The 225,673-nt window shown below is 60.1% G+C and carries 231 protein-coding genes, 2 tRNA genes and 1 rRNA gene (1 of these 234 cut by a window edge); 123 read left to right on the top strand and 111 right to left on the bottom strand.

The genetic code is table 11. From position 1 onward, the window contains the following. Positions 1–86: the start of a hypothetical protein gene (locus MHM85_RS07145; protein ID WP_239285276.1), read on the bottom strand. It extends 646 nt beyond the left edge of the window; the window shows 86 of its 732 coding nt (coding positions 1–86); its start codon is at positions 84–86; the stop codon falls past the left edge of the window. Continuing rightward, the gene (locus tag MHM85_RS07140; RefSeq protein ID WP_239285278.1) at positions 77–1,084 is read right to left on the bottom strand and encodes a helix-turn-helix domain-containing protein; all 1,008 of its coding nucleotides are present in this window, start codon (positions 1,082–1,084) and stop codon (positions 77–79) included. Before MHM85_RS07140 ends, MHM85_RS07145 begins: the two co-directional genes overlap by 10 nt. Before the next feature lie 83 nt (positions 1,085–1,167). On the opposite strand from MHM85_RS07140, the gene MHM85_RS07135 reads away from it, so the two are divergent. Continuing rightward, complete coding sequence (locus MHM85_RS07135; RefSeq protein WP_239285280.1) at positions 1,168–1,398, top strand: hypothetical protein; 231 nt, start codon at positions 1,168–1,170, stop codon at positions 1,396–1,398. 2 nt (positions 1,399–1,400) lie between these two features. Here the strand turns inward: MHM85_RS07135 and MHM85_RS07130 are convergent, their stop codons facing one another. Next, entirely contained in the window at positions 1,401–1,697 is a 297-nt protein-coding gene (locus tag MHM85_RS07130; RefSeq protein ID WP_239285282.1) for a hypothetical protein, read from the bottom strand. A 31-nt stretch (positions 1,698–1,728) separates the two neighbouring features. After that, a complete protein-coding gene (locus MHM85_RS07125; RefSeq protein WP_239285284.1) occupies positions 1,729–1,941 on the bottom strand; it encodes a Cro/CI family transcriptional regulator in 213 nt (70 codons plus the stop codon). A 92-nt stretch (positions 1,942–2,033) separates the two neighbouring features. On the opposite strand from MHM85_RS07125, the gene MHM85_RS07120 reads away from it, so the two are divergent. From MHM85_RS07120 to MHM85_RS07050, 15 genes are all read left to right on the top strand, one after another. Next, positions 2,034–2,681 carry an XRE family transcriptional regulator gene (locus MHM85_RS07120; protein WP_239285286.1) on the top strand — a complete coding sequence of 216 codons (648 nt, stop codon included), beginning with the start codon at positions 2,034–2,036 and terminating at the stop codon, positions 2,679–2,681. Between the two features lie 154 nt (positions 2,682–2,835). Beyond that, complete coding sequence (locus MHM85_RS07115; RefSeq protein ID WP_239285288.1) at positions 2,836–3,240, top strand: LuxR C-terminal-related transcriptional regulator; 405 nt, start codon at positions 2,836–2,838, stop codon at positions 3,238–3,240. Next, complete coding sequence (locus MHM85_RS07110) at positions 3,237–3,572, top strand: hypothetical protein (RefSeq protein WP_239285290.1); 336 nt, start codon at positions 3,237–3,239, stop codon at positions 3,570–3,572. The genes MHM85_RS07115 and MHM85_RS07110 overlap by 4 nt, the downstream gene beginning before the upstream one ends. After that, the gene (locus tag MHM85_RS07105) at positions 3,569–3,865 is read left to right on the top strand and encodes a hypothetical protein (protein ID WP_239285292.1); all 297 of its coding nucleotides are present in this window, start codon (positions 3,569–3,571) and stop codon (positions 3,863–3,865) included. Before MHM85_RS07110 ends, MHM85_RS07105 begins: the two co-directional genes overlap by 4 nt. Continuing rightward, positions 3,862–4,185 carry a hypothetical protein gene (locus MHM85_RS07100; protein WP_239285294.1) on the top strand — a complete coding sequence of 108 codons (324 nt, stop codon included), beginning with the start codon at positions 3,862–3,864 and terminating at the stop codon, positions 4,183–4,185. The genes MHM85_RS07105 and MHM85_RS07100 overlap by 4 nt, the downstream gene beginning before the upstream one ends. Before the next feature lie 98 nt (positions 4,186–4,283). Further along, positions 4,284–4,517 (top strand): hypothetical protein, encoded by a 234-nt coding sequence (locus tag MHM85_RS07095; RefSeq protein WP_239285296.1) that lies wholly within the window; start codon positions 4,284–4,286, stop codon positions 4,515–4,517. An 84-nt stretch (positions 4,518–4,601) separates the two neighbouring features. Further along, positions 4,602–5,549 carry a recombination-associated protein RdgC gene (locus MHM85_RS07090; protein ID WP_239285298.1) on the top strand — a complete coding sequence of 316 codons (948 nt, stop codon included), beginning with the start codon at positions 4,602–4,604 and terminating at the stop codon, positions 5,547–5,549. After that, positions 5,546–5,875 carry a DUF4406 domain-containing protein gene (locus tag MHM85_RS07085; RefSeq protein WP_239285300.1) on the top strand — a complete coding sequence of 110 codons (330 nt, stop codon included), beginning with the start codon at positions 5,546–5,548 and terminating at the stop codon, positions 5,873–5,875. Before MHM85_RS07090 ends, MHM85_RS07085 begins: the two co-directional genes overlap by 4 nt. Next, positions 5,872–6,171: a helix-turn-helix domain-containing protein gene (locus MHM85_RS07080; protein WP_239285302.1), complete on the top strand. Its 300-nt coding sequence runs from the start codon at positions 5,872–5,874 to the stop codon at positions 6,169–6,171. Before MHM85_RS07085 ends, MHM85_RS07080 begins: the two co-directional genes overlap by 4 nt. Further along, the gene (locus MHM85_RS07075; RefSeq protein ID WP_239285304.1) at positions 6,164–6,541 is read left to right on the top strand and encodes a hypothetical protein; all 378 of its coding nucleotides are present in this window, start codon (positions 6,164–6,166) and stop codon (positions 6,539–6,541) included. Before MHM85_RS07080 ends, MHM85_RS07075 begins: the two co-directional genes overlap by 8 nt. Positions 6,542–6,636: 95 nt before the next feature. Next, positions 6,637–8,202: a DEAD/DEAH box helicase gene (locus MHM85_RS07070; RefSeq protein WP_239377693.1), complete on the top strand. Its 1,566-nt coding sequence runs from the start codon at positions 6,637–6,639 to the stop codon at positions 8,200–8,202. Continuing rightward, complete coding sequence (locus MHM85_RS07065) at positions 8,199–8,666, top strand: hypothetical protein (RefSeq protein WP_239285308.1); 468 nt, start codon at positions 8,199–8,201, stop codon at positions 8,664–8,666. The genes MHM85_RS07070 and MHM85_RS07065 overlap by 4 nt, the downstream gene beginning before the upstream one ends. Before the next feature lies 1 nt (position 8,667). Beyond that, entirely contained in the window at positions 8,668–9,456 is a 789-nt protein-coding gene (locus MHM85_RS07060; protein ID WP_239285310.1) for a hypothetical protein, read from the top strand. Then, the gene (locus MHM85_RS07055; RefSeq protein WP_239285312.1) at positions 9,453–9,968 is read left to right on the top strand and encodes a hypothetical protein; all 516 of its coding nucleotides are present in this window, start codon (positions 9,453–9,455) and stop codon (positions 9,966–9,968) included. Before MHM85_RS07060 ends, MHM85_RS07055 begins: the two co-directional genes overlap by 4 nt. A 186-nt stretch (positions 9,969–10,154) precedes the next feature. Then, entirely contained in the window at positions 10,155–11,189 is a 1,035-nt protein-coding gene (locus tag MHM85_RS07050; protein ID WP_239285314.1) for a tyrosine-type recombinase/integrase, read from the top strand. A gap of 64 nt (positions 11,190–11,253) precedes the next feature. Here MHM85_RS07050 and MHM85_RS07045 read toward each other — a convergent pair. Beyond that, a tRNA-Leu gene (locus MHM85_RS07045) sits at positions 11,254–11,340 on the bottom strand. Positions 11,341–11,453: 113 nt separating this feature from the next. On the opposite strand from MHM85_RS07045, the gene queA reads away from it, so the two are divergent. The 5 genes from queA to secF all read left to right on the top strand — a co-directional run bounded on the left by queA (position 11,454) and on the right by secF (position 17,036). Then, a complete protein-coding gene (gene queA / locus MHM85_RS07040) occupies positions 11,454–12,485 on the top strand; it encodes a tRNA preQ1(34) S-adenosylmethionine ribosyltransferase-isomerase QueA (protein ID WP_139525064.1) in 1,032 nt (343 codons plus the stop codon). A gap of 36 nt (positions 12,486–12,521) precedes the next feature. Continuing rightward, on the top strand, positions 12,522–13,667 hold the full coding sequence (gene tgt / locus MHM85_RS07035) for a tRNA guanosine(34) transglycosylase Tgt (RefSeq protein ID WP_176558193.1): 1,146 nt from the start codon (positions 12,522–12,524) through the stop codon (positions 13,665–13,667). A 78-nt stretch (positions 13,668–13,745) separates the two neighbouring features. Beyond that, complete coding sequence (gene yajC, locus MHM85_RS07030) at positions 13,746–14,072, top strand: preprotein translocase subunit YajC (RefSeq protein WP_044628915.1); 327 nt, start codon at positions 13,746–13,748, stop codon at positions 14,070–14,072. Positions 14,073–14,206: 134 nt separating this feature from the next. Then, entirely contained in the window at positions 14,207–16,060 is a 1,854-nt protein-coding gene (gene secD, locus MHM85_RS07025; RefSeq protein WP_139525063.1) for a protein translocase subunit SecD, read from the top strand. Positions 16,061–16,109: 49 nt separating this feature from the next. Beyond that, a complete protein-coding gene (gene secF / locus MHM85_RS07020) occupies positions 16,110–17,036 on the top strand; it encodes a protein translocase subunit SecF (protein WP_219862851.1) in 927 nt (308 codons plus the stop codon). A 121-nt stretch (positions 17,037–17,157) separates the two neighbouring features. On the opposite strand, the gene MHM85_RS07015 is transcribed toward secF, so the two are convergent. After that, the gene (locus MHM85_RS07015) at positions 17,158–17,952 is read right to left on the bottom strand and encodes an inositol monophosphatase family protein (RefSeq protein ID WP_139525061.1); all 795 of its coding nucleotides are present in this window, start codon (positions 17,950–17,952) and stop codon (positions 17,158–17,160) included. A gap of 140 nt (positions 17,953–18,092) precedes the next feature. Between MHM85_RS07015 and MHM85_RS07010 the strand changes: the two genes are divergently transcribed. From MHM85_RS07010 to MHM85_RS06940, 15 genes are all read left to right on the top strand, one after another. After that, positions 18,093–18,839: an RNA methyltransferase gene (locus MHM85_RS07010; RefSeq protein WP_219862849.1), complete on the top strand. Its 747-nt coding sequence runs from the start codon at positions 18,093–18,095 to the stop codon at positions 18,837–18,839. A gap of 103 nt (positions 18,840–18,942) precedes the next feature. After that, the gene (gene cysE / locus MHM85_RS07005) at positions 18,943–19,857 is read left to right on the top strand and encodes a serine O-acetyltransferase (RefSeq protein WP_340162667.1); all 915 of its coding nucleotides are present in this window, start codon (positions 18,943–18,945) and stop codon (positions 19,855–19,857) included. A 77-nt stretch (positions 19,858–19,934) separates the two neighbouring features. Continuing rightward, positions 19,935–20,402 (top strand): Fe-S cluster assembly transcriptional regulator IscR, encoded by a 468-nt coding sequence (gene iscR, locus MHM85_RS07000; RefSeq protein WP_139525058.1) that lies wholly within the window; start codon positions 19,935–19,937, stop codon positions 20,400–20,402. A 31-nt stretch (positions 20,403–20,433) separates the two neighbouring features. Next, positions 20,434–21,603 carry an aminotransferase class V-fold PLP-dependent enzyme gene (locus MHM85_RS06995; RefSeq protein WP_139525057.1) on the top strand — a complete coding sequence of 390 codons (1,170 nt, stop codon included), beginning with the start codon at positions 20,434–20,436 and terminating at the stop codon, positions 21,601–21,603. A gap of 43 nt (positions 21,604–21,646) precedes the next feature. After that, entirely contained in the window at positions 21,647–21,973 is a 327-nt protein-coding gene (locus tag MHM85_RS06990; RefSeq protein WP_139525056.1) for an iron-sulfur cluster assembly accessory protein, read from the top strand. 177 nt (positions 21,974–22,150) lie between these two features. Beyond that, on the top strand, positions 22,151–22,576 hold the full coding sequence (gene ndk, locus MHM85_RS06985) for a nucleoside-diphosphate kinase (RefSeq protein WP_139525055.1): 426 nt from the start codon (positions 22,151–22,153) through the stop codon (positions 22,574–22,576). An 82-nt stretch (positions 22,577–22,658) separates the two neighbouring features. Then, the gene (rlmN, locus tag MHM85_RS06980) at positions 22,659–23,843 is read left to right on the top strand and encodes a 23S rRNA (adenine(2503)-C(2))-methyltransferase RlmN (RefSeq protein ID WP_139525054.1); all 1,185 of its coding nucleotides are present in this window, start codon (positions 22,659–22,661) and stop codon (positions 23,841–23,843) included. 115 nt (positions 23,844–23,958) lie between these two features. Continuing rightward, the gene (gene pilW, locus MHM85_RS06975) at positions 23,959–24,693 is read left to right on the top strand and encodes a type IV pilus biogenesis/stability protein PilW (RefSeq protein WP_139525053.1); all 735 of its coding nucleotides are present in this window, start codon (positions 23,959–23,961) and stop codon (positions 24,691–24,693) included. Between the two features lie 40 nt (positions 24,694–24,733). Next, entirely contained in the window at positions 24,734–25,726 is a 993-nt protein-coding gene (locus MHM85_RS06970; protein ID WP_139525052.1) for a RodZ domain-containing protein, read from the top strand. A gap of 8 nt (positions 25,727–25,734) precedes the next feature. Next, positions 25,735–26,850 (top strand): flavodoxin-dependent (E)-4-hydroxy-3-methylbut-2-enyl-diphosphate synthase, encoded by a 1,116-nt coding sequence (gene ispG, locus MHM85_RS06965; protein WP_139525051.1) that lies wholly within the window; start codon positions 25,735–25,737, stop codon positions 26,848–26,850. A 69-nt stretch (positions 26,851–26,919) separates the two neighbouring features. Next, on the top strand, positions 26,920–28,230 hold the full coding sequence (hisS, locus tag MHM85_RS06960; protein WP_219862842.1) for a histidine--tRNA ligase: 1,311 nt from the start codon (positions 26,920–26,922) through the stop codon (positions 28,228–28,230). A 79-nt stretch (positions 28,231–28,309) separates the two neighbouring features. Continuing rightward, positions 28,310–28,969 (top strand): tetratricopeptide repeat protein, encoded by a 660-nt coding sequence (locus tag MHM85_RS06955; protein WP_219862839.1) that lies wholly within the window; start codon positions 28,310–28,312, stop codon positions 28,967–28,969. Then, positions 28,969–30,150 carry an outer membrane protein assembly factor BamB gene (gene bamB, locus MHM85_RS06950; RefSeq protein ID WP_219862837.1) on the top strand — a complete coding sequence of 394 codons (1,182 nt, stop codon included), beginning with the start codon at positions 28,969–28,971 and terminating at the stop codon, positions 30,148–30,150. The genes MHM85_RS06955 and bamB overlap by 1 nt, the downstream gene beginning before the upstream one ends. Beyond that, positions 30,147–31,550: a ribosome biogenesis GTPase Der gene (gene der, locus MHM85_RS06945; protein ID WP_239285317.1), complete on the top strand. Its 1,404-nt coding sequence runs from the start codon at positions 30,147–30,149 to the stop codon at positions 31,548–31,550. The genes bamB and der overlap by 4 nt, the downstream gene beginning before the upstream one ends. A gap of 189 nt (positions 31,551–31,739) precedes the next feature. After that, positions 31,740–32,354 (top strand): hypothetical protein, encoded by a 615-nt coding sequence (locus MHM85_RS06940; protein ID WP_239285319.1) that lies wholly within the window; start codon positions 31,740–31,742, stop codon positions 32,352–32,354. Positions 32,355–32,369: 15 nt separating this feature from the next. On the opposite strand, the gene MHM85_RS06935 is transcribed toward MHM85_RS06940, so the two are convergent. Beyond that, complete coding sequence (locus MHM85_RS06935) at positions 32,370–33,242, bottom strand: ATP-binding protein (RefSeq protein WP_219862834.1); 873 nt, start codon at positions 33,240–33,242, stop codon at positions 32,370–32,372. Positions 33,243–33,339: 97 nt separating this feature from the next. Between MHM85_RS06935 and MHM85_RS06930 the strand changes: the two genes are divergently transcribed. Beyond that, positions 33,340–34,143 carry a M48 family metallopeptidase gene (locus MHM85_RS06930; protein ID WP_139525044.1) on the top strand — a complete coding sequence of 268 codons (804 nt, stop codon included), beginning with the start codon at positions 33,340–33,342 and terminating at the stop codon, positions 34,141–34,143. A gap of 19 nt (positions 34,144–34,162) precedes the next feature. Continuing rightward, entirely contained in the window at positions 34,163–34,420 is a 258-nt protein-coding gene (locus MHM85_RS06925) for a hypothetical protein (protein WP_139525043.1), read from the top strand. A gap of 42 nt (positions 34,421–34,462) precedes the next feature. Here MHM85_RS06925 and aroE read toward each other — a convergent pair whose 3' ends face one another. The 5 genes from aroE to MHM85_RS06900 form a co-directional block, all read right to left on the bottom strand. Further along, positions 34,463–35,281 (bottom strand): shikimate dehydrogenase, encoded by an 819-nt coding sequence (gene aroE, locus MHM85_RS06920; RefSeq protein WP_219862832.1) that lies wholly within the window; start codon positions 35,279–35,281, stop codon positions 34,463–34,465. 9 nt (positions 35,282–35,290) lie between these two features. Then, the gene (hemF, locus tag MHM85_RS06915) at positions 35,291–36,223 is read right to left on the bottom strand and encodes an oxygen-dependent coproporphyrinogen oxidase (RefSeq protein WP_219862830.1); all 933 of its coding nucleotides are present in this window, start codon (positions 36,221–36,223) and stop codon (positions 35,291–35,293) included. A 91-nt stretch (positions 36,224–36,314) separates the two neighbouring features. Then, positions 36,315–36,872 (bottom strand): Sua5/YciO/YrdC/YwlC family protein, encoded by a 558-nt coding sequence (locus tag MHM85_RS06910; RefSeq protein ID WP_219862828.1) that lies wholly within the window; start codon positions 36,870–36,872, stop codon positions 36,315–36,317. Between the two features lie 48 nt (positions 36,873–36,920). Beyond that, positions 36,921–38,042, bottom strand: a complete 1,122-nt coding sequence (gene dprA / locus MHM85_RS06905; RefSeq protein WP_219862825.1) for a DNA-processing protein DprA — start codon at positions 38,040–38,042, stop codon at positions 36,921–36,923. Between the two features lie 33 nt (positions 38,043–38,075). Next, positions 38,076–39,122, bottom strand: coding sequence for a LysM domain-containing protein (locus MHM85_RS06900; protein WP_139525038.1), 1,047 nt, complete (start codon positions 39,120–39,122; stop codon positions 38,076–38,078). A 176-nt stretch (positions 39,123–39,298) separates the two neighbouring features. On the opposite strand from MHM85_RS06900, the gene def reads away from it, so the two are divergent. The 8 genes from def to MHM85_RS06860 all read left to right on the top strand — a co-directional run bounded on the left by def (position 39,299) and on the right by MHM85_RS06860 (position 47,694). After that, positions 39,299–39,811 (top strand): peptide deformylase, encoded by a 513-nt coding sequence (gene def / locus MHM85_RS06895; RefSeq protein WP_219862823.1) that lies wholly within the window; start codon positions 39,299–39,301, stop codon positions 39,809–39,811. 137 nt (positions 39,812–39,948) lie between these two features. Further along, positions 39,949–40,941, top strand: coding sequence for a methionyl-tRNA formyltransferase (gene fmt, locus MHM85_RS06890; protein WP_219862821.1), 993 nt, complete (start codon positions 39,949–39,951; stop codon positions 40,939–40,941). Continuing rightward, positions 40,938–42,269: a 16S rRNA (cytosine(967)-C(5))-methyltransferase RsmB gene (rsmB, locus tag MHM85_RS06885; protein WP_219862818.1), complete on the top strand. Its 1,332-nt coding sequence runs from the start codon at positions 40,938–40,940 to the stop codon at positions 42,267–42,269. Before fmt ends, rsmB begins: the two co-directional genes overlap by 4 nt. Positions 42,270–42,307: 38 nt before the next feature. Then, complete coding sequence (locus MHM85_RS06880; RefSeq protein WP_044628944.1) at positions 42,308–42,514, top strand: dodecin; 207 nt, start codon at positions 42,308–42,310, stop codon at positions 42,512–42,514. 111 nt (positions 42,515–42,625) lie between these two features. Next, on the top strand, positions 42,626–43,999 hold the full coding sequence (trkA, locus tag MHM85_RS06875; RefSeq protein WP_219862816.1) for a Trk system potassium transporter TrkA: 1,374 nt from the start codon (positions 42,626–42,628) through the stop codon (positions 43,997–43,999). Positions 44,000–44,047: 48 nt separating this feature from the next. Next, complete coding sequence (locus MHM85_RS06870) at positions 44,048–45,496, top strand: TrkH family potassium uptake protein (RefSeq protein ID WP_139528406.1); 1,449 nt, start codon at positions 44,048–44,050, stop codon at positions 45,494–45,496. 36 nt (positions 45,497–45,532) lie between these two features. After that, positions 45,533–46,786: a TraB/GumN family protein gene (locus MHM85_RS06865; protein WP_219862814.1), complete on the top strand. Its 1,254-nt coding sequence runs from the start codon at positions 45,533–45,535 to the stop codon at positions 46,784–46,786. Then, positions 46,783–47,694: a DMT family transporter gene (locus tag MHM85_RS06860; protein WP_219862812.1), complete on the top strand. Its 912-nt coding sequence runs from the start codon at positions 46,783–46,785 to the stop codon at positions 47,692–47,694. The genes MHM85_RS06865 and MHM85_RS06860 overlap by 4 nt, the downstream gene beginning before the upstream one ends. Here MHM85_RS06860 and MHM85_RS06855 read toward each other — a convergent pair. The 3 genes from MHM85_RS06855 to MHM85_RS06845 all read right to left on the bottom strand — a co-directional run bounded on the left by MHM85_RS06855 (position 47,691) and on the right by MHM85_RS06845 (position 49,335). Further along, entirely contained in the window at positions 47,691–48,476 is a 786-nt protein-coding gene (locus tag MHM85_RS06855; protein ID WP_219862810.1) for a DTW domain-containing protein, read from the bottom strand. The two genes, MHM85_RS06860 and MHM85_RS06855, sit on opposite strands and share 4 nt — an antisense overlap. A 77-nt stretch (positions 48,477–48,553) precedes the next feature. Beyond that, entirely contained in the window at positions 48,554–49,033 is a 480-nt protein-coding gene (locus tag MHM85_RS06850) for a hypothetical protein (RefSeq protein ID WP_219862808.1), read from the bottom strand. Continuing rightward, positions 49,030–49,335: a nucleotidyltransferase domain-containing protein gene (locus MHM85_RS06845; protein ID WP_139528402.1), complete on the bottom strand. Its 306-nt coding sequence runs from the start codon at positions 49,333–49,335 to the stop codon at positions 49,030–49,032. The genes MHM85_RS06850 and MHM85_RS06845 overlap by 4 nt, the downstream gene beginning before the upstream one ends. A 169-nt stretch (positions 49,336–49,504) precedes the next feature. Here MHM85_RS06845 and bioB point away from each other — a divergent pair, with 169 nt between their 5' ends. From bioB to bioA, 6 genes are read left to right on the top strand one after another with little or no spacing between them, the layout of a single operon-like run. Continuing rightward, on the top strand, positions 49,505–50,593 hold the full coding sequence (gene bioB, locus MHM85_RS06840) for a biotin synthase BioB (RefSeq protein ID WP_219862806.1): 1,089 nt from the start codon (positions 49,505–49,507) through the stop codon (positions 50,591–50,593). Then, the gene (gene bioF, locus MHM85_RS06835; protein WP_219862803.1) at positions 50,580–51,725 is read left to right on the top strand and encodes an 8-amino-7-oxononanoate synthase; all 1,146 of its coding nucleotides are present in this window, start codon (positions 50,580–50,582) and stop codon (positions 51,723–51,725) included. The genes bioB and bioF overlap by 14 nt, the downstream gene beginning before the upstream one ends. Next, positions 51,722–52,435: an alpha/beta fold hydrolase gene (locus tag MHM85_RS06830; RefSeq protein WP_139528399.1), complete on the top strand. Its 714-nt coding sequence runs from the start codon at positions 51,722–51,724 to the stop codon at positions 52,433–52,435. The genes bioF and MHM85_RS06830 overlap by 4 nt, the downstream gene beginning before the upstream one ends. Next, the gene (locus MHM85_RS06825) at positions 52,432–53,217 is read left to right on the top strand and encodes a methyltransferase domain-containing protein (RefSeq protein WP_153843499.1); all 786 of its coding nucleotides are present in this window, start codon (positions 52,432–52,434) and stop codon (positions 53,215–53,217) included. The genes MHM85_RS06830 and MHM85_RS06825 overlap by 4 nt, the downstream gene beginning before the upstream one ends. Next, the gene (gene bioD, locus MHM85_RS06820; RefSeq protein ID WP_139528397.1) at positions 53,214–53,936 is read left to right on the top strand and encodes a dethiobiotin synthase; all 723 of its coding nucleotides are present in this window, start codon (positions 53,214–53,216) and stop codon (positions 53,934–53,936) included. The genes MHM85_RS06825 and bioD overlap by 4 nt, the downstream gene beginning before the upstream one ends. Beyond that, a complete protein-coding gene (gene bioA / locus MHM85_RS06815) occupies positions 53,933–55,201 on the top strand; it encodes an adenosylmethionine--8-amino-7-oxononanoate transaminase (RefSeq protein WP_219862801.1) in 1,269 nt (422 codons plus the stop codon). The genes bioD and bioA overlap by 4 nt, the downstream gene beginning before the upstream one ends. Positions 55,202–55,386: 185 nt before the next feature. Here bioA and MHM85_RS06810 read toward each other — a convergent pair whose 3' ends face one another. From MHM85_RS06810 to MHM85_RS06785, 6 genes are all read right to left on the bottom strand, one after another. Then, positions 55,387–56,100 carry an NAD-dependent deacylase gene (locus MHM85_RS06810; RefSeq protein WP_219862799.1) on the bottom strand — a complete coding sequence of 238 codons (714 nt, stop codon included), beginning with the start codon at positions 56,098–56,100 and terminating at the stop codon, positions 55,387–55,389. 32 nt (positions 56,101–56,132) lie between these two features. Further along, the gene (gene aceK / locus MHM85_RS06805; protein ID WP_219862797.1) at positions 56,133–57,899 is read right to left on the bottom strand and encodes a bifunctional isocitrate dehydrogenase kinase/phosphatase; all 1,767 of its coding nucleotides are present in this window, start codon (positions 57,897–57,899) and stop codon (positions 56,133–56,135) included. 97 nt (positions 57,900–57,996) lie between these two features. Then, positions 57,997–58,506: a CIA30 family protein gene (locus MHM85_RS06800; protein WP_239285321.1), complete on the bottom strand. Its 510-nt coding sequence runs from the start codon at positions 58,504–58,506 to the stop codon at positions 57,997–57,999. Positions 58,507–58,602: 96 nt separating this feature from the next. After that, on the bottom strand, positions 58,603–60,036 hold the full coding sequence (eat, locus tag MHM85_RS06795) for an ethanolamine permease (RefSeq protein WP_239285323.1): 1,434 nt from the start codon (positions 60,034–60,036) through the stop codon (positions 58,603–58,605). 155 nt (positions 60,037–60,191) lie between these two features. Continuing rightward, positions 60,192–61,034, bottom strand: a complete 843-nt coding sequence (gene eutC / locus MHM85_RS06790; protein ID WP_219862792.1) for an ethanolamine ammonia-lyase subunit EutC — start codon at positions 61,032–61,034, stop codon at positions 60,192–60,194. Beyond that, a complete protein-coding gene (locus MHM85_RS06785) occupies positions 61,027–62,442 on the bottom strand; it encodes an ethanolamine ammonia-lyase subunit EutB (RefSeq protein WP_219862790.1) in 1,416 nt (471 codons plus the stop codon). The genes eutC and MHM85_RS06785 overlap by 8 nt, the downstream gene beginning before the upstream one ends. Positions 62,443–62,654: 212 nt before the next feature. On the opposite strand from MHM85_RS06785, the gene MHM85_RS06780 reads away from it, so the two are divergent. Next, complete coding sequence (locus MHM85_RS06780) at positions 62,655–63,590, top strand: helix-turn-helix domain-containing protein (RefSeq protein WP_239285325.1); 936 nt, start codon at positions 62,655–62,657, stop codon at positions 63,588–63,590. Positions 63,591–63,603: 13 nt separating this feature from the next. Here MHM85_RS06780 and MHM85_RS06775 read toward each other — a convergent pair whose 3' ends face one another. Continuing rightward, positions 63,604–66,408, bottom strand: a complete 2,805-nt coding sequence (locus tag MHM85_RS06775; protein ID WP_139528388.1) for a GGDEF domain-containing protein — start codon at positions 66,406–66,408, stop codon at positions 63,604–63,606. A 508-nt stretch (positions 66,409–66,916) separates the two neighbouring features. Between MHM85_RS06775 and MHM85_RS06770 the strand changes: the two genes are divergently transcribed. The 4 genes from MHM85_RS06770 to zigA all read left to right on the top strand — a co-directional run bounded on the left by MHM85_RS06770 (position 66,917) and on the right by zigA (position 69,876). Beyond that, positions 66,917–67,279 (top strand): helix-turn-helix transcriptional regulator, encoded by a 363-nt coding sequence (locus MHM85_RS06770; protein ID WP_176558260.1) that lies wholly within the window; start codon positions 66,917–66,919, stop codon positions 67,277–67,279. Between the two features lie 213 nt (positions 67,280–67,492). Further along, positions 67,493–68,107: a class I SAM-dependent methyltransferase gene (locus MHM85_RS06765; protein WP_153843489.1), complete on the top strand. Its 615-nt coding sequence runs from the start codon at positions 67,493–67,495 to the stop codon at positions 68,105–68,107. A 119-nt stretch (positions 68,108–68,226) separates the two neighbouring features. Further along, on the top strand, positions 68,227–68,502 hold the full coding sequence (locus tag MHM85_RS06760) for a TIGR03643 family protein (RefSeq protein ID WP_153843488.1): 276 nt from the start codon (positions 68,227–68,229) through the stop codon (positions 68,500–68,502). A 147-nt stretch (positions 68,503–68,649) separates the two neighbouring features. Next, complete coding sequence (zigA, locus tag MHM85_RS06755; RefSeq protein ID WP_219862785.1) at positions 68,650–69,876, top strand: zinc metallochaperone GTPase ZigA; 1,227 nt, start codon at positions 68,650–68,652, stop codon at positions 69,874–69,876. An 87-nt stretch (positions 69,877–69,963) separates the two neighbouring features. Here zigA and MHM85_RS06750 read toward each other — a convergent pair whose 3' ends face one another. From MHM85_RS06750 to MHM85_RS06725, 6 genes are all read right to left on the bottom strand, one after another. Further along, the gene (locus tag MHM85_RS06750) at positions 69,964–71,277 is read right to left on the bottom strand and encodes a TRAP transporter large permease (RefSeq protein ID WP_139528383.1); all 1,314 of its coding nucleotides are present in this window, start codon (positions 71,275–71,277) and stop codon (positions 69,964–69,966) included. Then, positions 71,277–71,783 carry a TRAP transporter small permease gene (locus MHM85_RS06745; RefSeq protein WP_139528382.1) on the bottom strand — a complete coding sequence of 169 codons (507 nt, stop codon included), beginning with the start codon at positions 71,781–71,783 and terminating at the stop codon, positions 71,277–71,279. Before MHM85_RS06745 ends, MHM85_RS06750 begins: the two co-directional genes overlap by 1 nt. Positions 71,784–71,843: 60 nt before the next feature. After that, a complete protein-coding gene (gene dctP / locus MHM85_RS06740; protein ID WP_139528381.1) occupies positions 71,844–72,842 on the bottom strand; it encodes a TRAP transporter substrate-binding protein DctP in 999 nt (332 codons plus the stop codon). A 151-nt stretch (positions 72,843–72,993) separates the two neighbouring features. Further along, a complete protein-coding gene (gene leuD, locus MHM85_RS06735; protein WP_219862782.1) occupies positions 72,994–73,632 on the bottom strand; it encodes a 3-isopropylmalate dehydratase small subunit in 639 nt (212 codons plus the stop codon). Further along, positions 73,629–75,062, bottom strand: a complete 1,434-nt coding sequence (gene leuC / locus MHM85_RS06730) for a 3-isopropylmalate dehydratase large subunit (protein ID WP_219862780.1) — start codon at positions 75,060–75,062, stop codon at positions 73,629–73,631. The genes leuD and leuC overlap by 4 nt, the downstream gene beginning before the upstream one ends. A gap of 153 nt (positions 75,063–75,215) precedes the next feature. Further along, positions 75,216–76,019: a GntR family transcriptional regulator gene (locus MHM85_RS06725; protein WP_219862777.1), complete on the bottom strand. Its 804-nt coding sequence runs from the start codon at positions 76,017–76,019 to the stop codon at positions 75,216–75,218. Positions 76,020–76,167: 148 nt separating this feature from the next. On the opposite strand from MHM85_RS06725, the gene MHM85_RS06720 reads away from it, so the two are divergent. From MHM85_RS06720 to MHM85_RS06695, 6 genes are all read left to right on the top strand, one after another. Further along, positions 76,168–76,587: a nuclear transport factor 2 family protein gene (locus MHM85_RS06720; RefSeq protein WP_219862775.1), complete on the top strand. Its 420-nt coding sequence runs from the start codon at positions 76,168–76,170 to the stop codon at positions 76,585–76,587. After that, positions 76,584–77,513: an oxaloacetate decarboxylase gene (locus MHM85_RS06715; RefSeq protein WP_219862773.1), complete on the top strand. Its 930-nt coding sequence runs from the start codon at positions 76,584–76,586 to the stop codon at positions 77,511–77,513. Before MHM85_RS06720 ends, MHM85_RS06715 begins: the two co-directional genes overlap by 4 nt. Positions 77,514–77,576: 63 nt before the next feature. Continuing rightward, positions 77,577–78,242 (top strand): isochorismatase family protein, encoded by a 666-nt coding sequence (locus tag MHM85_RS06710; RefSeq protein WP_039180438.1) that lies wholly within the window; start codon positions 77,577–77,579, stop codon positions 78,240–78,242. 15 nt (positions 78,243–78,257) lie between these two features. Then, positions 78,258–79,211, top strand: coding sequence for a polysaccharide deacetylase family protein (locus tag MHM85_RS06705; RefSeq protein WP_219862771.1), 954 nt, complete (start codon positions 78,258–78,260; stop codon positions 79,209–79,211). 4 nt (positions 79,212–79,215) lie between these two features. Next, entirely contained in the window at positions 79,216–80,148 is a 933-nt protein-coding gene (locus MHM85_RS06700) for a polysaccharide deacetylase family protein (protein ID WP_219862769.1), read from the top strand. After that, entirely contained in the window at positions 80,148–81,569 is a 1,422-nt protein-coding gene (locus tag MHM85_RS06695) for an FAD-dependent oxidoreductase (RefSeq protein ID WP_219862767.1), read from the top strand. Before MHM85_RS06700 ends, MHM85_RS06695 begins: the two co-directional genes overlap by 1 nt. 40 nt (positions 81,570–81,609) lie before the next feature. Here the strand turns inward: MHM85_RS06695 and MHM85_RS06690 are convergent, their stop codons facing one another. From MHM85_RS06690 to MHM85_RS06680, 3 genes are read right to left on the bottom strand one after another with little or no spacing between them, the layout of a single operon-like run. Then, on the bottom strand, positions 81,610–81,828 hold the full coding sequence (locus MHM85_RS06690) for a DUF1653 domain-containing protein (protein ID WP_219862765.1): 219 nt from the start codon (positions 81,826–81,828) through the stop codon (positions 81,610–81,612). Then, entirely contained in the window at positions 81,825–82,673 is an 849-nt protein-coding gene (gene tcdA, locus MHM85_RS06685) for a tRNA cyclic N6-threonylcarbamoyladenosine(37) synthase TcdA (protein ID WP_239285327.1), read from the bottom strand. Before tcdA ends, MHM85_RS06690 begins: the two co-directional genes overlap by 4 nt. A gap of 8 nt (positions 82,674–82,681) precedes the next feature. Continuing rightward, positions 82,682–83,455 carry a pseudouridine synthase gene (locus MHM85_RS06680; RefSeq protein WP_219862760.1) on the bottom strand — a complete coding sequence of 258 codons (774 nt, stop codon included), beginning with the start codon at positions 83,453–83,455 and terminating at the stop codon, positions 82,682–82,684. A gap of 267 nt (positions 83,456–83,722) precedes the next feature. Between MHM85_RS06680 and sodC the strand changes: the two genes are divergently transcribed. The 6 genes from sodC (at position 83,723) to MHM85_RS06650 (ending at position 91,189) form a co-directional block, all read left to right on the top strand. Further along, positions 83,723–84,256, top strand: a complete 534-nt coding sequence (sodC, locus tag MHM85_RS06675; RefSeq protein WP_139528368.1) for a superoxide dismutase family protein — start codon at positions 83,723–83,725, stop codon at positions 84,254–84,256. A gap of 200 nt (positions 84,257–84,456) precedes the next feature. Beyond that, positions 84,457–85,926 carry a carbon starvation protein A gene (locus MHM85_RS06670; RefSeq protein ID WP_239285329.1) on the top strand — a complete coding sequence of 490 codons (1,470 nt, stop codon included), beginning with the start codon at positions 84,457–84,459 and terminating at the stop codon, positions 85,924–85,926. A gap of 190 nt (positions 85,927–86,116) precedes the next feature. Then, positions 86,117–86,959 (top strand): ABC transporter ATP-binding protein, encoded by an 843-nt coding sequence (locus MHM85_RS06665; RefSeq protein ID WP_139528366.1) that lies wholly within the window; start codon positions 86,117–86,119, stop codon positions 86,957–86,959. After that, complete coding sequence (locus tag MHM85_RS06660; RefSeq protein ID WP_219862756.1) at positions 86,960–87,811, top strand: dipeptide/oligopeptide/nickel ABC transporter ATP-binding protein; 852 nt, start codon at positions 86,960–86,962, stop codon at positions 87,809–87,811. A 93-nt stretch (positions 87,812–87,904) separates the two neighbouring features. Next, positions 87,905–89,413 carry an ABC transporter substrate-binding protein gene (locus tag MHM85_RS06655; RefSeq protein WP_219862754.1) on the top strand — a complete coding sequence of 503 codons (1,509 nt, stop codon included), beginning with the start codon at positions 87,905–87,907 and terminating at the stop codon, positions 89,411–89,413. A 12-nt stretch (positions 89,414–89,425) separates the two neighbouring features. Next, entirely contained in the window at positions 89,426–91,189 is a 1,764-nt protein-coding gene (locus MHM85_RS06650; RefSeq protein WP_219862752.1) for an ABC transporter permease subunit, read from the top strand. 77 nt (positions 91,190–91,266) lie between these two features. On the opposite strand, the gene bfr is transcribed toward MHM85_RS06650, so the two are convergent. From bfr to lptF, 5 genes are all read right to left on the bottom strand, one after another. Continuing rightward, positions 91,267–91,752, bottom strand: coding sequence for a bacterioferritin (gene bfr / locus MHM85_RS06645; RefSeq protein ID WP_139528362.1), 486 nt, complete (start codon positions 91,750–91,752; stop codon positions 91,267–91,269). A gap of 183 nt (positions 91,753–91,935) precedes the next feature. After that, entirely contained in the window at positions 91,936–92,142 is a 207-nt protein-coding gene (locus tag MHM85_RS06640; protein ID WP_139528361.1) for a (2Fe-2S)-binding protein, read from the bottom strand. A 157-nt stretch (positions 92,143–92,299) separates the two neighbouring features. Continuing rightward, on the bottom strand, positions 92,300–92,773 hold the full coding sequence (locus tag MHM85_RS06635; protein ID WP_230834473.1) for an RDD family protein: 474 nt from the start codon (positions 92,771–92,773) through the stop codon (positions 92,300–92,302). 34 nt (positions 92,774–92,807) lie between these two features. Continuing rightward, positions 92,808–93,872, bottom strand: a complete 1,065-nt coding sequence (gene lptG, locus MHM85_RS06630; RefSeq protein ID WP_139528412.1) for an LPS export ABC transporter permease LptG — start codon at positions 93,870–93,872, stop codon at positions 92,808–92,810. A 5-nt stretch (positions 93,873–93,877) separates the two neighbouring features. Continuing rightward, positions 93,878–94,957, bottom strand: a complete 1,080-nt coding sequence (gene lptF, locus MHM85_RS06625; RefSeq protein WP_139528359.1) for an LPS export ABC transporter permease LptF — start codon at positions 94,955–94,957, stop codon at positions 93,878–93,880. Between the two features lie 134 nt (positions 94,958–95,091). Here lptF and MHM85_RS06620 point away from each other — a divergent pair, with 134 nt between their 5' ends. From MHM85_RS06620 to MHM85_RS06545, 16 genes are all read left to right on the top strand, one after another. Beyond that, the gene (locus tag MHM85_RS06620; protein ID WP_219862750.1) at positions 95,092–96,612 is read left to right on the top strand and encodes a leucyl aminopeptidase; all 1,521 of its coding nucleotides are present in this window, start codon (positions 95,092–95,094) and stop codon (positions 96,610–96,612) included. Positions 96,613–96,766: 154 nt separating this feature from the next. Further along, complete coding sequence (locus MHM85_RS06615; protein WP_219862748.1) at positions 96,767–97,888, top strand: branched-chain amino acid aminotransferase; 1,122 nt, start codon at positions 96,767–96,769, stop codon at positions 97,886–97,888. Positions 97,889–97,968: 80 nt separating this feature from the next. After that, entirely contained in the window at positions 97,969–98,400 is a 432-nt protein-coding gene (locus MHM85_RS06610; protein WP_139528356.1) for a DNA polymerase III subunit chi, read from the top strand. A 55-nt stretch (positions 98,401–98,455) separates the two neighbouring features. Then, complete coding sequence (locus tag MHM85_RS06605; RefSeq protein ID WP_219862746.1) at positions 98,456–99,634, top strand: MFS transporter; 1,179 nt, start codon at positions 98,456–98,458, stop codon at positions 99,632–99,634. Between the two features lie 74 nt (positions 99,635–99,708). After that, positions 99,709–100,488 carry a SapC family protein gene (locus MHM85_RS06600; protein ID WP_219862743.1) on the top strand — a complete coding sequence of 260 codons (780 nt, stop codon included), beginning with the start codon at positions 99,709–99,711 and terminating at the stop codon, positions 100,486–100,488. A 40-nt stretch (positions 100,489–100,528) separates the two neighbouring features. Next, on the top strand, positions 100,529–101,950 hold the full coding sequence (locus tag MHM85_RS06595; protein WP_239285331.1) for a TolC family protein: 1,422 nt from the start codon (positions 100,529–100,531) through the stop codon (positions 101,948–101,950). Further along, positions 101,937–104,075 carry a type I secretion system permease/ATPase gene (locus MHM85_RS06590; RefSeq protein WP_219862739.1) on the top strand — a complete coding sequence of 713 codons (2,139 nt, stop codon included), beginning with the start codon at positions 101,937–101,939 and terminating at the stop codon, positions 104,073–104,075. The genes MHM85_RS06595 and MHM85_RS06590 overlap by 14 nt, the downstream gene beginning before the upstream one ends. Continuing rightward, positions 104,072–105,388, top strand: a complete 1,317-nt coding sequence (locus MHM85_RS06585) for an HlyD family type I secretion periplasmic adaptor subunit (RefSeq protein WP_219862737.1) — start codon at positions 104,072–104,074, stop codon at positions 105,386–105,388. Before MHM85_RS06590 ends, MHM85_RS06585 begins: the two co-directional genes overlap by 4 nt. A gap of 106 nt (positions 105,389–105,494) precedes the next feature. Beyond that, positions 105,495–108,341 carry a valine--tRNA ligase gene (locus MHM85_RS06580; RefSeq protein WP_219862735.1) on the top strand — a complete coding sequence of 949 codons (2,847 nt, stop codon included), beginning with the start codon at positions 105,495–105,497 and terminating at the stop codon, positions 108,339–108,341. 201 nt (positions 108,342–108,542) lie between these two features. Further along, positions 108,543–109,592 (top strand): aminoglycoside phosphotransferase family protein, encoded by a 1,050-nt coding sequence (locus MHM85_RS06575; RefSeq protein ID WP_219862733.1) that lies wholly within the window; start codon positions 108,543–108,545, stop codon positions 109,590–109,592. A gap of 24 nt (positions 109,593–109,616) precedes the next feature. Beyond that, a complete protein-coding gene (locus MHM85_RS06570; protein ID WP_219862730.1) occupies positions 109,617–110,834 on the top strand; it encodes an ABC transporter substrate-binding protein in 1,218 nt (405 codons plus the stop codon). 36 nt (positions 110,835–110,870) lie between these two features. Continuing rightward, positions 110,871–112,559 (top strand): ABC transporter permease subunit, encoded by a 1,689-nt coding sequence (locus MHM85_RS06565; RefSeq protein WP_219862728.1) that lies wholly within the window; start codon positions 110,871–110,873, stop codon positions 112,557–112,559. Between the two features lie 24 nt (positions 112,560–112,583). After that, the gene (locus MHM85_RS06560; RefSeq protein ID WP_153843468.1) at positions 112,584–113,219 is read left to right on the top strand and encodes an ATP-binding cassette domain-containing protein; all 636 of its coding nucleotides are present in this window, start codon (positions 112,584–112,586) and stop codon (positions 113,217–113,219) included. After that, positions 113,206–113,925, top strand: a complete 720-nt coding sequence (locus MHM85_RS06555) for a TIGR04283 family arsenosugar biosynthesis glycosyltransferase (protein WP_275443345.1) — start codon at positions 113,206–113,208, stop codon at positions 113,923–113,925. Before MHM85_RS06560 ends, MHM85_RS06555 begins: the two co-directional genes overlap by 14 nt. After that, a complete protein-coding gene (locus tag MHM85_RS06550; protein WP_219862726.1) occupies positions 113,915–114,538 on the top strand; it encodes a TIGR04282 family arsenosugar biosynthesis glycosyltransferase in 624 nt (207 codons plus the stop codon). Before MHM85_RS06555 ends, MHM85_RS06550 begins: the two co-directional genes overlap by 11 nt. Before the next feature lie 54 nt (positions 114,539–114,592). Next, the gene (locus tag MHM85_RS06545) at positions 114,593–116,728 is read left to right on the top strand and encodes a bifunctional TVP38/TMEM64 family protein/FAD-dependent oxidoreductase (RefSeq protein ID WP_219862724.1); all 2,136 of its coding nucleotides are present in this window, start codon (positions 114,593–114,595) and stop codon (positions 116,726–116,728) included. Positions 116,729–116,765: 37 nt separating this feature from the next. On the opposite strand, the gene MHM85_RS06540 is transcribed toward MHM85_RS06545, so the two are convergent. Further along, positions 116,766–117,167: a helix-turn-helix transcriptional regulator gene (locus MHM85_RS06540; RefSeq protein WP_239285333.1), complete on the bottom strand. Its 402-nt coding sequence runs from the start codon at positions 117,165–117,167 to the stop codon at positions 116,766–116,768. Positions 117,168–117,327: 160 nt separating this feature from the next. On the opposite strand from MHM85_RS06540, the gene MHM85_RS06535 reads away from it, so the two are divergent. Genes MHM85_RS06535 through MHM85_RS06525 form a run of 3 tightly spaced genes read left to right on the top strand, consistent with a single transcriptional unit; the run spans position 117,328 to position 119,953 of the window. Continuing rightward, positions 117,328–118,302 (top strand): hypothetical protein, encoded by a 975-nt coding sequence (locus MHM85_RS06535; RefSeq protein ID WP_239285335.1) that lies wholly within the window; start codon positions 117,328–117,330, stop codon positions 118,300–118,302. After that, a complete protein-coding gene (locus MHM85_RS06530) occupies positions 118,293–118,712 on the top strand; it encodes a GGDEF domain-containing protein (protein ID WP_239377690.1) in 420 nt (139 codons plus the stop codon). Before MHM85_RS06535 ends, MHM85_RS06530 begins: the two co-directional genes overlap by 10 nt. Before the next feature lie 41 nt (positions 118,713–118,753). After that, positions 118,754–119,953: an FAD-dependent oxidoreductase gene (locus MHM85_RS06525; RefSeq protein ID WP_219862720.1), complete on the top strand. Its 1,200-nt coding sequence runs from the start codon at positions 118,754–118,756 to the stop codon at positions 119,951–119,953. Between the two features lie 12 nt (positions 119,954–119,965). Here the strand turns inward: MHM85_RS06525 and MHM85_RS06520 are convergent, their stop codons facing one another. Next, on the bottom strand, positions 119,966–120,385 hold the full coding sequence (locus MHM85_RS06520) for an META domain-containing protein (protein ID WP_239285361.1): 420 nt from the start codon (positions 120,383–120,385) through the stop codon (positions 119,966–119,968). 67 nt (positions 120,386–120,452) lie between these two features. Further along, positions 120,453–120,893, bottom strand: a complete 441-nt coding sequence (gene gloA / locus MHM85_RS06515) for a lactoylglutathione lyase (RefSeq protein WP_139528339.1) — start codon at positions 120,891–120,893, stop codon at positions 120,453–120,455. Between the two features lie 213 nt (positions 120,894–121,106). On the opposite strand from gloA, the gene MHM85_RS06510 reads away from it, so the two are divergent. Then, positions 121,107–122,177, top strand: a complete 1,071-nt coding sequence (locus MHM85_RS06510; protein ID WP_239285339.1) for a metal-dependent hydrolase — start codon at positions 121,107–121,109, stop codon at positions 122,175–122,177. Positions 122,178–122,200: 23 nt separating this feature from the next. Here MHM85_RS06510 and MHM85_RS06505 read toward each other — a convergent pair whose 3' ends face one another. From MHM85_RS06505 to rho, 9 genes are all read right to left on the bottom strand, one after another. Continuing rightward, a complete protein-coding gene (locus MHM85_RS06505) occupies positions 122,201–122,929 on the bottom strand; it encodes an MliC family protein (RefSeq protein ID WP_219862715.1) in 729 nt (242 codons plus the stop codon). A gap of 48 nt (positions 122,930–122,977) precedes the next feature. Then, positions 122,978–123,487, bottom strand: a complete 510-nt coding sequence (locus tag MHM85_RS06500; RefSeq protein ID WP_139528336.1) for a DUF3087 family protein — start codon at positions 123,485–123,487, stop codon at positions 122,978–122,980. Between the two features lie 61 nt (positions 123,488–123,548). Beyond that, positions 123,549–124,622 carry a 3-deoxy-7-phosphoheptulonate synthase gene (locus tag MHM85_RS06495; protein ID WP_219862713.1) on the bottom strand — a complete coding sequence of 358 codons (1,074 nt, stop codon included), beginning with the start codon at positions 124,620–124,622 and terminating at the stop codon, positions 123,549–123,551. Between the two features lie 3 nt (positions 124,623–124,625). Next, complete coding sequence (locus MHM85_RS06490) at positions 124,626–124,805, bottom strand: hypothetical protein (protein WP_139528334.1); 180 nt, start codon at positions 124,803–124,805, stop codon at positions 124,626–124,628. Positions 124,806–124,934: 129 nt separating this feature from the next. After that, a complete protein-coding gene (locus MHM85_RS06485) occupies positions 124,935–125,075 on the bottom strand; it encodes a hypothetical protein (RefSeq protein ID WP_176558259.1) in 141 nt (46 codons plus the stop codon). 102 nt (positions 125,076–125,177) lie between these two features. Further along, the gene (locus MHM85_RS18380; RefSeq protein WP_255303977.1) at positions 125,178–125,306 is read right to left on the bottom strand and encodes a hypothetical protein; all 129 of its coding nucleotides are present in this window, start codon (positions 125,304–125,306) and stop codon (positions 125,178–125,180) included. 65 nt (positions 125,307–125,371) lie between these two features. Beyond that, complete coding sequence (locus tag MHM85_RS06480; protein ID WP_139528333.1) at positions 125,372–126,136, bottom strand: NAD(P)H-flavin reductase; 765 nt, start codon at positions 126,134–126,136, stop codon at positions 125,372–125,374. A 42-nt stretch (positions 126,137–126,178) separates the two neighbouring features. Next, entirely contained in the window at positions 126,179–127,672 is a 1,494-nt protein-coding gene (gene ubiD, locus MHM85_RS06475; protein WP_139528332.1) for a 4-hydroxy-3-polyprenylbenzoate decarboxylase, read from the bottom strand. Between the two features lie 50 nt (positions 127,673–127,722). Beyond that, positions 127,723–128,982, bottom strand: a complete 1,260-nt coding sequence (gene rho, locus MHM85_RS06470; protein ID WP_139528331.1) for a transcription termination factor Rho — start codon at positions 128,980–128,982, stop codon at positions 127,723–127,725. Positions 128,983–129,459: 477 nt separating this feature from the next. Here rho and ppx point away from each other — a divergent pair, with 477 nt between their 5' ends. After that, entirely contained in the window at positions 129,460–131,010 is a 1,551-nt protein-coding gene (ppx, locus tag MHM85_RS06465) for an exopolyphosphatase (RefSeq protein ID WP_139528330.1), read from the top strand. Here the strand turns inward: ppx and tilS are convergent. The 18 genes from tilS to rpsB form a co-directional block, all read right to left on the bottom strand. Further along, positions 131,007–132,296, bottom strand: a complete 1,290-nt coding sequence (gene tilS, locus MHM85_RS06460; RefSeq protein WP_239285341.1) for a tRNA lysidine(34) synthetase TilS — start codon at positions 132,294–132,296, stop codon at positions 131,007–131,009. The two genes, ppx and tilS, sit on opposite strands and share 4 nt — an antisense overlap. Next, a complete protein-coding gene (gene accA / locus MHM85_RS06455) occupies positions 132,277–133,233 on the bottom strand; it encodes an acetyl-CoA carboxylase carboxyl transferase subunit alpha (RefSeq protein ID WP_139528328.1) in 957 nt (318 codons plus the stop codon). The genes tilS and accA overlap by 20 nt, the downstream gene beginning before the upstream one ends. A 146-nt stretch (positions 133,234–133,379) precedes the next feature. Further along, positions 133,380–136,883, bottom strand: coding sequence for a DNA polymerase III subunit alpha (gene dnaE, locus MHM85_RS06450; protein WP_219862707.1), 3,504 nt, complete (start codon positions 136,881–136,883; stop codon positions 133,380–133,382). Positions 136,884–136,925: 42 nt separating this feature from the next. Then, positions 136,926–137,543 carry a ribonuclease HII gene (rnhB, locus tag MHM85_RS06445; RefSeq protein ID WP_219862705.1) on the bottom strand — a complete coding sequence of 206 codons (618 nt, stop codon included), beginning with the start codon at positions 137,541–137,543 and terminating at the stop codon, positions 136,926–136,928. Further along, entirely contained in the window at positions 137,533–138,708 is a 1,176-nt protein-coding gene (gene lpxB, locus MHM85_RS06440) for a lipid-A-disaccharide synthase (RefSeq protein ID WP_219862703.1), read from the bottom strand. The genes rnhB and lpxB overlap by 11 nt, the downstream gene beginning before the upstream one ends. Positions 138,709–138,737: 29 nt before the next feature. Beyond that, positions 138,738–139,505, bottom strand: a complete 768-nt coding sequence (gene lpxA / locus MHM85_RS06435) for an acyl-ACP--UDP-N-acetylglucosamine O-acyltransferase (RefSeq protein WP_153843453.1) — start codon at positions 139,503–139,505, stop codon at positions 138,738–138,740. Next, on the bottom strand, positions 139,502–139,945 hold the full coding sequence (gene fabZ / locus MHM85_RS06430) for a 3-hydroxyacyl-ACP dehydratase FabZ (protein WP_044629712.1): 444 nt from the start codon (positions 139,943–139,945) through the stop codon (positions 139,502–139,504). Before fabZ ends, lpxA begins: the two co-directional genes overlap by 4 nt. Positions 139,946–140,080: 135 nt before the next feature. Next, on the bottom strand, positions 140,081–141,118 hold the full coding sequence (gene lpxD, locus MHM85_RS06425) for a UDP-3-O-(3-hydroxymyristoyl)glucosamine N-acyltransferase (RefSeq protein WP_219862701.1): 1,038 nt from the start codon (positions 141,116–141,118) through the stop codon (positions 140,081–140,083). 51 nt (positions 141,119–141,169) lie between these two features. Next, complete coding sequence (locus tag MHM85_RS06420) at positions 141,170–141,670, bottom strand: OmpH family outer membrane protein (protein WP_139528410.1); 501 nt, start codon at positions 141,668–141,670, stop codon at positions 141,170–141,172. Positions 141,671–141,689: 19 nt separating this feature from the next. Further along, positions 141,690–144,020 (bottom strand): outer membrane protein assembly factor BamA, encoded by a 2,331-nt coding sequence (bamA, locus tag MHM85_RS06415; protein WP_139528409.1) that lies wholly within the window; start codon positions 144,018–144,020, stop codon positions 141,690–141,692. A gap of 121 nt (positions 144,021–144,141) precedes the next feature. Beyond that, positions 144,142–145,500 (bottom strand): RIP metalloprotease RseP, encoded by a 1,359-nt coding sequence (gene rseP / locus MHM85_RS06410; RefSeq protein ID WP_219862699.1) that lies wholly within the window; start codon positions 145,498–145,500, stop codon positions 144,142–144,144. A 43-nt stretch (positions 145,501–145,543) separates the two neighbouring features. After that, the gene (ispC, locus tag MHM85_RS06405) at positions 145,544–146,740 is read right to left on the bottom strand and encodes a 1-deoxy-D-xylulose-5-phosphate reductoisomerase (RefSeq protein ID WP_219862697.1); all 1,197 of its coding nucleotides are present in this window, start codon (positions 146,738–146,740) and stop codon (positions 145,544–145,546) included. Then, positions 146,737–147,558 carry a phosphatidate cytidylyltransferase gene (locus MHM85_RS06400; protein ID WP_153843449.1) on the bottom strand — a complete coding sequence of 274 codons (822 nt, stop codon included), beginning with the start codon at positions 147,556–147,558 and terminating at the stop codon, positions 146,737–146,739. Before MHM85_RS06400 ends, ispC begins: the two co-directional genes overlap by 4 nt. Further along, complete coding sequence (gene uppS, locus MHM85_RS06395; RefSeq protein WP_219862695.1) at positions 147,551–148,336, bottom strand: polyprenyl diphosphate synthase; 786 nt, start codon at positions 148,334–148,336, stop codon at positions 147,551–147,553. Before uppS ends, MHM85_RS06400 begins: the two co-directional genes overlap by 8 nt. Before the next feature lie 87 nt (positions 148,337–148,423). Next, positions 148,424–148,981: a ribosome recycling factor gene (gene frr, locus MHM85_RS06390; protein WP_139528318.1), complete on the bottom strand. Its 558-nt coding sequence runs from the start codon at positions 148,979–148,981 to the stop codon at positions 148,424–148,426. A gap of 4 nt (positions 148,982–148,985) precedes the next feature. After that, a complete protein-coding gene (pyrH, locus tag MHM85_RS06385; protein ID WP_139528317.1) occupies positions 148,986–149,756 on the bottom strand; it encodes a UMP kinase in 771 nt (256 codons plus the stop codon). 122 nt (positions 149,757–149,878) lie between these two features. Continuing rightward, complete coding sequence (gene tsf, locus MHM85_RS06380) at positions 149,879–150,748, bottom strand: translation elongation factor Ts (protein WP_219862693.1); 870 nt, start codon at positions 150,746–150,748, stop codon at positions 149,879–149,881. Between the two features lie 212 nt (positions 150,749–150,960). Beyond that, complete coding sequence (rpsB, locus tag MHM85_RS06375; protein WP_139528315.1) at positions 150,961–151,713, bottom strand: 30S ribosomal protein S2; 753 nt, start codon at positions 151,711–151,713, stop codon at positions 150,961–150,963. Positions 151,714–152,035: 322 nt separating this feature from the next. On the opposite strand from rpsB, the gene map reads away from it, so the two are divergent. From map to MHM85_RS06340, 7 genes are all read left to right on the top strand, one after another. After that, on the top strand, positions 152,036–152,827 hold the full coding sequence (gene map / locus MHM85_RS06370) for a type I methionyl aminopeptidase (protein ID WP_139528314.1): 792 nt from the start codon (positions 152,036–152,038) through the stop codon (positions 152,825–152,827). Then, positions 152,827–155,502, top strand: coding sequence for a [protein-PII] uridylyltransferase (locus tag MHM85_RS06365; protein WP_219862691.1), 2,676 nt, complete (start codon positions 152,827–152,829; stop codon positions 155,500–155,502). The genes map and MHM85_RS06365 overlap by 1 nt, the downstream gene beginning before the upstream one ends. 122 nt (positions 155,503–155,624) lie before the next feature. Next, a complete protein-coding gene (gene dapC, locus MHM85_RS06360) occupies positions 155,625–156,821 on the top strand; it encodes a succinyldiaminopimelate transaminase (RefSeq protein ID WP_219862689.1) in 1,197 nt (398 codons plus the stop codon). Positions 156,822–156,854: 33 nt separating this feature from the next. Next, positions 156,855–157,199, top strand: coding sequence for a Spx/MgsR family RNA polymerase-binding regulatory protein (locus MHM85_RS06355; RefSeq protein WP_219862686.1), 345 nt, complete (start codon positions 156,855–156,857; stop codon positions 157,197–157,199). Positions 157,200–157,241: 42 nt separating this feature from the next. Then, complete coding sequence (gene dapD / locus MHM85_RS06350; protein ID WP_219862684.1) at positions 157,242–158,267, top strand: 2,3,4,5-tetrahydropyridine-2,6-dicarboxylate N-succinyltransferase; 1,026 nt, start codon at positions 157,242–157,244, stop codon at positions 158,265–158,267. After that, positions 158,254–159,426: a succinyl-diaminopimelate desuccinylase gene (gene dapE, locus MHM85_RS06345; RefSeq protein WP_219862682.1), complete on the top strand. Its 1,173-nt coding sequence runs from the start codon at positions 158,254–158,256 to the stop codon at positions 159,424–159,426. The genes dapD and dapE overlap by 14 nt, the downstream gene beginning before the upstream one ends. Next, the gene (locus tag MHM85_RS06340) at positions 159,423–159,812 is read left to right on the top strand and encodes a hypothetical protein (protein ID WP_139528308.1); all 390 of its coding nucleotides are present in this window, start codon (positions 159,423–159,425) and stop codon (positions 159,810–159,812) included. The genes dapE and MHM85_RS06340 overlap by 4 nt, the downstream gene beginning before the upstream one ends. A 61-nt stretch (positions 159,813–159,873) precedes the next feature. On the opposite strand, the gene MHM85_RS18375 is transcribed toward MHM85_RS06340, so the two are convergent. Then, positions 159,874–160,404, bottom strand: a complete 531-nt coding sequence (locus tag MHM85_RS18375; protein ID WP_139528307.1) for a cold shock domain-containing protein — start codon at positions 160,402–160,404, stop codon at positions 159,874–159,876. 110 nt (positions 160,405–160,514) lie between these two features. On the opposite strand from MHM85_RS18375, the gene MHM85_RS06330 reads away from it, so the two are divergent. Then, positions 160,515–160,763, top strand: a complete 249-nt coding sequence (locus tag MHM85_RS06330) for a SlyX family protein (RefSeq protein WP_139528306.1) — start codon at positions 160,515–160,517, stop codon at positions 160,761–160,763. Between the two features lie 22 nt (positions 160,764–160,785). On the opposite strand, the gene ald is transcribed toward MHM85_RS06330, so the two are convergent. The 7 genes from ald to radC form a co-directional block, all read right to left on the bottom strand. Next, positions 160,786–161,904, bottom strand: coding sequence for an alanine dehydrogenase (ald, locus tag MHM85_RS06325; RefSeq protein ID WP_219862680.1), 1,119 nt, complete (start codon positions 161,902–161,904; stop codon positions 160,786–160,788). A 179-nt stretch (positions 161,905–162,083) separates the two neighbouring features. Beyond that, on the bottom strand, positions 162,084–162,521 hold the full coding sequence (locus MHM85_RS06320; RefSeq protein WP_139528304.1) for a thioesterase family protein: 438 nt from the start codon (positions 162,519–162,521) through the stop codon (positions 162,084–162,086). A gap of 48 nt (positions 162,522–162,569) precedes the next feature. Beyond that, entirely contained in the window at positions 162,570–163,760 is a 1,191-nt protein-coding gene (locus MHM85_RS06315) for a class I SAM-dependent rRNA methyltransferase (RefSeq protein ID WP_139528303.1), read from the bottom strand. A 79-nt stretch (positions 163,761–163,839) separates the two neighbouring features. After that, on the bottom strand, positions 163,840–164,667 hold the full coding sequence (mutM, locus tag MHM85_RS06310) for a bifunctional DNA-formamidopyrimidine glycosylase/DNA-(apurinic or apyrimidinic site) lyase (protein ID WP_153843440.1): 828 nt from the start codon (positions 164,665–164,667) through the stop codon (positions 163,840–163,842). A 136-nt stretch (positions 164,668–164,803) separates the two neighbouring features. After that, positions 164,804–164,959 (bottom strand): 50S ribosomal protein L33, encoded by a 156-nt coding sequence (rpmG, locus tag MHM85_RS06305; protein ID WP_009098622.1) that lies wholly within the window; start codon positions 164,957–164,959, stop codon positions 164,804–164,806. Positions 164,960–164,996: 37 nt separating this feature from the next. Beyond that, the gene (gene rpmB, locus MHM85_RS06300; protein WP_038481085.1) at positions 164,997–165,233 is read right to left on the bottom strand and encodes a 50S ribosomal protein L28; all 237 of its coding nucleotides are present in this window, start codon (positions 165,231–165,233) and stop codon (positions 164,997–164,999) included. 263 nt (positions 165,234–165,496) lie between these two features. Then, complete coding sequence (radC, locus tag MHM85_RS06295; protein ID WP_153843439.1) at positions 165,497–166,171, bottom strand: DNA repair protein RadC; 675 nt, start codon at positions 166,169–166,171, stop codon at positions 165,497–165,499. A 182-nt stretch (positions 166,172–166,353) separates the two neighbouring features. Between radC and coaBC the strand changes: the two genes are divergently transcribed. The 5 genes from coaBC to slmA all read left to right on the top strand — a co-directional run bounded on the left by coaBC (position 166,354) and on the right by slmA (position 171,156). Next, positions 166,354–167,634 carry a bifunctional phosphopantothenoylcysteine decarboxylase/phosphopantothenate--cysteine ligase CoaBC gene (gene coaBC, locus MHM85_RS06290; protein WP_219862677.1) on the top strand — a complete coding sequence of 427 codons (1,281 nt, stop codon included), beginning with the start codon at positions 166,354–166,356 and terminating at the stop codon, positions 167,632–167,634. A 2-nt stretch (positions 167,635–167,636) separates the two neighbouring features. Beyond that, entirely contained in the window at positions 167,637–168,098 is a 462-nt protein-coding gene (gene dut, locus MHM85_RS06285) for a dUTP diphosphatase (protein ID WP_139528299.1), read from the top strand. 42 nt (positions 168,099–168,140) lie between these two features. Next, the gene (locus MHM85_RS06280; protein ID WP_219862675.1) at positions 168,141–169,529 is read left to right on the top strand and encodes a phosphomannomutase/phosphoglucomutase; all 1,389 of its coding nucleotides are present in this window, start codon (positions 168,141–168,143) and stop codon (positions 169,527–169,529) included. Positions 169,530–169,626: 97 nt separating this feature from the next. Then, positions 169,627–170,526 (top strand): acetylglutamate kinase, encoded by a 900-nt coding sequence (argB, locus tag MHM85_RS06275; protein WP_054644931.1) that lies wholly within the window; start codon positions 169,627–169,629, stop codon positions 170,524–170,526. 21 nt (positions 170,527–170,547) lie between these two features. Further along, positions 170,548–171,156 carry a nucleoid occlusion factor SlmA gene (slmA, locus tag MHM85_RS06270; RefSeq protein ID WP_219862673.1) on the top strand — a complete coding sequence of 203 codons (609 nt, stop codon included), beginning with the start codon at positions 170,548–170,550 and terminating at the stop codon, positions 171,154–171,156. A 93-nt stretch (positions 171,157–171,249) separates the two neighbouring features. Here the strand turns inward: slmA and rpoH are convergent, their stop codons facing one another. The 4 genes from rpoH to ftsY all read right to left on the bottom strand — a co-directional run bounded on the left by rpoH (position 171,250) and on the right by ftsY (position 175,470). Further along, positions 171,250–172,119 carry an RNA polymerase sigma factor RpoH gene (rpoH, locus tag MHM85_RS06265; RefSeq protein WP_139528295.1) on the bottom strand — a complete coding sequence of 290 codons (870 nt, stop codon included), beginning with the start codon at positions 172,117–172,119 and terminating at the stop codon, positions 171,250–171,252. 242 nt (positions 172,120–172,361) lie between these two features. Beyond that, entirely contained in the window at positions 172,362–173,408 is a 1,047-nt protein-coding gene (ftsX, locus tag MHM85_RS06260) for a permease-like cell division protein FtsX (protein ID WP_153843436.1), read from the bottom strand. Beyond that, positions 173,405–174,073 carry a cell division ATP-binding protein FtsE gene (ftsE, locus tag MHM85_RS06255; protein ID WP_139528293.1) on the bottom strand — a complete coding sequence of 223 codons (669 nt, stop codon included), beginning with the start codon at positions 174,071–174,073 and terminating at the stop codon, positions 173,405–173,407. The genes ftsX and ftsE overlap by 4 nt, the downstream gene beginning before the upstream one ends. Then, a complete protein-coding gene (gene ftsY, locus MHM85_RS06250) occupies positions 174,070–175,470 on the bottom strand; it encodes a signal recognition particle-docking protein FtsY (RefSeq protein ID WP_239285344.1) in 1,401 nt (466 codons plus the stop codon). The genes ftsE and ftsY overlap by 4 nt, the downstream gene beginning before the upstream one ends. An 89-nt stretch (positions 175,471–175,559) precedes the next feature. Here ftsY and rsmD point away from each other — a divergent pair, with 89 nt between their 5' ends. Then, the gene (rsmD, locus tag MHM85_RS06245; RefSeq protein ID WP_219862669.1) at positions 175,560–176,180 is read left to right on the top strand and encodes a 16S rRNA (guanine(966)-N(2))-methyltransferase RsmD; all 621 of its coding nucleotides are present in this window, start codon (positions 175,560–175,562) and stop codon (positions 176,178–176,180) included. A 115-nt stretch (positions 176,181–176,295) separates the two neighbouring features. Then, positions 176,296–176,490 carry a cell division protein ZapB gene (zapB, locus tag MHM85_RS06240; protein WP_139528290.1) on the top strand — a complete coding sequence of 65 codons (195 nt, stop codon included), beginning with the start codon at positions 176,296–176,298 and terminating at the stop codon, positions 176,488–176,490. Here zapB and rimI read toward each other — a convergent pair. The 8 genes from rimI to MHM85_RS06200 all read right to left on the bottom strand — a co-directional run bounded on the left by rimI (position 176,487) and on the right by MHM85_RS06200 (position 184,314). Then, complete coding sequence (gene rimI / locus MHM85_RS06235; RefSeq protein WP_239285346.1) at positions 176,487–176,933, bottom strand: ribosomal protein S18-alanine N-acetyltransferase; 447 nt, start codon at positions 176,931–176,933, stop codon at positions 176,487–176,489. The genes zapB and rimI overlap by 4 nt on opposite strands. Continuing rightward, a complete protein-coding gene (locus MHM85_RS06230) occupies positions 176,930–177,736 on the bottom strand; it encodes a hypothetical protein (RefSeq protein ID WP_219862665.1) in 807 nt (268 codons plus the stop codon). Before MHM85_RS06230 ends, rimI begins: the two co-directional genes overlap by 4 nt. Next, on the bottom strand, positions 177,733–178,041 hold the full coding sequence (locus MHM85_RS06225) for a BolA/IbaG family iron-sulfur metabolism protein (protein WP_219862663.1): 309 nt from the start codon (positions 178,039–178,041) through the stop codon (positions 177,733–177,735). The genes MHM85_RS06230 and MHM85_RS06225 overlap by 4 nt, the downstream gene beginning before the upstream one ends. 40 nt (positions 178,042–178,081) lie before the next feature. Continuing rightward, positions 178,082–179,485: an MFS transporter gene (locus tag MHM85_RS06220; RefSeq protein WP_219862661.1), complete on the bottom strand. Its 1,404-nt coding sequence runs from the start codon at positions 179,483–179,485 to the stop codon at positions 178,082–178,084. A gap of 89 nt (positions 179,486–179,574) precedes the next feature. Further along, the gene (locus MHM85_RS06215) at positions 179,575–179,961 is read right to left on the bottom strand and encodes a hypothetical protein (protein ID WP_137093711.1); all 387 of its coding nucleotides are present in this window, start codon (positions 179,959–179,961) and stop codon (positions 179,575–179,577) included. Positions 179,962–180,050: 89 nt separating this feature from the next. Next, complete coding sequence (lysS, locus tag MHM85_RS06210; RefSeq protein ID WP_139528285.1) at positions 180,051–181,562, bottom strand: lysine--tRNA ligase; 1,512 nt, start codon at positions 181,560–181,562, stop codon at positions 180,051–180,053. A gap of 34 nt (positions 181,563–181,596) precedes the next feature. Continuing rightward, positions 181,597–182,695, bottom strand: a protein-coding gene (gene prfB, locus MHM85_RS06205; protein WP_139528284.1) for a peptide chain release factor 2 whose coding sequence is annotated in 2 segments (ribosomal slippage) — positions 181,597–182,619 and positions 182,621–182,695 — 1,098 coding nt in all. Because the reading frame shifts where the segments join, the coding sequence is not laid out codon by codon here. A 272-nt stretch (positions 182,696–182,967) separates the two neighbouring features. Continuing rightward, positions 182,968–184,314, bottom strand: coding sequence for a TonB-dependent receptor (locus MHM85_RS06200; protein WP_219862659.1), 1,347 nt, complete (start codon positions 184,312–184,314; stop codon positions 182,968–182,970). Between the two features lie 260 nt (positions 184,315–184,574). Here MHM85_RS06200 and MHM85_RS06195 point away from each other — a divergent pair, with 260 nt between their 5' ends. After that, on the top strand, positions 184,575–185,021 hold the full coding sequence (locus MHM85_RS06195) for a MerR family transcriptional regulator (RefSeq protein ID WP_139528282.1): 447 nt from the start codon (positions 184,575–184,577) through the stop codon (positions 185,019–185,021). Then, positions 184,994–187,507, top strand: coding sequence for a heavy metal translocating P-type ATPase (locus MHM85_RS06190; RefSeq protein WP_239285348.1), 2,514 nt, complete (start codon positions 184,994–184,996; stop codon positions 187,505–187,507). Before MHM85_RS06195 ends, MHM85_RS06190 begins: the two co-directional genes overlap by 28 nt. Before the next feature lie 88 nt (positions 187,508–187,595). Here MHM85_RS06190 and MHM85_RS06185 read toward each other — a convergent pair whose 3' ends face one another. From MHM85_RS06185 to ffh, 11 genes are all read right to left on the bottom strand, one after another. Further along, a complete protein-coding gene (locus MHM85_RS06185; protein ID WP_153843428.1) occupies positions 187,596–188,213 on the bottom strand; it encodes a YitT family protein in 618 nt (205 codons plus the stop codon). A gap of 71 nt (positions 188,214–188,284) precedes the next feature. Then, complete coding sequence (locus MHM85_RS06180; RefSeq protein WP_219862657.1) at positions 188,285–190,081, bottom strand: DHHA1 domain-containing protein; 1,797 nt, start codon at positions 190,079–190,081, stop codon at positions 188,285–188,287. Positions 190,082–190,087: 6 nt separating this feature from the next. Continuing rightward, the gene (gene thrC, locus MHM85_RS06175; RefSeq protein ID WP_139528279.1) at positions 190,088–191,476 is read right to left on the bottom strand and encodes a threonine synthase; all 1,389 of its coding nucleotides are present in this window, start codon (positions 191,474–191,476) and stop codon (positions 190,088–190,090) included. 3 nt (positions 191,477–191,479) lie between these two features. Then, a complete protein-coding gene (locus tag MHM85_RS06170; protein ID WP_139528408.1) occupies positions 191,480–192,796 on the bottom strand; it encodes a homoserine dehydrogenase in 1,317 nt (438 codons plus the stop codon). A gap of 85 nt (positions 192,797–192,881) precedes the next feature. Then, positions 192,882–193,673, bottom strand: coding sequence for a DsbC family protein (locus tag MHM85_RS06165; protein ID WP_139528278.1), 792 nt, complete (start codon positions 193,671–193,673; stop codon positions 192,882–192,884). Further along, entirely contained in the window at positions 193,648–194,529 is an 882-nt protein-coding gene (xerD, locus tag MHM85_RS06160; protein ID WP_139528277.1) for a site-specific tyrosine recombinase XerD, read from the bottom strand. The genes MHM85_RS06165 and xerD overlap by 26 nt, the downstream gene beginning before the upstream one ends. A 104-nt stretch (positions 194,530–194,633) precedes the next feature. Beyond that, positions 194,634–194,990: a 50S ribosomal protein L19 gene (rplS, locus tag MHM85_RS06155; RefSeq protein ID WP_054640811.1), complete on the bottom strand. Its 357-nt coding sequence runs from the start codon at positions 194,988–194,990 to the stop codon at positions 194,634–194,636. Between the two features lie 147 nt (positions 194,991–195,137). Beyond that, the gene (trmD, locus tag MHM85_RS06150) at positions 195,138–195,914 is read right to left on the bottom strand and encodes a tRNA (guanosine(37)-N1)-methyltransferase TrmD (protein ID WP_153843507.1); all 777 of its coding nucleotides are present in this window, start codon (positions 195,912–195,914) and stop codon (positions 195,138–195,140) included. A gap of 77 nt (positions 195,915–195,991) precedes the next feature. Continuing rightward, on the bottom strand, positions 195,992–196,537 hold the full coding sequence (gene rimM / locus MHM85_RS06145; RefSeq protein ID WP_139528276.1) for a ribosome maturation factor RimM: 546 nt from the start codon (positions 196,535–196,537) through the stop codon (positions 195,992–195,994). Between the two features lie 51 nt (positions 196,538–196,588). Further along, positions 196,589–196,837, bottom strand: coding sequence for a 30S ribosomal protein S16 (rpsP, locus tag MHM85_RS06140; RefSeq protein WP_009098555.1), 249 nt, complete (start codon positions 196,835–196,837; stop codon positions 196,589–196,591). A gap of 295 nt (positions 196,838–197,132) precedes the next feature. Continuing rightward, the gene (gene ffh / locus MHM85_RS06135; RefSeq protein ID WP_139528275.1) at positions 197,133–198,545 is read right to left on the bottom strand and encodes a signal recognition particle protein; all 1,413 of its coding nucleotides are present in this window, start codon (positions 198,543–198,545) and stop codon (positions 197,133–197,135) included. A gap of 267 nt (positions 198,546–198,812) precedes the next feature. On the opposite strand from ffh, the gene ccsA reads away from it, so the two are divergent. Together ccsA and MHM85_RS06125 are read left to right on the top strand one after the other, a co-directional pair. Further along, a complete protein-coding gene (ccsA, locus tag MHM85_RS06130) occupies positions 198,813–199,610 on the top strand; it encodes a cytochrome c biogenesis protein CcsA (protein ID WP_219862655.1) in 798 nt (265 codons plus the stop codon). A 101-nt stretch (positions 199,611–199,711) separates the two neighbouring features. Continuing rightward, positions 199,712–200,986, top strand: a complete 1,275-nt coding sequence (locus MHM85_RS06125; protein WP_139528273.1) for an HlyC/CorC family transporter — start codon at positions 199,712–199,714, stop codon at positions 200,984–200,986. Here the strand turns inward: MHM85_RS06125 and MHM85_RS06120 are convergent. After that, positions 200,983–201,663, bottom strand: a complete 681-nt coding sequence (locus MHM85_RS06120; RefSeq protein WP_139528272.1) for a 1-acyl-sn-glycerol-3-phosphate acyltransferase — start codon at positions 201,661–201,663, stop codon at positions 200,983–200,985. The genes MHM85_RS06125 and MHM85_RS06120 overlap by 4 nt on opposite strands. Continuing rightward, on the bottom strand, positions 201,660–202,274 hold the full coding sequence (locus tag MHM85_RS06115; protein ID WP_139528271.1) for a TetR-like C-terminal domain-containing protein: 615 nt from the start codon (positions 202,272–202,274) through the stop codon (positions 201,660–201,662). Before MHM85_RS06115 ends, MHM85_RS06120 begins: the two co-directional genes overlap by 4 nt. Before the next feature lie 189 nt (positions 202,275–202,463). Between MHM85_RS06115 and MHM85_RS06110 the strand changes: the two genes are divergently transcribed. Then, positions 202,464–203,150 (top strand): SOS response-associated peptidase, encoded by a 687-nt coding sequence (locus tag MHM85_RS06110; RefSeq protein ID WP_139528270.1) that lies wholly within the window; start codon positions 202,464–202,466, stop codon positions 203,148–203,150. Beyond that, positions 203,150–205,993, top strand: a complete 2,844-nt coding sequence (locus tag MHM85_RS06105; RefSeq protein ID WP_219862651.1) for an insulinase family protein — start codon at positions 203,150–203,152, stop codon at positions 205,991–205,993. The genes MHM85_RS06110 and MHM85_RS06105 overlap by 1 nt, the downstream gene beginning before the upstream one ends. A 17-nt stretch (positions 205,994–206,010) precedes the next feature. On the opposite strand, the gene sbcB is transcribed toward MHM85_RS06105, so the two are convergent. The 4 genes from sbcB to minC form a co-directional block, all read right to left on the bottom strand. After that, entirely contained in the window at positions 206,011–207,504 is a 1,494-nt protein-coding gene (gene sbcB / locus MHM85_RS06100) for an exodeoxyribonuclease I (RefSeq protein ID WP_139528268.1), read from the bottom strand. Between the two features lie 123 nt (positions 207,505–207,627). Continuing rightward, entirely contained in the window at positions 207,628–207,879 is a 252-nt protein-coding gene (minE, locus tag MHM85_RS06095) for a cell division topological specificity factor MinE (protein WP_016915987.1), read from the bottom strand. Beyond that, the gene (gene minD, locus MHM85_RS06090; RefSeq protein ID WP_139528267.1) at positions 207,876–208,694 is read right to left on the bottom strand and encodes a septum site-determining protein MinD; all 819 of its coding nucleotides are present in this window, start codon (positions 208,692–208,694) and stop codon (positions 207,876–207,878) included. The genes minE and minD overlap by 4 nt, the downstream gene beginning before the upstream one ends. A gap of 149 nt (positions 208,695–208,843) precedes the next feature. After that, the gene (gene minC, locus MHM85_RS06085; RefSeq protein WP_139528266.1) at positions 208,844–209,581 is read right to left on the bottom strand and encodes a septum site-determining protein MinC; all 738 of its coding nucleotides are present in this window, start codon (positions 209,579–209,581) and stop codon (positions 208,844–208,846) included. 181 nt (positions 209,582–209,762) lie between these two features. Here minC and MHM85_RS06080 point away from each other — a divergent pair, with 181 nt between their 5' ends. Next, the gene (locus tag MHM85_RS06080; RefSeq protein WP_219862649.1) at positions 209,763–212,570 is read left to right on the top strand and encodes a DUF349 domain-containing protein; all 2,808 of its coding nucleotides are present in this window, start codon (positions 209,763–209,765) and stop codon (positions 212,568–212,570) included. Positions 212,571–212,670: 100 nt separating this feature from the next. Here the strand turns inward: MHM85_RS06080 and phbB are convergent, their stop codons facing one another. Further along, entirely contained in the window at positions 212,671–213,417 is a 747-nt protein-coding gene (phbB, locus tag MHM85_RS06075) for an acetoacetyl-CoA reductase (protein WP_139528264.1), read from the bottom strand. Between the two features lie 276 nt (positions 213,418–213,693). Between phbB and MHM85_RS06070 the strand changes: the two genes are divergently transcribed. Both MHM85_RS06070 and MHM85_RS06065 read left to right on the top strand, forming a co-directional pair. Beyond that, positions 213,694–213,770 (top strand) — tRNA-Met (locus tag MHM85_RS06070). A gap of 445 nt (positions 213,771–214,215) precedes the next feature. Continuing rightward, a complete protein-coding gene (locus MHM85_RS06065; protein ID WP_153844039.1) occupies positions 214,216–215,160 on the top strand; it encodes a co-chaperone YbbN in 945 nt (314 codons plus the stop codon). 21 nt (positions 215,161–215,181) lie between these two features. Here MHM85_RS06065 and MHM85_RS06060 read toward each other — a convergent pair whose 3' ends face one another. After that, entirely contained in the window at positions 215,182–216,345 is a 1,164-nt protein-coding gene (locus MHM85_RS06060; protein ID WP_219862573.1) for a PatB family C-S lyase, read from the bottom strand. Between the two features lie 39 nt (positions 216,346–216,384). On the opposite strand from MHM85_RS06060, the gene MHM85_RS06055 reads away from it, so the two are divergent. Next, a complete protein-coding gene (locus tag MHM85_RS06055; protein ID WP_139528242.1) occupies positions 216,385–216,816 on the top strand; it encodes a hypothetical protein in 432 nt (143 codons plus the stop codon). A gap of 1 nt (position 216,817) precedes the next feature. Here MHM85_RS06055 and MHM85_RS06050 read toward each other — a convergent pair whose 3' ends face one another. Beyond that, positions 216,818–217,177: a hypothetical protein gene (locus MHM85_RS06050; RefSeq protein WP_219862570.1), complete on the bottom strand. Its 360-nt coding sequence runs from the start codon at positions 217,175–217,177 to the stop codon at positions 216,818–216,820. 106 nt (positions 217,178–217,283) lie between these two features. Here MHM85_RS06050 and MHM85_RS06045 point away from each other — a divergent pair, with 106 nt between their 5' ends. The 5 genes from MHM85_RS06045 (at position 217,284) to MHM85_RS06025 (ending at position 220,046) form a co-directional block, all read left to right on the top strand. Then, on the top strand, positions 217,284–218,090 hold the full coding sequence (locus MHM85_RS06045; RefSeq protein ID WP_219862568.1) for a hypothetical protein: 807 nt from the start codon (positions 217,284–217,286) through the stop codon (positions 218,088–218,090). 66 nt (positions 218,091–218,156) lie between these two features. Further along, positions 218,157–218,564, top strand: a complete 408-nt coding sequence (locus MHM85_RS06040; RefSeq protein WP_219862566.1) for a thioesterase family protein — start codon at positions 218,157–218,159, stop codon at positions 218,562–218,564. Between the two features lie 40 nt (positions 218,565–218,604). Next, complete coding sequence (locus MHM85_RS06035) at positions 218,605–218,907, top strand: hypothetical protein (RefSeq protein ID WP_139528238.1); 303 nt, start codon at positions 218,605–218,607, stop codon at positions 218,905–218,907. Between the two features lie 12 nt (positions 218,908–218,919). After that, positions 218,920–219,441 carry a DUF501 domain-containing protein gene (locus MHM85_RS06030; protein WP_219862564.1) on the top strand — a complete coding sequence of 174 codons (522 nt, stop codon included), beginning with the start codon at positions 218,920–218,922 and terminating at the stop codon, positions 219,439–219,441. Between the two features lie 59 nt (positions 219,442–219,500). Next, positions 219,501–220,046 (top strand): TIGR00730 family Rossman fold protein, encoded by a 546-nt coding sequence (locus MHM85_RS06025; RefSeq protein ID WP_219862562.1) that lies wholly within the window; start codon positions 219,501–219,503, stop codon positions 220,044–220,046. Between the two features lie 13 nt (positions 220,047–220,059). Here the strand turns inward: MHM85_RS06025 and MHM85_RS06020 are convergent, their stop codons facing one another. Further along, the gene (locus MHM85_RS06020; RefSeq protein WP_139528235.1) at positions 220,060–220,566 is read right to left on the bottom strand and encodes a hypothetical protein; all 507 of its coding nucleotides are present in this window, start codon (positions 220,564–220,566) and stop codon (positions 220,060–220,062) included. Positions 220,567–220,604: 38 nt separating this feature from the next. Then, on the bottom strand, positions 220,605–221,099 hold the full coding sequence (locus MHM85_RS06015) for a tetratricopeptide repeat protein (RefSeq protein WP_219862559.1): 495 nt from the start codon (positions 221,097–221,099) through the stop codon (positions 220,605–220,607). A 249-nt stretch (positions 221,100–221,348) separates the two neighbouring features. Here MHM85_RS06015 and MHM85_RS06010 point away from each other — a divergent pair, with 249 nt between their 5' ends. Continuing rightward, a complete protein-coding gene (locus tag MHM85_RS06010; protein WP_219862557.1) occupies positions 221,349–222,380 on the top strand; it encodes an NADP(H)-dependent aldo-keto reductase in 1,032 nt (343 codons plus the stop codon). A 113-nt stretch (positions 222,381–222,493) separates the two neighbouring features. Next, positions 222,494–223,273 (top strand): peroxide stress protein YaaA, encoded by a 780-nt coding sequence (yaaA, locus tag MHM85_RS06005; RefSeq protein WP_139528232.1) that lies wholly within the window; start codon positions 222,494–222,496, stop codon positions 223,271–223,273. A gap of 2 nt (positions 223,274–223,275) precedes the next feature. On the opposite strand, the gene MHM85_RS06000 is transcribed toward yaaA, so the two are convergent. Then, positions 223,276–223,851, bottom strand: a complete 576-nt coding sequence (locus MHM85_RS06000) for an isochorismatase family protein (RefSeq protein WP_153844033.1) — start codon at positions 223,849–223,851, stop codon at positions 223,276–223,278. Between the two features lie 142 nt (positions 223,852–223,993). Here MHM85_RS06000 and MHM85_RS05995 point away from each other — a divergent pair, with 142 nt between their 5' ends. Further along, entirely contained in the window at positions 223,994–224,842 is an 849-nt protein-coding gene (locus tag MHM85_RS05995; RefSeq protein ID WP_239285351.1) for a Tim44-like domain-containing protein, read from the top strand. Between the two features lie 121 nt (positions 224,843–224,963). Here the strand turns inward: MHM85_RS05995 and MHM85_RS05990 are convergent, their stop codons facing one another. After that, positions 224,964–225,152 (bottom strand): hypothetical protein, encoded by a 189-nt coding sequence (locus tag MHM85_RS05990; RefSeq protein WP_139528229.1) that lies wholly within the window; start codon positions 225,150–225,152, stop codon positions 224,964–224,966. A gap of 400 nt (positions 225,153–225,552) precedes the next feature. Next, positions 225,553–225,668 (bottom strand): 5S ribosomal RNA (gene rrf, locus MHM85_RS05985). Positions 225,669–225,673 lie beyond the last annotated feature (5 nt).

Here is a 225,673-nt window from a genome sequence, read left to right as displayed (position 1 = left end):
GAGGCCCGCATTTCCTGCCCCAGCACTTCCGCCGTGGCGTAAACGAGTTTCAGCACTTCCTCGTGCTGTGCGTCGGTTAGTGACATGAGGAACCCTCCTGTTGAGCACGGCGTTCACGCAGCATGGCTTTCGCCTGCTCGAAGTTGCTGAGGTTGGATTGAGTGCTATCGACCTGACGCGCCTGGGCCTGGGTGACCTGAACGCCAGTGGTGCATTGCGTGGCAATCGCTTCGCAGTCAGCGAGCAACAGCGACACGGAATGCAGCTTGCTGTGGTAGAACTGGTGATTCATTTGCAGGTAGAACGCCGCCACCTTGGGCGCGAGCGTGGCCCCTACACGGTCGACCAGTTGCGACATCTGCCCCGCCGTTTTCTGGTTCCACACGGGCCAAGTGCGATAGCGCGCACGGTAAGCACAGGCATAGTTCGCCCAGGCCTTAAACGTCTTGGCGTTCGGGTCGCGGGTGCCGGGCATATCAACCGGGATGCGTTTCAGCAGATCGTCAGCGGATTCAGCAGGCTCGGCCTTCGGCGTTTCCGGTTCGTCAGCGCCCAAGTATTCCCCCTCAGACGCAGCGGGGCTTGCCCCCGGTGCGAAAGAACTCTTACTGGACCCCTCTAACTGAACCCCTAAACCTGAACCCCTCTCTTCACGGTTTTCCGAATACCCCTCTTCGACATTTCGAGTAGGGTTCTCACCGTTTTCCGAATACCCCTCTTCGGGATTCCGATTAGGGTTCTCATGGTTTTCCGAATACCCCTGTTCGGTTTTCCGAGTACCTGCGCCAGCCGTCTCAAGCGGGCGCTTCATGAAGATGCGGCGCTCAACAATTTGCTTGCCTTCGCGCACCTGCTTAACCGTTACCCAGCCCTTTTTCTTGAGCGAGCTGATCACCTCAGACACACGGTTAGGCGACAGGCCAAAGAACTCAGCCAGCTTCTTGTTCGACTTGAAACAGCCTTTCTGCGGGTGCTGCAGGCTGTCGATCTCGATCAGCATCACCTTCTCTTGCAGTGACAGCTCACGGTTCAACCAGATCTCGGCAGGGATCCAGACACCACGGAAGGCGCGTTCATCGCTCATACGCCACCCCTCAAATAGAAAGCCACGCCGCCGCCCGCTAAAGTGGTAGTTGCGACACCACCCACCCATAGAAGGAAAACGACGTGGCTGAAAACGACACACAAAAAATGCTGAAAGCCCTGCTGATCATGCAGGCGGAAATGCTTGGACGAATCGAGCGGATCGAGACGGCCATTAACACCAACCGAAACCCGGACATTGACCCGAGGTTTGAGGCGCTGGCAGAACTCGAAAGCCTGATGGACGGCGACTTGGGCGCCAGCCTTCGGAGCGATATTGAAGACCTGATCACGGCGGTGAATAACGGGAGGTAGCATTACTCACCCCCGCTGCTGTCACGGCGCGTCGCCTTGATATGACGCAACAGGCGGTGCGCCCAGTCACGGCCAAGGCGATGAAGCTCATCATCGGAAAGCTGCTTATCACCACCCCGCAAACACTGCTCAACCCAGCCGTTCTTTCGCTTGGGCATCAGGATCAGCAGCATTTCGCCCAACGCACCCTCCAAATGGCATCCTCGCTCCATTCGGTCGATTACCTTATCCAGGTCCTGGCCACGCCCGGCGCGGGAAAGGCGAATCACCGCCGCCATTCGGCGAAATAGCATCAGCATGAGAACACCTCACAAATACCTGTATGAAAATTCACGGCTGCGGTGCCGATGCGGCGGGCGTGGCGCTGGCGCTATGCTTTGCAATGTCAGCTTTGAGCTTTCCTTTCGTTACACGCTCTAGCTCGTATTGACGAAGCATCGGCACAACGTTGCCCCACTGGTTGATTGCCTGGGGTGTAATGCCTAGCGCCTCAGCAAGCTTGCGAGTGCTACCAAAGTGCTCGATGGCTTTGCGAGTTTGCATGCCTGGGTCTCCTGTTGTGCATCCCAAGAATTAAAGCATGCTTTTAAAGTGTCAACAAGCATGCTTGCACAGGCGACAAGTAAGCTAGCTTTATGAACCAATCCGAGAGAATTGCCGCTGCGATGCGGAACAAAGGGCTTACTAAATCTGCGCTGGCCAGGGCGTGCGGAGTGAGTGCGGCTGCTGTTGGCCAATGGCTTAGCCAAGACACCAAAGCGCCCAGGGCTGAAAATATGCTTAAAATCGCGGAGGCAACCGGATGTCGATTTGAATGGCTTACGACAGGTAAGGGCCAGATGCTTCAGACCGAGCCCAATGTAGGCACGGGGCCAAGCTTTAAGGGTTATTGCCCTGAGATAAGCTGGGTGCAGGCTGGGCAATGGGCAGAGGTGTGTGACATTAACACCGATCCAGAAACAACAAACTGGTACCCGCGGCCACCAGGAGCCAGTGAGCAAACGTTTGTGCTGCGCGTAGTGGGCGAGAGCATGGCGCCGGACTACCCACCAGGACGACTGATATTTGTCGACCCTGAACAGGTGCCACTTCCCAACGATGACGTGGTGGCCGTGATGACTGAGAGCAACGAAGCCACCTTTAAGCGCTTGATCGAAGAGCCCGGAAGCCCTCGAATGCTAAAAGCTCTCAATCCGGCATGGACAAATCCTTACATTGAAATCAACGGCAACTGCCAGATCATCGGCGTAGTGATCGCTGATATGCGGATGCGCCAGCGCTAATTCTCAATATCGTAATTCCGATAACGGCCCGCCATCGAGCGGGCTTTTTCGTGCCCAAAATTAAAGCATGGCTAAAAAATCAATAAAGCTTGCTTGCTTCATTCTTTAAAGATTGCTTTAATCTCTTTAAGGAATTCAAGCGAGGGTAAACACCATGCAATCCACCATCGAACCAACAGAGTTTGAATGTCAAGGCTTCAAGTGCCGATTTGGCCCCCGTAACAGTGAATGGCCTAGCCGCGTACAAGCGCAAGTCATCGCCTGCATCGCGGCGGGCATGACCCACAAAGAGATTGCCAAGCTGCGCGGCTGCTCGCCTCGCACGATCAGCGCGACCTCTGCCGCCATCCTCTACTACCTGAACGCCCACCGTGCAGCTGGTGCAGTTGCCGAGGCGATGAAGCGCGGCTGGATCGCCCCGCTACTGCTGGCGCTCATGGTCAGCGGCATCAACAGCGACGCCGATGCAATGCGCCACCGCCAGCCCACCCGCACCCGCCAGCAGGTCAGCGCCAGCCGCACAGTGGCCCGCCGTGACGTAGGGAGTGTGTACGCATGAACTTTGGTACCCAACAAGCGCTACTGCGCATCAAGGGCACCGCGCGCGCTATGCGTGAAGAGGCCGAAGCAGCCAGCACCAAAGGCATTCAGATTGAACCGGTCGCGCTGAATCACTACGCCGCCCTGCTCGATAAGGCCCGCGACACGCTGGAATTCGAACAGTCGTGCAGCCTAACCAACGACGACACCATCTGGCTCAAGACAGTGATGGATAGCTTAGCGGGATGCGTCGCCTTCGCCGAAAAGAGCGGATACCCCATCAACGTGAGCGAGATCCGCGCCGTGATGTCAGTCGTCAACGATGCCCGCGTGCAAGGCGGTGCCCAATGAGCGACCTACACACCCCCTGCCGTTTCATCGTGAAGCATTGGCAACTGCTAGCCATGCAAGACGGCTACACGCTCCACACCACCGTGATTGAAGCGGTACCGGTAAAAGGCGGTTTCCTGCCCGCCTTCGTCGGAAAGCGTGGCGTTCGCGTGCTCGTCGCCATGGCGACCCCGCTACCCACGCAGCAAGCCGCCCGTAACAGCCTGCGAGACGTGCTGTGGGGCGCGCATGTAGAGGGCCGCATCAACCTAATGCCACACCCGACCACCGCTACCCAGGAGCAAGCCGCATGAGCACGCAACGCACCAATACCAAGTGGGCCATCGGCCTAGCCGCCGTCGTCACCGCCATGGGCATGCTGGCCGAGGGCGAAGCCGAAGACGCGCAGCGCGACGTGCTGGCGTACTGCGAGGGCGTGGCCGTATTTGCTGCCGAGCAGGCCCGCGGCGTGCCGCTCGAGAACCGCGTCGGCCACCGTGACTGGGACGACACGATCAACGTTGAGGAGCAGTGCCCGGGCATGCGCCCCGCCCTGCCCGCGCTCGATGACTACGCGCCAGCACAGTACGCGATGCCCAGCACCGTACCCGTTCAACAGATTGTTCAGTTCTGAGGTGATGACCATGAGCACCTTCCGCGTCTACGGCATGACCGAATGCAAAGCTTGGCAGCTGGCCCGCTCCTCTACCCCCCCCCAAGCCACGGGAGTCGGTGGACGAGTACGAAGAGCGGGTGCAGGAGCGCTTCGAAAAAATCATGGACGGCGCCCGGCAGGTGCCACTCAGCGCCGCGTTCGATGCCCCGCAGTACGCCGAGCAGTTCATTCAAATGGCGAAGAAGTCAGGCAGGGCGCGCGACCTGCATATCAAGTACCCAAAGAAAGTGCAGGTCATGAAGCGCAAGAAGCCCGTTATGCAAACCGTCTGGCAGGAGTACATGCCGTGATCGACCAAGCCGCCTTCGACCGAATTTTCAAACAGCCAGCGCCAGCGAGACGCGCTGATCAGAACAAGCAAAAGGACGCCTAACATGTGGTTCAAAAACCTACACATCTACCGCCTGCACGACGTTCAGGCTCGCAGCCTGGGCGAAATCGACACGCTGCTGGCCCAGCACTCAGCAAAGCCACTGGGCAATGCCGACGCCCGCCGGATTGGATGGACGCCCCCAGCGGGTCGGCTGGGCGGCGGTCAAATGCTACACCCGCTCCAAGGCCACATGCTCATCAGCGCCCTACGCCAAGAGCGCCTATTGCCTACCTCGGTCGTGGCTGAGGAAGTGGCCGACAAGGTAGCCGAGATCGAAGCCAGCGAAGGGCGCAAGGTCACACGCAAAGAGAAAACCGCGCTCAAGGAACAGGTCACCGAAGAGTTAATGCCCCGCGCTTTCGTGCGTAGCCAGAAAATAGACCTCTGGTGGGACACTGAGCGCAACCTGATCGGCGTGAACACCAGCAGCCGCTCACGCGCTGAAGATGTGCTGGACCTGCTACGCGAAACGCTGGGCAGCCTGAAAGCCACGCCGCTGACCAGCCAGACGCTACCCATCCGCGCCATGACCACATGGCTAGGTGACGCAGCCTCACGCCCTGCCGACCTGCAGCTGGGCGACAACGTCTCGCTGAAAGCCAAAGGCGACGATGGCGTGGTGCGGGCACGTCAGGTGGATCTCGACAGCGACGAAATGCAGCAACTGCTCGAAAGTGGCCGACAAGCGTCACAGCTCGCGCTCAGCATCGAAGGCCAGTTCTCTTTCATCTTGCATGACGACCTAGCGCTAAAGTCGTTGCGCTTCGGTGATGCACTGATTGAAGAAGCCGATCACGCCGACGATGGCGACGATGCCCTAGCTCGCTTTGAAACAGACTTCGTCTTGATGGCGGGCAGCCTGCGTCAGAACGTCGAGCGGCTTCTTGAATGGCTCGGTGGCGAGACTGAGCGCCAGCCAGCAGCGGATAAAGGCGGGGTGCAGCAATGAAACGCATCTACATCAGCGGCCCCATGACGGGGCTGCCAGGACTCAACTTCGGCGCGTTTCACTGCGCAGCGGCTCAGCTTCGCGCCCTGGGGTATGAGGTAGTGAACCCGGCTGAAAAGCAAAGCGAAACCGAAGACCTCAGCTGGGAAGAGTACCTGCGCCAAGATCTACGGCAGATGCTCACCTGCGACACCATCGCCCTGCTGCCGGGCTGGGAAGCGTCGAAAGGCGCTCATCTAGAGCTTCACGTTGCCCACCGCGTGGGCATGAACGTGGTCAGCGTGGCTGAGCTGCACCGCCAGGAACTGGAGGCCATGCCCGCATGAGTGCTATCTACGTTAACGACCCCGCCAACGGCGAAAGCGTCAGTCTGAGCGAGCTAGGCCGCCGCTATGGAATCTCTGCCGGTTGCCTCTCGCGCCGGTACCACCGCGGTGATCGCGGCCATGCGCTAATCGGTCAGGTCAGCCGCGAAGAACTGGCCCGAGCCAAAGCCGCCGAATACCGCGAAGGCCTTGCGCGCCAGCATCGGATTGTCGAAGCCAACAACGCCGCGCTTATGCGCCCGCTAAACCATATTGCGCAAGCCAGCAAATTGGTTGGAGGAAGCCAGCATGTCTAAAGAGCTACTTGCCGACCTTGAAGCCATTGCTGAATTTCTCCAGGGCGTGCGCATAGATAGCGCCACTGAAAAACAGGCCCAGGCAGATCTGGAACAAGCGCTCTCTGACGCTGGATGGAATTTCTCTCGAGAGCATCGCCTAAGCGGAAGCGATATTCCAGACTTTCTAGTCCAGTCGAACCAGAGCAGCATTGTCATTGAGCTTAAAACGCGCGCACAGCGTAAGCGGATCTATCGACAGCTAGAGCGATATGCACAGCATGACCAAGTTCACGCACTGGTATTGATGACGGGTACCGCCATGCAGCTGCCTTCGGAGATCAACGGTAAGCCTGCTTGCGTGGCATCGCTCGGCGCGGGGTGGCTATGAAAACTTATGGCTCTCTGACTCTAAGCAACGGGGCTTGGCATCTGTCGAACATCCCGCCTCATGTAGCCATTAGGCTCAAGCAGCTTTTTCCGCGTGTGCCTAAGGCACAGACCGGCACATTTCAGTTTCCATGCGACAAGCTGCACTGCGCTGACCTCGCTTGGTTTTTGCAGCGCTACCCAATGTCCATGTCGCATGACGATCAATTATCGCTTGAGGATGGGCGCGTTCAGTTTGAGCATAACCAAGCGGAAATGGAGGCCATACTACGACCGGATTACCAGCCGAGCGCACGCACCGGCCTGCGTGAGGGTCAAGTAGTGCGGCCCTACCAGGGGCAGGCGGTCGATTTGTGCTTGTCGCGCGGCTCGCTGCTTCTGGGCGACGACGTTGGCCTGGGCAAGACCTATACCACTGCCGCTATGCTGCTGGACCCGGCCACCTTGCCCGCCGCCGTGGTCATGCAAACGCACCTGCAGGACCAGTGGCGCGAGAAGATCGAGACGTTCACCACGCTGACGACGCACAAGATCAAGGGCACCAAGCCCTATGACCTGCCCTTGGCGGATGTGTACCTTTTCCGGTATAGCCAGCTGCTCGGCTGGATCGACACCTTCGACGATGGGTTCTTTAAAGCGGTGGCGTTCGACGAGATTCAGGAGCTGCGCCGCGGCGAAGAGAGCGGCAAGGGCGAGGCGGCCAAGAAGCTCGCCGATGCGGCGCAGTTCAAGCTCGGCTTGTCGGCCACGCCGATCTACAACTACGGCGCCGAGATATGGAACGTGATGCAGTTCCTGGATGATGCCGTGCTGGGCAACTGGGGCGACTTCCAGCGCGAGTGGCTCAAGGATCACCGGCAGGTCAACGACCCCGAGGCATTGGGTTCCTACCTGCGAGAGCAAAACATCATGCTCCGCCGCACCAAGCGAGACGTGGGCCAGCAGATGCCGCCGATCAATACCATCGTCGAGCGCATCGAAAGCAACGACGAGGCGCTCGCCTCGATCGATGACCTTGCGCGCCAGCTCGCCCTCAAGACTACCACCGGCACATTCATGGAGCGCGGGCGCGCCGGGCGCGAGCTCGACTTGCTAGTAAGGCACGCCACCGGCGTGGCCAAGGCCAAGAACGTCGCGCGCTATGCCCGCATACTGCTCGAGGCCGACATGCCTGTACTGCTCATGGGCTGGCACCGGGACGTCTACGACATCTGGCTGGACGAGCTCGCCGAGTACGCCCCGGCCATGTACACCGGCAGCGAGACCGACAAGCAGAAGCGCGAATCCGTGCGCCGACTTGTCCAGGGCGAAACCAACCTCTTCATCATGTCGCTACGCAGCGGCGCCGGTCTGGATGGCCTGCAGCACCGTTGCTCGACCGTCATCTTCGGCGAGCTCGACTGGTCGCCGAAAGTGCACGAGCAAATCATCGGGCGCCTGGACCGTGAAGGCCAGCAAGAGCAGGTAACGGCGATCTACCTGAACACCGACGAGGGCTCAGACCCGCCGATGGTCGAGGTGTTGGGCGTCAAGGCGTCGCAGTCCAGCGCGATCGTCGACCCCGGGCGCCAGCTCGCGAACCGCCATTCAGACAAGACCCGCATACAGGCGCTGGCCGAGCGGTTTCTCGCCAGCCGCGGCAACAAGAAGGAGGTGGCATGAGCCGCTACGCAGAAAACACCAGCGTCTCGAGCGAGCGCAGCCGCGCCGAGATAGAGCAAACCGTCTCCCGCTACGGTGCCAGCGGTTTCATGTACGGGTGGGATGGCGGTACCGCTGTGATGGCGTTCCAAATGAACGGTCGTCGTATCCGCTTTGACCTGACAATGCCCGACCGCAATAGCCGGGAGTTCACGCAAACCGAAACAGGTCGGGACCGAGCGCCAGCCCAGGCCGCCAAAGCATGGGAGCAGGCGTGCCGCCAGCGGTGGCGCGCGCTCGCCCTGGTCATCAAGGCGAAGCTCGAAGCGGTCGAGTCGGGCATTACCGAGTTTGAAGAAGAGTTCCTGGCGCACATCGTCTTGCCCGACGGCGGGACCGTAGGCCGCTGGATGCTGCCGCAAGTTAAAAGCGCCTACGACACAGGCGATATGCCGCCACTACTGCCAGCCCCGGGAGGCAACTGATATGAGCGATAACACCCATGCCGCCATGTGCGTCTACTGCGGCGAGACGATCATATACGACACACGCGAAGCCACCGACATGGCTGCCGCCCACGCGCAGCTGATCGAGCATGACCAGCAGTGTCCCAAGAATCCGCTAGTCGGCCGTATCGCGTTTCTGAATCAGCAAAACACCGCCCTGCAAGAGCAGTGCGATGAATACCGAGACCACCTAGCCCATATCGCTGAGATGACTGGCAACAAGGGCGACATTGGCGCCGCGCATGAAGGGGTGAATGCGGTGATCGAAGAGCTCGCCGCCGTGTCATCTAGAAATACTGGCCTTATTCAGCAGTGCAAAGCAGCTGAGCATCAGCGTGACACGCATTTGAACAAGCTGCGCACACTGAACCATGGCGATGCGTCGGAAGCCTGGCACTGGATGAATGATGGGAATGACAAGCTTGAAAGTCTCACTTGCCCCATCTTGATTTCAGCGGAAGACCTAAAGGAGATTTTTGAGGAGCGCGATGCTCTGGCGGCGCTTTTTGTGAGGCTTCAAGACGGCGCTACAGACCTGATTCACGCTTCAACCGAGGAAGAAGCGGGCGATGCGATGGAGATTATCGCAGAGTGCAGCGAAAAGGAGGCCCGCAGCATCCTCGCCCGCCTAATTGCTGAGAGTCGCATCGAGGGAGCACTGGCTGTCCGGCACCTTACCCAAGGCGATGACTGGGAAGATACCGAGTTACGCGCAGTCATCGACGACTACGTTACAGGACTCCGTCGCCAAACCGAGGGCCATCAATGACCCAGCAACCCACCCACACCCACCGCGAAAGCGGTGGAAAATACGCCGAGCTGCAGCAGCACCAGGGCACCGGCTCACTGGACGGTCTCTGGCTGATCGTTTACGAAGACCTCGACAAAGGCATCCAAAGCGTCACGACCCAAGACGATTGGCTGAGCCACTGGCGCCCACTGCTGGCAGACGACTGCCCCGTGTGCCTGGGTAGTGGTCACGACCACATCAAGGGCAACAAAGACAAGCCGTGCGGGCACTGCTACGGGCTGGAAAAGGTGCGGGTAGATGGCGAAGCCGCTACCGACCTGTGGGAGCTCGCCACGGTGGCCACAGGCATCATTGAGCGCCAGCGGGCAGAGCTGTACCAGCTTCGCCAGATCGCCAACAACCCCGCCGTGCAGGCGCTCCTCGAGCAGCAGCACCAGCAGGCGATCAGTGAAAGCACGGCGCGGCAGGAACAGAAATGGCGAGACGGCAAGGGCTTCGGCCCCGCTGGCCAGCGGTTTACGGGGGATTGATATGCAGCCACTGCTCACTCCTCAAGACGTGGCCACCCTACTCGGCGTCAGCGCCAGCTGGGTATACACGAACAAAGCGCGGATTGGATTTATCACGATAGGGACAGCCGTGCGCTTTGATAGCGCCGATGTAGAGCGCTATGCTCAGAGCCGCAAGCGCGGCCCTCAGCACGAGGAACGCATGAAATGGGAATCACAGTCCGATACAGAAAGAGCCGCGACAAGTGGATTGTCACGGAAACGCACAACGGTCAGCGACATCAATGCACGTTTGAAGGGACTAAGGAAGGCAGGCGGCAGGCAGACGAGTACGCAGCAGCGCGCCAGGTAGCGATCAACGACGCTCGCTTTAACGGCGAAGTGATGGGGCGCAAGCCCCGTCGCACGTTCCTAGAGGGCGTCAACCGTTGGATTGACGAGTACGACGTCACCAGTCAGCTAAAAGCGATTGGGCCCGTTGTGGAGTACATGGGCAGCGATGTGATGCTAGGCATGGAAGCAGTAGACAAAGCGCGGCGCATGGCGCGTGAGCTAAAGCTGAAAGGGAGGGCGCAGAGCACCATCAATAACCACGTGCAGGTGGTTAAGAGGGTGCTCAACTTAGCGTACCGGGAATGGGAGTGGATCGATCAACCGCTCGGGGACAAGCTCAAAAAGCCGAACCCGAAAAACGAACGACACACCTACCCCAGCGTCGGCGATCTCAAGCGCCTGTTGCAAGCGATACCCGACAGGAGAACCGAGGCCAAGATCATCATCACCTTGGCAGCGGTGACCGGGTTGCGGCGCGGCGAACTGCTCGCACTGGAGCCCGCCAATTATAGCAATGGCCGGATCCTGTTGCGCGCCGATCAGACGAAAAGCGGAAAGGCTCGCGTCGTTCCGGTACCGCAATTCGCACAGCCATGGATGACGATGTTGCCGTTCATGGAAGGGGTGCCGCTGAAAACGGCAGAGCGCAGGATCAGAACCGCGTGGGAAGATGCCCGGGAGGAAACCGGAAAGCACCACCTGCGCTTCCACGATCTGCGCCACTGCTACGCCAGCCTACTTGCCCAGGCAGGCGAGAACATGACGACGGTGCGTGATCTGCTAGGCCATTCCAGCCTGCTGGTTACAAGCCGGTATGCGCACATGTTCGAGAAAGGGTTAGATGAAATCGGTCAACGAATGCCGCTGCTCAATGCGGCCGTCTGCGACCAAAACGCGACCATGCACTAATCAACGGCCGAAAAGAGCCGAATTTCAGGCAAAAAAAAGGGGCCTAAGCCCCTGATTTTAAATATGGTGCCGGTGGCCAGACTCGAACTGGCACACCCGTAAAGGCGGCGGATTTTGAATCCGCTGCGTCTACCAATTCCGCCACACCGGCAATGGAGGCGAATTATACGCAGATCGCCCGTCAAGTCAATCACATCGCTGACTTTATCGACCTAAAGCGCTATCCTAGGCGGCCTGTTCGACCACTGAAAGAGCTTTTTTCACATGCAGCGCGCGGATTTCCATTTCGAGCTACCCGATGAGTTGATTGCCCGCTATCCGTCCGAACGGCGCAGCGATTGCCGATTACTGTGTGTGGATGGCCAAAACGGCGCGCTGGACCACCGCCGTTTTCCCGATTTGTTGGACCTGCTGGAACCCGGCGATCTGTTGGTCTTCAACGACACCCGAGTGATTCCCGCCCGCCTGCACGGCCACAAGGCCAGCGGGGGTAAGGTGGAAATGCTGCTGGAGCGCCCTCTAGATAGCCACCGGGGGCTGGCGCACCTTCGTTCTAGCAAGTCGCCCAAGCCGGGCACTGAGCTGATTTTCGAAGGCGACATCCACGCCGTGGTCGAAGGCCGCCGCGACGCCCTATTCGAGCTGCGCTTTTTAGGCGACACGCCGATGATCGCGCTGCTGGAAAAGCACGGCCATATGCCGCTGCCCCCCTACATTACCCGGGAAGACGAGCTAAGCGACCGGGAGCGCTACCAAACCGTCTACGCTCGCCGAGATGGGGCCGTCGCAGCACCGACTGCTGGGCTCCACTTCGACCAGCCGCTGCTGGACGCCCTGGCCGAAAAAGGCATCAACAGTGCTTTCGTGACGCTGCACGTTGGTGCGGGCACCTTCCAGCCGGTGCGGGTGGATAACATCCTCGAACACCACATGCACAGCGAGTGGATCGAGGTGACTGACGCGACCTGCCAACAGATTCGCGAGACGCAAGCCGCCGGTAAACGCGTGATCGCCGTGGGAACGACGAGCGTTCGCTGCCTGGAGAGCGCTTGCATGAAAAGTAGCGATGGCCAGATAGCGCCGTTCAGTGGCGATACCGACATCTTCATTTACCCCGGCTACGAGTGGCGCTGCGTGGATGCTCTGATCACCAACTTCCATCTACCCGAATCCACCCTATTGATGCTGGTATCGGCGTTCGCGGGCTATGAGCACATCATGCAGGCCTACCGCACGGCAGTTGAAGAGCGCTACGCCTTCTTCAGCTACGGCGATGCGATGCTGCTGACCCGCTAACCGACGCGCTTACCGATTGAACAACGAGTTATTGTGATGCGAAACGAATGCTTCATGCGCTTCGAGCGCTTAGCCGAGGATGGCCGCGCGCGTCGTGGCCGTTTGCACTTCCCCCGTGGCACGGTGGAAACCCCTGCGTTCATGCCGGTCGGCACCTACGGCACGGTCAAGGGCATGACGCCCGAGTCGGTCAAAGAGATCGGCGCAGAGATCATCCTGGGCAATACCTTCCATCTCTGGCTACGCCCCGGCACCGAGGTGATCGAAGCTCACGGCGACCTGCACGACTTCGCCCAGTGGGATAAGCCGATCCTGACCGACTCCGGCGGCTTCCAGGTGTTCTCGCTGGGCGAGATGCGCAAGATCACCGAGCAGGGCGTACATTTCCGCTCGCCGGTGGACGGCAGCAAAGTGTTCATGGGTCCGGAAGAGTCCATGGCGGTGCAGCGCTCGCTGGGCTCTGATGTCGTCATGATCTTCGACGAGTGCACGCCCTATCCGGCCACGTTCGAAGAGGCCGAAAAATCCATGGAACTATCGCTGCGGTGGGCCAAACGCTCCCGGGATGCCCACGGCGTCTCGCCCTCTGCCCTGTTCGGCATCATCCAGGGCGGCATGCACCCAGAGCTGCGTGAGCGCTCGCTCAAGGGGCTGTTGGAGATCGGCTTCGATGGCTTGGCCATTGGCGGCCTCTCGGTGGGCGAGCCCAAAGAGGAGATGATCAAGGTCCTCGACTACCTGCCCACTTGGATGCCCGACGACACGCCCCGTTACTTGATGGGCGTGGGCAAGCCAGAAGACCTCGTCGAAGGCGTACGTCGCGGGGTGGATATGTTCGACTGTGTGATGCCCACGCGTAACGCGCGTAACGGCCACCTGTTCACCTCCGAAGGCACCGTCAAGATCCGCAACGCCAAGCACCGTTTCGATACCCGTCCGCTGGATGAAGAGTGCGATTGCCACACCTGTCAGAACTTCTCCCGTGGCTATCTGCATCACCTGGATCGCTGCAATGAAATGCTCGGTTCCATGCTCAATACGATCCATAACTTACGCTACTACCAGCGGGTGATGGCTGATTTGCGCGCGGCAATCGAAGCGGGTACATTGACGACCTTTGTGGAAAGCTTCTATGCAAGGCGCGGCCTCCCGGTGCCACCCCTTGCGGGCGCTGAGTCCTAATCCTTTTATGGCCGCCCGCCGTTGCGGGTGGCATGACCCACTCACCCATTGAGTGTTCTAACCCAGGAGTTCCCTGCAATGCTGGATTTCTTCATCTCACCAGCCCATGCCCAAGAAGCCGCCGCTGGCGGTGGCATCGCGCAAATCGTCATGCTGGTCGGCTTCGTGCTGATCTTTTACTTCCTGCTGTGGCGTCCGCAAGCCAAACGTGCCAAGCAGCACAAGCAGTTGGTATCGGGCCTTGCCAAGGGCGATGAAGTCGTGATTGGCGGCGGTTTGGTTGGCCGCGTGACCAAAGTCAGCGACGAGTTCCTGACCCTGGAAGTCTCTGAAGGTACCGAAGTCAACGTGCAGAAAAACGCCGTGGCCGCCGTACTGCCTAAAGGCACCATTAAGTCCATCTAACGCTTGCACTCCCCCCTGCCGACCCAGTGCCAGCCACCCCGGCAGGGGTGACATGGTAGCGTCGATGGTGAACGTTGCTGTGCGCAGCCTGTCTGTGCACAGCGATTCCGTTTGTAATTGAAGGCAGGGCTTGCATGCTCAACCGTTACCCCCTGTGGAAGTATCTGCTGATACTGGTCGTCCTGGTGGTTGGCCTTATCTACTCGCTTCCCAATCTATTCCCCGCAGATCCCGCCATTCAGGTGAGCGATGCACAAGGCAACGCCCTGGATGAACGGCAGATTACCCGTGTCGAAGAAGCGCTCAGCGAGAGCGATATCGCCGTCAAAGCCGTCGAAGAGACCAACGGTCAGTGGCTGATTCGTTTACAGAGCGATGACGACCAGCTCGACGCCCGTGACATCGCCGCCGACGTGCTGGGCCCCAACGCCACCGTTGCCCTCAACTTGGCCGATGCCACCCCTGAGTGGCTGCAAGCGTTTGCGGCCTCCCCCATGACGCTGGGCCTCGATTTACGCGGCGGTGTTCACTTCCTGCTGGAAGTGGATATGGAGGCGGCGCTGACCCAACGCCTCGAAGTGAACGCCAGCGCCATGCGTGAGTTACTGCGCAGCGAGCGTATTCGCTACCGCAACACCACCATTGACGACCGCTCGCTGTCGATCGACTTCGCCAGCAGCGAAGACCGCGACGCCGCCCGCCGTTTGATCAGCCGCGACTTCCCCAACTTCGAGTACACCAACGAAGGGGATGGCCGCGCTTCGAGCCTGGTCATGACGCTAAGCGACATGACGGTCAACGAAATCCAGGACTATGCGATCAACCAGAACTTGACCACGCTGCGTAACCGGGTGAACGAGCTGGGCGTCGCCGAACCCATGGTGCAGCGCCAAGGCCCGAGCCAAATCGTGGTCGAACTGCCGGGCGTGCAGGACACCGTGGCCGCCAAGCGGATCGTCGGTGCGACGGCCAACCTCGAATTTCGTCTCGAGGCGCGCAACGATACACCGGATGCCGAAACCGAACGCTTCGAGTTTCGCAACGATCCCTCTCGTTCGGCAGAGCTGATGCGCGATGTGATCATCACCGGTGACAGCGTTTCCAGCGCCAGTAATAGCTTCGACGAGAACGGCCGCCCTCAGGTCAACATCAACCTGGACGGCACCGGCGGTACGCTGATGAACCGCGCCACGCGCACCAACATCGGGCGCAACATGGCGGTGCTGTTCATCGAGCATAAAAGCGAAGACCGCATCGAAGTCGACCCGGAAACCGGCGAAGAGACCATCGTTCGTGAGCCCTACACCGAGCGTGGCCTGATCAGCTTGGCGACCATTCAAAGCGCGCTGGGCAACAGCTTCCGCATCACTGGTCTCGACTCCCCCACCGAAGCCGCCGAACTCGCGCTGCTGCTGCGTTCCGGCTCGCTCGCCGCGCCGATCTACTTCGTGCAAGAGCGCACCATCGGCCCCAGCCTGGGCGCAGAAAACATCGAACGCGGCCTGCTCTCGGTTCAGATCGGCTTACTGTTGGTCGTGCTGTTCATGCTGGTGCGTTACAAAGTATTTGGCGTGTTTGCCAACGTGGCGCTGGCACTCAACTTGACGCTGCTGGTCGCGGTGATGTCGATGCTAGGCGCCACGCTCACGCTGCCAGGCATAGCCGGTATCGTACTGACGCTCGGGATGGCGGTGGATGCCAACGTGCTGATCTTCGAGCGGATACGCGAAGAGCTGCGTAACGGCATGTCGATTCAGCAGGCCATTTACGCGGGCTACGAGCGTGCCTTTACCTCGATCGTGGATGCCAACATTACCACCTTGCTAGTGGCAGTGATTCTGTTCTCGATTGGCACCGGCCCGGTAAAAGGCTTTGCCGTTACGCTCTCTATCGGCATTTTGACGTCGATGTTCACTGCGCTGCTGGTCACGCGTGCCATGGTCAATCTGACCTACGGTGGCAAGCCCGTCAAAAAGCTGTGGATCTGATATCGATGAGATCACAACACGCGCTCAGCAAAGAATTTAAGAGGTGGTCATGAAACCCCTAACCCAACTGCGCATCGACTTCATGGGACGGCGCAACCTGGCGTTCATCGTCTCGGCGGTGATGCTGATCGTCTCGATCGGTGCCATCGTCTTCCAGCAGCTCAACCTGGGGCTGGACTTCACGGGCGGCACCCTGGTGGAGGTTCGCTACGGCACCGCTCCCTCCCTGGATGCCATTCGGCAACTGCTAGAGAGTAGCGGCTTCCAAGATGTGTCGGTGCAGACCTTTGGCGCGTCGACGGAAGTCCTGATTCGCTTACAGCAAGCTTTCGATGGCGATGTGGGTAACGATGTCGTCAACCTGCTGCGGGCCAACGGCGATAGCGTCAATCTGGTGCGCGCCGAGTTCGTCGGCGCCCAAGTCGGCGATCAGCTTCGCGACCAGAGTGGTCTGGGGCTGCTCGTGGCACTGGGCGTGGTCATGCTCTACGTGGCCTTACGCTTCCAGTACAAGTTCGCCATCGGTGCCCTGCTGGCCTTGCTGCATGACGTCATCATTGTCGTCGGGGTGTTTGCTCTGTTCCAGCTCGACTTCGATCTGACGGTGCTGGCGGCGATTCTTGCAGTCATCGGCTACTCGCTGAACGACACCATCGTCGTGTATGACCGCATCCGCGAGACGATTCGCACCTCGCGTATCGACGACATGCCGCAGATTTTCAACGAAGCACTGAACGCCACGCTGTCACGCACGCTGGCGACATCGGGCACGACCGTTCTGGTCTTGCTGGCGCTACTAATGCTTGGTGGCGACATGATCGAGAACTTCGCCATCGCTCTATTAGTGGGTATCGTGGTGGGCACGTTCTCGTCTATCTATATCTCCGGCGCCCTGTTGATTCCGCTGAAGCTCTCTCGGGAAGACCTCATTCCTACCAAGAAAGAAGTGGATGAAGAGGAAGAAGAGCTGCCCTAACCATGGGATAGCCGCCAACGAAAAGGCCCTGCCGGACACCCGGCAGGGCCTTTTTACTACCATTGACGACGTACCATCCACCACTCACCCATCACACACAACGCCATCGCGCCGCCAATGACTAGAAGTGCGGCGCCAACTGCTTGATGAGCGCCTTGTACAGGCGCGGGCCTGCCGCCATGAGCTGACCTTCGACATCCACGGATGGCTTGCCGTCCGGGGTGCCCATGAGTGCGCCCGCTTCTTTCAGCAGCAGCGTGCCGACCTGCATGTCCTGCTCTTCCAAGCCCAGCACGAAGACGCTATCGACGCGGCCAGCGGCCAGCTCGCACATGTCCAGCAGGCCGCTACCCGTGGCCAGCAGCGACTCCACCTGGGGGGCGAGCTGCTGGGTAATGGTCAAGTAAGCGGGCAAGTGGCTCGGTCGCAGCCAGGCTTCCGGCAGGCTCATCGCCATGCGCGTTGCAGGGATCGAGGTCGGTTTGCTCACACGCATCCGTTTGTCGTTGTGTTGAGCACCGCGGCCACGGCTGGCGATGTATTCATCGTCACCAAAAGGAGAGATCACGACGGCGTGTTCGGGACGACCTTTGACAAGACACACCACTGAGAGCGCAAAGCCCTTACCGGCCACGGCTAGGTTAGAGTAGCCGTGCAGCGGTTCGATTTTCCAAACGATCTCTTCACCTTCGCCTTCCCCCGCTTTATGGGGGGTGTAGCGGCCGGAGAAGCCATGCTGCGGATAACCGCGCTGCAGCTGTTGAACGATGGTCGCCTCGGCCTTGCGCGCCGTATCTTCTAACAATCGGTCGAGATTGAATTCTTCATGGGCGTTTTCAATGCGTTCGCGGACGCGTAAAAAGTGCTCAACGGCGCTACGCGCAGCGCGCAGCGTAAATTGGACCATCGGATTCATGATCGGGCCTTGTCACAGTGATGTTAAAGAACGGGGCAGGCGCCATGCGCCTTATGGCGGGCAATTCTAACAGAGCCCCCTCGGGCATGCCATCGACTCGTGCTAGACTGCGCGTTTTAGCCATTTTAACCGGACCTACTATGCTTGAGCGCATCCGAATCGTTCTAATTGGTACCAGCCACCCTGGCAATATTGGCGGCGTCGCACGCGCTATGCATAACATGGGGCTGGCGGATCTCGCCCTGGTCGCGCCGCGCTGCGATGTGATCACCCAAGACAGCATCTCACGCGCCTCTGGTGCGGACCACTTGTTGCATCAAGCCACGGTACACGCCACGCTCGAAGACGCGGTGGCCGACTGCACCCTGGCCGTGGGCGCCAGCGCACGCTCGCGCACGCTACCTTGGCCCATGATCTCTCCACGGGCGCTTGCCGAGCGCCTGCCGGGCGAGTGCCAGGCCGACAACGCCCGCGTGGCGCTGGTGTTTGGTCGTGAAGATAGTGGACTAACCAATGCCGAGCTGCAGCGCTGTCATGCCCACGTGCATATTCCCACCAACGCTGATTTCAACTCGCTCAACCTCGCTGCGGCCGTTCAAGTGGTGGCTTACGAGTGCCGCATGGCGTGGCTTGGCCAATCCAAGGCCCCCGAAATGGCCGATGACAAGGACGAGCTGGCGACCCACGAGGAGCTCGAGCGTTACTTCGAACACCTGGAGCGCACGCTGATCGCTATCGAGTTCCACGACCCTGCACAGCCACGCCAACTCATGGCACGCCTGCGCCGCCTCTATTTACGGTCACGACCGGAAAAGATGGAAATGAACATCCTGCGCGGCATTCTGTCGGCCACTGAGAAAGCCGCCCAGCCACACGTAGAGAAGTAGGATGACAAGGCTAGACACGCGCGCCAGTCAAACGGCGATGACCTAAACTTGAAGTGGTGCTCACGCGCCCCAACATCGCACTGTCGACTGTCGCTGTGCGCTCATGACACGCCAACACCGACGTGCTGCCGCCCTCACCGCCCAAGGATCACCCATGTTTCAACGCCTGCGTGAAGACATCAATAGCGTTTTCGACCGCGACCCTGCGGCACGTAACTTTCTTGAGGTGCTGACCAACTACCCCGGCCTGCACGCCCTGCTGCTGCACCGCTGCAGCCATTGGCTATGGCACAAGAACTTCAAATGGTTGGCACGGACGCTATCGACCTTTTCCCGCTGGCTGACCGGCATCGAAATCCACCCTGGCGCGACCATCGGGCGACGCTTTTTCATCGACCACGGCATGGGGGTCGTGATTGGCGAAACCGCCCGCGTCGGCGATAACGTGACGCTCTACCAAGGCGTGACGCTGGGCGGCACGAGCTGGAACAAAGGCAAGCGTCACCCCACTCTGGAAGACGGTGTCATCGTCGGTGCCGGCGCCAAAATACTGGGGCCGTTTACCGTAGGAGCCGGTGCCAAGATCGGCTCGAATGCCGTGGTCACCAAAGAAGTGCCGGCGGGGGCAACCGTCGTGGGTATTCCTGGCAAAATCGTCAAGCGCACGGATCCGGACGTAGAGGAGGCACTGGACATCGATCCCGCCCGCCGCGAAGCCATCTGCCAGAAATTTGGCTTCGATGCTTACGGCGTCAGCCAAGACATGCCCGACCCGGTGGCACGTTCGATGCAGGCGATGCTCGATCATATGCACGCCGTGGACGAGCGTATCGAGCGCATGTGCTCCACGCTGCGCAAGCTGGACGCTAACTACCGTGACGGCCAGTTGCCAGCCCTGCGGGACGAAGACTTTGCCGAGATTCTGGAGGAGAACGATACTGGCTGCCCTGGCTTGCGTCGCACCCCCCAGGAGCGTAGCGACGAGGCGGCCAAGAGCAGCACGACGCGCAATAGTTGACCAAAGCACTCAGGATTTCCATAATGGCGCAACATTTGCTGCCAGCGCGCTGAACGTTCAGCGACGAGGTACCTGACATGCGCTTGACCACGAAAGGCCGTTACGCCGTTACCGCCATGCTGGATTTGGCGATCAACGCTCCAAGCGGCCCCACCAGCCTGGGCGATATTTCCCAGCGCCAGGAGATTTCCCTCTCCTACCTAGAGCAGCTGTTTGCCAGACTGCGTCGGGCAGGGCTGGTCAGCAGCGTACGCGGACCGGGGGGCGGCTATCTCTTGGCTAGAGCGCCCGAGGCGATCAGCGTGTCTCAGGTGATCGATGCGGTCAATGAAACCGTCGACGCGACGCGCTGTCAGGGGCTTTCCGACTGCCAGCAGGGCGATACCTGCTTGACCCACCATTTGTGGTGCGAGCTGTCAGGGCAAATTCGCAGTTTCCTCGACGATATTACCCTGGCGCAGTTGATACAGCGTCCAGATGTCATTCGTATTGCAACCCGGCAACAGCAGCGGGTCGAGGCTGGCATCCTCGCCTCCTCACCTTGAAAGCCTTTATTTCACGCTGGAACCCATGACGATGACTGCTACCCCTTCGCTGCCCATTTATCTCGATTATGCCGCCACGACGCCGGTCGATGAGCGCGTGGCCGAGGTCATGCAGCGCTACCTCACCGTCGATCAACTGTTCGCCAACCCCGCCTCGCGTAGTCATATGCTGGGTTGGCAAGCCGAGCAGGTGGTCGAACAGGCGCGGCGTCAAGTGGCCGACATGATCGGCGCCGACCCGCGTGAGATCGTCTGGACCAGTGGTGCCACCGAAGCCAACAACCTCGCACTCATCGGCTTTATGCGCGCCAACCGCGAGCGAGGCATGCACCTCGTCACCTCGTGCATCGAGCATAAAGCGGTGGTAGATACCGCCAAGGCCCTTGAAAGCGAAGGCTTCGAAGTCACTTGGCTCACGCCTGGCCATGACGGTCGGGTCACGCCCGAGCAACTGCGCGCCGCCATGCGAGATGATACGGCGCTGGTATCGCTGATGGCGGTGAATAATGAATTGGGCAGCATCCATGATATCGCTGCTCTGGCAGAGGTCGCCCATGACTTCGGCGCGGCGTTTCATAGCGATGCTGCGCAGGCGGTGGGTCGGATTCCGCTCGACGTGGTCGCCCAGCATATCGATTTACTGTCGCTTTCTGGCCATAAGGCCTACGGCCCCAAAGGCGTCGGTGCACTGTACGTGAAGCGCCACCCAGACATTCGCATCGAAGCCCTGATTCATGGCGGCGGGCATGAGCGCGGCATGCGTTCCGGCACGCTGCCCACCCATCAGATCGCCGGGATGGGGGAAGCCTTTGCCATCATGCAGCAGCAACAGGGCGAGGACCAAACGCGCATTGCGGCGTTACGCGAGCGTTTGTTGAGCGGCTTGGCCGACCTAGAGGGCGTCGTTTCCAACTCACCGCTGGAACACGTCGTCCCTAACATACTCAACCTGGCCTTCGAGGGCGTGGATGGCGAGGCCCTGTTGATGGCGCTGCGAGACGTAGCGGTATCCACCGGCTCGGCCTGCAACTCGGCCAGCGTCGATCCCTCTTACGTCCTGTTGGGTATTGGTACGCCCCGTCGGCTGGCACTGTCGTCGCTACGACTCAGTATTGGGCGCTTTACCCAAGAGGCCGAGATCGATCACGCCGCCACCCTACTGCGCCATGCGGTGAGCGGCTTACGTGCCAACGCGCGCTAGACGGCTGACGCACGGCTAACGATTTCTCAAAGGAGAACGCTCCATGGCAACACTGAACATTACGCCCGCAGCGGCAGAACAGATTCACCGAGTGCTGGACGAGCGAGGCCAAGGTTTGGGCCTTCGCGTATCGGTCAAACCCAGCGGCTGCTCTGGCTACAGCTACGTACTTGATTTTGCCGATGAAGCCCAAGCAGATGACGTTCGGTTCGAGGCACATGGTGCCAGCGTGTATGTCGCTCCCGAGGCGCTCGAAATGCTCGACGGCAGCGAAGTGGACTACGTCAACGAAGGTTTGAACCGCTTTTTCCGCTTCAACAACCCCAATGTCAAAGATCAGTGCGGCTGCGGTGAAAGCTTCACGGTCTAGGCCGCACGTTAAAGACCTAGCGTATATCACCGGTATTCATCCCCACCGGGAGGCGCTATAATCGCGGCCACTCGGCAGCCGGTGAAGTAGGCGGCATTGGCCGACCCTTTTTTCCTGCGCCGCCTCGGCTTTCCGAGGCGGCAATTTCTGCTTTATCCCTTTTGAGGAGATTTCTGCATGGCGACTGAACGTACTCTTTCCATCATCAAGCCCGATGCCGTTGCTAAAAATGCCATTGGCGACATCATCGCGCGCTTCGAAAAAGCCGGCCTGAAGGTCGTTGCCGCCAAAATGATGCACCTCTCGGAAGACAAGGCTGGTGGCTTCTACGCCGAGCACAAAGAGCGCCCCTTCTTCAAAGACCTGGTCGGCTTCATGACCTCCGGTCCGGTCGTGGTACAGGTATTGGAAGGTGAAGGCGCCATTGCCAAAAACCGTGAGTTGATGGGCGCCACCAACCCGAAAGAAGCGGCTCCAGGCACCATCCGTGCCGACTTTGCGGAAACAATCGACGCCAACGCTGTCCATGGCTCTGATTCTCCGGAAAGCGCCGAGCGCGAAATTAGCTACTTCTTCGGTAACGACGAAATCTGCCCGCGCTAAATCAAGCGCTGCCGTTTCAACCTTCGTTGCCGGCCATTTTTGCGGGGGCTTTGCCCCCGCCTCTTCCTGAACGCTGACCGCCATGACCACCACCGTAGCTCAACACACGCCTGCCACTCGTACGACGCCGGACAACACCACGGCCGAACACCCAGCACCCGCTCGCCAGAACCTACTGGGACTCTCCCGCGAGCAGATGGAAGCGTTCTTTTTGTCGATCGGCGAAAAGAAATTTCGCGCCACGCAGGTCATGAAATGGATGCATCAGGAGGGCATCGACGACTTTACGGCGATGACCAACCTGTCGAAGGCCCTGCGCGACAAGCTCTCCCAGGTGGCCGAAATCCGCGGTCCAGGCGTCGTCTACGAAGGCACGTCTAGCGACGGCACGCGTAAATGGGTGTTAGAGGTAGAAGATGGCAGCTACGTCGAGACGGTGCTCATTCCTGCCGAAAACGGTAAGCGCCGCACGCTATGCGTCTCTTCCCAGGTGGGCTGCTCACTGGACTGCAGCTTCTGCTCGACCGGTAAACAGGGCTTTCAGCGTAATTTGACCGCCGCCGAGATCATCGGCCAAGTGTGGGTCGCCCAACGCAGCGTTGGCCCACGCCGTGATACCGCCAATCGCCCGGTGACCAACGTGGTCATGATGGGCATGGGCGAACCGCTGCTCAATTTCGATAACGTCGTGCCAGCCATGAAGCTGATGCTCGACGATAACGGTTACGGACTCTCCAAGCGCCGCGTCACGCTCTCCACTTCCGGCGTGGTGCCGATGATGGACAAACTGGGCGACGAACTGGATGTGAGCCTTGCCATCTCGCTACACGCCTCCACCGATGAGCTGCGCAACGAGCTGGTGCCGATCAACCGTAAGTACAACATCCGTGCGCTGCTGGACGCCTGCCACCGCTACCTGGCCAAGTGCCCCGATAATCGTCAGGTCACCATCGAATACACGTTGATCAAAGACGTCAACGATCAGCAGGAACACGCTGAACAGCTCGCGGCACTGCTCAAGGAGCTGCCGTGCAAGATCAACCTGATTCCGTTCAACCCGTTCCCTCATTCAGGGTACGAGAAGCCGTCACGCAACCAAGTGATGCGCTTTCAACAGTGGCTCTACGATTTGGAGTACAACGCCACCGTACGAACCACCCGAGGCGATGATATCGACGCCGCCTGTGGCCAGCTGGTGGGCCGCGTGAAGGATCGTACCAAGCGCAGCGCACGCTACATTCAGTCTGTACAGCTCGACGCTGACTGACCGCTGTCGTCTTGACTTCCAACCGACACAGCGCTTTGATGGACACGTTTTTTGCCGGGCGCTTGGCAATCGCCCGCTGTATGGCAATGGTTCAACCCGACACAAGAGGGCGTAGATGATCGGTCACCGCAGGCGCATTATTTCCATCAGGATGCCCATGCTGTCCGTGCTTGCTGGCAGCCTGCTGCTAGCGGGTTGCGCCACCTCTGGTCAGGCCGTTCGCAGCGATGCCAATCCCGCTGCGGTAGAGGCGTATACCCAGCTTGGCGTCGCCTACTTAGAGCGTGATAACCTGACTCGTGCCCTGAATGCCCTCGACCGCGCTTTGGAGCTAAACCCACGTCATCCCGAGGCACTTCAAGCCCTTGCGCTGGTCTACCAGCAGCAGGGAGAGAGCGAGCTTGCCAACCGTTATTTCGAACAAGCGCTAGATGCCGAGCCATCGTTCACCCGCGCACGTAACAACTACGCCGCGTTTTTGTACCAGCAGGAACAGTTTCCACAAGCCTGCGAACAGTTAGAAAGGGCATCCCAAGATGCCCAGTACGCCAATCGCGCCCAGCTATTCACCAACTTAGGGCAGTGCTATTTGGCCATCGACGAATTGGATAAGGCGCGCGAACGTTTGCAGCGCGCGCAAAGCATCGACCCGCGCAACCCCCGCGGGTATTTAATGTTAGCCGAACTGGAAATTTCACAGGGCAATTATGATCAGGCCTGGGCGCCGCTGCAGAACTACTTGCAGCTGGCAGGCCCCGACCCAGCAGCACTGGAACTGGCGATCGATGTCGCCCTCGCCCGCGGTGACGACGCCGCGGCCACCGACTACCAGCGCTTGCTCAACCGCTGATCAACGCTCTGATCACCACATTATTGAAGGATGCTCAGCCATGAGCGACACACAGTTACACGATAGCGTTACTCCAGCCCCCAGCACAGCAACCCCTGGTGAGTTGCTCTCGCGTCAACGCGAATCGCTTGGTGTTCCGTTAGCGGATGCCGCCCGCGCCCTCAACCTGCGCCCCGCCGTGGTGGATGGCCTAGAGCGCGATCACTACGAAGAGATTCCCGTCGCCGCCTATCGTCGCGGCTACCTTCGCGCCTATGCCAAATACCTGGGCATGGACGACCGCATGGTGCTCGACGCTTACCAAGCGCGCCATGGCACCAGCGATGCCGACCGTAAAGTAGCGCCAGTTGCCGTCACCAAGCCCCCTTCTAAGGTAGGTGCCTGGCTTTTCAAATTGGTCACCCTGTTGGTGATTGCGGGGCTGATTGCCGTGACGGTCGCTTGGTGGCAGAGCCGCGGCGGCAGCGAGCCGCCGAGCATTGGTACCTCTTCCACGATGGAAGATAACGAAGCGCCGATCAGCGAGCCAGCCCCCGAGCCCACGCCAGTCGCCACGCCGGTGATCACGCCCGAGCCTGCCGTCACGCAAGAGCCGACCAACGACACCGCTAGCGATGCCTCGCCCGACAGCGATCTCAGCGATGCGGCCACCGCACCGGTGGCGAGCAATGACGAGCCCGCACAGGCAAGCGATGAAACGCCTGCCGACCAAACGGCCGAGACCGAGGCCGCCGTCGAAGCCACCAACGCGCCTGAGGAAACCGTGGCCGAGGCGGCTCCCGCCGCCAACCCCAACCTGCTCGAACTGACGTTCAACGAGCAATCCTGGACCGAGATTTTCGATGCCAACAACCAGCGCGTGTTCGTCGGCCTGCAAAACCCCGGCACCACCGCCAGCGTTGAGGGCGAACCGCCTTTTCGTTTAACCGTTGGCAACGCCACTGGCGTAGAGCTGCGTTACCAAGGTGAGTTAGTCGACCTTGCCGAGCGCGCCGGTGCCAATAACGTTGCCCGCTTTACCCTGGGAGAGTGACCCGTCTTATGCACGCCCCTTCTCCGATCAAACGCCGCCCGTCACGCCAAATTCACGTTGGCAACGTCGCGGTGGGCGGTGATGCACCGATTTCGGTGCAAAGCATGACCAACACCAACACGCTGGACGTCGAGGCCACTGTCGGACAGATCCAGCAATTGGAAAAAGCCGGAGCGGATATCGTCCGCGTCTCGGTGCCCGACATGGATGCCGCAGAGGCCTTCGGCAAGATCAAGCAGCGCGTGGCCGTGCCGCTGGTGGCCGATATCCACTTCGATTACAAGATCGCGCTACGGGTCGCCGAGCTGGGCGTGGACTGTCTGCGCATCAACCCCGGCAATATTGGCCGGGAAGACCGCGTGCGCGCGGTGGTGAGCGCCGCCCGAGACCACGGCATTCCGATCCGTATCGGCGTGAACGCGGGGTCGCTGGAGAAAGACCTGCAAAAGAAGTATGGCGAACCCACGCCTGCGGCGCTGGTCGAGTCGGCGATGCGCCATATCGACCACCTGGATCGTCTCGATTTCCAAGAATTCAAAGTCAGCGTCAAAGCATCGGACGTGTTCATGGCCGTGGCCGCCTATCGCGACCTGGCAAACCGCATCGAGCAGCCGCTGCACCTGGGCATTACCGAAGCGGGCGGCCTGCGCTCGGGCACGGTGAAATCGTCCATTGGCCTGGGCATGCTGCTGATGGACGGTATCGGCGACACGATTCGCGTCTCGCTGGCCGCCGACCCGGTAGAAGAGATCAAGGTCGGGTTCGACATGCTCAAGAGCCTGAAGTTGCGCGCCAAGGGAATCAACTTCATTGCTTGCCCGAGCTGCTCGCGGCAGAACTTTGACGTCATCAGCACCATGAACCAGCTCGAAGAGCGGCTGGAAGACGTGATGACACCGCTGGACGTCTCGGTGATTGGCTGTGTGGTCAACGGCCCTGGCGAAGCCAAGGAGACCGATATCGGCCTCACCGGCGGCTCGCCTGCCAATTTGGTCTATATCGATGGCAAGCCGGCGAGCAAGTTGCGCAATGACCACCTCGTCGACGATCTGGAAAAGCTGATCCGCGATAAAGTGCGTCAAAAAGAGCAGCAGCAAGAGAACATGATTGCGCGCAGCGTTTAACGCCCGTGTCGCAGGCCTAGGCGATGTCGACGCCCGCCTCGTCCGCTGCCGCCCCATAAGGAGTTTTCATTGAGCAAGTCCGCCGCTAAAAAGATTCAAGCCATCCGTGGTATGAACGACCTATTGCCCAGCGATAGCCCTCGCTGGCAATTTTTTGAGGGCAAAGTACGCCAACTGATGCACCGCTATGGTTTCGATGAAATTCGTACGCCCATCGTCGAGCAGACGGCGCTGTTTGCACGCTCGATCGGTGAAGTCACCGATATCGTCGAAAAAGAGATGTACACCTTCGACGACCGCAACGGTGACAGCCTGACACTGCGTCCCGAAGGCACCGCCAGCTGCGTACGGGCGGCCATGGAGCACGGCTTGCTGCATAACCAAACCCAGCGGCTTTGGTACCAAGGGCCGATGTTCCGTCACGAGCGCCCCCAAAAAGGGCGCTACCGACAGTTCCACCAAGTGGGCGTGGAGACATACGGCTTCGAGGGCCCTGACATCGATGCCGAAGTCATCCTGCTCTCGGCGCGCCTATGGCAAGAGCTCGGCTTGATGGAGCACGTCACCCTGGAGCTGAACTCGCTAGGCTCCACTGAGGCGCGTGCGGCCTACCGCGATAAGCTCGTGGCCTACTTCGAGCAGCACCAAGACGTACTCGACGAGGACTCCAAACGCCGCCTGACCAGCAACCCGCTGCGCATTCTGGACTCCAAAAACCCGGGCATGGCCGACATGCTCGATGCGGCCCCGCAGCTGATGGACCATCTGGACGACGAGTCCCGCACGCATTTCGAGCAGCTCAAGGCGATGCTGGAGGCTGCCGGTATACCGTACGTGGTCAACCCGCGCTTGGTGCGCGGCCTGGACTACTACTGCCGCACGGTGTTCGAGTGGACGACCACCGCGCTGGGTAGCCAAGGCACCGTGTGCGCTGGCGGCCGCTACGATGGTTTGGTCGAGCAGCTTGGTGGCAAACCCACGCCGGCCGTGGGCTTTGCCATGGGCATCGAGCGCCTGGTGTTGCTGCTGGAAACGCTCGACCTGGTGCCCGATGAGGCCATGGGCGGCTGCGACGTCTATCTGATGCCGATGGACGACAGCGCTAGTGTGGCCGCCCTGACACTCGCCGAGCAGCTGCGTAGCGCGCTGCCCACCCTGCGTCTGCAGCTGCACTGTGGCGGCGGCAGCTTCAAAAGCCGCATGAAAAAAGCCGACAAGAGCGCCGCGCCAGTGGCGATTTTGCTGGGCGAAGACGAGCTTGCCCACCAAACCGCCACACTGAAGTATTTGCGCGATGATCGCGAGCAGCAGCAAGTGGCCCAAGCCGAGCTGGCCGACGCGCTTCGCGAGATACTGTCGTCGAACGTACCGTCTCACTAACGTAACTGCCCAGCACGGTTTGGGCAGATGAACATCGTTGGCCGCAGCAGCGGTTGACCCATGGAACAGGAGGCCGCCCGTGGCGGAGCTGAGAAGCGAAGAAGAGCAGCTAGAAGTCGTCAAACGCTGGTGGAAAGAGAACGGTACCTCGCTGATCGCTGGTGCCGTACTCGCGGCGGCGGGTGTCTTTGGGTGGAACGCATGGCAAAACTACCAAGAAGGTAAAGCGGAAGCCGCCTCTGCCCGTTATCAGCAGCTCATCAATATGACGGCTGGCACGACCTTGGAAGACGACCAGCTAAGCGAAGCACAGACGCTGATCGATGAGCTCACCGACGACTACGGCAACACGCTGTATGCCGAACTGGCACAGCTCTTGGAGGCTCGTCTTGCCGTCGAGCAAGGCGATCTGTCCACGGCCAAGCAGGCACTGCAAGACGTCGCCAGCCACTCATCGCGCCGCTATGTGCAAAGTGTGGCGTGGCTGCGCCTAGCGCGCATCGAGGTCGCGCAGGGCAATCCAGAAGCCGCGCTCGCGCTGCTCGACCAGCCCATTTCCGATGCACTGGCGGCTCAACAAGCCAATGTGCGGGGCGATGCGTTCTTCGCACAGAACCAGCCCGAGCAAGCGCGCGAAGCGTGGCAAACTGCGCAGTCCATCGCCCAAAACCAGAACCAGCCGCTGTACGGCGTACAGTTCAAGCTCGACGATCTCGGCGCCGAGGAGGCGACACAGTGATGACGACTCACCCGTCTAAACCGCTCTTTTCCAAACATCTGATGCGCACCACCCTGGGAGCCCTCGCGCTAGCGCTGCTAGCGGGTTGTGCCAGCAAAGGCCAACCTGCCTTTACTCCCAAAGAGCTGCGCAGCTTCGATGAAACCTCGTCGCTGGATAGCGTGTGGGACCGCCGCGTCGGCGATGGCTTTGGTCGTGCCCGCTACCCCATCGCCCCGTCGCGTGAAGGCAATACGCTCTTCGCAGCGGATGCCAACGGTTTGGTCGCCGCGTTCAATGCCGACAGCGGCGCGCGTGAGTGGGAAGTCGAGCTGGATAGCCCGATTTCCAGCGCGCTGAGCGCCATTGCAGGTCACGTCTATCTCGGTACCCGCAACGGTGAGGTGATTGCCCTCGACCAACGCGACGGCAGCGTTACTTGGCGCTCGCGGGTCTCCAGCGAAGTGCTGGCGGCTCCGCAGGCCAATCAACAATTGTTGCTGGTTCAGAGCGTGGACGGCCAGATCACGGCCCTGGATCGCGCTAGCGGCGAAGAGCGCTGGGTGTATACCAGCTCGCAGCCTGCCTTGACGCTGCGTGGTACCGGCACGCCAATGGTCATCGACCCGGTCACCTTCGTGGGCCTAGCCAACGGGCGTCTGGCCACGCTCGATAACCGTAGCGGCCAAGCGCTATGGGATATGCAGATTGCCACCCCACGCGGACGTAGCGATGTCGAGCGACTGGTAGACCTAGCGGGCCAGCCAGTGCTCAGTCCGGATGGCCGTCTGTTCGTGACTAGCTACAACGGCCGGGTTGCCGCACTGGAAGCCACCCGTGGCGGCGTGCTATGGGAAACCAGCCTCTCCAGCCGCCATACACCGATTCTAGTCGGTAATGTCCTGTTCGTAGTCAGCGACGATAGCCATCTCGTGGCACTCGACGCCAATAGCGGCCAGGAGATCTGGCGTAACGACGATCTCGAAGACCGCTGGCTCACCGCTCCCGCCTTTGCCGATGGCCGTATCGTCGTGGGCGATTTCGAGGGCTATGTCCATCTGATCGACGCCCGCGATGGCAATCTGGTCGGCCGCACCCGAATCGATGATTCGGGCATCAGCGTGCGCCCGGTCACGGAAGGCAGCACCATTCATGTCCAGGCCAACAATGGTCGCCTGGAAACCCTGGAAGTCACTCCATGACACCCGTCATTGCATTAGTCGGTCGCCCCAATGTGGGTAAATCGACGCTGTTCAACCGTCTGACCCGCTCGCGCGATGCGCTAGTGGCAGACTTCCCTGGCCTGACCCGTGACCGTAAATACGGTAACGGCATGCTGGGTGGAAAGGCGTACACCGTCATCGATACCGGCGGTATCAGCGGTGACGAAGAAGGCATCGATGCTGCGATGGCCGAGCAGTCGCTGGCGGCCATCGACGAAGCCGATATCGTGCTGTTCCTGGTCGATGCCCGCGCCGGACTGAACGTCGCGGACGAAGCCATCGCCAATCATCTGCGCGTCAATCAGAAAAAAACCTGGCTGGTGGTCAACAAGACCGACGGTTTGGAAGAGCACTCGGCCATGGCCGACTTCTGGACGTTGGGTCTGGGCGATCCCTGGCCGATTGCGGCTGCCCATGGCCGCAACGTGTCACTGCTGATCGATACGGTGCTCGAGCCCTTCCCTGAGCGGGATGCTAGCATCCCGGCCGACACGGGAACCAAAGGTATTCGTATCGGGGTCATCGGCCGCCCGAACGTGGGCAAGTCGACGCTGGTCAACCGTCTGCTAGGCGAAGAGCGGGTGGTGGTGTTCGATGAAGCGGGCACCACCCGCGACGCCATCGAAATCCCCTTCGAGCGCAACGGAAAACCCTACGTGCTGATCGATACCGCAGGTATTCGGCGACGCAAGAACGTGCGTGAAATCGCTGAGAAGTTCTCGATCATCAAAACACTGGATGCGATCAAAGAGAGCCACGTGGCGGTGATGGTGCTGGATGCCCGCAGTGGTCTCGTCGAACAGGATCTGCACCTGCTGGATTACGTGCTCACCACGGGCCGTGCGCTGGTACTGGCCGTCAACAAGTGGGACGGCCTAGAGAGCGACGCCAAAGAGAAGATGCGCGCCGATATCAAGCGCCGTCTGGGCTTTGCTGATTACGCCGAGCTGCACTTCATTTCCGCGCTGCATGGCACGGCGGTGGGCGATCTCTACCCTTCTATCGAACGGGCGTTCAACGCTGCCAACGCGCACTGGTCGACCAACCGCCTGACCACGTTGCTGCAGGATGCGGTCAGCCAGCATCCGCCCCCCATGGTCAACGGCCGCCGCATCAAGCTGCGTATGGCGCACCAGGGCGGCAGCAATCCGCCGATCATCGTGGTACACGGCAACCAAACGTCGTCGCTGCCCGAAGCATACCGCCGCTATCTCACCAACACCTTTCGTAAAGTGTTGAAGGTGCGCGGTACGCCGATGCGCTTCGAGTTTCGTTCCGGCGACAACCCCTATGACCCTATGGCGGGGGCCAGCGACAAAGAGAAAGCCAGAAAGCGCGAGCTCAACCGTACCAAAGAGGCACGCAAAAGCCGCCGCTAAACGCGGCTTCGTGTCTTCACGCCCGCTGCTGTCGCAGCGGGCGTTTTTATTGTGCCATTAGTGACAAATCTGCTTGACAGAAACCCTCGCCCACCCTCAAATAGCGGCGCTTTTCTGGTCCAGCTTCATCGCTACTCACCTTACCTACCCTTAGCTCATTCACCCTTGTCCTTCTCAGGAGGGAGTCACATGCACGTTGTTTCTCGTCGCGGACGCGGCCTGGTGTTACTGCTGTTAGCCAGCCTGTTGACAGGCTGTTTGGCGCTGCCACAAACAGGGTTGTTTGCCTTTCGCTTGGCGGTCACCTCGCTCGGTATCGAAGACGTGCGTATTGGCCCCTATAGTGTCAATGCCGGGCTGGACACCAGCGACCTTTCGAGCCTGCTGGCCTCTAGCCTGGGCACAGGCAGTCTACCGGTGCAGGCCACGCTGGCGATGGGGCTTGGCTTACCCATTGGCATGCCGCCGGTCGAGATGTCAGGCTTTCGCTGGACGCTGGACATGCCTGGCGTGGACCCAGTGCAGGGCAACTATCAGCAGAACGTTACCCTCACCTCTGGCGAGGACGCCAATCTGCGCCTGCCGGTGGCGTTCGATATTCTCGCCGCCGACCGTCAGCAAATGACGCCGATGTTGACGTTAGCTCGCCAGCTCGCAAGCCAAGGGGAACTGCCCGCAGGCAGCGAACTGGCCATTACTCCTGGCGATTTGCGCGGATTGGGCATGACACTGCCGTCAGGCCTGCTCACTCCGACGATTCGCCTGAACGTCGGTGACGACGGGCAGCTCATTCCTCAACGCTGAGTCTTGCCAAGCGCGTTACTCACCGCGCTCATGCAGCCGTTTGCGGCCCACGTACTGGGCCGCAAATTGCCACGCCGTGCGGCCGCTTCGCCCTCCGCGCAGCGTGGCAAAGCGAATCGCCTCTGCCCGTGCCGCATCGTCCCAGTCCTGGGACGTGCCGATACGCCCCACCCAGTGTTCGCATACCTCCAAATAGGTCGCTTGGCTGAAAGGGTGGAAACCCAGCCATAGGCCGAACCGATCCGACAGCGAAATTTTCTCCTCCACCGCGTCGCCATGATGCAACTCCTCGCCGACCAGCCGTGAACCGCTGTTATCGTCCATGGACTCCGGCAACAGATGGCGACGATTCGAGGTCGCATAGAGCAATACGTTATCCGGTGGCCCGGTCAGCGCGCCGTCTAGCACGCTCTTGAGCGCCTTATACGCGTCATCGTTACCCTCGAAGGAGAGATCGTCACAGTACACCACGAAGCGTTGCGGCTGATGTCGAAGCTGTTCCACTAGCAGCGGAAGACTCGACAAATCATGTCGGTCAACCTGGATCAGCCGTAACCCCTCTGTGGCCAGCGAGTTGAGCAGTGCGCGTATCACCGATGATTTTCCGCTTCCACGGGAGCCCCACAGCAGCGCATGGTTGGCAGGTAGCCCTTGTAAAAAGGCGCGCGTATTATCGACCAACGCCAGCTTTTGCCGCTCGATACCGAGCAGGTCGTCCAGCGTCATCGTGTCTCTTGGCGGCACGGGCACCAACCGCCCACCCAGCGGGTGGCGTTGCCAAATGGCCGCCACGTGTTTTTCCCACTCGACCGGGACAGGTGCGGGTGGCAGCCAGTGGTCGACATGATCGAGTAATCGCGCCAGGCGTTGGCTTAATTCGGCATCCATCGTCATCCTCAGAGTGCGTTATGATAGGGGTTGATTTACCACGGTCAGTGGTTATCTTGTGTGCAAGGATACCTACTCGTCTATAAGGAAACTGTCTATGCGTTGGCTTCGCCCATTAGCGGTGACGGCGCTGTGCGCCTCGATCGCAGCCTGCTCGACCTCACCCACCGGCCGCTCACAGCTGTTGCTGCTCTCCGATGATCAGCTGAATCAAATGGGCCAGCAGGCCTTCGCCGAATATCAGCAAAACATTCCGACCGCTGGCCAGGCGAGCCACCGCTACGTGCAGTGCATCACCAATGCGATCGTCGACGTTCTCCCCAACGAACAGCGTAACCTCGATTGGCAAATTCGTGTCTTCGAATCCGAACAGCCGAATGCCTTCGCCCTCCCGGGCGGCTACATGGGCGTCAACACCGGCATGTTGGATATTGCCACCACGCAGGACCAGCTCGCCTCGGTCGTCGGCCATGAAATCGGCCACGTGCTCGCGCGTCATGCCAACGAGCGCGCCTCCACCCAAAGTGCCACGTCGCTGGGTCTCTCGGTCATTTCCAGCACCTCGGGGATGCAGACCCCGGCAGGCCAGCAGCTCATGGGCGTGCTCGGCTTGGGTGCCGAATACGGGATCGCGCTGCCGTTCTCCCGACGTCATGAGAGCGAGGCCGATGTGATTGGCTTACAGCTCATGGCGCAGGCGGGGTTCGATCCGCGCGAAAGCGTCACGCTATGGGAGAACATGCAGGCCGCATCGGGCGGCGGCGCGCCTCCCGCCTGGATGTCGACCCACCCGAGTCAAGGCCAGCGGATTCAAGGCCTGCAAGCCAACATGGATCAAGCGCTGGCCACCTACGAGCAGGCGCGCAGCAGCGGCCGCACGCCCAACTGCCCACGCCCGTAGCACCACTTAGAGGTTTTCGATGATCCGATTGGGTTTACTGCTATTAGTGCTACCAATTCTGGTGCTACTGGGCGTCTATTTTTGGGAGTTGGGGGACGTCCGCGCTTGTCAGCTCGATGGTGGCTATTGGAACTATCTGGATGGTGCATGCTATGACACGCCGCAGCCTTTCGTGTCGTGGCTCGAGCGTTCACCACTGCTGGTCAACGGCGGCATGCTGCTATCCGTGGTGGGGCTGGTGATGTGCATGGTGGGGTTTTATACCAAATCGCGTTAGGTCACGACGACACGATGGGGGCACTCGCCCCCATCGCCCTGCTCAATAATTGAGCGATTGACGTAGCAGCGTGCGTACGCTGGCCGTTTCGGGTCTCACGTTGCGCCATGCAAAGAACGACTCGGCCGCCTGCTCGACCAGCATACCCAAACCATCCAGCAGCTTTGCGCCGCGCGGTCCTGCCCACTGAAGAAACACCGTCGGCTCGGCGCCGTACATCATGTCGTAGGCCCAGGCACCTTCGCCAAACAGTGTCTCCGGTAGCGGCGGCAGCTCGCCTGACAGGCTGGCACTGGTGCCGTTAATGACCACATCGAACGGCCCCTCTACCGACGCAAAGCCACCGCCATGAATACGCCCCAGATCCACGAACGCCTCCGCCAACTGCTCGGCTTTTGCCACGGTCCGGTTGGCGACGACCACCTCGCTGGGTTTTTCGGCCAGCAGTGGCTCTAAAATGCCACGCACGGCACCCCCAGCGCCGAGCACCAGCACGCGCTTACCCGCCAGAGGGACGCGGTGATAGGCCAAATCACGCACCAATCCAATACCATCGGTCGTATCACCGTAGGTGCGCCCGTTACCCCCCACGATCAGCGTATTGACCGCTTGGGCGCGCTTGGCGCGATAGCTCAACGTATCGCAAAGCGCAAAAGCATCGCCTTTGAACGGTACGGTCACGTTGGCACCCCGGCCACCGCCCGACACGAAAGCTCGCCATGCGTCTGTAAAACCATCCTCAGGCGCCAGTTCCGCCGTGTACGTCATGGGCTGCTGGGTTTGACGGGCGAACTCACCGTGAATCAGCGGTGATTTCGAGTGTTTGATCGGATTACCAAACACGCAGTAACGGTCGCTCATCGACACTCCTTAGGCATGGCGCTGCTGGGCGGCTTCGGTCAGCCAATCGCGGGGCACCAGATAGTCGTGCAGCACGGCTTCACGGCTACCTGCCTCAGGCGTGAAGGCGTACTCCCAGCGGGCCAGCGGCGGCATGGACATCAAAATCGATTCCGTGCGTCCGCCGCTTTGCAAGCCAAACAGCGTGCCTCGGTCCCACACCAGGTTGAATTCGACGTAGCGGCCACGCCGATAGAGCTGGAACTCCCGCTCCGGCTGGCCCCATGCGTCCTGTTTCCGGCGCTCGACGATGGGGAGGTAAGCGTCCAGAAAGCTATCGCCTACCGCGCGCTGGAAGGCAAAACACTCTTCGAAGCTGCCCTCGTTCAGGTCGTCGAAGAATAGGCCACCCACCCCGCGAGTCTCGTCGCGGTGCTTGAGGTAAAAGTAGTCGTCGCACCACGCTTTGTAGCGCTCATAAACACCCTCTCCAAAGGGCGCGCAGGCGTCGCGTGCGACCTGATGCCAGTGCACTACGTCCTCGAACACGGGATAGTAGGGGGTCAGGTCGAAGCCCCCGCCAAACCACCACACCGGTGGCTCGCCCTCTTTTTCGGCAATGAAAAAGCGCACGTTGCCGTGGCTGGTGGGTACGTTGGGGTTCTCCGGGTGCATGACCCAAGAGACGCCGACCGCGTGAAAACTGCGTCCGGCCAGCTCCGGCCGTGCGGCGGTGGCAGAGGGCGGCAATTGTGCACCGTACACATGGGAAAAGTTGACGCCGCCTTTTTCGAAAACAGCGCCCGACTCCATCACCCGCGAGCGCCCTCCGCCCCCCTCTTCTCGCTGCCAACTATCCTCTTTGAACGCGGCCCGTCCGTCAGCGGCGGCAAGCCCTTCACATAGGCGCTCCTGAAGATCGAGTAGATACGCTTTGACGTCGTCTAGGTGCTCGTGGGCCACGTTGACTCCTGGTGAGGTGAATCGTGAATCGTGAATCGTGAATCGTGAATCGTGAATCGTGAATCGCTGACAGTGTGACGAAGCCGAGCGGCTAGTCACGCATCACTTTGCCGGTCACTAAATCGCGGATGGTGCTGGGTTTGGCATTGCCGCCCAATTCGCCCGCCACGATAGCTGCGACGTCTTCGCCAAAAATGGTGGCGACCTCTTCTGCGCTCATGGCAGGCGGGTCACCGGCTCGGTTGGCCGAGGTGGAAACGAGCGGACCACCAAACGCCTCGCACAGCGCTTTCATCAGCGGATGGTCGGTGACGCGTAGCGCCACGCTTTGATGAGCGCCGCGCACCAGGCCGTGGCTCCTGCCGTTATCGGGCACCAACCACGTATGGGGACCGGGCCAACTGGCGGCCAGCGGCGCATGTAACGCTAACGGTAGCTGATTGAGCCAGGGCTGAAACTGCTGAATGGTCGCCGCCACCAAAATCACGCCCTTGGCCGGGTCGCGCTCCTTCATACGCATGAGATGCGCCAGCGCTTCGTCATTATCGGGGTCACAGCTCAACCCCCACACCGCTTCGGTGGGGCAGGCAATCACACCGCCTTTACGCAGCGCAGCTACCGCCGCTTTCACGTCAACCGCCGGTTTCATAGACGCTCCTGATAAGCTCTCAGCCAATCGAACAAAGGTGACTGCATCTTACCACGGGGCCGTCACTCTCACCCAGCCACCTGCCTGCTGCGTCGCCTGACCTTCGAGCTCAAGCATTAACAGCCGCTGTTGGCAATCACTGACCGAGAGACCGGTGGTTTGCACCAGCAGATCGATCGGCGTTGGCGAAGTGCCCAGTGCATCGAGCAGCGGGTCGCCGGTGATAGGCGAAGGGCTGTCGGTGCCGTGGGAGACCGGCTTGGCACCGACAGCCGCCTCTTCGTGCAGGTAGTGGGGCGCCCATTGCTGCAATTCTTCGAGCATGTCGTCCACATGGCGCACCAGCGTGGCCCCGCTACGCAGGAGTTGCAGGCAGCCACGGGCTTGCACGTTATGCACCGAGCCCGGCAACGCAAAAAGCTCGCGCCCTTGCTCCAGGGCAAGGCGGGCGCTGACCAGCGAACCGCTTTTTTCGGTGGCTTCGACCACCAGAGTGCCAAGCGATAGTCCAGTGACGATACGATTACGGCGGGGAAAAAAGACCGGACGAGCCGTCGTGCCCGGCGGGTGTTCGGACAGCACCAAACCGCCGGCCTGGGTGCTGAGCTGTTCATAAAGATCCCGATGGCGTGCGGGGTAAATGACGTCGATACCGCTTCCCAGCACGGCAATGGAGGTGCCACCCGCCTCCAGCGCGGCACGCTGGGCAATGCCATCGACCCCCAAGGCCATACCGCTCACCACACACCAGCCGCGCCCAGCCAATTCGCGGGCAAACGCTTGTGCATTGCGACCGCCCTCCGACGTGGGCCGGCGGGTACCGACCATGGCAATGCCCGGGGCGCTCAGGGCACGTAAATCCCCCTGCGCCCACAGTACCACCGGTGGGTCTGGAAGCTGATCGAGTAACTCAGGCCAATCGGGATGATCGCGGTGTAGTAGATGACGATGAGGCGCGCCTTGCAGCCAGGTCAAGGTGTCGTCCACCGCGTGTTGCAAAGGGCTGCGCGTCGGGTGAGCGAGCCACAGGCGTAACGCATTGGCGGCACTACTGGGCAACGCCGCCAACCAGCCTTGCGGCCACGATGGCTGCCGCGCCACCAGTTGTGCAATGCGCGTTGCGCCCATCCCAGGCAGTGCATGCACTGCCAGCCACTCCTTGGCATCCATCGCTGTTCCCTCTTGTAACGGATGATTCGTTCGTTAGCGCGTGGGCGAACGCACGCGATCCCCGACGGCCAATACCCGTGACGCCTGCATGACCAGAGCGAAACTCATGTGATCGTAAGGTCGAAAAACCATCACCAGCCCCGCTTCAGTGTCAGGTAAGCGCAGCAGCTCTTGGGTGCGAGGATCGGTGACGAGCTCGCCCTGCTGGTCGACACGCAGGACGTGCCCCGGCTGCAGGCCATCCTGGGTGCCTAAGTCCAGCGCAACGATCTGTAGGCGCCCAATAAAACGCACCCCGCCCGGTACTGCAACGATCTGTCCAGAGACGTCATTCAACGGTGCGCGGGGCTCGAACGACGCGCTCAGCTCACGATCCTCTAGGGGCAGCAGAATGTCGTTGTTACGTACTTCCTGATAAGCACTGAGCACCTCGACCCGGGCGATATCGCCCTCGCTGCTGACGTAGCGCGCTTCGCCAATATTGATCAGCTCATCGCCCAACCGTGTGCCATCGGCGGCGATGTAGGGCTCGCCGGGTCGATAAATGCCTAAGCTCGCGCGCTCCGGCAGCTCTCCACGCACGTACAACCTATCGCCTGCCCCGCTAATCAGACGCTGGTTGTCGCCGCCTACCACGTAGGCGAGTTCCTGCAGGGGCTCGCCTGGCTCGACCACGCGATGCTCGCGCAAAAACGCGCGGACCACTTCCATCGGGATGGGAGTAATGGCCTCACGCTCTGGCACGGTGCGCATTTGCGGGGAGAGTTTGACGATGCTCTGACCACGCTCCAACGTGACGCAAGGCTGGCCTTCGCAGCTGCCCAGCAGCAGCACGTCGCCAGGATAAATGAGGTGTGGATTGCGCACCTGTGGATTCGACCGCCACAGCGACGGCCACTGCCACGGGGAGTGGAGGTAGCGGGCCGAGATATCCCATAGGGTATCGCCAGGCACTACCTCGTAGCGCTGCGGCGCATCGTGACGTAAGCCTTCCAGAGCTAAAACAGCTTGGCTGGACAACAGCACCCACGTTAAGAGCACGCCAAAGACGCTATAATAAAGAGGCTTTCGGGCCGCCATCCGGTTCTCTCCAGGCAGTCGTTGGTAAAGCAGAGGAAGAGGGCCACACGGTGTCGCGCGTGCCCAGGAACGCCATCAGCATGATATAGTGGCCCATAGTAAAGTAGTTAGGCGCGCTGACACAGGTTCGCCGCTAACTCATCTTAAAGACTCAGCATAACGGTGATTGTAACGCCATGGCCAAACTTCCTATTCTCGAATTCCCCGACGAGCGCCTGCGCACTAAGGCGGTACCGGTGGAAACCGTTGACGACGAGGTCCGCCAGCTCGTCGACGATATGTTGGAGACCATGTACGACGCACGCGGCATCGGCCTTGCTGCAACGCAAGTCGATGTCCATCGCCGCGTGGTCGTCATGGATGTCAGCGACGATAACTCCCAGCCGCTGGTGCTGATCAACCCGCGCTACGAGCCCATCGGTGATGCCAAAGAGCCGCTCTCCGAGGGCTGCTTGTCGATCCCTGAGTACTATGCCGAAGTACCGCGCTACCTGAAAGTGACGCTCAACGCGCTGGACCGTAACGGAGAGCCCTACGAGTTGGAAGCGGACGGCTTGCTGGCCCACTGCATTCAACATGAACTCGATCATTTAGAAGGTGTCCTGTTCGTGGATTACCTCTCTCCGCTCAAGCGCGACCGAGTGATGAAAAAAATGCAGAAGCGCCACAGGCTGATGAACGACGCCTAATCGGCACCTCATCACCTGGCCACTGGCCGAGCTGACACGCTGACTCACAGGCTGAATGCCTGCACGATAGCGCTGCCTCTCGGCCTTTGTGCGTTTCATAGATGGCACTTTCTCTCTTCTCCTAGGGGCTCTCCACCATGTCACCGTTACGCGTTGTTTTTGCTGGCACGCCAGACTTCGCCGCCTCCAGCCTTGCTGCCGTTCTCGACAGCGAACATGAAGTGGTGGCGGTTTACACCCAACCCGACCGTCCCGCTGGACGTGGCCGCAAGCTCACGCCCAGCCCGGTCAAACAGCTGGCACAAGCGCACGGGCTGCCGGTGGTCCAACCCGTCAGCTTGAAAGACGCCGATGCGCAAGCCGAACTGGCGGCGCTGAATGCCGATGTGATGGTGGTGGTCGCCTATGGGCTGCTGCTGCCCCAGGCGGTGCTGGATACGCCGCGGTTAGGCTGTATCAACGTCCACGCCTCGCTGCTGCCCCGCTGGCGCGGCGCGGCGCCGATTCAGCGCGCCATCGAAGCGGGTGATAGCGCCTCCGGCGTCACCATCATGCAGATGGACGCGGGGCTGGATACCGGCGCCATGCTCTACGACGTGCGCACCCCGATCACCGCACGCACCACGGGCGGCGACCTCCATGATCGGCTGGCCATTCAAGGCGCCAATGCATTGGTGACCGTACTCGATCAGCTGGACAGCGGAAGCCTGGAGGCCACGCCGCAGCCCGACGAGGGCGTGACCTACGCCGCCAAACTTAGTAAAGCCGAGGCCGAGCTCGACTTTAGCCAGCCCGCCGAGCAGCTGGCGCGTAAAATCCGCGCCTTCAACCCTTGGCCGGTGGCTTGGTGCACCCTGGGGAACGATCGTCTGCGGCTGTTGATGGCCAGCGTAGAGCCCGGTGAGCAGTCGCCCGTCGCCCCCGGTACGCTGTTGGCACATGGCGACGAACACCTGCGCATTGCCTGCGGTGCCCAGGGCCAGGAAGTGCTGTGCGTTAGCCGTGCCCAGCTGCCCGGCGGCAAAGCCATGGCAGTGCGTGATCTTTTGAATGCCCGCCAAACGCCCTTGAGCGAGGGTGTTCGCCTTGGACAGCCTTCACAGCCAGCCTCGCAAGGAGCGCACCCATGAGCGAGCGACCCACCAAAGGCGGTAGCGGCCTGGACGTGCGCGCGGCGGCGGCCAGAAGCCTGGTGCCGATTCTCACCGATAAAGGCTCCCTGGCCGGGCTCGATGAGCACAGCGTCATTGCCAGAGACCGCGCGCTGCTCAAAGAACTCTGTTACGGCACCTGCCGACGTTTGCCGCGACTGCAAGCGTTGGCCAGCCGCCTGCTGAAGCAGCCCTTCAAAAAGCGTGACGCCGATATCCAGGCGCTGCTGCTGATCGGTATCTATCAACTGCTCTACATGCGCACACCTGCCCACGCCGCCGTGGGGGAAACCGCCGGGGCCGCACGCCTGCTGGACAAAGAGTGGGCAACTCGCGTGCTCAACGGTTGCCTGCGCCGACTGCAGCGCGAGGCCGATGCGCTGCAGGCCGAAGTGGACCGTGATGAGAGCGTGGCCTTGGAACACCCCCAGTGGCTGCTCGGCAAGCTGCGCAGCGCCTGGCCCGAGCAGTGGCGTGTCATTGCCGAGGCCAACAACGAACCGGGGCCGATGACGCTGCGCGTCAACCAGCGCCACAATGATCGTGAAGCGTACCTGCAGCGACTCACCGAGCAGGGCTTGGATGGCCACCTCTGCCTCCATGCCCCCGATGGCATCACGCTGACTCACCCTTGCGATGTCTCGACGCTGCCTGGCTTCGAACAGGGCCACGTCAGCGTGCAGGACGAGGCGGCACAGCTCTGCGCCGCGCTGCTGGGCCCGGCTCTCGCGCCACGTCCCGGCGCCCATGTACTGGACGCCTGCTGCGCCCCTGGCGGCAAAACCGCTCACTTGCTAGAGCAGTTCGACATTTCCCTGACCGCGCTGGATAGCGACAACCAGCGGCTGGCAAAAGTCGACGACACGCTCGGCCGTTTAGGGCTCAGTGCCGAACTAAAACATGCCGATGCCACCACCCGCGACTGGTGGAGCGGCACGCCCTTTGATGCCATTTTGCTGGATGCCCCCTGCTCCGGCACCGGCGTGATTCGTCGCCATCCGGACATCAAAGCGCTACGCCGTAAAGAGGACATTCGCCAGCTCGCCAAGCTCCAGCAACGGCTGCTGGATAATCTATGGCCACTGCTACGCCCAGGTGGGACCCTACTCTACGCTACCTGTTCGGTGCTGCCCGAAGAGAACGCCGCACAAATCGATGCGTTTTTAGACCGCACCCCGGACGCCCATGCCACCACGCCCCATGACGTGGCCTGGGGTGAGCAAAGCGGCACGGGCCGCCAGCTGTTTCCTGCCGTGAACAGTCACGATGGCTTTTTTTATGCCAGACTAGAGAAGCGCAAGGCCTAAGCACTAGGCCGCCTTTTCATGACACGCAAGGAGACAGCATGAGTCATCATACCTATAAACATATCGAGCTAACCGGTTCATCCGAAAAAGGAATCGAGGACGCCGTGCAGAATGCCCTGACCAAAGCCGCCGAAAGCGTTCGCAATATGCGCTGGCTTGAAGTCACCGACACGCGTGGGCACATCGAGGATGGCCGCGTGGCACACTGGCAGGTCACGATCAAAGTCGGCTTCACGCTGGAATAATCCCTACCTGCTTTTCGACGGCGGCTGGTTTACACTGGCCGCCGTCTTTGTTGCAGCGCACACTGCGTGCTGATAAAACGTTGGCGCTCATAACGGAACCGATGCTTAGCGATGAAAATCATCATTCTCGGCGCCGGCCAAGTCGGCGGCACCCTTGCGGAGCACCTTGCCCGCGAGGAGAACGACATCACCGTCGTCGATACCGACGGCGCAAAACTGCGCGAGCTGCACACCAAGCTGGATATCCGCACGGTGACCGGCGCAGGCTCCTACCCGATCGTGCTGCGCCAGGCAGGCTGCGAAGACGCCGATATGCTGATCGCGGTGACCAACACCGACGAGATCAATATGATCGCCTGTCAGGTGGCCCACACGCTGTTTCGCACCCCCACCAAAATTGCCCGGGTCCGCTCCACCGCCTACCTCACCCGTAAAGGGCTGTTCGCCCACGAAGCCATTCCCATCGACGTGCTGATCAGTCCCGAGCAGGTGGTGACCGACCACGTGCGCCGCTTGATCGAGCATCCCGGCGCGCTGCAGGTGCTGGAGTTTGCCGGCGGGTTGGTACAGCTGGTGGCGGTGAAAGCCTTCTACGGCGGTCCATTGGTGGGCCAGGATTTGGCCTTTCTGGGCAAGCACATGCCCAACGTGGAAACCCGTGTCGCGGCGATCTACCGCCGCAACCGACCGATCATCCCCCGGGGCGACACCATCATCGAAGCCGACGACGAGGTGTTTTTTCTCGCCGCCCGGCGAGATATCCGCGCGGTGATGAGCGAGCTGCGCAAGGTAGAGCGGGACTTCCGCCGGGTCGTCATCGCCGGAGGCGGCAATATCGGCGAACGCTTGGCGGAGCACTTGGAGCACAGCCATCAGGTCAAGATCATCGAGCACAGCCTGGAGCGCTGCACCACGCTCTCCGAGCGGCTGGATCGCACCGTGGTGCTTCACGGCAGCGCCACCAGCAAGCGGCTGTTGGAAGAGGAAAACATCGAAGACTGCGATATCTTCTGCGCGCTGACCAACGACGACGAAGTGAACATCATGTCGTCGCTGCTGGCCAAACGGCTGGGGGCGAAGAAGGTCCTCACGCTGATCAACAACGCGGCCTACGTGGATTTGGTGCAGGGTGGCGATATCGACATCGCCATCTCCCCCCAACAGGCCACCATCGGCAGCCTGCTGACCCACGTACGCCGGGGCGATATCGTCAACGTACACTCGCTGCGCCGGGGCGCGGCAGAGGCGATCGAGGCCATCGCCCACGGCGATAAGCAGTCGTCGAAAGTCGTGGGCCGCACCATCGCCGATATCGACCTGCCCGAGGGCACCACCATCGGCGCCATCGTACGCGGCAAAGAGGTGCTGATTGCCCACGGCGATGTGAAGGTGGAGAGCGGCGACCACGTGATTCTGTTCGTGATCGACAAGCGGCGTATTCGCGACGTGGAGCGTCTGTTCCAAGTCGGGCTAACGTTTTTCTAAGGAGCGTGCCAGCGTGATGACACAGCCACAACCGGGGCGAACAGCACGATGAGTTTGCGGGTCATTTTACGAATTTTGGGCCTGCTGCTGATGCTCTTCAGCCTAACGATGCTCCCTCCCATGCTCATGTCGCTCTGGTTTCGTGACGGCGTTTGGCATGCCTTCATGAGCGGTATTGGAATTACCGTCATGACGGGGCTGCTGCTCTATCTGCCCAACCGCCGTGCCCATAAAGAGCTGCGCATCCGCGACGGGTTCATCATCGCCGCCATGTTCTGGACCGTGCTGGCGCTGTTCGGCTCGCTGCCGCTGATGCTGTTTGGCGAAGATGCGCTAAGCATGACCGACGCGGTGTTCGAGTCGTTCTCCGGCCTGACCACTACTGGAGCCACGGTGATCACCGGCATCGATTTCTTGCCTGAGTCGATTCTTTACTACCGCCAGCAGCTCCAGTGGCTGGGCGGCATGGGGATCGTGGTATTGGCCGTGGCCATTTTGCCCACCCTGGGCGTCGGCGGTATGGCGCTCTATCGCACCGAGATCCCTGGCCCGCTCAAGGACTCCAAGCTCACACCACGCATCACCGAAACCGCCAAAGCGCTTTGGTACATCTACGCGACGCTGACCTTCGCCTGCACGGTTGCCTACATGCTGGCGGGCATGAACTGGTTCGATGCCCTGGGGCACAGCTTTTCCACTGTCGCCATTGGCGGCTTTTCTACTTACGATGCCAGCATTGGCTATTTCGATAGCGCCGCCATCGAACTCATCTGCGTGGCCTTCATGCTGATTTCCGCCTTCAGCTTTAGCCTGCACTTCATTGCCTGGCGGGAAAAGCGCTTGCTGCACTATTTCCAAGATCCCGAAGCGCGCTTTCTGATGCTGTTTTTAGCCGGGCTCACCACCATCACCGTGGTGACCCTATGGCTCACCGATACCTACGAGAGCATCACTGGTCTTCGGCACGCGCTTTTCGAGGTGGTCTCGGTGGCCACGACCGCGGGCTTTGCCGTGGCGGACTTTTCCGGTTGGCCAGGGGCGCTGCCGTTCTTGCTATTCGTGGCGGCATTCGTCGGCGGCTGCTCGGGCTCCACCGCCGGGGGCATGAAGGTCATCCGTATCATTCTGATTTTGAAGCAGGGCATGCGCGAGGTGATGCGTCTGATCCACCCCAACGCGGTGATTGCCGTCAAGGTCGGCAAAGTGAGCGTGCCTGATAGCATTGCGCAGGCCGTCTGGGGATTTTTCTCTGCCTATGTGATGCTGTTCTTTTTGATGCTGGTGGGTGTGATGGCGACGGGCGTCGATCAGGTGACGGCATGGTCGACCGTTGGCTCTGCACTGAACAACCTGGGTCCTGCGCTCGGTGAAGCCAGTAGCCACTATGGCGACTTGCCAAGCCTTGCCAAATGGATCTTAGTACTGGCCATGTTACTGGGCCGCTTGGAAATTTTTACGGTATTGGTGCTGTTTACCCCCGCCTTTTGGCGGCGTTAAACACACTGCGAGTGACTTATTCATTGAGACTTTTTAATGACCCAAGATGATGCAACACCGCTGGCTCAAGAGAGCCTCGTGCTGCCCACGACTAGCGGCCCGCTGACGACCGTTCAAGTGGGCACGACGCACTATACCCTGCTGGGAACGGCCCACGTGTCGGCCGAGAGCGCGGACGACGTTCGCCAATTGATCGACAGCGGCCAGTTCGACGCCGTGGCCATCGAGCTGTGCGACGCTCGTCACCAAAGCATGGACAATCCCGACGCCATGGGCGAGCAGGACCTGTTCCAGGTATTCAAGCAGGGCAAAGCGGGGATGGTCGCAGCAAGCCTCGCCCTCGGCGCGTTCCAGCAGCGTATTGCCGAGCAGTCTGGGATTCAGCCTGGCGCCGAAATGCGCGCTGCCGTGGAAGAGTGCCGCTCGCGCGACCTACCGCTACTGCTGGTCGACCGGGATGTAGGCATCACCCTCAAACGCATTTACCGCAACGTGCCCTGGTGGCAGCGCTTCTCGCTGTTTTCCGGACTAATTGGCAGCGTGCTCTCGCGTCAGGACGTCTCCAAAGAGGATATCGAAAAGCTCAAAGAGGGCGACATGCTGGAAGCGACCTTCAGCGAGTTTGCCGCAGAGTCGGAGGCACTCTATACGCCGCTGATTCGTGAACGCGACCGCTATATGGCACTGCGTTTGGCGGAAGACGCACCTCCCGGACGCTACCAGAACGTGCTGGTGGTACTGGGCGCCGGACATTTGAAGGGGACGAGCGAGCACCTGGAAGCACCGCTGCCGGAAAGCCCCACCATCGAGAGGGCGTCACTCGAAGCGACACCGCCGCCCTCCAAACTGTGGAAAGCCACTCCCTGGCTGATTACCGCGCTGGTCATTACCGGTTTCGTGGTGGGCTTTTCGCGCAATACCGAGCTTGGCTGGCAGCTAGTCATCGAGTGGTTTTTGATCAACGGAATTCTATCCGGCGGGGCCACCATTGCCGCTCTCGCCCACCCGGTGACGGTCATTGCCACCTTCTTTGCCGCGCCGCTCACATCGCTCAACCCAACGATTGGGGCCGGCTTCGTGGCCGCTGGGGTAGAGCTCTATATGCGCAAGCCCAAAGTGCGCGACTTCTCTAGTCTGCGACACGACGTGACGCAGCTGAAAGGCTGGTGGAAGAACCGCGTCTCGCGCACCCTACTGGTGTTCATTCTCGCTACGCTGGGGTCGGCAGTGGGCACCTGGGTCGCTGGGTTTAGAATCGCCGGTGCGCTATTCGGCAGCGGCGCTGCGTGAGTTCGATCAAGCAAGCCCCCTGGCAGGCCGACGCACTGCTTCTGCTGGTCACGGTCGTGGCGGCCGGTGGCTGGATATTCTCCAAGGAGGCGCTGGTGGGCATGCCGCCGCTGCTGTTCATCGGCACGCGCTTCTTACTCGCCGGGCTGATCCTACTGGGATTCTCTTGGCCTGCTCTGCGCCGTATGCCGATACGCCGGATCCGCCGTGGCCTGCTGGTCGGCGTTTTGTTCAGCGCCGCCATCGCGTTTTGGGTACTCGGGCTGCACTACTCCGATCACCTGGGTGAAAGCGCCTTCATCAATAGCCTGGGCATCCTGCTGGTTCCCGTCGTCGCTCGGCTGCTGTTTGGCGACCGCCCACCGCGCAGCACGTGGATCGCGCTGCCTATCGCGCTACTGGGTTTTGCCCTGCTCTCACTCAATGCGGGATTTCGGATCGAGGCCAGCCAGCTATTGATGGTGTGCGCCGCGCTCTGCTTTGCGCTTTTGATCAACGTCAATACCCGCGTGGTTCGTAACGTGGCGGCGCTGCCGCTAACGACGCTTCAGCTTATCTCGGTCGGCGTGGTGCTGACGCTGCTCTCTTTGGCAGTCGAGCATCAGCCGCTGGCGCTCGGCCCTTCGATTCTTGGCTGGTTCATGGCCAGCGTGCTGCTGGCTAGCTCGCTGCGCTTCTTTCTGCAAATCAAAGCGCAGGGCATGACCACGCCCAGCCACGCAGCGGTGATTCTGATGCTGGAAGCGGCGTGGACCGCACTGTTTGCCGCCTGGTGGTTTGGCGAAACCATGACCGCACTGCAACTGCTGGGCTGTAGCCTGATCTTCATGGCACTACTGATCAATCGCTGGTACTGGGTCCGCAAAGTGCTGCTGCGCTGGCTGCCCGGCACCACGCCTTCTCGCTAGTCGCGCTCGGCGGTTCCTGCTGCCCGCTGCCTCTCCAGCAGGCGCTGCATGGCCGCCGTCGGCTCTTCGATCTTGCGATAATAGCGGCTCTCTGCGTAGCTATCGTTGAACACGTCAAAGTAGTCATCCAGCACGCTAGCCGCTGCTTCATCGCCACTCTGACGCAGTAACTCAATAGCGACTTCAGCAGTGCACAGATGCGCTTTCGAGGCGGGCTTGCGCAGCCGGTAGCGGGTCTCCCGCTCGGTACGCAGCGGCAGCACCGGTAGTGCATCCAGGTAAGGGCTTTTGCGGAACATACGCCGCGCCTGACGCCAGGTGCCATCCAAAATGATGAATACCGGTATGCGCGCCTGCTGCTTGGCAGCATGCACCGCGCCGATATCCACCACGCGGTCGGCGTAATCCGGCTGATCATCGGGGAAAATCACGAACGGCGCGTAGCGCGGATCGTCCAACAGCGCCGCCAGCGTGTCGTCCGGCGCGGTGCGATACCAGGTGAAGACGCGGGTATTGGTGAGCACATCGCCAATCAAACGCCCGGTATTGGTCGGTTTGTAGTGCTCGATGGAGTGGGTCAACAGCCATACCTGAGCGTCGCTCTCCGCCTTGACCTGATACGGGCAGAGGCAGTTCAGCTCAGGTAAGTTGCAGCCCTCACAGCGCGTCACGAAGCTGCCCCGCGCTTTGAATTCACGACGAGGCGGGCGCGGATGCCCGGTGGCCGGGTCGCGGTCGGTCAATGCATCATGTTCAGGGGGCAGCGAGGTCGCGTCAGGCATCTGCGCTCCAGTGGGTCATCAAAGGGCGCAGAGTATAAAGCAGCGTGGGGTTGAACAGCCAGATGCTATTCCGGCAGCTATCTTTCAAATGTCAGCGACAACTTTTGGCCAATACGCTCAAGCATAGCCACCAAACTAGGCACAGATTCAATGGCGAGCATCAATATTGCGGCATTTTTATCCGGGTCGTCTGGATACTCATGGGCAAAGCGATTGCGAAGCATCCGTAGAGACTGCCACTGCTCACTTTCTTCCAAATAGCCCAATTTCTCTAAACGATGGAGCTTATCCAGCATTGGGCGATCTTCGTAGGGCTCTTGCAGGTAAAGCAGCACCGAGGGGAACAGCCGAGTCCCCATCGCATCTTGTAATTTGCCAAATCTTAGTACGAATTGATCCAAGCTTTGAATCTGCGCATCGTCCAGCGCCGCTAATTGACTCCCCGACAGCGGCAAGCATGGTGTAAGAGAGGAGAGCGCATAGTCAATAAAATGCATATGCCGTTGGCACTCACGCCATGCTTCTTGCAAACGTAGTAGTGCAATATCCTGTGTCATAATGGAAGTCCTGCCCGCTCAGCAATGCTAAAAATGGCCGGATAATTCTGGCGGTTGGGATAATCAATCAGCATATCGATTTTTTGCTCGCCGAGTAGCTGCTGAAGCTTTACTTGGCAGCGCATTTCAGCCCGTACTATGTCATTGACATCGCGGATATCGGTTGTGATCAGAAGATCAATATCGCCACCTTTGGCTTGATCATCCGTGCGGGAGCCAAAAAGCTTTACATTCGCTTGCGGCCCAAAACACGACTTCACGGCGCTGACGATGGCCTGACGCTGAACATCATTTAAGCGCATCGTTGACCTCCTTAGCCTACGCACTAGCCATTTATTACTTTCAAAAGGCTAGCATATTTTAGCCTTTCTTATCCCCACTCATGGTAAACCAACCCTCTTCAAAAAGTTGACACCTTCAGCACAGCCCCGCTAGAGTTCTGTCAACCTTCAAAAGAATATAGGTTTACCCGTGACCGCCACCTCGACTGCTTTTCACGCGGCGGATGCCGCGCCGCGCCACGACTGGACGCTTGACGAGATCAACGCGCTGTTTGCGCTGCCCTTTAACGACCTGCTGTTTCAAGCCCAGCAGGTGCATCGGGCGCATTTCGACGCCAACGCGGTGCAGGTGTCTACCCTGCTGTCGATCAAAACCGGGGCCTGCCCGGAGGACTGCAAGTACTGTCCCCAATCGGGTCACTACAACACCCAGTTAGAAAAAGAGAAGCTGCTGGAAATCGAGAAGGTAGTGGCCCAGGCCAAAGCAGCTAAAGAAGCAGGCGCCAGCCGCTTTTGCATGGGGGCCGCATGGCGTAGCCCACGGGATAAAGATTTAGTGGCGGTGGAAGAGATGGTGCGCCAGGTAAAGGCGCTAGGGCTCGAGACCTGCATGACGCTGGGCATGGTCGACGGCGAGCAGGCCACGCGGCTGGCCGCTGCCGGGCTCGACTACTACAACCACAACCTCGATACCTCCCCCGATTTCTACGGCGAAATCATCACCACCCGCACTTACAGCGACCGCTTAGAAACCCTGGCCACCGTGCGCGACGCCGGTATGAAAGTGTGCTCTGGCGGCATTTTAGGCATGGGTGAGGGCGCACAGGATCGCAGCGCATTGCTGCAGCAGTTGGCCAAGCTCTCGCCGCATCCTGAATCGGTGCCTATCAACATGCTGGTCAAGGTACCGGGGACACCGCTGGAAAACGTCGAGGATTTAGACCCGCTGGCGTTCATCCGCGCCATCGCCGTGGCCCGTATCATGATGCCCCAAAGCCATGTGCGGCTCTCTGCGGGTCGCGAGCAGATGAGCGAATCCACCCAGGCGCTCGCTTTCCTGGCCGGTGCCAACTCCATCTTCTACGGCGATAAGCTGCTGACCACCAGCAACCCTCAAGCAGAGCGCGACCGCGCGCTGTTTGCCAAGCTGGGCCTGCACCCCGAGCGCCGCGACACCTGCGAAGACGACACACAGCATTCCGAGCGGCTGGCCCAACAGGCGCAGCGACACGCCCAGGCCGAACGCGCTGCGGCGCTGGCGGTGGATGCCAGTGTCTGAGGTGTGGCACCAGCGCTTGGCGGCAGCCCGCCACGAGCGCGAGCGTCAGCAGCGCTGGCGCAGCCGCCGGGTTTCTGCCCATGGGGCACTCGACTTTTCAGGCAACGACTATCTAGGCCTTGCCCAAGACCCACGCGTACAGGCGGCTCAGGCGGAAGGCGCGAAACGCTTTGGCGCCGGGGCCGGGGCGTCGCACTTGGTCAGCGGGCACCTGGGCATTCACGATGCGTTGGAAGAGGCGCTGGCCGAGTGGACCGGGCGCGAGCGGGCGCTGCTGTTCTCCACGGGTTATATGGCGAACCTGGGCGTACTGCAGGCGCTAGCGGATTCGAACACCGCGGTATTTCAGGACCGTCTCAATCACGCCTCGCTACTCGACGGGGCCGCGCTGAGCGGCGCACGCTCCCGGCGCTATCACCACCGCGATGGTCACGATCTACAGCGCCTGCTCGAGCGCAGCACGGCCACCCATAAGCTGGTGGTCAGCGACGGCGTGTTCAGCATGGATGGCGATATCGCCGACATCGAGCAGCTCGCCCACCTCAGCCAGCAGCACGACGCCTGGCTGATGATCGACGACGCCCATGGTCTCGGTGTACTGGGTGAACACGGCGCGGGCTGCGTAGAAGGTTTTGATAGCCACGCCGTGCCGATCTTGGTCGGCACCCTGGGCAAGGCACTAGGCACCGCAGGCGCATTTGTGGCGGGTGACGCCGCGTTGATCGAACACCTGATTCAGTTTTCCCGCAGCTACGTGTATACCTCCGCCCAGCCGCCCGCGATTGCTGCCGCCACGTTAGAAGCACTCACCATCGTGCAGCGGGAGCCCGAGCACCGCCAGCGGCTCACTCGCCACATACACTACTTTCGCCAGCAGGCGGCCGCCTTAGGGCTGCCACTCGGCCACTCCCAAACGCCCATCCAGCCGCTGCTACTGGGGAGCGAACAGCGTACCCTGGCCTGGGCGTCCACGTTCGACCAGCACGATATCCAGGTAGGGGCGATTCGACCGCCCACAGTGCCCAACGGCGAGTCGCGGCTGCGCATCACCCTGAGCGCTCGCCACACCCAAAGCGATATCGACAGGCTCTTGGAGGTTGCTGCTGCCTGCCTGCGGGAGAAGCAACAATGAAGCTCATCCTGCTGTCAGGCTGGGGCGTTGATTACCGCATTTGGCAGACGCTGGCGGCGCACTGGCACCCTACCATCGAACCCACCCCAGTGGAGTGGCCCGGCTACGGTGAGTCTCCAGCGCTGTCCACGCCGATGAGCATCGCCGCCCTGGCCGAACGGATGGCCCCCGAGCTACCCAGCGATGCCGTCTGGGTAGGCTGGTCGCTGGGAGGGTTGCTGGCCACAGCGCTGCTCGATCACTTGCCGCCGCCCCAGGCCCTGCTGCTACTGGGTGCAGGCAGCCGTTTTTGCAGTGACGGGGAGGATGGCGGTGTGACGTATGAGGAGCTGGCCAGCTTTCAGCGCGCCTTCCATCGTGATCCGGTTGCCACGTGGCGGCACTTTCTACGCTGGCAGGCCCAAGGCGAGCCCAACGCCCGCGAGGCCCACCGCCAGCTACGCGCACGGTTAGGCGAGACTCCCCACGCCGATACCGACACGCTCGCGCAAGGGCTCATGTGGCTCGAGACGCTGGATAACCGAGCACTGCTCGCGCACCCTCCCTGCCCTATCCGCCGATTGGCGGGAGCCCATGACCCGCTGCTACCCGGCCGCTCTCGCCAGCAAGCGCTACGGCTGGAAGCCGCAGGACACTGCCCCATGCTCTCCCAGCCCGCCCCACTGGCGGCACGGCTGGCCGAGCAGGCCATCCTCCAGGAGCCGCGATGAACTCACCGGCTACCCCGCTTCCACTCACCCACTGGCAGGAGCGTGTGGCTCGGGCCTTTTCCCGAGCGGCACCACGCTATGACACCCTCGCCAGCGCCCAGCGCGATATCGGCGAGGCGCTTTGGCAAACGCTGCCCGAGAGGTCTCATCACGTGCTCGACCTGGGCTGCGGCACCGGCTACTGGACCCAGCGGCTAGCGGAACACTATCCCGATGCTGCCATCACCGGGCTCGATCTAGCGCCCGGTATGCTCGCCCAGGCACAGGCGCAGTATGGCGATGCCATACGCTGGGAGCAGGGAGATGCCGCCGCGCTACCGCTCAGCGATGCCAGCGTGGATCTCGTGTTCTCAAACCTGGCGATTCAGTGGTGTCCGGATATCGGCGCAGTGATGCAGGAGCTCGCCCGGGTGCTCGCCCCGGGTGGGCAGGCGCGCATCACCACCCTGCTGCCCGGCACGCTGAGCGAAGTCGCCACCGCTTGGCAGCGGCCCGAGGCGCTGCTGCAAACACCGGATGCCAGCACCGTACAGCGGGCGATTCAGCAAAGCGGCCTGCGCCTCATCCAGCATACCCGTGCGCAGCGGCGGTTTTTCTATTCCGATATGAACGCCGTCATGGCCTCCATCAAAGGCGTAGGCGCCCAAGTAGCCAGACCCAACGCTCGACTGACCCGCCAAGCGCTCATTAATGCCCAGGCTCGCTATGAATCGCTGCGCACACCGCAGGGGCTGCCGGTGAGCTACCACTGCCTGACGCTACGACTGGAAAGCGCGAGATGAACAACACTTATTTCGTTACTGGTACCGACACCGATGCGGGCAAGACCCTGGCCACCAGCGCGCTGCTGTGCGCCGCCCGCCAGCGCCAGCTCACCACGCTAGGGTTGAAGCCCATTGCCTCAGGTAGCGAGGCCACGCCCAACGGCCTGCGCAACCGCGATGCCCTGGCGCTACAGGCGCAAAGCTTCCCGCCAGTGGATTACCCAACGATCAACCCCTGGACCTTTGCTCCCGCCATTGCACCGCATCTCGCCGCCCTGGAAGCAGGTGCGGTGCTTAACGTGGCAAGCGTTACTCAGGCGCTCAGCGACACGTTAACCGGCACGCCACGGGATCTGACGCTAATCGAAGGCGCAGGCGGCTGGCGGGTGCCGCTGAATGATGCAGACGACTTTTCCGACCTGCCTTGCGCGCTCGGGCTGCCGGTGATCCTGGTGGTCGGGCTAAAACTGGGCTGCCTCAACCATGCTCGGCTCACTGCCGAGGCCATCGCTGCCGATGGCTTGACGCTGGCGGGCTGGGTGGGCAGCGTGGTAGATCCTGCCTTTGCCAGCGATAGCGCACGCTTCACGGCCAATGTGGCGCTGCTGAAGCGCGCCTTACCTGCTCCCTGCCTAGGGCTCATTCCTCATTTGGCACACGCCGATGCCTCCACCGCGCAGCGCTTTATCTTCCTTGATGCGTTGCTCCCTTTTGCCACCCAGGAAGCAACGCTATGAACTCTCCCGTTTGGCACCCCTACGCCCACCTCAAGACCCAAACGCCTGCGCCCAAGGTGGTGGGTGGCAGCGGCAGCTACTTTACGCTAGACAGCGGTGAGCGCCTGCTGGATGCCACCTGCTCCTGGTGGTGCATGATTCACGGCTACGGCCATCCGCGCCTCGTCGCCGCCATTCGCGAGCAGGCGGGGGAGCTTTGCCATGTGATGCTGGGTGGCCTCACCCACGACCCCGCCGACCAGCTGGCGCGGGCGCTGGTGCGCATTACCCCGCCGGGGCTGAATCATGTTTTCTTCTCCGATAGCGGCTCGGTGGGCATGGAAGTCGCCATGAAGATGGCGCTGCAGTACCAAGTGCTCTCGGGCCTCCCCGGCAAGCGCAAAATGCTCTCGCTGATGAAGGCGTATCACGGTGACACCACCGGCTGCATGGCGGTGTGCGATCCCGAAGAGGGCATGCATGGTCTGTTCGCCAGCCTGCTGCCCCAGCACCACTTCGCCCCAGCCCCCACGGCCCCCTTCGACGCGACGCCAGAGCAGGTAGAGCGGGACCTCGCCGGGCTGCGGGAGGTGCTAGCGCGCCACCACCATGAGATTGCTGCACTCCTGATGGAGCCGCTGCTGCAAGCGGCGGGCGGGCTGAACATGACCTCGCCGGACTACCTGCGCGGCGCACGGGCGCTGTGCGATGAGTTTGGCGTGCTGCTGATTTTCGACGAAGTCGCTACCGGCTTTGGCCGCACCGGCAAGCTGTTTGCCGCCGACCACGCGGGCGTCACGCCAGATATCATGGTGCTCTCCAAAGGGCTGACCGGCGGCTACTTGGGCCATGCGGCCACGCTGGCCACCGACCGGGTTCACGGGGCGTTCATTGGCGACAGCGAGCACCACGCGTTCATGCACGGCCCCACCTTTATGGGCAACCCCCTGGCCTGCCGCGTGGCGCTGGAGAGCCTGAAGGTGTTCGAGGAGGAGCATTACCTGGAGAAAATTGCCGCGCTCAGCCAAACGTTACAGCGCGAGCTATTAGAAGACGTAGCGCTGCGCGCACATCCGGCCGTCGCGGACGTGCGCGTGTTGGGCGCAACGGCGGTGATCGAAGCCCACAGCAGCGAAGCGCTGAAAGGCGTTGCCGCATTTGCCCGAGCGCGGGGCGTGTGGCTGCGCCCCATTGGCCGCTGGCTTTACACCATGCCCGCCTATATCGCGACAGATGCCGAGCTCACCCAGATTACTGGGGTGATGAAAGCGTGGTTTTTAGAATAGTGCCTCTAGTGTGCTATCGGCCGGTTCGAACAACCCGTAGCGGGGGTCTTTCGCCAGGGCCGGTCAATGTTCCCAACCATCCCGGCATTCCCGCCATCCATGGCGGTCAGATGGCGAAAGTAGCGCCCATGGAGGGGTTCACAGCGCCCCCGCCTAGGGTTGAGCGAACCTCCCCAGTAGTTAAATCAAGGTAAGATCAAATTCCCCTGCTTACGCCACTGGTTAACCAGCGCCGGCACGCCTTCCCCCGCCGTGGTATTGATCGCCAGCACGCCGGGTGGGCTTAGCTCATCGGCGTCGGGGTCTACCAGCGCGCAGGGAGTGTCGGCATCGATATAGGTGAGCAGCGATGCGGCGGGCATCACTGCCAACGAGGTACCCACCACAAGCAGAAAGTCCGCTTGGCTCACCAGCTCGCAGGCCTCTTCGAACAGCGGTACCGCTTCGCCAAACCACACCACGTCTGGGCGCAGCTGGCTGCCCTTATCGCACACATCGCCCAGGGCAATTCCGCCCTTTGACAGCGGGTAGCGCAGCCGCGCATCCACCGATGAGCGGGCCTTTGAAATCTCGCCGTGCAGGTGCAGCACGTGACGGGAGCCTGCCCGCTCGTGCAGGTCGTCGATGTTCTGAGTAATCACGCTGACCTTGAAGCCCTCCTGCTCCAGCGCCGCCAGCGCTTTATGGGCAGCGTTGGGCTTTGCACGGCGAATCTGCTCCCGGCGCTGGTTATAGAACGCCAATACCCGCTCTGGGTCTTGCCGCCACCCTTGCGGCGTGGCGACCTCCTCTACTGGGTGATCCTCCCAGAGGCCATCGCTGGCGCGGAAGGTTTTGATGCCGCTCTCCGCGCTGATTCCCGAGCCGGTAAATACCACCAAGTGCGGGGCTGAAGTCATGCTGTCCTCGGCTTACGTCGTCCAGTAAACGCCTAATGTACCAGTTGCCCCACGGTGCCCGCGAACCGCTGCTTGTTGCGATACGGGTACACGTCGATCACCCGCCCCTCCAGAATCGCCCGCTGCAGCCCCAACCAGTAGTCCGGGTCGAACAGCTCCGGATGCTGCTCCATGAATAGTGCGCGCAGTTCCGGGTTGGCAAACATGAACGGGCCAAACTCTTCGGGGAAGATATCGTTGGGGCCAATGGACAGGCTGGCCCCGCCATCCATGTAACTGTCGACCCCCTGGGATTTGGGAATATGACGGAAGCGGCACTCGGTGAGATAGCTCACCTCGTCGTAGTCGTAGAAAATCACCCGCCCGTGGCGCGTGACGCCAAAATTTTTCAGCAGCATATCGCCAGGGAAAATATTCGCCGCCGCCATCTGCTTGATGGCGTTGCCGTAATCTTTTAGCACCATCACTCGCTCATCGGCACTGCACTGCTCCAGATAGATATTCAGCGGCGTCATCATTCGCTCGGTGTAGCAGTGCTTGATGATCACCTTGTCCTCTTTCAGCGACACTGTGGAGGGAGCGACCTCCAGCAGGTGGGCCAAACACTCCGGCTCGAAGTGATCCTGGCGGACGATAAAGTTGGAAAAATCCTGAGTGTCGGCCATGCGCCCTACCCGGTCGTGGCGTTTTACCAGCCGGTACTTCTCCCGCACGATGGCGTGGGTGACCTCTTTGGCGGGGTCGAACTTATCCTTGATGATCTTGAACACGGTACGAAAGCTCGGCAGCACGAATACCGCCATCACCATGCCCCGTACCCCCGGCGCGATCATGAAGCGCTCTTCGCGCTTGGCCACCTGCTGATTCAGCGCGCGGAAAAATTCGGTTTTGCCGTGTTTGAAAAAGCCAATGGCGGCGTACAGCTCGCCCTCGGGCTTGTGGGGCATGAGCTGTTTTAGATAGGCGACGAACTCTCCCGGCACCGGCACGTCTACCTGGAAATAGGCGCGAGTGAACGAGAAGATGATCGACACTTCATCGGTTTCGGTGAGGACCGTATCCAAGTGCAGGCAGGGATCGCCCCCCTGCTGCTCGCCATACCCTTCCCCATGTAGAACGGGCAGCACCAAGGGGACCTGCTCGCCGCCACCTAGAAGTCGCCCCACCAGATACGCCCCTTTGTTGCGGTAAAACACGCTGTTGAGTAGTTCTACCTGGGCATCGTCTGCCTGCCAAATCGCAGCAGGGAGCTGAGCTTCCAGCAATCCAGCGCCGAGCTGGCTGTCGCGCTCGACGTCGGCAAAGGGGGACTCGAACGGGGCTTCGCTCAGCGCCCAAGCGAGCGCCCCTGCCCAGTCGCCGTTGACGTCATACCGACGGCACAGATCGATGCCCGAGCGGTGCGCGGCATTCTCCCGGGAGCTGTAGACGAACATCCAGTCGTTGCGGATATGGCGATGCTGAAACACCGAACAGAACAGCGAATTGAAGAAGGTTTCCGCCAGCTCGTAATCCAACCGCTGGCTGATCAACTGGGCGTAGTGTCCGCGTGCTTCCTGCCAGGTTTCGCAGTGGGCCAGCACCTCCTGGGCAAAGGTGCGCTGCAATCGACCGAGCGTCTCCTCGACTTTTTCACCGTACAGGTTGATCCGCGCGGCGGAGGCTTGCTGCGCCTCTCGCCAGGCGGCGTCGCGAAAGCGGCGGCTGGCATCGGAAGTGATCTGCTTGAAGCGGGCACGGTACTCATCGAAACCGTGCAGCACGGTGGCCGCTAGGCGGTACGCGGGGGAGTGTTTCATCACGCGGGCTCACGTCGAAAGAGAGCTTCCCAGGGTCCGTGAACGGCCCACTACATACGAGACGACCTTAGTCCTGTCAGTGTTAGCCCTGTCAGTGTCAGCTCTGTGAATACGGCGCAATGGAGGTAACCTCCAGACGAAACGGCCCCGCGGTGCGGTCGGCAATCAAAAATCCGAGCTGGTGAATAGTCGATGGGTCGAGAGCCGGCGCGCTGGAAAGCAGCGTGCCCCGGCGCACCGCATCGAACTGCGCCCAGGTGAATCGATGCGTTTCCCACTGGTGAGCCGTGGGCGTGAAGGCCACCCGGTAGGCGCTGGCCTCCTTTAGCGCGCTGCTTTTGAACCGTAGCTGATAGGTACGACCATCGCCACGCACGCGCAGCGTAACGCCTAGGCCGTGGGCTAGGGTCGGCTCGAAACCGTCTGGTTCACGGCGCACCGAGGCAAAGCCGCCGCCGTTTTCCAACGACACCTCGCCATAAAAGCAGCCAGCGCCCGCGTCCAAACGAAAGCCGCTGTGGGACACGCCGCCCATCACGCCATCGTCCACCGCGTACCAGCGCCGCTGCTCTGCCTCGGCCATGTTCGATTCGTTAAAGTTCAGCATCCTTCGAGCTCCTCCTTGTCCGCCAAAGACAACGCCCCTGAGCAAGAGCCCAGAGGCGCATTGACATGGTTCAGACTAGGCGATGCGCCGCCGTGATTACAGCTTTGCGGAAGCAGCCGCCGGAGCGACGGGCTCGGCCTCCTCCGGCGAGGCGGTCACTAGCGAGAACTCCTCTTCGGCGGTTTTCGCCACCAGATGGTGTTTGCTGTAGAGGAAGTAGTACGCCGCTCCAGCAATGAACAGCACGATGGTGTAGTTGAACGCCCGAGGATCGAAGGCATAAACGCCGGTCAGCGCGACGAGCGAGAGCACCAGGGAGATGCCTGAGGTGACCACGCCGCCTGGGGTTTTATAGGGGCGCGGCAGATCGGGCTGCTTGAGACGCAGCCAAATATGGCTAAAGGCCATCAATGCATAGGAGATAGTCGCACCAACGACCGCCATGCCTAACATCAGATCGCCTTCGCCGCTCAGCGACGCGAGAAAACCAAAGATGCCGGGCACTATCAGCGCTAAGTAAGGCACTTTACGCTCGCTGGTCAGCGACAGCGGTTTGGGCAAATAGCCTGCCCGAGAGAGCGCGAACACCAGGCGACTGTAGCCATAAATGATCGAGAAGAAGGAGGCGATCAAACCCGCCAGGCCCAGCACGTTGACCAGGGTCGCCAGCGTCGGGTTACCTGCAGCATTCAAGGCATCCACCAGCGGCACGCCGCTTTGGCCAATCATCTCCGCACCTGCGGCACCGGCTAACAGCACCACCACGAGCAGGGCGGTGAAGAGCAGAAACAGCATGGCACCGATAATGCCTTTAGGCATATCGCGAGCAGGGTCTTTCGCCTCTTCGGCCGCCAACGGCACCCCTTCAACGGCCAAAAACAGCCACATACCAAAGGGCAGCGCCGCCCAAATGCCGTACCAGCCAAAAGGCATGAAGGTGCTCGCACCCGCCGCCTCGGTGGGGGCAATATCGAACAGGTTGGCCGCATCGAAGTCACCAATTAGCGCTACCGCAGTGGCCAGAATGGCAAAGACCGCCAAACCGCTGATCACCATCATCACTTTCAGCGCTTCACCGACACCCGCCAAGTGAATGCCAATGAACACCGCATAAAACAGCAGATACACCAGCGGCCCGTTAACGCCTAACAAGGCCTCTACCGCCGAGCCGATAAAAATCACGATGGCCGCCGGGGCCAGCGCGTACTCGATCAACACGGCAAGTCCAGTCAAATAGCCGCCCGCAGGCCCCATGGCTTGCCGAGCGAAGCTGTAACCGCCCCCAGCGGCAGGAATCGCAGCGGACATTTCCGCCAGCGCCAGCACCAGCGCGAGGTACATCAGCGCCATCAAACAAGCAGCAATCGCAAACCCGCCCCAGCCTGCTTCAGCGATGCCAAAGTTCCAGCCCGCAAAGTCACCGGAAATGACATAGGAAACCCCAAGCCCCGCGAGCAGCATCCAGCCTGCCGTACCTTTACTCAGCTGGCGCTTGGCCAGATACGCCTGATCAACCGTTGGTTGTGTCATCGTTTTGCCCTTTTCAGTGTGGAACGCAATGGGTGTCAGCGGCGTGCTGTGGTCCTGGTTCCGTCTTGTTATTGGGAGAGCCATCAGCGGTGTTATTGAAATGACGTCAGCGGTGTTATTGAAAATATCGTTAGCGTTGTTGCGCGTGGTGACCGTCAATCGGCCACCAGGAAGTTTCGAGTCGAACCGCTGCCGCCCTCCAAGACGTTATCTTCGCTGCGATCTTTGAGCTTCACGCCGGAGAGCTTGCGCTCCCGCGCCTCGGTTAACAGCAGCAGCAAACGCCGGGCCGCTTCTTCATACGCAAGCCCGGCCGGGCGCACGTTGGAGATGCAGTTGCGCCGGTCATCTTTTAAGCCCACCTCGGGGCCCCAGGTCATATACAGCCCTAAGCTATCTGGGGAGCTAAGGCCGGGGCGTTCGCCGACCATGACCAGCACCGCGTCGGCGTTGAGCAGCGCGCCCACTTCGTCACCTATGGCCACGCGACCTTGCTCGACAAGGATCAGCGGCGCGAGCTGCCATTCGTTCTTGTCGCGCCCGAGTGCGTCATACAGCGCGGTGAGAAACGGGGCGCTGTTTTGCTGTACCGCCAGCGCCGAGAGGCCATCGACGATCACCACCGCCAAATCGAACCGTTGGCCGCCCTCTGCCGCTTGCTGCAGCGCCTGCCGGGAGTGTTCATTGAGCCGTCGGCCATAATCAGGCCGCTGCAGGTACATCGCGCGGTCCTCTGCACGGCTATGTACTGCAAGCGGTGTGGTGCTCAAGCCAAGCGTTTGGGTCAGCTCCTCGGCCAGCGTCTGGCAATCCAGCGGGCAGTGGACCGCATCTTGGGCTTGGGCATGGGCGAGCTGAAACGCAAGCAGCTGCTGGGTGGGCAGGCTCACGCCCGCACGCCCTAGCCCAATGCGCGCATCGGTGAAGGCGCGCAGACGCTCCCAGGGGTTCTCGATGACGATCGGCGCAGTGGTTTCCTGCGTGGGGTGTTTAGGCATCTTGGTCGCTCCCCTTCGGCAAGTGGCGCAGGCTGTTGGCAAAGGCAGCAGGCAGCTGGTCGTTCAGGCGATGGGTGCTCACATCTTGAAAGATCTGCATCTTGGCCAGCCACTGCTCGAACTCCGGTGCGGCTTTTAACCCCAACACCCGACGGGCATAGAGCGCATCGTGAAACGAGGTGGTTTGGTAGTTGAGCATGATGTCGTCAGAGCCAGGAATGCCCATCACGAAGTTGCAGCCTGCCACGCCCAGCAGCGTCAGCAGGTTGTCCATGTCGTTTTGATCGGCGTTGGCGTGGTTGGTGTAGCACACGTCGCACCCCATCGGCACACCCAGGAGCTTTCCGCAGAAGTGATCCTCGAGCCCGGCACGGGTGATCTCTTTGCCGTCGTACAGATACTCGGGGCCAATGAATCCCACCACCGTGTTGACCAGCAGCGGATTGAACTTGCGCGCCACGGCGTAGGCCCGGGCTTCGCAGGTTTGCTGGTCGAGCCCGTGATGGGCGTCGGCGGAGAGCGAACTGCCCTGGCCGGTTTCGAAATACATCACGTTGCGACCCACGGTGCCGCGATTGAGCGTTTGTGCGGCGGCTTCTGCTTCCGCCAGGATGCTCAAATCGAATCCAAAGCTGCGGTTGGTGGCTTCGGTGCCGCCGATGGATTGAAAGACCAGATCCACCGGAGCGCCCTGCTCGATGGCCTCCAGCGTGTTGGTCACGTGAGTCAGCACGCAGGATTGCGTAGGGATCTCGTATTTCTGGATCACGTCGTCCATCAGGCGCATCAGCTTGATGCTTTGGGCGACGTTATCGGTGGCCGGGTTGATACCGATCACCGCATCGCCGCTGCCATACAGCAGGCCATCGAGAATACTCGCCGCGATGCCGGTCACATCATCGGTGGGGTGGTTGGGCTGTAAGCGGGTCGAAAGCCGCCCCGGCAGCCCAATGGTGTTGCGAAATGCCGTCGTCACTTGGCACTTTTTGGCCACCAGCATGAGGTCTTGGTTGCGCATCAGCTTACTCACCGCCGCGGCCATTTCCGGTGTAATACCGGGGCGGGCAGCTGCCAGCGCTTCGCTGGTGGCGTGGTCAGAGAGCAGCCAGTTGCGAAAATCGCCTACGGTGAGGTGCTTTAGCGGTGCAAATGCCTCTACATCGTGGTCGTCGATGATCAGACGGGTGATTTCGTCCTGCTCGTAGGGGATCAGCGCGTCGTTCAAAAAGGTGGTGAGCGGTAGCTCCGCCAGCACCATTTGGGCGACGACTCGCTCTTCTGCCGATTCTGCCATCACCCCGGCAAGGCGGTCGCCCGAGCGCGGCGGCGTGGCTTTGGCCATCAGTTCGGCGAGTCCGCTAAAGCGATAGCGGCGGCTTCCCACCGTGGTGTGATAGGTCTGCGCCATGGGCCTTCCCTTCTCTTACCTATTCGATACTCAAGGCGCGGTATGCGCGTTGAGGAACAAAACTTGCTTGTTCTCACAATAGCGCTATCACTTAACGGGGAGTATCGAGTTTTGGCAAAACACACCAAGGATATAAAAACCAATAAGAAACAGTGGATTAATAACGACAACAAGGCGTGGGCGCCAGTCGGTCACGCCACTAGGAGCGGGTGATGTCCTCGACGCCGACTCAAAGCGCACCAAAAAAGTGCATTCAAGAAGCCTTCGATGCCGATGAGCATGCGCAAAATCTGACCCGCTGGCAGCAGCAGTACGACCAGCTCACCCCGGGACGTTTTTACGGACGGCTGGATGAAATTGCGCTGCCTGCCCTTCAAGTCTTCAAAGAGCACACGGGCCAAGCGCTGCGTCAGGAGTGTCGGGTGTGGGAGAACTCACTGTGGCTGGGGATTCCACCCCGCTCGGCGGGGTCGCGTATCAATGGACAACCCCTCGACGCACAGCAAGTAATGTGCCGCCCCGGCGGGCGCGATTTTGAATTGGTGACCCCGGAAGGCTTCGATATTTACGGGGTGGTGATACGTCTACCGGCGTTATACGCCGCTGCCGAGCGCCAGGGCATCACGCTGGATGAGCAGTGGATGACTGCGCCCCGCCGTCATGTGAACCCTGTCACGCTGCGCGCCTTACTGTTTCTTTTGGAACGCCTGTTAGGCCAGCAGCAGAGCGCCATCGCCGAGAGGCTGCATCAGGATATTCTCTTGACTGGCCTGTTAGAGCTGCTGGATGCCCAGCAGCCCAGCAAAGAGCTGCCCCCTAGCTACGTTCACCGAAAGGCCGTCGTCGACCGGGTCAAGCAGTATGTCGATGCGCATCTAGACGCGCCGATTACCATGGAAGCATTATGCGAGCTGACACATGTGAGCCGACGCACGCTGCAATATAGCTTTACGACGATTTTAGGTATCAGCCCGCTGCAGTTTCTAAGACTAACGCGGCTGAATCGCGTTCGCCGTGCGTTACGCGCGGCCGAGCCGCCCCAAACGGTCACCGAGATTGCGACGTACTGGGGCTTTTGGCATTTGGGGCAGTTCGCCCACGACTACAAGCAGCAGTTTGGTGAGTGCCCGTCGCACACGCTCAATTAGTCTCCAAACGGCACTATGTCAACCAGTGCTTAGCAAACTGCTCGGCACTCAGCGGTCGGCCATAGTAATACCCTTGGGCCTGGGTACAGCCCATGGCCAATAGCGCCTCACTTTGCGCTTTGGTCTCGATGCCCTCTGCAATGGTTTCCAGCCCTAACGTTTTGGCCATGGCGATGATAGTGGCCACGATGATGCGGTCATTGTCGCTAGTGAGCATATCGCGCACGAACGAGATATCGATTTTGATCCTATCGGCGGCAAAGCGTTTTAAATAGGCCAATGACGAATAACCGGTACCAAAGTCATCGATCGAGAGCCCCATGCCATGCCCCTTCAATATCTCGGTGATGGCGATGGCATCGTCTGGGTGGGCCATGATCCCGCTCTCGGTGATTTCGATACTCAAGGCGTGAGGAGACACGCCGTGCGTGCGGCAACTGGCCAGCAGCGTCGCCACCAGATCGCTATCTTCGAACTGGTCGGCCGCAATGTTGATAGCTAACGGCACGTGCAGTTGCAGACCTTGACGCTGCCACTGGGCTAACTGCTGGCAAGCTTTATCGATGACACAGTTGCCAAGCGGCACGATCATTCCACGCTCTTCGGCAATGGCGATGAACTGCCCGGGCGAGACGTCTCCCAACTCGTCGTCCCACCAACGACACAGCGCTTCCGCCCCAATGAGTTGGCCACTGCGCATATCCACCTGCGGCTGGAAATGTAAATAGAACGAGTGGTTTGCAATCGCCAGTGCCAGGCGCTTGGCAATATGCAGCTGTTGTGCGACCGCATGCCCCATCCAATACTCGAACGTACGCGTCGACAGTTTCTGGCGCTTTGCTTGGTACATAGCGATATCGGCATGCTTCAAGAGCGCTTGCGCCGATTGACCGTGGGCCGGGTATAGCGCGATTCCCACGCTCACTGACAGTTCAGACGAGTGCTGCTCTATCATGATCGGCTCATGGAGACTCGCACAGAGGGTGTCCGCTATTTGTTGGGCGTGTTGCTCGTCGTTCGCTTCCTGGCAAATGATCACGAACTCGTCTCCACCTAGCCGGGCGACAAACTCTCCCGTAGGCAGTACGCTGCGAAAGCGCTGCGCGACTTCTTTTAGCACCAAATCACCGACATCATGGCCAGCGGTGTCATTAATCTCTTTGAAGTGGTTGAGATCGAGCAGCAATAGCGCAAAAGGTAGCTGCGCTTCGGCGTTGACACACTGCTCGAGCCGCTGCATGAAAGCCGTGCGGTTGGGTAACCGAGTGCCTGCATCACAATAGGCCAGTTGGCGTATGCGAGCCTCGTCACGTTGGCGGCCAAGTTCGGACGCTGCTCTTGCGGCGAATATTTGCAATACCGCGCTGACGATTTTCGTCTCCGAGAGCGGTGCTTTGAACATCACGCCAATAATGCCAATAGGACGCCCATGGGCATCGTCCAAGCGTCGACCAACGTATGCGTTGACCCATGACAGTGCGCCATTGGACTCGACCGGCAAACGAATACCAGCCCCTTCGAGCACGATACATTCACGCTGTGTCAACACGTCCTGACAGGGCACGCCTGCCAAATGGTAGCTAAACGCAGGCTGACGCTCGCCGTTAACGTAGAGCGACAACACATTGGCAACGTTGGGGTCCTGATCATCGAGCGTCGCAATGAAGCCGACATCGGCAGCCAACGCGTTGGCCATGTGATCGGTCAATTGCGTCAGGAAGGCTTCGCCGTGCTGCGCCGACACGGCGGTGGCCACTTGAGCCACCGCATGCTGGATACGCTGTTCGGCTTGACGGTGTCGAAGGCTGTCGATACCAAAGGCGATATCGTCAGCCAGTTCACTCAATAAGCGCACTTCGGCAGCCGTCATGGGCGCATCATCGCTTTGATAGAGCGTGATGACACCGAGCAGTTGCCCCCGATACACCAACGGCAACGCCACCAACACGGCGACGTCTAGCGCCACCAGCGTGGCATCGTGCCCCGAAGCGTCGGGATCGAGCCGAGGCGAATATACCACCGGTGCACGGCGGGCCATCGCTTGGTGACGTAGTTCGCGGCTATAGCCCTCCACCAGCAGCTGCTTTGGACTTAACCAACCCGACACATCGGTTTCTCTATCGACACAGGCTTTTAGCCCCCCTTCGACGCCTTCCTCCCCAGGCAGACCATGATGCACCCAAGCCGCCGTGTAGCCTCCGACGTCCACTAGAACGCGGCACGCCGACTGCAGTAGCGACGTTTCATCGTGGGCGTGAAACCGTGCGTCATTTCCTCTACTCAGCAACCTCAACGCCCGTTGCTTACTGGCAATACGCTGATCGGCCTGATGACCGATGATCTGACGGGAGAGTTCGACGCCTGCTAACGAGGCAACGATACGCATGACCTCTTTCGTGTATCGAGGCAACCGAAGCGGTCGCGAATGCATGAGCACGAGAATCCCATGGCAGCGGCCCGATGCATCAGCCATGGGGACACCGAGATAACTTTCGACACTGAGCGCTGTCAGTCGAGCATCGTTAGGGAAGCAGGCACGCGCCTGGGAAGTGATATGAAAACAAGCGTGCGCACTCTTCACTCGCTCACAGGGGGTGCCACAAAGCAGATAGGAGGTCGCCTCGACAAACGTACCTTCGGACCACATGGCCAATGGCGTGGCGGTATCGCGATGATCGATACGAGCGACCAATGCGTGGTCGACGCTGAGCAACTTCGCCAAGGTGCTTGCTAAATGGTGAAAGAACCCGCTTTTATTGACACGGGACAATCCTTCGGCGAGCTGTTGGAAAATTTCTGGTGCCGTCGTAGGAGACATGATATTAAGCGCCTTCGGGTTTGATAGGTAAGCCACGTTGGCAAGCCAAATGCTTTGATCAAAGCCGAATTGACCGCTGTGTGATCATCCCTGAACCATACAGTGATAGTGGCTGTTACGTTTGAACAGCTACCTTAAAGAGCATTGTCCGTCCTTGTTATTCATGCCAATGGATACCACCTGAACCATAGTGTTCAACAGGGATGTCTTTTAATGACTTAACGTACGGCAGACATCTCATCTCTTGCTCTTCCAGCCAACACTTCAAACAATAACGCTTATGGCCATTACTATACGGCCTTTAAGTTTTAATGAATCTCACCACGTTTTTATTTTAGATGATCAATTTAAATAGATTTAACTTTGTTAGTTATCGCCTTTCAGTACGCGTTGCAAAAAAAGCAGATGATGCCACTCATTATCAACCTGCGAAGGTGATATTCAACCTAAACAGTCCTTCATGTCAATAGGCCGTTCCCCAACCATTCAAGGTTATATGGAGGACCGTGTGAATAAAACCGAACAGAAACGGCTAGCTAGCAACATCGGCAGAGCCATCGCCAAACAGCGAATACGCAGCCAGTTGACCCAAGAAGAAGTAGCCGAACGCCTTGGGGTTGGCAACGAAGCCGTTTCTCGAATCGAGCGAGGGCGAGTTATTCCCAATATTATACGCTTATTAGAATTAGCCGAGATATTCAACTGCGAAGCAGCGGAGCTTTTAGGCCAAGCCAGTATTCATGTCGATGATCAAACACACCGAATTAAAGCGTTATTAGCTCCATTAAAACAACGTGATCGAGAGTTGATGTTAGAACTCGTAGAGAGCTTGGCCATACGTTTTCAACAAGACGAATCGACCGAAAAGTAGCCTCACGCCCAACGAACACCTCTTCGGATATCGCCACATCGCTTGGCGTTTGTCGTGGAATGCGCGTCATGTTTCCAGCGTTTTGGAGCTTATCAACGCTTCGTGCTATAGATACTGGACGGAGTAGCTATTGAGCACCTTATGCAGTGCGCATGATCCATATCCAGCATGACGCAACCTCTGCGCTAGCCCAACCGTCTCTTGAGGGGCCCTATGCTGAATACGACGACCTGGAATCGCCTTCGCTATAGTGCCTATGCACCTTTCTATGATGCGGTCGTATCGCGAGCGTTACGTCGTCCACGGCGTGTCGCGCTCAGCCACGTCGACTGGGAGCCCGGTATGCGCATTCTTTTGGTGGGCGCAGGAACGGGCTTGGACCTTCCCTTCATACCCCATGGGCTAGAAATACACCTGACCGACCTTACACCTGGTATGGTCCGACGCGCCAGCGCCAGGGCCGAGCGTTATCAGCGAGATGTGGCTTGCCATGTCATGGATGCCACTCAACTGCTCTATCCCGATGAGCACTTCGATGTCGTCGTCATGCATCTGATTTTGGCGGTGATGCCCTGCCCCGAGCAGGGACTGACCGAGGCCTACCGTGTGCTTAAGCCCGGTGGGCAGCTGTGCGTTATGGATAAGTTCCAACCCGATGACCAACCGTCGGGCTGGGGACGACGCGCAGTCAACATCCTTACCTCCTTCATCGCAACCGATATCACACGGCAAGCCACGCCCATGCTCCAACACGCAGGTTTTCGTATTCAGCGCGACGAACCGGTGCTCATGAGCGGCCTCTTCCGCGCACTGCTTGCAGTGAAATAAGTGAGCGAAATTGCTAGCCATCAACAAAACTCTATACAATAAAATATCAATGTATAGATTTTGCACATAAACCGACATAGCATGACTGTCCTGCTTCATGTCACCGACGAGGACGCGCCATGCCTAAAGCGGCGGTCAAACGCTTTCGCTGCCTACCTGAGGATGAACAATCACGCGTCATCGAAATGGCCTGGGAAGACCGCACACCTTTCGAAGCCATCGAGCGGCTCTTTGGATTGGACGAATCCGATGTGATCGAGGTGATGCGTCACCAGATGAAGCCAAGTTCATTCCGCCTATGGCGCAAGCGGGTCACGGGCCGCACGACCAAGCACCGAGCCCTGCGTTCGCCCGATGTCATGCGTGGCTACTGCCCTACTCAATACAAGCGCTAAGCTTTTCTTCTCACCGCTGCCTAATGCCTCTCATTTCACTGGCAAAGTCGCCGTGCCGCCCACGTTCATGTCGCCATGACAGGATATGTTCAGCCGCCACTAAGTGTTATATTATCACATAACATATAAAAGTGAGAGGACCTATCCGTGTCTGCATTTTCTCCCCTGCCCGTGACCGTGCTTTCAGGCTTCCTGGGTGCCGGTAAAACCACCGTGCTCAATCATATTCTCGCCAATCGCGAGGGCCGACGTGTTGCGGTGATCGTCAACGACATGAGCGAGGTCAATATCGATGGTGCACTGGTGCGTGGCGGGCCTGGCGAGCCGACGCTGGATAGCGACGTCGCCTTGAATCGCTCGGAAGAGCGCCTCGTCGAGATGAGCAATGGCTGTATTTGCTGCACCTTACGCGAGGATCTGCTGGTGGAGGTGAGCCAACTGGCCCGTGAAGGGAAGTTCGATTACCTGGTCATCGAGTCCACGGGCATCTCCGAGCCGCTGCCCGTGGCAGAAACCTTTACCTTCGAAGACGAAAGCGGCCAAAGCCTTTCCCAGGTCGCAAGACTGGACACGCTGGTCACCGTGGTCGATGGTGCCAACTTCCTGGCCCTGTATCAGGAAGCGCAGAGCCTGGCCGAGGCGGGAGAAAGCCTGGGCGAGGACGATGAGCGCAACGTTGCCGACCTGCTGGTAGATCAGATCGAGTTTTGCGATGTGCTGCTGATCAGCAAGACGGACTTGATCAGTGAGACTGAACTGGCGTCATTGAAAGCGATTCTACGCTCGCTCAACCCGGAGGCCGAGCTGGTGCCCATCACCCAGGGCGGTGTCCCGCTGGACAAGGTGCTGGATACCGGCAAGTTCGATTTCGAGCGCGCCCAGCAGGCGCCCGGCTGGCTCAAAGAGATGCGCGGAGAGCACGTACCGGAAACCGAAGAGTACGGCATTGGCAGCTTCGCCTACCACGCCCGCCGCCCCTTCCACCCGCAAAAATTTCACGACCTGCTGAATGCCGAGTGGTTCGGCAAGGGCCTGCTGCGCTCCAAAGGCTTTTTCTGGCTGGCTACTCGCCCCCGCTACGCGGGCCAGTGGAGCCAGGCAGGCGGCATTGCCCATCACGGCCCTGCCGGGGTGTTCTGGAAGGCCATCCCGGAAGCCAACTGGCCGGAAGACCCGGAATACCGCCAGTTCATTCTGGAGAAATGGCAAGAGCCATTTGGCGACATGCGCCAGGAGCTAGTGTTCATTGGTCAGAACATGGATCAATCCCGCATGCGTGCTGCGCTGGATGAGTGCCTGCTGAGCGAAGCAGAGTTGCTGGAAGGCATGGAAGCGTGGAAGCAGCTCCCGGACCCCTTCCCTGCCTGGGAATAAACGCACGCCGCCCACCAAGCGTTCCCCAAAACAAAAGAGAGGCAGCCGCCTCTCTTTTGCGATGATCTTACGCTCCCCTGATATCGTTCACTGCAGCAGGCTGGGTAGCCAGGTCGCCAGCCCCGGAAACACGACCAGTACGGCCACCAGCAGCATCGAACAGAGAATGTAGGGGATCGCCGCCGAGTAGATTTCGCGCATGGTCGTCCCTGCGGGCGCCACACCCTTCATAACGAACAGCAGTAGACCCAAAGGAGGCGTCGAGAAACTGATCTCCAGCGCCAGCAAGACTACGACGCCAAACCACACCAGATCGAATCCCAGCGCCTGCGCCAACGGGAAGAAAATCGGCACGGTCAGCATCATGATGGAAATCTGCTCCATGAACGTGCCCAGTACCAGAAGCACCGCAAACATTGCCAACAACATCAGCAGAGGCGATAGGTCGAAGCCGGTCGCCCAGGCAATCAGTCCCCCCGAGGCTCCCGAGAAGCCGAGCAGCTGGCTGAACGTGGCCGAGCCGAACACGATCAGGTAGGCCATCAGCGTGACTTTCAAAGCGCCGGTCACGGAGAGTTTGAACGCTTCCCATGTCATGCAGCGGAAGATGAACGCCAGGATGATGACGCCCAACGCGCCAAACGCAGCGGCTTCAGACGGAGTGGCAAAACCAATCAGCATTAACGCAACGATAATGACCATGACACTGAGCATGGGCAGGATGTCAGTCACGATCAGCTTCAGCTTCGCCGCCATCGGCACCGGTTCGAGTTCGTAGTTCGGCGCCGCTAGCGGATCCAACGTCGTTTGAATGAAAATAGTAGCAATGTAGAAGCCTGCCAGCGTTAGTCCCGGCAGGATACCGGCAATCAGCAAAGCGCCGATATCCACTTTTGCCAATGTCGCTAACAGTACCGCAAGCGCGGAGGGTGGAATAATGATCGCTAAACCACCGGTTCCCAGGATCGGGCCAATGGCCATTTTCTTTTTATAGCCACGGCGCTGCATTTCAGGCACCAGTAACGATCCCATCAACGCCGTAGAGCCCATGGAAGAGCCGCTTAACGTGGAGAATGCCGTACCGCCCACGACCGTGACGTACGATAAACGCCCCGGCACTTTACCCATGAGTTGATCGACGGCATTGAACATTTTCATGCCCAAACCGGTTCGGAAAAACAGCTCCCCCATTAACAAGAACAGCGGTATGGGCACTAGGTTGAAACTCGACAGTGCACCAAACCCGTTATTGAGCATCTGTAGGATGCCCGCTTGCCCCCCCATGAAGTGCCATGCACCAATGACGTTAGCGGCTAAAAAGGCTAGGGCGATAGGGGTGCCAATCGCCATAAAAAGCAGAATGAGCGAGAGTAAAAAGGCGAGCGCAAAGTACCATTCCATTATTCTTTAATCCCCGCTTCGCCACTATGAAGAATGTCTTGACCCACGACAAAGCGGCCAAACTCGATTGCCATCAACGTAAAACTGATAGGAAATACAACCGTCAATATCCACTTAGGCACGAAAAAGGCGCGTACGTCATAATCGTTACGCTCTATATTCATCATGACCAAGTCCAACCCCTTCCACGCCAACACACCGCACACCACGACGCACAGCAGTGACACGCCCCTGCTGAGCACATTTAGCACGGCCGGCGGCAGCACCGAGGTAAGCAATTCGATGTGAACGTGCCCTTTTTGGCGTACCAGCCACGGCGCCCCCAAGAGCGTGAGGTAGAACATGGCGTACTCGGTCGACAGAAAGAACCAAGCCGACGGCTGGAGCCCTAAGTTACGAATGACCACCGAGAGCACCACGGCCACCATCAGCCAGACAAGCATGATGGCGGCGAGCAGAGCCATGCCGTTAAGCAGCAGCAGATAGCCGCGTTGTGCGTAGCGCATAAGACACCCTGGAAAATAGCCACAACATGGGGCGCGCGATGGCTCGGCGCCCCCTAGGTGTTATAGATCGTTGAATTTTTCGATCAGCGTATCGTAGTGCTCGAGGCCCATCGGGTGACGCTCCATCTGGCGACGCATGCGCTCCCAGGTCGCATCTCGGGCAGCATCGGAGAAACGCTGAGCCGCTTCGCCTTCCAAGGTAACGACCTGCATGCCATCGGCTTCCAACTGTGCCTGCTGCTCATCGGCCAGCGCCGCCAATTGTTCGGCGCTCTCACGCTCGTGCTCGATGGCGACCTCCTGCAAGATTTGCTGGGACTCTTCGCTGAGTTGGTTCCACTTGCTCAGGTTGACGATCACGCCCATGTCCGTGGAGAAGAAGGCAGGATCGACCCGGTAGTTGAGGAAACGATCCCAGTTGAGATCCTTCAGGCCGATCTGCGTCCAGCCGGTGGCATTGACCACGCTGCGCTCCAGGGCCGCGTAAACGTCGGTCGTCGGCAGGCTAATCGGCTGCGCTTTTAAATAGTCCTGAAAGAAGGCGTCGTAAACGGGGTTACTGCGCAGGCGCAGCCCCGAAATACTGAGGTTGCCCTCTTCGTCCAGGCTCGGCTCGTCAATGGTGTAAAGGTTGTAGCTGACCCCGCTGTCGAACCAGCCCAAGTAATAAGTCCCCATTTTTTCCTGGTGGATCTGGTTGAGAAGGTCGATACCGCCATTCTCACGGGCATAAATGGCATTGGTATTGGACGCGACCATGGCATCCCGCTCGGGCACCGTGCCGGCATAGAAACTGGCGGCGGTGTAGGCCATGTCCACCACGCCATTGCGCACTGCGTCCGGCTGCTCGGAAAGCCCGATGACCTCGGGGCCGCCACGCACGTTGATCTGCACCACGCCTTCACCGCGCTCATTCACTTTATCTACAAATTCCAAAAAGCTTTGGGTGTAAATCAAGGAGGGAGGAAAGGCGTGGACGGCGTTGATTTGGTCCACTGCCAAGGCATGGGTCGAGGCCAGCGCCGTGAGCATGCCCAACGTAAGGGTTACTTTTTTCATGTGTGTCTCCTGCACAAGGTGATCTGTTGTAGCGGTTATTGTGTTGATCTACTGCCTAAAACCATTGTTGCAAGCGTGCGTCGTGTTGTTATCGGTCCGTCATGTTAGGCGCGGGGTGGCTGCTCTGACGGCAGCTTGACCCGGGGCAATGTTATCCTCTGCTGATGATCTCGGCACTGGGCGGCGCCGGCGCTACCCATGGGAACTGCTGTTCGTAATCCGCGGCGAACGCATCGATCTTTTCAAGATGCTGGCGAGTCATATCGATATCGTCCCAACCGTTCAGCAGCTTGGTGCGCCACACGGCAGAGACACTAAAGGGTACGTTCAGCTCGCCGACGCGAATCTGCTGCGCTTCCAAATCCACCACGATAGGCGCAGGCGCCTCGGCCAGGGCCTGCAACAGCTGTTCGGCGACCTCTTCCGTTACGACGGCGGGCAGCAAGCCATTGTTGACGGCGTTGGACGCGAAGATATCGCCAAAGCTCGGCGCCACGACGCAGCGAAAACCATCGTCCACCAGCGCATAGACAGCCGCCTCGCGGGAAGAGCCGGCGCCAAAGTTGCGTCGACTGACCATGACTTCCGCCTGGCTCGCCATGGGGTGATTGAGCATGACGTTCGGCACTTGCTGGCCCTGTTCATCATGGCGCACGTCATACAGTAGAAACTGCCCGTACCCCACGCTGCGTGGCTCCTTCATGAAACGGGCAGGAATCAACTGGTCGGTATCGACGTTCGCGGCGGGTAACGCCACCCCCAGGGTATCCAGGATGGTGATGGGTTTCATGATGGCTCTCCAGAGGCGCGGGGTGAGGAGGAAGCAAGCTGGCGTACGTCAGTCAGCCGCCCGCTGATGGCCGCCGCGGCGACCATGGCGGGCGACATCAAATGGGTACGCGCGCCCGGGCCTTGGCGTCCTTTGAAGTTACGGTTGGTAGTCGACGCACAGCGTTCGCCGCTGGCCACCAAGTCACCGTTCATGCCCACACACATGGAACAGCCGGAGTGGCGCCACTCCAGTCCCGCCTCGATGAAGATACGGTCCAAGCCCTCCGCTTCCGCTTGCGTTTTCACCAGCGTCGAGCCGGGGGATACCATACCGGGCACGCGGCTTTTGCGGCCAGCCAGCACGGCGGCGGCGGCACGCAAATCTTCGATCCGGGCATTGGTGCAGGAACCGATGAAGACGCGGTCGATGGTGATGTCGGTGAGCTTTTGCCCTGCCGACAGTCCCATATAGGCCAAGCTATCTTGGGCCTGGCGCGCTTTGGCCGGATCATCCAATTGCACAGGATCGGGCACGTGTTGATCGATAGGCAGCGCCTCTTCCGGCGAGACGCCCCAGGTCACCGTGGGCGCAATCTCATCGGCGTGCAGCGTCACTTCCAGATCGAAGGCGGCGTCAGGGTCGCTGCACAGCGTCGCCCAGTGTGCACAGGCCTGCTCGAAAGCCTCGCCCTTCGGGCACCAGGGGCGCCCGCGTAGGTAGTCGAACGTCGTTTGATCCGGGGCGATCATACCGCAGCGCCCGCCCCCTTCGATGGAGAGGTTGCACAGCGTCAGCCGTGCTTCCATGGAGAGTCCCCGAATCGCCTCGCCCGCGTACTCGATGGCATAGCCGCGAGCGCCGTCGGCGCCCAGTTTGGCAATCCAGGTCAGGGCGATATCCTTGGCGGTGATCCCTTCCGCCAGTTGGCCATCAACCGTAATACGCATCACCTTGGGCTTGCTCTGCCATAGGGTTTGAGTGGCCAGTACATGGGCCACTTCTGACGCGCCAATGCCAAAGGCAATGCTGCCGAACGCTCCGTGGGTAGCGGTATGGCTGTCGCCGCACACCATCACCATGCCGGGCTGAGTGAGGCCCTGCTCAGGGCCCAATACATGCACGATGCCCTGCCGTGGATCGTCCAGGCCAAACAACGTTACGCCATGCTGCTGGGTATTCTGTGAGAGCTGTTCGATCATCGAGCGCACTTTGGCGTCGGCGACATCGGCAAGGTCTCGCGCCTGGGTCGGCACGTAGTGGTCGGCAATACCAAAGGTCAGATCGGATCGCGCAACGGGCAGCTGCCGTTCACTCAACTTGTTGAAGGCATGGAACGACCCTTCATGGACAAAGTGACGGTCTACCCACAGCAGGCTTTGGCCGCTATCGCTGCGATGCACTTCGTGGGCTTGCCACACCTTGTCGAATAGCGTCTTGGGGGAGCTCATTGTCGTCACTCGTGTCCTCAGTGCGCCTTGCCAGGCTTGTCATTGTTACCCCAATACAACTAGCGCAGTTATCCTGCACAGGTCAAATGTATTTTTTGAATTTTTAAATCTGTATTAAATTTAATACATTAAAAACAGAGAAAAATGACCTCCTCATACCTCGCTCTGCGTCGGCCCGCCCCCCATACGAGGCTCCCAGTACCGCGCATCATCATCACCGTTACGCTCGAGATCGATCTGGATCCGATAGCGATCGGGCCGATACAGAGCCTCCAAGTGCTCTACTCCGCGCCCCTGCTCATCGAACACCACGCGGGTCAGCGAGATCAGCGGTGAGCCTACGGTGACATCCAGCGCCTGGGCCACGTCATGGCTCGCCAGAGTGGCCGAAATGGATTGCGACGCGTGGTCTACCTTCACGCCGCTGCGCTCCAGCAGGACGAACAGCGGTGTATTGGCCAGATCCATCTCGTTGTAGTGCAGCGCGATGGCCTCTGGCACGTGGGTGACCAGATGGGAAAACGGTTTGCCATCGATCATCCGCACCCGCACCGAACGCTGCACCTTGCCGCCCTTGGCCATGCCCAGCCGCTCGCGAATCATCTCCGGAGGAGGAATGTAGGCAAACTCCAGCAGGCGTACCTGAGACGCCTGGCTCATCTTGACCATGTTGGGCATCAGGTTGGAGACGCTGGCCGTCATCACCGTGGCATCCAGCGGCTGCTCCAGCACCACGGTGCCCACCCCTGCCTTGCGAGCCACCAACCCAGCGGACTGCAGCGCCTCCATGGCGCGACGGACGGTCACACGGGAAACGCCGTGCTGCTCGGCCAGCTTGTTTTCGCCCGGCAGCTTGCTGTCGGCGGGCAGTCTGCCGCTGAGAATGGCGTCTTTCAGCAAAAGGTATATCCGGTGCGATTTGGTCCCACCCACCGCCGAGGACTGTGCATCACTCATTCACGCCCCTCCAGGGTATGCATCAAAAAAATATTCGCGTCAGGCTTGACGCGAGAACAACAATAGACATAAAAATGTATTAAATATAATACATATAAAACACCGTATCAGCATACCGCATTGGCCATATCAACAAGAGTAATGCGCCGTGAAGAATACGCAATGCCTCGATGTTCACCCCCATGACGTACAGCAGGTGCTGGCGTTTCTGGAAGCCATGGAAGCACGCGATTTACCGCGTGCCCAGCGCTGTCTGGCCGAGCATGTCGTCATGCAGTTTCCGGGGGCGCACGCCATGCATCAGCTCGACGACGTGGTGGGGTGGGCCCGACAGCGCTACCGCCGCGTCAGTAAAACCTTTCACGCCGTGAACCACTGTTTGACGCCTCGCCAGAGCATCGTCGTTTGCCACGGCGAGCTGGCCGTCGAGTGGTTGGACGGCAGCACCAGCGACAGCGTGCGCTTCATTGACCGCTTCGAATTAACCGATGGACTGATTACCCGCCAGGATGTCTGGAACGACCTGGCGCTGGTGCAACCCGCTCCCCACATGACGAGACCGCTATGACACGCCAACACACTACTTCCCATCAGGCTTTCCACCAGGCCTCCTCTCCCCTGGCGCACCAGCCAGCCCAACTGAAACAGCACGTGAACGACAGAAGGATCGTCGTGGCGCCCGGCGTTTTCGATGCCCTCGGCGCATCGCTTGCCGAGCAAGCAGGCTTCGATACCGTCTACCTGTCCGGTGCCAGCTTGGCCTACACCCAGCTGGGCCGCCCGGACATTGGCCTGCTCAGCATTACCGAAATTTGCACCGCCATGTCGCATATCCGCGAACGCACGAATCTTTCCGTCGTGGTGGATTGCGACACCGGCTTCGGCAACGCCATGAACGTGATGCGCAGCGTGCGCCTGCTGGAGCGCGCGGGTGCCAATGCCATTCAGCTGGAAGACCAGACCTACCCGAAGCGCTGCGGGCACCTGCGCGGCAAAACGCTGGTATCCAAGGGCGAAATGGTCGGCAAATTGCATGCCGCATTGGACGCTCGGGAAAGCGACCGTACGCTGATCATCGGCCGTACCGATGCACTGGGTGTCGAAGGCACCGACAGCGCCATCGAGCGCGCCCAGGCCTACTATGAAGCGGGCGTCGACATGCTGTTCATCGAAGGCATTCGTAGCGACGAAGACATCGGCAAGATCATGGCGCAGTTCAAAGGCAAGGTGCCGATCATGGCCAATATGGTCGAAGGCGGCGACACGCCGCTGCAAAACGCCAAGGCCCTAGAAGCGCTGGGCTTTTCGCTGGTGATCTTTCCCGGCGCACTGGTGCGGGCGATTACCCATATGGCCAGCCGCTTCTTTGCCACGCTTAAAGAGGACGGCACCACCGATGCTTTCCGTGACCAGATGCTCGATTTCAAACAGCTCAACGACTATCTGGGCACCCAGGCGATGCTCGAGCTTGGCGAGCAGTACGACAATCGCTAACGCTCGCTTATCAACGCGTGCCTCTTATTTAAAGATACCAATAAGCACATCCAGGAGACGACGATGCAGACCACCGACAAAACCGCAAAAGAGATCTTTCACGAGGTCATGGCCAACCCCCAGCGGGTGCCCTTTGGCTTCGGTAAGAAAGCCGTGCTGGTCAACGTGGATCCACAGAAGGCCTACACCCGCACCGATCTCTTTAAAACCGCCTATGAAACCGACCCCAAACAGCTGGAGTACACCAACCAGTTGGCGCGTGGCTTTCGGGAGAAGGGCTGGCCGGTGGTCTGGACTCACGTCGCTTTTCTGGATTCTGCTGAAGATGCAGGCGTATGGGGCACCCGCACCGATACTCCCGACTCGCTGCAGAATATCAAATACGGCTCCGAACGCGCCGAGTTCGACGAGCGCTGCGAGATCGACCGCAGCCGCGATGTGATTTACACCAAGCGCATGCCTTCAGCATTTTTCGAAACGCCGCTGCAATCGCTGCTGGTATGGCACCAGGTCGATACGGTGATCATCACCGGTGGCTCCACCTCCGGCTGCATCCGCGCCACCGCCGTGGAGAGCCTGTCCCGCGGCTATCGCACCATCGTGCCCATGGAGTGCGTGGCCGACAAGCACGAGAGCTACCACTACGCCAACCTGACCGACCTGCACCTCAAGTACGCCGATGTCATGCCCGTGGCTGACGTGCTGGCGTGGCTCGAGGGCGATGCATAAGGCGAGGAGCCCACGATGAAAGAGTCCCTTGGCGTTTACGACTACTGGGCCTACGACCAGCGCCCGAAAATCACCTGGCCCGGCGGCGCGAAGGTAGCCTTCTGGGTGGCCCCCAATATCGAGTATTATGAGATCGACCCGCCGCAGAACCCGAGCCGCAAGCCGTGGCCGCACCCCCACCCGTCGGTGCCCGGCTACAGCATTCGCGACTACGGCAACCGGGTGGGCCACCAGCGCCAAATGGCCCTGCTGGACAAGTACGGCATTCGCGGCTCGGTGTCGCTATCGACGGCGCTTTGCGAGCACCACCCCGAGATCATCCAGATGTGCAAAGAGCGCGACTGGGAGTTCTTCAGCCACGGCATTTACAACACCCGCTACACCTACGGCCTTAGCGAAGACCAAGAGCGCGCGATGATCCGCGACAGCATGGAAACCATTCACCGCCATACCGGCCAAGCCTGCGCGGGCTATCTGGCCCCTGCGCTCTCCCATTCGGAACGCACGCTGGACCTGTTTGCCGAAGTGGGCGAGGAGCTATTCGGCGAGCAAGGCGGTGTTTACACCTGCGACCTGTTCCACGACGACCAACCCACGCCGGTCAGCGTGCGTTCAGGCAAGCGGTTCATCTCGATGCCCTACTCGCTGGAGATGAACGACACCATCGTCTACGCGGTGAACAAAGTGGAGCCGCGCCAGTACGCCACCATGCTCAAGCGCCACTTTGACCGCCTGTACCTGGAGGGCGCAGAGTCCGGCACGGTGATGTGCATTCCCACTCACAATTACCAAGTGAGCTGCCCCCACCGAATCAAGGCGTTTGAAGAGGCACTGGAGTACATCACCGGCCACCCGGATGTGTGGGTCGCCACGGGCCGCGAGATTGCCGATTACTACTTGGCCCACTATTACGATTCCGCCCTCGACAGTATCGCGGCCCAGGCCGCCACCGCAGGCAAACAGGGATAACGCTATGGCGCTCAATGACGACTATCTCGACTACCCTTACCGCCGCCACGGCTACGACCATGAGCGCTATGCGTGGTCGATGCTGAGTGAACGCCCACCGGTGACCTGGCCCGGGGGCAAAACGCTGGCGGTATGGATCAATGTCTCGCTGCAGTTCTACCCGCTCAACCAGCGCGGCGTGCCGTTCAAGGTACCCAACGGCATGACCATGCCCTACCCGGACCTGCGCCACTTCTCGCTGCGGGATTACGGCAACCGCGTGGGTATCTATCGTGTTCTCAAAGCGCTGGCCGCGCACGATATCACACCGACCTTTGCGATCAACGCCCAGTTGGCGGAGCAGACCCCCTATCTGGTGCAGCGCTTGAAAGAGCACGGCGGCGAGTTCATTGCCCACGGCTGGAACATGGACCACCTGCACTACGGCGGCCAGCCCCTCGAAGAAGAGGCCGAGCTGGTCAAGCGCTCCGTCGATACCCTGCGACGCGTAACCGACCAACCCGTTCGCGGCTGGCTCAGCCCCGCCAAGCACCAGAGCTTCAACACCCTGGACCTGCTGGCAGAAAATGGCATTGAGTACTGCGCCGACTGGGTGAATGACGACCTGCCTTATGCGTGCGACACCAGCACCGGCAAATTGACCATGATGCCGCTGGCCACCGAGATTGAAGATCAGTTCGTGATGAGCCAGAACCTGCACTCGGAAGATTCGTGGGTGACACAGGTAAAAGACGCGTTTGATTTCCTGCTGGAAGAGTCCCGCGAACAGGGCGGGCGGCTGTTTGCGCTGAACCTACACCCCTGGCTGGTGGGCCAGCCTCACCGTATTGCCTGCCTGGAAGAGGTGCTGGCACACATCAGCGGGCATGCCGACGTATGGCAAGCCCCGGCGGGCGAGATTCTGGACGCCTTCCACCAAGCGGCGGAGCAAGCATAATGGCGATACTTCCTTATTCACCCGGTGGTTTCGATGCCCACCTGCCGCTGCTGATCATCGGTGCGGGTGCCTGCGGGCTGGTGGCCGCCCTGGCAGCACAGGAAGCGGGTATCGAGCTTGCGGTGCTGGAGCGCGATGCTCTGCCCCGTGGCAGCACAGCGATGTCGTCGGGGTTTATTCCTGCCGCCAATACGCGCTTTCAGCATGAGCTAGGCGTCACGGACTCTGCCGAGGCCATGGCAGAGGATATTCAAAAGAAGAACGGCTTCGAGGCGGACCCGGCCATCGTCGACCTGCTGGCCAACCAATCCGGCCCCACCATCGAGTGGCTGGCAGACCGGCACGGCGTACCTTTCGAGCTGGTGGAAGGCTTTCTTTACCCTGGCCACCGCCACCTGCGCATGCACGCCACGCCGCGGCGCACCGGGGAAGAGTTGATGGGCGCGCTGCTTAACGCTGCTGAGGAGGCGGGTATCGATATTCTAACCCAGGCTCAGGTCGTGGATTTGCATGTGGATAGCACCCAGCGCGTACGCGGCGTCACGCTCCAGCGCCCAGACGGCAGCCGGGAAAGCATTGGCTGCGATGCGCTGATTCTGGCTTGCAACGGCTACGGCGGTAACCCTGAGCTGGTCGAGCGCTATCTACCGACGCTGAAACACGCACTGTATTACGGCCACGAAGGCAACCAGGGCGATGCCTTGCTGTGGGGCCAAGCAATGGGCGCCAGCACCAAAGACTTAGGCGCCTGCCAAGGCCATGGTTCCCTCGCCACGCCGCACCAAACGCTGATCAGTTGGGCGCTGATGATGCAAGGGGGCATCCAGGTCAACATCAAGGGCGAGCGCTTCTCCAACGAACACGGCGGCTACTCCGAGCAGGCCGCCAAGGTGCTGGCGCAGCCGGAGCAAGTGGCCTGGAACCTGTATGACGCGCGCATTCATGAGTCTGCGCAGGCATTCGAAGATTACCGTAATGCCGAGGAGAGCGGCGCGGTACGCAGCTTCTCAACCCTAGAAGAGATGGCCACCAGCTTGAAGCTCCCCCTCGGCGCACTGCGAGCCACCTTCACTCAGATGCAGCAGCATGCCGAGCAGCAAACGGTCGATGCATTTGGCCGACGCTTCGAGCCCGCCAACCTGCTAAAAGCCCCCTACTACGCCATCCGCGTCACCGGAGCGCTGTTCCATACCCAGGGCGGCCTGGAAGTGAACCGCAAGGCCCGCGTGCTCGATACCCAGGGCCAAGCGCTGCCCAACCTGTTTGCCGCAGGCGGCGCGGCGCGCGGAGTGTCGGGCTCCAACGACAGCGGCTACCTTTCCGGCAACGGGCTGCTGAGCGCCGTGGTGCTGGGCGCGGTAGCAGGCAAAAGCGCCGCCGAGCTGCTGCACTTGAAACTCAGTTCGGCCGCGCTTCCTTGACCTACACCTGCACACCACTCGCGGGCCGGGTGGTGTGTCCTTAAAACGCCTTCTCCAACGCAAAGCGTGGCTGGGTGCTCCCCTCTCTCGTCACGCTCTCCGTGAACATCGCCAGCGGGCGCACCCAGAGGCCGTAGTCGCCGTAGAGGGCGCGGTAGACCACCAGCGGTTCTTCGCTTTCGCTGTGCTGGGCGGTGCCCATCACTTCGTACAGGCTGCCTTTGTAGTGGCGATAAATGCCGGGAACGGGAGTGGTCATTCGTTTTCCTCTTGGATGGCTTGTGCGGCGGCGGGCTGATTCGCTTTTTTGGCAAGGCGCTCCAGCACTTTGGAGGCGGCCACGAAGCCAAAGGTGCCGGTGAGAAACGTCGCCGCGCCAAAGCCGGAGGCGCAGTCCAGCCGTGTGGCATCGCAGCTGCCGGGCTTTTGCAGGCACACTTCGCCGTCGGCACTGGGGTAGATCAGCTGCTCGTCGGAATAGACGCACTCCACCGAGAAACGCCGCTTGGGGTTGCGAGAGAAGCCGTAATCCCGGCGCAGCCGCGAGCGCACTTTGGAGAGCAGCGGGTCGTGCTCGGTGCGGGTCAAGTCCGCCACTTGAATGCGCGTGGGGTCGGTCTGCCCACCCGCTGCGCCGGTGACGGTAATCGGGATTTTGCGCCGCTTACACCAGGCGATCAGCGCTGCCTTGGCGATCACGCTGTCGATGGCATCCACCACGTGGTCGGCATCGTCGGGAATGCGTTCGGCCAGATTGGTGGGCGTGACGAAGGCGGAATTCGCCACGATCTCGATCTCGGGGGCAATCAGGCGGCAGCGCTCGGCCAGCACGTCGACTTTGGGCTGGCCAATGGTGTCATCCAGCGCGTGTAGCTGGCGGTTGACATTGGAAACACACACGTCGTCCAAATCGATCAGCGTGAGCTTGCCGATGCCCGAGCGGGCTAGCGCCTCGACCGTCCAACTACCCACACCACCGACACCAACTACCACCACATGGGCACGGCGAAATGCCTGCGTCGCACGCTGGCCGTAGAGACGGCGAATACCGCCAAAGCGGAAGTCATAATCGCTGGAAGACGTCGTGGATTCATTCAATGACATGGGCAGGCTCACAGTGCTTGCAGGGCAGAAGGCGTGGCGATAGGCGGCGTGCGCACGCTATCCAAAGGCAAGTGCCCCTGCCAGCCAAACTGCTCGAACAGATGTTTCATCGTCTCATCCACGGCGCAGCTGAGCTGAATACGCTTACCCAACAGCGGATGATCGAACGCTAAATAGGTGGCGGCGAGCAGCAGCCGAGGGGCAGCCAGCTGCTCGGCAAAAAAGCGATTGTGGACACTTTTACCGTGCTTGGCGTCGCCAATGATCGGGTAGCCACGGCGAGATAAGTGGCGGCGTATTTGGTGGCGCCGCCCGGTCAGCGGCCGCGCTTCTACTAACGAGTAGCGCGCGACGGGGTAGCGGTCTACCTGTACCGGCAGCTCGACGCTATCCAAGCGGCGAATATCGGTCATCGCGGGCATGGCAGGCATCTCCGCCTTGGGGCGCGTGCCGTCCTCCTCCCTGAGCGGGTAGTCCAGCCGCTCCTGCTCAGGTGCTTTACCGCGTACTACCGCGAGGTAGCGCTTCTCCACCTGGCGTTCGCTAAAGCCCTCGCTGAGCAGGGCGGCGGCCTCGGAGGAGAGGCCAAACACCATGACGCCGGAGGTCGGCCGATCCAGCCGATGTACTGGGTAAACCCGCTTGGCCAGCTGGTCGCGCAGGCGCTGGAGCAGAAACTCGGTTTCTCCACGCGCCAGAGCTGAGCGGTGCACTAATAGGCCGGACGGCTTATGCACCGCTACAAGATGCTCATCCTGATAGAGGATGGTGAGTGGCTGCATGGGTCTCCTCGCAACGTAGGCCGAGAACACGGCAATAGGGGTATGTCGTCGCTGGCTATTGTCGCGACTTAGGGCGCTTATGTCATCCGCTGGGGCGAACGTAACGCTGCGCTAGCGCGCCCATGCTCTCCTTGTCGTGTGGCTGAGCCCTTAGGTCACGAGCGCAACCGAGGGCTCGCATCGTTCTGGCAGGGGAGGCAGCAGGCAGCTACCTTGAAAGAGTGCCCTGGAGCAGGGCTTCCATGGACAAGGAAAGGAGCAACCAAGATGCGCTATCTACTACCCCTCACCGGTATCGCGGCGAGTATGCTATTGGCCACGGCGGCTCACGCCAACGAGTCGTTGGATGTCGAGATGCATAAGGTCAGCGCCGACGGAGTGGAGGAGTCCATCGGCACGGTGGCCATCGAGCATACCGAGCACGGCGTTCTGCTGACGCCTTCGCTGACCGATTTGGAACCGGGCGTTCATGGCTTTCACGTTCACCAAAATGCCAGCTGTGAACCCGCTGAAAACGACAGCGGCGAAATGACCGCCGCGCTATCGGCCGGTGGCCACTATGATCCTGAAGAGACGGGCACCCACCAAGGCCCCTACGGTGACGGCCACTTGGGCGACCTGCCCGTGCTGACGGTAAATGACGACGGTGAAGCCAACCTGCCGGTGCTGGCCCCGCGCTTGAGCATGGAAGACATGCCTGGGCGCAGCCTGATGATTCACGCCGGGGGCGACACCTACGCAGATGAGCCTCATCTCGGCGGCGGCGGCGCACGCATGGCTTGCGGCGTGATCTCTTCTTAACGCTCGATCAAGGCCACGTTTGGCACTGGGCAGCCTTGTGGCTGCCCATTTTGTTTTGTGTATCAGCGACTAACGTCGCAGACCACTAAAGTCGTAAAGCACTTATCGACACGTCTCTGTACATTCACCCCGGCTAAATAAGCGTGGCTTGCTGCCTAGCCGTTCGCTTGACACCCTCCCTGACCAGTTGAGTGCTTTTTATGATTACGTTCATTCTCTCGATAGTGCTATTAGTCGTGGGTTACTTTACCTACGGCAAGTTCGTCGAGCGCGTGTTTGTCGCCGATCGTAAGCGTCAAACACCGGCGTTCAGTATGCGCGACGACATCGACTATGTACCGATGAATACCACGCGCAACTCGCTCATTCAGCTGCTGAACATTGCCGGGGTAGGCCCCATTTTCGGCCCTATCCTGGGGGCGCTCTATGGCCCGGTGGCGTTTGTATGGATCGTGATTGGCTGCATTTTCGCAGGTGCGGTTCACGACTACCTGACCGGCATGATCTCCATTCGCAACCACGGTGCTCACCTTCCCCAACTGGCGGGTAAGTTCCTGGGCAAAACGATGAAGCACGTGGTCAACGGCTTTGCGATCTTGTTACTGCTGTTGGTGGGCACCGTGTTCGTCACGTCGCCTGCGGCGCTGTTGGCCAACATGACATCGCTATCGCTGACACTGATCATCCTGGCGATTTTTGCTTACTACCTGATCGCAACGCTACTGCCCATCGATAAAGTCATTGGGCGTATTTATCCCTACCTCGGAGCACTTTTGCTGTTTAGCGCCGCAGGCATCGGCATTGGCTTGGTCGTCACGGGCGCGCCGATCCCTGAGCTGTCATTCCAGAACATGCACCCGGATAGCGCACCGATCTTCCCACTGCTGTTCTTGACCATTTCCTGCGGCGCGCTGTCGGGCTTCCACGCCACCCAAACGCCGATCATTTCGCGCACCACTGAAAATGAAACCAACGGGCGTAAGATTTTTTACGGCATGATGATTGCCGAAGGCGTGATTGCCATGATTTGGGCGGCGGCCGCCATGAGTCTTTTCCAGGGCGAGCAGTCGTTGTCTGACGTGTTGGCGGCAGGCGGCCCGGCCGCTGTGGTCAGCGAAGTTTCGACCACCATGCTAGGCGCCGTGGGCGGCACGCTGGCCGTATTGGGTGTCATCGTGCTGCCCATCACGTCGGGTGATACGGCGTTTCGCAGCGCGCGCATGATCATTGCCGATTATTTGAAGGTAGAGCAGAAGCCCATCGTCAAGCGCATCGTGATTGCGCTGCCGCTGTTCGTGGCGTCCTACGCGTTGACACATATGGACTTTACGCTGCTATGGCGCTACTTCTCTTGGGCCAACCAAACCACCGCCGTGATCGCGCTCTGGACGGGCACCATGTACCTTGTGCTCTCGCGTAAGCCGTACCTGATCACGTCCATCCCGGCAGTCTTCATGACCATGGCAACCTTCACTTACCTGGCCTATGCACCGATTGGCTTTAATCTGCCGCTGCAAACCAGCTATATCGTCGCCGCACTTGGCACGCTGGTCTGTATCGCGCTGTTTATGAAACGGGTACGCCGCCTGAGCCGCGCCACATTTGCCGTGGATGAACCGGCTGCCCGCTTCGACACACCCGATAACTTGGCCTCCAACGCCGCGAAATAATCGATGACCACCGGGCGGCCATGGCCACCCATCACGTTAAGCGCTGATATGTCAGCGCTTTTTTATACCTATTTTATACCTGCGGGTCGTATCGCACGGACAGGGAGAGACTGAACGTATTGCTGACCTAACAATAAACGTTATATCATAACGATTATTGTTTGTTTTCGTTTCGTCAGAGAGGCGGCCCATGCGCAGCGACCCGGTACTCTCCGTCCGCCATTTACGAATCACACTCGGCCAACACACTCTCGTGGATGATCTCTCCTTCGAGGTCATGCCCGGCGAACGTGTCTGCCTGCTGGGAGCATCCGGCTCGGGTAAATCACTAACGGCCAAGGCCGTGCTGGGTCTATTGCCGCCACACACTCGAGTAACGGGCAGGATTCTTCTTCACGGTCGAGACATCATCGACCTGCCCGCCGCCCAGCGACGGAACGAGAGTCGCATTTCGATGGTGTTTCAAGACTCACTTTCGGCGCTGAATCCCCTGGTTTCCATAGGCGCCCAACTGCGTGAGCCCTTTATTCAACACCATAAGCTGTCGCGACGGGCGGCTACTCAAGCAGCCGCCGCGCTGCTAGCGTCACTCCACTTGCCTGATCCGGAAGGGCTGATGAAGCGCAGCCCGGCCGAGCTTTCCGGTGGCCAGCGACAGCGGGTAGGTATCGCGCTGGCCATGGCCTGTAAAACATCGCTCCTGGTCGCCGACGAACCCACCACCGCGCTGGACGTGGTCACCCAAGCCCAGGTACTGGACGCGCTGCACGCACAGACCGAACGGTCAGGAAGCGCGATGTTGTTTATCACTCACGATCTCCACGCGGCCACCCAACTCTGCCAGCGGGCGATCGTCATTGAACATGGCCGCGTCATCGAAAGCGGTGAACTTGGAACGCTCATGACCATGCCCCAACACCCTTTTACCCAATCGTTGGTAGCGGCCGCCCACGGCATCGAGCCCTCCGCCGTTTCGTCCCAAAGAGCCACTCCGGACCCTACGATGCCCCCTTATTTGTTGAAGAGCGCCTAGATGGCACGCTTGCCCTCTCCTCAAACAGCGTTTCTGACGGCGCAGGGACTCAACAAGCGCGTGGCGCTCTCCCGCCCCCTGCCCTGGCGCAAAGGCGTCTACAAGAAGGTCATGAACGATATCGACCTGACGCTTCATGATGGCGAACGGATCGGTTTGGTGGGCGTCTCGGGTTCTGGCAAGTCCACGCTGCTGCGCGCACTGCTGGCCATGGAAGCCCCCGACAGCGGCTCGATCACCTGCCTAGAGCGCAACGTGCGCCCAGGATCCACGGCGCAGCTACGCTGGTATCGTCGCACCGTACAGTACATCCCCCAAGACCCAGCCTCGTCCCTGGACCCGCGCATGCGCGTTCGCGACCTGGTTAGCGAGCCGCTGATTCGGCTGCACGTGGCGTGTGACCCCAACGAGCGGGCCCGTGAAGCACTGGAGTACGTTGGCCTGGGCGCGCCGTTTTTGGATCGCAAGCCGAACGAACTCTCCGGCGGCCAAGCACAGCGCGTCGCCATTGCCCGCGCCGTGGCCACTCGTCCGCGCTTCCTATTGGCGGATGAGCCGTTGAGCGGCCTCGATTTACCAGTGCGCGCTCAAGTGATCAGCGTACTGAAAACCCTCTGCGACGAGTGTGGCACTGGCTTGCTCATGGTCTCCCACGACTTATCGGTCGTGACGCAGCTATGCGCGCGCACGTTAGTCATGAACGATGGCGAAATCGTCGAAGACCGCCCCACCTCGTCTCTGTGGCGCGCGCCCACTCACCCGGCAACGCGTGCGCTGATCGACGCACTCTCACAACGACCGTCGTGTGCGCTGCCAGGCTGCAATGCCGCCACGGTCGATGCCCCGATGTAATTGCTTTGCCATGCAATGAACACGCTGCTCATTGGCCAGCCAGTCTCGATATCCCCCTTTTTACTTACTCTACGATGACCAGGAGTCATAACGATGTTCGCTCGCCCTTTGCCCCAGACGCTGCTCGCCGCCCTCGCTGCACCGCTGCTACTGGCCGGCTGTTTTGATGCGTCACCCGAGTCTACCGAGGCCGACGACGCGCGCATCAGCGTGGCCATGTTGCAACCGCCTCGCTCGGGCTTGACGCCTCTTTCCGACGATGCCTTCAAGCTGTCTCGCTGGAGCACGGCAGAAACCCTCATTCGCCTGGATGCCAACAGCGACCCGCAGCCCTTTCTGGCCACCGAATGGACGCAGCTCGATGAGCGTACCTGGCGATTTGTGATTCGCGACGGCGTGACGTTTCATGACGGCACTCCGCTTACTGCAGAAGATGTCGCGCGCTCCCTGACCGCCGCCACCCAGGCCGCGCCGAAGCCGCGTATTCTTGATGGGGTGAATTTGAGCATCGAGGTGGAGGGCGATAATGCCATTATCGTGCGCACGGAAACGGTTGACCCGCTAATACCCAATCGCCTCTCCAGCCCACAGCTAGCGATTCTTGCCGCCAGTGCCTACGGTGACGATGGACGGGTCAACCCGATCGATGCCGGTACCGGTCCCTTCGTGTTGAAAGAGATCAATGGCACCACCAGCGCCCGGCTCGATCGTTTCGATGATTACTGGGGCACACCGGCCAGCGTGGCGGGGATCGACGCCGACTACGTGCCTGATGGCACCGCGCGAGCAGCGGCCCTTCGCACCGGCTCAGCCGACGTCGTGGAAGCGATTCCAGTGTCTCAAGTAGCACTACTCGACCCCACGCTGGTTCACGAAGTGCCCATGCCCCGTACCAATACGCTCTATCTGAATACCGAATCAGGCCCAATGAGCGACCCTGGCGTAAGAGCCACCGTGCGTGACGCCATCGACCGCTCGTCGATTGTGAGTACTGTCTACGAGGGGCGCGCCGATATCGCCGAGGGACTTTTGGGCCCTGCGCTGGCCTGGGCCAGCGACTACCGTGCGTCGGTCGAGAACCGCACGCCCCCCGTGGCGGTCGACGGCATTGACATCACCCTGGCCACCTTCACCGATCGCGCCGAACTTCCCGAGGTGGCCGTTCTGCTCGAACAACAGCTCACCCAGGCAGGGTTCAACGTCACCCAAGAGGTGCGCGAGTATGCTCATATCGAAGCGGATGCCCTTGCCGGTGCGTTTGATGCCTTTATTCTGTCACGTGCCACCGTGCTCGACTCCGGCGACCCCGTCGCCTATATGTTTAGCGACTTTTCCTGCGCCGGCTCCTTCAATATCGCCCAGCTATGCGACCCGGCCGTCGACGAAGCGCTGGAGAAAGCCGCACAATTGCCCACCGGCGATGCGCGTCGCCGGGCGATCATCGACGCAGAAGCCGCCATTTTGCGCACCGATGCGGCGATCCCCATGCTGCACGAGCGCGTGATCCAGGGTGAGTCGGCGAGGGTCGTCAACGCCGTGCGCGACCCCCGCGAGCGTCGCCTAATCACTGAAGAGACGTCCATTGACGCTCCCGATGCCTAGGAACGCCCGCGCATGTCCACTGCACTACCGCTGCGCCTATGGCGCAGCCTGCACATAGCTCCCTTCATTCCACTGCTGTCACGGCTAATCACCCTGGCGTGCGTCGTGGTGCTGGTCGGGCTACTGCCCTGGCTATCCGGCCGTGACCCCGCGCTGAGTATCCTGCGTGCCCGCTCAGCGGAGCAAGAAGCAACTCCCGAGGCATTGGCAGCGATTCGGGCGCAGCTGGGACTGGATCTAGGCCCGCTCGATACATTGCAGAGTTGGCTCATGGGCCTGCTGCACGGGGATGCGGGGAATTCATGGATTTCCGGCGCTCCGGTGCTGCCGGGAATGCTCGACAGCGCCCGTGTCTCGCTCATGCTCATGGGGTTTGCCATGGGCGTAGCCATCGTGACTGCCGCGCTGATCTGCCTTCCCGTAGCGCGATGCGGTTTGCGAGGCCACCCAAGACGCTCCTCGGGTGCCGTAGGCGCTGCCCTGACGGCCATGCCCGAATTCCTGCTGGCCTCGATATTGCTGGTAGTATTTGCCGCTTGGCTCAACTGGCTGCCGCCCTACGGATGGCGGGGCCTTAGCTATGCCGTGCTACCCGCGCTGGCGCTGGGCCTCCCCGCGGGCGGCTTGTTGGGGCGTCTGTTTAGCGACGGCCTGTCGGCAACGTTTACCGAGCGATGGGTGGCCACCTGGAGTGTGGCTGGCTTTTCACGCCGCCGGATCATGTTGGCCGTGCTACGGCGCACGCTACCCAGCCTAATGCCCCAGATCGGCATGGTGATGGTCGGTTTGACAGGGGGCGCCATTGCCGTTGAACAAGTGTTCTCCATTCCAGGCCTGGGGCGCGCAACCCTAGGAGCCGCCTCGTCCCAGGACATGCCTGCACTGCAAACCGGTATCCTCATCCTGCTGATCATTGCCATTGGCCTAGGCAGCCTGGCCAATATCGGCCGCGCCCTGCTGCTGGGCCGGGCATTTCGCCTCGGGGCCCTGCCGGTTGCCCACCACGAGTCCCACACCCAACGGTTGGCATGGGTAGTGCCCGCGTGCGCCCTTGTCGTGCTGGTAGCATTGGTCGTGGCAGGCATTGGCCGCGACCCGTTCAGCTCGGCGTTCATGCGTCTGCAGCCGCCCAGCATCGCCCTGCCGTTGGGCGCTGATGGCACTGGTCGCGATATTCTGGCCCGGGTCGCCCACGGTGCCCTCTCAACCATGGTCATGGCCACGCTAGTGATGTTCTTCTCGCTGGTATTAGGGCTTTTGGTTGGGCTCGCGCCGAGGCTCGCAACCGGTCCGATCGAAATCACCAAGGCAACGCCGCCGGCCATTGCTGGCCTCATCGTGGCGGGCGCCCTGGGACCCAGCGCGGCGGGTGCCATGCTGGCCGTTACGGCCGTCGCGTGGGCGCCTTTGGCAGCGCATACCGCCGCACTAGTGACAGAAACCAAAGCCCAGCCCCACGTGCGAATTACGCCACTGCTGGGCGTAGGGCAAGTTCGTTTGGTGACCCGCTATATCTTGCCAGCAGTCGTCGGGCCGGTCTGCCGACACGCCATGCTGCGCTTGCCCGGCATCGCTCTGGCCCTGGCCGCACTTGGATTTCTCGGACTGGGCCCCCGTCCACCTTCGCCGGAGTGGGGGCTGATTTTGGCAGAGGGGATGCCCTACATCGAGCGGGCCCCTTGGGCGGTGTTAACCCCCGCTATGGCACTGATGCTGCTGGCGGTGTTGGCGGTATCGCTGTCCAGTCTCGTGGGCATCGGCCAGCGTCATCGCTGAGACAAACCACCAAAAACGGGCAGCCCTTGGGGCTGCCCGTTTTTATGCTGATACTGACGCGAGGCTGAATCGCTGGATTACTCTTCGTCAGTGGCCAATGCCATGTGCTTTTGCAGGTAGTTTTGGATACCGACCTGATCGATGAGTTGCAGCTGGGTTTCGATGTGATCGATGTGACCTTCTTCGTCGGCCAGCAGATCGCGAAGCAAATCGCGGGTCACGTAGTCCTTGACGCTCTCACAGTAGGTGATGGCCTCAATGTAGTCGTTGCGGCCGTCGTGCTCGATCTTCAAATCGCACTCGAGCATCTCTTTGACGTTTTCACCGATATGCAGCTTGCCGAGATCTTGAAGGTTCGGGATACCTTCCAAAAATAGAATGCGCTCGATCAGTTTATCGGCGTGCTGCATCTCTTCGATGGATTCATCGTACTCCCATTTAGCAAGTACTTTGAGGCCCCAGTCTTTGTACATTTTGGCGTGCAAAAAGTACTGGTTGATCGCCACGAGCTCGTTGCCAAGCGCGATATTGAGATGCTGAATTACTTTCGGATCGCCTTTCATGCCGTCACCTTTTTAGCGTATTGATCAATAACGTACTGTTTTGCAGCGTACTCTTACATTAATCAAGGAGTATAGGCCATAAGAAGGCTAACTCCCAACGCTGTCGAGAGTATCAGTCGTGACGACAAAAATTCAAGAAAATCAGTTATTTGCTAACGATAAGTCTAACAAGAGTGATTCGCGTCATACGGCGTAAGCGAGACTCATATCAGACTCGGCGCGTACGGCCTGAACGGCCTCACGGGTGAGGGATTTGGCGAAGCAGGCACATTTGCCACACTGGGTGCCGCAGCCAGTGGCTTCGCGCACTTCTCGCCAGCTGCGCGCTCCATCGCTAATCTGCTGGCGAATCTGATGATCGGTTACTCCCTTGCACACACACACGTACATGGCGACACCTCATAAAAATCATGAGATGAATGTAAATGATTCGCATACATCTTTTCAAGTAGAAAACGTTGTTCTTTAGTATCGATTCGCCTTAAGGCCATTGAGACATATGATAACCCGTTGACGGGTGAGCTATTTTCAATAAAAACGCCCAACATTATTTTTTCGGAAGCACCACGGTTTCGGTCTTGGATGCAATGTCTGGCCAGCTTCTTCGCTGCCCATCGAACAGCACCCACCAATAACCGATACCGAAGGCCGCCAGCGAGAGCCACGCGGTCGCGCAGCGAATCAGGCTCTGCTTTAACGTGATCGCATGGCCATCCAGCGTTTGCACCCGCAGCCGCCACGCCTGCATACCTAGCGTCATCCCTCCACGACGCCAGGAGTAGACGAAGAACAGCGTCACGAAAAACAGCAGCATGAGCCGCAGGCTCCAGATGTCGAAGGCCGTGGTACCGATCTCTTCTGCCGTTTGACCCAGCACGAAGCGGAAAAAGGCCAAGTGAGCCACGGTGACGGCGATCCAGATGGCCGTCACCAAAAAACCGTCGTACAGCATGGCGCCCAATCGGCGACCTATGCCGGCGGGCCAAACGTCATCCAACTGGGTAAAACGTCGCGTCGTCACTGCTCTATTCTCCTGATGTGCGTCTGCGCGGCCTTTAGCCATTTCGGCGTAAGAAATAGATCCCCACCACGGCACAGGCAAGAGTCGGCACCAGCACCGCCCAGACAGGGGAAAAGCCAAAGATGGTCGACGCCGGGGCGAGCAAATCCTGCACGTACTTGAACACCAGACCGGTCACTACGCCATAAAACACCCGCGTACCCGCTGCCACCGAGCGCAGTGGCCCAAACACGAACGAGGCGGCAATCAGCACGAGCGACCCCATGGTGAGCGGCATCAATACCTTTTGCCAGAAATAGAGCAGCGGCTGGTCTGCCTGAAGGTTCTGGCTTTGGAGGAAATTGGCGTAGGCCCATAGCTCGCTGGGCGCCTGGCTTTCGATGTCACGTAGCAGCCGCTCCAACTGGGTCGGGGTGAGCGCCGTTTCCCATGCCGCACTCGGTTGATACGCCGACTCCGTGCGGTTATCGAAAATACGTGTCATGGTCACGCCTTCCAGCTGCCATGCCCCCTCCTCCCAGTGGGCACGATTGGCATGGGTCGCTTCGATGAGACGGCGCTCGTCGAAGCGGTAGCGGGTTAAGTCCAGCACCACGTTATCCGCTCGAATGGCCCCAAAGCGGTAGACGCTATCGCCTTCGAACTGCCAGCCACTGCGGGTAGTCAGCATGGCGCCCTCGCCTTGGCGCTGCTCCAATCGCCACGCTTCGGCATACTGCTCGGTTTTGGGGCTAACGAACTCCGCTACCAGCAGCACCACGATGACCACTAGCAGCACGGGCTTCATCACGCCCCAAACGATGCGCGCCAGCGAGCGGCCAGCAGCGCGCATGACCGTCAGTTCGTTGCTGGAGGCCATGCTGCCCAAGCCAATGAGCGCGCCAATCAGCACGGCGACCGGCGCGTACTGATAAAAGCGCCATGGGAGTCGCATCCCCAAGTAGAGCAACACGTCCAGCGCGCTGTAGTCGCCCTGGGTGTCCCCTAAGTCACCGATATAGGCAATGGTGATATCCAGCCCCAGCAGCACGAACTGCACCACCACGATGGCAGCCAGGACGTTGCGGGCGATATAACGATCCATTCGATCCATGGCGATCAGCATTAGCGCATTCCCTTTCGTTGAGAGTGCCACAGCAGCAGCACACCGAGCCCCAAGAACAGCGCATGCACCGGCCACACACCCAGCGCCACGGCCAGAGAACCACTCCCAATCGCATCGACAGCGGCAAGCAGTAAACTCAAATAGGCAACGTATAGAAACACAGCGGGCAACAGTTTGGCGAAGCGCCCTTGCCGTGGGTTTACCCGTGACAGCGGCTGGGCCAACAGCGCTAAGATGAAGACCATGAGCGGCAACCCTGCCCGCCACTGAAATTGTGCCTGAGCGCGGGGATCGGGATCTTGCCACAGCTCGGCGGTCGTGGCGTACTCCAACGAATCCAGCTCCTGGCGATCTCGGCTAAGTCCCAAACGCAACGTGTAGCGCTCGAAGGTCAAACGCTCGGCATCCTGGCGTCCGGGCGTTACGCCGTAGCGTTCGCCGTCTTCCAAAATGAGAAAACGGCTGCCGGTATCGACGTTCGTTTCCTGGTAGCCCGATCCCGCGCGCGTGATGTAGCTATGCGTTTTTTCTGCCCCCGCCATGGGCTGCTCGTGCACCAGCACTTCCTGCATTTGAGTGCCGTCGCTGCTGAAATCGGTAATGTAAGCCGTGCGCCCTCCGCCAAAATCCTGGAAGCGTCCTGGCGCGAGCACCGATACGTCCAAACGGCTGCGCTGCTCTTCCAGGGTCGCCTCGGTTTGCAGTGCCCCCGCAGGCGTCAACCATAGGCTGCAAAGACCGACCAGCACGGCCACTACCGTAGCGGGTAGTAGCGTCACGCGAAACAGTCGCGTCGGACTCATGCCACACGCCACCATCACGGTAATTTCGCTGTTCATATAGAGCTGCCCATAGGCCAACAGAATGCCGAGAAAAAACGACAGCGGCAGGATCAGCTCCATGAAGCCGGGCAAGTGAAACAGCATCAGGCTGCCGAGTATCGTGACCGGGAAATCCCCCTCGGCAGCATCCGAAAAATAGCGGATAAAGCGGCTACCCATGATAACCAGCAGCAGGATGCCCGCCACGGCAGACATGGTCAGTAACACTTCACGAGTTAAGTACCGGAATAGAATCAACGCGCTCTCCGACTAGTGGTGCAGGTGGCCATGCAATGCGCCCATGGCTTGGGTACACTAATCAAACTGGTAGCAAACACTAAATAACGGGGCATTATCCCGAATCACTCGTTGCTTGTCTTGTTGGAGACGTCATGGAATTTTCCGTTCAGACCGCAAACCCCGCCAAAGCCGAAACGGCTTGCCTCGTTCTCCCTGTCTATAAAGGTAGCGACTTACTGCCTGCCGTGGCCAAATTAGACGACGCCAGCGAGCGCTTGATCGGCCAACTGTTGGAGCGCGGCGACTTCGACGCCGCACTGGGCAACGTGCAGCTCGTGCCGTTTGCACCGGGGCTAGGGGCGGAGCGTATTCTGCTAGTGGGTTTGGGCGAGCGCGATAAATGCCAGGAAGCCGCTTTTATTAAAGCCCTCGACACCGCCATGGCAGCGCTGATCAAACTGCCCGTGGACGAAGCCAGCGTCACCTTTACCGACGTACTGATCGATGATCGAGACGCCGTTTGGAAAGCGCGCAAGACCCTCGAGGCCGCCGAGCGTGCTATTTACCGCTTCGATCAGTTCAAGTCGTCGCCAGCCAAAGCGCCGAGCCTTGCCAAACTGACGCTGATCGTCAGCGATGCCAATGATGCGCCGCTCGCCAAACAGGGGGCCGCACTCGGCATTGCCATTGGCCAAGGCATCAACGTCACCCGTACGCTGGGCAATCTGCCGGGCAATGTATGTACGCCGCGCTACCTCGCCGAGCAGGCCCAAGCGCTGGGACGCGATTCCCAAGGCGCGCTGGCCGTCGACATCCTAGACGAAGAGGCACTTGAAGCCCTTGGCGCCCACTCGCTGCTATCCGTTGGCCGCGGCAGCGCCGAGCCGTCGCGCCTCATCGTGATGAAGTACCAGGGCGCCGACGACCCCGATGAAGCTCCCCATGTATTGATCGGTAAAGGCATCACGTTCGATACCGGCGGTATTTCGCTGAAGCCCGACGAGGGCATGGATGAGATGAAATTCGATATGGGCGGCGCGGCCAGCGTGTTTGGCACGGTCAACGCCATATTGGCGATCAAGCCCAAGCTCAACGCCGTGTTTATCGTTGCCGCCGCCGAGAACATGCCTGATGGTGCCGCCACCAAGCCGGGCGACATTATCAAAACGCTCAAAGGCCTGACGGTGGAAGTGCTCAACACCGATGCCGAAGGCCGTTTAGTACTGTGCGACGCGCTCACCTACGCCGAGCGATTCACCCCCGCCAGCGTGGTGGATATCGCCACCTTGACGGGCGCGGCCATCATCGCCCTGGGCCACCACGCCACGGGCCTGCTCTCCAACGACGACGATCTCGCCCTCGACCTGTTAGAGGCCGGTGAAACCGCCTGGGACCGGGCATGGCATCTGCCACTGTGGGATGAGTACCAGGAGCAGTTGGACTCCAACTTCGCCGATTTGGCCAACATCGGTGGCCGACCGGCCGGCACCATCACGGCCGCGTGTTTCCTATCGCGCTTTGCCGACCACTTCCCCTGGGCGCACCTGGATATCGCAGGTACGGCGTGGCACTCCGGCAAGCAGAAAGGCGCCACCGGCCGCCCAGTGGGCCTGCTCACCCAGTACCTTTTGGACCGTGAAGCCGACGCCCAAGTCGAAAATGGCGAGGCCTAATCCCAGAAACCGGCCAACAATGGTTGCCTTTCGTTGACGCAACCGTTAAACCTGAACGCATGAGCGTGTGCCCTGGAAAGGCTGGCACACGCTGTCCAAACGATACGCTTAATAGATGCCCTTCGGGGCTTGGCTCTAGCGGAGAGAACACGCCGTGCCCACAGCTTCAGATGCCCAATTAGAAACACGCTTTGAGATCCTGCCGTCCAACCAGCCGATGGCCGATGAGATCCGCGACAACGTTCTGCAAAATCCAGGTTTCGGTAAACATTTCACTGACCATATGGCCCACGTGCGCTGGACCGTCGATGCCGATTGGCACGGCCACCAAGTGCGCCCCTACGGCCCGCTGACCCTTGATCCCGCCGCTTCCGTGCTGCACTACGGCCAGGAAATTTTCGAGGGCATCAAGGCGTACCGCCATGCGGATGGCTCTATCTGGACCTTCCGCCCAGAGAAAAACGCCGAGCGTTTCCGCCGTAGCGCCCGCCGCTTAGCGCTGCCCGAGCTGTCGGATGAGGACTTCATCGGCTCGCTGAAAGCGCTGCTGGCGCAAGACCACGCCTGGGTGCCCACGCCCGCCAGCGACGCCGACGAGTGCAGCCTCTACCTACGCCCGTTCATGATCGCCTCCGAGGCTTTTCTTGGCGTACGCCCGGCACATGAAGTCGACTACTACGTGATCGCCTCCCCGGCGGCGGCCTACTTCAAAGGCGGCATCGAGCCGGTCTCTATCTGGCTCTCCTCCCACTACAAACGTGCGGCCCCCGGCGGCACTGGCTTTGCCAAGTGCGGGGGCAACTACGCCGCCTCGCTGGCCGCCCAAAAAGAGGCCGCTGCCAACGGCTGCAGCCAGGTTGCCTTCCTCGACGCGGCAGAAAACAAGTGGATCGAAGAGCTGGGCGGCATGAACCTGTTCTTCGTCTACAAAGACGGCCGCATCGTCACGCCGCGCTTGACCGATACCATTCTGGAAGGCGTGACGCGTAATTCCGTCCTGACCCTGGCCAAAGACGCGGGACTGACACCGGAAGAGCGCGCGATCAGCATCGACGAGTGGCGCGAAGGTGCCGCCTCCGGCGAAATTACCGAAGTCTTCGCCTGTGGCACGGCAGCGGTCATCACGCCGGTGGGTGAGCTGGTCACGGAGAACGAGCGCATTCGTTTGCAGGGCGATGGCAACAATGAAGTGGCCAAACGCATCCGCAAGACGTTGCTCGACCTTCAATACGGCCGCAGTGATGACAAGTACGGCTGGCTGACCCGCTTGGTATAATACCCTAGCGTTACAAACCTAGCCGCCACTCGCACCGTGGCGGCTAGGTTGCCAGGCGCGTTGACACCGCTGGAGCCACCATGGCACGCATCGATTTTTATATTCTGCCCGACACCACCCTAGAAGCCCGCCTGCAGTTCGCCTGTAAGCTCGCCGAGACCATCCACCGCAAGGGCTATCGGCTGCACCTGCACTGCGAAGACAAAGCGCTGGCCGAACAGGCCGACGACGCGCTGTGGCAGTTTCGCGAGGACGCCTATCTTCCCCACGCGCTGGAAGACAGCGAATGGGCTGACAGCGTGCCCATTACCCTTGGCTGGCAAACCCTGCCCAGCCCGCAGGCAGACACCGCCCTGCTGAATCTTCACCCTGACATTCCCGACGGGGTCGAGCGTTACGCCCGCGTCGCGGAAATCATCAACCAGCACCAGCAGGTTCTGGTCGCCAAGCGTGCCTGCTGGCAACGCTACAAGGCGCTGGGGCATGAGGTCGTACCGCATAAATTGGGATAAGTGTCCAACGACCTAAAAGCCCTCCATAACAACAACTCAATGGATGAGACTGCCGATGCTTTCCCATACCTTGTTAGCCCGCACGCCGCTAGCGGTCATCGTCATTGCCCAACTGTTCGGCACCTCGCTCTGGTTTAGCGTGAACGGCGTGGGTTTAGCGCTGCAGGACGCCGTGGGGCTTAGCGAAAGCGACCTAGGGCTGCTGACTATCGCCGTGCAGGCGGGGTTCATTACCGGCACGTTGCTGATTGCCACCACCGGCTTGGCCGACCGAGTGCGCGCCAGCCATCTGTTTGCGATGTCTGCCGTGCTTGGTGCGCTGATTAACGCGGCGTTTATCAGCGTGGCGGATAACGTCACGTTGGCGGCAGGGGCGCGCTTTTTGGTCGGGCTGTGTCTTGCGGGCATCTATCCGCTGGGCATGAAGCTGGTGGTGAGCTGGACACCCACCCACGCAGGCTCGGCGCTTGGCTGGTTGGTCGGCATGCTGACGCTGGGCATCGCCTCGCCGCACCTGCTACGCGGGCTCACCCTGCACCTGCCTTGGCAGTGGCCGCTGCTGTTGGCCTCTGCCCTTGGCCTGCTGGCGGCACTGATGATTTTCCAACTAGGCGTGGGGCCTCACCTGCCAGCCAAGGCAAGCGGGGGGCGGCCCTGGGCAGGGCTCGCTGCGTTCAAGCAGAAAGATTTTCGCGCCGCCGCGCTAGGCTATTTTGGCCACTGCTGGGAGCTTTACGCCCTCTGGGCGCTGGTGCCCTTTTTAGCCGCCAGGGAGTTGGAGCGCTTGGGCGCGGCCCCGGGCTTGCAGCCGTGGCTAAGCTTCGCGGTCATCGCCTTGGGGCTTCCCGGCTGCGTAATGGCAGGCCGGTGGAGCCGACGCATCGGTAGCGCACGGGTCGCGTTTATCGCACTGGCGGTCTCTGGCACGCTGTGCCTTGCCTATCCGCTGCTAGGCGGCCTGTCGCCCTGGCTGCTGTTGGCCCTGCTTGCCCTCTGGGGCGTGAGTGTGATCGCCGACTCGGCGCAGTTCTCCGCCCTGGCGTCTGCCAGCGCACCGCCAGAGCGACTGGGCGCCGCGCTGGCCATGATGAATGCGATTGGCTTTGGCCTGACGATTCCCTCCATTGCGCTGGTCACGGCACTATGGGCAAACCAGGGGCCTTGGGTGATTTGGTGGCTGCTGCCTGGGCCGATCATTGGCCTCATCACGATGCGTAGACTGATCACCCGCTGACGGTAGAAGCGACGTTTGGTAAGGTGCCTTACCGTTTATTACCCCTCAACGCCCGATCACAGAAGGTTGTCGCCATGAATCACGCTGCCCAGTGGGTGCCGCTCAACCCAGAGCACCACGGCGGTTTAATGTGGCAGCGTTTTACCGCCTACCACTTTGCGCAAACCACTACCCAAGTCGCATTGGCAGACGCTGAGCTGCGCCATGCGGCGGCTAACTTTCCCATCGCGCTGGCGGACACTGGCGCAGGTTGGCATGCTGTTGCGCTGCTGGGACTGGAAGATGGTCAGAACCTTCTGGTGGATGACCAAGGCCGCTTTCGGGCCGCCTACGTGCCTGCCGCGCTGCGCAGCCACCCGTTTGGGCTGCACCCTGACTATCCCGGTAGACTGTGCATCGACCAGCACTCGCCCTATGTCGTCGAGCGCCTGGATGCCGAGCCTTTTTTCAACCAGCACGGGGAGCTTGCCCGCTTTCCCGCCCAAGTGCTGGCATTTCTACAGCAGCGTGAGCAAGGCTGTCAGCGGCTTTCCACGCGTATTTCCGCGCTATCCAAGTCGGCACTGCTGACGCCCTGGCAGCCCCACGGCTATCAAGGCAGCGCACCGCTGTATCAAATCGACGAGCGCGCTTGGCAGGCCCTTTCTGCCAAACAAATAGGGCTTTTCTGGCAATTGGGCGCCGTTCCTTTGGTGTACGCTCTGTTGCAATCGCAACAGCAGCTTGGCCATTTGCAGCTCTATCGGCAACGTAAGGCGACGGCAGAGCCGTCGACGCACTCCTCAGATCCCCTTGCCCAATGGCAAGAAGCGCTGAGCAGCGAAGCCGAATATGACTGGCCGAGCGCTACCTAAACGCGCTAAGTACCGATGCTCTTCAGGAACGATAATGAATGTGAACGTAACCAGGTCGCTCATACTCGGCCTACTGCTGGTCAGCCCACCACTGATGGCGCAACCCGTGCTGGAGGAGCCACTGGCCGAGACGGCCGCCTTGCCCGCTTCCTCTCTGGATGGCCCGGCGTTTTCGCCCGAGCTCCAAGAGCTCCTCGACCGCTTTCGATGGCAAGCCAGTGAGGCGACAGGCAGTTCTATGGCGCTGATCGCGTTACGTGAAAAAATTCAGCAAGCCATCGAGCAGCAGCCCGGCATTCTGGCTCAGCGCTCTCGAGAGCGGGAATCCGTGCTGCGCATTGACGAAGTGCGCGCGGTGCGCCGCCCGCAGGTGAACGCAGGCCTCGAGTACCGCAACGACCTCCAGCGTACTGAATCACTGCCCGATCGCGGCTCGCGCGTCGATGCCGTGGTCACGCTGAGCCAGCTACTGCTGGATTTCGGCGCGAGTCGCGAACGCGTTCGCGCCGCCGATCTCAGCGCAGAAGCGGCGTTTTGGCAGTCCCAATCTAGCGTTGAAGAGGAAGTCCTCTACGCGGTGAACGCTTACCTGGATGTGGCCCGCTTGACCGCCCAGCGCCAGCTGGCCGAGCATAATCTTGAGCAGCACCAGCGTATTTTTGAAGACGTGAGCCTACGCCGTGAGGCGGGCGCTGGCTCGCGGGCCGACGTACTGCGCGCGCAAAGCCGCTTGAGCGACGCCGAATCACGCTTGGTCACACTGGAGGGCGAGCTGGCCCGAGCGATCAACGTGTATCAGGAAGCGTTTTTCTCCACGCCGGATGTACTGGCGCTGCCCCAGGGTGCCGCGCTATTGAGCGATGCCAACGCAGACCGCCTGTTGGACAGAGCGCTGGCGCAAAACGCCGCGCTGCGCAGCCAAACGCTCACCAGTGAAGCCAGCGATGCCGAGGCCCAGGCCACCCGTAATGCCCGCCTGCCCAGCCTAAGCGTGGCGGTCGAGGGCCGTCAGTTCGATGTGAACGATTTCAACGAATCCGATAACGACGTCGCGCTACTTTTCAACGTCGACTACACCCCCTACAGCGGCGGCGCCACCTCCTCGCGGGTTGCTCAAGCGGTCGAACGCCAGCAGCAGAGCCAGTACGAGCAGCAAGCGCTGCGCCGTGAGTTAGAGCGCGAAGTCCGCTCGGCCTACACCGATACCCGCACCCGTCGTGCGGAGCTGGAAGCGCAAACCGCCACGCTCGCCGCCGAAGAGGAGGCCCTACTGGCCTATCGCGACCAGTTTGCCGTTGGCCGCAGCAGCATCAATGACTTGCTCGACGCCCAGCGCGACCTATTTCAAACCGCGCTGGAGCTGATCAACCGCCGGGTGCGCTGGGAGCAGGCCGCTTTCCAGCAGCTCGCGGTCACTGGTGAACTGCTGGATGTGATGGAGATTCACCTTGAACGCCGCTAACCCCTATCAGGACGATCTTGAGCAGTGCTTGACCTTCGTGGCCGCCCATCTAGCGCTGCCCGTTTCCGAAGCCGCCGTGCGTGCTCACCGAGTAGGCAACGAATCCCCACTGACACCCGATGGCTTCATTGATGCCGCCGAACGCCATGGTATGGTCGCCGCACTGGGCGAGCATCCTCTCGCCACGCTGGGTAACTCGCTGCTGCCTGCAGTGGCGCTGCTGAAAAATGGCCGCGCGGTGGTCCTCATCGAGCGTATCGATGACAATCGCTTCGCGCTGTTTGATCCGGCCTTGGGTAAACAGCCCGTCGAAACCCATGTAAGCGCCCTGGAAGAGGCGTATATCGGCCACCTGATTGCCGTACGCGCCCGCTACCGTCCGGTCAGTTTGAATAGCGAACCGGCCATTCAAGGCGGCCACTGGTTCTGGAGTGCGCTCTCCTCGAATCGCTGGGTGTATACCCAAGTGGTGATTGCCGCCGCGCTCACCAACTTTTTAGGCCTGGCCACGTCGCTGTTCATCATGGTGGTGTATGACCGCGTACTACCCAATGAAGCGGTTGAATCGCTGGTGGCGCTCACCATCGGTGTGAGTATCGCCCTGCTGTTCGATTTTGCGGTAAAAACCCTGCGCCAGCTGTTTATCGAACGGGCTGGCCAGGAGGCGGACTTGCGTATGGGTCGACGTATCTTTGATCACGTGCTCAACCTGCAAATGAGCGCCAAGCGCGGCTCCACCGGCGGCTTTGCCAATACCCTCAGAGAGTTCGAGACACTGCGCGATTTCTTCGCCTCGGCGTCGCTGGTCGCCATCGTCGATTTACCGTTCATCCTGCTATTCATTGGCGTGATTTATCTGATCGGCGGGCCGCTGGCCCTCATCCCGATGATCGCCGTTCCCCTCGTATTGCTGATCGGCATCGCCGTTCAACCGTTTCTCAAACGTCTTTCTGGTCAAGCCTTTGAAGAGAGCCGCTCCAAGCAGGGCGTGTTGATCGAGGCCGTTGCTGGCTTGGAGACCATCAAGGCCAGCGGCGCAGCACCGATGATTCGCAAACGTTGGGAAGAGAGCGTGCACCAGCAGTCGGCTGTAGGGCGTCAAGGTCGCGCGATTCAGCAGTTCGCCCTCAACGCCACCGCCTTTGCCCAGCAGGCCGCCCAAGTGAGCATCGTGGTGTACGGGGTCTTTCTGGTGGGCGCTGGCACGATCTCCATGGGGGCCATGATTGCCTGCGTCATTCTCACTGGGCGCGCGCTGGCGCCGCTGGCACAGCTGGCGCAAACCATGACCCGCATCAACCAAGCGCGTACCTCCTACCGCGCGCTCGACCAGCTGATGAACATGCCCTCCGAGCGCCCGGCAGGCCGCCACTACCTCAGCCGTCCCACGCTGGAAGGCAAGCTGCGCCTGCAGGACGTCAGCTTCCGCTACCCCGAGCAAACCACCGCTGCGCTGGCGAATATCAACCTGACCATCGAGCCCGGCGAGAAAGTCGCCCTGCTTGGCCGCGTCGGCTCCGGCAAGAGTACGCTGGCACGTCTGCTGCTGGGCATTTACCCACCGGAACAGGGTGCCGTGCTGGTCGACGATACCGACCTTCGCCAAATCGACCCTGCGGATTTACGCCACAACATTGGCAGCGTTCTACAAGAAGCCTGGCTCTTCTCCGGCACCGTGCGGCAAAACATTGCCATTGGAGCCCACCACCCCACCGATGAGCAGATTCTCAACGCCGCGAAACTTGCCGGAGCCCATGACTTCATTGCCCGCCACCCGAAAGGCTACGACATGCCGATTGGCGAGCGCGGCGAGGGACTTTCCGGCGGTCAGCGCCAGCTGATCTGTCTGGCCAGAGCCCTGCTGGGCGCGCCGCCCATTCTGCTGATGGATGAGCCCACCAGCGCCATGGACATCCAAACCGAAAAAGAGGTCATTGCGCGCTTGAAAGCCGCGAGCACAGCACAAACGCTGGTGGTGGTCACCCACCGTACCAGCCTGTTGGAGCTGGTGGATCGCGTGGTCATTCTCGACCAGGGACAGATCGTGGCCGATGGCCCCAAAGCTCAGGTCATGCGCCCTGTGGAAGCCGCCCCCCACCGTCCGCGCGAAGGAACCACTCAGTGAATCGTCCTACTTCTCAACTGGATTTCGAGCACTTCGTACGTCACGGACGTGCCAAGCGCCCCATCGGCAGTAGCCTGCTACTGCTCACGATCATCGCCTTTCTTCTGATTGGTTTCATTTGGGCGTATCTCACGGAAGTCGATGAAGTCACCCGCGGCCAGGGCAAAGTCGTGCCCTCACGCAGCTTGCAAGTGGTCGAAAGTCTGGAGGGCGGCGTGGTCACGGAGATCAACGTGCGCCGGGGCGATACGGTCGCCCAAGGCGATACGCTCATGGTGCTCAGCGGTGGTACGCTCGAGGGTGACTACGAGGAAAGCCTCCAGCGCCTGCGTTCGCTCCAGCTGCGTATCCAGCGCTTAGAGGCCGAAATCAACCAGACGCCGCTGGCGCTGGATGACGCTCTGAGCCAAGCAGCCCCCAGCGTGGCCGCCAGTGAAACGCGGCTTTTCCATGGCCGCCAACTAGAGCTAAACGCAGAGCTACAGGTGCTGGAGCAGCAGGGCTACCAGCGGCGCCAAGAGACAGCGGAGCTGGAAGCCGCCCTTAGCACGGCACGCTCCGGCGTCCAGCTAGCCGAGCAGGAGCTGGCGATCATCCAACCGCTGGCCCAGCGCGGCATCGAACCGGAAACCTCGCTACTGCGGGTACGCCAATCGCTCAACGAGCTGCGGGGTGAAGTGGCCCGTCAGCAGAGCGCAGTGGCGCGCGCCGAGGCGTCCATTGCGGAAATCGAAGATCGCAAAGTGGCAGCACGCAACGCCTTCGAGGCCGATGCGTTAGCCCAGCTGGCCGAAGCGACTTCACAAGTCGCTGAGCTGCAAAAAACCCTGCCGGGACGCGCGGACCAAGTCGCCCGCACCACGATTCGCTCGCCGGTAGACGGCGTGGTCAATCAAGTACACATCAGTACGGTGGGCGGCGTGGCAGGCTCTGGCGAGCCGCTGGTGGAAGTGGTGCCTGCCGATGATGCCCTGGTAGTAGAAGCGCATATTCGTCCGTCCGATATCGCCTTTCTCTACCCCGGCCAGCCGGTCAAAGTAAAATTGACCGCCTACGATTTTGCCCGCTACGGCGGCTTGGACGGCGAGTTGGTCACCATCGCCGCCGACGCGGTAGAAATGCCGGAAAGCGGCGAGCTGATGTACCCCGTGGAAGTGCGTACCGACGGTTATCTCTACGACGCCGATAACCAGCCGTTGGATATCATGCCCGGCATGGTGGCAGAGATCGACATTCTCAGCGGCAAGCGCAGCGTGTTGGATTACCTGATGGAGCCGGTGGTAAAAGTTCGCGACCGCGCCCTGCGCGACTGATCACCGAATCGAGCGCCCATACGAGCAAAGCGCAACGCCCCTGACGAGCGCAGGGCGTTCGCGCTATACTTGCCACCATTTTTTGCAAGCCGTGAGCCGACTCCCCATGGAAAAGACCTACCAACCCGAACAGATCGAAACCCGCTGGTACGAACGCTGGGAAGCCGATAACCGCTTCGCCCCATCTGGCCGCGGCAAGCCCTTTTCGATCATGATTCCGCCGCCCAACGTCACCGGCAGCCTACATATGGGCCACGCGTTCCAGGACACCATCATGGATACCCTGACGCGCTGGAAGCGGATGCAGGGCAACAACACCCTGTGGCAGGTAGGCACCGACCACGCCGGGATAGCCACCCAGATGCTGGTCGAGCGCAAGGTCGCCGCCGAGGAGGGCAAGACCCGTCACGACCTCGGCCGCGAGGCGTTCATCGAAAAAGTGTGGGAGTGGAAGGAAGAGTCCGGCGGCCACATTACCCGACAGCTGCGCCGCATGGGCGCCAGCGTCGACTGGAGCCGCGAGCGCTTCACCATGGACGACGGCTTCTATAAAGCGGTTCAAGAAGTCTTCGTGCGCCTCCATGAAGAGAAGCTCATCTATCGCGGCAAGCGCTTGGTGAACTGGGATCCGACGCTACACACCGCCATTTCCGACCTGGAAGTGGAAAACAAAGAGCAGCAGGGCAGCTTCTGGCACTTCCGCTACCCGCTGGCCGACGGCGTCAAGACCGACGACGGCAAGGATTACGTGGTGGTCGCCACCACCCGCCCGGAAACCCTGCTGGGCGATACCGGCGTGGCCGTCAACCCGGAGGATGCGCGCTATGCTTCCCTGGTCGGCAAGTTCATCGAGCTGCCGCTGGTAGGCCGCCGTATCCCCATCGTGGCGGACGAGCACGCCGATATGGAGAAAGGCTCCGGCTGCGTGAAGATCACTCCGGCCCACGACTTCAACGACTACGAAGTCGGCAAGCGTCAGAACCACCTGCTGATCAACGTATTCACCAAAGATGCGACGATCCTCGAGCAGGCGGAAATTTTCGACCTGAAAGGTCAGCCGCAGCCCGATGAAGACGCCACCCTGCCAGCCAAATACGCGGGTTTGGATCGTTTCGAAGCGCGCCAACAGATCGTCGCCGACATGGAGGCCCTCGGCCTGCTGGTTCAGGTAGAGAGCGTCAACAACACCCTGCCCTACGGCGACCGCTCCGGCGATGTCATCGAACCGCTGCTCACCGATCAGTGGTTCGTGGCCGTGGAGAGCCTCTCCAAGCCCGCCATCGAAGCGGTGGAGAAAGGCGACATTCAGTTCGTGCCGAAGAACTACGAGAACATGTACTTCGCCTGGATGCACGACCTACAGGACTGGTGTATCTCTCGCCAGCTGTGGTGGGGCCACCGCATTCCGGCTTGGTACGATGCCGACGGCAACGTGTATGTGGCTCGCAGTGAAGAGGAAGCCCGCGAGAAGCATGGCCTGGGCGCTGACGTGGTGCTGACCCAGGACGAAGACGTGCTGGACACCTGGTTCAGCTCGGGCCTATGGACGTTTGGCACCCTGGGCTGGCCGGAAAAAACCCCGGAGCTGGAAACCTTCCACCCCTCCAGCGTGCTGGTGACGGGTTTCGACATCATCTTCTTCTGGGTCGCCCGGATGATCATGATGACGCTGAAATTTACCGGTGAAGTTCCCTTCAAGACCGTCTACGTCCACGGCCTGGTGCGCGACGGACAGGGTCAGAAGATGTCCAAATCCAAGGGCAACGTGCTGGACCCCATCGACCTGATCGATGGCATAACGCTGGATGACCTGCTGGAAAAACGCACCGGCAACATGATGCAGCCCCAAAAGGCCAAGGCGATTGCCAAAGCCACCAAAGAAGAGTTCAAAGACGGTATCGAAGCCCACGGCACCGATGCACTGCGCTTTACCTTCTTATCGCAAGCCACTACCGGTCGCGATATCAAGTTCGATATGAACCGCCTGGATGGCTATCGCAACTTCTGTAACAAGCTCTGGAACGCCTCACGCTACGTGCTAATGAACGCCGAAGGCGAGGACTGTGGCGCCTTGGGAGAAGAAGTGGAGCTCTCGCTGGCGGACCGCTGGATTATCTCCCAGCTACAGAAAACCGAAGCGCAGGTCACCAAAGCCATGGACGAGTACCGCTTCGACCACGCGTCCCAGGCACTTTACGAGTTCGTCTGGAACGAGTACTGCGACTGGTACCTGGAGCTTTCCAAGCCGGTCCTCTGGGACGAGGCGGCCAGCGATAGAGCCAAACGCGGCACCCGCCGCACCCTGGTGCGGGTACTGGAAACCATTCTGCGCCTGGCCCACCCGATGATGCCCTACATTTCGGAAGAGATCTGGCAGCGGGTGGCTCCCCTGACGGGCACCTACATGGGCGACGGCGCCTCCATCATGCACCAGGCGTGGCCGGAAGCCGACGATAGCAAGATCGACGAGCAGGCCACCCGCGACATCGAATGGCTGAAAGGCGTGATCATCGCCGTGCGCAACATCCGCGCCGAGATGAACATCGCCCCTGGTAAGCCGCTGGACGTGCTGCTGACCAAAGGCAAGCCCGAGGACGCCGAGCGCCTGGAGCAGAACCGCCGCTTCCTGGCCAAGCTGGCGAAACTGGAAAGCGTGACGTGGCTGGCCAACCCAGAAGACGCCCCTCTTTCGGCCACCCAGCTGGTCGGCGATATGGAAGTGTTGGTACCGATGGCAGACCTGATCGATAAAGACGCGGAGCTTGCCCGCCTCGCCAAAGAGATCGAGAAGCAGGATAAGCTCATCGGCGGTATCGAGAAGAAACTGAGCAACGAAGGTTTCATTGCCAAAGCCCCCGACGCCGTGATCGAGAAGGAGCGCGGCAAACTGGCAGAGTACCAGTCCGCCAAAAAGTTGTTGGAAGAGCAGCAAGCGAAGATTGCCGCGATGTAATCCCCCGCTCATGACAGTCTCACAACGGCACCTACTGGGTGCCGTTGTCGTATCTACATCGCCTTTTTCACGCGACGACCTGCATGGCCATCGTTTTTTATGACGAACCGTGTAAGGTTAAACGTCATGCTGTCACTGACTGACAGTCGCACGCGTCGACCATTCATGACATGACCTCTCGTCAATCACACGGAACGCTTTATGCCGACACTCTCTGAGGCGCGCCTGAAGGCATTGGGCAGTACGCTGCAGCAAGCAAAGATCGACTACCGTTCGCTGACGCCCATGGCGGATACGGGCCTAGCACACGACCACGTGTGGATCCACCGAGACGCCGATGACTGGGTGGCTCGGCTGCCCAAACAGAGCCAGATGAATCTGCCGCCAGAAGAGAACTTGGCCTATCAAGCCGCCTGCTATGAACGGGCCAGCCAAGGCGGACATACGCCTCGGTTGCAGGGCGTACTACCGCCCAGCGAGTCGCTACCACGCGGCGCGCTGCTGGTCGAGGCAATTCGCGGGCGCTTGGCCGAACTTCCCCAGGACCTGCCTGCCATTGCCGACACCCTCGCCAGCCTGCACCGCCAGCCGCTGCCTCGCCACCGCCCGCCGTTACTGGCCCCTACAGCCCCTTGGCAAGCCATGGTGGAAGAAGTGTCTCTGCAGGCAAAATGGCTCGACGACGCCCAGCTTCCCAGCAGCATTCATCTGCGTATTCAACAGGAGCTGGATTTACTGCCCAGCACGCTGGATGACGCCGCCGCTACGCTGATCAGCTTCGATACCCACCCCGGCAATTTTTTGGTCACGGACCAGGGGCGCGCCATACTCGTCGATCTCGAAAAATGCCGCTACGGACTGCCGGGCATCGATTTAGCCCATACCTCACTCTACACCTCGACCACCTGGGACCTTAACAGCCAGGCGGTGCTCAGCTTGGACGAGGTCATTGCGTTCTATCGCCGCTGGCAGACGGCCATGGCCGCCACGCCTGATATCGTGCTTCCCAGCGTGAATACGCTAATTGCCTGTCGGCGCGCGACGTGGCTATGGTCGCTGACGTGGTGTGCCAAGTGGCGCGCTCAGCACCTGCAACGCCAGGATAGCGAGCGCCGGGGAGAGGATTGGTCGGCGGAGCTCACCGATGCCGCCGTGATCGACCACGTGCGCGACCGCGTGGAACACTACCTCTCACTGCCCATTATCGACCATGTTCACAGTGAACTTCAGTGCCTACAAACCGCTCTATAACCAACTGATTTGATGAGGTGTGCGATGAAACCACGCTCTGCTCTGGCCACCGCCGTGGCGTTTGCTCTGATAAGCCTAGCCGCGCCTGCGGTTGCCACGCCCGACCCGCAAGAGTGGGAGAGCGTACTGGACGCCGCCGACGGCCAAACCGTGTACTGGAATGCCTGGGGCGGCGATGCGCGCACCAACCGCTATATTGCCTGGGTCGCAGAGCAGATGCAGGAGAGCTACGGCGTTCGCGTAGAGCACGTGAAGCTCGACGATACCAGCAGCGCCGTGGCACGGGTGCTGGGTGAACAGCAGGCGGGCAACGATAGCGATGGCAGCATCGACTTGATTTGGATCAACGGCGAAAACTTCGCCGCCATGCGTGAGCAAGACCTGCTGTTTGGGCCTTTTGCGGCGTCGCTGCCGAACTTCGCTCTTACCTATCCTGACGAGAATCCCGAAGTCGTCACCGACTTCACTCTACCCACCGAAGGCTACGAGTCCCCCTGGGGAAAGGCGCAAATCACCTTCTACTACGACAGCGCCCAAACCGATACGCCGCCCCAAAGCATCGAGGAATTACTCACCTGGGCCAGAGCGAATCCTGGACAGTTCAGCTATCCGCGTATCCCCGACTTTACCGGCAGTACGTTCCTAAAACAGGCGCTGATCGAGCTCACCGACCAAGCTGACGCGCTCTATGCCCCTGTCGACGAGACCACATTCGAAGAGATCACCGCGCCGCTGTGGGCCTACTTGGACGAATTGCACCCACATCTCTGGCGCAGTGGACGCAGCTTTCCCGATTCCGGCCCCAACCTTCGTACGCTGATGAGCGACGGTGAGCTTAGCCTGGCTTTCTCGTTCTACCCCACCGACGCTGCCGTAGCGGTGATGGAGTATGAACTGCCGCAAAGCGTGCGCAGCTACGTACTCGAAGGCGGCACCCTAGGCAACGTGCACTTCGTAGCCATTCCCTACAACTCGCCGCATAAAGCGGGCGCGATGGCGCTAGCCAACTTCTTACTCTCCCCGGAAGCGCAGGCCCAGAAGCAGTCGCTCAGCATGTGGGGCGACCGCAGCGTGCTGGCCATTCAGCAGCTCGAGCCAAGCGACCAGGCACTCTTCGAGCAGGGTGACCATCATCCCTCGGCGCTGCCGGTCGATGCGCTATCCAACACCCTGGCAGAACCCCATCCTAGCTGGATGAACGCCCTACAGGATGCTTGGCTCGAGCGTTACGGTGTCAACTAAGCGCACTCCTCCTCGTCGCGTGCGACTCACTGAACCATGCTACGGCTAGCGCCGATCGTGATCATTGCCCTGCTGGTGATACCCGTCACCGCGGGGCTTGGCATGGTACTACTGCCCGCCTTTGGCTACTTGCCGGTACTGGGGAGCGATCAGGCCAACCTCTTTGCTTGGCAAATGCTTTTCGCACAGCCGGGGCTTGGCCGCTCGGTGGCGGTGAGTTTTGCCAGCGGCCTGGCCAGTACGGCGTTAGCGCTGCTCATCGTCGTGCTGTTTTTAGCTGCCAGCCAAGGCACTTGGCTGGACCGCAGCCTGCGCCGGTTAGTGTCACCTTTGCTGGCGATTCCCCACGCGGCGGTGGCGTTTGGCTTTGCTTTTCTGATTGCGCCTTCTGGGCTGATGGCACGACTGATCTCCCCGTGGCTCTCCGGCTGGGAGGCGCCCCCCGATGCGCTGATCGTCAACGATCCGTGGGGGCTTGCGCTCACGCTTGGCCTCGTCTTGAAGGAAGCGCCCTTTCTGCTGCTAATGAGCCTCGCGGCACTGCCTCAGCTCCAGGCCGAGCAGCGCCTGCGGCTGGCACGATCGTTGGGCTACTCGCCCACGGTTGCTTGGCTCAAAGGGGTGCTGCCGTCGCTCTATCCACTCATCCGCCTACCGGTGTATGCAGTGATTGCTTATGCGACCTCCGTGGTGGATATGGCGCTGATTTTGGGGCCACGCTTGCCGCCCACTTTGAGCGTCTCGATTCTTGGTTGGTTTAGCGACCCCGACCTCACCCGTCGCTTCATGGCGTCGGCGGCGGCAGTACTGCAGCTGGGCGTAACGCTGGCCGCGCTGCTGAGCTGGTGGCTGTTGGAGCAGCTGGCCCGCAGGCTGGGCCAGCGCTGGTTGATCAATGGCGAGCGCACGCGGGGAGACGCCGCCGTTCGTGTGTTCGGACGCGTAGGGCTTGCTCTGGCAAGCGCCGCCGCGCTGGCCTCGCTGGCGGGGCTTGGGCTCTTCTCGGTGGCCGGGTTCTGGCGTTTTCCTGAGCTGCTACCGCAGTCGCTTACCGTCGACCACTGGCAGCGCAGTGTCAGCATGCTGGCTGGCCCACTGGCCCATACCGCACTCATTGCCCTGCTTTCGACCGGCGTGGCGGCCGTGCTGGTCGTCGCCACGCTCGAAAACGAGCAGTGCCAGCAGCGTCACCCTACTCGCTCGCTCTGGCTGCTCTATTTACCGCTTTTAGTCCCGCAAATCGCATTTTTATACGGTTTGGTGGTGGCCGCCGAGCGCCTGGGCATTCGCCCCCAACTGGCGCTGGTGGTAGCGGGCCACCTGCTGTTCGTATTGCCTTATGTGTATCTTTCGCTGGCGGAAGCCTATCGCCGCTTGGATCCGCGCTGGCTCTACATGGCCCAATCATTAGGCGTTTCTCGCCGCCGAGCGTTTTGGCGCGTGCGGCTACCGCTCCTGCTTGCCCCACTGCTCACCGCCGCAGCGGTGGGCTTGGCGGTGAGTATTGGTCAATATTTACCCACCCAACTATTAGGCGCAGGCAGAGTCCCAACGGTGACCACCGAAGCCGTGGCGCTGGCCTCCGGGGGAAACCGCCGCTTAATCGGCGTATGGGCGCTGGTGCAAGCGGGCCTGCCGCTCGTCGGCTTTATGATCGCCGTCGCCTTGCCAAGGTGGCTGGGCGCTCCAAGACGCACACCTCTTAACGTTAAACGCCAAGGTTAAGACGCCCTGTGGATAAGGAACCTCATGAATAACGCTGCCAACGCCCTGACCCTCGAGCAAGTAAGCATTCACTTAGCTGAACGCCTGCTGTTGACAGTCGATGCAACGGTGGCCCCAGGCGACGTGCTCACCGTGATGGGTCCCTCGGGTTCTGGTAAATCGACGCTACTAGCGTTTATCGCCGGTTTTTTACCCAACACGTTCACCGCCCAGGGGCGGGTTCGCCTTGGGGATACCAACATACTACACCTGCCCGCCGAGCAGCGCGGCGTGGGGTTACTGTTTCAAGACCCGTTGCTGTTTCCCCATTTGAGTGTCGGCGGCAACCTGCGCTTTGGCCTGCCCCGTAGAAGCCCGCAGAAAAGTGCCCAGATTGCCAAGGCGCTCGACCAGATAGGGCTTGCGGGGTTTGAAGCCCGCGATCCGGCCACGCTTTCTGGCGGGCAGCAGGCTAGGGTGGCATTGATGCGGCTGCTGCTCTCCCAACCCCGCGCCGTATTACTGGACGAACCCTTCTCCAAGCTGGATACGACCCTACGCCAAGAGATGCGCGCGCTGGTCTTCAGTCAACTGCGGGAAGCGGGCCTACCCGCTCTACTCGTCACCCATGACGACGCCGATGCCACCGCCGCAGGAGGACCGATCATTGCCCTTGGCTGATCCGCACCCTACGCCTTTGTCACTGAGTATCATCATTCCCATGCTCAATGAAGCAGCCGGTATTCAGGCAACGCTCACGCGGCTACAGCTGCTGCGCGCCTCAGGCGTTGAACTCATCGTCGTGGATGGCGGCAGCACCGATGCCAGCGTGGCCTTGGCCGCGCCACTCGCCGATACGGTCCTGAAGAGTGAACTTGGGCGCGCACGTCAGATGAACCTGGGGGCGCAACACGCCCGCGGCCTGGCATTGCTCTTTCTGCATGCCGATACTCGACTACCGCCCGACAAAGAGCAGCGTGCGGTGACGAATCTACAGCAGGCGCTTGCCCAACACGCCTGGGGGCGGTTCGATATTCAGCTCGCGGGCAAAAGCCGCTGGCTGCCAGTGGTCGCGAGCTTGATGAACCTACGCTCGCGACTCAGTGGTATCGCCACCGGTGACCAGGGCATCTTTGTGCGCCGGGACACGTTTTTCGCACTGGGCGGCTTTCCCGATCAGCCGCTGATGGAGGACATCGAACTCAGCAAACGGCTGAAGGCCCATTCATCCCCCGCCTGCCTGCGCCAGAAGGTGATAAGCTCGGGCAGGCGCTGGGACGAGTTCGGCGCTTGGCCCACCATTCGCCTGATGTGGCGGCTACGCTACCGCTACTGGCGCGGTGTCAGCGCCACGCAATTGGCTAAGGAGTACCGCGATGCACGTTAAGCCCGCCGCGCCCCACCTGCACCTGCTGGCCAAAGCACCGCTGCCGGGGCAGGCCAAAACGCGTCTGATCCCCTGCTTGGGCGCAGAGGGCGCCGCCGACGCCCACGCAGCCATGGTGCGTCACTGTGTAGCCACCGGCTGCGAAGCGCTGGGGGCGGAGAACGTCACGCTGTGGACCTCGTTAGATCACCGCCACCCGCTCTTTTTAGAGCTTCAGGCCCAACACGGTATTTCCCTGGCCGCCCAGCAGCAGGGCGACGTGGGCAGGCGTGTTCGCCATGCGCTGAACAGTACCGACGGCCCTGCGATGGTAATGGGCACCGACTGCCCTAGCATTACCCATGCCATGCTAAAGCGCTGCCGAGCCGCCTTGAGCACCTTTGCCATCGTGATTCTTCCGGCCGAGGATGGCGGTTACGGACTGATTGGCAGCCACCAGGACTATCCCAGCCTGTTTGCAGACATTCCCTGGGGCACCGAACGGGTATTGAGCGTGACCCAAGCGCGCCTAGCAACGCTGGGACTGGAAGCGGCCTATCCGGATACCATGTGGGACATCGACCGCCCCGAAGATTGGCAGCGCTGGCAGCGGCAGCGCCACGCCAATGTGTAAGGAACCCCTCCATTTGAGCACTGAGTCAGCCCCCCTTTTTCCAAGGAGCCTGCCATGAACCGTCAGCGCCTGCTGATTATTGCCCTACTGCTATTGGCCGTGATTGGCTTCTACGCTAGCGGCGCCCATTCGTTTTTCACGCTGGACACCCTGCAAACCTACCGCAGCGATTTTCAGGCAGCTTTTCAGCAATCGCCTTGGCAGGTGGCGGGTATGTTCTTTGCGGTGTATGTGGTCATGACGGCCCTGTCACTCCCCGGTGCAACCCTGCTCACCCTACTGGGGGGCGCACTGTTTGGATTGGGCTGGGGGCTGCTCATCATCTCGTTTGCCAGCGCCATCGGCGCGACGCTCGCCTTTCTGCTTTCCCGTTTTCTGTTTCGGCAGCCCATCGAAAAACGCTTTCCCCGCCAGTTCGACACGGTGAACCGGGGCGTCGAGAAGGATGGCGCGTTTTATCTGTTCACCCTGCGTTTGGTGCCCATTTTTCCATTTTTCATGATCAACCTCGTCATGGGGCTCACGCGGATTAAAACCACCACGTTTTACTGGGTGAGCCAGCTGGGCATGCTGCCCGGCACGGCGGTGTACGTGAATGCGGGCGGCCAGCTCGGCGAGCTGGAAAGCCTGAGCGGCATTATTTCGCCTGGGCTCATTGCCTCGTTTGCGCTGCTGGCGGTGTTCCCTTGGGTGGCCCGGCGCATTGCGGTGTTGGTGCAAAAGCGCAACGCCTATAAAGGCTTCACGCGCCCTAGCCGCTTCGATTACGACATCGTGGTGATTGGCGGCGGCTCGGCGGGGTTAGTCACTAGCTATATCGCCAGCGCCGTGAAGGCCAAGGTGGCCCTGGTCGAAAAACACAAGATGGGCGGCGACTGTCTCAATACGGGCTGCGTCCCCTCGAAAGCATTGATCCGGGCGGCTCGTGCGGCCAATGACATTCGCACGGCGCACCGCTTTGGCGTGAGCGCCAGCGAGCCCCGCGTGGATTTCTCCAAGGTGATGGGGCATGTGCATCAGGCCATCCGTGATATCGAGCCCCACGATAGCGTCGAGCGCTACACCCAGCTTGGCGTGGAGGTGTATCAAGCGCACGCCACCCTGGTATCACCGTGGGAAATTCGCGTGGGTGAACAAACCCTCACCGCTCGCCATATCGTGCTGGCCACCGGGGCGCGCCCCCGCGTGCCGCCCCTACCCGGTATCGAGCACGCGCCGCTGCTCACTTCTGAAAACCTCTGGTCGCTCACCGAACTGCCCAAACGGTTGGTAGTGCTTGGCGGCGGGGCGATTGGCTGCGAACTCAGCCAAAGTTTTGCCCGTCTGGGCAGCCAGGTCACCTTGGTCGAGGGCGCGCCACAGTTACTGGGCCGAGAGGATAACGAGGTCAGCGAGCACGTGGAGCGCACCCTCACCCAAGAGGGCGTAACGGTGAAGACCAGCGCGAAAGCGCTGGAGGTGAACCAAACGGACGGTGAGCATCAGTTGGTGATCGAGCACGAGGGTGAGCGCAATACTCTGGCGTTCGATTACCTTTTGGTGAGCGCAGGCCGTCAGGCCAACGTGGAGGGGTTAGGGCTGGAAGCGCTAGGAATTACCACCACGGATATCGGCACGCTGGCGCTCAACGAGCGGCTGCAGACGCGCCTGCCCAACATCTGGGCTTGTGGCGACTTGGCCGGCCCCTACCAGCTCACCCACGCCGCAGCCCACCAAGCGTGGCACGCTGCCGTGAACGCCCTGTTTGGCGAGCTAAAGAGCTTCGCAGTGGACTACCGCTTCATGCCCGCCGTGACCTACGTGCAACCGGAAGTGGCCAGGGTGGGGCTCAACGAAAAAGAGGCCACCGCCAAGGGTGTGGCCTTTGAAGTGACCCGCTACGCCATGAGTGACAGCGACCGCGCCATTGCCGAAGGGGCGCCCGAGGGCTTTATCAAAGTGCTCACCGTGCCCGGCAAAGACAAAATTTTGGGAGCAACGGTCGTGGCGGAAAACGCCGGTGAGTGGCTGGGCGAGTTCACCATCGCCATGAAGCACGGGCTGGGGCTGAATAAGCTGCTCGGCACCATTCACCCTTACCCCACCCTGGGCGAAGCGACCAAAGCCACCGCTGGGGTATGGAAAAACGCTCACAAGCCGGAGCGGGTACTGGATCTGTTGAAGCGCTATTTCGACTGGCGCCGGGGCTAAGAAGACCGAGTGCGATGACAGCCTTTCGCCCATGCAGTCATTCGCGCTCGGCACCTGCCGGCGAATCACCATAGGCTTTGGCAAACGTTTCTACCACGTCATGGACGATTTGACGCTGAGGGGGCGGCAGCGTCTTGTACATGGCCAGCAAATGACGCTCTTCTCTCGTGAGCGGGGTTTGCCACGGCCCTGACGGCTCATTGACCGCATTCTCTTCGGTGCCGCCATAGCGCAGATAATGGGGCGTGACCGATAACCAACGCGCCAGTACCTGTAGCTTTTCCTGACTTGGAATCGAGTCTCCCCGCAACCAGCGCCTGACGGCCTGGAAGGTGATCGGTTTTCCCCAGTAGCGCAAATTGAATTCACGCTCCAGCACAGAGGGCCGCGTGTCGTACCCTGCCGTTTGCATGGAGGATTTCAGGCGCTCGGCAAACATGATTTTTTCATTCATGCCGCCAATGTGAATCGATTATTCAATAATGGTTGAATAATGATTTACCTTTTGGTTGAATCGTTAATTCAATTTCGATGTGACGTGACGCTCGGCCTTTGGCCAACATGGACGTGTTATCTCATGTATTGAGGAGTCATTCAGGATGAGCGAGCAACCTCTTTGTCATGAGCGCGACGAGCTTTACGACTCCCTGCTAACGATTAGCCAAGCACCGACGCCAACAGCACTCTTCGAACGGATCGCTTACACGCTTCATAAAGCCACCCGTCAAACCCCCATCCTCGTTTACCATCGTACCAAGGCCCTGAAGCTACGTTTGGTCTATGGTTTTCCACCCACGTGTCCGCTAGAGGCCTATCCCCACCTAACGTCCATTTGCTCGCTCGATGCTCTGGCAGCCTCCAGGTTGCAGTATTATGAATTAAAAGGAGAAGCGGGAACATGGGGCTATGTCGCCCACCCCGCCTCGCGTCACGCGGCTTCTTCAAAATGGTGCAGTTTGATCGTCATGATGGCGGCGCAGCGGCTGCGCCTACTAAAAGTAGAGCAGCTGACTATGCAACGGGCCAAGTTGACATGTTACCGCCAACAACTCGCCGCCGATATCAGACGCTTTGCTGGTATCGAACAAATCCTCCAGCACCATGGGGAGCGCCTATGTCAACTCTTCGATGCCCAGGGCATTGCCTTGATGAGGCACCGTCAGCTTCACTGCTTGGGCGACTGCCCTCCTGAACGGCATCTTCTCGATGCGCTCGACACACTACCCAACGAGGCCTTGAGCAGCGGCACACTCGAGCTTGATGGCCTGTGTCAGGGTGGCTTGGTGGCCCGCTTGGACATCGCGTGCTGCGCTCCATGTTGGCTACTGCTGTTTCGTCACACATCCCCTCTCAAACAGCCCTGCTCTCTCTCCGGCCCGGTGACTGATTGGCTGCCGATAGAGGCCTCCATGGTGAGGGAGCTGGCCGACGACATCGCCGTGGCGATTACCGCCATAGAGGTTGCCTACCTCAATCAGCAGTTGACGAAGACCAATCAGCGGCTGCAAGCGCTCGCCCGCCTGGACCCCTTGACCCAGTGCTGGAACCGCCACTACACCAAAACATGGTCCTGAACCGCCTCATCAGCTCGGACGTTACCCTCTCTGTCGTCCTGTTCGATGTCGACGACTTCAAGAAAATCAATGACACCTATGGCCACTCAGTGGGGGACGACGTATTAGGGCGTCTCAGCCGCGTTGTGCAGGACACACTACGCGAAGGGGATCATCTTGGCCGCTGGGGAGGCGAAGAATTTTTGATCATCCTTCAGGAGACGGATATCACGACCAGCTTACCTCTTGCACAGCGGCTGTGTAGCATCGTCTCGACGACGTTTTTCAAACTACCGTTCCCCGTCACGATCAGCATAGGTCTTACAGCCAAACAGTCAGGCGATACCGTGCGTCAATTAGTGGAACGCGCCGACCACGGCATGTACCTGGCCAAGAAAAGCGGCAAAAATCGGGTGGTCATAGGCGAATAACGCTCAGCAGCGGCGCCTCATCGCTCGTTCAAGGAGGCAACATGCAGAAATTACTGCTCATCGGTGCAGGCCACGCCCACGCCTTCGTGCTGGAGGCGTTTGCCTTACAGCCGGATAAAACGGTGTCGATCACCGTGGTGAGCGATAGCCGATTTGCCGCCTACTCGGGCAGCGTGCCTGCATGGTTAGCCGGGGAGTGCACGCTAAGGGAGACGCAGATGGATATTGCGGCACTCTGTAAGCGCGCAGGCGCTCACTTCATCGCGTCTCCCGCCGTGGCGCTCAGTACGAGCGAGCGCCAGATAACACTGGCAGATGGGAGCGTAGTGGCGTTTGACGTGGCCTCCTTCAACGTCGGCTCGACGCTAACGTTACCGCAAGTCATTGCTCCTAAAGGTAATGAAAATCGCGAGGCGAGTGCCGAGAAAAGTATCGAGAAGAGTGTCGAGAAAAATGCGCTGCCGACGCTGCTGGCCATGCGTCCGCTCAGCTCCTTGCACCATCGCTGGCAAGCATTACGCGAAGAGGTGGCTAAGCTGCCAGCCGGAGCACGCCAAAACGTCGTGAGCGTTGGCGGTGGCGCAGCAGGTTGCGAGACGCTGATGAGTGTCCTCGCGCGGCTTCGACAACAGCGCCCGGACATTCACTGGAAAGGCACACTGATCAGCGCCGCTGAGACGCTGCTGCCGGGGGCGGGTTGGCTGCCCCGCTGGTTAACGGCGCGGGCGCTCAAAAGCGCGGGCGTGCGCGTCCTCACAGGAGTGCGGGGGCGCGCCTTGGTACCTGGCGGTGTGCAAACCGACACTGGTGAGCACATCGAGACGGATATCGTACTCTGGGCGACCGGCGCCGTGGGCCAAACGTGGCTGCAACGAACGGCGCTGCCGCTGGATGAGAAAGGCTTTATTTCTGTGGACGAGGCGCTTCAAGTGACTGGCCAGCGCGGCATTTTTGCCGCTGGCGACTGCGCTGCGCTGCGCTCCTCCCCACTCCCTAAGGCAGGCGTTTATGCGGTGCGTATGGGCCCCGCATTAGCAGAGAATCTGCGGGCCGCCTGCCACGGTTTAACGCTCACCCCGTGGCAGCCTCCGCGTCGCGTGCTAGCACTGATTGGCACCGGCGACGGCCACGCGATTGCCAGCCGTGGGTCCATAGGCTTTTCGGGCCGCTGGGTATGGCAATGGAAACAGCGGATCGATGCGCGCTTTCTTGCCCGCTTCAATCCGCCTTTTACTGACTAAGCCGATAGCGGCTTAGTTAGCTTCTCGCCAACCGCCGAGGACGCGGCTATCTGGTCCGAAGAACACTAACCGGTCATGGTCGATCAAATACCGATAGGCATTATCTAGCATATCAGTCACCCGCTTGGCGCCCTCCATGTTCGGACACGCCATTCGGGTAGAGGCCAGCTCGCTAAACGAGATGCGTTGGCTTTCACCTAAACTCACCTTACCGGTGAACTGGTTGCAGCCATCAGAGCCGTTAACCTTCCCGTCGCGTCCAATGCGAAAGAACGGTGTCTCGGGCATGGAGAGCCGCTCATCGGTCCCTACCAGCAGTAAGTTCCAGCGCTGCTCCACTACCGGCCCAGAGAGCGTGCCGCCCTGCGGTACATCCGTTCGCTCTTGCTGCGGTGTGCTGCCACAAGCGCTCAGCAGCAGCGCAAGCCCCATTCCCATGATGATATGGCGGGTTTGTCCTTTCACCTTGTTCGTACTCCTTATGCGTTTTACCAGCGACTTACCAGCTACCCGTGTTTTCCATGGAGGCCCAAGGCTCCTGGGGAGACAATGCATCGCCTTTTTGTAACAGCTCGACAGAGATGCCGTCGGGCGACTTCACGAACGCCATGTGGCCGTCGCGGGGCGGACGGTTGATGGTCACGCCGTTATCCTGAAGTTTCTGGCAAAGGCCGTAAATATCGTCGACTCGGTAGGCCAAATGGCCGAAATTACGGCCACCCGTGTACTCTTCCGGGTCCCAGTTGTAGGTCAACTCGAGCTCGGGGGCAGTAAGGCGCTCGGAGCGGGCTTCGTCGTCGGGTGCGGCGAGAAACACCAGTGTAAAGCGACCTTTTTCGTTCTCTTTACGGCGCACTTCTTTGAGGCCCAGCAACTCACAATAAAAGTGAAGCGAGGCGTCCAAGTCACTGACACGTACCATGGTATGTAAAAACTGCATGTCATTTCCTCTTCATCGAAAAAGGGTAATTATATCCTGTAAAACCGTAGCGCACGTTGTCGCGCGGGTCATGTGGCACCCTCAAAACATAGACAAGAGTGCCACATTAAAATAGAAGATAGATGTGCTGTACAATAATGTCATGGTTGTGCATCTCGTGCGTCATGCCAAGTAACTATGACGATTCGCTATCGGCTCGTCGAGGAGAGGTCTGTGGATTCGATTACGCAAGCAGCGCTTGGGGCAGCCGTCGGAGGGGTGGTATTGGGTAAGCGCCTGGGCAGAAAGGCCATCGTCATAGGTGCGCTACTGGGTACTCTACCCGATTTGGACGTAGCGCTGGATTATGGCGACGCCATTGCCAACGTCACCGAGCACCGTGGCTTCAGCCATTCCCTGTTCGTATTGACGGGCCTTGCCACGCTGCTAGCCGTGCTCTGCGCTCGCTTCGCGCCACCGCAGGACATCTCGTTTGGCCGCTGGTGGAGCTTTTTTACGCTGATATTGGTGACGCACCCGCTGCTCGATTCGCTCACCACCTATGGCACACAACTGCTATGGCCGCTGGACGCGCCACCGGTCGCGTGGCCTATCGTCTTCATCATCGACCCTTTTTACACGCTGCCGCTGCTGATAGCGCTCACCATTGCCAGCGTCTCCGGCAAGGTACACAGCGCTTGCCGAGCGGGGCTAGCCATCTCCTGCGTTTATCTCATAGCAGCGGCTGGCGCCAAGTGGAGCGTGGAGCAACGTCTTGCACCGACACTGGCCGACGCAGATTTACAGACGGCTCCTGTACTGATTCAACCGACGCCGTTCAACATCGCGCTATGGCGGGCGACGGTCATCGACGATGATCGTTATTACGAGAGTTTGATCAGCGTGTTCGATCGTGAACGGGCCCCAGCCTTGGAGCCGTTGCGTCGTAACGTCGAGCTGGAGCCAAGTGCTCTGGAGGGGCCGCTAGGCCAGCGGCTTACATGGTTCACTGGGCCGTTCTTACGTTTCGAGACACGTCACATCGATGGGCAAGAGACGCTTATCGCCACTGACATTCGGCTAGGCTTTCCCGGTTTTCACCCTTTCAACTTTACCCTAGCAACCCGAGAAGGCGATCGCTGGGTACCCGTTGCGATCAGTGAAGAAGTACGCAGCCCCAGAGGACTGCACTTGGCGACACTGGCACGTCTTGCCGCCCGGGCGGGCGGCGATGTATCGGCCCTGTGCGCCAGCGACTACGTAGAGCCACAGTGGCGCGCAGAGCCGTTCCTCTATCGCTGCTAATGGCCGTACAAGGCCATGACAGGCTACGGCGCAATGCCTTGTGCACATCCTTTATATTGTTCGCCATCAATGGTGAACGTCACGCGAGCAGGATAGGGTTCGCCACTCATGTCGTCGAAACAGGCACCTGATTCAATACGTACGCGGAAAAACTGCTCGGCGTTGGCATTCTCGATCACCACCCGGCCCGCGTCGTTATCCATCACGCTGACCATATAGGGCATGGTCGCCGTGTCGCTGCCGTAATTAGTGGTCCAGGTCATGACGGGCGCATCGTTCGCCAGTTCGATCGTCCAGCCGGGCTCGTTACCGCGGGCTAACAACATCACACCCGGGAGATTGCCACGCGTGGCAATCTCCCGCTGAACCCCTTGATGGCATTGTAGCTGCCCTCGCGGCGTTTCGATTTGCGCCCGATCGCCGCGATTCCAGAAGCTGATATCGCCATCCTGATAACGGGCACCGCTGGCCACTACGGCTTGAGGCAATCGCCACGCACCGTGCAACGACCACAGCCGTAACTCGTTCCCATTGACGGCCGTGACCAAGTCTTGATTGGCTGGTTGGCAGTTCCAGGCCTGAAAACGCTCGGCGCTGCCGGGAAACAGCACCGAAGGCAGCAGCGGCGCGCTGCTCTGCACGGTGGTTTTCACTGGCTGCTCATCGACTGGCGCACTGGTGGCGCAGCCGCCCAGCAGTATCGCGGTCGCTACCGCGGTGGCGAGTCGTAGTGATGCCGTATTAGCCTTCATCGAACGTGCTCCCTATCGAATCCCTCATTTCATGGCTTATTACACCACTTACTTCTTAAAAGCGCTCAGGTCGTGCGGGTCGAACGTAGCTACCTCTTTGGGTAGCCCTAGTTCGTCACGCTTTACTTTGACCTGCATTTTTTCTGCGAGCCGTTCGGCATCGTCATCGGTGGTGCGGCCGTTCAGTTCTGCCAGTTGAGCCATGCCTTGGTGGTAGAAGGTCAGAATATCCAGCGCTAAACGATTATCCTGTTCCACCGCACGGCGCAGCGGCTGCAGATAGCTACTAATGCGCGACAAGTGGTGCTTGAGCTGCCAAACGTAGCGCATTTCGGCCATCCACGGGCGCTCTCTGAGCGCAGCGAACATGGCGCTGGTGGCGAGCAGGCCCAGCAGAACGCCCAGCGCGTTCAGCCAGATGCTGCTTCCAAAGGTAGCGGTGAGCAGCATGGAAAACAGCAGGCCAAAAATGATCAGTTGCCCGGCCATTGCCACGCTGATGATACGGGCTTTGCGACGGTACGTAGCAGGGTCGTGCTGTTCAAGGGTAAAGGCCATGGCCAACCTCGTGATCGAAAGGAGTCCTTATGATACGGGGCTGGCCGGGTCAGTCAACGCGCTAGGTCAGTCGCTCCGCGGCGGTTTTCAGCAAGCGCTCGGTGGTCTCCCAGCTGACGCAGGCATCAGTGACCGAGACGCCGTAGCGTAGCGCACTGGGCGTCAACGCTTGTTTGCCTTCGTACAAATGACTCTCTAGCATCAATGCCACCAAATTTGCGTCGCCCACTTGACGCTGAGCCAATACGTCCAGCATGACTTCACTTTGGCGGCGGTGATCCTTACGGGCGTTGGCGTGGCTACAGTCCACCATCAAGCGCGGATTCTGGCCCGCCTCGCATAGCGTATTCACGGCGCGGCGCACATGGTGCGCTTGGTAATTAGGTTCACCGTGACCACCGCGTAATACCACATGGGTGTGTGGGTTGCCTGCGGTCTCCTGCATGATCGGGCGGCCCTGACTATCCATGGCAAAACGCTGATGGGAGTGGGCCGCCGCCTGCATGGCATCGATGGCTACCTGCACGTCACCGCTGGTGGCATTTTTGAAGCCTACGGCAGCGCTGAGATCGCTAGCCAATTCACGGTGTAGCTGGGACTCCGTGGTGCGCGCCCCAATCGCCACCCAGCTCAGCAGGTCATCCAGGTAGGGGGCCAGCATCGGCTGCAATAGCTCGGTGGCTATCGGCAGGCCGCGGGAGGCGACGGCGTGCATCAATTCACGAGATAGTGTCATACCGCGCGGCATATCACCGCTACCATCCAGATCGGGATCGTAGGCCAGCCCTTTCCAACCGACCGTAGTGCGCGGCTTCTCAACGTACACCCGCATCACCGGCAGAATCCGTTCGCTCACCTCGTCGCTGAGCGCTGCCAAACGATCCGCGTACTCCAGGGCAGCATCCGGGTCGTGGATGGAGCAGGGTCCTACCACGACGAGCAGGCGATCATCATGCCCGTTGAGAATACGCTGCACCGCTTGGCGCTGCTGATCGATTTGGGAAAGGAGCGTGCTGTTCACACTCACCCGCTGACGCAGCTCAGCGGGTAGCGGCAGAGCCGTTGCAGACATGAGCGAGGAAGCCGGGGCAGTCGTGGGGCAAGCAGCATTGGCAGTATGGATAGGGGCATTCATCAGTTAACTCTCCGAATTCGTAGGGCATAGCGCGTGACATCGCATCACCAACTTGCCACCCAAATGGGCACGGTCGGAGGTGGCAGCTAGCACCGACCGCGCGACGCTAAATCGCCAGCCATAGCCATAGCCGATATAACGGATGGCGTTCAGACTAGCGATAAAGTGTGCGCGGTAAGACATGGTGCAGCTCCTGAATGAATGACGTATGAATTGTGGTTGCGTAAAACGAAAGAAGCCTCGGTGGAGTTACCCACCGAGGCTTCTTTGCATGCGGCAGGCAACCGGAGCGGTGTGCCTGCTGGCGCGACGCTAAGCGTCAGCCAGGGGCACACCGTGGCTAAACCAATACGCTGCATAGTAACCGAATTGAGTGACACCGACGCTCGCCCAAGCGCACGCCACCGTTTCCGGTTTGGCGGTGACGCTTGATGACAGCGTGCCGTGTAGCATGGGGCTTCCTCAATCGATTAATGACGAACTGTCTTTATCCTGCCTGCGCAGGCGCCAAATGGCAACCGAGAATTTGCGTGCGGGTTGCCCATGAGCAAGTGATTAGCTGCCGAACGCTTGGATCCAACCAATCGTGGCGGGCAGTGCACTCATACCGACCAAGACCACGATGCCCAGTATGATCGGCAGAATGCCAGAATCGTCTTTGAAATTGTCGTCGTGATGGGCCATGACAGCCTCCTCAATAGCGGATCGAGTTGACGGCTTAAGCCGTACACTAAAAGTGATCAATCATTTTAGTGAGGCCGAGGAGCGTAGGCAAACACATCCGAAAACATTTGCGCACTGCTCACCCCAAAACGTTCCAGCACGTCCACGCAAGCGTACACCATGCCGGGCGAGCCCGAGAGGTAGACATCGCAGTCGCTTGGCTGGATGGGGGCCTTAGCAAGCTCACTCTCCAACACCAAGTCGACGCGACCTTGGTGATGGACGATGCGTTCTCCAGAAGCGAGCGGCTCGGTGAGCGGAAACTCGGTAACGGCATGGAACGCTATGTGGTCATGCTGCTGTGCCCATGCGCAGGCGAGGTCTTCGGCATACAGGTCACGGTGCTCACGGTTTGCCCACCATAGCGAAATGGGTCGTGTGGGCTGGTCACGCAGGGCAGCCTCGACGATGGCCTTCATCTGGGCGAACCCCGTCCCTGCGGCAATCAGCAGTAGCGGACGCTCACTCTGGGTATCCAACACGCACTCTCCGCTCGGCAAACGAACGGTGAGCTGATTCGCCACCTGTAGCAGCTGGCGTAGACGTTGGGAGTTATCTCGCTCGGGCCAGTGCTGAATCTGTAACTCCAGCGTGCCGTCGCCTCTGTCGCAGCTCGCAATCGAGAAGGGCACCCACGTGGCCTCGTCCAGCATTAGCTCGAGGTACTGACCGGGCGCATGCTGCATTGCCTCAGCGCGACCGGCAAGCGTCACTTGGAACACGTCGGGATTGAGGTCCTCGACGGCGGTGACTTGGCAGGTTAGCGTTTTGCACGTTAACGTAGCGCTCATGAAAGCCTCTTTGTGGAAAGTCGTTCGGCCCCACACATCCGCTTAACCATGACGCGGTGTGGGTAGCGGAATATCAATGCCCAGTTCGCCCCAGCGCTCGTCGACACGGGTTTTCACCGCTTCGTCCATGACGATGGGCGTCCCCCACTCGCGGTCGGTTTCGCCGGGCCATTTATTGGTCGCGTCCAGTCCCATTTTGGAGCCAAGCCCAGACACTGGCGACGCAAAGTCGAGGTAGTCGATGGGGGTATTTTCGACCATGACGGTGTCTCGAGCAGGGTCCATACGCGTGGTGATCGCCCACATCACATCTTCCCAATTGCGTGCATCCACATCGTCATCCAGCACGATGACGAACTTGGTGTACATGAACTGGCGCAAGAAGCTCCATACGCCCATCATCACGCGCTTGGCGTGACCGGGGTACTGCTTCTTCATGGTGACGACCGCCATGCGGTAAGAGCACCCTTCCGGAGGCAAGTAGAAGTCGACGATCTCAGGAAACTGCTTGCATAGGATGGGCACGAACACTTCGTTGAGCGCCACACCTAAAATGGCAGGCTCATCGGGGGGGCGGCCAGTGTACGTGGAGTGATAGATGGCGTCGCGACGCATGGTCATGCGTGTCACAGTGAAAACGGGAAAGTGATCCACCTCGTTGTAGTACCCAGTGTGGTCACCAAACGGCCCTTCTGGCGCCATGTCATCCGGATAGATGAACCCTTCCAGGATAATTTCGCTGGAGGCGGGCACGTCGAGGTCCGCATGGCCACATTTCACTAGCTCGGTGCGCGAGCCGCGCAGCAGGCCTGCAAAGGCATATTCGGAGAGCGTGTCCGGCACGGGCGTCACCGCACCGAGAATGGTCGCCGGGTCGGCGCCTAACGCCACCGCGACGGGGAACGGTTCGCCGGGATGGGCTTTTTGGAACTCGAGAAAATCCAGCGCGCCGCCGCGATGGGAGAGCCAGCGCATGATCAGGCGATTCTTGCCGATCTTTTGCTGGCGATAGATGCCCAGGTTTTGGCGCTTTTTATGGGGGCCTTTGGTGATCACCAGCGGCCACGTGACCAGCGGTGCCGCATCGCCCGGCCAGCAGTGCTGAATCGGCAAGCGCCCCAAGTCCACGTCATCGCCTTCGTAAACGACTTCCTGAACCGGCGCACGCTTGACGCTCTTGGGCCCCATGCTGAGCACTTGCTTGAAGATCGGCAATTTGTCCCAAGCGTCTTTTAACCCTTTGGGCGGGTCTGGCTCCTTCAAAAATGCCAAGAGCTTGCCCACTTCGCGCAGCGCCTCGACCGAATCCTGCCCCATGCCCAGCGCGACCCGTTTTGGGGTGCCGAACAGGTTTCCCAACAGCGGCATGTCGTGACCCTTCACATTTTCGAACAATAGTGCAGGACCACCGGCACGCAGCGTGCGGTCGCAGATTTCGGTGATTTCCAAGTAGGGATCTACTTCGGCCGTGATGCGCTTAAGTTCACCCTGCGCCTCCAGCGTTGCGATAAAGTCACGCAGATCGTTGTACTTCAATGCCCTCTCCTCAACCCGGCTGTCTGGCGGAACCGCCACCCTGGAGCGCCTTAACGGCGCTTCATGGCTTCGAAGAATTCGAGATTGGTCTTGGTGTCTTTCAGACGATCGATCAAGAACTCGGTGGCTGCGGTATCTTCCATCGGGTTGAGCAGTTTTCGTAGAATCCACATACGCTGCATTTCATCTTCAGAGGCCAATAGATCCTCACGGCGAGTGCCGCTGCGGCGAATGTTGATCGCCGGGAAGACACGCTTCTCCGCCAGTTTGCGGTCAAGGTGCGCTTCCATGTTACCGGTGCCCTTGAACTCTTCGAAGATGACTTCGTCCATTTTCGAGCCGGTATCGACCAGCGCAGTGGCGATGATCGTCAGGCTGCCGCCCTCTTCGATATTACGCGCCGCCCCAAAGAAGCGTTTCGGCTTCTCGAGTGCATGGGCATCCACACCACCGGTGAGCACCTTGCCAGAGCTGGGTACGACGGTGTTGTAAGCACGCGCCAAGCGAGTGATGGAGTCGAGCAGGATCACCACGTCTTTCTTGTGCTCAACCAAGCGCTTGGCTTTTTCGATGACCATTTCGGCTACCTGTACGTGGCGGGCAGGCGGCTCATCGAAGGTGGAGGCGACCACTTCACCGCGCACGGTGCGGGACATCTCGGTGACTTCCTCCGGGCGCTCGTCGATCAGTAGCACGATCAGATGACACTCGGGGTTATTGCGCGTGATCGAGGTCGCGATGTTCTGCAGCATCAGCGTCTTACCCGCTTTCGGGGGAGACACCAGCAGGCCGCGCTGACCTTTACCGATGGGCGCGGTCAGATCGATGATCCGGGCGGTCAGATCTTCGGTCGACCCGTTGCCGATCTCCATACGCAGACGGTCGTTCGGAAACAGCGGCGTCAAGTTCTCGAAGAGAATCTTGTGCTTGGCATTTTCCGGACGATCAAAGTTGATCTGGCTGACTTTGAGCAGCGCAAAGTAGCGCTCGCCCTCTTTGGGCGGACGAATTTTGCCGGAAATGGAGTCGCCCTTGCGCAGATTGAAACGACGAATCTGTGAAGGCGATACGTAGATATCGTCCGGTCCGGCGAGGTACGAACTGTCGGCGCTACGCAGGAAGCCGAAGCCATCCTGAAGAATTTCCAGCACACCGTCGCCATAGATATCCTCGCCGCTTTTGGCATGCTTCTTGAGGATGGCGAAAATGATGTCCTGTTTGCGCGAACGGGCCAGGTTGTCGATGCCCATTTCACGGGCGATATCGAGCAGCTCGGGAACGGTTTTTTGCTTGAGTTCAGTGAGATTCATCGGTGTGTTAGAAAATTGCTCATGAAAGCTAGGCGCTAAGCGCCAGGAATAAGACAGGAGGCTTGGCCGATATCATAGGGTCAATATCATAGGGCTAAGCGCCGAGTGATGCGTTCAGACCCCATTTAGGCACACGCTCGCGTGGTAAAAGCCGGGCAGTCGCCATAACGATACCTAATACGTAAAAGCGGTATCACTGACTGCTTAGCATGAGGGTGCAAATAAACTAGCTAATCTGATTGGCACGGAGAATGCGTTTCAGCGGGTTGTCTGACGACTTGGACATCTGGCTGATGCCATCTGGGTACGTACTGCTCGGGGTGCCCGAGTCAGTGCGCTTGTTTAGACGAACAAGCCAACTCGGATCAAGCCAGTAGCTCGATGGTAGTCAAGCCCCGCGACAAACGCAAGCCTTTGGCAATTGACAATAGTCAGAGGTCGCAGCAACCTTGGCATAGCCAATTTGAAGGATAGCTCATGCCCAAGGACATTTCGCTCCCCATCGCCGCCGCCCCTGCCGAGTTCGAGAGCGGCGAGCCGCAGCGCCTAGCCGCCATTGACCTGGGCTCCAATAGCTTTCACCTGCTGGTGGCTAATTACCAAAATGAACGATTGCAAGTCGTGGCACGCCTGGGCGAGAAGGTCCAACTGGCGGCAGGACTCGACGAAAACGGTTATCTCAGCGAAGCCGCCATGCAGCGCGCGCTCGACTGTCTGGGCCGATTTGCGCCGTTTTTGACCGATATTGAGGGGTCTCACCTGCGCATAGTGGGGACCAACGCTCTGCGAGACGCCCATAATAGCCAAACGTTCATCGAACGAGCGGAGGCGCAGCTCGGCCACGCCATCGAAATCATCGCCGGGCGTGAAGAAGCCCGTCTGATCTATCTGGGCGCCGCCCACGCGCTGGCCGAAAGCGGCCGACGCTTGATTGTCGATATTGGCGGTGGCTCTACCGAATTCATTATTGGCGAAGCCTTCGAGCCCAAAGCGCTGGAGAGTCTGCGCATGGGGTGCGTTACCTTTACCAGCCGTTTTTTCGCCGATGGCGATCTGACGGAAAAACGTATGCGTCGCGCCGAGCTGGCGGCCCTCTCGGAGCTGGCCAATATACAGCGTCCCTACCAGCGCCTGGGGTGGGACGACCCCGTTGGCTCCAGCGGCACGATCAAGGCCGCCGCTAGCGTCCTGTTCGCTTATGGCGACACGCCACAAGAAGGCGTAATCACACGCAGCGGGCTCAAGAAGCTGCGCGAGCGGCTGCTCAAATGCAAACAGCTCGACAAAGTGGAATTGGAGGGATTGAAGCCTGATCGTGCGCGCGTTTTCCCTGCAGGCATTGCCATCTTGAGCGCTATCTTCGAGGCGTTCGACCTCGAACAGATGCGCTTTGCAGATGGCGCGCTGCGTGAAGGAGTCCTGTACGACATGGCGGGACGCAATAGCGCCGAAGACACCCGCTCCAATACGCTGGAGATGCTCAAACGGGTCTACGACGTCGATACGCGCCAGGCGGACAATGTCGCCGACACGGCCAATCGTCTGTTCGAAGCGATTAAAAAGCCGTGGGGGTTGACCGCCGAGCAGGGCCACTATCTGACGTGGGCTAGCCATGTGCATGAAATCGGTCTGGCCATCTCCCATAGCCAGTTTCATCGCCACGGCGCTTATCTATTGGAGCACTCCGACCTAGCCGGATTTTCACGCCCCGAGCAGCGGTTGCTGGCGTTTTTGGTGCGTGCCCATCGGCGTAAATTCCCCATTAAAGAGTGGCAAGCGCTGCCGGCGTCCCAGCAGGCCAGCGCAGTCAAACTGGCGCGCCTGCTGCGTCTCGCGGTCTTGATCAACCACTCGCGCCCGGAAGGCGCGCCGATCCCGCCCGAGATCACGGTGGATCATCAAGGTGAAACGATGACCATCACGCTGCCCCCCAGCGATGAACCAACGCTGCTCAGCACTGATTTAGAGCAGGAGCAGGCGTTCATGACCAACGCAGGTTTGACGCTTCATTTGAACATACCGACCTAACACTCGTGCTCGAACGTGCCCCCCTCCGCCTGCCAAAGTACCTTGGCAGGCGGTTGGAGCACGCCTAGACAGCGCTCTCCTGCCATGACGATCACCAAACGCCTGCGCTCCCAGGGTGGCAGCGCCTGCTCTTGCAGCCAGCGTTTGAGATCACGCCGACCGCGCCCAGGCAGGTCGAGCATCTCGCCGCCCTGTCGCCAGCGCAGCAAGACGGGGGCGGTGCGGTCGCCATCGACGCCTAGTCGCAGCTGCAGCGGCCCCAGTGGCGTTGAAACCCCCGGTGCGCCGTTCCACGGCGTTTGCCAATTTGGCAGCGCAACCAATGGCGCCATCAGATACAGCCTGCGCCGCCATACCCGCGCCTGGGCACCGGACCACTCGACGAGCACCTGGGCATCCTGGGCAGCGCTGAGCTGGCCGAGCAGGCTGGTCAAGCGTGCCTGGGGAGGCGTCGGCAGCCCGCATTGCTGGCAGAGTGTGCGCACCAGCAGGCGCTGGCGGGGTAGTGGCAGCGCCATCAGTGCCGACGCGTCGAGACAGCCCGGCGCTAACGTGAGTCCGGCCAGCTCATCGGCAGCGTAGCTGGCGAGCAGCGTATCGGCCTCACCAGCCAAGCCTGCACTTTGGGCCAGGGAGCGCACCGCCCCTGGCCAGCGCTGGGTCAGCGTTGGCAGGATCTCATGGCGCAAGCGGTTGCGATCGAATGCTATATCGCGATTGCTGGGGTCTTCACACCAATCAAGCGACAGCGCGTGGGCCGTATCGGCCAAGGTTTGACGCGTGACGCCAAGCCACGGGCGCAGCAGCGTGATGCCCTGCCACTCCCGTCGAAATGGCATGCCTGCCAGCCCACGAATGCCGCTACCCCGCAACGCTGCCAGCAGCAGCGTTTCTGCCTGATCGTCCTGGTGCTGCGCCAGCCATAGGGTGTCACCCGCAGGCACATGCAGCGCAAAGGCCGCGTAGCGGGCACGCCGGGCGGCGGCTTCCACACCGTCTCCCTTGACGTCCACGGCCACACGCTCGATGGTGAGTGGGACGCCCAGGCGCTGGCACAGCCGCTGACAGTGGCTTTCGAAGTCATTGGAGGCGGCTTGAAGACCGTGATTGACGTGCAACGCGCGCAGTCTATTGCCGCTGCCGCGACACACCTCGGCAGCCAGCGCCAGCAGCAACGAGGAGTCCAAGCCGCCGGAGAGGGCAACCCAAACGCAACGCCCTGGCGGGGTCTCCGCCAGGGCGTCTTCGAGCAGGCCTAACAGCCGTTTAGGCGGCTGGGGCGCCATAGCTCATCAGCCGCGCATAGCGGCGCTCTAGCAGGGCGTCGCTATCCAGCGCCTGCAGGCGTTCGAGGCTGGCCGACAGCGCTTCTTTAACCCGCGCTGCGGTATCGATCGGGTGACGATGAGCGCCGCCCAGCGGCTCTTTGATCAACGAGTCCACGAAGCCCAGCTCCTTCAAACGCTCGGCCGTAATGCCCATGGCCTGAGCCGCGTCAGAGGCTTTCTCGGCGCTCTTCCACAAAATGGAGGCGCAGCCTTCCGGAGAAATCACCGAGTAGGTCGAGTACTGCAGCATGTGCAACTCGTCGCACACACCGATCGCCAGCGCTCCACCGGAGCCACCCTCGCCTACCACGGTGGAGACGATCGGCGTCTTCAAACGTGACATGACCGCCAAGTTATAAGCAATCGCTTCCGACTGGCCGCGCTCTTCGGCGTCGATACCCGGGTAGGCCCCTGGGGTGTCGATGAACGTCAGGATCGGCATCTTGAAACGCTCGGCCATCTCCATCAGACGGCAGGCCTTGCGATAGCCTTCCGGACGCGGCATGCCGAAATTACGGCGCACTTTCTCTTTCACGTCGCGACCTTTCTGATGCCCAATCACCATGACCGGGGCGTCGTTCAAACGGGCGACCCCGCCGACCAAAGCGGCATCGTCGGCAAAGTTACGGTCGCCGTGCAGCTCGTCGAAATCGGTGAAGATGTGCGCTAGGTAGTCCAGCGTGTAAGGACGCTGGGGGTGCCGCGAGAGCTGCGACACCTGCCACGGTGTCAGGTCTTTGAAGATGGATTCCGTTAACTTGCGGCTCTTCTCCTCCAGCCGTGAAATCTCATCGGAGAGATTCACTTGGCTGTCAGAACTCACCAAACGCAGCTCCTCAATTTTTGCCTGGAGTTCGGCAACGGGCTGTTCAAAATCGAGATAGTTAGGATTCATCGGCTCTGCCTGTAAGCTGCCTATAAAAAAATAAGCCTTGTCGAAACGAGCATATTGGGCGCCATTATCGCACCCTGACCCTGCCACGCAAGGCAATGCCCGCTCAATTCCGTACGAGCGCCCTGGGGCGCTCGTACGCTAGGTGATTAACGGTAGCGTAACTGGACGCCTACCTGCCCTTGCACATCACGCAGCGCAAGCAGCAGATCATCGCTCGGCGCAACCTTCCACTCCTCGGCCAGCTCCAGCCAAGCGGTCGCGTCTGGATGACGGTACTGCAACCGCACGGGGAGTCCGGTGTCATCCCGAAAAGGGGTCAAGCTATCTCGCAGGCTCTCGACCAATCGGCCATTGATCTGTCCGGCATCCAGCGCCAGCTCGACGGCTTGGCCGTAGCGCACGCGGGCCGTGACCATCGGCGTCACGTCTTTGCCGCGCAGCCGTAGGCCACCTGAAAAGTCGTCGCTGGAGACTTCGCCCTCCACGATGATCACTTGATCCGACTCGATTTGGCCGCGTAGCTGCTCGAAAAGTTCGCCAAACAGCGACGCTTCGATACGTCCGGTGCGGTCGTCCAGGGTGATGAATGCCATGGTATCGCCACGTTTGGACTTCATGGTGCGCATGGCGACCACCAAACCCGCTACCCGCTGCGGTTCCCGAGAGGGTTTCAAATCGCTGATACGCGTCGACACGAAGCGCTTGAGTTCGCGTTCGTACTCGTCGATGGGGTGCCCGGTCAGGTAGAGCCCCAGGGTGTCTTTTTCACCAGAGAGCCGCTCACGGTCCGTCCATTCGCGCACATGACGATACTCGGCGTAAACATCGCTGGCCTCTTCTTCGGCGACGAAGGCATCGCCAAACATGTCCATCATGCCCAGGTTCTGGTTGGCGTGATTTTGCGCTGCCGCCTTCAGTGCATCTTCCATCGCCGCGAACAGCACCGCCCGGTTAGGCCCCAGGTTATCCAACGCGCCAGAGCGTATCAGCGCTTCCAGGGTACGCTTGTTCATCCGTTTCGGATCGATGCGGCGGCAGAAGTCGAACAGATCCTTGAACGGTCCGTCCGCGTTTCGCGCTTCCACAATCGCGCCAATCGGGCCTTCCCCGACGCCACGTATCGCGCCCAAGCCGTACACCACCCGCCCATCGGTATCCACGGTGAACTTGTAGCCACCGACGTTGACATCCGGTGGCGTCACCGTCAGCTTCAAGTGACGACACTCTTCGATCAGCGGCACCACTTTGTCCAGGTTGTCCATCTCGGTGGACATCACCGCCGCCATGAAGGGCCCTGGGTAGTGAGCTTTGAGCCATGCGGTTTGATAAGACACCAGCGCGTAGGCCGCCGAGTGCGACTTGTTGAAACCGTAACCGGCAAACTTCTCCACCAAGTCGAAGATATTGCCCGCCAAGTCTTTGTCGATGCCGTTGGCGGCACACCCTTCCATGAAACCTGCCCGCTGCTTGGCCATCTCTTCGGGCTTTTTCTTACCCATGGCACGGCGCAGCATGTCGGCCTGCCCGAGGGTGTACCCCGCCATGACCTGGGCGATCTGCATGACCTGCTCTTGGTAGAGAATGATGCCGTAGGTAGGCGTCAACACCGGTTTCAACAGGTCGTGCTGATAATCCGGGTGTGGATAAGAGACTTCCGCCCGGCCATGTTTCCGGTTGATGAAGTCATCCACCATGCCCGACTGCAATGGACCGGGGCGGAACAGGGCTACCAAGGCGATCATATCGTCCAGGGAGTCGGGCAGCAGGCGCTTGATTAGCTCCTTCATACCGCGGGATTCCAACTGGAAGACCGCCGTGGTTTCTGCCCGCTTGAGCATCTCGAAGGTTTTGCCGTCGTCCAGGGGAATGGCGTCGATATTGAGCGGTCCCTGGCCGTTAGCGTCACGCACCTTGTCCACCATCTCAAGCGCCCAATCGATGATGGTGAGGGTACGCAAGCCCAGGAAGTCGAATTTGACCAGGCCGGCGTCTTCGATATCGTTCTTATCGAACTGCACCACCAAGCCCGCGCCGTCTTCATCGCATAGCAGGGGCGAAAAGTCGGTGAGTTTGGTGGGAGCGATCACCACCCCCCCTGCGTGTTTACCGGTACCCCGCGTGGTGCCCTCGAGTTTCAGGGCCATTTCCCAGATCTCTTCGGCCTCTTCGTCATTCTCGATGAACTCTTTGAGCGCGGGCTCCTGCTCGATGGCCTTGGCCAGCGTCATGCCCACTTCGAACGGGATCAGCTTGGAGAGCTTGTCACCCAGCGAGTAGGGCTTGCCCTGGGCACGGGCCACGTCGCGCACCACGGCTTTGGCCGCCATGGTGCCGAAGGTGACGATCTGGGAGACCGCGTTACGACCGTAGCGGTCGGCCACGTACTCGATGACCCGGTCGCGCTTCTCCATGCAGAAGTCGACGTCGAAGTCGGGCATGGACACACGCTCAGGGTTAAGAAAGCGCTCGAACAGCAGATCGTAGCCGATGGGGTCGAGGTCGGTGATCTTCTGCGCGTAGGCCACTAGTGAACCCGCACCGGAGCCACGCCCTGGCCCCACCGGTACGTTGTTGTCCTTGGCCCACTGGATAAAGTCCATCACGATCAGGAAGTAGCCGGGGAAGCCCATCTGAATGATGACGTTGAGCTCGAACTCCAGCCGGTCGCGATAGCGCTGGTCGATCTCGCGAAACGCGTCGCTGTCTCTGGGGTACTGCTCGGCGGGAAACAGAAAATCGAGCCGCTCCGTTAGGCCATCGTGGGAGACCTTGCGAAAAAACTCATCCTGGGTCATGCCTTCGGGAATGCCGAACTCGGGCAGGAAGATCTCTCCCAGACGCACATCGACGCTGCAGCGCTCGGCGATCATCACGCTGTTTTCCAGCGCCTCGGGGATATCGGCAAACAGCGCCGCCATCTCGTCGGGGCTTTTGAGGTACTGCTCTTCGGTATAGCGGCGTTCGCGGCGCGGGTCGTCCAGGGCTTTACCCTCACCAATGGCGACGCGGGTTTCGTGGGCCCAGAAATCCTCACGCTCCAGAAAGCGCACGTCGTTGGTGGCGACGACCGGCGTGCCGGTCTCGATCGCCAACTGAACGCTAGCGTGTACGCAGGGCTCTTCCAGAGGGCGGCCGGTGCGGATGAGCTCCAGGTAGAAGCGGTCGGGAAACGCCTGCTGCCACTCTTCCAGCAGCTGGCGCGCTTCCCGCTCGTGCTCGGAGAGCAGATGGCGGCCAATCTCGCCTTCACGCCCGCCCGACAGGGCAATCAGACCTTCGCTCTGCGCCAATACCCACTGTTTATCGAGGATCGCCCGTCCCTGGCGCTGACCGTCGGTCCAGCCTTTGGAGATCAGTTCGGTCAGGTTACGGTAGCCCACGTCGTTCATCGCCAACAGCGTGATGCGATAGGGGTGCGCCTCATCATGGGGATTCGAGAGCCAGAGATCGCTACCGATGATCGGCTTCAGCCCGGCGCCCTGGGCGGCTTTGTAGAATTTGACCAAACCAAACAGGTTGGCTTCATCGGTGAGCGCCAGCGCCGGCATCCCGCGCTCAGCGGTCGTGCTGACCAGTGACTTGAGTTTGACCAAGCCATCGACCAGAGAGTATTCACTGTGCAAACGAAGATGAACGAACGGAACCGTCATGGGACTCTCAGCATTGAACGCTAAATGAAATGAAGTGTGCGACTACAGCAGCGCTAACTGGCGCTGTACGGGCGCGAAGCTCTTCCGGTGCTCGGCCAGTGCACCGTGGGCTTCCAGCGCCGCCAAGTGTTCCTTGGTGGGGTACCCTTTGTGGCGGGCAAACCCGTATTCAGGATAGCGCAGATCCAGCTCGGCCATTTGCGCATCCCGCGCCACCTTGGCCAGAATCGAGGCGGCGGCAATCGCGGGATGACGAGCGTCACCCTTCACCACGGCCTGCCCCGGCAGCGCATGCCCCGGCAGCCGATTGCCATCCACCAGCAAGTACTCGGCCTGGGGACGTAGGGCATCCACCGCGCGCCGCATGGCCAGATGCGTTGCATGATAAATATTGAGCGTGTCGATCTCCTCTGCGCTCGCCTCTGCCACGGCAAACGCGAGGGCACGCTCGCGAATGAGCACATCCAACGACTCACGCCTGCGGGCAGTGAGCTTTTTGGAGTCGGTTAAGCCGTCGATAGGTGCCTTGGGGTCCAGAATCACGGCGGCGGCGACGACGCTCCCCACCAACGGCCCACGACCGACTTCATCGACCCCCGCCAGGAAATCCCCCGCATACTCCACCACCAGCGGTGGAAAGTCGGCTGGTTTAGTCGGCATCCGATTTAGCCTCCAGCGGCTCGCCTGCAACCAAAGCGGTAATCGCCTGCGCGGCGCGCTCGCTGGCCGTGCGTTGCAACGTGGCATGCATCGAGGCAAAGCGCGCTTCTAGTGCGTGACGCGTCTCGGCATCGCTCAGTCGCTGGTCTAACTGCTCGGCAATCGCCTCCGGCGTCGCCGCGTGCTGAATCAGCTCTGGTACCACGCTCTCCTGAGCGATCAAATTCGGCAGCGAGATCCACTGGGTTTTCACCAGTCGTTTGGCGAGCCAATGGGTCGCGGGTGCCATTTTATACGCCACCAGCATGGCGCGATGGCACAGCATGGCCTCTAGCGCCGCCGTACCGGAGGTCAGCAGTACCGCATCGCTGGCGACCATCGCCTTGCGGGCTTGGCCCTCCAGCAGCGTGATCCGCTGGGCCAACGCGGGGTAGCCTGCCAACAGCGCGCCAAGCTCGGTATAGCGCTGAGCGGTGGCCGCAGGGATCACCACCTGCAACTCCGTGTGGCGCTGGCACAGCAGCATCACCGCCTCCAAGAAGGTGGCCCCCATGAAACGAACTTCGTTCCGCCGAGAGCCGGGCAGTAGCGCTAATACCGGTGCGCCCGGGTCCAAGCCCAGCGCACGGCGGGCCGCCTCGCGATCATTTTCCAGCGGCAGTTCGTCGGCCAACGGATGACCAACGAAGGCCACGGGAACGTGGTGGCGATGGTAGAAATCCGCCTCGAAAGGCAGCAGCGTGAGCATGGCATCCACCGCGTTGGCGATTTTCTTCACACGCCCCTGACGCCACGCCCATACCGATGGGCTCACGTAATGGGCCGTCGTGATACCCGCGGCACGAAGTTGCTTCTCCAGGCCGATATTGAAGTCGGGGGCGTCGATGCCGATCATGATGTCCGGCTGCCAAGCCAGCGCCTCTTCACGCAGGGTACGGCGCACACGAATGAGTTCGGGCAGGTGCTTGAGTACCTCGACCAAGCCCATCACCGAAAGGGTTTCGAGAGGAAAGCGGCTCTTCAAGCCTTGGGCCTCCATACGAGGGCCGCCCATGCCGCGAAACTCCACCTGGGGATGGCGGGCGCGCAGCGCCTGCATCAGTCCCGCACCGAGGATATCGCCGGATAGTTCGCCTGCCACAAGGTATACGCGCTGCAGTGTCATAGTGACGGGAGAGCCGGTTAAGAGAAGAGTTAGCGAACGATACCGCGGGTCGAGCGCTCAATGGAGTCTGCAAACTGCGTGACTTCCGGCAGATCGAAGCGGCTGCGCATTTCGCTGACTGCTTGTTCGACGGTCAAGCCTTGACGATACACCAGCTTGTAAGCGGAGGTCAGCGCAGCGATCGCTTCACGGCTAAACCCGCGGCGCTTCAAGCCGACCAAGTTCAAGCCACGCGCCTCTGCGGGATTACCATTGATCATGACGTAGGCAGGCGTGTCTTTGGTAATGATCGAGCCGCCGCCCGCCATGGCGTGCTCCCCAAAGTGACAGAACTGATGCACGGCGGACAAGCCGCCCAAAATGGCGTGATCGCCCAGCGTCACGTGACCCGCCAAGGTCACTTGGTTGGCCAAGATGCAGTCGTTACCAATGACACAATCATGGCCGACATGTACGTATGCCATAAACAGATTGCGCGAGCCGATAGTGGTCTCGCTGCGGTCTTGCACGGTACCACGATGCAGCGTGACCCCCTCTCGGATCACGTTATCGTCACCCATCACGAGACGCGTTGGTTCGCCCGCGTATTTCTTGTCCTGGCAGTCTTCGCCCACCGAGGCGAACTGGAAGATACGCGTGCGCTCCCCCAGTATCGTGGGGCCTTTCACCACCACATGGGGGCCAATGACCGAGCCTGCGCCAATCGTAACGTCTGCCCCAATCACGCTAAACGGGCCAACCTCGACGTCATCGGCAAGCCGTGCCGCTGGGTCGACCAAAGCAGTAGGATGTATCAAGCCACCTTCCTCTCGGCACAAATGATTTCCGCTTCGCAGGCCAGCTCGCCGTCGACCGTGGCACGGCAGGCAAACTTCCAAATGCCCCGTTTGCCGCGAATGACGTTGGCTTCGAGCGTTAGCTGGTCACCTGGCATGACAGGACGCTTGAAGCGTACGTTGTCGCTGCCTACGAGGTAATAGACATAGCCGTCGGCCGGCAGCTTGTTGACCGTTTTGAACCCAAGGATACCGCATACCTGTGCTAGCGCTTCAACGACCAGTACGCCGGGCATGATGGGATGGTGAGGAAAATGGCCGTTGAAGAACGGCTCATTGATGCTCACGTTTTTGTACGCAACGATGGTTTCGCCCACGGTTAACTGCGTGACTCGATCCACCAGCAAGAACGGGTAGCGGTGGGGCAAGTATTCGCGAATTTCGTTGATATCCATAACCATCGTAACGACCTCTAAAATGACGAAAGGCCTGAGCAGTGTCAGGCACGTACCAGCAATCCTACTGGTAAAAAGGCAGTGGATTATAACCTGCTGCTATGAAGCCTCAAGCCACTCCCTTAGGAAATCCTTCTTTCTTCACGATTCACGCTGGCTTTTTTCTACCCGCGCCAAACGCTTGGCGATATCGTCGAGCTGCTTGAAGCGCACTGCATTTTTGCGCCATTGGGTGTTGCTCATGGCACCGGTACCCGACGAGTACACCCCCGGTTCGTGAATTGAGTTGGTGACCAAACTCATGCCTGTGACCTGCACCCCATCGCAGATGGTCAGGTGGCCCGAGAGTCCCACGCCGCCGCCCAACATGCAGTGCTTACCCACTTTGGTAGAGCCTGCAATGCCGACACAGCCAGCTAGCGCGCTATGGTCACCAATGGTGACGTTGTGCGCAATCTGCACTTGGCTGTCGATTTTGACATCGTTGCCAATTACGGTATCGCCCAACGCGCCTCGGTCGATACTGGAACAGCTTCCGACTTCCACATCATCGCCGAGCACCACGCCGCCCAGCTGAGCAATCTTGTGCCAGCCAGCCCCATCGTGGGCAAAACCGAAGCCGTCGCCGCCAATCACGCAGCCGCTTTGAAGAATGACGCGCTTGCCCATCACGACGCCGTGACACACGGTCACATTGGCGTGCAGCCGCGTGTCATCGCCAATCACGCAGTCCGCGCCAATCACGCTACCTGCCCCAACGACCACGCGATCGCCCAGCACGACGCCAGGCTCGATCACTGCATTCGCTTGCACGCAGACACCGTCTCCCAGCATGACGCCATCGGCGACCACAGCCGTGGGGTGAATGCCCGGCACGTCACGCGCAGGCAGCGGATCGAAGAGCTGGGAGAGCTTGGCGTAACCCAAGTAGGGGTTTTCCATCTCCAAGCGCGGCACCGGGCAGTTCTTGCCATGCTCTGGGTGCAGCAGCACGGCCGCCGCCTGGGTGGTGGCCAAGTCTTTCAAGTAGGCGCGATTGGCAAGAAACGCGACCTGATCCGACGCTGCTTCCTTGAGCGTTGCCAAACCGCGGATGGGCTGATGGTCGTCGCCTTCGAAATCAACGCCGAGGTGACGTGCGATGTCCGCAAGGGTGAGAGTGTAAGAAGCGTGCGTCATGGGAGCCCAAGGAAGCAGTGGTGCGGCCAAGCCGCACCGAGGGTCATTAAATTAGTTCAGCGAATCGAAAATCTGGGTGACTTCGTTGGTCACGTTGGGTAGATCCGTCGAGGAGTGCAGCACACCTTGCGGCTCTACGAGGACGTCAATGTTATGACGTTCGAGCACTTGCTCGACGGCCTGCTCCAGTTTGGCTTCGGCCCCTTGCAAGAATTGCTGCTCGGAGGCCTGTTGCGCTTGCAGCACTTCACGGCGCAGCTGCTCGAAGCGACCGCCCTTCTGCTGCAGCTCGGCAATCAGCGACTCGCGCTCCGATTGAGACATGGTCTCCCCTTCCTGCTGCAGACGCGTCTGCAACTGCTGTAACTCGCCGCCCAGCGCCTCGGCTTCACGCTGCTGGCTACCGATTTGCCCTTCGAGCTGACTCAGCGAAGATTGAGCCGACTGTGTATTCATCAGCGCCGCACGCCAGTCCAGTACCGCAACTTCAGCGGCATACGCCGGTAGGGTCATCGCCCCTAATAGACACACAGCAGCAGTCAGTTTACGCACCATGATGTTACTCCTTCAATTAGAACGTTTGACCCAGCGAGAACTGGAAGAACTGCGTATCATCACCACTTTCGTCATTCAGCGGCTCAGCCACGCTAAAGGTCAGCGGGCCTACCGGCGTCAGCCACGAGAGGCCAACGCCCACGCTGTAGCGCAGATCGCCAAGGTCAACGCCCGAGCTGCACTGCTGGCGTCCTGCATCCGCTTCCAGCACGTCGTAGCACGAGCTCAGGAAGGTGTTACCTGCATCCAAGAACAGCGAGGGCTGTACCGAGCGCTGGTTCTCGACGAACGGCATCGGGAAAAGCACTTCGGCGGAGCCTTCTACCAGTACGTTACCGCCCAAGGTGCGGTCACGGCCACCCTCACGGGCGGGCGTGGTGCGCTCGCCCAAGGTGTTGGAGGTAAAACCACGCACCGAGCCCAGGCCGCCTGCATAGAAGTTTTCGTAGAACGGGTAGGGATCGTTGCTGCCCAGCGTATCGGCGTAGCCCAAATTACCGCTGAACTTCAGCGCCCAGGTTTCGTCATCGTTAAACGGGAAGAGCTGCTGCGCGCGGGCCTGGAGTTTGTAGTACTCCGCATCGCTACCCGGCACGCCGGTTTCCAACGAGACGCGCTGGTAATTACCGGCGGTCGGCATGATGCCCCGGTTCAGGTTGTTGCGTGTCCAGCTCGCGGTCAACTTCAGGCTTTGCGCATTTTCGCCTTCATCTTCCACATAGCGGCGGATTTCCGAGGCAGTGTCGAAGTAGGTTTTCACCGTGACGTCTTCGACGCTGGCACCGAAGTTCAGGCGAGACAACTCGCTGATGGGGTAGCCGAAGTTGATACCGGCACCGTAGGCATCGGTCGAGAACGTCGAGATATCGGAGTCGGCGTAGTCGGTTTCGCGGTAGAACACGTTGTACCCGCGAGAGATGCCGTCCAGCGTCCAGTAAGGATCGGTGAAGGCGAAGTTGACGCTGGTGAAGGTGTCACTGCGTTGGGCGCCGACGTTGACACGGTTACCGGTGCCAAGGAAGTTGTTTTGAGCCAGGCCGACCCCGTAAATCACGCCCGCGCTCTGCGAGAAGCCGACGCTTGCAGAGACCGAACCGGAGGGCTGCTCTTCCACGTTATAAGTCACGTCCAGCAGATCGGGCTCACCCGGTACCGGCTGCGTGTCGACTTCCACTTGGCTAAAGAAGCCCAAACGCTCCAGACGCTGACGCGACTGCGTGATCGACTCCGTCGATGCCGGTGCGCCTTCGAGCTGGATCATCTCGCGGCGCAATACTTCGTCCTGGGTCGTGGTATTACCGTAGAACTCGATTCGACGCACGTAAGCGCGCTGACCTGGATTCACAGCAATCACGAGATCGACCGTTTCACCGTCATCGGCCACTTCAGGAATGCCCTGCACCTCGGCAAAGGCGAAGCCTTCCGCGCCCAGACGCTGGCGCAGCGCTTCCGTCGAGGCGTTGACATCGCCACGGGAGAAGATATCGCCGCTGTTGATTTCGAGCAGGTTGCGGGCTTCGTTTTCGCTGATCTGCAAATCACCGGCAAAGCGGATATCGCCTACGCGGTACTGGCTGCCCTCATCGACATTGAGCGTAATGAAGATGTCGGACTTCTCGGGGCCAATCGATACCTGGGTCGACGTCACATCGAAGTTGACGTAGCCACGATCCAAATAGAACGAACGCAGACGCTCGATATCGCCAGAGAGCGCTTCGCGGGAGTACTCGTCTTTGGAGAACCAGCCAAAGATACGCCCTGGGCGGTCGTTCAGCTCGAAGACGTCGCGCAGCGTCTCATCGTCGAAATCCTGGTTACCGACGATATTGATCTGGCGGATCTTGGCCACTTCGCCTTCGTTGATATCGATGTTGACCTGAACGCGGCCTTCGTCGATCTCCTCGACGTTAACGTCGATGCTAGCGCTGTAACGCCCCTGGGATTGATAGACGCCCTCGAGCTCACGCTCGATCTCTTCGAGCGTCGAGAGCTGTAGGACCTGCCCTTCCGACAAACCCGACTGGCGTAGCCCGTTGCGCAGGTCTTCATCAGAGATCTGGTCGTTACCTTCGATGTTCAAGCGCGCGATGGTGGGGCGCTCGACCACTTGGATCACCAGCACATCGCCTTCCCGGGCCAACGAGACGTCTTCGAACAAACCGGTGGCGAACAGGTCACGGGCGGCCGCGGCGAGCTGCTGCTCGTCGACACGGTCGTTGGCGCTCACCGGGAACGCATTAAAGACCGAGGCGGCGGAAACCCGCTGCAGTCCTTCCACACGAATGTCTGAAACGTCAAAGGATTGTGCTTGGGCGCCGCTGGCGCCTACCAGCAAGAGTGCCGCCATTCCAAGGGTCTTGATTTTCATGCAGTCAGTTCGCTCGCGTTGGTCTGCCCGTCGGTTAAGACAGGCACCATATACATTTGTGCAGGCAGATGACAAGGCATCCAGCGCGCTACACGCGTTATTACCACAGGCGCATCAAATCGAAATAGAGCGCCATTAGCATCAGGGTACCGACCATGGCGAGCCCGATGCGCAGCCCTATCGCTTGTGTTTGCTCGGATACCGGCCGCCCACGTAACACCTCGACGAAATAGTAAAGCAGATGACCGCCATCAAGCACGGGGATGGGCAGCAAATTCAGCACCCCTAGGCTAATCGACAGATAGGCGAGGAAGCCTACGAAGGCTTCGAGCCCCGCGCGTGCCGAGTCGCCGGAGATTTGTGCAATGGTGATCGGCCCGGAGAGGTTAGAGGGGGAGATAAGCCCCACCAGCATCTTTCGGATCGCATCTACCGTCAGTAGAACCATTTCACCGGTGCGCGACAGCGCTTGGCCGACGGCTTCGATCGGCCCATAGCGAATTTCGCGTTGCAGCGACTCAGGCCAGCTAAACGGCTCTGCACCGGCTCCAATGTACCCAACCTCGTCACCACTCTCCAGCGTATTACGTCCTGGCGTGAGCGAGAGCGTGCCCTGTTCGCCTCCACGCTGGTACGCGACGCTTAAGGTCTCACCCGCGCTGTCGCGAATCACAGCGACGAACTGCATCCAATCATCGATGGGTTCGCCATCGAGCGACACGATACGATCCCCCGGTTGAAGCCCTGCGACATCGGCCGCCTGCCCAGAAACGACCTGACCGAGCACTGCTGGTATGTCAGGGCGCCAGGGTGAAAAGCCCAGTGTTTGCAACGGTTGAGGTGGATCCTGGCGCACCATGTAGTTACTGATTGGCAGTTGATAGCGGCGTGTGGCACTCGCCCCCTCTGGCGTTGCCTCGATGGTGAGCTCGCCGCTATAGCCGATCATGGACACCAGCTTCAGATTGATCTCTTCCCAAGAGCGCGTTGGCTCGCCCTGGATAGCGGTGATTTCACTGCCCTGCGCCAAGCCCGCCTGCGCAGCCGGCGAGTTCGGAGTAACGTCGCCGACGAGCGGTGCCACCGTGGTCGTTCCCGCCACGAACAGTGCCCAGTAGGCGAAGATGGCGAGCAAAAAGTTGGCGATGGGACCCGCAGCGACGATGGCAATTCGCTGCCATACGGTTTTGCGATTGAAGGCTTGGTCCAACTGGTCGTCTGGCACCGGCGCTTCGCGCTCGTCGAGCATTTTGACGTACCCGCCCAGCGGAATGGCCGCCACCGCAAACTCAGTGCCGTGACGATCCACCGTCGACCATAGCGGTTTACCAAACCCTACTGAAAAGCGCAGCACTTTGACGCCGCAGCGACGCGCGACCCAAAAATGCCCGAATTCATGAAAGGTCACGAGCAGTCCCAGCACCACAATGACGGCTAAGATATTCTGTATCAGGCCCACTTTTCGCTCCTTTGCACGACGCGCTGCTCAGCATTAGCTGAGGCTAAGCGATTGACTGACGTAGGGTAAGTGCCGCCTGTTCGCGCGCCCAGCGATCCGCCGCTAGCACGCACTCTAAAGAATCGGCCTCGCCACGGTAGGGCAGCGCCATGACATCGGCGACGAGCTCTGGAATCGCGCCAAACGCAATGCTTCCCGCTAAAAATGCCTCGACGGCCACTTCATTGGCTGCATTCAAGATGGCCGGGGCGGCACCACCGGCCTGCATCGCCTCACGGGCGAGACGCAGACAAGGAAAGCGCGCTTCATCGGGAGCCTCGAAATCGAGTCGCGCCACCTGGAACAGGTCAAGTGCTTCTACACCGGCGTCGATCCGCTCGGGCCAAGCCAAACCATAAGCGATGGGCGTGCGCATATCGGGATTGCCCAACTGCGCGATTACCGAACCATCGTCATAGGCCGCCATGGAGTGAATGACGCTCTGGGGATGAACGACCACTTGAATCTGCTCGGGCGAGGCATCAAAGAGCCAGCACGCCTCGATCAACTCGAGACCTTTGTTCATCAGCGTGGCGCTGTCCACCGAGATTTTTCGCCCCATGGACCAATTAGGATGGGCGCAAGCTTGCTCGGGCGTGGCACGTGCGATCTGCTCTGCCGACCAGTTACGAAAGGGCCCGCCGGAAGCTGTCAACAGTAGCTGACGCACGCCGTGCTTGGCCAATCCACCGCGATGCTCGCAGGGTAGACACTGATAGATGGCATTATGTTCAGAATCGATCGGCAGTAGCGTGGCCCCTGAACGCGACACGGCGTCCATGAACAGCGCCCCACTCATCACCAGGGCTTCTTTATTGGCGAGCAGTACGCGCTTACCCGCCTCGGCCGCCGCCAGCGCGGGCAACAGTCCCGCCGCTCCAACGATTGCCGCCATGACGATATCGACCTCAGGGGCACGGGCGACATCGCACAATGCTTCCTGCCCCGCCAGCGCCAGGGTATCAGAGCCTGCTTGGCGAAGCGCCTGCTGCAGCCAATCGGCATCGGCGGCGTCATCCAGCACGGCAAAGCGGGGGCTATATGTATGACACTGTTCCAGCAGTGCCTCTTTCGAGGTATGCGCTGTCAGTGCATGGACCCGGTAGCGATCAGGATGGCGCGCGATGACGTCCAGCGTACTTTTCCCAATGGAGCCAGTGGCACCCAGTACGGTGACCGATTGAATCGAGGCCTGACTCATAGCGCGCTCACCTGAAGGGATAGCACCTGCAGATAGAACAGCGCGAAGATGGGAATGGCCGCCGTGAGGCTATCGATACGATCCAACACACCGCCGTGGCCCGGCAGTAGCTGGCTGGAGTCTTTGATATTGCGGTAGCGCTTCAACATACTTTCGAACAGATCACCCAACACGGAGGTGAGCGTGACCACCGCGGTAATCGCTACCAGTGCGACGCCACCCAGTACACCCAATGGCTGCCAGGCGGCAAATAGCAACGCCAGCAGCGTCGTAGCGGCCAACCCGCCGTAGACACCCTCCCAGGATTTTCCTGGGCTCACCCGCGGTGCCAGCTTGCGCTTGCCCCAGCGGCGTCCGGCAAAATAGGCACCAATATCGGCCGTCCAAACCAACAGTAACACGAACAGCAGCCACACCGCCCCGCTCTCGCGCAGTACGTTGAAGCCTACCCAGCACGGTAGCAGCACCCACACACCCATTAGCAGGCGACGCGACGTGGTATGCCACTGCTGACTACTTTGCGGGTAATGCGTCACCCAGTAAAGATTGAGCAGCCAACCGGCGGCCGCCAGCCATAGCGGCCACACCGCATACGCCGCACCGCCCAGCCACAGCAGCGCCAACAGTATCGCCATCCCCGCGACCAGCGCCATCCGCGTGCGCGACGCGCCTACGCCTGCCAGGTTGGTCCACTCCCAGGTACCCAATAGCACGATCAACGCCGTAAACAGCGCAAAGGTACCTCCCTGTAAGCCAAACAGGCCGATTAGCGTCACGGGCGCCAACCAGGCTGCGGTGATCATCCGCTGTTTAAGCACCTTGCGCCTCTATTTGTTCGTCAGTCATTCCAAAACGGCGACGTCGTAAGCAAAAATCGTCGAGCGCTTTGTCGAAGGCCGCCCCATCGAAATCTGGCCAAAGCAAGGGCGAAAAATGCAGTTCGGCATAGGCCAACTGCCATAGCATGAAGTTCGAGAGCCGCTGCTCGCCGCTGGTGCGAATGCACAGATCCACCGGCGGCACGGCGTCGGTGTTCATGGCCGCATCCAAGCGCGCTTCGTCGATGTCGTCGGCCGACAGCTCTCCGGCCGCCACCTGCTCGGCGAGCTCGCGGGCGGCTCGGGCGATGTCCCACTGGCCGCCGTAGTTGGCAGCGATCACTAGGTGCATGCCCGTATTATCGGCCGTCAGCGCTTCGGCACGCTGGATATGCTTTTGAATTGCATGGGAAAAGCCGCGCTGCTCACCAATAATCGAGAGGCGGATATTGCGCTCGTTGAGCTTTTTGACCTCACGTTTGAGCGCCATCAAAAACAGCTCCATGAGCGCGTTCACCTCGGCGGCTGGGCGCTTCCAGTTCTCACTGGAGAAGGCGAACAAGCTCAGCGTTTGCACGCCTCGCTCGGCCGCACGCTCGATCACCGCACGTACGGCTTCGACACCCGCACGGTGGCCGCGCACTCCCGACAGCCCCCGTGCCCGCGCCCAGCGGTTGTTACCATCCATAATGATAGCAACATGGGACGGCAGTGCTTCCTCGGATCGAGAAAGCATCGTGCCGCCCGGCTGCTCTTGGGGAAGCTGCGGAGACGTCATGGGTTCTCGCACCAAAGATCAGTCATAAGTAAGCCAAGCGATGGCCCACGGACGGCCAAGCCGCCCGTGGCAAAGTGAACGCAGGCGTTATACCTGCATGAGATCCTGTTCTTTTGCGGTCAGCGCCTTGTCGATCTCAGCGATATATTTATCGGTCAGCTTCTGGATCTCGTCTTCGCCCTGACGCTGATCGTCTTCGGTGATCTCTTTATCCTTGAGCAAGGATTTGAAGTCACCGTTGGCATCGCGGCGAACGTTGCGCACGGCGACACGGGCAGTTTCCGCTTCGCTACGTGCTTGCTTGATGTAGCCTTTACGGGTCTCTTCGGTCAGCATCGGCATCGGCACACGAATCACGTTACCGGCGCTGGACGGGTTCAGACCCAGATCAGAGGTCATGATCGCTTTTTCGATTTTCGGCACCATGCCCTGCTCCCAGGGCGCCACGGTCAAGGTACGCGCATCTTCGACGTTCACCGATGCCACCTGATTCAGCGGTACTTGGCCCCCGTAATACTCGACGGTCACGGCATCCAGGATGCTGGGGTGAGCACGGCCCGTGCGGATCTTATTGAAGTTGCTGTGCAGCGCCTCAACGCTCTTCTTCATGCGAGACTCTGCATCTTTCTTGATGTCGTTGATCACGTTGTTACCCTCTGTCTATCAGCGTGCCTTCCTTGCCCCCAACCACGAGGTTGAGCAGGGCACCAGGCTTGTTCATATCAAATACCCGCACCGGCATATTATGGTCACGTACCAGGCAGATTGCGGTCAAATCCATTACCCCCAGCTTCTGATCCAGAGCATCGTCATAGGAGAGCTGGTCGTATTTTACGGCGTCGGGGTGCTTCACCGGATCCTTATTGTACACGCCGTCTACTTTGGTGGCCTTGATGACGACGTCTACGTCCACTTCGATGCCGCGCAAACAGGCCGCGGAGTCCGTAGTAAAGAAGGGGTTTCCGGTGCCCGCGGAGAACAGCACCACGTCACCCGAGGTCAAATAACGGATGGCCGTGCGGCGGTCGTAATGCTCCACCACACCGCTCATGGGAATCGCTGACATCACGCGGGAGCGTATATTGGAGCGCTCCAGCGCATCGCGCATCGCGAGCGCATTCATGACCGTTGCCAGCATTCCCATGTGATCACCCGTGACCCGATCCATGCCGGCTTCGTTGAGCGCCGCGCCACGGAACAGGTTACCCCCCCCAATGACGATACCGACTTGGACGCCAATCCCCACCAACTGGCCAATTTCCAGCGCCATGCGATCCAACACCTTCGGATCGATACCAAAATCGTGCTCACCCATCAGCGCTTCGCCCGACAGCTTCAGCAAAATACGCTTGTACTTCGACTTCGACTTATCGATTTTGGTAGCAGCAGTGGGGGTAGACTCTTGAACATCACGTGACATGGCATCTCTCCTGGGGCAGACCTGGGCACAGGTGGGCGAGGCAGCGCCTGTATTTCACAGGGGCCGGATACACGAAGGCGTGCGCTCGCGCGCACGCCATCTTCTAACTGGAACCTCTGACCTTAGCGACGGCCAGCCTGTTCCATGACTTCTTTCGCGAAGTCGACTTCTTCTTTTTCGATGCCTTCGCCCACTTCGAAGCGAGTGAAGCTGACCACTTCGCCATCGGCGGCTTTGACGAATTCAGCCACGGACTGGTTTGGGTCTTTGACGAACGGCTGCTCGGTCAGGCTGTTCTCAGCCAGGTACTTCTTCAGGCGGCCTTGAACCATCTTCTCAGCGATCTGCTCAGGCTTACCGGCCATGTCCGGCTGGGCCAGGATGATCGCTTTCTCTTTGTCCAGCTGCTCTTGCGGCATCTCTTCGGGATGCGCAACGGCCGGGTTGATCGCCGCGACGTGCATGGCAACGTCTTTGGCCGCTTCGCTGGTGCCGCCTTTCAGGACGGTCAAGACACCAATGCGGCCGCCGTGCACGTATTCGCCTACCAAACCACCGTCAACGGCATTGACGACCACGGCACGACGCACGCCGATGTTTTCGCCGATTTTCTGAACCAACTGCTCACGAGCGGACTCGAGATCACCCGCCATCACGGCGGCAACGTCTTCGCTCTTCGCTGCAAAGAACGCATCGGCGATCTTGTTGGCGAAGCCGATGAAGTTATCGTCACGAGCAACGAAGTCGGTTTCAGAGTTGATTTCGACCATGACGCCGTAGCTGCCATCGTCTGCTACGCGAGTCACCACCGCACCTTCTGCAGCGGTACGACCCGCTTTCTTCGCGGCTTTAAGACCAGAGCTTTTACGCAGGTTTTCGATCGCGACTTCGATGTCACCGTCGGCTTCGGTGAGTGCTTTTTTACACTCCATCATGCCAAGACCGGTACGTTCGCGCAGTTCCTTAACCTGAGAGGCGCTGATAGCTGCCATGAGATTTCACCTCGGAAATGGTTCTAACTGAGAGTTAAACGCGCTACAGAGTATAAGCACGATAGATGACCGTTGCGTATCACTGTGCAGAGCGCTTGCCGGCATTGATCCGGCATGATCGGCCCGCCTGGGCGAACCCAAAGCGGGAAAAAGGGGGCATAAGGCCCCCTCTGATACGATGCGGCTCACCTGCCCGCCGCACCACTGCAGCCTTACTCGGCAGCAGCGTTTGTGTCGGCAGAAGCGGCTTCTTCTTCAGTCACTTCGACGAACTCGTCCGGACGACCTTCTTTCGCGCGACCACACGCGTCGGCAATCGCCTTCACGTAGATCTGGATAGCGCGGATGGAGTCATCGTTGCCCGGGATCACGTAATCAACGCCATCCGGGTTGGAGTTGGTATCGACCACGCCAATGACCGGGATGCCCAGCTTGTTGGCTTCGTTGATCGCAATGCGCTCGTGATCAACGTCGATCACGAACAGCGCGTCCGGCAGGCCGCCCATGTTCTTGATACCGCCGATAGAACGCTCGAGCTTCTCTTGCTCACGCGTGGCCATCAAGACTTCTTTCTTGGTCAGCTTCTCGAAGGTACCGTCTTCGCGCATGGTTTCCAGATCACGCAGACGTTTGATGGACTGACGAATGGTCTTGAAGTTGGTCAGCATGCCGCCCAACCAGCGATGGTTGACGAACGGCTGGCCAACGCGATTCGCTTCTTCTTTGATGATCTTGCTGGCGCTGCGCTTGGTACCAACGAACAAAATCTTGTTGTTGGACGCCGCCATCTTCTCGACCACGTCGATCGCTTCGTTCAGCGCCGGCAGGGTGTGCTCGAGGTTGATGATGTGAATCTTGTTGCGCGCGCCGAAGATGAATTTACCCATCTTCGGGTTCCAGTACTTGGTCTGGTGACCGAAGTGAGCACCTGCTTTCAGCAGGTCACGCATATTGACGTGAGACATGGTAAAACTCCTGAAACTCGGGTTAGGCCTCCACGCACCCCATGGATCCGACCAGTAGCGCCGACGAACGTCGCTAGAGGCACCCGGGACCATGTGCCGGTGCATGTGTGTTTTCAAGGCTTGCTGTCGTGCAACTCAGCGGTGCTGGGTTGCGATCTCGTTACTCTTTCCACGCGCCGCCGCCCTGGAAAGAAGCGAGGGATGGCGATTGCAGGAAAGCGCGCGGCTTTATACCATAGATCATTGCCAAGATGAAGTCGCAGGCGCGTTTAGACGCTGAATTTGCCACTCATCACTCACCCAGAAGCCACATCGAGAATTCATGAACGTTCCTATCAAGACGCCTTCTGAAATCGAGAAAATGCGCGAAGCCGGTCGCCAGGCAGCCAGCGTTATCGAAATGATCACTCCCCACGTCACAGCGGGTATCAGTACCGGTGAGATCGACCGCTTGTGCCATGCGTACATCGTCAACGAACTGGGCTCGACGCCAGCACCGCTGAACTATCACGGTTTCCCTAAAGCGACCTGCACCTCGATCAATCACGTGGTATGCCACGGCATTCCCGATGATGGCAAAAAGCTCAAAAACGGCGACATCATGAACCTGGACATCACCGTGCGCACGCCAGACGGCTACCACGGCGACTCCAGTGTCATGTTCGTGATTGGCGACACCATTCAGGGTGAACGACTGTGCCGCATCACCCAGGAGTGCCTATATAAAAGCATCGAGCTAGTGAAGCCCGGCGTACGCCTTTCCGAGCTGGCCCGGGTGATCCAGCAGCATGCCGAAGCCCACGGCTACTCCGTGGTGCGCGACTTCTGCGGCCACGGCATTGGCGCGGACTTTCACGAAGATCCGCAGTTCTTGCACTACGACGGCTATGCACCGGATGCCGACATTCGCCTGGAGGCGGGCATGTGCTTCACCATCGAGCCGATGATCAACGTAGGTGGCTACAAAACCAAGGTCCTGCGGGATGGTTGGACCGCCGTCACGAAAGACCGCAGCCTGTCGGCGCAGTGGGAGCACACCCTGCTTGTCACCGACACCGGCGTTGACGTGCTGACCGCACGCAGCGACGAAGACTTTAGCTTTTTGAACGCCTGATGCTTCTTCACCACTACCGGTTCGAGCCGGACACGTCGCTTTTCGATCTCGACCTGTTTCGCACCGAGCTTGCCGGATCACGCTCGCCCATTGCGCCGTTCAAAGCGGCCTTACGGGATATTCAGGCGCGGCTGGACGAGCAGTTTCGCGCTGGGGCCGATATTCGCGATCTGGTACGCGGCCGTGCATGGTATCTCGACCAGCTGCTTGCCATCGCCTGGGCGCAGCATGCCTGGCCCGACGACGGGGTCGCGCTGGTAGCGGTGGGTGGTTACGGGCGTGGAGAACTACACCCCCACTCGGACATCGACCTGCTCCTATTGCTCGAACACGACGACGACTCCCCCTACCGTGAGCCGCTGAGCGCCTTCATCACCTTTTTGTGGGATATCGGCCTCGAGATTGGCCATAGCGTGCGCTCACTCAACGACTGCGAGCGCGAAGCCGAAGCGGACGTCACGGTGATCACCAACCTGCTGGAGTCACGCCTCATCGCCGGGCCGGAAAGCTTGCGCGAACAGATGCGCGAGCGCTTGAGCGCAACGAACCTGTGGCCTGCCGACCGATTTTTCGAGGCCAAGTGGCAGGAACAAATCGCCCGCCACTACCGCTACAACAATTCCGAGTATCACCTGGAGCCCAACCTCAAAAGCTCCCCCGGTGGCCTGCGCGATATCCAAATGATTGGCTGGGTGGCCAAGCGCCATTTCGGCACCGAGCAGTACACCGACATCGTCGCCAACGGCTTCATGAACGACGCCGAGCTGCGCATTCTCAGCCAGGGTCAAGCATTTCTCTGGCAGGTGCGCTACGCTCTGCACATGCTCACGGGCCGGGCCGAAGATCGGCTGCTGTTCGATCATCAGCGCACCATTGCCGAGATGTTCGGCTTCAAGGACACTCCCGAACGACTCGCCGTCGAACAGTTCATGAAGCGCTACTACCGCCATGTAACGGCCCTCGCCGGACTCAACGACATGCTCTTGCAGCATTTCGACGAAGTCATTCTGCGCGGTAAAGAGTCGTTGGAAACCGTCAAGCTCAACGAGCGCTTCGAAACCAAAGGCGGCTACATCCAAGTGCGCTCGCGCAACCTGTTCCGCGAGCGACCGGCGGCCATGCTGGAACTCTTCCTGCTAATGGCCAAACACCCGGAGATCGAGGGGGTACGCGCCGATACCATTCGGCTGATTCGTGACCACCGCCACCAGATCGACGATCACTACCGGGAAGAACCGCGTCACCAGCGGCTCTTCATGGCCCTTATGCGGGCACCGGGAAACGTTCCTCGCCAACTGCGGCGAATGAACCGCTACGGCATTCTCGGCAAGTACCTGCCGGAGTTTGGCCGCGCCGTGGGGCTGATGCAGCACGATCTGTTCCATATCTACACGGTCGATGCCCACACCCTGCGCCTGCTGAAATTCCTGCACGGCTTCCGCAAGCCAGAGGCCAAAGGCGACTTCCCCGTGGCGGCGACGCTGATCCACCAGTTACCCAAGCTAGACCTGATGTGGATAGCAGGCTTGTTCCACGACATTGGCAAAGGCCGTGGCGGCGATCACTCCGAAATCGGTGCGCGAGACGTCGAGCAGTTTTGTCATCGCCACCATATCTCCCAGCACGACACCAACTTGGTGAGCTGGCTGGTGGAGCACCACCTGCTGATGTCGATGACCGCGCAAAAGCGCGACATCAGCGACCCGGACGTCATCCGCGACTTTGCGCTGATCGTGCGCGACGAGACCCGCCTGGACTACCTTTACGTGCTCACCGTCGCCGACATTAACGCGACCAACCCAACGCTGTGGAACGGCTGGCGGGCATCGCTTTTGCGCCAACTTCACGCGGAAACCAAACGCGCCCTGCGGCGCGGCCTGAAAAATCCGCCAGATCGCGACGACTGGGTACGCGAAACGCGCACCGAAGCGCGCTCGCTACTCCAAACGGTGGGTGTCGATAGCGCTCACATTGACCGGCTTTGGGAATCGCTGGGGGAGGACTACTTCCTGCAGTACGCACCCAGCGAGATCGTCTGGCAGACCCAAGGCATTCTCAACCACCAGCCCTCACCGCTGCCGCTAGTGCTGATCAGTGCACCCACCGCCGACATGGCCGAGGGCGGTACCAAGGTCTTCATCCACACCCGCTCGGCGGATGATCTGTTTGCCGCCACGGCCGCCGCCATGGAGCAGCTAGGGCTCTCGATTCACGATGCGCGCATCGCCACGTCGCACAACGACTGGACGCTCAATACCTTCATCGTGCTGGATAGCCACGGCCAGCCAATTCGTGACCCGGAGCGTATCGAGGAGATGCGCAGCCACCTAGTAGAAGAGCTGGACGACCCGGACGACTACCCCGAGATCGTCACCCGCCACACCCCGCGCCAGCTCAAGCACTTCAAAGTGCCCACCGAAGTGGTGATCGAACAGGACCCCGCCAACGAGCGCACCCTGTTGGAGCTGACCGCCCCCGACCGGCCCGGCCTTCTTGCCCGGGTAGGGCGCATCTTCATGGAGCAGGATATCGCCCTATCGGCCGCCAAGATCGCTACGTTGGGCGAGCGAGTAGAGGACGTGTTCTTCATTACCACCAAGGCAGGCGAGCCGCTCACCGACCCCGAACGCCAGCAGCAGCTTCGTGAACGGCTGATTGAAGTGCTAGGCGTCTAAACCAGAAAGATGCCATGCCCTGGTGGTTAGGTTTGAGCCTGCCCCAGGGCTTGCCTATAATCGGCGGTTCGATAAATGGTTTTGCCCACAGCTCCCGCCTTCACGCTCTCAACGGACGCGCCATGAACCCAGATCTCAACGCCCTTCATCCCTATCCGTTTGAAAAGCTGGCCGCTCTCAAAGCGACACTCACACCCCCGGCGGGGCTGACGCACATTCCGCTGACGATCGGCGAACCCCAGCATGCGCCTTACCAGGGCGCGCTGGATGCCCTCGTTGCCCACCAGCTCGAGATGGCCCGCTACCCGGCGACCAATGGCCTGCCCGCGCTACGTGAGACCATCGCTGCCTGGGCGACCCAGCGCTTTGGCCTCGCCGGGCTAGACGCCGAACGCCAAGTTCTGCCCGTAAACGGCACCCGCGAGGCCATCTTTGCCTTCGTGCAGGCAGCGCTGGACCGCACTCGCCCTGCCCAGGTCGCCGTGCCCAATCCGTTCTACCAGATTTACGAAGGGGCGACGCTGCTGGCAGGCGGCCAGCCGCTCTACCTGGACTGCACGGACGAGAACGGCTTTCGTCCCGATTTTTCTGCGGTCAGCGCCGACACTTGGCGCGACGTGCAGATCGTGTTTATTTGCTCGCCGGGCAACCCGACCGGTGCGGTCACACCGCTGGCCGAGTTCAAAGAGTTGATTGCCCTGGCCGACGAGCACGACTTCATCATCGCCTCCGACGAGTGCTACTCCGAGCTTTATCTGGACGAGAGCACGCCGCCACCGGGGCTGCTGCAAGCCTGCGCCGAGCTTGGCCGCGACGACTACCGCCGCTGTGTGGTGTTTCACTCGCTCTCCAAACGCTCCAACCTGCCGGGGCTGCGCTCGGGCTTCGTGGCAGGCGATGCAGACCTGCTCGCCCCGTTCAAGCGCTACCGCACCTATCACGGCTGCGCCATGTCGCTACCGCTGCAGCACGCGTCCATCGCTGCTTGGCAGGACGAAGCCCACGTACGGGCCAACCGCGACGCCTACCGTAAGAAATTCAGTGCGGTCACGGAGGTGCTCGCCCCGGTGATGGATTTCCCCACGCCCGAGGCGAGCTTCTACCTCTGGCCTGCGGTTCCGGGCGGTGACGATATCGCCTTTAGTCAACGGCTATTCAGCGAGCAGCACGTGAGCGTACTTCCCGGCAGCTTGATGGGCCGCCTAGGACAACACGGCCATAATCCCGGTGCTGGGCGGCTACGCTTAGCCTTAGTGGCGGAGCTCGAACTGACGCTGGAAGCGGCCACGCGTCTTCGCCAACTGCTCGAACGCGGCTAGCCCGCGCCGACCAAGACGACGAAAGGAGGCTGTATGCTGACGCTCTATATGATTCACAACTGCGACACCTGCCGCAAAGCACGCAAAGCGCTGGACGACAAAGCGCTGATGTATAAAACCCACGACCTGCGTAAAGATGGCCTGTCGGCGGCACTGCTCGAACACATCTTGAATCGCGCGCCGCTGGTCGAGGTGATCAACAAGCGGAGTAAGACCTGGCGCGAGCTCTCCGATGAAGAGAGGGATTACGACGCCAACTCGGCGCGCCAGCTGTTGCTTCAGCACCCCACGCTGCTCAAGCGGCCGCTTTTGGAACTCGACGACGGTACCATCATGATCGGCTATCGAGACGGCGACTACGATTCGCTAAGTGGCTAATCCTGACCGACACCTCTCACCAACCTCTAAGGAATACGCGTTATGCTGAGCTTCGCGCTTGGAATCGGCACCCAAAACACCCAGGGCGACTGGCTGGAAATCTACTACCCGGCTCCACTACTCCACCCAGACGAGCGCCTAGTCGCAGCGGCCAAGGAAGCCCTGGACGCACCAACAGGCAATGCCCCGGTCAGTTTCCTGCCAGAAGATTGCACCCGCTTGGCCAAAGCGCTGGAAGCGGCAGGCCACTCCGACCAGGCCGCACTGGCAGAGTCACTGGCGGCGAGCCAGCGTCCGCTGGTGGCGATGTTCTTAGAGAGCGATCAGCCGCCGCAAACCGCGCCTGAGGTGTATCTAAAACTGCATCTGCTGTCGCACCGCTTGGTGAAGCCCCACGGCCTGGACCTGACCGGTATGTTCGGCTTGCTGCGTAACATCGCCTGGACCAACGAAGGCGCCATCGACATCGAAGAGCTGCCCGCCCGCCGCCTCAAGGCACGCCTGGCTGGCCGCGCGCTGTCCGTCGACTGTGTCGATAAATTCCCCAAAATGACCGATTACGTGGTGCCTAGCGGCATCCGCATCGGCGACACCGCCCGCGTGCGCCTGGGCGCTTACCTGGGCGAGGGCACCACGGTCATGCACGAAGGGTTCGTCAACTTCAACGCGGGCACCGAAGGCCCCGGCATGATCGAAGGGCGTATCTCTGCCGGCGTTATGGTCGGCAAAGGCTCTGATCTGGGCGGCGGCTGCTCCACCATGGGCACGCTCTCGGGCGGTGGCAACATCATCATCAAAGTGGGCGAGGGCTGCCTCATCGGCGCCAATGCCGGTATCGGTATTCCGCTGGGCGACCGCTGTACCGTAGAAGCGGGTCTGTACATCACCGCAGGCTCCAAAGTGACACTGTTGGATGACAAGGGCCAAGACGTCAACACCGTCGCCGCCCGCGAGCTGGCAGGCCAAGACGACCTGCTGCTGCGTCGCAACTCACAAAATGGCCGCATCGAGTGCTTGACCAATAAAAGCGCCATCGCGCTGAACGAGGCGCTACATGCCCATAACTGAGCCTGACTCACTGTCGCCGACGCTCACGCTGGCGTTCGACCTGCTGAGCCGGGCATCGGTGACACCCGACGATGAAGGCTGCCAAGACCTGATGATCGAGCGCTTAACGGCGCTCGGTTTCCATATCGAGCAGCTCCCCTTTGGTGATGTAAAGAATTTTTGGGCCGTGCGCGGCCACCACGGGCCGGTGATCGCGTTTGCCGGACATACCGATGTGGTGCCCAGCGGCCCCCATACCAACTGGGAATTCCCGCCGTTCGAGCCCTGTATCGACGACCAGGGCATGCTCTGCGGGAGAGGCGCAGCGGACATGAAGGGCAGCCTGGCGGCGATGCTGACGGCAGTGGAGCGCTTTGTGGCGCGCTACCCCAATCACGAGGGTCGCATTGCGTTTTTGATCACCTCCGACGAGGAGGGGCCTGCCATCGACGGCACCCGCGCAGTGGTCGAGCATCTTCGCGAGCGCAATGAGCGTTTGGACTACTGCATCGTGGGCGAGCCCTCCTCTACCGCTCGCCTGGGCGACGTGATCAAAAACGGGCGGCGCGGCTCTTTGGGCGGCGTGCTTCACGTCAAAGGGGTGCAGGGCCATGTGGCCTACCCTCACTTGGCACGCAACCCTATCCATCAGGCGATGCCTGCGCTGGATTCGCTCGTCAACGAGCATTGGGACGCGGGCAATGACTTCTTCCCTGCGACCAGTTTTCAGATCTCCAACGTGCGTGCCGGAACGGGCGCCACCAACGTGATTCCAGGTGACGTGGAAGTCGTGTTCAACTTCCGTTACTCCACCGACGTCACCCACGACGAATTACGCTCACGCACCGAAGCGATCTTGAATGCGCATGGCCTCGAGTATCATCTGGATTGGACGTTGAACGGCGAGCCCTTCCTGACCGCAGAAGGCGAGCTCGTGGATGCCACGATTCGCGGCGTAGAAGCCGTCACCGGCGAACGCCCGCAACTCTCCACCAGCGGCGGCACCTCGGATGGTCGCTTCATTGCCACCTTGGGCACCCAAGTCGTCGAGCTTGGCCCACTCAACGATACCATCCACAAGGTGAACGAACGGGTGCGCGCCAGCGACTTGGACGAGCTGAGCCGTATTTACGAAGCGACGCTTCAGGCGCTGCTGACCACCGACGAGGTAAGCGTATGATGGAGCGGTTTCCAGACATAGAAGTGTATCTGGCGCAGGCCACGCTGGATGATGTCAACGCCTGGCTGGCCGAGGTGCTCAGTGCGCCGCCGCTTAGCCCAGCAGGCAAAGGCAAATGGAAAACCCGCGGCCAACACCAAGGCGATAGCGTCCCGGTACTCCTGGTGGATAACGCCGCCGATGGCTTTGCCAGCCTCTGGTTCGACAGCAGCCAGACGCCGTGGCACACCGATCAGGAGTGCGCTCAGCATGCCGCTGAGGCGCTGCAGGTAGAAGTTCGCTGCTCGCTAGGCGGCTGGCATCCCGGCGATGACCCTGACCGTTTTTGGCAAGTTCTGCCCAGCGGCCAAGAGCGTGCCATCGAATGGCCCGATTCGGGCCGCTAAACGCAAAAACCCCCGCCAATGCGGGGGTTTTCTCTACCAGCAAGGGACGCTGTGAGAACGCTTACTCGATAATACTCACATCATCGGCCTGCAGGCCACGATCGTTTTTGATCACGTGATAGCGAACGATTTGGCCTTCGGCCAGCATCCGTGGGCCGCGGCCACGGATGGCACGAAAGTGAACGAATACGTCCTCTCCGTTATCGCGGGTAATGAAGCCGTAACCTTTATTGGTATTGAACCACTTGACCTCTCCCTCTTCACGGCCATCGTTGGGATCGATGATGTCTTCTTCATCATCGTCCGCTACCGGCGACGTCGCTTGAGGCTGACGCGGTGCTGGTTTCACTCGGGCAACGTCCGCTTTGACCACCATGGGCGGCGCCAGGGCAGCGGCGGCTAACGTGCCAATGAACAACATGACAAAGCAGCCAAGGGCGACGGCGGCATACACACTAAACGCCGCGCCAGCTAGCCACTGTTCAGCCATCGGTGCATTGGTTAAATGAACAATCCCCGCCAACAAAAGCGGCGTGGGGGCGGCCAGTAAGATACTGATAAAGAAACAGCGAAAAACAACTTTTGGGTTCATAGATGATGAAAGCTCTCTTGTTGTATGGGTAACAGACGAAGGACAATACTCGAACTACCAGGCCCATTCCTAACAGTACCGAGCATACTACACAAGGTGACGATGTTATCATGACAAACGATTTATCGCCTGCCGAGCTCACTCAACGTCTTGAATCGTTGGAGAGTCGGCTGGCTTATCAAGAGCATTGGCTGGATACGCTCGACCAAGCGGTCGCCCAGCAAGAACGACGCTTGGAAAAACTCGAGCAACTCAGCGCCTTGATGCGCGAACGGCTACGTGAACAGCATCAGGCGCTCCAAGCAGGCGATAGCCAAGGCAGCTTTCGCCCTGAAGATGACGTTCCGCCCCACTATTGAGCATTAGACACGCTTAAGCCCTTTATCGCCCCACCACACTGCTGGGGTCGACGCTCGCCAAGCCAAAGGCCTCGGCGACCGCACGGTAAGTGATCTGGCCATTATGGACGTTCAGACCAGGCAAGAAGTGCGCATCGTCGGCGAGCGCCTTTTGCCACCCTTTGTCGGCGAGTGCCAGCACGAACGGCAGCGTGGCGTTGGTCAGCCCTAGCGTAGAAGTCCGCGCCACGGCACCGGGCATGTTGGCCACGCAGTAGTGGACGATGCCATCGACGATATAAGTGGGCTCGGCGTGGGTGGTGGGCTTGCTGGTTTCGAAGCAGCCGCCCTGATCGATCGCCACGTCGACCAGCACGCTCCCCGGCTTCATGTCTGCCAGCATGGCGCGCGTGATCAGCTTGGGTGCTGCAGCCCCAGGAATGAGCACGGCACCCACGATCATGTCCGACTCCCTGGCCGCGTGATCCAACGCATCGGCCGTGGAGTAAACGGTCTTGATGCGCCCTTGATAGCGATCATCCAGCACCTCCAGGCGGGCAATGGATTTGTCCAGGATCGTGACGTCCGCGCCCAGGCCGAGTGCCATGCGGGCGGCGTTTTCGCCGACGACACCGCCGCCGATCACCGTCACCTTGCCCGGCGACACACCGGGGACCCCCGGCAACAGCACACCGGAGCCGCCCTGCGCTTTCTCCAGGCTGTGCGCCCCCGCCTGTACGGCCATTCGACCCGCCACGGTACTCATGGGGGCAAGTAGCGGCAGACCGCCTTTGGCATCGGTAATGGTTTCGTACGCAATACAGGTGGCACCGCTGTCCATTAGCCCTTGGGTGAGCGACTGTTCAGCGGCCAAGTGCAAGTAGGTAAACAGCGTATGCTCAGGGGTGAGACGCGCGACCTCCTCTGGCTGCGGCTCTTTGACTTTCAAGATCAGCTCGGCGTGTTGCCACAGCGCCTCCACGCCTTGTTCGATGGTGGCCCCCGCGCTTTGATAAGCACTATCGGGAAAGCCTGCGCCTTCGCCCGCCCCGCTTTCCACGCAGACATGATGGCCACGCCCGGTTAGCTCGCGTACCCCTGTGGGCGTGAGTGCAACACGGTACTCGTGATTTTTAATCTCTTTGGGAACGGCAATTTTCATGACTGAACTCTCCACAATCCGGATGAACGACACGTCGCTCACTGCATTACAGCACAGCCGGTGAGAACCACCACCCCTATGAATCAAAACGAAAAAAACGCCGGCTAAGGCGTTTTTTGACAGAAAGATCTAGCGCTTGAGCGCAGCGCACGAAAAAATCGACGCCACTCAGTAGCGCATCACCCTTCCTCTACTACCGCACTACCATAGAGACGCTGATACTCCTCGGGCAGGCGCTTTGGACGACCGCTGGAGAGCGCCACGCAGGCAAAGCGAGTACGGGCATTGAGCAGCGTTTTGCCATCGTCGATACGCTTGAGCTGGAAGCGACGCGTCAGACTAAAACGCCCGTCGCACGCGACGATCCAGGTCGCGAGCTGCAGCGCATCCCCTAAAAAGGCTGGCGCGAGGTAGTCCAGCTCGTGACGATGGACCACCATCGCCCTATCCAGCGTTCGGTAACGCTCGAGAGAGAGCCCCAATGCCTCGGAGTGGGCCCAGCTAATTTGCTCGACCCAACGCAAGTACTCGCTGTTGTTGACGTGCTGGTAGGCATCGATCGCCTCTGGCAGCACCTCCAGGTCAATGACAAACGGGTCTGGCAGTGCCCACTCCATGTGACTCGCTCCCTGTCTACCTACCTCATGACGACGATTTGCGGATGATTAATCGCGGAATACGCGAACACCCAGCGCCTTCAAATAGGCCGTTTCTGGAATGGCCGGGTGTACCGGATGATCCGGCCCTTGGTGGCCCTGGAAGATGACCTGTCCGTGACGATCCTGATGGCGCACCGCGCCGCGGACTACGTCGACCAAGCGCTCGGACGCCAAGTGCATGGAGCACGACGCCGACAGCAGCAGGCCGTCGCGGCCCAACAGGCGCATCGCCTCACGATTGAGACGCGAGTAGGCGCGCTCACCGTTGGGGATGTCCTTACGCTTTTTGATGAACGCCGGCGGATCGAGAATCACCACGTCGAACTGCTCGCCATCGGCCTTCAGCGCCGCCAGCGCTTCGAAGGCGTCACCTTCGCCGATGGCCACCTGCTCTTGGACACCGTTCAGCTCGGCGTTGCGCGCCACTTGCTCCAGCGCCGCGCCAGAGGCGTCCACGCAGAGCACTTCGGAGGCGCCGCTGGCGGCTGCCTGGACGCCCCAGCCACCCACGTAGCTGAAGACGTCCAGCACGCGTTTGCCGGCCACTTGGCCGTTGAGCCAGGCGCGGTTGACACGATGGTCATAGAACCAGCCGGTTTTCTGGCCATTCAGCACCGGGACGGCAAAGGTCACGCCATTCTCGACCAGCAGCACTTCATCGGGTAGCGTGCCTTTGACCACCTCCACGTGGGCTTCCAGGCCCTCCTGGCGGCGGCCACCGGTGTCGTTGCGAAACACGATCGTGCTTGGTTTGACGACTTTCTCCAGCGCATCGACGATCTCCTCCGCCAATGCCTGCATACCCGCCGTGTTGAGCTGCACCACCAGCACGTCGCCAAAGCGGTCGATGACTAGCCCCGGCAGCAGGTCGCCTTCCCCATGAATCAGACGATAGAAGGGCTGATCGAAGAGACGCTGACGCAGCGCCAGCGCCTGATTGAAGCGATGCACGAACAGCGAGCGGTCCAGGCGCATTTCCGGGTCTCGAGACATGATACGCGCACAGATCAACGAGTGCGGATTCACGTAGGCCACGCCCAACGTTTTTCCGTTGGAGGCCTCTACGAGCGCGGACTCACCCGCCGCGAAGTTCTTTAACGGCGTCTCTTTGATATCGACTTCGTTGGAGTAGATCCACAGATGGCCAGCCTTCAAGCGGCGATCGGCGTTCTTGTTCAGGCGCAGGCGTTGAGTCACAACAATCTCCAAAAAAGCAGGCGGGCAGCGCTCTAGCGCTGCTCAAATAAGCAAAATGGGTCGCCGCGCGAGGCGACGCTTAACGCTGGCAGCCAGGGCAGAACACGCTGGCCCGCTGGCCCAGAGTGATACGTCTCAGCTCGCTTCCGCAGCGTAAACAGGGTTGCCCGTGACGTCCGTAAACGTTTAGCCGCTGGGCAAAGTAGCCGGGCTCACCCTGGCCGCTGACAAAATCGCGCAGCGTCGTGCCGCCTTGGGTAATGGCTGCCGTCAATACCTCTTTGACGGCGGCCGCCAGCGCATCGTAGCGGGCTCGGGAAATACGCCCCGCCGCACGGCGCGGGTCGATGCCCGCCATGAACAGCGCTTCGGCGGCGTAGATATTGCCCGCGCCCACCACCACGCGGTTATCCATCAGAAAAGGCTTGACCGCTACGCGCTTGTCGCGGGACAAGCGGTAGAGCCACTGGCCGTCGAAGGCCTCGCTGAGCGGCTCGGGGCCCAAGTGAGCAAGGCGGGTATCGCGACTGCCGTCGCCCTGCCGCCAATCGACGAAACCGAACCGCCGCGGATCATGATAGCGCAGCACGTAACCGCTAGCCGTCACGACGTCCACATGATCGTGTTTTTTGGGCACGTCGCCCAGGCGCGCAATACGCAGGCTTCCCGACATGCCCAGGTGCCACAGCAGCGTGGCGCTGCCTTTGGGTGTGGCCAGCGGCATCTGCAAATACTTGGCACGGCGTGAAAGCTCGCCGACGCGCGCGCCGATCAGTCGATCGGCCAGATCGTCAGGCACTGGCACCCGCAGGCGCGGCTGGCGCACCCGCACTTCGGTAATCTCTTGCCCTTCGATATAGGGGGCAATGCCACGTCGCGTGGTTTCTACTTCAGGCAATTCGGGCATGATGAAAGCCTATGATGACAGCGCCATGACAGATGACCCGTCAGCGCCCTAACGACAGACATGCAAAAACCCGGCTTTGGGCCGGGTTTTTCAACAGGCGCTCGCCTGCGGTGAAAGCCGATCATCGTAACCGCGATTACTTGATCTTGGCTTCCTTGTAGATAACGTGCTTACGGACCACCGGGTCGTATTTCTTGAATTCGAACTTATCCGGGGTGTTCCGCTTGTTCTTATCAGTGGTGTAGAAGTGGCCAGTACCGGCACTAGACACCAGCTTGATCTTATCGCGCATGGTTTAACTCTCCCAAAAGTGCGTAGCAAAAGCTCGCTTAGATTGCGTCGCCGCGTTTGCGGATATCGGCCAGAACCGTCTCGATACCTTTCTTGTCGATGATGCGCATGCCTTTAGAGGAAACGCGCAGCTTGACGAAGCGGTTTTCGGATTCAACCCAAAAACGATGGGTGTGCAGGTTCGGCAAGAAACGACGACGTGTCTTACGCTGGGAGTGAGAAACGTTGTTACCAGTTACCGGACGCTTGCCGGTAACCTGACATACTTTGGACATGAGAGCCTCCAACCGCTTGGCGAGTTGTTCAAAACTGTCGGGCAAACCGGAGCAGGGAGGGAGTCGACGCAGTTAACCGCCTAGCTGTACCCAAATCCGTTATTCAACCCAAGTTCAAAGGTGGCACTTTATACCAGAGCACCTGGCTACCAGCAAGCGAAACCGCCCCAAAAGGCCAAAAAAGCGCGTTTCTGGACAATTTACTTAGAAAAGGGGCATCGGCCCTACGACCCGCCGCGCGTTTTCTCCTGCTGAGTTGATGACTATAGCCAGCCACGCTCGGCAAAGGACACCACGTCTCCGTCTCCTACCACGAAATGATCGAGAACCCGCACGTCAAAGAGTGCAAGGGCATCTTTCAAGCGCTCGGTGATACGTCGATCGGCATCACTGGGCTCCGCTACACCCGAGGGGTGATTGTGGGCCAGGATGACAGCACCAGCGTGTAGTTCCAACGCACGCTTGGCAACTTCGCGGGGATAAACGGATGCGCTGTCTAGGGTACCGCGAAATAGGGATTCATAGCGAATAATTCGGTGCTGAGTGTCCAAAAAAAGGACCGCAAACTCCTCGTGTCCCAAGTGACGGAGTTGAGAACTCAAATAGTGACGCACCAGCGCTGGCGACGTCAGCGCGTTACCCCGGGCCAGCTGACTGGCCAAATGACGCCGCGAAAGCTCCAGGGTGGCCTGTAGCTGAGCAAACTTGGCATTCCCCAATCCCCGAGCGGCACAGAACTGGGCTTGGTCGGCTTCCAGCAACTGCCTTAAACCACCAAAGCTGGTCAGCAAGTCCCGCGCTAAATCCACCGCAGAGCGTCCTTGTACGCCAACGCGCAGAAAAATGGCGAGAAGCTCAGCATCCGAGAGAGCCTGCGCGCCCATCGTCAGCAGTTTTTCCCGCGGCCGCTCCCCCTCGGGCCAATGATTGATTCCCATCCACGCCTCCTTGCCCATGCACTGCCGTTATCGGCCTAGTTAAAGAGAGAGCGCCGCCTTCAAACGCCAACTCAATGGCGCCGCCTCACTATACCTAGCCCCTACATTTGCCGAGCATGCCAAAATAATCGGTCAAATGGTATGGTAAGCGCCTTGTTGATCGTCACACTGGACTGCCGACCATGGCCTCATTTTCGCATTCCCCTTTGTCATCACGTACGTCGTCACTTGCGGGTAAGCGCCTGCTGCTCGGCGTTAGCGCGGGCATTGCGGCGTATAAAAGCGCGCTGATCGTACGACTGCTCAAGCAGGCGGGCTGCGAGGTTCGCGTGGTGATGACGGAGGGCGCCCAGGCCTTCATTACGCCGCTGACACTTCAGGCGCTCTCGGGGGAGCCGGTGCGTACGTCGCTGCTAGATCCAGAAGCGGAAGCCGGCATGGGCCATATCGAGCTGGCCCGCTGGGCCGACGCCATCGTGATCGCGCCCGCCACGGCCGATCTGATCGCACGATTGGTGCACGGCATGGCGGATGACTTATTGACCACGCTCTGTTTGGCGTCCGAGGCGCCGCGCCTCATCGCGCCAGCGATGAATCAAGCCATGTGGCGCCACCCCGCCACTCAGCGCAACGTGTCACAGCTGGCCAGCGACGGCTGGCAGCTGATAGGCCCTGCTGCGGGCGATCAAGCCTGCGGCGATGTCGGCCCAGGGCGCATGAGCGAGCCTGATGAGATTCTGGAGGCCGTGAGCCGCCATTTTGCACCGCCCATTACCCCCTCGGCCAGCGCCCCCCATGTCGTGATTACCGCTGGCCCCACGCGGGAGGCGCTAGACCCTGTCCGCTACCTGTCGAATCACAGCTCGGGGAAGATGGGCTATGCCCTGGCGGCCGAGGCGGCCGCGCAAGGCGCACGAGTGACGCTGATCAGCGGGCCGGTGAACCTACCCACGCCGACAGGCGTCGAGCGGCTCAACGTCGACACGGCCCTGCAGATGCACGAGGCAGCGCTCGATCTCGCGCCAACCGCCGCGCTGTTCATTGGCTGCGCAGCGGTAGCCGACTACCGCGCCGCCAACGCGGCCGAGCACAAGCTGAAAAAAACCGACGAACAGGACACCCTAACGCTCACGCTGGTGAAAAATCCCGACATCATTGCCGATGTGGCGGCGCTACCGGACGGCCAGCGCCCCTTTGTCGTGGGCTTTGCCGCCGAGACCCAAGACATCGAGCGTTACGCCCAGGATAAGCTCACCCGCAAAGGGCTCGATATGATCGTCGCTAATGATGTTTCCCAACAGGGGCTGGGATTTGGCAGCGACGACAACGCGGCGCTGCTGCTATGGCGAACATCCGACGGCAGTGACCGACTCGTCGCACCGCCACAGCCTAAAACGCAGCTGGCCGCGCTGATCGTTCGACACGCCCTCACCCACCTCTCTTTGACCTCTTCTGGAGCCTAACCATGAGCAGTTCCCGCCCTCGCCTGCAGTGCAACGTCCTGGACGAGCGCCTCCACGACTATCTCCCCACCTATGCCACGACAGGCTCTGCGGGCATGGACTTGCGGGCGTTGCTGGATGAGCCGTTGACGCTCGCCCCCGGCGAGTGCCAGCTCGTGCGAACCGGGCTTGCCATCTATATTGAAGACTCGGGCTTAGCGGGCATGATTTTGCCACGCTCGGGCCTGGGCCATAAACACGGCATCGTACTGGGCAACCTGGTGGGTTTGATCGACTCCGACTATCAGGGAGAGCTGATGATCTCGGTTTGGAACCGAGGCCAACACAGCTTCACCGTGACGCCGTTCGAGCGGCTGGCCCAGTACGTCTTGGTGCCCGTGGTGCAGGCCGACCTCGACATCGTCGAGCGCTTCAACGACTCCTCCCGCGGCGGCGGCGGTTTCGGCAGCACCGGTCGCCAATAGCTCGCCTTACGACGCCCCCTTTTGCCTTTTCAAGGATCGATGATGACCGTACCCGCTTCGATATTTCGCGCCTATGACATTCGCGGCGTCGTCGATGACACGCTCGACGATGCCACCACCGAGCTGATTGGCCGCGCCGTCGGCTCCGAAGCGGCCGCTCGCGGCGAACACACGGTGATTGTGGCGCGGGACGGCCGCACGTCTGGGCCACGCCTGCAGGCGGCGCTCATTCGCGGCCTGCAGGCCGCGGGAAGAGACGTGATCGATATCGGCATGGTGCCCACGCCGGTTCTTTATTTTGCCACTCACACGCTGGCAGAGAGCTGCTCGGGTGTGATGCTCACCGGTAGCCATAACCCGCCGGACTACAATGGCTTCAAGATCGTCCTGGCGGGCGACACCTTATCGGGCGACGCAATTACTGCGCTCTTTGAGCGCATTCAAGCAGGTCACTTCACCCAAGGCGACGGTCGCGTGCGCCACCACGATCTGCGCGCCACCTATCTGGAACGCATCTTGAGTGATGTGAAGGTAACGTGCCCGCTTAGCGCCGTGGTGGATTGCGGCAACGGGGTGGCTGGCGAGCTAGGCCCGCAGTTGCTCGAGCGATTGGGAGTAACAACCACGCCGCTCTATGCCGAGATCGATGGGCGCTTTCCTAATCATCACCCCGACCCCGGCAAGCCTGAAAACCTCCAAGACCTGATTCACCACGTTCAACACAGCGGAGCCGACATCGGCCTGGCCTTCGACGGCGACGGTGACCGCCTGGGCGTCGTGACGCCTCGTGGACGCATGATTTACCCCGACCACCTGATGATGCACTTTGCCACCGATATGCTGTCGCGCAACCCTGGCGCCAAGGTGGTCTTCGATATCAAGTGCACCGGCAACTTGGCCAGGGTGGTTAGCGAGGCTGGGGGTGAACCCGAGATGTGGCGCACCGGGCACTCGCTCATCAAAGCGCGTATGAAAGAGACGGGGGCACTGCTCGGCGGTGAGATGAGTGGCCACCTTTTTTTCAAAGAGCGCTGGTACGGTTTTGACGACGGTCTCTACTCAGCCGCCCGGCTGCTGGAGATTCTTGCCCAATTCCCAGGGGATGCGGATACCTTCTTCGATCAATTTCCTCAGGATGTGAGCACGCCCGAAATCAACATCAGCGTGGCCGATGACAAAAAATTTACCATTATCGAGACGCTTGCCAGAGAGGGCGACTTCGGCGAAGGTATCAAAACCACGCTGGATGGCATTCGCGTCGATTACCCCGACGGCTGGGGTTTATGCCGCGCCTCGAACACGACGCCCGCCCTGGTGCTGCGTTTCGAGGGAAAGGATAGCGCTGCACTTGCTCGCATCCGTGGGCGTTTTGCCGAAGCGCTCCACGGCATCGCACCGACACTGACCATACCGGCCACCACAACGACATGATCGCGCCTTTAGAACGCGCGACGTGTTAAACACGCTGTGATTGCCAGCCGCGCACAGCCATGCAACAGACATTAAAAAAGAGCCAAGGGACATCGTCATGAGTTCAGCTAGTCGCGACCCTCAGGTCGTCGTGGAGGTGCTGTCAGAAGCGCTTCCCTACATTCAGCAATTCTCCGGCAAAACCGTCGTCGTCAAATACGGTGGCAACGCCATGACCGAAGATACGCTGATCGACTCATTTGCTCGTAACATCGTGCTGATGAAGGAGGTCGGCATCAACCCCGTGGTGGTGCACGGCGGTGGGCCGCAAATTGGCAGTCTGCTGGAGAAGCTCAATATCGAATCCCGCTTCGTCAACGGCATGCGGGTCACCGACTCGCAGACCATGGACGTGGTCGAGATGGTGCTGGGCGGCTTGGTCAACAAGAGCATCGTCAACCTGATCAATCAAAGCGGCGGCAAAGCGATTGGCCTGACGGGGAAAGATGGTGCCCAAATTCGCGCCCGCCAGCTCAAAGTAGAGCATCAAAGTCCGGAAATGACCGCGCCGGAGATCATCGACATTGGCCACGTGGGCGAGGTGGAGTCGATCTCTACCGATCTCATCGAGATGTTGGCCGCGCGTGATTTCATACCGGTCATCGCACCTATCGGGGTAGATGACAAAGGCAACAGCTACAACATCAACGCCGATTTGGTAGCAGGCAAGCTAGCCGAAGCGCTGAACGCCGAAAAACTCATGCTGCTAACCAACGTGGCGGGTTTGATGAATAGCGAAGGTAAGGTATTGACCGGACTCACGACCGTTCAGGTAGACGGCTTGATTGCCGACGGCACCATCTACGGCGGGATGCTCCCCAAGATCCGCTGTGCACTGGACGCGGTGAAAGGTGGTGTCAACAGCGCCCACATCATCGATGGTCGCGTGCCCCATGCCGTACTGCTGGAAATCTTTACCAACGCCGGGGTAGGCACCCTGATCACTGACGCAGGCTAATCGCGACGGAGGGCACGAGTCATGAGTGACGATAGCAAACCTCGCCGCCGCGAGCAGATACTGCAGGCGCTGGCCATCATGTTGGAAGAAGATAGCGGTAAACGCATCACCACGGCCGCCCTGGCACGGCAAGTGGGCGTTTCCGAGGCAGCGCTGTATCGCCATTTTCCCAGCAAGGCGCGCATGTTCGAAGGCTTGATCGACTTCATCGAAGAGAGCATTTTCGCCAGGATCACCCGCATTCTCGACGATATTCCTGATGCCACGACCCGCTGCGGAACAATTCTCTCGCTCTTGCTCGGGTTTGCCGAGAAGAACCCTGGGCTTGCCAGGGTACTGGGCGGCGATGTTCTCACTGGAGAGACCGCTCGGCTGCGCCAGCGGGTACACCAGCTCTTCGAGCGCTTGGAAATGCAGCTCAAGCAGGTGCTCCGTGAGGCCGAGCTGCGTGAAGGGCGGCGCACCAGCATCACCGCCTCGGCAGCGGCCAACCTGCTCATCGCCCAGGCCGAAGGGCGTATTTCGCAATACGTCCGCAGCGACTTCAAGCGGCTGCCTACCGAGTATTGGGAGGATCAGTGGACGCTACTCTCGGGCCAGCTATTTAGAAACGCTTCCCAACCCGCATAATGAGGCGCGTGCTCTCAGCACATGCACAAAGCAAATGAAAACGCCCCGCCGTAACGATACCGGCGGGGCGTTTTCCTGCGTGAGGCGTGAGTGTTACGCAGCGATGGCCGCGTCGCCCATTTTCTGACGTAGCTTCTTCATGGCGTTCTTTTCGAGCTGGCGAATGCGCTCAGCGCTAACGCCGTACACATCGGCCAAATCGTGCAACGTGGCTTTGTCATCGGTGAGCCAGCGGCGCTGCAAAATGTCCCGCGAGCGCTCGTCCAACGCTTTGAGTGCCAGTTGAAGACGGCGCGTGGCGTCTTCCTCGAAGTCGCTGTCTTCGAGCTGTGTCGCCGGGTCAGCGGAAGCGTCATCGAGGAAGTACGCTGGCGCTTGATACGTACTCTCTTCGTCGTCACTGGGCGATGCGTCGTACCCTGCGTCGAATGCCGAGAGGCGCCCTTCCATATCGCGCACGACTTCCGGTTTCACGTCGAGATCTTTGGCAATTGCGTCGACCTCGTCGTTGTTCAGCCATGCCAAACGCTTTTTCGCGCTACGCAGATTGAAAAACAGCTTACGCTGCGCCTTGGTGGTGGCGATTTTGACGATACGCCAGTTACGTAGCACGAACTCATGAATTTCGGCTTTGATCCAGTGCACGGCAAACGACACCAAGCGTACCCCTTGATTGGGATCGAAGCGCTTGACGGCTTTCATCAAACCGACGTTGCCTTCCTGAATCAAGTCCGCTTGCGGCAGACCGTAACCGGAGTAGCTGCGAGCAATGTGCACCACGAAACGAAGGTGCGATAGCACCAATCGACGTGCTGCCTCTAGATCGCCCTCATCGTAAAGACGGAACGCCAGCTCGCGCTCCTCTTCGACGCTCAGCACCGCGATGCCATTCACCGCTTGAATGTAGCCACCCAGGTCATTGCCTGGTGAAAGCTGTCCCACCGGTAGAAGACTAGTGCTCATGTGCAGATGGTCTCCCTTAAAACCTATCGTGGTTGACGTGCTGGCGTCGCGTGAATGTGCGCAGCCAAACGTCTTGCGTTAACCTTAAGACCTTAGTCGAACCCAGAGGTTCAAACGATCGACGCACAGTTGGCATCGATCACGCCACGGGGGTAGAAATTCCCGTGACTGCCCGCATGGACAATATCGCGGAGTCTATGTACTGCCTATAACGTGAAGATGACAACGCGACAGACGCATGCTCAGCGCGGGCGTATGCTGGAAAGATGGCGCGTGACGGCAAGCCAAGCTCCCAGCCAGCCAAGTAGTGTACTGCAAGATAGCAGAATTGTAGAGCCTGTCACGTCCAACTGCGGCAAGGTGAAGCTAGCGCCATAGCTTGCCGCGAGCGCCGCCACCGGCAGCGATAGCCAGTGATTGCCCAAGGCCAACAGACCCAGCGCCAAGAGCCCGCCTCCAGCGCCATACCAGGCTCCACTGTACAAGAACGGGCGACGCACGAAGGCGTGCGTTGCGCCGATCAGCATGACCACTTCGATTTCACGGCGTCGGCTCTCCACCGACAAGCGAATGGTATTACCGACGACCAGCAGTACACCGAAACCAAACAGCACCCCCAGCGCCAGCGCCACGCGGCGTCCCAACGCCGCCAGATGGCGCAGCCGCTCGACCCATGCCAAATCGACGCGTACTTCATCGATGCCAGTTACCCCCTCGAGCCGCTCGGCCAGTTCAGCCATCGCAGCGGGCTCTACATCTTGAGGGGAAATGACGATACTCGCGGGGAGCGGATTATCGTCAAGCCCTGCCAGGGTATCGTCGATGCCCAACGACTGCTGGAAATCCGCCATGCCCTGCTCTGGGCTGATCATGCGCGTCTGCGCCACGCCGCCGTCAGCGCTCACCGCCTCTTCGATCCGAGCCGCCTGCGCTGCATCAATCCCCATATCGAGATAAACGGTGAGCGACGCGCTTTCATCCAGCTCGGCATCCAGCAGCTTGGCGCTGTCCAACGTCAGCCATAGAGCGGCGGGAAGCACCAAGGCAATGGCAATGGCCAGCATGGTCAGCAGGTTGCCCAACGGGTAGCGCACCAGTCGAAAAAGGCTATCCAGCGCCATGGCCCGGTGGTGACGCCCCCATGCCCGCAGACGGCTGCCCATACGTGTTTGCTGCGAGCGAGCCCCACCGCGGGGCGTTTTTTCCGTTACAGGGGCATGGGGCTTTGCGGGCGCGCGGGCAGCACGGGGGGCGGCGCCGCTTTGGCGAGGAGTGGCCGAGCGCTTCATACGGCCCCCTCATCGGCTACTAGACGGCCATCCCGCAGACGCAGAATCCGATGACGCAAGCGCGCAATCAGGGCCAAGTCGTGGCTCGCGATCATCACGGTGGTGCCGATACGATTGAAGTCTTCGAATAGCGCCATGATATCGGCTGAGAGCTGGGGGTCCAGATTCCCGGTGGGTTCATCGGCCAGCAGCAGCGCGGGTTTGTTGACCACAGCACGGGCGATGCCCACACGCTGCTGCTCACCACCCGATAGCTCGATAGGAAGGGCTTTTTCACGGTGCAACAGGCCAACTTTGTCCAGCGCAGCGCGCACGCGCCGGGCTGCCTCACGGGGCTCTACACCTTGAATGTCCAGCGGCAGCGACACGTTGTGGAACACGCTACGATCGAACAGCAGCTGATGGTCTTGAAAGACCACACCTATCTGACGTCGATAGAACGGCACTTGACTGACGTGGAGCTGGGCAATGTCGTGCCCAGCCACCACCACCCGGCCACGGCTGGGTTTTTCCAACCGCATGATCAAGCGCAGCAGCGAACTTTTTCCCGCCCCCGAGTGGCCGGTGAGAAAGACCATTTCGCCTCGTGCGACGCGAAAGTTCAAGTGTGCCAACGCCTCGAAGCGCCCTCCATAGCGCTTCCCCACGTGCTCAAAGGCTATCATGCGTGGCCATCGTCTCCTTGGCGGTCGAAGAGCGCGTTGACGAAGTCATCGGCGTTGAAGGGGCGCAGATCATCCAGGCCTTCGCCCACCCCAATAAAGCGGATCGGCGTTTCGAGCTGCTTGGCCAACGCAAAGATGATGCCGCCTTTGGCGGTGCCATCCAGCTTGGTCAGGGTAATCCCACTAATCGGCACCGCTTCGTTGAAGGTCGACGCTTGGGAAATGGCGTTCTGCCCCGTGCCCGCATCCAATACGAGCATGACCTCGTGGGGCGCCGTGTCATCGAGCTTCTGCATCACTCGATGCACTTTTTTCAGCTCTTCCATTAGATGACTCTTGTTGTGCAGTCGTCCAGCGGTATCGGCAATCAACACGTCTACACCGCGGGATTTGGCGGCCGCCACCGCATCGTAAATCACCGAGGCGCTATCGGCACCGGTATGCTGGGCAATGACCGGCACATGGTTACGCTCGCCCCATACCTTCAACTGCTCGACCGCGGCCGCACGGAAAGTATCCCCAGCGGCCAGCATGACGCTCTTACCCTCGCGCTGAAAGCGCTGGGTGAGCTTGCCGATGGTGGTGGTTTTGCCGACACCATTGACCCCGACCACCAAAATCACGAAGGGGCCGTCGCGCTCTTTCTCGAAGCTGAGTGGCGTCGACACGGGGGCCAGCAGTGCGGCCAGCTCTTCTTGCAAGCCACGGTAGAGCGCCTCGGGGTTGTTGAGCTCTTTACGGGAGACGCGCGCTTCCAAGCGTTCGATGATCTCGCTCGTCGCGTCGATGCCCACATCGGCCATGAGCAGCTGGGTTTCCAAGTCCTCCAGCAGCTCGTCATCGATCTGCTTTTTGCCGAGGAAAAGATCGGCCAGGCCGTCGGTCAGGTTGGCGCGAGTTTTCCCTAGACCAGACTTGATGCGCGCAAACCAGCCTCTCTTTTCGCCTTTTTCTGCCACCGGCTTTTCCTGAAGGGCTGCCTTCGCGGCGGGCTCTGGCTCTGGCTCTGGCTCTGGCTCTGGCTCTGGCTCTGGCTCTGGCTCTGGCTCTGGCACAGTATCCATGAGCGACGCAGGCGTCACCTCTTCATCGACGCCGGTGGGCTGAACGTCTTCTTTATCGACCGGTTCGGGCGACTGCTCCTGGGCGAGCACCTCGGCAGCGTCACCTATGGATGCCGGTGCATGTGAGGGCGATTCGTCTGCCAGCGACTCAGAGGGCGCAGGGGGTTCCGCAGGGGGTTCCGCAGGCGCTTTGGCAGGTGCCGATCTCTCCTCCGCAGCAATCTCTTGCTCAGTCGAGCCCTCGGGCTCCTCCGACAGCGCAGGCTGCTCCTGGGCATCCTGAGGCTCCTGCTGGGAGTCGTCCTTTTTCTTACGTTTGAAAAAACCGAACATAGGGGTCATCCGACGAAATAGGTGAACATTGCGATTATCCTACCACCGCAGACCAAGACTTTGGATAAGTAGCCCGCTACAATCGCGTCATGAAACGACAACGCTCTTCGCGCGCCTCCTCGCGCCCATCGACATCTTCTCGCGGCCAAGCCAAACCGCCGGGAAAACTGCGCATCATCGGCGGTGATTTCCGGCGCCGCCAACTGCCGGTGCTCGACCATCCTGGCCTGCGCCCAACCCCAGATCGCGTACGTGAAACGCTGTTCAATTGGCTCGGCCAAGCGCTTTACGGCAAGCAGGTGCTGGATCTATTCGCGGGCACCGGTGCACTAGGCATCGAGTCGCTCTCGCGGGGGGCCGCCGAAGTCACCTTCGTCGAGCGTGACGCCCAGGTGGCGTCGCATATTCGCGAGAACCTCACCATCTTGAAAACCGCGCAGGGCAAGGTCATCACCGCCGATGCCCTATCGTTTGTCGCGTCGCCAGGACAGCCGATGGACGTGGTATTTCTCGACCCGCCCTTTCATCAAGATTTGGCCGCGGATTGCTGCAGCGCGTTAGAGGCGAACGGTTGGCTCGCTAACGAGGCGATGATCTACCTGGAGACCGAGTACGGCCTGACGCCCAAAGTACCCACCCATTGGCAGCTTCACCGAGAAACCCGGGCAGGTGAAAGCATGGCTAGGCTCTATCGACGCTTGCTCACCTAAAGCGCTTGCCGACAAGTAACAGCGGCGTTACGCTCGCCCCATCGAGTGACGCACCACGCCCGATTTTATGACATAACGACAGGCAGCCGCCTGTCGTTCGTTACTGGAGGTAGGCATGAGCCTTGAGCTGTTCAATCAGTTGGAACAAAAAGTCACCGACACCGTCGAGGCGTTGGAGATGATGAAGCTAGAAAACGAAGAGCTACGCAACGAAAATGCGCAGCTAAAGCAAGAGCGTGAAGAGTGGGAGCGCCGCTTGCAGAGTGTTCTCAGCAAGTTCGATGGCATGGACGACAGCAGCGCCTCCTAAGCCAGCGTTCGCGACATCAGCAGCGCGTCTTCCCGCCCGGTCGCGCCGTTGGCGGCCGGGTAGTAGTTCTTCCGACGGCCATCCTCCTGAAACCCTGCCTGCCGATAGAGCGCAATGGCTCGCTGGTTGCCGACGCGCACTTCCAGCAGTAATCGTTCTGCTTGCCAGCGCGTGGCTATGGTAATGGCCTCACCCAACAAGCGTCGTGCCCTGCCTTGCCCCTGACACTCAGGCCGCACGCCAATGGCCTGGAGCTCGGCATCGAACGGGAGTTGCGCGACCAGGGCGTAGCCTGCGAGCACGTCGCCCTGCCAATCGCCCAAGACCCACGTTTGGTCATCGGCTAACGCCTCCGCCAACTGCTGGCCACTGGCGCCGCTTTGGGCGAGGGCTTCCAGTTTCAGAAGCGGAGCTCGATGGTCCGGACGCAAACGCTCGATCACGCATCGCCCCACTGCTTGCCTAAAGCCACCAAACGCGGCCATAGCGCACGTTTGGCATTCGCGTCTTGGGTCAGCGCAGCCAGCGAGGGCCCTTGCCAAACCGGTAGCGCGAGCGTTTCGCTATGTCCACCATCGAGCGCGATGACGCGCTCCAAATCGGCCGTTGCGCTCTCAGCGCCCCACCAAAGCACCTGCTCTAATTGCCAACCTTGCCGACTTACCGCACCGGCAATAAACGCTGCCACGCCCTCTTGCGCTTCTTCAAGGGGCTCTTCAGGCTCGAAGGCAGTGGCCATGGGCGGCCAGGTGAAGTGAGTCACCGTGGGCAGCTCGCCATGTCCGATGCCCGCAGCACGCAGCATGTTGGCCAGCAGCTGCTGCTCGACCGCCGAGATCTCGCCTTCACAGAGACTGAGCCAGCGCCCGTCGATGCAAGCGCAGGAGAGGCTGAACGTCAGTGGCTCGGCGCGTTCGACTTGTGTTGTCGGTTCAAGCTCTGTGCTCGCCTCTGGCTGAGATACCTGCTCTGCGGGCGTTGGCTGTCCCAGCAGCGCTTTGACGGCCGAGGGTGACGCAGCGACTTTGGGGGCAAGATCGGATTCACGACCGGGCTGGCGAGAGGTCTGGTGCGCGGGGGCGTCGTCTAGCAGCGCCTGCAAGCGCTCGCGCGGCGCCGCTTTGGCCGGTGCGTCTTGCCACTCACAGACGTCAGTGGGCAGGGCGTTGGGTAACTGATAGCGGGACGCCCAGGACGTAATGCCCATGGCATCCAGATAGTGCCGACGAGTGACTTCTTGGGTCACTGGCCGCCGCCACGACAGTTGGGAGAGTTGGGACGCTCGCTGCCGCGCGCCTGCCACTCGCGGGGCGTATAAAGGTGTAGCGCCAGCGCGTGGACCGGGCCCGAGAGTTCGTCAGCCAACAGGGCATATATTTGCTGATGACGCTTCACCGGCATCATACCGTCGAAGCTGTCGCTTACCAGGGTCACTTTGAAGTGCGTTTCCGAGTTGGCCGGCACGTTGTGCATGTGGCTCTCGTTCTCGACTCGGAGCACGTCTGGGGTTAGCGCCGCCAACTTTTGCTCGATTTTTGTCTGTATCGCCATGGGACTCTCCTTCCGTCAGCAACGGCCCTATTGTACGCCGTTACTCGCCAACAGACGATGCCCTCCGCTCGACGAGCGCCCGCTGGGCCAACGACACACGGGAAAGACTTGCCAGCAATGCCAACAGCGTCGTCCCTGCCCCCAACCAGAGGGTTAACTGAACGGGCGATCCAAGCGCCAGCGCCGCGCCGACCAGCGCAACCCCGAGTGACTGCCCCACCGTGCGCGTGGTGCTCATCACGCCGGACACGTTGGCGCTACGCTCAGGCGGCAGGCTGCCCATCATTTCCCGGTTATTGGGCGGCTGAAAAAGCCCGAAGCCAATCCCGCAAAGGGCCGTTCGCCACAAGCTTCCCGCGACCCCCGTACTCTCGTCCACCAGCGCCAACGCCACCAACCCGACGATCAGCAGCAGCAGCCCCGTACTCGACAGCAGGCTGGGGTTGAAGCGATCTGCCAAACGCCCTGCGACCGGCCCCACCAGCATGATCGCCAGCGGCCAGGGCGTGAATAGCCACGCAGTCTCCAAGGGCGAAAATCCCATCTGCTCCTGATAAAAGAACGACAGCGCCACAAAGGTGAGTCCCTGGCCGATAAACGCTAGCCCCGACGCGGACACCGCCAGCGTGAAACGCTTTTCGGCAAACACGCTTAGCGGCAGTAACGGGTAAGGCGCCCGCCGCTGGCGACGCACAAATAGCGCGCAGCCCACTACCGCCAGCAGCCCCCATCCGCCGCTTTGCCACAACGGTGCGGCGTGGCCCACGGCATCCATGGCGATAAAAAAGCTCGCCAGCATCAGCATCGAGTAAAGCGCCCCCAGCGTATCGAAGCCACCTTGGCGCGGGGTCTCTCTCGGCAGCGCTCGGCGGGCCAGCCAGAGCGAGCAGAGCCCTAGCGGCACGTTGAGCGCGAACAGCCACGGCCAGTCCGCGAACGAGAGAATGACGCCACTGAGGGTAGGGCCTGCGGCATAACCGCCCGCCACGACCAGCGCACTGAGCCCCAGCGCGCTGCCGAGCAGACGGGACGGAAAAATGGCGCGGTAGAGCGACGGCCCAATGGAGAGCGTGGCCGCTGCGCCCAAGCCTTGCAGCGCACGAAACACGAGTAGCGTTTCGAGGTTACGCGACAGCGCGGCACCGAGTGCCGCCATTACGAAGGTGGCCAAACCCAACAGGTAGAGCCGTCGTCGGGTTATCAGCTCGCTGACACCGGCAAACACCAATAAAAAGGCCGCGCAAACGACCTGAAACAGGTTAGTGATCCACACCGCCCGGGATGCCGACACGCCTAAATCAGCGGCGATGGTGGGCAAGGCCAAATTGATCATGGTGGTATCGACCACCGCCATTAGCGTGCCGGTCACGAGCGCCAGCACGGCCAATAGGCGCTCGGGCCCAGGCAGGCCGTCGTCGCCGGGGCGAGTTTCAAACAGTCGCATGGTGATGAGTTCCTGAACAACACCCTCTGAAACGGCAAAACCGGCCGAAGCCGGTTTTACAGTGCGCTTAGCATAAGAATACTAGCACGCTAATCTTGCTCATGGTCGAGCAGCAGCGAGTCATCGACATCGGAGATTTCCAACGCCGTTTCGTCATCCAGGTCGATGGCGAGGTAGCTATGCTCCACGCGCAGGAAGTCCTGAAACAGCGACCAGTCGAGTTTTTCTGGCCACTGACGCTCATCCTCTTCCCAAGCACGCAGCTCGGTTTCTAGGATTTCTACGTGACGTTCACGAACGAATGTCTCCAACGCCTCTGGGGTATCCATCTCAGGGATCAGGTAGACCGTACTTTCACGTTCGACGTCGTCCAGGGTCAGGTCGTCGTCTCCCATGGTGGGTTCGAGCGCATTGATCCAGTCCACGAAGGTCTGGGTCGGCCTGACGCTCAGGGCAGAGCGATTAAGCAGTTTCATGGGATTCTCCTCGCCGTCGAAACGTTGACCATTATGGGCGCTAAATCGCGCCCTTACCAACTTTTCGTCCGCTAGCGCCACGTTTAACGTCAATCAACTTCGGGACGCATCGCCGGGAATAGCAGCACGTCACGAATGGAGGGGCTGTCGGTGAACAGCATCACCAACCGGTCGATACCGATCCCCTCGCCCGCTGTCGGCGGCATGCCGTACTCCAAGGCGCGCACGTAGTCAGCGTCGTAGTACATGGCTTCCAGGTCACCGGCGTCTTTTTCGGCCGCCTGCTCGCGGAAGCGCTCTGCTTGGTCTTCGGCGTCGTTCAGCTCCGAGAAACCGTTGGCGATCTCGCGGCCACCGACGAAGAACTCGAAGCGATCGGTGACGAAGGGGTCGGCATCGTTACGCCGCGCCAGCGGGCTGACCTCTGCCGGGTACTCGGTGATGAACGTCGGCTGATCGAGCTGGTGCTCGGCCACCTCTTCGAAAATCTCGGTTTGGACTTTACCCAGCCCCCAACTCTCTTTCACCTTGATGCCGAGCCTTTCCGCCGTTGCACGGGCGGCGTCCAGGGTATCCAGGTCGGCGTCGGTGATGCCGTCACCGTGATCCAGAATCGCCTGGCGCAGGGTGAGGCGCTTGAAGGGCTGGCCGAAATCGTAGCTGGCCCCTTGGTAGGTGATCGTAGTGGTGCCGAGCACCTCCTGCGCGGCGGTGCGCAGCATGGCTTCGGTCATGTCCAGCAGGTCGCGATAATCCGCGTAGGCCCAGTAGAACTCCACCATGGTGAACTCGGGGTTGTGGCGCGTGGACAAGCCCTCGTTACGGAAGTTGCGGTTGATCTCGAACACTCTCTCGAAACCACCCACCACCAGACGCTTCAGGTAGAGCTCTGGGGCAATACGCAGGTACATGTCGATGTCCAGCGCATTATGGTGGGTGATGAACGGGCGCGCCGCCGCGCCGCCGGGGATCGGCTGCAGCATCGGCGTTTCCACTTCCATGAAACCACGGGCTTCAAAGAAGCGGCGCATGGAGCTGATCACCGCCGCGCGGGTCTCGAACACCTTACGCGACTGCGGGTTCATGATCAGGTCCACGTAGCGCTGGCGATAGCGTGCTTCTTGGTCGGTCAGGCCGTGGAACTTGTCCGGTAGCGGACGTAGGCTCTTGGTCAGCAGCTGCGCCTCGACCATCATCACGTACAGGTCGCCCTTGCCGGATTTGTGCACCGGGCCGCGGGCGGCCACGATGTCGCCGATATCCCAGCCCTTGATGTCTTCCAGGACGTCTTCCGGCAGCCCCTTTTTATCCACGTAAAGCTGGATCTGGCCCGCCACATCCTGAATCACGATGAAAGGACCGCGTTTGCGCATCACGCGACCGGCCACCGACGCCTGATGATCCAGCGCTTCCAGCTCGGCTTTGTCTTTCTCACCCAGCAGGTTGTGCAGCTCGACGGTGAGGCTGTCGCGGCGGAAATCGTTCGGGAAAGCGCTCTTGCCCTGCTCGGCCGCTCGCTCACGGCGAGCCGCCAGCTTGGCACGGCGCTCGGCGATCAGGTGATTTTCGTTATCGAGAGAAGACGCGTCTTGGTTAGCCATCGGGCACCCTATTTCTGTTCAAACGCTAAAAAGATTACAAACCCTGCTTCAGGCTGGCGACGATGAACTGATCCAAGTCCCCGTCGAGCACCTTGTCACAGTTGCTGGACTGAACGCCGGTACGCAGATCTTTAATGCGCTGATCATCCAGTACGTAAGAGCGAATTTGGCTGCCCCAACCGATATCGGCTTTGGAGTCTTCCGCCTCCTGCTTGGCCGCATTGCGCTTTTGCATTTCGTGTTCCCACAGCTTCGCCTTCAACTGCTTCATGGCGAAATCGCGGTTGGCGTGCTGGCTACGCTGGCTCTGACACGCCACCACGATACCGGTCGGCTCGTGGGTAATCCGTACTGCCGAGTCGGTGGTATTGACGTGCTGACCACCGGCACCGCTGGAACGATAGGTATCGACACGCAGATCCGATGGATTGATCTCGACCTCGAAGCTGTCGTCGATTTCCGGCGACAGAAATACCGAGGCAAACGAGGTGTGACGGCGGCCGCCGGAGTCGAACGGACTCTTGCGCACCAAACGGTGAACGCCGGTTTCGGTACGCAGCCAGCCAAAGGCGTGGTCACCTTGAATATGCAGCGATGCCGATTTGATGCCAGCGACTTCGCCCGCCGAGATTTCGATGATCTCGGTTTTAAACCCGTGGCTCTCGGCCCAGCGCAAGTACATGCGCAGCAGAATGTTGGCCCAATCCTGGGCTTCGGTGCCCCCGGAGCCCGATTGAATATCCAGGTAGGCGTTGTTCTCGTCCATTTCTCCCGAGAACATGCGGCGAAACTCGAGCTTTTCCAGAGCGCCCTGTAAGCCGTCGAGCTCTTTGCGTACTTCCTCGACGGTGCCCTCGTCCTCTTCCATCTCGGCGAGCTCCAGCAGGTCGCGGCTATCCGCTAGCCCCTGGTCCAGCTCGTCGATAGTCGCCACGATGGCCTCGAGGGTGGCGCGCTCTTTACCCAATTTCTGGGCATAGTCGGGGTCGTTCCAGACGTTGGGATCTTCGAGTTCGCGGGAGACTTCCTCTAGCCGATCTTTACGCTCGGCATAGTCAAAGATACCCCCTAAGAACGTCTGTCCGCTCAGACAGGTCCTTGATCTGGTGATGAATCGGGTTGGTTTCCAACATGGATCGCTTTGGCCTTGGTCGGTGACTGGGTTTGTAAATGGACGACGTCTCCTGCACGCTGGATGGTAGCGTAAAAGAGACAGGCGCCGCTGTGGCAGCTCACGGTTAGGTGGTCGACACCTGCGCAAGCTACCCCAGCGGCGTTATTCTGGGACGTATTGTAACGAAACCCAGCGCTCACCGCACCCACCCAGCCCGTTGCGCATCACGTAAAAAACCCGGCCTAAGCCGGGTCAGTAGGTCGAAGATCGATCAGTAAGCGCGAGCGTCGATCAGAACCGATAGGTCAACTGGGCACCAATGCCGTGAGCTTGGTTTTTATAGTCGGCAGAGTAATTAGACGTGATTGGCGGCGTTTGCTGACCAGCCACTGTGAAGCTATCAGTTTTCGTCTGATCAACCTGAGTGCTGCGCTCTGTTAGGTAAGAGTAAGCAACATCAAGCGTTAAATCGGGCGTGGGGCTCCAGCCAGCGCCAATTGAAAAGATGCGGCGATCATCTGACGGAATACGTACGCTACGAGTTGCATCTTGGGTTGGCGTAAAATCTAGGGTTACGCCTGCACGAAGAGCCAGTGTTGGTGTTAGCTGGTACTCACCCCCAGTGGAGAATGCCCAGGCATTCGAGTAGTTCTGTTGCTCGTTGGTAATCTGCCCCCGCTCATCACCAGTAACCAATATCTGATCGAAACGGCTCCAACGTGCCCAAGAGGCACCAAACATGAGCTTCAGATTGTCGCTCATTTGCTGAGTCAAAGAGAAGTTGACGGTTTCCGGTGTCGTCAGATCAAGCGCAGCCGTGTCAGTAACGGTGCCAATGCCCAATTGATCCAATACAGGCGAGTTCGCAGTAAAGTTGCCTTCAAGATTGAAATCTACCTTTGAGCGGTAAGTTAGGCCCAAAGTAGTTTCTGGTACGGGCTGATAAATAATACCAAGGTTATAGCCCCAGGCCTCGTCATCACCTTCCACACGTGAATCTACCTCCGAAAGGCCTAAAGGAGTTGCCACAGGCACTTGACGACGCAACTCACCTTCAACTTGGTTATAGGTAATACCAGCACCTACTGACCACTGCTCATTAAATCGATAAGAAACTGTTGGCTGGGCCGTAACAACTCTTACTTCCGTATAATTACCCTGATTGCGCCCCTGGAAGCTGTCTTCATATTCAGTTTTAGAACCAAATGGTGCGTAGACACCGAATCCTAATGCTAACTGCTCATTCACCGGATGAGCGTAAAAGGCAAAGGGTATTAGCGTTCCTGGCACCATGTCTCCATCGTTAGTACCCGAGACGGGCAAAGTATCCGTTAATCCACCAGTAGCAGGCAGAAAAGCAGGACTGCTTTGTGATGCACTGACATTACTAATATCCGTATCGACGCTCAGAAAAGTACCGCCCGCCGTAATCTGCGCGCGGTCGAGAAACGACATACCTGCCGGGTTACCGTACACGATCGTGGCATCGTGAACGTTGGAGCTGCGTCCTGCATGGCCGTAACCCTGGCCGCTGACGCTCTGCTCGTTGATTTGATATCCGCCTGCGTTGGCTTGGCTAGCAAAAGCTACTGCTGCTACCGCGGCCACTAGGGTTAGTTTTTTGAAGTTATTATGCATTGTGGGCCTCTCTCCCGATGATCCGGCGGATTCTGCCATCCACCCGCGTTGTTCTTACACCTCAGTTTTCGCCCAATGTCGGGTTTGGTTCAAGGGCAAACGAGCGTTTTATTTTGTTTTTTGCTTATACATTAGTCGCACGACTGTTTTAAATCAGTGTTTTAGTCCTTTCGGCTGAGTGACCAGCAACGCTTGACCTATGGGTTACCCAAAGGTTTTACACTCACAATACGTTAACCACACAGGGGTTGGGTATGCCAATGAGCGATTTAAAAGTGGGGGAGCTCGCCAAGCGTGCTCACGTGACGCCTGAGACGGTACGCCACTATACGCGCGAAGGCCTGCTCTCCCCCCGTCGGCATCCTGAAAACGGCTACCAGCTCTTTTCTAATAACGACCTGGAGCGTCTGCACTTTATTCAGCGAGCGCGAAAATTGGGTTTTAGCGTCGCGGAAATCCGCGACATTTTGGCCCATGCCGACCAAGGCGACTCCCCCTGCCCGCTGGTACGCGATCTGCTCGCTCACCGGCTGCCGCAAATACGCGCACGCATTGCCGAACTCGAAGCACTCGCCCAGCGAATGGAACAGGCACTGGAAAGTTGGCAGGACATGCCCGACGGCACCCCGGATGGCCACAGCCTGTGCCGCTTGATCGAAAGTTTTCCCGAGGAGGCCCCATGCAGCACGACACCGAGCAAACCATGATGCTGATTCGCACCGTGCCGGGCATGAACTGCCAGGGCTGCGTCAAGCGCATGCGCGAGGCCATTCAAGCCCAGGACCCGGCCGCCCAAGTGGAGGGCTTTCCGGCAGAAAAGCGTCTGGAAGTGGCCAGTTCCCTCGATGATCAAGCGCTGGATAGCGCGCTCAACGAAGCGGGCTACCCACCCAGCAACGACACAAGTGACGTATCTCACCAAGACGCGCCGTCGTCCACCGACTCACAGAGCACTCCTGTGGCTGCGCCCCAACAGCGCCTGCTGATTAGCGGCATGACCTGCGCGGGCTGTGTCAAAAGCGTCGAAAAAGCGCTTGCCAACACGCACGGTGTAAACAACGCCTCAGTGAACTTTGGCACCCACACCGCCCACGTCACCGGCAGCGCTACTCAGGAAGCGCTAATGACCGCCGTGGCCGAAGCGGGCTATAGCGCCGAGCCGATTGTGGATATGCGTGACGCCGAGCGCACGCGCGAGGCGCAAGAGGCCGTTACCTACCGCCAGCGCCTAAAGGGCAGCGTGCTGTCACTCTCCCTCGCGATTCCGCTGATGATGAGCATGTTCGTCTATCACCCACACCCCATGGGCGTTGGCCGCCTGTACTGGCTGGTGATTGGCCTGCTGACGCTCGCCATTTTGGCCTTTCCTGGGCGGCACTTTTTCACCAACGCCTGGAAACAGCTCAAGCATCATCAGGCCAACATGGACACCCTGGTGGCAATGGGCACCGGCACCGCCTGGCTCTACTCGATGATGGTGGTGCTCTTCGCCCCCTGGCTGCCGGAGGTGGCTCAGGGCATCTATTTTGAAGCGTCGGCCATGGTGGTGGGGTTGATTCTCCTGGGTAACGCCATGGAGTTACGTGCCCGCGGTCGCACGAGCAATGCCCTTAAACGGCTGCTCGACCTGCAGGAAAAAACCGCCCGGGTGATACGCAACGGCGTTGAACAAGAGATCGCGGTGGACGACGTCGCGCTGGATGACCCTATTCGCGTGCGCCCCGGTGAGCGGCTGCCGGTGGATGGCGTGGTACTCGACGGCCAGAGCTATATCGATGAGTCGATGCTCACCGGCGAACCCGTGCCGGTGCACAAAAGGGCGGATGACGAGGTCAGTGCGGGCACGGTGAATGGCAACGGCAGCTTGGTCTACCGCGCCACGCACATCGGCCGCGATACCCGTTTGGGACGCATTACCGAACAGGTTGCCAGCGCCCAAAACTCTCGCCCGCCAATTGGTGAGCTGGCCGATAAAATCTCAGGCGTGTTCGTGCCCGCCGTGATGATCATGGCCGTGTTGACGGCCCTTGCCTGGTACAACCTGGGGCCTGCCCCGGTGGTCATTCATATGCTGGTCACTGCCACGACCGTGCTGATCATTGCCTGCCCCTGCGCGCTGGGCTTGGCCACCCCGATCTCCACCATGATTGGCGTGGGCAAAGCCGCCGAGCATGGCGTACTGGTGCGCAGCGGAGAGGCGCTGCAAACCGCGAGCCGCCTGACCACCCTGGTGGTCGATAAAACGGGAACGCTGACCGAGGGCAAACCGCGCGTCACCGAGGCAACGGTGCTGCATAACGACAGCCCCCAAGTGCTGGCCTGGGTGGCCGCCCTAGAGAGCCGCTCGGAACACCCGCTGGCCAAAGCGCTGACAGCCTACGCCGAAGAGCACGACGCCCGCCCCGATACGCTGGCTAGCTTTGATAGCGTGACCGGCGGCGGTGTGAAAGGCACCAGCCAAGCCAATGACACGCTGCTGCTGGGCAATGCGCGTTTATTGGAAGCGTCTGGCGTCGACCTTTCCCCGGCAGACGAGAGCATCCGCCAGCTAGAAGCCAAGGCGCGCTCGCTGGTCTATTTAGCCGTGAATGGTAAGCTCGCTGCCCTCTTTGGGGTTAGCGACCCGCTGCGCAACGATGCCGCGGCCGCCGTGAAGCGCTTGCAGGATGATGGGTTAACCGTGGTGATGCTGACGGGCGATAACGAGCATACCGCCGCTGCGGTGGCCCGCGAAGTCGGCATTAGCGAGTTCAAGGCTGGGATGACGCCCGATGACAAGCATGCAGAGATCGAGCGCCGCCAAGCGGTGGGCGAAGTCGTTGGCATGGTGGGCGACGGCATCAACGATGCCCCCGCACTGGCCCGGGCCAACGTGGGGTTTGCCATTGGCCAGGGCACCGATATCGCCATGGAGAGCGCCGGTATGACGCTGATGCGCGGCTCGCTGCACGGCGTAGCCACGGCGATCGAGCTGAGCCGTGCCACGCTGACCAACATCAAGCAGAACCTGATCGGCGCGTTTGGCTATAACGTGCTGTGCATCCCGATTGCCGCAGGCGCACTCTACCCCATCACTGGTATGTTGCTCTCTCCCATTATCGCAGGCGCGGCCATGTCACTCTCTTCGATCACCGTGGTCAGCAACGCCAACCGCCTGCGGTTATGGAAGCCCAGCCAACAGGAGGCCGTATGAGTTTACTGATCAACCTTGCGGGTATTGCCATCATTGGCTTGATTGTCTGGTGGTTTTGGCTTAACTAGATGATTTTACGTCATCACGGCTAGCTCACCCCGATATAACGCCCTGGCTTATGGTTCAGAGCGATGATTAGATTGAGCATCAGCGCGCCGAGTACGGAGTAGCCTACTCGATCCAGGGGGAGCTGAGTCAGGGCAATCAGCAGAATCACACCGTCAATGCCGAGCTGCACATAGCCCGCCCGCAGGCCGTGTTTGTCCTGCAGGTAGAGGGCGAGAATGTTGATACCGCCAAGGCTGGTACGGTGGCGAAACAGCATCAGCATGCCAATGCCCATCAGCGCCCCGCCCATCAGCGCCGCGTAGAGCGACGGCACGTTGGCAAATTCGACCCACCCCTGGGTGAGCTCGGAGAACAGCGAGACCAAGCCAATGGCGACAAAGGTGCGCAGCGTAAAGCTCCACCCCATGCGTTTGATCGCCAGATAGTAAAACGGCAGGTTGATGGCAAAAAACCAGACGCCAAAACCCCACCCGGTCAGGTAATTGAGCAGTAGCGCCATCCCTGCGGTGCTACCGGTGAGCAGCACCGCGTGGGTATAGAACGTCACCCCGAGTGCGACGAACAGCGTCCCCAACAACATCGCCATGATGTCTTCGTAGGGCTTGTGGGGGTCCTTGGGAAGATCTTCCATGCGCATGAGAGCGTCCTTTTTTGGGATTATTGGAGCGGCCGCTCGAGCGGCCAAGGACGCGAGGATAGCGGAGAGCGTTAAACGGGGCTAGCGTGCTCCACCATCAGCTGCAGCGACTCGCGTCCCCGCCAGCGGTTACGATTGAGCTTGTACGCGCAGTGCAGCGTGTCGCCCACGCCAAACGAGGGCAGCTCCCCCGGCGTGAGAGCGCGAAACCAGATCGCTTTGCGGGTCACCGCTCCCATGGAGAGCTCCATCATTAGGTGTGAACCCTCCGCCCCAACGGGGCGTAACGCCTCGACGATAAAGCGCCCTTCGAACAGCGGCGGATCGAACTCCCGCCCGTAGGGGCCCAAGGTCTCGATCTCTTCCAGCGTGGCCAACGAGAGCTGGGCAGTCGAGAGCTCGCCATCGGTCCACAGACGCGGGTAGAGCGGTGTATCGCCCAACTGCTCGCTCACCGCCTGCAAAAACGCCGTTTTGAAGGTATCGAGCTGCTCCCGCGGCACGCCGACGCCTGCGGCACCACTGTGCCCGCCGAAGCGCGGCAGCGCCTCGGGCGCAAGCTCGAAGGTGCGCTGCAGGGCATCCCTTAGGTGCAGCCCCTCGATGGAGCGCCCGGAGCCGGTGAGCATATTAGGTGCCGCTGCCCGCGTCAGCACCACGGCTGGACGCCCGTAGGCCTGGACCAGCCGCGAGGCGACGATGCCCTGCACGCCGGGGTGGCCATCTTCCAGCAGCACCACGACGGCAGGCTCGTTGGCTTCCAAAGCAGGTGCGGCGAGCGCCCGCGCCTCCTCGGCCATATCCGCTTCGATGGCCTTGCGCGACTGGTTATCCTGATCGAGCACCTCGAGCTGCCGGTTCGCGACGCCGTCACTCTCGGCCAGCATGAAGTGAAGTGCCGCGTAGGGGTCGTCCAATCGTGAGCGAGCGTTGATTCTCGGCCCCATCTGGAACGCCAGTGTTTCGGCATTGAAGGGCACGCTGTCGGCCCCTAAGCGCGCGGCCATGGCTCGCCAGCAGGCGGCGTCCATGCGGTTGATTAGCGTCAGGCCATGGCTGACCACCGCCCGATTGGCGGGGCTTCCGCCTAGCGAGACGCAGTCCGCCACGGTGCCTAACGCCACGTAGGAGAGCCACGGCGAGAGCTTCGGCGTGGCCTCGGGCAGCGCGCCCCACTCCACCAGTACACTGCGGGCGAGTGACATCAGAAGCCACGCCACCATGCAGCCTGCAATGGTTTTATCCGGGTAAGCGCAGTCGCTGCGGGTCGGGTTCACGCAGGCGTAGGCCGAGGGCGGCGGGCCCTCCAGGGGCAGCGCGTGGTGGTCGCTGACCACCACATCGATACCCGCTGCTTTCAAGCGCGCAATGCGCGGCTCGTCAGAACTGCCGCAGTCGGCGGTAATCACCAGCGTCGGCAGCGGTTTTAAGCTCAGCGTTCGATCCACCAGCGGCAGGCTGATGCCGTAGCCATCGTGAATACGGTGGCCAATCAAACTGTGCAGCTTGTGCTCGGGCACGCCAAACAGCTCGACCAGCGTGCGCCGAATGACCACGTGGGAGGTGATGCCATCCACATCGTAGTCGGTCAGAATACCGATAGACTCGCCCTCGGCGACCGCTTGAGCAATGCGCTCCGCCGCACGACGGCCATCGGCGAGTTTTTCAGGATGGACGAGATAGCGCAGGCTCGGTGACACCAGCGGCGCCAACTCACCGGTATAGCCTGGCAGCCGCGAGGCCAACAGCCGCGCCTGCAGCTCGCTCAGTCCTTCTGACTGGGCACGTAAATAGACAGCCTCGTCCAGGGGACGAGGCTCTAAGCGAGGGTGGTGACTCTGCTGAGAAAGGGGTGACACCTGGGTCATATCACCTCAGCGGCGGTTGTCAGCAACGAACTGCTGGACCGCGCTCAATTCGGCGGGCAACACCGTGTAGCGCTCTTCGCGCTCCAGCAGGTCGTCCATGTGGGTCGGCAGCGGTACGCCCTGGAAGCCCGCTTTCACCACGGCTTCGGCGAACTTTGCCGGGTGCGCGGTAGCCAGGGTGATCATCGGTGTGGTGGTATCCACACGCGCCCGCTCGGCCGCGCGGTAGCCAGTGGCCGTGTGCGGGTCGAGAATTTCCCCGGTGCGATGATGCGCTTCTCGAATCACTTCCAGAATCGTCTCGTCATCGACGCTGTAGCTCGCGAACTTCTCGCGCAGCTTGGCCAGCGGCGCATCGGCAAGCGCGGTGGGCGCTTGCTGGAAGCGCTCCAGCAGCGCGGCCACGGCGGCCCCGTCGCGGTCGTAGGCATCGAACAGTAGGCGCTCGAAATTGGACGACACGACGATATCCATAGAAGGCGCCAGCGTGGCTGCCAGCTCTTTTTTGGAGAAGTCGTTGGCCGCGAGCGTGCGGTGCAGAATGTCGTTGGCGTTGGTGGCGATGATGAACTGCTTCACCGGCAGTCCCATCTTGTAAGCCATATAGCCTGCAAAGACGTTGCCGAAGTTGGCCGAGGGCACGCAGAAGCTCACTTCCCGCTGGGGCGCACCCAACGCCACGCCAGCGGCCACGTAGTAGACGATCTGGGCCATGATGCGCGCCCAGTTGATCGAGTTCACCGCCACGAGCCGCGTGCCGTTCAGGAAGTCTTGATTGGCAAAGCTGGCCTTGACCATCGCCTGGGCGTCGTCGAAGTTGCCCTCGATGGCGATGTTGAACACGTTGTCGGCAAGCACCGAGGTCATCTGGCGACGCTGCACTTCGGAGACGCGGTTGTGGGGGTGCAGAATGAAAATATCGAGATTGTCGCAGTGGCGGCAGCCTTCGATGGCCGCCGAGCCAGTATCCCCGGACGTGGCCCCCATGATCACCGCGCGCTCACCGCGCTTTTTCAGGAAGTGGTCCAGCAGTCGTCCCAGCAGTTGCAGCGCCACGTCCTTGAAGGCTAGTGTCGGGCCGTGAAACTGCTCCAGCAGGAAGTGGCTGGCATCCAGCTGCTTCAACGGCACCACCGCGTCGTGGTTGAACGTGGCATACGCCTCGGTCACCAGACGGCGGAAGGTCTCGTCATCGATCTCACCGTTGACGAACGGCTTCATCACCCGAAAGGCGATCTCGGCGTAGGAGAGCCCGGCCATGCTGGCCAGCTCCTCTTTGGAGAATTCGGGCAGCGTTTCCGGAACGTAAAGACCGCCGTCGCTGGCCATGCCGGTGAGCACTACCTCTTCGAAAGAGAGCGCGGGCGCTTGCCCACGCGTGCTGATATAGCGCATCGGTTACTCTCCCTCGTCCAGGCTTTCCACGCGAATTCGCGTGACGGGGCCTGCAATATCCGCCATGGCTTCGATCTCACGGATCGCTTCGTTCATCTGCTTCTCTTTGGTGCGATGCGTCAGCAGAATGATCGGCACCAGTTCGCCTTCGGTGGCCTCTTTTTGAATCAGTGCCTCGATGGAGATGCCCTGCTCGGCCAAAATCGTGGCCACGCGGGCCAGCACGCCAGGACGGTCCACCGCTAGCAGGCGCAGATAGTACGCCGTGGTGATCTCTTCCATCGGCATGATCGGCAGCTGACTAACGTCTTCGTCGATGCCGCTAAACGCCAGATAAGGCACGCGGTAGTGGTGGTCGGTGGCAATGTCCCGCGCCACGTCCAGCAGATCGGCGACCACGGCTGACGCCGTAGGCTCGGCACCGGCACCCGCGCCGTAATAGAGCGTGGGACCAACCGCATCGCCCATCACCGCAATGGCGTTTTTCACGCCGTGTACATTGGCGAGCAGACGCTCTTTGGGAATCAGCGTGGGGTGAACACGCAGCTCTAACCCTTGATCGGTGCGCTTGGAGATCCCCAGATGCTTGATGACGTAGCCGAGGTTGTCGGCCTGCTCCACGTCCTCGGCGGTGATGCGGGAGATCCCTTCGGTGAAGGCTTTTTCGAACTGCAGCGGCACACCGTAGGCAATGGAAGCCAGGATGGTCAGCTTGTGCGCCGCATCGATGCCTTCCACATCGAACGTCGGGTCGGCTTCGGCATAGCCCAGCGCCTGGGCTTCGGCCAACACGTCTTCGAAGGCACGGCCTTCGTCGCGCATGTGGGTCAAAATGAAGTTGCCGGTGCCGTTGATGATACCGGCCACCCACTCGATACGGTTGGCCCCCAGACCTTCACGCAGCGACTTGATGACCGGAATGCCGCCCGCCACGGCGGCTTCGAAGGCGACGATCACGCCCTTTTCATGGGCGGCACGGAAAATTTCGTTACCGTGGACGGCGATCAGCGCCTTATTGGCGGTGACCACGTGTTTGCCGTTGGCAATCGCGGTGAGCACCAGTTCACGGGCGATATCGTAGCCGCCAATCAGCTCGACTAGTACGTCCACATCGGGGTTGTTGGCGACTTCGAACACGTCGGTCGTCGCTTTGATGCCGGTAATGTCGCAGTCGGGATGAATACTGCGGTGGGCTACCTGCTCGATCACGATCGGGCGGCCTGCACGGCGGCTGATATCGTCCGCGTTGCGCGTCAATACGTTGAAGGTGCCACCACCGACAGTACCTAACCCACAAATGCCTACTCTTACCGGTTTCAAAATACGTCCCCTTTCATGTTGGGCACCCGCAGGTGCCGCTTCTTGAATCAGTGTCTCAGCGTGTTCGTTCGTCACTCATGTGACGTTATTCGTCTTCCAAGCCTAACATGGCCACGAGCCGCTCGGGGGGCACGAAGCCAGGCACCATTTGCCCATCGGGCAGGATGATCGCGGGCGTGCCTTGCACCCCTAGCGCTTGCCCCAGCGCGTATTGATCGGCCACCGGATTGTCGCAGCTGGCCGAAGCGGCGATCGTCTGGCCCTCTTTGGCCCGATTCATCGCTTCGCTACGGTTGTCGGAGCACCATACCTGCTGCAAGGTCTCGGCGGCACCGCTGCCCATCCCGGCCCGCGGGAAGGCGAGATAGTGTACCGCAATTCCCCGCTCGTTGAGCTCGGGAATGGTCTCATGAAGGCGCTCGCAGTAGGGGCAGGTAGGGTCGGTAAATACCACCACCGTGGCCTTGGGCTCATCGATGGCTCTAAACACGACGCGCTCGCTCTCGGGAATCGCCGCTAGCGCCGCTGCGCGCTCTTGGTTGCGAGCCTGCTCGGTCAGATTCACCAGCCCATTATCCCCGTTTTGATAAAGGTCCCCTACCAAAAAATGACTACCGTCTGCATTGGCGTAAAACGACTCACCACTCTCCAGGCGTACATGGTAGATCCCTTCCATCGGCGTGGCGCTCACCTGCTCTACCGGCATTGGCTGGCCGTTCACCTGCAAGCTGTCAGCCAAGCGTTCGGCCACGTCATCGGCGAAGGCAGCCGCAGGGATTAAACTACTCGCCAGCACCAGCCAGGGAACACAGGATTTCGCAACGGTCGGCATACGTAGGTGCATTCTTTGATTAACCTCGCGGATGGTGTTCAGCATGCAGTTGCTCCAGGCGCGCCTGGGCAACATGGGTATAAATTTGCGTGGTGGACAGGTCACTATGACCCAACAGCAACTGTACGACCCGCAAATTCGCCCCATGATTCAATAAATGGGTCGCAAAGGCGTGGCGCAGCGTGTGAGGAGAAAGCGGCCGAGCAATGCCCGCCGTGATGGCATGGGCTTTGATACGATGCCAAAACGTTTGCCGCGTCATGGCCTTATCGCCTCGACCAGGGAACAGCGCCGGGCGTGTGGGGTCTTGCATCAGCGTTGGCCGCGCCGTTTCGATATAGTGTGCCAGCCAAGCAGCGGCCTCGTCCCCCATGGGCACCAGGCGATCTTTATCGCCTTTACCGCGTACCCGCACCACGCCTTGGCGCAGGTTGATCGCGTCGCCGGTCAGCCCGACCAGCTCCGACACTCGTAGCCCGCAGGCGTAAAGCAGCTCCAGCATGGTGCGATCACGCACACCCAGCGGCGTGCCCACATCCGGGGCTAGCAACAAACGCTCGACTTCGTCTTCTTCCAACGTATCGGGCAGGCTGGGGCGCACTTTGGGGAGCGACACGTTGGCCAGCGGGTCGCTGTCGATATGACCATACAGTCGTGCCCAGCGATAAAAACTGCGTAGCGACGACAACATCCGTGCATTGCTGCGCAGCTGGTATCCCTGCTCGCGGCGCTGCTCCATCCAAGCGCCAAACCGCGCGGGGGACGCCGTGAGCAACGTTTCATCATCGCGCTCGAGCTGCTCTTGCCAAGCGGTCAAATCACGACGGTAGGCCGCTAGCGTATGGTCGCTGGCGCCCTGCTCTAACCACAGAGCATCCAGATACGCATCGATCACGCTCATCGGCTAACGGTCTCATTGCAAAGCCATAAACAAAAACCCCGCCCCGCAAAGCGGTGACGGGGTTTTCCGTATCCGAGCGCCAGGCGCTCGAGAAAAAGTGGCGATTAAGCCAGCTTTTCCTTGATACGCGCCGACTTACCGCTACGCTCACGCAGGTAGTACAGCTTGGCTTGACGAACGTCACCGCGACGCTTGACTTCGATGGAGTCTACCAGCGGGCTGTAGGTCTGGAAGGTACGCTCGACGCCAACACCGTGGGAGATTTTACGCACGGTGAAAGCGGAGTTCAGGCCACGGTTACGCTTACCGATGACCACACCTTCAAACGCCTGCAGACGCTCACGAGTGCCTTCTTTTACTTTAACCTGAACGACGATGGTGTCGCCCGGTGCAAAAGCAGGAATCTCTTTGCTCATTTGCTCGGCTTCGATCGCCTGGATCACCTTGTTCTTGCTGCTCATCTTCATACTCCTAAATAACGTAATGGCTTGCCACGCAGTCGTGGAAGGGGCAAACCGTGATCCCGGCGCTCGAAGCGAGCTACGCGGGAGTCGTTATGGGTGACGCAGGTACGCACGGCTGTCGTCGTCCTGCACCGCCGCTTTGTGCTACGGGCGGGCAACCGCCGTAGAGGACAAAGCGTATTCCTCGATAAACTCGTCTAGCAGCGTTTGCTGCTCGGCGTTAAGAGTACGTCCTGCCAACAGATCAGGACGACGCTGCCAGGTACGCCCCAGCGACTGCTTCAACCGCCAGCGCTTGATGGCTGCATGATTTCCGCTAAGCAGCACGTCAGGCACTCGGCGCCCGTCAATCACTTCAGGACGGGTATAGTGCGGGCAGTCTAACAAACCGTCGTTAAACGAGTCTTCGATAGCGGAATCCTGGTGGCCCAGCACGCCGGGTACCAGCCTTGCCGCTGCGTCGATCAGCACCATCGCGGGCAGCTCGCCGCCGCTCAGCACATAGTCGCCAATCGACCACTCTTCATCGATGTCACTCTCCACCACACGCTCGTCGATACCTTCGTAGCGCCCGGCGACCACGACCAGCGGGCCTGCCGACGCGAGCGTTTGAACACCCTGCTGATCCAACCGACGCCCTTGGGGCGACAGGTAGATCACCGTTGGCGTCAGGCCGGTGGCCTGCTCGGCACGTTGGCGCGCATCAAAGATAGCCGCTCGGAGCGTATCTACCTTCATCAGCATGCCTGGGCCGCCGCCATAGGGGCGATCGTCCACGCTGCGGTGGCGGTCGGTGGCATAATCACGCGGATTCCAGAACTCAAGGGCAATGCGCTGCTTCTCTACCGCTCGACCGATCACACCTTGCTGGGTTATCGCATCGAACATGTCGGGAAACAGCGATACCACGCCAATCCACATCGCCGGTACGTCTGTCGCGTCCTCTTCGAGCACCGCTGGATCGTCCGCTGGCCGTTCGTTCAAAGCGTCTTGGCTCATCAGAACTCAGGATCCCAGTCGACCACCATACGGCCATCTTCCAGGTCGATCTCAACGATCACATCATCGGGCAAAAAGGGTAACAGCCGCTCGCGCTTGTCGATTGCGTCGTTATCACCGCGTACCACCATGACATCGTTCGCGCCGGTCTCGAACAGGTAGCTGACCTGCCCTAACCGTTCGCCTGACCGAGTGAAGACGGTAAGGCCTTCGAGCTCATGCCAGTAATACTCGTCGTCGGTAAGCTCGGGCAGCGCCTCTTTGGGCATCAGGATGTCCGCTTGGGCCAACCCTTCGGCGGCCGTTCGGTCATCCACGCCTTTCAGCTGCACGACAAGCCCTTTGCCTTGCCGACTCCCCTGCAAGACGGTCATGCGCGTGAGGGTTTCCCCTTGGCGCACCCACCATTCGGGGTACTCTAGAATGCTGTCCATGGGATTGGTATAGGAGTACACCTTCAGCCACCCTTTGATCCCGTGAGGGCTGGTGAGCTTACCAAGCACCACATGCGTGTCGTCAGTATGGCCAGTATTGAAACGCGTCATCGACGACCACTCCCGCTACAACAGCATCGATTGCTACAGCGTGCGACAGGCTTACGCCTGTTTGCGCGCTTCCTTGACCAGCTCGGCAACACGACCAGACAGCTGGGCGCCTTGGCTCTGCCAGTGAGTGACGCGATCCAGATCGACGCGCAGACGTTCTTCTTGACCACGGGCGACCGGGTTGAAGAAGCCGATACGCTCGATGAAACGGCCGTCACGGGCGTTACGAGAGTCGGTCACGGTCAGGTGATAAAAGGGACGCTTTTTGGCGCCACCACGTGCCAAACGAATGGTAACCATACGATAACTATCCTTCGGTTGAGGTTACGCGAGTGGGACATAGCGCAAGCCGCTATCAGAACACTCGTCATACTGTTTTCTTGGCGCACCGCCTGCTTATCAAAGCGTTGGCGAGACTCCATCAGGACCTTCACTGGGCAGTGTCGGAGACCACGCTGACGCGCATTTTCCCAACACCCACGCATGAAGAGGCCGCATTCTACGCAAATGCGCCCGGCTTGGAAAGCCTGTTAGCCAGAAAACTCACAGGCCGTCAACCATGCCGAACGCGCTCAAGCGCACTCTCCAGGCGGTACTAGCGCCAGGGTAAGCCGCCAGGGCCACCCATACCCCCCATGCCGCCGGGGCCACCCGGACCACCACCGCCGCCCATCATGCCCGACATACCGCGCATCATTTTCTGCATGCCGCCTTTCTTGCCCGCTTTCTTCATCATCTTCTGCATCTGCTTATGCTGCTTGAGCAGGCGATTTAGATCGGGCACCTGAAGGCCTGCGCCAGCAGCAATACGCCGTTTGCGAGAGCCGTTGATGATATCGGGCTTGCGGCGTTCGTGGGGCGTCATGGAGTTGATCAGCGCCTCCAGCTTGCCCAGCTCTTTTTCAGGACCAGGGCCTTGCGCCAGCTCGGCCATTTGTCCCATGCCGGGCAACTTGCCTAGCAAACCGCCCATGCCGCCCATTTTCTTGAGCTGCTGGAGCTGGTCGCGAAAGTCTTCCAGGTCAAAGCCATCGCCTTTCTTGACCTTGCTGGCGAGCTTCGCGGCCTTGTCTTTATCGACGGTGCGTTCGGCCTCTTCGATCAGCGACAGCATGTCGCCCATACCCAGAATGCGCGACGCGACCCGGTCAGGATGGAAAGGCTCGAGGGCATCGACTTTCTCGCCCACACCCATGAATTTGATGGGCTTGCCGGTGATATGGCGCACCGAGAGCGCGGCACCGCCGCGCGCATCGCCATCCGCCTTGGTCAGTATGACACCGGTCAGCGGCAGCGCATCGTGGAAGGCTTTTGCGGTATTGACCGCGTCCTGGCCGGTCATGGCGTCGACGACGAAGAGCGTCTCCTGGGGGGAGATCGCCTTATGCAGCGCCTGGATTTCCGCCATCATCGCTTCATCGATGGCCAGACGACCAGCGGTATCCACCAGCACCACGTCGTGGAACTGAATCTTGGCGTGTTTGATGGCCGCATTGGCGATATCGACCGGTTTTTGATCGGAGCGCGAGGGGAAGAAGTCGACCTGCACCTCTTTCGCCAGCGTTTCGAGCTGGTCGATGGCCGCCGGACGGTAGACGTCTGCCGACACCACCAATACCTTTTTCTTCTCGCGCTCACGCAGGTAGCGGGCCAGCTTGGCGACGGAGGTGGTTTTACCGGCCCCCTGCAAACCCGCCATCAGCACCACGGCAGGCGAGCCCTTCAGGCTCAAGCCCTCGTTGGCCTCGCCCATGATCGCTTCCAGCTCTTGCTGGACGATTTTGACGAACTGCTGACCTGGCGAGAGGCTTTTTGACACCTCTTGACCTACGGCGCGCTCGCGTACCCGTTCGATGAACGCTTTGACGACCGGAAGCGCCACATCGGCTTCCAGCAGCGCTTTGCGCACCTCGCGCAGGGTGTCTTTAATATTGTCGTCGGTCAGCCGTGCTTGGCCTTTGATCGACTTCAGCGTCTGGGAAAGACGCTCACTCAGATTCTGAAACATGGGGCCTCTGCCTCCGTCGCTGTCGCCGGGCGTATTCACCGGACGAATGTGGCGGCAATTATACGCGCTCGCGGCTTGAGTCTCCATGGCCGTCAGCGTTGGCGCTCGACGGCTGTGCGACGCCGCTTTGATTGGTTATAGTAGGGTAGCCGTCCTAGAGGGAACGGAGAAAGCCTGAGGCGCGCTGGCAAGTTGCCCCTCAGCAAACGTTGTCGCCGATTTGGCCCTATTGTTCAACAACGCGCTGCAAGGCGCATGGATAGCATCATGCAGGCGCTCCCGTTCGCCACGATCGCTTTTGTACTCTATGTCGCCGCTGCCATCTGGCAGGGCATGACGCTGTTTCGCCGGGTGCCACCTCGCCAGGGGATGGTGCGCCTGCTGGGTGCACTCGGCCTACTGCTCCACATCCCCGTCGTCGTCAAACTAGTGGGTGTATCTCCGGGACTACTCCCCGGATTTACCACCAGCGCCACGCTACTGATGGCGGTGGCCGTCAACGTGGTGCTCGTCGCCAGCCTCTTCAAACCGGTACTGAATGCCGGTATTGCTCTCTTTCCGCTGGCCGGTATTGCGCTGATCGCGGCGACATGGCTACCCAGCCAGGGTAGCCATAGCGGCCTGACGCCGGGCATCTTGCTCCACGCGGTAAGCTCTGCACTGGCCTTTGCCGTGCTGGCCATTGCGGCAGTTCAGGCGGTGCTGGTGGGCTTGCAGAATCAGGCGCTGCGTCATCACCATATTCGCGGCATCGTTCAGTCGCTACCACCGCTGACCACCATGGAGCGCGTACTGTTCGAGCTGGTGTGGGCAGGCATCGTGCTGCTCACCCTATCGATCATCAGCGGGCTTATCTTCCTCGATAATCTTTTTGCCCAGCACTTGGTGCATAAAACGGTGCTATCGCTGGGCGCTTGGGTCATCTTTACTACGCTCTTAGTAGGGCGTTACCGGTTTGGCTGGCGTGGCATGCGCGCCGTACGCTGGACACTCGGCGGTTGTGCTCTACTGCTGCTGGCCTACTTTGGTAGTAAATTCGTGCTGGAAATTCTGCTTAACCGCTAAGCCTGCGGGCATTGCGGTCAAGCAGCCCTGGCGGCATGCTTGACACGCTACTGGCATCCTTCTACAAATCGAGCTTCATACGCCATAAAGGAACTTTCGACTTGAGCGACGACTTCCCCCTGGGGTTACTGTTCGGCCTGCTAGCCTTACTCATTTTGCTGTCTGCCTTCTTCTCAAGTTCTGAAACAGGCATGATGTCGATCAACCGCTACCGGCTTAGCCACCAGGCCAACAGCGGCGACCGCAGAGCCAAGCGTGTCATGCGCCTGCTCACCCGGCCCGATCGTCTCATTGGCGTCATCCTCATTGGCAATAACTTCGTCAACAACCTGGCAGCCTCGATTGCCACCATCATCGCCATTCACTTTTTTGGCGATGTATCGGGCCCCGCCATCTCCACCGCGCTGTTGACCATCACTATTCTGATCTTTGCGGAAGTGACGCCCAAGACGTACGCAGCCATCAAGCCAGAGCGCATCGCCTACCCCACGTCCTTTGCGCTGGAACCGTTGCTCAAACTGCTCTACCCCTTGGTATGGCTGGTCAACGTAATGTCTAACGGCCTGCTACGCCTGGTGGGCGTCAAAAGCGTCGATAACGGCGGCGACAATCTTACCCGTGACGAGCTGCGCACCGTGGTGCACGAAGCGGGCACGCTAATCCCCTACCGCCACCGCGCCATGCTGCTATCGATTCTGGACCTCGAAAATGTGACGGTGAACGACATCATGGTGCCCCGCCACGAAGTGCTGGGTATCGATTTGGACGATTCGCTGGAAGACATTCTGACCCAGATCCGGACCAGCCAGCACACACGCCTACCGGTCTATAAGGGCGATATCAACAACATCATTGGCATGCTGCACCTGCGTAACGCTGCGCGCTTTTTATCCCGCAGCGAGGTGACTAAAGCCGCCATCGTTCAAGAAGCGCGGGAGCCCTACTTCATTCCCGAGTCCACACCACTGCATACCCAGCTGCTGAATTTTCAGAAGCAGAAGCGACGGATCGGTATCGTAGTGGATGAGTACGGCGATGTAGAGGGCCTGGTGACGCTGGAGGATATTCTCGAAGAGATCGTCGGCGAGTTCACCACCGACGTTTCCGAAGATGACGAAATTCATCAGCAGGACGACGGCAGCCATGTCATCGAAGGCACGGCGAATATCCGCGAGATCAATAAGATGCTTGGCTGGCAGCTACCCACCGACGGCCCCAAGACGCTGAACGGGCTGATTCTCGAACACTTGGAGGCGTTCCCAGAAGGCCCTGCCTGCCTGCAAATCGGCAATACACGGATGGAAATTCTGGAGATTCGCGACAACTTGATCACATCGGCACGTTGCTGGCAAAAACTACGCCTGCCCCGCCGTTAATCCGCCTGCTTCGACGGGCGCCGAGCGATGTCGCTGTCGCCCGCGGCTTTCAATGCTCTAACGCGCTGCTCCAAAAAACGCCTTAGCGCGACGCCTTCGACCTCATGGACGGCGATGGGTGGGCCAAAATGCAGGCTCACTGGCGCCCTAAAACGGGAGGGCCACTTTTTCAACGCCTTGCCGCCGTAGTGGGACGTCCACGACCCCCATAGTCCCGCCAGCCCGGCAGGAATCACCGGTACATTGTCACGCGCGAGGATGGTTTCGAGACCACGACGGAAGGTGTGAATCTCCCCATCGGGGGTCAAGCGCCCCTCTGGAAATACCATGACGATATCTCCCTGGCGCAGCGCCCTGCTCACCTCATCCAGGGTGCGCCGCAGCGCGCCGGGGCTGTGGCGCTCCGACTCAATCGGAATCGCCCCCACCAGTTGGAACCACCACTTCAGCCAGCGGGATTCAAAAATAGGCTGGTCCATCACGAAGCGCAGCGGGCGGGGGCTTCCACCGCCCAGCACCAGTGCATCCATGAAGCTCACATGGTTGCACACGACCAGCGCCGCCCCCTGCTTGGGAACATTGAATTGACCGTGTACAGATAGCCGATAACAGCCGCGCATGGCCAGGTAAATGACACGGCGTAATAAGCAACGGGTGGTCTTGATCCCCCATGTCACGTCGTGGCACCCCGGTGACGCAACCCAGCCAGCACCGTGCTCATGAGCTGCTCCAAGAGTTCATCGACCTTGAGTTGCTGACCCTGCCAATAGCCAAGCCGCTCATTCAAGCCAAGCTGCACCAAGCCATGTACACTGCCCCAGAGCGTGCGGCCTAGACGACGCGCTTCCAAGTCGTCTAGAACGGGTTGATACTGCTTTAACGAGGTTTCTACCTGCGTAAACAGCGCCTCGATGAGATCGCTCTGACGCTGGTCCAGCTCACCCTCCTGAGCCAGCGGATAGTCGAACAACAGCTGCCAGCGATAACAGTCCTGCTCGGCGAACCGCCAGTAAGCATGCGCCAGAGAACGCAGCCAGGGCTCGGGATCGTCTTCAGCCAAACTCGTGATGGTGTGCTGCAAACGTGCGAGGGTTTCTACGTTGACGTGCTGCAATAAATTGTTAAAGCTGCCGTAGAGTTTTAGCAGCGTACTGGGCGCGCAGCCCACCTCTCTGGCCAGAGCACGTAGTGATAAACCATGGACTGGCTGCTTAGCCAACCACTCATCACAAGCGTGCATGACCTGCGCGTGGAGGGCATCGGGCGCATGCTGTCTAGGACGGGCCATGGCGATCTCTTCAGGTCAGCGGCAAACAGGGAAGAATGCCTCCTCGCGCTTTAGCGTGAGCAAGGTATACGATAGGATACCTTACATCGAACACTGTTTTCGACACTAAAACGCGACATTTAACGTATTACGACTTCCCTTTGCCATTTTGCATCAGCGCCGCAGGCATCGCGCCCTAAGGAGACCGGCATGACGGGACGCCTACACGTACAGCGCCTATCCCTTGCCCGCCTTGCGCCAGACCTCAAAAGCACCGCTTTGCTCATCGAGTCTCCCAACTTAGCACCGCGCCAGCCCGTGTCCGCCCTTCGTTTAGAGCAGGGGCAGTTAACGCACACGCCGCTCTTTTGGGGGCTGACGCCGCCCTGGCTCAAGGTCCTCGACCACGCCCCGCACTGCGCCCGAGCGGAAACGCTGAGTGAGCGCCCCATGTTTCACGAAGCGTTCAACGCTCGGCGCTGCGTGATTCCGGTGAGTGGCTTTTACGTGTGGAAGCCCCAGACACGCAGCAAGCAACCGTTTCTGGTGACCCACGTGAACCGCTCCCCGCTGCTACTCGGTGCGCTCTGGTGCCGTTACCACACCACGCTGACCACCTTTACCGACTCGACGGCGCTGATTAGCGTGCCAGCCAACGCCTGCCTATCGTCGCTCACCGACCGCTTGCCGGTGATCATTCCCCCTCAGGCGCTACACCGCTGGCTAGACCCTGGCACCGACGTCGAGGCACTAACGCCCATGTTGATGCCTGCCCCACTGGAACTGTTGGGCGCTTTTCCGGTATCAAAGCATGTGAATAACCCTGCCTATCAGTCACCCTCTTGCGCACACCCTACGGGGCCCATGTTGCGCTGGTCCGTGTCACAGGAGCCGTAATGTTGCCCACTATGTCTGTTATTCCGCCTCGCCTGCTGGCAAGGCGCGCGCTTGTTGGCCTGACCATCGGCCTGCTCTTGGCGCCCACCATTCCCCTCTGGGCAGAAGAGAGCCCGGTCGCCGAGGCCATCACCCCGACCATCAGCCCTTTCGATGACCGCGACTACCGGGTCATCACCCTCGACAATGGCCTACAGGCGCTGCTGGTCAGCGACCCCGATGCCGACAAGGCCGCCGCGTCCATGAACGTGCGGGTCGGCAGTGCTCAAGACCCGGACGACCTCCAGGGTCTGGCCCACTTCCTTGAGCACATGCTGTTTTTGGGTACCGAACCCTACCCACAGTCGGATGCCTATCAGCGCTACATCTCGGATAACGCAGGGTCGCACAACGCCTTCACGGCTCAGCAGGACACCAACTACTTTTTCGATATCGAGCCCTCCGCGCTGCCCGGCGCGCTGGACCGCTTTAGCGAATTCTTTCTCTCGCCGCTGTTCAATGCCGACCACCTGGAGAGCGAGCGCAACATCGTCCACTCCGAGTACATGGCGCGCATCCGCGATGAGTCCCGTCGTGAAAACGACGTGCTGAATCAACTGCTCAACCCAGACAATCCCACCACCGGTTTCGCGGTGGGCAGCAGAGACACCCTGGCCAACCCGCCAGAGGGCGAAGCAACACTACGCGAGCGGGTGATCGATTTTTACCACCGCTACTACGACGCCAACGTCATGAACTTGGCCGTGGTGGCCCCCCAGCCGCTCGACGAATTGGAAGCCCTCGTGGTGGAGCGCTTTGCCGACATTCCTGACCATGGTTTAAGCGCACCCACCGTCGACGAGCCGCTGATCGAACCCGACACCTTGCCGCGCTATATCGAACGAGAGTCGCTGCAGGATCGCCGTCAACTGCGTTTCTACTTCCCCGTTCCCGACCCCACGGACGAGTACCGCACCAAGCCGACTCAGCTCATCGCCCACTTACTAGGCGATGAGGGCGACGGTAGCCTGCTGGCCGTGCTGCGTGAGGCGGGCCTAGCCGATGGGCTCTCAGCGGGTGTGGGCCGCGGTGATGGCAATGAAGCACTATTTACCGTCTCCATTAGCCTGACGCCCACGGGTGCCGAACGCCTTGACGACATCGAAGCCACGCTGTTTGCCGCGATCGAGCAGATTCGCGCCGACGGGCTGGCCGAGTGGCGCTACGACGAGCAAAAAAGTCTCAGCGAGCAGGCGTTTCGCTTTCAACAGCACGGCGCCCCCCAGCAAGAGGCCACCCGCCTAGCCATGAGCCTTTCGCGCTACCCGGTGGAAGACGTGCAGTACGCCGCCTACCGCATGGACGGCATGGACAGCGAGCGCCAGCAGCACTACTTGGACGCCCTAACGCCTGACAACCTGCTGCGCGTCTACTCTGCGCCGGATGTGGAGAGCGATACCGTCTCACCGTGGTTCAATACCCAGTGGAAAGAGCTGCCACCCACGACGGCCGGTCAGATCTTGAGCGGTCTCGCGCTCCCTGCCCCCAACCCTTTCATTGCCAGCGACCTAACCCTTCAAGCGGGCCAGGACGAGCAGCCGTCGACACTCATCGATACGCCGACGTTTACCGCTTGGCACATGCAGGACAGCCGCTTCAATACGCCCAGCGTCGAATGGCGGGTGAGCCTACAGCACCCCAGCGCCAGCTACTCGGCGGAAGAGGCCGTGCTGACGCGGTTACTCGCAGGCTGGCTCAACGACAGCCTCAACGAGTCGCTTTACCCCGCGTGGCTTGCCGGTCAGTCGTTTAGCGCCTACGCCCACGCGCGCGGTATGACGCTGTCGTTTTCCGGTTGGCGGGATGGCCAAACGCCGCTCATCGAGCAAGCCATCGAGCAGCTTCAGCAGGCGGATATCTCTGCTGGCGCCTTCGAGCGGGTGCGCTACCAGCTACAGCGGGAGTGGCGCAACGCGCCACGCGCGTCGTTGACCGGCCAAGCCAGCCGAGCCCTGGGTGAGGCGCTGCTCTCCCCCCAGTGGTCGACCGACGAACTGCTGGCCGCCAGCAAACGACTCGATAAGCACCACCTGGAGGATTTTCGCGAACGCTTCCTCGATGGTCTATACATCGACGCCATGGCCGTGGGGAACCTGACCGCCGACCAGGCACGAGAACAGGCCAGTCTCATTCGCGGCGCGCTGACCCCGCGCTTGACGCGGGATGACATTCCCACGCTGGCGCCACTGGAGGCGAGCGAGGAATCGACGGTGCTTCATCCACACAGCACCCGTGAAGAGTCACTGGTACTGCGCTACCTGCAGGGGCGCGATACCAGCATCGACGAGCAGGCGCGCCTCAGCGTTCTGGCCCAGTGGCTGGACACGCCCTTCTACCAGCAGTTACGCACCGAGGAGCAGCTTGGCTATATCGTCAATGCGGGCTATTCGCCGCTGCTGGAAGCACCGGGCATTGGTCTGATCGTGCAGTCGCCGGACGTGGATAGTGGCACCATTGCCGAACGGATGGACGCCTTCATGGCAGCCGCCGGGGAGCGCCTCGAGACGCTCAGCGATGAGGAGCTGGCGGCCCACCGGCAAGCGGTGCATGACCGACTGCGCCAGCGGGATACCAGCCTGCAGGGCATGGCCAATCGCTATTGGCAAGCCACGGCACTCGACGAGGTACGCTTCGACCGCCGTGAGCAGATCGCAGAACGCGCCCTCGAGGTTAGTGTCGAGGAGCTGCAGGCGCTCTGGCCTGCGCTGCTCGCACACCCGCTAGACATTCGCTTCAATCCTGGGGATGCGCCCAGCGATATCGCCGCTTACCGTGAGACGCTCGCCCCCTTCGACGCTCGCTAGCCGTCACCATTGCCAGCTTAGGCATCGAATGCCTGGGCTGGCATCATGGCCTCGACGAACATCACCAGCTCTTCGAGAATCTGCCGCTCATGATCGGTGAGCGGCTGCTGATTGTAACGCTCGATGTCACGCGCAAACGCTTTGAGCGTCAATCCCGATAGCGCAGGATCGTTCATACGCATCCAGCGAAACGCCTCCCACTGCTCGCGCTCTTCACCCTCCAGGGTGTCGGGGTAGCTGCGGGCACGCAAGCGAAACAGCATCTCCTCCAGGCGCGGGTCTTGAAAAGCAAAGCGTTGGCCCACCAAGTCCCAGGGGTCCATCGCCAGCACCCGCTCCATCTGCTGACGATCCGCCGCAGAGAAAAAGCTGCCGGAGTAGAGCATCAAATCAGGGTCTTGGGGCGACTCTTCGTAGCCGCCGCTGAATACCTCGGTCACCTTCTGCGCCACGCCGCTGGCCTCGCGCAGAGTTTTCCAGTGCCCTCGACAGGCGGCGATGTCGATGCCCAAGCGCGCCACGATCGCACCGTACTCGCCCTTCTGCTCACCTTCCACGTCTTTGAGCACCGTGGCGGGAAAGACCACCGGACAGCGATTGATATGAATCACCTTGAGCGGAATGCGCGCCTCACCTTCAGAAAGGTCCTGCTGACTGACGAACACGCGTTCACGAATCTGCTCGGCACTGAGCGACAGCAAATCGCCGGGGTCGACGCTCAAATCGTACACGATCACCCCGTTGGGGTTGGTGGGATGCTCTGCCAACGGCATGACCAGGGCGCTACAGCCTCGGCTGGCCGGATAACGGCGGGAAATGTGCAATAGCGGTTTGGCGCTGGGAAGGTCGAGCTGTTTGGCCACCGCGCGCTTGCCGCGCAAACCGAGCAAATAATCGAACAGCTTGGGGTTACGCGCTTTCAGAAGTCGTGCCAAGGCGATGGTGGCGCGCACGTCGGCCACCGCGTCATGAGCCCCCTCATGGGCAATGCCGTTCGCCGCCGTCAGATGCTCTAGTTTGAAACTGGGGGCGCCATCCTCTCGCAATGGCCATTCGATACCCTCTGGGCGCAGCGCATAAAACGCCCGCACCACATCGATCAAGTCCCAGCGGGAGTTGCCGTTTTGCCACTCGCGGGCATAGGGGTCGAGCAAGTTGCGATAAAACAGATGGCGCGAGACTTCATCATCGAAACGCAGGCTATTATAGCCTGCCACGCAGGTGCCGGGCTCACTCATGGCGCTCTGCACTTGCCGCGCGAATTCCGCTTCTGGCAGCCCACGGCGCTGCGCTTTTTGAGGGGTGATACCGGTAATCAAACAAGCCGCGGGGTGAGGTAGGTAATCATCAGCGGGCTTACAATACAGTTCGATGGGCTCGCCGATTTCATTGAGGTCCGCATCGGTACGTAATGCAGCAAACTGAGCGGGCCGATCGCGGCGAGGATCGGCACCAAACGTTTCATAATCGTGCCAGAGGAAACTGGCAGGGGCGGCATTCGGTGTCGCCATGGATGCAAACTCCCTTGAGCGTGACCGCCCATCCATGCGCCGACAACCTTCGCTGGATGGGAACAAAAGCCCAAGACTAGCACACCCGCGACGCCACCCGCCGCCCCGAACGCACATTGACGCTTAGCTTTTGGGCAGCGTTACGTTCAGTTCCAGTACCGAGCAGTTATCTTCACTATCCAGTGAAATTTGAATGGCATCGTCGTCCACATGCACGTAACGACGAATCACTTCGAGCAGTTCGCGCTCAAGCAGCGGCATGTAATCAGGCTGACCACGCTGGCTACGCTGATGCGCCACGATGATTTGTAATCGTTCTTTGGCCACCGAGGCGGATTTCTTGCGCTCACGCTTCAAGAACTCCAACAGTTTCATCGACGACTACCCCCAAACATCCTGCTCAACAAGCCTTTACGCTGCATCTCATGAAAGCGCAGCGGCATCTCCTCCCCTAGTAGGCGTGACACAGTATCGGCGTACGCCTGGCCCGCATCGCTCCCGCCATCATGGGTGACGGGCACCCCTTGGTTAGAGGCTCGTAACACGGCTTCGGATTCTGGAATGAGACCCAATAGATCGATCGCCAGAATCTCGCGAATATCGTCCAGGGTCAGCATATCGCCTGAGGTGACACGGGCAGGGTTATAGCGGGTAATCAGCAAATGCTCTTTGACCGGATCGAGGCCCTGCTCGGCACGCTGAGTTTTCGAACCTAGCAACCCAAGAATGCGATCAGAGTCACGTACCGAAGAGACTTCGGGGTTAGTCACGACGATGGCTTCGTCGGCGTAGTACATTGCCAGTTGCGCGCCGCGCTCGATCCCAGCGGGGGAATCGCACAAGATGTAGTCGAAATCATCTTTCAACTGCTCCAGGACTTTCTCAACGCCTTCTTGGGTCAGCGCATCCTTATCCCGGGTCTGCGAGGCCGGTAAAATGAACAAATTCTCGACGCGCTTATCACGGATCAGCGCCTGATTCAGCCCCGCCTCGCCTTGGATCACGTTGACCAAGTCATACACCACTCGGCGCTCGCAGCCCATGATCAAATCCAGGTTGCGCAGCCCCACGTCGAAATCGATCACGACCGTCTTTTTGCCACGCAGCGCGAGCCCTGTCGAAATCGCCGCAGCGCTGGTGGTTTTACCGACCCCCCCTTTACCTGAGGTCACAACTATAATTTTGGCCAAGAGTCACTTCCTTCTTGAAGTCGTTCATTGCGAGCGCGTGGCGCTACCCGCATAACGGGAACATCACTGTCAACAAAACACACACTGTAACGGATCGCAGCCGTGGCGTCGCTAAGCACGATGCACTATCCGACACTAAGTCGTGTGGCTTATCCCAGCGGCTTAATCTCTAACTGCTCTTTGACAAAATGGACTTCGGCTGCACGTCCCAACAGTTGAGAGTCGATATCTTCCAGCCGTTTGTAATTACCCGCCACGGAGAGCAGTTCGGCTTCCAACTCGCGACAAAAAATACCCGCTTGAGTATTGCCATGAATGCCTGCCAATGCGCGGCCACGTAACGCGCCGTAAACGTGAATACTGCCTGCCGCCAACACTTCAGCGCCTGCATTGACGGCACCGATGACGATCAAGTCGCCCTCTGCAGCGCTCACCTGCTGGCCTGAGCGCACCGTGCCACGATAAAGCCGGGATGCTCCCAAACCGCTCGTTTCAGGCTCGCTGTCGGTTTCCTCGGGTTCGGCAATCGGTTCAACGCTTTCCAAGGCGCGTACGCGTCCCTCTTCAACGGGTGCGAACCACCCCAGCCCTAGCGCCCACGCCGACTGTCGAATCGGCTCGGCTCCACCGCGCACCGCTACGGGCAATAGTTTGTGATCACGGCATACTGCGCAGATGCGCTCCAGGGCCAGGTGGGGCTCATCGAGTTTTTCCACGCTCAGCACAACGGGTGTATGCTGAAAGAACGCAGGAGATTGCGACAGTTTGCCAGCCAGCTGACGCCGGATACGCTCCGGGTCAGCGCTCGTCAACTCCATGACGGTCATCGGCAGCATGCCGCCCTTGAAGGTGAAGGCTACGTCGGCACTGTTGGCGTTGAGGCTCATGGCCGAACTCCATGTCATGTTCAGGTAAGATAAGGGTAGCGCAATCTCGCGCCTTGCGTGGTGACTGGCTGGAGAACTCACCGCGCTAAGGCAAAGCTAAGCGACAGCGACGAGGACTGCAACCGCCTGCTCATCGATGTCTGATTTTTTTCACGTTCCGCACCTCACAGCAGGATGATCCATGCACGGACTGTTACGACGCCTGTTCGCTCCTCGGTGGCAACACCCCGATCCCGAGGTGCGCCGCAAGGCACTTCAATCCCTCGACCCGCAGCACTCAGAGCAGCGGGAGGCCCTACTCTCTCTGGCCAGCGATAGCGACAGCGACATCCAGCTCGCGGCCCTGCTTGCGCTCGACGATATCGAAAAACTGCTGGCTGCCTATCCGCCGCATCAGGAGGACGAGTCATGGTTCAACGCGGTGTGTCAGCGGCTCACGGGTGCCGAGGGGCATAGCGACCTACAGCAGCGCCAAGCCCAGGTGGCGTTGCTGAGCGACCAACGACTGCTCAACGCGATTGCGCTGCAGGGCGATAATCTAGGCCTGCGACTCATCGCCGTTGAACAGTTGAGCAATGAAGCCGATCTAGTCCACCAAGCGTGCCACAATAGCGTAGCAGCGGTACGCCATCAGGCAGCGCAGCGTATCGATAGCGAGGAGTCGCTCAAGCGGCTATTGAAAGAGGCGCGTCGCGACCGCCAAATCATACGTTTTGCGAAGGAGCAGCTCACCCAGCGGCGTAACGACGAACAGTGGTTAGAAGAGCAACAGGAACAGCGCGAGCACCTATTGAGGCAGTTGGAGCAGCACGCCCGTGCCCCGTGGGAGCCACTTTACGGCGGCCGTTTGCGCCACTTGGAGCGCGAGTGGCAGCAGCTCAATCATCCGCCCAGCATCAGCCAAGAGCAGCGTTTCCAGCAAGCCATGCTGGGATGCCGTAAAACGCTGCACGATCACGAAACCCAGGAACAGGCGCATCAACAGCGCCTTGCCCGCCGCGCTGAAGCGGATAGTACGCGTGACCATCTGCTGGAGGGGTTAGAAGAAACCTTAGAAGGCCTCACCCAGGCCGAGGAACTGACCGCCCAGGATATCGACAGCCTGCGCGCCCAGCGTCAGCTTTTGGGTCAGCGCTGGCAGGCGCTGTCTGACCTTCATCCTCCTAACGAAGTCACGCAGCAACGTTACAGCCAAGCGCTGGCGCAGTACGAGCAGAGTATGGAAGCGTGGCAGCGCTGGCAAGCACAATGCCCTGCGGTGGAGCGCGCCCTGGCCAATAGCGATGATCAAGCGTTGTCAAAGCATGTCAACGCATGCCGCTGGCCCGAGGCCCTGACCCCACCTGCGCTTCTGGCTCAGGCGCAAAAACAGCTAGCGTCTCGGCAAGCGGCCCCCGCAAGCCCAGAGGTGTCGCACGATGCGCTTGAGGGTGAGCTCGATAACTTCGAGCACCTGCTAGAGCGCGGCGCGTTCAAGAGCGCCAGCCGCCTCCACCAACGTTTGAAGCCCACCTTCGATGCCCTCACGGACGAAGAGGCCAAGCCGCTCAAGCGTCGCTTGAAACATCTTGGCGCGCGGCTTGCCGAGCTGCGCGACTGGCGCGGTTTTGTGGCAGGTCCCAAGCGTGAGCAGCTCTGCGCCAGTATCGAAGCCTTGGCCGACGATCCTCATATGGCCGAATCGGCGCTGGACCGTCATCACCGCCAGCTCGTAAAGGAGTGGAAAGCACTGGGCGATGCGGCAGCCAATAGAGAGCAATCCGCGCGCTTTCGGGCAGCGTCTGATCGTATTCATGAGCGCTTAGCGCCCTGGCGTGACCAGCTCGACCAAGAGCGCGAGGCCAACTTGCGTGGCCGCGAGGCACTCTGTGAGCAGCTTGAAACGCTGCTGGCTCAGCCCGCCGAGGATGCAGACCCCGACGTGCTGCGGGAGATCCGTGACAAAGCACGTCACCAATGGCGCCACTACTCTCCCATCCCCCGAGAGCACTCCGAAGCCATTGGCCGCCGATTTGGTGCGATTCGTCACCGCCTTCAAGCACTGATCGACCAGCGCGCCGAGCAAATCGCAGCGCAAAAACGTTCAATGATCGAGCAGGTACAGGCGTTGCAGAACGATTCCGAGCAGCCGCTGGCAACGCGTATTGCTCACACCAAGCGGCTACAGCAGCAGTGGCGGTCACTCGGGCGGGCGCCAAAGGGTGACGAACAAGCGCTCTGGAAGACCTTTCGTAGCGCCTGTGACCAGCTTTTTGCGCAGCGCGACGCTCAAAAACAGGAGCAAGCCGCTCGGCAACAGCAAACGCTCGACCAGCTTCAGCATCTCATTGATGACATGGATAGCTGGCAACCCGCCCACGCCAATGAGGCCGAGCGGCTAGAGGCTTACCTTGCCCGTCTTCAGCAGCTAGAGCCGCTGCCCCGCAACCGCCGAAGCGACGGCATGCAGAAACGGCTTGGCGGCATCTTGCGTGCAAAACGGGAACGCTTGAGCCGCCTTGAAGTCGTCGACAAGGTGCAGCAGTGGCATGCGCTACTGCCCCTGATCAATGCACATCTGGCAGCGGACCATCGGGCACTCAGTGGTGAAGATGCTCAGACGGTGGACGCCGCTGGCGTGCTGACCGCGCCTCTGCCCACTACGTATCGCGATGCGCACCAGCGCCGTAACGAGGTCCGTTCGTCTACCACGCAGCCTCTCTCCAGCGCACAGCAGGACGACGTTGAGGAGCAGTTGGCACGCCTGCGTGTCCATCTCTCACTGCTTGCTCTCGGCAGCGTCAAGCAGCGGGACGAACCGCTAAGGCTTGCCATTCAAGTAGAGCGTTTGAATAATGGCCTGAACGCTGAACGCAGCAAAGCAGACGAACTAGAGGAGGTGCTGGTCGACCTCTTGGCCCTCGGCCCTATGCCAAAACGTCTTTGGCAGCAGGAAGTCAACGAGTTGGACAACCTACTGGGCCGTTTAGCGCGCCCACCGCAACCCTAACCGGAGCGTACCTAGTCGCTAAATAGCAAACGGGAGGCAGATCGCCTCCCGTTTTGCGTTCTCTTTCTTGTGGAAAGAGAACGTGGGGGATGTCGGGGGCTTAGCCCATGAATTGGCCACCGTTGATATCGATGTTGGCGCCTGTAATGAAGCCGGACTCTTTATCGGCCAGGAAGGTCACCAAGCGGCCAATCTCTTCGGGAGTGCCGTAGCGCTTGACCGGAATCGTTTCACGAATCGCTTCGCGCACCTGCTCCGGAATTTTCATGATCATATCGGTGGCGATATAGCCAGGCGAGACGGTGTTTACGGTAATGCCCTTGGTCGCCGTTTCTTGCGCCAACGACATGGTCAACCCGTGCATCCCCGCTTTGGCTGCGGCGTAGTTCACCTGCCCGAACTGTCCTTTGCGACCGTTGATGGAAGAGATGTTGATGATGCGACCGTAGCCGTTCTCCAACATCATCTCGATAACGCTGCGGCAGGTATTGAACACACTGTTCAAGTTGGTATCGATGACCTGATACCACTGCTCGTAGGACATTTTCTTCATGGTGCCATCGCGAGTGATACCGGCACAGTTGACCAGCACGCTGATCGGACCATGCGTTTCATGGATCTCACGGGCACCTTCGACGCAGGCATTGTGGTCGGATAAATCAACACCCGATAGCGCGATGTTGTTATAGCCGTCGGCTTTTTGCGCTTCTAACCAGGTCTTGGCCTTGTCGGGATTGTGATACCCCGCCACTACCAAATAACCCGCATCCGCCAACGAACGGCAAATTGCCGTTCCGATTCCACCAGTTCCACCAGTTACCCAGGCGACGGGGGCTTGATTGGCCATTGACTACCTCCCTGATATGACAAATGGCTTGGACTTTAAGCACTGTTATGGCGTCGCAAGCCACTTTGAATGAGCGCTTTCACGCTTCTTTCACTCACGGCATGCCGCGTGTTCTCTTGGGCGACACACCGACAGTAAGCTTTTTGTTATGCCTATTGAAAGCATAGCTTTACTCTTTCAATGTTGCAGCACGATGAAGCTGACCACCAGCAAGGAAACGTTTTATCGAAGGGGTTGACTTATTGCCATAAATACGTAGAATACGCCCCACGTTGATGCGGGGTGGAGCAGTCTGGTAGCTCGTCGGGCTCATAACCCGAAGGTCATCGGTTCAAATCCGGTCCCCGCTACCAAACATAGAAAAAGCCGATTCTTTCGAGAGTCGGCTTTTTTGTGTGCATCACGCCTAGCATTGGTGGTAGAGCGCGTCGGGCTCAGCGCTTTATCACCCCAGGAAGGTCATCGGTTCACATCCGGACCCCACTACCCAACATAGAAACAGCCGATTCTTTCGAGAGTCGGCTTTTTTGTGTGCATCACGCCTAGCATTGGTGGTAGAGCGCGTCGGGCTCAGCGCTTTATCACCCCAGGAAGGTCATCGGTTCACATCCGGACCCCGCTACCCAACATAGAAAAAGCCGATTCTTTCGAGAGTCGGCTTTTTTGTGTGCGTCACGTCTAGCATTGGTGGTAGAGCGCGTCGGACTCAGCGCTTTATTTCCTTTCATTTCCTTGAATCCCTGGGCGGGTGCCTGCATATCATGAGGTAACCTTTTTCATGCGAAGCAGAGTTTACCCATGTCGATTATCGATCCCCGTACCGGCAACCCGTTGACTGCCGATCCTGTCGCAAGCAATAGCACGCCTACTGGCGGCGAGCGCCCTAGCGTAACGCGCGAGGAGGTCATCATTGAACTCAATGCGGGCAACATTCAGCAAGTGTTGGAAGCCTCGATGCAGGTGCCGGTACTGCTGGATTGCTGGGCGCCCTGGTGCGAGCCGTGCAAAAACCTCATGCCGGTACTCGAAAAGCTGGCCATTGAGTATGGCGGCGCGTTTTTGCTGGCGACGCTGGATGTCGAGGCGAATCCAGAAATCGCAGGCCAGTTGGGTGTGCGTTCGGTACCAGACGTGAAGCTAGTGAGCCAGGGCGGCCTGGTGGATAGCTTCCAGGGTGCCCTGCCAGAGAAAGAAGTTCGTGAGTGGCTCAACCGCTACTTCCCTGCCCCCGGTGACGCCCCGCCCAGTCCCGAAGAGCAAGCAGAGGAAGCCTTGAGCGCGGGCGATGCAGCAGGCGCGCGAGAAATTTATCAAACGCTGATGGGCCAATACCCGGAGCATTACGCGTACCACATTGGTTTTGCCAAAACGCTAGTGGCGGAGGGGCGCGGCGACGAAGCGCGCAGCGTGCTGGATAACTTGCCGCCAGAGGAGCGCGATGCGGCGCCGGCCCGTGGCGTGCGCGCCAGCATCGAGTTCAGCGAACAGGCGCTCTCAGCGGAGGAGATCGCCGCGCTAGGTGATCGGACCGACAGCGAAGCGCAGTACCAGCGGGCGCTGCGTCACGTGGCCGATGGTCAGTACGATGTAGGCCTCGATGCTCTGCTGGCATTGATGAAGCAGGACCGCGCCTATAACGACGACGCGGCCCGCAAAACGCTGCTGCAGGTCTTCGATGCGCTAGGGGCTGACCATCCTCTCACGGTCACTTACCGCCGCAAGCTGTTCGCCCTGCTCTATTGATAGCGCCTGACGAAGGCAACGTTACGCTTTTAGCAGCGTATCCATCCGTGATAACGCCGCTTCCAGTTGGGAAGCGGTGGTGCCGAAATTGAGCCGCACGAAGCCGGGGCAGCCAAACGCCGCCCCCTCAGAGAGCGCTACCCCTGCTTGCTGCAAGAGCGTGCGCGCCGGGGAGTCACCCAAGCCTGCCTCACACATGTCTAGCCACGCCAAATAGGTCGACGACGGCGCACTCATCGATACGCCGGGCCACGTGGCCACACGCGCCTCGAGCGTGGCACGGTGGCTACGCAACACGTCCAATAGCGCCTGACGCCAGGGCTCGCCCTCGCGATAGGCCGCCTCGGCTGCAACCAGGCCCAACACGTTGCCGTCCGGCAAAAAGCCTTTGGTAGCCTCGGCAAATCGGCGGCGTAGTGCCGGATCGGGAATGATCGCGCAGGCGCTGGTGAGCCCGGCAAGATTGAAGGTTTTCGAAGGTGCCCACAGCGTGATCGTGCGTTTGGCCAGCTCCGGAAATAGCGCCGCCAGGGGGCGGTGGCGAGCGCCTTCGTCCAGCAGCAAATCACAGTGCAGCTCGTCGGAGACCACCCATAAATCGTGGCGCTCGACCAGAGCAGCGAGCTGTTCGAGTTCCTGGAGCGTCCATACGCGCCCGGTCGGGTTATGCGGATGACACCAGAGCAGCAGCCGAGTCTGCGGGGTGATGGCCGCTTCCAGCGCCTCGATATCCAGCCGCCAAGGCTCGCCAGGGGCAGCAGGCTCCGCTAACATCGCCCGTTGCGCTAGCCGCCCGGTGCGTTCGGCCACGGCCAGAAAAGGCGGGTAGATCGGCGCGATGGTGAGCACACCCTCGCCAGGCTGCGTCAAGGCCATGGCGGCAAAGTGCAGTGCAGGCACCACGCCCGGCAGCCACTGCTGCCATTCGGGTTCAATGGACCACGCATAGTGATGAGCGCTCCATTGACACAGCGCCTCACTCAGCGTGGTGGGCACTTCGCCGTAGCCGTAAACGCCGTGAGCGACCCGTCGCTGGAGCGCGTCGATCACCGCGGGCGGCGAGTGAAAGTCCATATCGGCGACCCACAGCGGCAGCACGTCCGCCGCGTAGCGGTGCCACTTCTGCGAGGCATACTGTCCTTCGGGAGCGCGCCTTTCCACGGGCGTGGCAAAATCGAACGCCATAACAGATCTCACTTATTTCTACGGGAGTAGACACTGAGCATGCCGCAAGATGACTTTTATACCAAGATGCGCGCAGGCCTGTCGGCGCTGTTGCGGCAGTGGCGCTCGCTGGGTCAGGCAGACGCCGACCAGCTCGCGCTGATTCTGGCGGAGACCGCCCGGGTCGCCAAACTGGGCACCCCCGATGCCACGCCAAACGGGGCCACGCTGGAGCAGTGGAGCCAAGACACGCAGGGCGAGATGCCTCTCTGGGCACCGCGGACGGCCGTCTTTCTGCTCAATCAAATGCCTGCTAGGCCTACCCCGCAAAGCGACGAGGAAGCCTGCGCCTGGGCCTACTGTTGGCTGCGCAACCGCTCGTTCGAGTCACTCGACGCCGCCCGCAGTGCGCTGCCTAGCCACCTCGTCGAACCGCTTGCGGAGGCACTGGAAGCCGCTTGGCGCGACCAGCAGGGGCTTAGACTGGTCTAGCCTAGCGCCGCTTGCGCACGGGCGACTTGGGCTTGAAGCCAGCAGGCTTGGTGGCCAGCCACTCCACGAAAGCACGAATATCGGCATCGCCCTTCAGCGCCTCCAGGTTGGCAAAACGCTCGGCTAGCTCACGCTCGCTATACAGTTGGTGGATATGCTTATGGCAAGGGTGGCAAAGCCACACGATGGCCGTGAGTCGCTCTTCGCGGGTATGACGCTTTTGATAACGCGGCTTGTTGTGCAGCGTGCGCGGAATGAGATGATGCTTGGTCAAGGCCGATGCACGCTGGCACAGTTCACAGCCATCGGGTTTGGGCGGCGGGGAGAGCGCATGGGCGCCTGAATCTGATGAATGGGTCACGGCAACGAGCCTCCCAGACAAATAATGTCACGATGGTACATACCCACGGCGCCGATCACGGTAGCGCTATGTTCACATCGATATAATAACGAAAGGAAAACGCCACATGGTAGACGTTCCACTCACTTGGCAACTGGCTAAGCTTGGCCTTTCCGTCAGCATGGTGCTGGGGTTGGGCACCATCGCCGTACGGGCTAGCCCCCGAATTGCTGGGCTACTATCGGGCTATCCGCTCGGCACGGCCCTGGCGCTGTTTTTTATCGGCTTGGAGATATCGCCCACCTTTGCCACTCAAAGCGCCGTGCATACCTTAGCAGGATTTACCGCCACCATGGCGCTGGGCGCGGGTTATCTCGTCGCAGGCCGCCAGCCCGGCCTCAAAGGGGTGATGGGCGGTCTGCTAGGAGGCTTTGCGGCTTGGCTTGCGGTGAGTACGCTGCTCGCCCAGTTCAGCTTCACACGCCTTACCGGCACGCTGGTCACACTGTGCGCCATTGGCGTCTTCAGCTGGCTGTTTCGCGCTATACCGGATGTGAAGAGTAGCGCTAGACGCGCCTTTTCGTGGCCCGCCTTGGTGGCACGGGCTGGGCTGGCGACGCTCATCGTGTTTGCCATTACGCGCACTGCCCACTGGCTGCCGCCCGAGTGGGCCGGCACGCTGGCGGCGTTTCCGGTAACGATGTTGCCGTTTTTACTGATCCTTCACGTGGGGCACGGCCACGCACCTGTGGCGACAGTCATCAAGCACTATCCCGTCGGCCTTGGCTCGCTGCTGAGCTACACCCTATGCGTTTCGTATACTTACAGCTCGCTAGGGCTTTTTTGGGGAACGTTGGCGGGGTTTCTCGCCGCCACGCTATGGCTGCTTGGCTGGATGCAGTTGACGGCTTGGTATCAGCGCCGCAACACTTGACCAAGCGCTCGCTTGGGTTAATGCTCGGTCGGGCTCACTTTACACACTAATAACAAGGATCGCGTCATGTTTACTCGCACCATAGAACCCGCCTTTTACGATACCGATGCGTTGGGCCATATCAACAACACACGCCTCCCCGCATGGTTCGAGCTGGCGCGTAACGATCTCTTCAAGTTATTCACGCCCGACCTGAATCCTAAACAGTGGCGACTGATCATGGCACGTATGGAAGTGGACTATCGCGCTGAACTGTTTTACGGCCACGACATCGAAATTCGTACCTACTTGACCCGGCTGGGCAATAGCTCGTTTACCGTCACCCAGGAAGCCCGGCAGCATGGTACGCTAACCAATCTGGGCCATACGGTGATGGTGCAGTACGATCATCAAGAGAAGCGAGCCGTTCCCATCGAGGGTGCTCTTCGCGAGGCTTTATCGGCGCATTTAGAAACGGTGCCCGCTTCCGCTTAATTTTGCCCGCCTAACATGGCGGGGCCTTCCAGGAGTCACCATGGCCATCCGCTACAATCTCTGGATAGATCCTGACAACACGGCGCAGCATCGCGCCGTGGAAGCCGACTTGGAGCGCTACTTCATGGAGCGCTTCGCCGATTATCCGCATATCCGCTTGTTCGGTGCAGACCCCTACGATTATGATGCCCCGTTCAATCGACTCTACGACGTGCTAATGGCGCGCGCCGCCGAGTACTGCGAGGAGAAGTGGCGCTACGTCGCCTCTCCTGAACAGCTCAACCGGTGCTTTTTCCGCGCCGTTGGCCGCTCGACTAAATTTGTTCAAGACGACCGAAAGTGAGACTGCTACACAATGGTAATTCGTACCGACCAAGCCCCCGACGAGCGCCAGCTGGCGATCATTACTCAACAGCTCGGGCGCGCGCCTCGTGGTATCGAAGCCGTTGCAGCCACTGACAACCAAGGTACGCCGCTCGTGTTGCGGATGGCGCCCATCGTGGATGGCAAACCCTTCCCCACGCTTTACTGGCTCTGCTCGGACCTGCTGAAAATCGAGATCTCGCGCATCGAAGCCGTAGGCGTGATCAAGTCCCTAGAGCAGCGCTTGCAGGAAGAGCCGGCATTTCTCGCCGCTTATCAGCAAAGCCATCGTGACTACGTCGACGCCCGCTGGCGCTCGATGAGCGAGGCTCAGCGCGAAGAGGTAGGTCGCTTGGGCTACACCGATGTACTCACCGAGCGCGGCGTGGGCGGTATCAGTAATTGGCAGCAGGTGCGCTGCCTACACACCCAGTACGCTCACCACCTATGCGGCCACAATGTCATCGGCCAGTGGATGGACGAGCACTACGACGTTCAGCGCTGCTTGGCCTAGCGCCGCGTGCGAATTGAACCGCTGTCATCAGATCTCTCTGCGATAAGGACGCTCTGACCATGTCACGTATTTGTGTTTACCTTGGTTCTCGGGAAGGTAACAGCCCGGCCTTCCGCCAAGCTGCCCACGCGCTTGGCACGGCCCTGGGGCAGCGCGAGCATACCTTGGTCTACGGCGGCGCACGCGTTGGGCTCATGGGAGAGTTGGCCAATGCGGCGCTGGAAGCAGGAGGTCACGTGATCGGCGTGATGCCCGATCACTTGGTCGAGCGTGAACAGGCGCACTTTGGCTTAACGGAGCTGATTCGCGTGCCCAACATGCACGAGCGTAAGGCCACCATGGCAGCGAATGCCGATGCCTTCATTGCTCTACCGGGCGGTATTGGTACGTTCGAGGAGCTATTCGAAATCTGGACCTGGGGCTATTTGGGGCTCCATGACAAACCAATGGGGCTGCTAGATACCGAAGGCTTTTACGCGCCCCTGCTAGCCTTTTTGGATAGCACGGTTAGCCACGGCTTTTTGGCCCAAACGACCCGTGACATGCTGCTTGATGCTTCGACGCCCGATCTTCTATTGGATGCCCTTGAAGCGCAGTTGGATTAACGTTGAGACGCGGTTAGGCTTTGAGGGTCAGCGTTCGAGTGCGCTGATAGGTAAGCTGGAGCAAACGAGCATCTTCCCCGGCACGATGGCGGTGGATGCCTCGCTCTGCCACGACGGCCTCTTTGGTATCGCTCCACAACGCCTGCTGCTCTTCACTGAGCAGAATGCGTAGCGCTTCCAGGCGAAAGCGGGGCAACATACCGGCATGGTGGAACAGCAACGATAGCCACGTATTATCGTAGCCCCAGCTATCGCTGTACGCCTTGCCTAGCTCCCGCAGCTCGTCGTTGAGCCACTGGGCTACTTGGCGCACTGGGTAGCCCTCTTTCATCAGCCGCTCGCGAGAGATGCCATGCAGAAGCTCTGCTTTGGGGTCCCAATGCACCCACTCATCCAACGGCTGAATAAGAAACGCGCAGCAACTACCGTCGGCGCGGGCGATGCCCACCTCGATCGGATAGCTGCCGCGCCCGAATCCGGACGCTTCAATATCTAGCACTGTAGGTAGCGTCTCGGACACTGATTTCCTCTTTTCTATATCGCCACCGGGTTCGGGGCTCAGGCAGCGGCCATTTCCGCCGCAGGCTGCCGCTCGGCTATACGCTGCCAGTAGTCGGCTTGTTCATGATCCACGGCTAAGCCTAGCTCGCCCAAGCGGTAGGCACGCGCCAGGCGATCCGCTGCCAGATAGTGGCCTGCCTGCGCTGCACGGGCGTACCACGTCACCGCATAATCCTCACGGCGAGGATACTGCACACAGCCGTGCTCATGAATTTGTGCCACCTGATACTGTGACTTTACATCGCCTGCCTGGGCCGCTTCCAGTACGTAGCGCGCGCCACGCGCTTTATCCTGTGGCGACAAGCTGCGGTGGAACAACATGTGCCCATAGATCGATTGTGCATCCGGGTGCCCCGCTTCGGCACACCGCTTGAACAGTCGCATGGTGAGACGCTGCGTGCGCGGTGAACGCGGAAGTAACCAACGGGTGTGAAATAGCTGCTCGGCGAGACGAAACTCCAACCGGGTAAACAACGATGATGCCTGCGGCATGGCAAACCACCCTGCCTATCTGTTGAGACCTTCGGCTAACCATCTCACCTTCCACGATGGCTAACCATACGATAAACCGGCGCTTGGCCGGTCAATGGGCTGGCAAGCATACGCCTGCCGTCGTCCTGACTCAACCCTCTTGATTTGCTGCTTTTGTAGAGCCTCGCTAACATGCCTCCCACAGGCTGGTAACGTCGATAGGCATCGCTCACTTTCCAGCCACGTTTTTGCCTAAGCGAGGAGACAAGCATGCAAACGCGCCCACTGGGGAGAACCGGGATGGAGGTCAGCCGACTCTGTGTAGGCACGATGACCTTTGGTGAACAGAACAGCGAAGCCGAGGCTCATGAGCAGCTCGACCGCGCGGTCGCGTTCGGTATCAACTTTATCGACACGGCAGAAATGTACCCGGTTCCGCCAAAGGCAGAGACACAAGGTCGGACGGAAGCCTATATCGGCAGTTGGCTAAACGCTCGCGGTGCTCGCGACGATGTGATCATTGCCACCAAAGCGGCAGGCCCAGGTTTAGAACACATTCGCGGCGGCCCTAAGATGAGCCGCAACCATCTCCACCAGGCTATCGACACCAGCCTTGAGCGCCTGCAAACGGACTACGTCGATCTGTACCAATTGCACTGGCCTGATCGTCATACCAACTTTTTTGGCAAACTCGGCTACACCCACGCGGAGCAGGAAGACGCCACCCCGCTGGAAGAGACGCTTTCCGCTCTGAAAGAGCTGGTCGATGCTGGGAAGATTCGCGCCGTCGGTCTCTCCAATGAAACGCCCTGGGGCGTCATGCGGATGCTTCAGCTCTCTGATCAACTGGGCCTGCCCCGCATTGCCTCCATACAAAACCCTTACAATCTGTTGAACCGCTCGTTTGAAGTAGGCTTGGCAGAAATTGCCCATCGCGAAGACGTCGGGTTACTGGCCTACTCGCCGCTGGGGTTTGGCGTGCTGTCCGGTAAGTATCTCAACGGCGCTCAGCCGCCAAAAGGCCGCTTGACCCTCTATGAGCGCTTCAAACGCTATACGTCGCCCGAAGCCGACGCCGCGACACACGCCTACGTCGATCTGGCCAACGCGCATGGGCTCGACCCTGCGCAAATGGCGCTGGCATTCGTCAATTCGCGCAGCTTCCTGACCAGCAACATCATTGGTGCCACCACCATGGAGCAATTGGAGAGCAACCTCGCCAGCGAGAGTCTGAAGCTCGATGAAGAAGTGTTGACCGCCATCGACGATATCCACCGCCGCATGCCGAACCCCTGCCCCTAACGGCTCCTATCGTGTCGATAGCCTCGGCTGCCGCCAAGGCTTGATATAATCTCACTATCCATATTGTGGCCGCGTTCCGCGGCCCCCTTTTGTCACGGCACAAGGAGCACGCCATGCTGAGCGTCATTTCCCCCGCCAAAACGCTGGATTTTGAAACACCTCCGACGACCCAAAACGTCACACAACCGGATTTCCTCGAACACAGCCAGCCGCTGATCGATATTCTACGCGGCTACTCCCCTCAGCAAATCAGCGACCTAATGGGCATCAGTGACAAGCTAGCAGGCCTGAACGCGGCTCGCTTTGCCGAGTGGCAGCCCCCTTTCTCGCTGGACAACGCCAAACCTGCCGTGCAGGCGTTTCAGGGAGACGTCTACGCGGGTCTGGAAGCCGAGACCTTCAGCGATGCGGACAATCAGTTTGCCCAGCAGCATTTGCGTATTTTATCGGGTCTCTATGGTTTGCTGCGTCCGCTGGACTTGATCCAGGCCTACCGCTTGGAAATGGGTACCAAACTGCCCAACGATGCGGGCAAGGATCTTTACGCTTATTGGAAGCCCCTCCTGACACCTGCGCTGAACAGTGCGATTGCCGAGAGTGGGTCGAAAGTGCTTGTGAACCTAGCCTCCAACGAATACTTCAAAGCCATCGAAGCTAAGAAGCTGGATGCCCGAGTGATCACTCCCGTCTTCAAGGATGAGAAAAACGGCACGTTCAAAATCATCAGTTTCTATGCGAAAAAAGCGCGCGGGTTGATGAGCGCTTGGATCATTCGACAGCAGATCAATGACCCCGAAGCGCTCAAAGACTTCGATGTGGCAGGCTACCGTTTCGATTCCGCCGCCTCCGAAGGCGATACGCTCGTGTTCACCCGTCGCGAAACGGATCGTTAAGATCAATAAAAGGTGACCGCTTGAGCCGACCTTGGCTTTAAAAACCGGCGATGAATCTCTTTAAAAGTGGCCGTATCACAGCGGTGGAGCCACTCATAGGCCACCATATCCGCGGACACCGCCACCGCCCCATTGGCACACGCACGCTGACGAGCAAGGCGCGCCTCATCCGACCGGCGACTGGCGGTGGCTTCACTCAGCCAAAATACTTGATACCCCGCCTCCAACAGCCCCAGCGCGCTCTGCAGTACGCAGATGTGCGCTTCGGTACCGCACACGATCACCTGCTTGCGTCCAAGCGCGGCCAGCGCCTGACTAAACGACTCCTCTTCTGTCGCACTAAAATGCCGCTTTTGCCACAGCTCGTGCGTTCCCAAGCCCTCCAACAGCGTCGGTGTAGTGCCACCCAGCCGCTCAGGATACTGCTCGGTTAGCCATACCGGCACCTGCAAAGCACCGGCAATACCGGCAAGCCAAGCAGCCTCTTTAATCGCCGCCTCGCCACCCTCGATGACGGGCAGCAAACCGGCTTGAAAATCGATCATCAATAGGACGCTTCGAGACTGATCTAAACGCACTTTTCGCTCCTTTTTTTGTCTTTATAACAGCGCTTACCATCACCTAGGCGAGGTATTACACGGTAAACTGACAGCCCAACCTTTTCTATCTGCTTCGCACCGAAGCATTTGGCATTCCCTGCATCCTTATTGGAGAATCAACATGTTAAGGCAATTCTTTGTGATGCTATTGGTGAGCGTTATGGGCGTTAGCGCCGCCATCGAACACGCAGAGGCACGCCGCCTAGGCGGTGGCAGCAGTATGGGTAGCGTGTCACGCTCCGCTGATCGTCCAGCCAGCACGCCCGCACAACAACAGGCTCAAGGCACCCAGCAACAGGCAGGCGCCGCGAGTGCTGCCCGCCGCGGCGGCATGGGGGGCATGATGGGTGGTTTGCTGGCGGGCGGCTTGCTGGCGGCGCTGTTTTTCGGCGGGGCGTTCGACGAGCTACGCTTAATGGACCTGCTTGTCATGGCGGGCGTTGCCGTGCTGGCTATTGTCGCCTTCCGAGCCTTCATGCGGCAGCGTCGACCCGCATCCGTGACGCATGGCTATCAGCGTGAGCGTCAAGAGATGCCGCATGCATCGACCAGCCACTTCAAAGCAACCCCTGGGAGCTTAGCAAGCGGTTTGCAGAGTACCCCCGCCTGGTTTGATAAAGAGCGCTTCCTAGGAGGTGCGAAAGAGCACTTTATGACACTCCAACGCGCTTGGGATAATAACGATTTCAGTAAAATACAGGAGTATGTGACCCCTGAACTTTATAACCTGCTGCGTCAAGAGCGTGCCGAACAGCCTGCTAACAATCAGACCGAGGTGGTGAAACTATTTGCCGAACTTGGGGATGTTAACGAGTATGAGGGGTATGCTGAAGCGACCGTGATTTTCCACGGTATCTTGGACGAAAACGGTGAACAAACCGAGTTCAACGAAACCTGGCACCTGACTCGCAGCATGCGCGACCAAACGCCTTGGTACTTACAGGGTATCGAGCAAAACCCAGGTGCATAATGACAACTCGCCTGACCACTTCCCAAGCCTAAAATTTTAAGCCTCAAAACCTAAAACAGCCGCTTATCAGCGGCTGTTTTTGTATCGGTGGTGTATCGCTATACTGCAAAGAGCCTTTTACTTACTCCTCTGCCGACTCTTCGATATTTTCGCCCATCTCCTCCAGGCTTTCACCCGCATCTTCCATGCTTTCATCGATGCTCTCACCTGCTTCTTCTGCAGGGCCCTGGTTATCACAGGCTGCTAAGCCGCCCACCATCATGGCCATCAGTAGGGCAACCGCTAGCTTCTTCATCAACGGGGTACTCATATCGCGTCTCCTCCTGAGATGCTGCTTGAATGATAGGTACCACACCATACTAGTTGTCGTGCGGTACACTCGCCACTACAAAGCAGTAACTCCTTGTTATTTAATTTATTAAAACAGCCGTTTCAAGGAAGCTTTGTGCATGGGCTATCGTTGATCGAGTCGTTTGCAGTGTTTCAAACGCATAGCAAAAAAACCCCGAGCACAGCGTACTCAGGGCCTGAATAATGGCGCGCTTATCGAGCGCGCAACAAAAAACCCAGCCGATTGGCTGGGTTCTTTGCGGTATAAGTGCCTGATTATGTTCGGGCCGGCCACCCGGCGGGCGGCGCTCCGCTACTCTTCAGGGGGAGACCCCTAAAAAGCAAAACCCCGACCAGATGGCCGGGGTTTCGTAATAAGTGCCTGACGATGACCTACTCTCGCATGGGGAGACCCCACACTACCATCGGCGCTAAGCGGTTTCACTTCTGAGTTCGGCATGGGATCAGGTGGTTCACGCGTGCTATGGTCGTCAGGCGTAA

This window comes from Halomonas sp. McD50-4 (assembly GCF_022348135.1).
GTDB lineage: Bacteria > Pseudomonadota > Gammaproteobacteria > Pseudomonadales > Halomonadaceae > Vreelandella > Vreelandella piezotolerans.
Note: the sequence above shows the minus strand (reverse complement) of the source record. Positions and strands in the feature narration are given on the sequence as shown.

Coding starts and splice junctions, on each gene's coding strand:
- MHM85_RS07140 (WP_239285278.1), bottom strand. CDS start 1,084: ATGAGCGATGAACGCGCCTTCCGTGGTGTCTGGATCCCTGCCGAGATC.
- MHM85_RS07130 (WP_239285282.1), bottom strand. CDS start 1,697: ATGCTGATGCTATTTCGCCGAATGGCGGCGGTGATTCGCCTTTCCCGC.
- MHM85_RS07125 (WP_239285284.1), bottom strand. CDS start 1,941: ATGCAAACTCGCAAAGCCATCGAGCACTTTGGTAGCACTCGCAAGCTT.
- MHM85_RS07120 (WP_239285286.1), top strand. CDS start 2,034: ATGAACCAATCCGAGAGAATTGCCGCTGCGATGCGGAACAAAGGGCTT.
- MHM85_RS07115 (WP_239285288.1), top strand. CDS start 2,836: ATGCAATCCACCATCGAACCAACAGAGTTTGAATGTCAAGGCTTCAAG.
- MHM85_RS07110 (WP_239285290.1), top strand. CDS start 3,237: ATGAACTTTGGTACCCAACAAGCGCTACTGCGCATCAAGGGCACCGCG.
- MHM85_RS07105 (WP_239285292.1), top strand. CDS start 3,569: ATGAGCGACCTACACACCCCCTGCCGTTTCATCGTGAAGCATTGGCAA.
- MHM85_RS07100 (WP_239285294.1), top strand. CDS start 3,862: ATGAGCACGCAACGCACCAATACCAAGTGGGCCATCGGCCTAGCCGCC.
- MHM85_RS07090 (WP_239285298.1), top strand. CDS start 4,602: ATGTGGTTCAAAAACCTACACATCTACCGCCTGCACGACGTTCAGGCT.
- MHM85_RS07085 (WP_239285300.1), top strand. CDS start 5,546: ATGAAACGCATCTACATCAGCGGCCCCATGACGGGGCTGCCAGGACTC.
- MHM85_RS07080 (WP_239285302.1), top strand. CDS start 5,872: ATGAGTGCTATCTACGTTAACGACCCCGCCAACGGCGAAAGCGTCAGT.
- MHM85_RS07075 (WP_239285304.1), top strand. CDS start 6,164: ATGTCTAAAGAGCTACTTGCCGACCTTGAAGCCATTGCTGAATTTCTC.
- MHM85_RS07065 (WP_239285308.1), top strand. CDS start 8,199: ATGAGCCGCTACGCAGAAAACACCAGCGTCTCGAGCGAGCGCAGCCGC.
- MHM85_RS07060 (WP_239285310.1), top strand. CDS start 8,668: ATGAGCGATAACACCCATGCCGCCATGTGCGTCTACTGCGGCGAGACG.
- MHM85_RS07055 (WP_239285312.1), top strand. CDS start 9,453: ATGACCCAGCAACCCACCCACACCCACCGCGAAAGCGGTGGAAAATAC.
- MHM85_RS07050 (WP_239285314.1), top strand. CDS start 10,155: ATGGGAATCACAGTCCGATACAGAAAGAGCCGCGACAAGTGGATTGTC.
- queA (WP_139525064.1), top strand. CDS start 11,454: ATGCAGCGCGCGGATTTCCATTTCGAGCTACCCGATGAGTTGATTGCC.
- tgt (WP_176558193.1), top strand. CDS start 12,522: ATGCGAAACGAATGCTTCATGCGCTTCGAGCGCTTAGCCGAGGATGGC.
- yajC (WP_044628915.1), top strand. CDS start 13,746: ATGCTGGATTTCTTCATCTCACCAGCCCATGCCCAAGAAGCCGCCGCT.
- secD (WP_139525063.1), top strand. CDS start 14,207: ATGCTCAACCGTTACCCCCTGTGGAAGTATCTGCTGATACTGGTCGTC.
- secF (WP_219862851.1), top strand. CDS start 16,110: ATGAAACCCCTAACCCAACTGCGCATCGACTTCATGGGACGGCGCAAC.
- MHM85_RS07015 (WP_139525061.1), bottom strand. CDS start 17,952: ATGAATCCGATGGTCCAATTTACGCTGCGCGCTGCGCGTAGCGCCGTT.
- MHM85_RS07010 (WP_219862849.1), top strand. CDS start 18,093: ATGCTTGAGCGCATCCGAATCGTTCTAATTGGTACCAGCCACCCTGGC.
- cysE (WP_340162667.1), top strand. CDS start 18,943: ATGACACGCCAACACCGACGTGCTGCCGCCCTCACCGCCCAAGGATCA.
- iscR (WP_139525058.1), top strand. CDS start 19,935: ATGCGCTTGACCACGAAAGGCCGTTACGCCGTTACCGCCATGCTGGAT.
- MHM85_RS06995 (WP_139525057.1), top strand. CDS start 20,434: ATGACTGCTACCCCTTCGCTGCCCATTTATCTCGATTATGCCGCCACG.
- MHM85_RS06990 (WP_139525056.1), top strand. CDS start 21,647: ATGGCAACACTGAACATTACGCCCGCAGCGGCAGAACAGATTCACCGA.
- ndk (WP_139525055.1), top strand. CDS start 22,151: ATGGCGACTGAACGTACTCTTTCCATCATCAAGCCCGATGCCGTTGCT.
- rlmN (WP_139525054.1), top strand. CDS start 22,659: ATGACCACCACCGTAGCTCAACACACGCCTGCCACTCGTACGACGCCG.
- pilW (WP_139525053.1), top strand. CDS start 23,959: ATGATCGGTCACCGCAGGCGCATTATTTCCATCAGGATGCCCATGCTG.
- MHM85_RS06970 (WP_139525052.1), top strand. CDS start 24,734: ATGAGCGACACACAGTTACACGATAGCGTTACTCCAGCCCCCAGCACA.
- ispG (WP_139525051.1), top strand. CDS start 25,735: ATGCACGCCCCTTCTCCGATCAAACGCCGCCCGTCACGCCAAATTCAC.
- bamB (WP_219862837.1), top strand. CDS start 28,969: ATGACGACTCACCCGTCTAAACCGCTCTTTTCCAAACATCTGATGCGC.
- der (WP_239285317.1), top strand. CDS start 30,147: ATGACACCCGTCATTGCATTAGTCGGTCGCCCCAATGTGGGTAAATCG.
- MHM85_RS06940 (WP_239285319.1), top strand. CDS start 31,740: ATGCACGTTGTTTCTCGTCGCGGACGCGGCCTGGTGTTACTGCTGTTA.
- MHM85_RS06935 (WP_219862834.1), bottom strand. CDS start 33,242: ATGGATGCCGAATTAAGCCAACGCCTGGCGCGATTACTCGATCATGTC.
- MHM85_RS06930 (WP_139525044.1), top strand. CDS start 33,340: ATGCGTTGGCTTCGCCCATTAGCGGTGACGGCGCTGTGCGCCTCGATC.
- MHM85_RS06925 (WP_139525043.1), top strand. CDS start 34,163: ATGATCCGATTGGGTTTACTGCTATTAGTGCTACCAATTCTGGTGCTA.
- aroE (WP_219862832.1), bottom strand. CDS start 35,281: ATGAGCGACCGTTACTGCGTGTTTGGTAATCCGATCAAACACTCGAAA.
- MHM85_RS06910 (WP_219862828.1), bottom strand. CDS start 36,872: ATGAAACCGGCGGTTGACGTGAAAGCGGCGGTAGCTGCGCTGCGTAAA.
- dprA (WP_219862825.1), bottom strand. CDS start 38,042: ATGGATGCCAAGGAGTGGCTGGCAGTGCATGCACTGCCTGGGATGGGC.
- MHM85_RS06900 (WP_139525038.1), bottom strand. CDS start 39,122: ATGGCGGCCCGAAAGCCTCTTTATTATAGCGTCTTTGGCGTGCTCTTA.
- def (WP_219862823.1), top strand. CDS start 39,299: ATGGCCAAACTTCCTATTCTCGAATTCCCCGACGAGCGCCTGCGCACT.
- fmt (WP_219862821.1), top strand. CDS start 39,949: ATGTCACCGTTACGCGTTGTTTTTGCTGGCACGCCAGACTTCGCCGCC.
- rsmB (WP_219862818.1), top strand. CDS start 40,938: ATGAGCGAGCGACCCACCAAAGGCGGTAGCGGCCTGGACGTGCGCGCG.
- MHM85_RS06880 (WP_044628944.1), top strand. CDS start 42,308: ATGAGTCATCATACCTATAAACATATCGAGCTAACCGGTTCATCCGAA.
- trkA (WP_219862816.1), top strand. CDS start 42,626: ATGAAAATCATCATTCTCGGCGCCGGCCAAGTCGGCGGCACCCTTGCG.
- MHM85_RS06870 (WP_139528406.1), top strand. CDS start 44,048: ATGAGTTTGCGGGTCATTTTACGAATTTTGGGCCTGCTGCTGATGCTC.
- MHM85_RS06865 (WP_219862814.1), top strand. CDS start 45,533: ATGACCCAAGATGATGCAACACCGCTGGCTCAAGAGAGCCTCGTGCTG.
- MHM85_RS06855 (WP_219862810.1), bottom strand. CDS start 48,476: ATGCCTGACGCGACCTCGCTGCCCCCTGAACATGATGCATTGACCGAC.
- MHM85_RS06850 (WP_219862808.1), bottom strand. CDS start 49,033: ATGACACAGGATATTGCACTACTACGTTTGCAAGAAGCATGGCGTGAG.
- MHM85_RS06845 (WP_139528402.1), bottom strand. CDS start 49,335: ATGCGCTTAAATGATGTTCAGCGTCAGGCCATCGTCAGCGCCGTGAAG.
- bioF (WP_219862803.1), top strand. CDS start 50,580: ATGCCAGTGTCTGAGGTGTGGCACCAGCGCTTGGCGGCAGCCCGCCAC.
- MHM85_RS06830 (WP_139528399.1), top strand. CDS start 51,722: ATGAAGCTCATCCTGCTGTCAGGCTGGGGCGTTGATTACCGCATTTGG.
- MHM85_RS06825 (WP_153843499.1), top strand. CDS start 52,432: ATGAACTCACCGGCTACCCCGCTTCCACTCACCCACTGGCAGGAGCGT.
- bioD (WP_139528397.1), top strand. CDS start 53,214: ATGAACAACACTTATTTCGTTACTGGTACCGACACCGATGCGGGCAAG.
- bioA (WP_219862801.1), top strand. CDS start 53,933: ATGAACTCTCCCGTTTGGCACCCCTACGCCCACCTCAAGACCCAAACG.
- MHM85_RS06810 (WP_219862799.1), bottom strand. CDS start 56,100: ATGACTTCAGCCCCGCACTTGGTGGTATTTACCGGCTCGGGAATCAGC.
- aceK (WP_219862797.1), bottom strand. CDS start 57,899: ATGAAACACTCCCCCGCGTACCGCCTAGCGGCCACCGTGCTGCACGGT.
- MHM85_RS06800 (WP_239285321.1), bottom strand. CDS start 58,506: ATGCTGAACTTTAACGAATCGAACATGGCCGAGGCAGAGCAGCGGCGC.
- eat (WP_239285323.1), bottom strand. CDS start 60,036: ATGACACAACCAACGGTTGATCAGGCGTATCTGGCCAAGCGCCAGCTG.
- eutC (WP_219862792.1), bottom strand. CDS start 61,034: ATGCCTAAACACCCCACGCAGGAAACCACTGCGCCGATCGTCATCGAG.
- MHM85_RS06785 (WP_219862790.1), bottom strand. CDS start 62,442: ATGGCGCAGACCTATCACACCACGGTGGGAAGCCGCCGCTATCGCTTT.
- MHM85_RS06780 (WP_239285325.1), top strand. CDS start 62,655: ATGTCCTCGACGCCGACTCAAAGCGCACCAAAAAAGTGCATTCAAGAA.
- MHM85_RS06775 (WP_139528388.1), bottom strand. CDS start 66,408: ATGTCTCCTACGACGGCACCAGAAATTTTCCAACAGCTCGCCGAAGGA.
- MHM85_RS06765 (WP_153843489.1), top strand. CDS start 67,493: ATGCTGAATACGACGACCTGGAATCGCCTTCGCTATAGTGCCTATGCA.
- MHM85_RS06760 (WP_153843488.1), top strand. CDS start 68,227: ATGCCTAAAGCGGCGGTCAAACGCTTTCGCTGCCTACCTGAGGATGAA.
- MHM85_RS06750 (WP_139528383.1), bottom strand. CDS start 71,277: ATGGAATGGTACTTTGCGCTCGCCTTTTTACTCTCGCTCATTCTGCTT.
- MHM85_RS06745 (WP_139528382.1), bottom strand. CDS start 71,783: ATGCGCTACGCACAACGCGGCTATCTGCTGCTGCTTAACGGCATGGCT.
- dctP (WP_139528381.1), bottom strand. CDS start 72,842: ATGAAAAAAGTAACCCTTACGTTGGGCATGCTCACGGCGCTGGCCTCG.
- leuD (WP_219862782.1), bottom strand. CDS start 73,632: ATGAAACCCATCACCATCCTGGATACCCTGGGGGTGGCGTTACCCGCC.
- leuC (WP_219862780.1), bottom strand. CDS start 75,062: ATGAGCTCCCCCAAGACGCTATTCGACAAGGTGTGGCAAGCCCACGAA.
- MHM85_RS06725 (WP_219862777.1), bottom strand. CDS start 76,019: ATGAGTGATGCACAGTCCTCGGCGGTGGGTGGGACCAAATCGCACCGG.
- MHM85_RS06715 (WP_219862773.1), top strand. CDS start 76,584: ATGACACGCCAACACACTACTTCCCATCAGGCTTTCCACCAGGCCTCC.
- MHM85_RS06710 (WP_039180438.1), top strand. CDS start 77,577: ATGCAGACCACCGACAAAACCGCAAAAGAGATCTTTCACGAGGTCATG.
- MHM85_RS06705 (WP_219862771.1), top strand. CDS start 78,258: ATGAAAGAGTCCCTTGGCGTTTACGACTACTGGGCCTACGACCAGCGC.
- MHM85_RS06700 (WP_219862769.1), top strand. CDS start 79,216: ATGGCGCTCAATGACGACTATCTCGACTACCCTTACCGCCGCCACGGC.
- MHM85_RS06695 (WP_219862767.1), top strand. CDS start 80,148: ATGGCGATACTTCCTTATTCACCCGGTGGTTTCGATGCCCACCTGCCG.
- MHM85_RS06690 (WP_219862765.1), bottom strand. CDS start 81,828: ATGACCACTCCCGTTCCCGGCATTTATCGCCACTACAAAGGCAGCCTG.
- tcdA (WP_239285327.1), bottom strand. CDS start 82,673: ATGTCATTGAATGAATCCACGACGTCTTCCAGCGATTATGACTTCCGC.
- MHM85_RS06680 (WP_219862760.1), bottom strand. CDS start 83,455: ATGCAGCCACTCACCATCCTCTATCAGGATGAGCATCTTGTAGCGGTG.
- sodC (WP_139528368.1), top strand. CDS start 83,723: ATGCGCTATCTACTACCCCTCACCGGTATCGCGGCGAGTATGCTATTG.
- MHM85_RS06670 (WP_239285329.1), top strand. CDS start 84,457: ATGATTACGTTCATTCTCTCGATAGTGCTATTAGTCGTGGGTTACTTT.
- MHM85_RS06665 (WP_139528366.1), top strand. CDS start 86,117: ATGCGCAGCGACCCGGTACTCTCCGTCCGCCATTTACGAATCACACTC.
- MHM85_RS06660 (WP_219862756.1), top strand. CDS start 86,960: ATGGCACGCTTGCCCTCTCCTCAAACAGCGTTTCTGACGGCGCAGGGA.
- MHM85_RS06655 (WP_219862754.1), top strand. CDS start 87,905: ATGTTCGCTCGCCCTTTGCCCCAGACGCTGCTCGCCGCCCTCGCTGCA.
- MHM85_RS06650 (WP_219862752.1), top strand. CDS start 89,426: ATGTCCACTGCACTACCGCTGCGCCTATGGCGCAGCCTGCACATAGCT.
- bfr (WP_139528362.1), bottom strand. CDS start 91,752: ATGAAAGGCGATCCGAAAGTAATTCAGCATCTCAATATCGCGCTTGGC.
- MHM85_RS06640 (WP_139528361.1), bottom strand. CDS start 92,142: ATGTACGTGTGTGTGTGCAAGGGAGTAACCGATCATCAGATTCGCCAG.
- MHM85_RS06620 (WP_219862750.1), top strand. CDS start 95,092: ATGGAATTTTCCGTTCAGACCGCAAACCCCGCCAAAGCCGAAACGGCT.
- MHM85_RS06610 (WP_139528356.1), top strand. CDS start 97,969: ATGGCACGCATCGATTTTTATATTCTGCCCGACACCACCCTAGAAGCC.
- MHM85_RS06605 (WP_219862746.1), top strand. CDS start 98,456: ATGCTTTCCCATACCTTGTTAGCCCGCACGCCGCTAGCGGTCATCGTC.
- MHM85_RS06600 (WP_219862743.1), top strand. CDS start 99,709: ATGAATCACGCTGCCCAGTGGGTGCCGCTCAACCCAGAGCACCACGGC.
- MHM85_RS06580 (WP_219862735.1), top strand. CDS start 105,495: ATGGAAAAGACCTACCAACCCGAACAGATCGAAACCCGCTGGTACGAA.
- MHM85_RS06575 (WP_219862733.1), top strand. CDS start 108,543: ATGCCGACACTCTCTGAGGCGCGCCTGAAGGCATTGGGCAGTACGCTG.
- MHM85_RS06570 (WP_219862730.1), top strand. CDS start 109,617: ATGAAACCACGCTCTGCTCTGGCCACCGCCGTGGCGTTTGCTCTGATA.
- MHM85_RS06565 (WP_219862728.1), top strand. CDS start 110,871: ATGCTACGGCTAGCGCCGATCGTGATCATTGCCCTGCTGGTGATACCC.
- MHM85_RS06560 (WP_153843468.1), top strand. CDS start 112,584: ATGAATAACGCTGCCAACGCCCTGACCCTCGAGCAAGTAAGCATTCAC.
- MHM85_RS06550 (WP_219862726.1), top strand. CDS start 113,915: ATGCACGTTAAGCCCGCCGCGCCCCACCTGCACCTGCTGGCCAAAGCA.
- MHM85_RS06545 (WP_219862724.1), top strand. CDS start 114,593: ATGAACCGTCAGCGCCTGCTGATTATTGCCCTACTGCTATTGGCCGTG.
- MHM85_RS06540 (WP_239285333.1), bottom strand. CDS start 117,167: ATGTTTGCCGAGCGCCTGAAATCCTCCATGCAAACGGCAGGGTACGAC.
- MHM85_RS06535 (WP_239285335.1), top strand. CDS start 117,328: ATGAGCGAGCAACCTCTTTGTCATGAGCGCGACGAGCTTTACGACTCC.
- MHM85_RS06530 (WP_239377690.1), top strand. CDS start 118,293: ATGGTCCTGAACCGCCTCATCAGCTCGGACGTTACCCTCTCTGTCGTC.
- MHM85_RS06525 (WP_219862720.1), top strand. CDS start 118,754: ATGCAGAAATTACTGCTCATCGGTGCAGGCCACGCCCACGCCTTCGTG.
- MHM85_RS06520 (WP_239285361.1), bottom strand. CDS start 120,385: ATGGGGCTTGCGCTGCTGCTGAGCGCTTGTGGCAGCACACCGCAGCAA.
- gloA (WP_139528339.1), bottom strand. CDS start 120,893: ATGCAGTTTTTACATACCATGGTACGTGTCAGTGACTTGGACGCCTCG.
- MHM85_RS06505 (WP_219862715.1), bottom strand. CDS start 122,929: ATGAAGGCTAATACGGCATCACTACGACTCGCCACCGCGGTAGCGACC.
- MHM85_RS06500 (WP_139528336.1), bottom strand. CDS start 123,487: ATGGCCTTTACCCTTGAACAGCACGACCCTGCTACGTACCGTCGCAAA.
- MHM85_RS06495 (WP_219862713.1), bottom strand. CDS start 124,622: ATGAATGCCCCTATCCATACTGCCAATGCTGCTTGCCCCACGACTGCC.
- MHM85_RS06490 (WP_139528334.1), bottom strand. CDS start 124,805: ATGTCTTACCGCGCACACTTTATCGCTAGTCTGAACGCCATCCGTTAT.
- MHM85_RS06485 (WP_176558259.1), bottom strand. CDS start 125,075: ATGCTACACGGCACGCTGTCATCAAGCGTCACCGCCAAACCGGAAACG.
- MHM85_RS18380 (WP_255303977.1), bottom strand. CDS start 125,306: ATGGCCCATCACGACGACAATTTCAAAGACGATTCTGGCATTCTGCCG.
- MHM85_RS06480 (WP_139528333.1), bottom strand. CDS start 126,136: ATGAGCGCTACGTTAACGTGCAAAACGCTAACCTGCCAAGTCACCGCC.
- rho (WP_139528331.1), bottom strand. CDS start 128,982: ATGAATCTCACTGAACTCAAGCAAAAAACCGTTCCCGAGCTGCTCGAT.
- ppx (WP_139528330.1), top strand. CDS start 129,460: ATGCCCAAGGACATTTCGCTCCCCATCGCCGCCGCCCCTGCCGAGTTC.
- tilS (WP_239285341.1), bottom strand. CDS start 132,296: ATGGCGCCCCAGCCGCCTAAACGGCTGTTAGGCCTGCTCGAAGACGCC.
- accA (WP_139528328.1), bottom strand. CDS start 133,233: ATGAATCCTAACTATCTCGATTTTGAACAGCCCGTTGCCGAACTCCAG.
- dnaE (WP_219862707.1), bottom strand. CDS start 136,883: ATGACGGTTCCGTTCGTTCATCTTCGTTTGCACAGTGAATACTCTCTG.
- rnhB (WP_219862705.1), bottom strand. CDS start 137,543: ATGCCGACTAAACCAGCCGACTTTCCACCGCTGGTGGTGGAGTATGCG.
- lpxB (WP_219862703.1), bottom strand. CDS start 138,708: ATGACACTGCAGCGCGTATACCTTGTGGCAGGCGAACTATCCGGCGAT.
- fabZ (WP_044629712.1), bottom strand. CDS start 139,945: ATGGTTATGGATATCAACGAAATTCGCGAATACTTGCCCCACCGCTAC.
- lpxD (WP_219862701.1), bottom strand. CDS start 141,118: ATGACGCACGCTTCTTACACTCTCACCCTTGCGGACATCGCACGTCAC.
- bamA (WP_139528409.1), bottom strand. CDS start 144,020: ATGGCGGCACTCTTGCTGGTAGGCGCCAGCGGCGCCCAAGCACAATCC.
- ispC (WP_219862697.1), bottom strand. CDS start 146,740: ATGAGTCAGGCCTCGATTCAATCGGTCACCGTACTGGGTGCCACTGGC.
- uppS (WP_219862695.1), bottom strand. CDS start 148,336: ATGACGTCTCCGCAGCTTCCCCAAGAGCAGCCGGGCGGCACGATGCTT.
- pyrH (WP_139528317.1), bottom strand. CDS start 149,756: ATGTCACGTGATGTTCAAGAGTCTACCCCCACTGCTGCTACCAAAATC.
- tsf (WP_219862693.1), bottom strand. CDS start 150,748: ATGGCAGCTATCAGCGCCTCTCAGGTTAAGGAACTGCGCGAACGTACC.
- rpsB (WP_139528315.1), bottom strand. CDS start 151,713: ATGTCTCACGTCAATATGCGTGACCTGCTGAAAGCAGGTGCTCACTTC.
- map (WP_139528314.1), top strand. CDS start 152,036: ATGAACGTTCCTATCAAGACGCCTTCTGAAATCGAGAAAATGCGCGAA.
- MHM85_RS06365 (WP_219862691.1), top strand. CDS start 152,827: ATGCTTCTTCACCACTACCGGTTCGAGCCGGACACGTCGCTTTTCGAT.
- dapC (WP_219862689.1), top strand. CDS start 155,625: ATGAACCCAGATCTCAACGCCCTTCATCCCTATCCGTTTGAAAAGCTG.
- MHM85_RS06355 (WP_219862686.1), top strand. CDS start 156,855: ATGCTGACGCTCTATATGATTCACAACTGCGACACCTGCCGCAAAGCA.
- dapD (WP_219862684.1), top strand. CDS start 157,242: ATGCTGAGCTTCGCGCTTGGAATCGGCACCCAAAACACCCAGGGCGAC.
- dapE (WP_219862682.1), top strand. CDS start 158,254: ATGCCCATAACTGAGCCTGACTCACTGTCGCCGACGCTCACGCTGGCG.
- MHM85_RS06340 (WP_139528308.1), top strand. CDS start 159,423: ATGATGGAGCGGTTTCCAGACATAGAAGTGTATCTGGCGCAGGCCACG.
- MHM85_RS18375 (WP_139528307.1), bottom strand. CDS start 160,404: ATGAACCCAAAAGTTGTTTTTCGCTGTTTCTTTATCAGTATCTTACTG.
- MHM85_RS06330 (WP_139528306.1), top strand. CDS start 160,515: ATGACAAACGATTTATCGCCTGCCGAGCTCACTCAACGTCTTGAATCG.
- ald (WP_219862680.1), bottom strand. CDS start 161,904: ATGAAAATTGCCGTTCCCAAAGAGATTAAAAATCACGAGTACCGTGTT.
- MHM85_RS06320 (WP_139528304.1), bottom strand. CDS start 162,521: ATGGAGTGGGCACTGCCAGACCCGTTTGTCATTGACCTGGAGGTGCTG.
- mutM (WP_153843440.1), bottom strand. CDS start 164,667: ATGCCCGAATTGCCTGAAGTAGAAACCACGCGACGTGGCATTGCCCCC.
- rpmG (WP_009098622.1), bottom strand. CDS start 164,959: ATGCGCGATAAGATCAAGCTGGTGTCTAGTGCCGGTACTGGCCACTTC.
- rpmB (WP_038481085.1), bottom strand. CDS start 165,233: ATGTCCAAAGTATGTCAGGTTACCGGCAAGCGTCCGGTAACTGGTAAC.
- radC (WP_153843439.1), bottom strand. CDS start 166,171: ATGGGAATCAATCATTGGCCCGAGGGGGAGCGGCCGCGGGAAAAACTG.
- coaBC (WP_219862677.1), top strand. CDS start 166,354: ATGGCCTCATTTTCGCATTCCCCTTTGTCATCACGTACGTCGTCACTT.
- dut (WP_139528299.1), top strand. CDS start 167,637: ATGAGCAGTTCCCGCCCTCGCCTGCAGTGCAACGTCCTGGACGAGCGC.
- MHM85_RS06280 (WP_219862675.1), top strand. CDS start 168,141: ATGACCGTACCCGCTTCGATATTTCGCGCCTATGACATTCGCGGCGTC.
- argB (WP_054644931.1), top strand. CDS start 169,627: ATGAGTTCAGCTAGTCGCGACCCTCAGGTCGTCGTGGAGGTGCTGTCA.
- slmA (WP_219862673.1), top strand. CDS start 170,548: ATGAGTGACGATAGCAAACCTCGCCGCCGCGAGCAGATACTGCAGGCG.
- rpoH (WP_139528295.1), bottom strand. CDS start 172,119: ATGAGCACTAGTCTTCTACCGGTGGGACAGCTTTCACCAGGCAATGAC.
- ftsX (WP_153843436.1), bottom strand. CDS start 173,408: ATGAAGCGCTCGGCCACTCCTCGCCAAAGCGGCGCCGCCCCCCGTGCT.
- ftsE (WP_139528293.1), bottom strand. CDS start 174,073: ATGATAGCCTTTGAGCACGTGGGGAAGCGCTATGGAGGGCGCTTCGAG.
- ftsY (WP_239285344.1), bottom strand. CDS start 175,470: ATGTTCGGTTTTTTCAAACGTAAGAAAAAGGACGACTCCCAGCAGGAG.
- rsmD (WP_219862669.1), top strand. CDS start 175,560: ATGAAACGACAACGCTCTTCGCGCGCCTCCTCGCGCCCATCGACATCT.
- zapB (WP_139528290.1), top strand. CDS start 176,296: ATGAGCCTTGAGCTGTTCAATCAGTTGGAACAAAAAGTCACCGACACC.
- MHM85_RS06225 (WP_219862663.1), bottom strand. CDS start 178,041: ATGGCGATACAGACAAAAATCGAGCAAAAGTTGGCGGCGCTAACCCCA.
- MHM85_RS06220 (WP_219862661.1), bottom strand. CDS start 179,485: ATGCGACTGTTTGAAACTCGCCCCGGCGACGACGGCCTGCCTGGGCCC.
- MHM85_RS06215 (WP_137093711.1), bottom strand. CDS start 179,961: ATGAAACTGCTTAATCGCTCTGCCCTGAGCGTCAGGCCGACCCAGACC.
- lysS (WP_139528285.1), bottom strand. CDS start 181,562: ATGGCTAACCAAGACGCGTCTTCTCTCGATAACGAAAATCACCTGATC.
- MHM85_RS06200 (WP_219862659.1), bottom strand. CDS start 184,314: ATGCATAATAACTTCAAAAAACTAACCCTAGTGGCCGCGGTAGCAGCA.
- MHM85_RS06195 (WP_139528282.1), top strand. CDS start 184,575: ATGAGCGATTTAAAAGTGGGGGAGCTCGCCAAGCGTGCTCACGTGACG.
- MHM85_RS06190 (WP_239285348.1), top strand. CDS start 184,994: ATGCAGCACGACACCGAGCAAACCATGATGCTGATTCGCACCGTGCCG.
- MHM85_RS06185 (WP_153843428.1), bottom strand. CDS start 188,213: ATGCGCATGGAAGATCTTCCCAAGGACCCCCACAAGCCCTACGAAGAC.
- MHM85_RS06180 (WP_219862657.1), bottom strand. CDS start 190,081: ATGACCCAGGTGTCACCCCTTTCTCAGCAGAGTCACCACCCTCGCTTA.
- thrC (WP_139528279.1), bottom strand. CDS start 191,476: ATGCGCTATATCAGCACGCGTGGGCAAGCGCCCGCGCTCTCTTTCGAA.
- MHM85_RS06165 (WP_139528278.1), bottom strand. CDS start 193,673: ATGCTGAACACCATCCGCGAGGTTAATCAAAGAATGCACCTACGTATG.
- xerD (WP_139528277.1), bottom strand. CDS start 194,529: ATGAGCGTGATCGATGCGTATCTGGATGCTCTGTGGTTAGAGCAGGGC.
- rplS (WP_054640811.1), bottom strand. CDS start 194,990: ATGAGCAGCAAGAACAAGGTGATCCAGGCGATCGAAGCCGAGCAAATG.
- trmD (WP_153843507.1), bottom strand. CDS start 195,914: ATGTGGATTGGCGTGGTATCGCTGTTTCCCGACATGTTCGATGCGATA.
- rimM (WP_139528276.1), bottom strand. CDS start 196,537: ATGACGCGTTTCAATACTGGCCATACTGACGACACGCATGTGGTGCTT.
- rpsP (WP_009098555.1), bottom strand. CDS start 196,837: ATGGTTACCATTCGTTTGGCACGTGGTGGCGCCAAAAAGCGTCCCTTT.
- ffh (WP_139528275.1), bottom strand. CDS start 198,545: ATGTTTCAGAATCTGAGTGAGCGTCTTTCCCAGACGCTGAAGTCGATC.
- ccsA (WP_219862655.1), top strand. CDS start 198,813: ATGCAGGCGCTCCCGTTCGCCACGATCGCTTTTGTACTCTATGTCGCC.
- MHM85_RS06115 (WP_139528271.1), bottom strand. CDS start 202,274: ATGGCCCGTCCTAGACAGCATGCGCCCGATGCCCTCCACGCGCAGGTC.
- MHM85_RS06110 (WP_139528270.1), top strand. CDS start 202,464: ATGACGGGACGCCTACACGTACAGCGCCTATCCCTTGCCCGCCTTGCG.
- MHM85_RS06105 (WP_219862651.1), top strand. CDS start 203,150: ATGTTGCCCACTATGTCTGTTATTCCGCCTCGCCTGCTGGCAAGGCGC.
- sbcB (WP_139528268.1), bottom strand. CDS start 207,504: ATGGCGACACCGAATGCCGCCCCTGCCAGTTTCCTCTGGCACGATTAT.
- minE (WP_016915987.1), bottom strand. CDS start 207,879: ATGAAACTGTTGGAGTTCTTGAAGCGTGAGCGCAAGAAATCCGCCTCG.
- minC (WP_139528266.1), bottom strand. CDS start 209,581: ATGAGCCTCAACGCCAACAGTGCCGACGTAGCCTTCACCTTCAAGGGC.
- MHM85_RS06080 (WP_219862649.1), top strand. CDS start 209,763: ATGCACGGACTGTTACGACGCCTGTTCGCTCCTCGGTGGCAACACCCC.
- phbB (WP_139528264.1), bottom strand. CDS start 213,417: ATGGCCAATCAAGCCCCCGTCGCCTGGGTAACTGGTGGAACTGGTGGA.
- MHM85_RS06065 (WP_153844039.1), top strand. CDS start 214,216: ATGTCGATTATCGATCCCCGTACCGGCAACCCGTTGACTGCCGATCCT.
- MHM85_RS06060 (WP_219862573.1), bottom strand. CDS start 216,345: ATGGCGTTCGATTTTGCCACGCCCGTGGAAAGGCGCGCTCCCGAAGGA.
- MHM85_RS06055 (WP_139528242.1), top strand. CDS start 216,385: ATGCCGCAAGATGACTTTTATACCAAGATGCGCGCAGGCCTGTCGGCG.
- MHM85_RS06045 (WP_219862568.1), top strand. CDS start 217,284: ATGGTAGACGTTCCACTCACTTGGCAACTGGCTAAGCTTGGCCTTTCC.
- MHM85_RS06040 (WP_219862566.1), top strand. CDS start 218,157: ATGTTTACTCGCACCATAGAACCCGCCTTTTACGATACCGATGCGTTG.
- MHM85_RS06035 (WP_139528238.1), top strand. CDS start 218,605: ATGGCCATCCGCTACAATCTCTGGATAGATCCTGACAACACGGCGCAG.
- MHM85_RS06030 (WP_219862564.1), top strand. CDS start 218,920: ATGGTAATTCGTACCGACCAAGCCCCCGACGAGCGCCAGCTGGCGATC.
- MHM85_RS06025 (WP_219862562.1), top strand. CDS start 219,501: ATGTCACGTATTTGTGTTTACCTTGGTTCTCGGGAAGGTAACAGCCCG.
- MHM85_RS06015 (WP_219862559.1), bottom strand. CDS start 221,099: ATGCCGCAGGCATCATCGTTGTTTACCCGGTTGGAGTTTCGTCTCGCC.
- MHM85_RS06010 (WP_219862557.1), top strand. CDS start 221,349: ATGCAAACGCGCCCACTGGGGAGAACCGGGATGGAGGTCAGCCGACTC.
- yaaA (WP_139528232.1), top strand. CDS start 222,494: ATGCTGAGCGTCATTTCCCCCGCCAAAACGCTGGATTTTGAAACACCT.
- MHM85_RS05995 (WP_239285351.1), top strand. CDS start 223,994: ATGTTAAGGCAATTCTTTGTGATGCTATTGGTGAGCGTTATGGGCGTT.
- MHM85_RS05990 (WP_139528229.1), bottom strand. CDS start 225,152: ATGAGTACCCCGTTGATGAAGAAGCTAGCGGTTGCCCTACTGATGGCC.